Origin of the sequence: Streptomyces abikoensis, assembly GCF_014648775.1 — a bacterium.
GTDB classification, from domain to species: Bacteria; Actinomycetota; Actinomycetes; order Streptomycetales; family Streptomycetaceae; genus Streptomyces; species Streptomyces abikoensis.
This window is the reverse complement of sequence record NZ_BMRT01000007.1, coordinates 1-230686: the sequence shown is the minus strand read 5'-3', so window position 1 is coordinate 230686 and position 230686 is coordinate 1. Positions and strand designations below refer to the sequence as shown.

189 protein-coding genes, 4 tRNA genes, 1 pseudogene and 1 riboswitch (1 of these 195 cut by a window edge) are annotated in these 230686 nt (G+C 72.8%); of the genes and pseudogenes, 123 read left to right on the top strand and 71 right to left on the bottom strand.

Annotated features, from left to right (window positions below; all coding sequences use genetic code 11):
- A protein-coding gene (locus IE096_RS22675) for an EF-hand domain-containing protein (RefSeq protein WP_189454608.1) crosses the window boundary here: on the top strand, positions 1-75 show its final stretch. The gene continues 441 nt to the left of window position 1, outside the view; the window shows 75 of its 516 coding nt (coding positions 442-516); its start codon lies off the left edge, out of view; it ends in the stop codon at positions 73-75.
- A gap of 3 nt (positions 76-78) precedes the next feature.
- Here the strand turns inward: IE096_RS22675 and IE096_RS22670 are convergent, their stop codons facing one another.
- Positions 79-942, bottom strand: a complete 864-nt coding sequence (locus tag IE096_RS22670) for an AraC family transcriptional regulator (RefSeq protein WP_189454797.1) — start codon at positions 940-942, stop codon at positions 79-81.
- A 105-nt stretch (positions 943-1047) separates the two neighbouring features.
- Complete coding sequence (locus IE096_RS22665) at positions 1048-1833, bottom strand: dioxygenase family protein (RefSeq protein ID WP_229820521.1); 786 nt, start codon at positions 1831-1833, stop codon at positions 1048-1050.
- Between the two features lie 127 nt (positions 1834-1960).
- Between IE096_RS22665 and IE096_RS22660 the strand changes: the two genes are divergently transcribed.
- A complete protein-coding gene (locus IE096_RS22660) occupies positions 1961-2482 on the top strand; it encodes a MarR family winged helix-turn-helix transcriptional regulator (protein ID WP_189454606.1) in 522 nt (173 codons plus the stop codon).
- Between the two features lie 104 nt (positions 2483-2586).
- Here IE096_RS22660 and IE096_RS22655 read toward each other — a convergent pair whose 3' ends face one another.
- Both IE096_RS22655 and IE096_RS22650 read right to left on the bottom strand, forming a co-directional pair.
- Positions 2587-4092 (bottom strand): MFS transporter, encoded by a 1506-nt coding sequence (locus IE096_RS22655; RefSeq protein WP_189454604.1) that lies wholly within the window; start codon positions 4090-4092, stop codon positions 2587-2589.
- A gap of 75 nt (positions 4093-4167) precedes the next feature.
- Positions 4168-4878, bottom strand: a complete 711-nt coding sequence (locus IE096_RS22650; protein ID WP_189454602.1) for a TetR/AcrR family transcriptional regulator — start codon at positions 4876-4878, stop codon at positions 4168-4170.
- Positions 4879-5149: 271 nt separating this feature from the next.
- Here IE096_RS22650 and IE096_RS22645 point away from each other — a divergent pair, with 271 nt between their 5' ends.
- From IE096_RS22645 to recQ, 8 genes are all read left to right on the top strand, one after another.
- Positions 5150-6469 (top strand): M6 family metalloprotease domain-containing protein, encoded by a 1320-nt coding sequence (locus IE096_RS22645; RefSeq protein WP_189454600.1) that lies wholly within the window; start codon positions 5150-5152, stop codon positions 6467-6469.
- A 111-nt stretch (positions 6470-6580) separates the two neighbouring features.
- Positions 6581-6653 (top strand) — tRNA-Arg (locus IE096_RS22640).
- Positions 6654-6767: 114 nt separating this feature from the next.
- Positions 6768-7496: an SDR family oxidoreductase gene (locus tag IE096_RS22635; protein ID WP_189454598.1), complete on the top strand. Its 729-nt coding sequence runs from the start codon at positions 6768-6770 to the stop codon at positions 7494-7496.
- A gap of 155 nt (positions 7497-7651) precedes the next feature.
- Positions 7652-9334, top strand: coding sequence for a sigma-70 family RNA polymerase sigma factor (locus tag IE096_RS22630; protein ID WP_189454596.1), 1683 nt, complete (start codon positions 7652-7654; stop codon positions 9332-9334).
- A gap of 113 nt (positions 9335-9447) precedes the next feature.
- Positions 9448-11532, top strand: a complete 2085-nt coding sequence (locus IE096_RS22625) for an RICIN domain-containing protein (protein WP_229820519.1) — start codon at positions 9448-9450, stop codon at positions 11530-11532.
- Between the two features lie 111 nt (positions 11533-11643).
- Positions 11644-12228: a hypothetical protein gene (locus IE096_RS22620; RefSeq protein ID WP_189454594.1), complete on the top strand. Its 585-nt coding sequence runs from the start codon at positions 11644-11646 to the stop codon at positions 12226-12228.
- An 86-nt stretch (positions 12229-12314) separates the two neighbouring features.
- Entirely contained in the window at positions 12315-14390 is a 2076-nt protein-coding gene (locus IE096_RS22615) for a restriction endonuclease (RefSeq protein ID WP_189454592.1), read from the top strand.
- Between the two features lie 118 nt (positions 14391-14508).
- A complete protein-coding gene (gene recQ / locus IE096_RS22610) occupies positions 14509-16506 on the top strand; it encodes a DNA helicase RecQ (RefSeq protein ID WP_189454590.1) in 1998 nt (665 codons plus the stop codon).
- Between the two features lie 56 nt (positions 16507-16562).
- Here the strand turns inward: recQ and IE096_RS22605 are convergent, their stop codons facing one another.
- Complete coding sequence (locus IE096_RS22605) at positions 16563-17606, bottom strand: questin oxidase family protein (protein ID WP_189454588.1); 1044 nt, start codon at positions 17604-17606, stop codon at positions 16563-16565.
- 121 nt (positions 17607-17727) lie between these two features.
- Complete coding sequence (locus IE096_RS22600; RefSeq protein ID WP_189454586.1) at positions 17728-18162, bottom strand: hypothetical protein; 435 nt, start codon at positions 18160-18162, stop codon at positions 17728-17730.
- A gap of 450 nt (positions 18163-18612) precedes the next feature.
- On the opposite strand from IE096_RS22600, the gene IE096_RS22595 reads away from it, so the two are divergent.
- Positions 18613-19617, top strand: coding sequence for a sigma-70 family RNA polymerase sigma factor (locus IE096_RS22595; protein WP_189454584.1), 1005 nt, complete (start codon positions 18613-18615; stop codon positions 19615-19617).
- Positions 19618-19726: 109 nt separating this feature from the next.
- Here the strand turns inward: IE096_RS22595 and IE096_RS22590 are convergent, their stop codons facing one another.
- Positions 19727-20695: a helix-turn-helix transcriptional regulator gene (locus tag IE096_RS22590; protein WP_189454582.1), complete on the bottom strand. Its 969-nt coding sequence runs from the start codon at positions 20693-20695 to the stop codon at positions 19727-19729.
- Between the two features lie 117 nt (positions 20696-20812).
- Here IE096_RS22590 and IE096_RS22585 point away from each other — a divergent pair, with 117 nt between their 5' ends.
- The gene (locus tag IE096_RS22585) at positions 20813-22357 is read left to right on the top strand and encodes an MFS transporter (protein WP_268248339.1); all 1545 of its coding nucleotides are present in this window, start codon (positions 20813-20815) and stop codon (positions 22355-22357) included.
- A 43-nt stretch (positions 22358-22400) separates the two neighbouring features.
- Here IE096_RS22585 and IE096_RS22580 read toward each other — a convergent pair whose 3' ends face one another.
- Both IE096_RS22580 and IE096_RS22575 read right to left on the bottom strand, forming a co-directional pair.
- Entirely contained in the window at positions 22401-23528 is a 1128-nt protein-coding gene (locus IE096_RS22580; RefSeq protein WP_189454580.1) for a P1 family peptidase, read from the bottom strand.
- 38 nt (positions 23529-23566) lie between these two features.
- A complete protein-coding gene (locus IE096_RS22575) occupies positions 23567-24793 on the bottom strand; it encodes a low temperature requirement protein A (RefSeq protein ID WP_189454578.1) in 1227 nt (408 codons plus the stop codon).
- A gap of 167 nt (positions 24794-24960) precedes the next feature.
- Between IE096_RS22575 and IE096_RS22570 the strand changes: the two genes are divergently transcribed.
- The gene (locus IE096_RS22570; protein WP_189454576.1) at positions 24961-25152 is read left to right on the top strand and encodes a hypothetical protein; all 192 of its coding nucleotides are present in this window, start codon (positions 24961-24963) and stop codon (positions 25150-25152) included.
- Between the two features lie 85 nt (positions 25153-25237).
- Here IE096_RS22570 and mscL read toward each other — a convergent pair whose 3' ends face one another.
- The 5 genes from mscL to IE096_RS22545 form a co-directional block, all read right to left on the bottom strand.
- Positions 25238-25726 (bottom strand): large conductance mechanosensitive channel protein MscL, encoded by a 489-nt coding sequence (gene mscL, locus IE096_RS22565; RefSeq protein ID WP_268248338.1) that lies wholly within the window; start codon positions 25724-25726, stop codon positions 25238-25240.
- A gap of 408 nt (positions 25727-26134) precedes the next feature.
- Complete coding sequence (locus IE096_RS22560; RefSeq protein WP_189454572.1) at positions 26135-27040, bottom strand: S-methyl-5'-thioadenosine phosphorylase; 906 nt, start codon at positions 27038-27040, stop codon at positions 26135-26137.
- A gap of 105 nt (positions 27041-27145) precedes the next feature.
- Positions 27146-27448, bottom strand: a complete 303-nt coding sequence (locus IE096_RS22555) for an FmdB family zinc ribbon protein (RefSeq protein ID WP_189454570.1) — start codon at positions 27446-27448, stop codon at positions 27146-27148.
- A 66-nt stretch (positions 27449-27514) separates the two neighbouring features.
- Positions 27515-28795: an MFS transporter gene (locus IE096_RS22550; protein WP_189454568.1), complete on the bottom strand. Its 1281-nt coding sequence runs from the start codon at positions 28793-28795 to the stop codon at positions 27515-27517.
- A gap of 261 nt (positions 28796-29056) precedes the next feature.
- On the bottom strand, positions 29057-30568 hold the full coding sequence (locus IE096_RS22545; RefSeq protein WP_229820514.1) for a potassium/proton antiporter: 1512 nt from the start codon (positions 30566-30568) through the stop codon (positions 29057-29059).
- A 339-nt stretch (positions 30569-30907) separates the two neighbouring features.
- On the opposite strand from IE096_RS22545, the gene IE096_RS22540 reads away from it, so the two are divergent.
- Positions 30908-33856 (top strand): penicillin acylase family protein, encoded by a 2949-nt coding sequence (locus IE096_RS22540; protein ID WP_189454566.1) that lies wholly within the window; start codon positions 30908-30910, stop codon positions 33854-33856.
- Between the two features lie 9 nt (positions 33857-33865).
- Here IE096_RS22540 and IE096_RS22535 read toward each other — a convergent pair whose 3' ends face one another.
- Complete coding sequence (locus tag IE096_RS22535) at positions 33866-34468, bottom strand: 5-formyltetrahydrofolate cyclo-ligase (RefSeq protein ID WP_189454564.1); 603 nt, start codon at positions 34466-34468, stop codon at positions 33866-33868.
- 80 nt (positions 34469-34548) lie between these two features.
- Between IE096_RS22535 and galU the strand changes: the two genes are divergently transcribed.
- The 8 genes from galU (at position 34549) to IE096_RS22495 (ending at position 41891) form a co-directional block, all read left to right on the top strand.
- On the top strand, positions 34549-35451 hold the full coding sequence (gene galU / locus IE096_RS22530; RefSeq protein ID WP_189454562.1) for a UTP--glucose-1-phosphate uridylyltransferase GalU: 903 nt from the start codon (positions 34549-34551) through the stop codon (positions 35449-35451).
- Positions 35432-36778 carry a molybdotransferase-like divisome protein Glp gene (gene glp / locus IE096_RS22525; RefSeq protein WP_189454560.1) on the top strand — a complete coding sequence of 449 codons (1347 nt, stop codon included), beginning with the start codon at positions 35432-35434 and terminating at the stop codon, positions 36776-36778. The genes galU and glp overlap by 20 nt, the downstream gene beginning before the upstream one ends.
- Positions 36779-36832: 54 nt before the next feature.
- Positions 36833-37327, top strand: coding sequence for a cyclic pyranopterin monophosphate synthase MoaC (gene moaC, locus IE096_RS22520; protein WP_189454558.1), 495 nt, complete (start codon positions 36833-36835; stop codon positions 37325-37327).
- Positions 37324-37884: a MogA/MoaB family molybdenum cofactor biosynthesis protein gene (locus tag IE096_RS22515; protein WP_189454556.1), complete on the top strand. Its 561-nt coding sequence runs from the start codon at positions 37324-37326 to the stop codon at positions 37882-37884. The genes moaC and IE096_RS22515 overlap by 4 nt, the downstream gene beginning before the upstream one ends.
- Positions 37881-38531 (top strand): GNAT family N-acetyltransferase, encoded by a 651-nt coding sequence (locus tag IE096_RS22510; protein ID WP_189454553.1) that lies wholly within the window; start codon positions 37881-37883, stop codon positions 38529-38531. The genes IE096_RS22515 and IE096_RS22510 overlap by 4 nt, the downstream gene beginning before the upstream one ends.
- 146 nt (positions 38532-38677) lie before the next feature.
- Entirely contained in the window at positions 38678-39781 is a 1104-nt protein-coding gene (gene sepX, locus IE096_RS22505) for a divisome protein SepX/GlpR (protein WP_189454551.1), read from the top strand.
- A gap of 93 nt (positions 39782-39874) precedes the next feature.
- Positions 39875-39948, top strand: a tRNA-Ala gene (locus IE096_RS22500).
- A gap of 323 nt (positions 39949-40271) precedes the next feature.
- Positions 40272-41891: an FAD-binding oxidoreductase gene (locus IE096_RS22495; protein WP_189454549.1), complete on the top strand. Its 1620-nt coding sequence runs from the start codon at positions 40272-40274 to the stop codon at positions 41889-41891.
- A gap of 68 nt (positions 41892-41959) precedes the next feature.
- Here IE096_RS22495 and IE096_RS22490 read toward each other — a convergent pair whose 3' ends face one another.
- From IE096_RS22490 to IE096_RS22475, 4 genes are all read right to left on the bottom strand, one after another.
- On the bottom strand, positions 41960-42727 hold the full coding sequence (locus tag IE096_RS22490; RefSeq protein WP_189454547.1) for an SDR family oxidoreductase: 768 nt from the start codon (positions 42725-42727) through the stop codon (positions 41960-41962).
- Between the two features lie 63 nt (positions 42728-42790).
- Complete coding sequence (locus tag IE096_RS22485; RefSeq protein WP_229820510.1) at positions 42791-43624, bottom strand: alpha/beta fold hydrolase; 834 nt, start codon at positions 43622-43624, stop codon at positions 42791-42793.
- A gap of 62 nt (positions 43625-43686) precedes the next feature.
- Positions 43687-45039: an FAD-dependent oxidoreductase gene (locus IE096_RS22480; protein WP_189454543.1), complete on the bottom strand. Its 1353-nt coding sequence runs from the start codon at positions 45037-45039 to the stop codon at positions 43687-43689.
- A 94-nt stretch (positions 45040-45133) separates the two neighbouring features.
- Positions 45134-46738, bottom strand: coding sequence for an MFS transporter (locus IE096_RS22475; protein WP_189454541.1), 1605 nt, complete (start codon positions 46736-46738; stop codon positions 45134-45136).
- 235 nt (positions 46739-46973) lie between these two features.
- On the opposite strand from IE096_RS22475, the gene IE096_RS22470 reads away from it, so the two are divergent.
- Together IE096_RS22470 and IE096_RS22465 are read left to right on the top strand one after the other, a co-directional pair.
- Positions 46974-50252: an AfsR/SARP family transcriptional regulator gene (locus IE096_RS22470; protein ID WP_189454540.1), complete on the top strand. Its 3279-nt coding sequence runs from the start codon at positions 46974-46976 to the stop codon at positions 50250-50252.
- A gap of 276 nt (positions 50253-50528) precedes the next feature.
- A complete protein-coding gene (locus IE096_RS22465; RefSeq protein ID WP_229820508.1) occupies positions 50529-51992 on the top strand; it encodes a hypothetical protein in 1464 nt (487 codons plus the stop codon).
- Between the two features lie 149 nt (positions 51993-52141).
- On the opposite strand, the gene IE096_RS22460 is transcribed toward IE096_RS22465, so the two are convergent.
- Positions 52142-54319 (bottom strand): alpha-N-acetylglucosaminidase, encoded by a 2178-nt coding sequence (locus IE096_RS22460; protein WP_189454535.1) that lies wholly within the window; start codon positions 54317-54319, stop codon positions 52142-52144.
- A gap of 331 nt (positions 54320-54650) precedes the next feature.
- Here IE096_RS22460 and IE096_RS22455 point away from each other — a divergent pair, with 331 nt between their 5' ends.
- From IE096_RS22455 to IE096_RS22445, 3 genes are read left to right on the top strand one after another with little or no spacing between them, the layout of a single operon-like run.
- Complete coding sequence (locus tag IE096_RS22455; protein WP_189454533.1) at positions 54651-55133, top strand: hypothetical protein; 483 nt, start codon at positions 54651-54653, stop codon at positions 55131-55133.
- Positions 55134-55172: 39 nt separating this feature from the next.
- Positions 55173-56438 carry a HAMP domain-containing sensor histidine kinase gene (locus tag IE096_RS22450; protein ID WP_189454531.1) on the top strand — a complete coding sequence of 422 codons (1266 nt, stop codon included), beginning with the start codon at positions 55173-55175 and terminating at the stop codon, positions 56436-56438.
- Between the two features lie 37 nt (positions 56439-56475).
- Positions 56476-56976, top strand: coding sequence for a DUF1269 domain-containing protein (locus IE096_RS22445; RefSeq protein WP_189454530.1), 501 nt, complete (start codon positions 56476-56478; stop codon positions 56974-56976).
- Between the two features lie 167 nt (positions 56977-57143).
- Here the strand turns inward: IE096_RS22445 and IE096_RS22440 are convergent, their stop codons facing one another.
- The gene (locus tag IE096_RS22440; RefSeq protein ID WP_189454528.1) at positions 57144-57644 is read right to left on the bottom strand and encodes a GNAT family N-acetyltransferase; all 501 of its coding nucleotides are present in this window, start codon (positions 57642-57644) and stop codon (positions 57144-57146) included.
- 66 nt (positions 57645-57710) lie between these two features.
- On the opposite strand from IE096_RS22440, the gene IE096_RS22435 reads away from it, so the two are divergent.
- Positions 57711-58505 carry an exodeoxyribonuclease III gene (locus tag IE096_RS22435; protein WP_189454525.1) on the top strand — a complete coding sequence of 265 codons (795 nt, stop codon included), beginning with the start codon at positions 57711-57713 and terminating at the stop codon, positions 58503-58505.
- 144 nt (positions 58506-58649) lie between these two features.
- Positions 58650-59321 (top strand): hypothetical protein, encoded by a 672-nt coding sequence (locus tag IE096_RS22430; RefSeq protein ID WP_189454523.1) that lies wholly within the window; start codon positions 58650-58652, stop codon positions 59319-59321.
- A 562-nt stretch (positions 59322-59883) separates the two neighbouring features.
- On the opposite strand, the gene IE096_RS22425 is transcribed toward IE096_RS22430, so the two are convergent.
- Positions 59884-60594: a MerR family transcriptional regulator gene (locus tag IE096_RS22425; protein WP_189454521.1), complete on the bottom strand. Its 711-nt coding sequence runs from the start codon at positions 60592-60594 to the stop codon at positions 59884-59886.
- Between the two features lie 152 nt (positions 60595-60746).
- On the opposite strand from IE096_RS22425, the gene IE096_RS22420 reads away from it, so the two are divergent.
- The 3 genes from IE096_RS22420 (at position 60747) to IE096_RS22410 (ending at position 63451) form a co-directional block, all read left to right on the top strand.
- Positions 60747-62267 (top strand): flavin-containing monooxygenase, encoded by a 1521-nt coding sequence (locus IE096_RS22420; protein WP_189454520.1) that lies wholly within the window; start codon positions 60747-60749, stop codon positions 62265-62267.
- A complete protein-coding gene (locus IE096_RS22415; protein ID WP_189454518.1) occupies positions 62264-63184 on the top strand; it encodes an SDR family oxidoreductase in 921 nt (306 codons plus the stop codon). Before IE096_RS22420 ends, IE096_RS22415 begins: the two co-directional genes overlap by 4 nt.
- 78 nt (positions 63185-63262) lie before the next feature.
- Positions 63263-63451: a hypothetical protein gene (locus IE096_RS22410; protein ID WP_189454516.1), complete on the top strand. Its 189-nt coding sequence runs from the start codon at positions 63263-63265 to the stop codon at positions 63449-63451.
- A 57-nt stretch (positions 63452-63508) separates the two neighbouring features.
- Here the strand turns inward: IE096_RS22410 and IE096_RS22405 are convergent, their stop codons facing one another.
- The gene (locus tag IE096_RS22405; RefSeq protein ID WP_189454514.1) at positions 63509-66769 is read right to left on the bottom strand and encodes a S41 family peptidase; all 3261 of its coding nucleotides are present in this window, start codon (positions 66767-66769) and stop codon (positions 63509-63511) included.
- A 149-nt stretch (positions 66770-66918) separates the two neighbouring features.
- Between IE096_RS22405 and IE096_RS22400 the strand changes: the two genes are divergently transcribed.
- The 3 genes from IE096_RS22400 (at position 66919) to IE096_RS22390 (ending at position 71328) form a co-directional block, all read left to right on the top strand.
- Positions 66919-67518 carry a TetR/AcrR family transcriptional regulator gene (locus tag IE096_RS22400; protein WP_189454512.1) on the top strand — a complete coding sequence of 200 codons (600 nt, stop codon included), beginning with the start codon at positions 66919-66921 and terminating at the stop codon, positions 67516-67518.
- Positions 67519-67628: 110 nt separating this feature from the next.
- Positions 67629-69824, top strand: coding sequence for an MMPL family transporter (locus IE096_RS22395; protein ID WP_189454510.1), 2196 nt, complete (start codon positions 67629-67631; stop codon positions 69822-69824).
- A gap of 304 nt (positions 69825-70128) precedes the next feature.
- Positions 70129-71328, top strand: coding sequence for a MarP family serine protease (locus tag IE096_RS22390; protein ID WP_189454509.1), 1200 nt, complete (start codon positions 70129-70131; stop codon positions 71326-71328).
- Here IE096_RS22390 and IE096_RS22385 read toward each other — a convergent pair.
- Positions 71325-72476: an HNH endonuclease family protein gene (locus IE096_RS22385; protein ID WP_189454507.1), complete on the bottom strand. Its 1152-nt coding sequence runs from the start codon at positions 72474-72476 to the stop codon at positions 71325-71327. The two genes, IE096_RS22390 and IE096_RS22385, sit on opposite strands and share 4 nt — an antisense overlap.
- Positions 72477-72783: 307 nt before the next feature.
- Here IE096_RS22385 and IE096_RS22380 point away from each other — a divergent pair, with 307 nt between their 5' ends.
- The 5 genes from IE096_RS22380 to IE096_RS22360 all read left to right on the top strand — a co-directional run bounded on the left by IE096_RS22380 (position 72784) and on the right by IE096_RS22360 (position 77515).
- On the top strand, positions 72784-73827 hold the full coding sequence (locus tag IE096_RS22380; protein WP_189454505.1) for an energy-coupling factor ABC transporter permease: 1044 nt from the start codon (positions 72784-72786) through the stop codon (positions 73825-73827).
- 1 nt (position 73828) lies between these two features.
- Positions 73829-74593, top strand: a complete 765-nt coding sequence (gene cbiQ, locus IE096_RS22375) for a cobalt ECF transporter T component CbiQ (protein WP_189454503.1) — start codon at positions 73829-73831, stop codon at positions 74591-74593.
- Positions 74590-75366 (top strand): energy-coupling factor ABC transporter ATP-binding protein, encoded by a 777-nt coding sequence (locus IE096_RS22370; RefSeq protein WP_229820506.1) that lies wholly within the window; start codon positions 74590-74592, stop codon positions 75364-75366. The genes cbiQ and IE096_RS22370 overlap by 4 nt, the downstream gene beginning before the upstream one ends.
- Positions 75367-75462: 96 nt before the next feature.
- The gene (locus tag IE096_RS22365; RefSeq protein WP_189454499.1) at positions 75463-76638 is read left to right on the top strand and encodes a serine hydrolase domain-containing protein; all 1176 of its coding nucleotides are present in this window, start codon (positions 75463-75465) and stop codon (positions 76636-76638) included.
- Between the two features lie 10 nt (positions 76639-76648).
- Positions 76649-77515: an SDR family NAD(P)-dependent oxidoreductase gene (locus tag IE096_RS22360; RefSeq protein WP_189454498.1), complete on the top strand. Its 867-nt coding sequence runs from the start codon at positions 76649-76651 to the stop codon at positions 77513-77515.
- On the opposite strand, the gene IE096_RS22355 is transcribed toward IE096_RS22360, so the two are convergent.
- Both IE096_RS22355 and IE096_RS22350 read right to left on the bottom strand, forming a co-directional pair.
- On the bottom strand, positions 77453-77806 hold the full coding sequence (locus IE096_RS22355) for a GntR family transcriptional regulator (RefSeq protein ID WP_189454495.1): 354 nt from the start codon (positions 77804-77806) through the stop codon (positions 77453-77455). The two genes, IE096_RS22360 and IE096_RS22355, sit on opposite strands and share 63 nt — an antisense overlap.
- Before the next feature lies 1 nt (position 77807).
- Complete coding sequence (locus IE096_RS22350; protein WP_189454493.1) at positions 77808-78788, bottom strand: hypothetical protein; 981 nt, start codon at positions 78786-78788, stop codon at positions 77808-77810.
- A gap of 102 nt (positions 78789-78890) precedes the next feature.
- Here IE096_RS22350 and IE096_RS22345 point away from each other — a divergent pair, with 102 nt between their 5' ends.
- From IE096_RS22345 to IE096_RS22275, 15 genes are all read left to right on the top strand, one after another.
- Positions 78891-79706, top strand: a complete 816-nt coding sequence (locus tag IE096_RS22345; RefSeq protein WP_189454491.1) for a DUF6159 family protein — start codon at positions 78891-78893, stop codon at positions 79704-79706.
- 106 nt (positions 79707-79812) lie between these two features.
- Positions 79813-81582 carry a dolichyl-phosphate-mannose--protein mannosyltransferase gene (locus IE096_RS22340; RefSeq protein WP_189454489.1) on the top strand — a complete coding sequence of 590 codons (1770 nt, stop codon included), beginning with the start codon at positions 79813-79815 and terminating at the stop codon, positions 81580-81582.
- Positions 81583-81737: 155 nt separating this feature from the next.
- On the top strand, positions 81738-83384 hold the full coding sequence (locus IE096_RS22335; protein ID WP_189454487.1) for a penicillin-binding transpeptidase domain-containing protein: 1647 nt from the start codon (positions 81738-81740) through the stop codon (positions 83382-83384).
- Between the two features lie 144 nt (positions 83385-83528).
- Entirely contained in the window at positions 83529-84380 is an 852-nt protein-coding gene (locus IE096_RS22330; protein ID WP_189454485.1) for a DMT family transporter, read from the top strand.
- A gap of 92 nt (positions 84381-84472) precedes the next feature.
- Positions 84473-84925, top strand: a complete 453-nt coding sequence (locus IE096_RS22325) for a DUF6299 family protein (RefSeq protein WP_189454483.1) — start codon at positions 84473-84475, stop codon at positions 84923-84925.
- A gap of 34 nt (positions 84926-84959) precedes the next feature.
- Complete coding sequence (gene rsmI, locus IE096_RS22320) at positions 84960-85811, top strand: 16S rRNA (cytidine(1402)-2'-O)-methyltransferase (RefSeq protein WP_189454481.1); 852 nt, start codon at positions 84960-84962, stop codon at positions 85809-85811.
- Between the two features lie 186 nt (positions 85812-85997).
- A complete protein-coding gene (locus IE096_RS22315; RefSeq protein WP_189454479.1) occupies positions 85998-86444 on the top strand; it encodes a hypothetical protein in 447 nt (148 codons plus the stop codon).
- A gap of 49 nt (positions 86445-86493) precedes the next feature.
- Positions 86494-87402, top strand: coding sequence for a TatD family hydrolase (locus tag IE096_RS22310; RefSeq protein ID WP_189454477.1), 909 nt, complete (start codon positions 86494-86496; stop codon positions 87400-87402).
- Positions 87403-88047: 645 nt separating this feature from the next.
- Positions 88048-89388 carry a resuscitation-promoting factor gene (locus IE096_RS22305; RefSeq protein ID WP_373298199.1) on the top strand — a complete coding sequence of 447 codons (1341 nt, stop codon included), beginning with the start codon at positions 88048-88050 and terminating at the stop codon, positions 89386-89388.
- Positions 89385-90275: a 16S rRNA (adenine(1518)-N(6)/adenine(1519)-N(6))-dimethyltransferase RsmA gene (rsmA, locus tag IE096_RS22300; protein WP_189454474.1), complete on the top strand. Its 891-nt coding sequence runs from the start codon at positions 89385-89387 to the stop codon at positions 90273-90275. Before IE096_RS22305 ends, rsmA begins: the two co-directional genes overlap by 4 nt.
- The gene (locus IE096_RS22295; RefSeq protein WP_189454473.1) at positions 90272-91186 is read left to right on the top strand and encodes a 4-(cytidine 5'-diphospho)-2-C-methyl-D-erythritol kinase; all 915 of its coding nucleotides are present in this window, start codon (positions 90272-90274) and stop codon (positions 91184-91186) included. Before rsmA ends, IE096_RS22295 begins: the two co-directional genes overlap by 4 nt.
- 37 nt (positions 91187-91223) lie before the next feature.
- Positions 91224-92810, top strand: coding sequence for an FG-GAP-like repeat-containing protein (locus IE096_RS22290; RefSeq protein ID WP_189454472.1), 1587 nt, complete (start codon positions 91224-91226; stop codon positions 92808-92810).
- A gap of 86 nt (positions 92811-92896) precedes the next feature.
- A complete protein-coding gene (locus IE096_RS22285; protein ID WP_189454471.1) occupies positions 92897-94699 on the top strand; it encodes an ABC-F family ATP-binding cassette domain-containing protein in 1803 nt (600 codons plus the stop codon).
- A gap of 183 nt (positions 94700-94882) precedes the next feature.
- Entirely contained in the window at positions 94883-96862 is a 1980-nt protein-coding gene (locus IE096_RS31880) for an outer membrane protein assembly factor BamB family protein (protein WP_189454470.1), read from the top strand.
- Between the two features lie 237 nt (positions 96863-97099).
- Positions 97100-97849 carry a response regulator transcription factor gene (locus IE096_RS22275; RefSeq protein WP_189454469.1) on the top strand — a complete coding sequence of 250 codons (750 nt, stop codon included), beginning with the start codon at positions 97100-97102 and terminating at the stop codon, positions 97847-97849.
- Here the strand turns inward: IE096_RS22275 and IE096_RS22270 are convergent.
- Together IE096_RS22270 and IE096_RS22265 are read right to left on the bottom strand one after the other, a co-directional pair.
- Complete coding sequence (locus tag IE096_RS22270; RefSeq protein WP_308430372.1) at positions 97788-98027, bottom strand: hypothetical protein; 240 nt, start codon at positions 98025-98027, stop codon at positions 97788-97790. The two genes, IE096_RS22275 and IE096_RS22270, sit on opposite strands and share 62 nt — an antisense overlap.
- Positions 98028-98084: 57 nt before the next feature.
- Positions 98085-99740 (bottom strand): sodium:solute symporter family protein, encoded by a 1656-nt coding sequence (locus IE096_RS22265; protein WP_189454468.1) that lies wholly within the window; start codon positions 99738-99740, stop codon positions 98085-98087.
- Between the two features lie 96 nt (positions 99741-99836).
- On the opposite strand from IE096_RS22265, the gene galT reads away from it, so the two are divergent.
- From galT to IE096_RS22245, 4 genes are all read left to right on the top strand, one after another.
- Positions 99837-100883 (top strand): galactose-1-phosphate uridylyltransferase, encoded by a 1047-nt coding sequence (galT, locus tag IE096_RS22260; protein WP_189454467.1) that lies wholly within the window; start codon positions 99837-99839, stop codon positions 100881-100883.
- On the top strand, positions 100880-101866 hold the full coding sequence (gene galE / locus IE096_RS22255) for a UDP-glucose 4-epimerase GalE (protein WP_189454465.1): 987 nt from the start codon (positions 100880-100882) through the stop codon (positions 101864-101866). The genes galT and galE overlap by 4 nt, the downstream gene beginning before the upstream one ends.
- Positions 101863-103014, top strand: coding sequence for a galactokinase (gene galK, locus IE096_RS22250; RefSeq protein ID WP_189454463.1), 1152 nt, complete (start codon positions 101863-101865; stop codon positions 103012-103014). Before galE ends, galK begins: the two co-directional genes overlap by 4 nt.
- 447 nt (positions 103015-103461) lie before the next feature.
- Positions 103462-104250: a helix-turn-helix transcriptional regulator gene (locus IE096_RS22245; protein WP_229354716.1), complete on the top strand. Its 789-nt coding sequence runs from the start codon at positions 103462-103464 to the stop codon at positions 104248-104250.
- Here the strand turns inward: IE096_RS22245 and IE096_RS22240 are convergent.
- Positions 104209-104706 (bottom strand): MarR family winged helix-turn-helix transcriptional regulator, encoded by a 498-nt coding sequence (locus IE096_RS22240; protein WP_189454460.1) that lies wholly within the window; start codon positions 104704-104706, stop codon positions 104209-104211. The genes IE096_RS22245 and IE096_RS22240 overlap by 42 nt on opposite strands.
- 56 nt (positions 104707-104762) lie before the next feature.
- Here IE096_RS22240 and IE096_RS22235 point away from each other — a divergent pair, with 56 nt between their 5' ends.
- On the top strand, positions 104763-105587 hold the full coding sequence (locus tag IE096_RS22235) for a trans-aconitate 2-methyltransferase (protein WP_189454458.1): 825 nt from the start codon (positions 104763-104765) through the stop codon (positions 105585-105587).
- Between the two features lie 184 nt (positions 105588-105771).
- Here IE096_RS22235 and IE096_RS22230 read toward each other — a convergent pair whose 3' ends face one another.
- Both IE096_RS22230 and IE096_RS22225 read right to left on the bottom strand, forming a co-directional pair.
- A complete protein-coding gene (locus tag IE096_RS22230; protein WP_189454456.1) occupies positions 105772-106467 on the bottom strand; it encodes a TetR/AcrR family transcriptional regulator in 696 nt (231 codons plus the stop codon).
- Complete coding sequence (locus IE096_RS22225; RefSeq protein WP_189454454.1) at positions 106464-107465, bottom strand: acyl-CoA desaturase; 1002 nt, start codon at positions 107463-107465, stop codon at positions 106464-106466. The genes IE096_RS22230 and IE096_RS22225 overlap by 4 nt, the downstream gene beginning before the upstream one ends.
- A gap of 202 nt (positions 107466-107667) precedes the next feature.
- Here IE096_RS22225 and ppc point away from each other — a divergent pair, with 202 nt between their 5' ends.
- Entirely contained in the window at positions 107668-110394 is a 2727-nt protein-coding gene (gene ppc / locus IE096_RS22220; RefSeq protein ID WP_189454451.1) for a phosphoenolpyruvate carboxylase, read from the top strand.
- Positions 110395-110457: 63 nt separating this feature from the next.
- Here the strand turns inward: ppc and pth are convergent, their stop codons facing one another.
- The 6 genes and pseudogenes from pth to IE096_RS22190 all read right to left on the bottom strand — a co-directional run bounded on the left by pth (position 110458) and on the right by IE096_RS22190 (position 115053).
- Positions 110458-111048 carry an aminoacyl-tRNA hydrolase gene (pth, locus tag IE096_RS22215; protein WP_189454450.1) on the bottom strand — a complete coding sequence of 197 codons (591 nt, stop codon included), beginning with the start codon at positions 111046-111048 and terminating at the stop codon, positions 110458-110460.
- 107 nt (positions 111049-111155) lie between these two features.
- Positions 111156-111437 (bottom strand): annotated as a pseudogene (locus IE096_RS22210) (50S ribosomal protein L25); the annotation flags it as partial.
- Between the two features lie 219 nt (positions 111438-111656).
- The gene (locus tag IE096_RS22205; protein WP_099199608.1) at positions 111657-112634 is read right to left on the bottom strand and encodes a ribose-phosphate diphosphokinase; all 978 of its coding nucleotides are present in this window, start codon (positions 112632-112634) and stop codon (positions 111657-111659) included.
- Positions 112635-112707: 73 nt separating this feature from the next.
- Entirely contained in the window at positions 112708-114165 is a 1458-nt protein-coding gene (gene glmU / locus IE096_RS22200) for a bifunctional UDP-N-acetylglucosamine diphosphorylase/glucosamine-1-phosphate N-acetyltransferase GlmU (RefSeq protein WP_189454449.1), read from the bottom strand.
- Positions 114166-114275: 110 nt separating this feature from the next.
- Positions 114276-114346, bottom strand: a tRNA-Gln gene (locus IE096_RS22195).
- 11 nt (positions 114347-114357) lie between these two features.
- Positions 114358-115053 carry a hypothetical protein gene (locus IE096_RS22190; protein WP_189454447.1) on the bottom strand — a complete coding sequence of 232 codons (696 nt, stop codon included), beginning with the start codon at positions 115051-115053 and terminating at the stop codon, positions 114358-114360.
- A 167-nt stretch (positions 115054-115220) separates the two neighbouring features.
- Here IE096_RS22190 and IE096_RS22185 point away from each other — a divergent pair, with 167 nt between their 5' ends.
- The gene (locus IE096_RS22185; RefSeq protein ID WP_189454445.1) at positions 115221-116612 is read left to right on the top strand and encodes a sensor histidine kinase; all 1392 of its coding nucleotides are present in this window, start codon (positions 115221-115223) and stop codon (positions 116610-116612) included.
- Between the two features lie 58 nt (positions 116613-116670).
- Here the strand turns inward: IE096_RS22185 and IE096_RS22180 are convergent, their stop codons facing one another.
- Both IE096_RS22180 and IE096_RS22175 read right to left on the bottom strand, forming a co-directional pair.
- A complete protein-coding gene (locus IE096_RS22180; protein ID WP_189454443.1) occupies positions 116671-117177 on the bottom strand; it encodes an SUKH-3 domain-containing protein in 507 nt (168 codons plus the stop codon).
- Between the two features lie 9 nt (positions 117178-117186).
- Positions 117187-117717 carry a YwqJ-related putative deaminase gene (locus IE096_RS22175; protein ID WP_189454440.1) on the bottom strand — a complete coding sequence of 177 codons (531 nt, stop codon included), beginning with the start codon at positions 117715-117717 and terminating at the stop codon, positions 117187-117189.
- Between the two features lie 332 nt (positions 117718-118049).
- Between IE096_RS22175 and IE096_RS22170 the strand changes: the two genes are divergently transcribed.
- The 3 genes from IE096_RS22170 (at position 118050) to IE096_RS22160 (ending at position 122777) form a co-directional block, all read left to right on the top strand.
- Positions 118050-119042, top strand: a complete 993-nt coding sequence (locus tag IE096_RS22170; protein WP_189454437.1) for an SMI1/KNR4 family protein — start codon at positions 118050-118052, stop codon at positions 119040-119042.
- Entirely contained in the window at positions 119036-121702 is a 2667-nt protein-coding gene (locus IE096_RS22165; protein ID WP_189454436.1) for an SUKH-4 family immunity protein, read from the top strand. Before IE096_RS22170 ends, IE096_RS22165 begins: the two co-directional genes overlap by 7 nt.
- A gap of 184 nt (positions 121703-121886) precedes the next feature.
- Positions 121887-122777: a coiled-coil domain-containing protein gene (locus tag IE096_RS22160; RefSeq protein ID WP_308430371.1), complete on the top strand. Its 891-nt coding sequence runs from the start codon at positions 121887-121889 to the stop codon at positions 122775-122777.
- A gap of 61 nt (positions 122778-122838) precedes the next feature.
- On the opposite strand, the gene IE096_RS22155 is transcribed toward IE096_RS22160, so the two are convergent.
- Positions 122839-124653 carry a lytic transglycosylase domain-containing protein gene (locus tag IE096_RS22155; protein ID WP_229820504.1) on the bottom strand — a complete coding sequence of 605 codons (1815 nt, stop codon included), beginning with the start codon at positions 124651-124653 and terminating at the stop codon, positions 122839-122841.
- 460 nt (positions 124654-125113) lie between these two features.
- Between IE096_RS22155 and IE096_RS22150 the strand changes: the two genes are divergently transcribed.
- From IE096_RS22150 to mfd, 3 genes are all read left to right on the top strand, one after another.
- Positions 125114-125902, top strand: a complete 789-nt coding sequence (locus IE096_RS22150; RefSeq protein ID WP_189454432.1) for an ABC transporter ATP-binding protein — start codon at positions 125114-125116, stop codon at positions 125900-125902.
- A complete protein-coding gene (locus tag IE096_RS22145; RefSeq protein ID WP_189454430.1) occupies positions 125899-128469 on the top strand; it encodes an ABC transporter permease in 2571 nt (856 codons plus the stop codon). Before IE096_RS22150 ends, IE096_RS22145 begins: the two co-directional genes overlap by 4 nt.
- 467 nt (positions 128470-128936) lie before the next feature.
- Positions 128937-132467 carry a transcription-repair coupling factor gene (mfd, locus tag IE096_RS22140; RefSeq protein WP_189454428.1) on the top strand — a complete coding sequence of 1177 codons (3531 nt, stop codon included), beginning with the start codon at positions 128937-128939 and terminating at the stop codon, positions 132465-132467.
- A gap of 93 nt (positions 132468-132560) precedes the next feature.
- Here mfd and IE096_RS22135 read toward each other — a convergent pair whose 3' ends face one another.
- Entirely contained in the window at positions 132561-134015 is a 1455-nt protein-coding gene (locus IE096_RS22135; protein ID WP_189454426.1) for a DUF2079 domain-containing protein, read from the bottom strand.
- 324 nt (positions 134016-134339) lie between these two features.
- On the opposite strand from IE096_RS22135, the gene IE096_RS22130 reads away from it, so the two are divergent.
- From IE096_RS22130 to IE096_RS22080, 11 genes are all read left to right on the top strand, one after another.
- Positions 134340-134945 (top strand): SurA N-terminal domain-containing protein, encoded by a 606-nt coding sequence (locus IE096_RS22130; RefSeq protein WP_189454424.1) that lies wholly within the window; start codon positions 134340-134342, stop codon positions 134943-134945.
- Positions 134946-135043: 98 nt separating this feature from the next.
- Positions 135044-136084, top strand: a complete 1041-nt coding sequence (locus tag IE096_RS22125; RefSeq protein WP_189454422.1) for a nucleoside triphosphate pyrophosphohydrolase — start codon at positions 135044-135046, stop codon at positions 136082-136084.
- Between the two features lie 75 nt (positions 136085-136159).
- Positions 136160-136591: a DUF6479 family protein gene (locus IE096_RS22120; protein ID WP_229820502.1), complete on the top strand. Its 432-nt coding sequence runs from the start codon at positions 136160-136162 to the stop codon at positions 136589-136591.
- 101 nt (positions 136592-136692) lie between these two features.
- On the top strand, positions 136693-137964 hold the full coding sequence (locus IE096_RS22115; RefSeq protein WP_189454420.1) for a cytochrome P450 family protein: 1272 nt from the start codon (positions 136693-136695) through the stop codon (positions 137962-137964).
- Positions 137965-138133: 169 nt separating this feature from the next.
- Positions 138134-139153: a transglycosylase family protein gene (locus IE096_RS22110; protein WP_308430370.1), complete on the top strand. Its 1020-nt coding sequence runs from the start codon at positions 138134-138136 to the stop codon at positions 139151-139153.
- A gap of 259 nt (positions 139154-139412) precedes the next feature.
- A riboswitch (cyclic di-AMP (ydaO/yuaA leader) is annotated at positions 139413-139597 on the top strand.
- A gap of 4 nt (positions 139598-139601) precedes the next feature.
- Complete coding sequence (locus IE096_RS22105; RefSeq protein WP_189454416.1) at positions 139602-140351, top strand: transglycosylase family protein; 750 nt, start codon at positions 139602-139604, stop codon at positions 140349-140351.
- Between the two features lie 272 nt (positions 140352-140623).
- A complete protein-coding gene (eno, locus tag IE096_RS22100) occupies positions 140624-141904 on the top strand; it encodes a phosphopyruvate hydratase (protein WP_189454413.1) in 1281 nt (426 codons plus the stop codon).
- A gap of 143 nt (positions 141905-142047) precedes the next feature.
- Complete coding sequence (locus IE096_RS22095; RefSeq protein WP_189454411.1) at positions 142048-142518, top strand: FtsB family cell division protein; 471 nt, start codon at positions 142048-142050, stop codon at positions 142516-142518.
- A 46-nt stretch (positions 142519-142564) separates the two neighbouring features.
- Positions 142565-143101 (top strand): DUF501 domain-containing protein, encoded by a 537-nt coding sequence (locus IE096_RS22090; protein ID WP_189454409.1) that lies wholly within the window; start codon positions 142565-142567, stop codon positions 143099-143101.
- Positions 143098-144039: a Ppx/GppA phosphatase family protein gene (locus IE096_RS22085; RefSeq protein WP_189454407.1), complete on the top strand. Its 942-nt coding sequence runs from the start codon at positions 143098-143100 to the stop codon at positions 144037-144039. Before IE096_RS22090 ends, IE096_RS22085 begins: the two co-directional genes overlap by 4 nt.
- A 105-nt stretch (positions 144040-144144) precedes the next feature.
- Positions 144145-145296, top strand: a complete 1152-nt coding sequence (locus tag IE096_RS22080; RefSeq protein ID WP_189454404.1) for a serine hydrolase domain-containing protein — start codon at positions 144145-144147, stop codon at positions 145294-145296.
- Here the strand turns inward: IE096_RS22080 and IE096_RS22075 are convergent.
- On the bottom strand, positions 145232-146533 hold the full coding sequence (locus IE096_RS22075) for a protein-L-isoaspartate O-methyltransferase family protein (RefSeq protein ID WP_229820500.1): 1302 nt from the start codon (positions 146531-146533) through the stop codon (positions 145232-145234). The genes IE096_RS22080 and IE096_RS22075 overlap by 65 nt on opposite strands.
- Positions 146534-147085: 552 nt before the next feature.
- Entirely contained in the window at positions 147086-147481 is a 396-nt protein-coding gene (locus IE096_RS22070; protein WP_189454402.1) for a hypothetical protein, read from the bottom strand.
- A 191-nt stretch (positions 147482-147672) separates the two neighbouring features.
- On the opposite strand from IE096_RS22070, the gene IE096_RS22065 reads away from it, so the two are divergent.
- Complete coding sequence (locus IE096_RS22065) at positions 147673-148533, top strand: helix-turn-helix domain-containing protein (RefSeq protein WP_229820498.1); 861 nt, start codon at positions 147673-147675, stop codon at positions 148531-148533.
- Positions 148530-148748, top strand: coding sequence for a DUF397 domain-containing protein (locus IE096_RS22060; protein ID WP_189454400.1), 219 nt, complete (start codon positions 148530-148532; stop codon positions 148746-148748). The genes IE096_RS22065 and IE096_RS22060 overlap by 4 nt, the downstream gene beginning before the upstream one ends.
- Positions 148749-148843: 95 nt before the next feature.
- On the opposite strand, the gene IE096_RS22055 is transcribed toward IE096_RS22060, so the two are convergent.
- Positions 148844-149161, bottom strand: a complete 318-nt coding sequence (locus tag IE096_RS22055) for a MazG-like family protein (protein WP_189454398.1) — start codon at positions 149159-149161, stop codon at positions 148844-148846.
- 455 nt (positions 149162-149616) lie between these two features.
- On the opposite strand from IE096_RS22055, the gene IE096_RS22050 reads away from it, so the two are divergent.
- Together IE096_RS22050 and IE096_RS22045 are read left to right on the top strand one after the other, a co-directional pair.
- Positions 149617-150993: an NAD(P)/FAD-dependent oxidoreductase gene (locus IE096_RS22050; protein ID WP_189454396.1), complete on the top strand. Its 1377-nt coding sequence runs from the start codon at positions 149617-149619 to the stop codon at positions 150991-150993.
- Between the two features lie 181 nt (positions 150994-151174).
- Positions 151175-152488, top strand: coding sequence for an SAM-dependent methyltransferase (locus IE096_RS22045; RefSeq protein WP_189454394.1), 1314 nt, complete (start codon positions 151175-151177; stop codon positions 152486-152488).
- Positions 152489-152564: 76 nt separating this feature from the next.
- Here IE096_RS22045 and IE096_RS22040 read toward each other — a convergent pair whose 3' ends face one another.
- On the bottom strand, positions 152565-155084 hold the full coding sequence (locus IE096_RS22040) for an ABC transporter permease (RefSeq protein ID WP_189454392.1): 2520 nt from the start codon (positions 155082-155084) through the stop codon (positions 152565-152567).
- Between the two features lie 36 nt (positions 155085-155120).
- On the bottom strand, positions 155121-155897 hold the full coding sequence (locus tag IE096_RS22035) for an ABC transporter ATP-binding protein (RefSeq protein ID WP_373298198.1): 777 nt from the start codon (positions 155895-155897) through the stop codon (positions 155121-155123).
- A gap of 436 nt (positions 155898-156333) precedes the next feature.
- Between IE096_RS22035 and IE096_RS22030 the strand changes: the two genes are divergently transcribed.
- Positions 156334-156415 (top strand) — tRNA-Leu (locus tag IE096_RS22030).
- A 220-nt stretch (positions 156416-156635) separates the two neighbouring features.
- Positions 156636-157526, top strand: a complete 891-nt coding sequence (locus tag IE096_RS22025) for a Bax inhibitor-1/YccA family protein (RefSeq protein WP_189454388.1) — start codon at positions 156636-156638, stop codon at positions 157524-157526.
- An 88-nt stretch (positions 157527-157614) separates the two neighbouring features.
- Here the strand turns inward: IE096_RS22025 and IE096_RS22020 are convergent, their stop codons facing one another.
- Complete coding sequence (locus IE096_RS22020; protein ID WP_126918041.1) at positions 157615-157845, bottom strand: DUF4287 domain-containing protein; 231 nt, start codon at positions 157843-157845, stop codon at positions 157615-157617.
- A gap of 98 nt (positions 157846-157943) precedes the next feature.
- Between IE096_RS22020 and IE096_RS22015 the strand changes: the two genes are divergently transcribed.
- Complete coding sequence (locus IE096_RS22015; RefSeq protein ID WP_189454386.1) at positions 157944-158270, top strand: hypothetical protein; 327 nt, start codon at positions 157944-157946, stop codon at positions 158268-158270.
- 121 nt (positions 158271-158391) lie between these two features.
- On the opposite strand, the gene IE096_RS22010 is transcribed toward IE096_RS22015, so the two are convergent.
- From IE096_RS22010 to IE096_RS22000, 3 genes are all read right to left on the bottom strand, one after another.
- Positions 158392-159201, bottom strand: a complete 810-nt coding sequence (locus tag IE096_RS22010; protein WP_189454384.1) for a hypothetical protein — start codon at positions 159199-159201, stop codon at positions 158392-158394.
- A 342-nt stretch (positions 159202-159543) separates the two neighbouring features.
- On the bottom strand, positions 159544-160764 hold the full coding sequence (locus IE096_RS22005; RefSeq protein WP_189454382.1) for an acetyl-CoA C-acetyltransferase: 1221 nt from the start codon (positions 160762-160764) through the stop codon (positions 159544-159546).
- 39 nt (positions 160765-160803) lie between these two features.
- Positions 160804-161868 (bottom strand): SGNH/GDSL hydrolase family protein, encoded by a 1065-nt coding sequence (locus IE096_RS22000; protein ID WP_189454777.1) that lies wholly within the window; start codon positions 161866-161868, stop codon positions 160804-160806.
- Positions 161869-162082: 214 nt separating this feature from the next.
- Here IE096_RS22000 and IE096_RS21995 point away from each other — a divergent pair, with 214 nt between their 5' ends.
- Entirely contained in the window at positions 162083-163480 is a 1398-nt protein-coding gene (locus tag IE096_RS21995) for a cystathionine beta-synthase (RefSeq protein ID WP_189454380.1), read from the top strand.
- Positions 163481-163833: 353 nt separating this feature from the next.
- Here IE096_RS21995 and IE096_RS21990 read toward each other — a convergent pair whose 3' ends face one another.
- Positions 163834-164364 (bottom strand): hypothetical protein, encoded by a 531-nt coding sequence (locus IE096_RS21990; RefSeq protein WP_229820496.1) that lies wholly within the window; start codon positions 164362-164364, stop codon positions 163834-163836.
- Between the two features lie 108 nt (positions 164365-164472).
- On the opposite strand from IE096_RS21990, the gene IE096_RS21985 reads away from it, so the two are divergent.
- Positions 164473-165834, top strand: a complete 1362-nt coding sequence (locus tag IE096_RS21985) for an acyl-CoA synthetase (protein WP_229820494.1) — start codon at positions 164473-164475, stop codon at positions 165832-165834.
- Between the two features lie 77 nt (positions 165835-165911).
- Positions 165912-166763: a MurR/RpiR family transcriptional regulator gene (locus IE096_RS21980; protein WP_189454376.1), complete on the top strand. Its 852-nt coding sequence runs from the start codon at positions 165912-165914 to the stop codon at positions 166761-166763.
- A 166-nt stretch (positions 166764-166929) separates the two neighbouring features.
- Here the strand turns inward: IE096_RS21980 and IE096_RS21975 are convergent, their stop codons facing one another.
- Positions 166930-168258: an alpha/beta hydrolase family protein gene (locus IE096_RS21975; protein ID WP_189454375.1), complete on the bottom strand. Its 1329-nt coding sequence runs from the start codon at positions 168256-168258 to the stop codon at positions 166930-166932.
- A 232-nt stretch (positions 168259-168490) separates the two neighbouring features.
- Here IE096_RS21975 and IE096_RS21970 point away from each other — a divergent pair, with 232 nt between their 5' ends.
- On the top strand, positions 168491-169105 hold the full coding sequence (locus IE096_RS21970; protein WP_189454373.1) for a hypothetical protein: 615 nt from the start codon (positions 168491-168493) through the stop codon (positions 169103-169105).
- On the opposite strand, the gene IE096_RS21965 is transcribed toward IE096_RS21970, so the two are convergent.
- Positions 169089-170477, bottom strand: a complete 1389-nt coding sequence (locus IE096_RS21965; RefSeq protein ID WP_189454370.1) for a type III PLP-dependent enzyme domain-containing protein — start codon at positions 170475-170477, stop codon at positions 169089-169091. The genes IE096_RS21970 and IE096_RS21965 overlap by 17 nt on opposite strands.
- 180 nt (positions 170478-170657) lie before the next feature.
- Here IE096_RS21965 and hutU point away from each other — a divergent pair, with 180 nt between their 5' ends.
- The 5 genes from hutU to IE096_RS21940 all read left to right on the top strand — a co-directional run bounded on the left by hutU (position 170658) and on the right by IE096_RS21940 (position 176907).
- A complete protein-coding gene (hutU, locus tag IE096_RS21960) occupies positions 170658-172316 on the top strand; it encodes a urocanate hydratase (RefSeq protein WP_189454368.1) in 1659 nt (552 codons plus the stop codon).
- A gap of 179 nt (positions 172317-172495) precedes the next feature.
- Positions 172496-173683: an allantoate amidohydrolase gene (locus IE096_RS21955; protein ID WP_189454773.1), complete on the top strand. Its 1188-nt coding sequence runs from the start codon at positions 172496-172498 to the stop codon at positions 173681-173683.
- The gene (locus IE096_RS21950; RefSeq protein WP_189454366.1) at positions 173674-175008 is read left to right on the top strand and encodes a formimidoylglutamate deiminase; all 1335 of its coding nucleotides are present in this window, start codon (positions 173674-173676) and stop codon (positions 175006-175008) included. Before IE096_RS21955 ends, IE096_RS21950 begins: the two co-directional genes overlap by 10 nt.
- Before the next feature lie 20 nt (positions 175009-175028).
- A complete protein-coding gene (gene hutI, locus IE096_RS21945; RefSeq protein WP_189454364.1) occupies positions 175029-176195 on the top strand; it encodes an imidazolonepropionase in 1167 nt (388 codons plus the stop codon).
- A 94-nt stretch (positions 176196-176289) separates the two neighbouring features.
- Positions 176290-176907 carry a hypothetical protein gene (locus tag IE096_RS21940; protein ID WP_189454362.1) on the top strand — a complete coding sequence of 206 codons (618 nt, stop codon included), beginning with the start codon at positions 176290-176292 and terminating at the stop codon, positions 176905-176907.
- Between the two features lie 437 nt (positions 176908-177344).
- On the opposite strand, the gene IE096_RS21935 is transcribed toward IE096_RS21940, so the two are convergent.
- Both IE096_RS21935 and IE096_RS21930 read right to left on the bottom strand, forming a co-directional pair.
- Positions 177345-177710 (bottom strand): hypothetical protein, encoded by a 366-nt coding sequence (locus tag IE096_RS21935; protein ID WP_189454360.1) that lies wholly within the window; start codon positions 177708-177710, stop codon positions 177345-177347.
- 242 nt (positions 177711-177952) lie between these two features.
- Positions 177953-178909, bottom strand: a complete 957-nt coding sequence (locus tag IE096_RS21930; protein ID WP_189454357.1) for an RNA polymerase sigma factor SigF — start codon at positions 178907-178909, stop codon at positions 177953-177955.
- A gap of 246 nt (positions 178910-179155) precedes the next feature.
- Between IE096_RS21930 and IE096_RS21925 the strand changes: the two genes are divergently transcribed.
- From IE096_RS21925 to IE096_RS21915, 3 genes are all read left to right on the top strand, one after another.
- Complete coding sequence (locus tag IE096_RS21925) at positions 179156-179524, top strand: STAS domain-containing protein (RefSeq protein WP_189454355.1); 369 nt, start codon at positions 179156-179158, stop codon at positions 179522-179524.
- A gap of 137 nt (positions 179525-179661) precedes the next feature.
- Positions 179662-180156 (top strand): ATP-binding protein, encoded by a 495-nt coding sequence (locus tag IE096_RS21920; protein ID WP_189454353.1) that lies wholly within the window; start codon positions 179662-179664, stop codon positions 180154-180156.
- A gap of 122 nt (positions 180157-180278) precedes the next feature.
- A complete protein-coding gene (locus tag IE096_RS21915) occupies positions 180279-181190 on the top strand; it encodes a peptidase (protein WP_189454351.1) in 912 nt (303 codons plus the stop codon).
- Here the strand turns inward: IE096_RS21915 and IE096_RS21910 are convergent.
- A complete protein-coding gene (locus tag IE096_RS21910; protein WP_189454350.1) occupies positions 181162-181344 on the bottom strand; it encodes a hypothetical protein in 183 nt (60 codons plus the stop codon). The two genes, IE096_RS21915 and IE096_RS21910, sit on opposite strands and share 29 nt — an antisense overlap.
- Here IE096_RS21910 and IE096_RS21905 point away from each other — a divergent pair.
- Both IE096_RS21905 and IE096_RS21900 read left to right on the top strand, forming a co-directional pair.
- Positions 181337-182194, top strand: a complete 858-nt coding sequence (locus IE096_RS21905) for a COG1470 family protein (RefSeq protein WP_189454348.1) — start codon at positions 181337-181339, stop codon at positions 182192-182194. The two genes, IE096_RS21910 and IE096_RS21905, sit on opposite strands and share 8 nt — an antisense overlap.
- A complete protein-coding gene (locus IE096_RS21900; protein ID WP_189454346.1) occupies positions 182191-183195 on the top strand; it encodes a hypothetical protein in 1005 nt (334 codons plus the stop codon). Before IE096_RS21905 ends, IE096_RS21900 begins: the two co-directional genes overlap by 4 nt.
- 83 nt (positions 183196-183278) lie before the next feature.
- Here the strand turns inward: IE096_RS21900 and IE096_RS21895 are convergent, their stop codons facing one another.
- Complete coding sequence (locus IE096_RS21895) at positions 183279-184814, bottom strand: peptide MFS transporter (protein ID WP_189454344.1); 1536 nt, start codon at positions 184812-184814, stop codon at positions 183279-183281.
- A gap of 470 nt (positions 184815-185284) precedes the next feature.
- Here IE096_RS21895 and IE096_RS21890 point away from each other — a divergent pair, with 470 nt between their 5' ends.
- Together IE096_RS21890 and IE096_RS21885 are read left to right on the top strand one after the other, a co-directional pair.
- The gene (locus IE096_RS21890) at positions 185285-185965 is read left to right on the top strand and encodes a response regulator transcription factor (protein WP_126914456.1); all 681 of its coding nucleotides are present in this window, start codon (positions 185285-185287) and stop codon (positions 185963-185965) included.
- 10 nt (positions 185966-185975) lie between these two features.
- Entirely contained in the window at positions 185976-187220 is a 1245-nt protein-coding gene (locus IE096_RS21885; RefSeq protein ID WP_126914455.1) for a sensor histidine kinase, read from the top strand.
- 25 nt (positions 187221-187245) lie between these two features.
- On the opposite strand, the gene IE096_RS21880 is transcribed toward IE096_RS21885, so the two are convergent.
- Positions 187246-187764, bottom strand: a complete 519-nt coding sequence (locus IE096_RS21880; RefSeq protein WP_126914454.1) for a GtrA family protein — start codon at positions 187762-187764, stop codon at positions 187246-187248.
- A gap of 198 nt (positions 187765-187962) precedes the next feature.
- Here IE096_RS21880 and IE096_RS21875 point away from each other — a divergent pair, with 198 nt between their 5' ends.
- Genes IE096_RS21875 through IE096_RS21865 form a run of 3 tightly spaced genes read left to right on the top strand, consistent with a single transcriptional unit; the run spans position 187963 to position 190803 of the window.
- Positions 187963-189081, top strand: coding sequence for a 5-(carboxyamino)imidazole ribonucleotide synthase (locus tag IE096_RS21875; protein WP_229820534.1), 1119 nt, complete (start codon positions 187963-187965; stop codon positions 189079-189081).
- Positions 189078-189611 (top strand): 5-(carboxyamino)imidazole ribonucleotide mutase, encoded by a 534-nt coding sequence (purE, locus tag IE096_RS21870; RefSeq protein WP_189454340.1) that lies wholly within the window; start codon positions 189078-189080, stop codon positions 189609-189611. Before IE096_RS21875 ends, purE begins: the two co-directional genes overlap by 4 nt.
- Before the next feature lie 4 nt (positions 189612-189615).
- Entirely contained in the window at positions 189616-190803 is a 1188-nt protein-coding gene (locus tag IE096_RS21865; protein WP_189454338.1) for a dipeptidase, read from the top strand.
- 50 nt (positions 190804-190853) lie between these two features.
- Here IE096_RS21865 and IE096_RS21860 read toward each other — a convergent pair whose 3' ends face one another.
- Complete coding sequence (locus IE096_RS21860) at positions 190854-192194, bottom strand: UDP-glucose dehydrogenase family protein (protein ID WP_189454336.1); 1341 nt, start codon at positions 192192-192194, stop codon at positions 190854-190856.
- Positions 192195-192411: 217 nt separating this feature from the next.
- On the opposite strand from IE096_RS21860, the gene IE096_RS21855 reads away from it, so the two are divergent.
- Both IE096_RS21855 and IE096_RS21850 read left to right on the top strand, forming a co-directional pair.
- Entirely contained in the window at positions 192412-193569 is a 1158-nt protein-coding gene (locus IE096_RS21855) for an acyl-CoA dehydrogenase family protein (protein ID WP_189454333.1), read from the top strand.
- 139 nt (positions 193570-193708) lie between these two features.
- Positions 193709-194503, top strand: coding sequence for a VOC family protein (locus IE096_RS21850; RefSeq protein WP_189454331.1), 795 nt, complete (start codon positions 193709-193711; stop codon positions 194501-194503).
- A gap of 15 nt (positions 194504-194518) precedes the next feature.
- Here the strand turns inward: IE096_RS21850 and IE096_RS21845 are convergent, their stop codons facing one another.
- On the bottom strand, positions 194519-195820 hold the full coding sequence (locus IE096_RS21845) for an LCP family protein (protein WP_189454329.1): 1302 nt from the start codon (positions 195818-195820) through the stop codon (positions 194519-194521).
- 141 nt (positions 195821-195961) lie between these two features.
- Here IE096_RS21845 and IE096_RS21840 point away from each other — a divergent pair, with 141 nt between their 5' ends.
- Complete coding sequence (locus IE096_RS21840) at positions 195962-196510, top strand: acyl-CoA thioesterase (protein WP_189454327.1); 549 nt, start codon at positions 195962-195964, stop codon at positions 196508-196510.
- A gap of 14 nt (positions 196511-196524) precedes the next feature.
- Here IE096_RS21840 and IE096_RS21835 read toward each other — a convergent pair whose 3' ends face one another.
- Positions 196525-198021, bottom strand: a complete 1497-nt coding sequence (locus tag IE096_RS21835) for an LCP family protein (RefSeq protein WP_229820491.1) — start codon at positions 198019-198021, stop codon at positions 196525-196527.
- A 239-nt stretch (positions 198022-198260) separates the two neighbouring features.
- On the opposite strand from IE096_RS21835, the gene IE096_RS21830 reads away from it, so the two are divergent.
- Positions 198261-199265, top strand: coding sequence for a glycosyltransferase family 2 protein (locus IE096_RS21830; RefSeq protein ID WP_189454325.1), 1005 nt, complete (start codon positions 198261-198263; stop codon positions 199263-199265).
- A 37-nt stretch (positions 199266-199302) separates the two neighbouring features.
- Here IE096_RS21830 and IE096_RS21825 read toward each other — a convergent pair whose 3' ends face one another.
- From IE096_RS21825 to IE096_RS21810, 4 genes are all read right to left on the bottom strand, one after another.
- The gene (locus IE096_RS21825) at positions 199303-201042 is read right to left on the bottom strand and encodes an LCP family protein (RefSeq protein ID WP_189454322.1); all 1740 of its coding nucleotides are present in this window, start codon (positions 201040-201042) and stop codon (positions 199303-199305) included.
- 97 nt (positions 201043-201139) lie between these two features.
- Positions 201140-202903 carry an LCP family protein gene (locus tag IE096_RS21820; protein WP_189454320.1) on the bottom strand — a complete coding sequence of 588 codons (1764 nt, stop codon included), beginning with the start codon at positions 202901-202903 and terminating at the stop codon, positions 201140-201142.
- 290 nt (positions 202904-203193) lie between these two features.
- Entirely contained in the window at positions 203194-204615 is a 1422-nt protein-coding gene (locus IE096_RS21815) for an LCP family protein (protein ID WP_308430369.1), read from the bottom strand.
- 138 nt (positions 204616-204753) lie between these two features.
- Positions 204754-205506, bottom strand: a complete 753-nt coding sequence (locus tag IE096_RS21810; protein WP_189454318.1) for a TIGR03089 family protein — start codon at positions 205504-205506, stop codon at positions 204754-204756.
- A gap of 139 nt (positions 205507-205645) precedes the next feature.
- Here IE096_RS21810 and IE096_RS21805 point away from each other — a divergent pair, with 139 nt between their 5' ends.
- From IE096_RS21805 to IE096_RS21795, 3 genes are all read left to right on the top strand, one after another.
- Positions 205646-207187 carry a peptidoglycan recognition protein family protein gene (locus tag IE096_RS21805; RefSeq protein WP_229820489.1) on the top strand — a complete coding sequence of 514 codons (1542 nt, stop codon included), beginning with the start codon at positions 205646-205648 and terminating at the stop codon, positions 207185-207187.
- A gap of 83 nt (positions 207188-207270) precedes the next feature.
- A complete protein-coding gene (gene manB, locus IE096_RS21800; RefSeq protein ID WP_189454314.1) occupies positions 207271-208353 on the top strand; it encodes a mannose-1-phosphate guanylyltransferase in 1083 nt (360 codons plus the stop codon).
- A gap of 39 nt (positions 208354-208392) precedes the next feature.
- Positions 208393-209301: a DNA-3-methyladenine glycosylase family protein gene (locus IE096_RS21795; protein ID WP_189454312.1), complete on the top strand. Its 909-nt coding sequence runs from the start codon at positions 208393-208395 to the stop codon at positions 209299-209301.
- Between the two features lie 153 nt (positions 209302-209454).
- Here IE096_RS21795 and IE096_RS21790 read toward each other — a convergent pair whose 3' ends face one another.
- Genes IE096_RS21790 through IE096_RS21780 form a run of 3 tightly spaced genes read right to left on the bottom strand, consistent with a single transcriptional unit; the run spans position 209455 to position 212307 of the window.
- Positions 209455-210774, bottom strand: coding sequence for a coenzyme F420-0:L-glutamate ligase (locus IE096_RS21790; protein WP_189454310.1), 1320 nt, complete (start codon positions 210772-210774; stop codon positions 209455-209457).
- On the bottom strand, positions 210771-211742 hold the full coding sequence (cofD, locus tag IE096_RS21785) for a 2-phospho-L-lactate transferase (protein WP_189454308.1): 972 nt from the start codon (positions 211740-211742) through the stop codon (positions 210771-210773). Before cofD ends, IE096_RS21790 begins: the two co-directional genes overlap by 4 nt.
- 58 nt (positions 211743-211800) lie before the next feature.
- Complete coding sequence (locus IE096_RS21780) at positions 211801-212307, bottom strand: cysteine dioxygenase (protein ID WP_189454306.1); 507 nt, start codon at positions 212305-212307, stop codon at positions 211801-211803.
- A gap of 738 nt (positions 212308-213045) precedes the next feature.
- On the opposite strand from IE096_RS21780, the gene IE096_RS21775 reads away from it, so the two are divergent.
- The 3 genes from IE096_RS21775 (at position 213046) to IE096_RS21765 (ending at position 218849) form a co-directional block, all read left to right on the top strand.
- Complete coding sequence (locus IE096_RS21775) at positions 213046-213309, top strand: WhiB family transcriptional regulator (RefSeq protein WP_004952403.1); 264 nt, start codon at positions 213046-213048, stop codon at positions 213307-213309.
- Positions 213310-213591: 282 nt separating this feature from the next.
- On the top strand, positions 213592-217263 hold the full coding sequence (locus tag IE096_RS21770; protein WP_189454304.1) for a glycosyltransferase family 2 protein: 3672 nt from the start codon (positions 213592-213594) through the stop codon (positions 217261-217263).
- Positions 217260-218849, top strand: coding sequence for a DUF5719 family protein (locus IE096_RS21765; RefSeq protein WP_189454302.1), 1590 nt, complete (start codon positions 217260-217262; stop codon positions 218847-218849). Before IE096_RS21770 ends, IE096_RS21765 begins: the two co-directional genes overlap by 4 nt.
- Positions 218850-218863: 14 nt before the next feature.
- On the opposite strand, the gene IE096_RS21760 is transcribed toward IE096_RS21765, so the two are convergent.
- Complete coding sequence (locus tag IE096_RS21760) at positions 218864-219358, bottom strand: metallopeptidase family protein (RefSeq protein WP_189454300.1); 495 nt, start codon at positions 219356-219358, stop codon at positions 218864-218866.
- Between the two features lie 273 nt (positions 219359-219631).
- On the opposite strand from IE096_RS21760, the gene IE096_RS21755 reads away from it, so the two are divergent.
- The 6 genes from IE096_RS21755 (at position 219632) to IE096_RS21730 (ending at position 225478) form a co-directional block, all read left to right on the top strand.
- Positions 219632-220072: a DUF3499 domain-containing protein gene (locus IE096_RS21755; RefSeq protein ID WP_189454298.1), complete on the top strand. Its 441-nt coding sequence runs from the start codon at positions 219632-219634 to the stop codon at positions 220070-220072.
- 96 nt (positions 220073-220168) lie between these two features.
- Positions 220169-221527, top strand: coding sequence for a phosphomannomutase/phosphoglucomutase (locus IE096_RS21750; RefSeq protein WP_189454296.1), 1359 nt, complete (start codon positions 220169-220171; stop codon positions 221525-221527).
- Between the two features lie 125 nt (positions 221528-221652).
- Positions 221653-221838 carry a Trm112 family protein gene (locus IE096_RS21745; protein WP_126914423.1) on the top strand — a complete coding sequence of 62 codons (186 nt, stop codon included), beginning with the start codon at positions 221653-221655 and terminating at the stop codon, positions 221836-221838.
- 104 nt (positions 221839-221942) lie between these two features.
- Positions 221943-223115, top strand: a complete 1173-nt coding sequence (locus tag IE096_RS21740; protein WP_189454295.1) for an SIS domain-containing protein — start codon at positions 221943-221945, stop codon at positions 223113-223115.
- Positions 223116-223217: 102 nt separating this feature from the next.
- The gene (gene manA, locus IE096_RS21735; protein WP_189454293.1) at positions 223218-224429 is read left to right on the top strand and encodes a mannose-6-phosphate isomerase, class I; all 1212 of its coding nucleotides are present in this window, start codon (positions 223218-223220) and stop codon (positions 224427-224429) included.
- Between the two features lie 104 nt (positions 224430-224533).
- Positions 224534-225478, top strand: coding sequence for a cation diffusion facilitator family transporter (locus tag IE096_RS21730; RefSeq protein WP_189454291.1), 945 nt, complete (start codon positions 224534-224536; stop codon positions 225476-225478).
- 254 nt (positions 225479-225732) lie between these two features.
- On the opposite strand, the gene IE096_RS21725 is transcribed toward IE096_RS21730, so the two are convergent.
- Positions 225733-227829, bottom strand: a complete 2097-nt coding sequence (locus IE096_RS21725) for a fructose-specific PTS transporter subunit EIIC (RefSeq protein WP_373298187.1) — start codon at positions 227827-227829, stop codon at positions 225733-225735.
- Between the two features lie 373 nt (positions 227830-228202).
- Between IE096_RS21725 and ahcY the strand changes: the two genes are divergently transcribed.
- Both ahcY and IE096_RS21715 read left to right on the top strand, forming a co-directional pair.
- Positions 228203-229657, top strand: coding sequence for an adenosylhomocysteinase (ahcY, locus tag IE096_RS21720; protein ID WP_189454286.1), 1455 nt, complete (start codon positions 228203-228205; stop codon positions 229655-229657).
- A gap of 90 nt (positions 229658-229747) precedes the next feature.
- Complete coding sequence (locus IE096_RS21715; RefSeq protein ID WP_189454284.1) at positions 229748-230368, top strand: hypothetical protein; 621 nt, start codon at positions 229748-229750, stop codon at positions 230366-230368.
- Positions 230369-230471: 103 nt separating this feature from the next.
- Here the strand turns inward: IE096_RS21715 and IE096_RS31560 are convergent.
- The coding region (locus tag IE096_RS31560; RefSeq protein ID WP_229820486.1) for a hypothetical protein at positions 230472-230686 on the bottom strand (215 nt) is incomplete at its 5' end.

Below are 230686 nucleotides of genomic sequence, written 5' to 3'. Positions count from 1 at the left end.
CGTGACGCGTATCTGGCGTCGATCCGCGCCTTCGTCATCGGGGACGGTTCGCCGATGGGCGAGTCCCTGTACTAGGTACTAGGCCCGCCCCACCGGGATCCACAGCTCCGCGTCCGCGTGCGTCCCGTCCTCCGACGGGCGCACCCGGAGGATCTCCGGGCCGGGACGGCTCTCGTACGGGTTCGAGGGGAACCACTGCGTGAACACGTCGCGCCACAGGTGCTGGAGCGCCTGCGGGAACGGGCCGGAGTTCTCGAAGACGGCCCACGTGCCGGCCGGGACGGCGAGGACGTCCAGGTCGACGGGAACGTCCTCCGCGCCCGTCACCACGCCGTGGTAGTAGTCGAGTTCGCTGCCCTCCGCGCGGCTCGGGTCGTCCAGGACGCTCACCGCGACGATCCCCGACGGGTCCTGGTCGGAGAGCGTGGCGATGCGGCCCAGCTCGTCCTTCCCGATGCCCCGGACGAACTCGGCTATCGCCGGGTTGACCCCTTCGTACACGAGCGGGACGCGGGCCTTCTTTCCGGCCACGCGGAACTCGTCCTTCTCCACAATCCGGTATCGCATACTGCTGTTCCCTTCGACGACGAGGCGGAAGGACATCCGGGGCTGGGCGCTCAGCGCCGCGCCGGTTCGCCGGGCCTCGCCCGGACCCACGCCGTGGAGGGCGCGGAACGCGCGGGCGAAGGCTTCCCCCGAGCCGTAGCCGTAGCGCGTCGCGACGTCCAGCAGCGTCCGTTCGCCGGCGAGCACCTCGGCGCCCGCGACGGTCAGGCGCCTGCGGCGGATGTACTCCGACAGCGGGACGCCCGCCAGCGCGGAGAACAGTCGGCGGAGGTGGTACTCCGATGTCACCGCGATGCGCGCGAGGTCGGCCACGTCGATCGGCTGGTCGAGGTGCGACTCGATGTGCTCCAGCGCCTGGTTCAGCCGTTCCAGCACCATCCCGGACTCCTTCCCTTTCGATCACTCACGTTAGGAAGGGACCACCCTGCCGGACCCGACATCCTGTGCCCGGTCCGGTCGGGTCGATCGCGCCCCGTCGCCTCAGCCGAACTGCACCGATCGCTTCGCCAGCCCGCCCCAGAAGCCGTCGATGACATGGCGTTGGGCACCGAAGTCGTCGCCCGCCGCGCCCATCGCCACGAACAGCGGCGCGAAGTGCTCGGTGCGGGGGTGGGCGAGCCGGCCGGCCGGGGCCTGGTGCTCGAAGTCGAGGAGCGCGTCGACGTCCTCGGCCGCCAGGGCCTCGCGGCCCCACGCGTCGAACTCCGCCGACCAGCCGGGCGGGCCGGAGCCGGCGTGGCGGAGGGCGGCGAGGTTGTGGGTGAAGAAGCCGCTGCCGACGATCAGGACGCCCTCGTCGCGCAGCGGCGCGAGCCGTCGGCCGATCTCCAGCAGCCGCGTGGGGTTCAGGGTGGGCAGGGACATCTGGAGGACGGGGACGTCCGCGTCGGGGTACATCTCGACGAGCGGGACGTACGCGCCGTGGTCCAGCCCCCGGTCGGGCAGGTCCGCCACGGGCGTACCGGCGCCCCGCAGGGTGCGGCGGACCCGGTCCGCGAGGGCCGGGGCGCCCGGTGCCGCGTAGCGGACGCGGTAGTAGTGCTCGGGGAAGCCCCAGAAGTCGTAGACGAGCGGCACGGTCTCGGTGGCGGCCAGCGCGAGGGGGGCCTCCTCCCAGTGGGCGGAGACCATCAGGATCGCCGTGGGCCGGGGCAGGTCCCTGGCCCAGGCGGCGAGCTGGCCGGGCCATATGGGGTCGTCCGCGAGGGGCGGCGCGCCGTGGGAGAGGTAGAGGGCGGGCATGCGCCCGGGTGCCGGTGCCGACATGACAGCCTCCGATTTGCTTGAACTCTAAAACACCTACCATCCCCGACCTTACAACTTTATTATTTAAGCTTCAAGCAATGGCTGGTCGTCGTACCGGAGGGAACCCGCGAGTGAAACAGTGGATGTCATGACGAACCGACCCCCGGAGGGCCCGGACGACGCCGCCGTCGCCGAGCCCCGCTGGCTCACCTCCGCCGAGCAGGAGGCCTGGCGGGCCTACCAGCACGCCTCCACGCTGCTGGAGGACTACCTCGACCGGCAGCTGCAGCGCGACGCGGGCATGCCGCACGTCTACTACGGCCTGCTCGTCAAGCTCTCGGAGTCGCCCCGGCGCCGGATGCGGATGACCGAGCTGGCGCAGAGCGCGAAGATCACCCGGTCCCGGCTCTCGCACGCGATCGCCCGGCTGGAGAAGAGCGGCTGGGTGCGGCGCGAGGAGTGCCCGTCGGACAAGCGCGGGCAACTGGCCGTGCTGACCGACGCCGGCTTCGAGATGTTGCGGCGGTCCGCGCCGGGGCACGTGGAGGCGGTCCGGGGCGCGGTCTTCGACCGGCTGACGCCCGAGCAGGTGGCCAAGTTCGGCGAGGTGTGCGGGATCATCGCCGCCGGGCTCCAGCCGGAGGGCGCGGACCTGCCCTGGCTGCGGTGACCTGAAGCCGTTGTGCGTGCGGTGACCTGAAGCCCGTCGAAAAGCGCGAAGGGCCCCTGCCGACCGATTCGGCGGGGGCCCTTCGCGTACGTACCGCTACGGCCTCAGTGGGCCATCACCGGGATCGCGTCCTCGGCCGTCTCGCCGTCCGTGGAGGAGGCGGCGCGGCCGCCGCCCGGGTTGGCGTTGACGAAGACGAGGGCGACCAGCGCGGACAGCGACAGGATGCCGACCGCCCACCACACGGCGGTGGAGTAGCCGTGCACCATCGACTGGAAGGTGAGGATCTTCGGGTTCGCGGCACCGGCCATGTGGGACTTGAAGTAGTCCGTGGTGGCGCTGGCCGCGATGGTGTTGAGCAGCGCGGTGCCGATGGCGCCGCCGACCTGCTGCGAGGTGTTGACCATCGCCGAGGCGACACCCGCGTCACGCGGCTGCACGCCGTGGGTGGCCAGGCTCATGGCGGGCATGAAGGCCGTGCCCATGCCGAGGCCCATCATCATCAGGCCGGGCAGGATCACCGCCGCGTAGGAGGTGTCCAGGTCGATCTGGGTGAGCAGCACCATGCCGGCCGCCGCGAGCAGGAAGCCGGGGGCCATCAGCCAGCGCGCCGGGACGCGGGTCATCAGGCGGGTGCCGATCTGCGTGGAACCGGTGATCATCATGGCGATCATCGGCAGGAACGACAGACCGGTCTTGACCGGCGAGTAGCCGCGGACGACCTGCAGGTAGTACGTCAGGAAGAGGAACAGGCCGAACATCGCGATGGCGGCCAGGCCCAGGGAGATGTAGACACCGCCGCGGTTGCGGTCGGTGAGCACGCGCAGCGGCATCAGCGGGGCCTTCACCGAGCGCTCGACGAGCAGGAACGCGCCCAGCAGCACGGCGGCGGCGACGAACAGGCCGATGGTGACGCCGGCCGACCAGCCGTCGGACTCGGCGCGCGTGAAGCCGTAGACCAGGGAGACCAGGCCGAGGGTGGCCAGGATGACACCGGGGATGTCCAGCTTCGAGGGGTTGCGGCCCTCGGCGGGCTCGCGGATCACGGAGATCGCGCCGGCGGCGGCGACGACGGCGAAGGGGATGTTCACGAAGAACGTCCAGCGCCAGTTGAGGTATTCGGTGAAGAGACCGCCGAGGATCAGGCCGACACCACCACCGGCACCGGCGATGGCACCGAAGACGCCGAACGCCTTGGCGCGCTCCTTCGCCTCGGTGAAGAGCACGGCGAGCAGCGACAGGGCCGCCGGGGCGAGCAGCGCGCCGAAGACGCCCTGGAGGGCGCGGGCGCCCAGCAGCATGGCGGTGTTGACGGCGGCGCCGCCGAGCGCGGAAGCGGCCGCGAAGCCGATCAGGCCGACGACGAACGCCCGCTTGCGGCCCCACAGATCGGAGATCCGGCCGCCGAAGAGCAGCAGTCCACCGAAGGCGAGGGCGTAGGCGGTGATGACCCACTGCCGGTTGCCGTCCGAGATGCCCAGGTCGGACTGGGCGGAGGGCAGCGCGATGTTCACGATGGTCGCGTCGAGGACGACCATCAGCTGGGCCAGGGCGATGAATATCAGCGCTTTCCAGCGCCTCGGATCGGCTTCGGTGCGGAGATCTGACATGGGTGGGGCCTACCTAGCGGTGGTGGTGAGGTGTGCGGTGGTTCGTGGGCCTGTCCGGTGCGCGGGCCGCGCGGGCTACGGGCGGGGTGCGTTCCCGGTGGTGGGGCCGGTGGTCGGGCCTGTGGCCGGCCCGGTTGACGGGTCCGCTGCCGGGGAGAACCCCTTGCGCAGGTCCGCCAAGGTGGCGGGCGCGCCGGGGAGTTCCGACCGGGCCGGGTTCATCAGGCCGTCCAGGAACAGCTGGAGGTGGCGGTGGACGAACTGGCCGAAGTCGTGGCAGCCGGTGTCGGGCAGCGGTCTGGTGAGCTGGGTGATGGCCACCATCAGGTCGCCGATGCCGATGTCGGCGCGGAGCTGACCGGACGCGCGGGCGGCGGCCATCAGCGCCTCGATGAGGCTCTCCAGCCGGTCGCGGGCCTCGACGTGGTCGGGGTGGCTCTTGTCGACACCCTCGGCGAGCAGGGGGCACAGGGCCCCGATCCGCTCGTCCGCCGCGGCGTGGACGAAGCGCCTCAGCGCGTGGAAAGCATCGGGCTCCTCCGCTAGCGCCGCCTCCGCCCGGTCGGCGATACGGGCCATGACGGAGAGGGTGACGTGGTGAATCAGCTCGCGGCGGTCCGCGAAGTGCCGGTACAGCGTGGCATTGCCGACCCCGGCACGTCGAGCGATTTCATCGAGTGAGGAATCGGCCCCGTGCTCGACGAGGGCTTCGCGGGCTGCCGCGACGATCCGCTCGCGGTTGCGCAGGGCGTCGGCGCGCAGGCGGGGCTGCGGGGCTGTGGCCAAGGCCGCGCCCTCCTTCCGTGAGAAGTGCTATGCGGGGAGTCACTCCCCGTTTGACAGGAACGCTCACTTAAACGGGGAGACCTTCCCCGGATATTTCGGGGTGCCGTATGGCGTGAATCACACCCCCGGATGGCGGGATTCCGCTCCCCGTCTGCCGCAGTCCGGGACGCGCGGGCCCGCTCACCGGGCACAGGGTGAGTGATGAGTACGACGAGATGACGACGCCGAGATGAAGACGTGGGACGAAGGCGTGGGCTGAAGGCGAGGTGGCATGAGACCCCTGGTCATCCTGGTCGCGGCGGCCACGGTGGGCGCCCTCACCGCCCCCCTGCCCGCGCGGGCGGGCGACGCCGCCCGCCCGTCAGCCGTCACCCGCCCGTCCGTCACCCGCCCGTCCGTCGCCCGCCCGGCTGGCGGCCTCCGGGGCGGGGGCCGGCCGCCCGGCGGCCCGTGCGCGCTGCGCACCGTCTCCCCGCACGTCTCCGAGGGGGCCCGTACCCCGCGCGGGTACGCCCGCTCCAGCGGCGTCGTACGGGCCGTCACCTTCCTCATCGACTTCCCGGACGCCCCCGCGAGGATCACCCCGCGCAAGCGGTACGCCGAGTTCTTCCCGGCCGTCGCCGACTACTACCGCGTCAGCTCCTACGGCCGGCTCGACTACCGCTCCACGCCCTGGCCGCGCTGGATCCGCATGTCCCGCCCGTACCGCTCGTACGGCATCACGCGCGGCGCGACCTTCGACCCCAACCGGGACGACGGCTACTACGCGATCACCAAGGAGATCGTTGCCGCCGTCGGCGGCCGGGTCGACTTCCGGCGCTACGACCTGATCAACGTGCTGGCCGCGCCCAACGCCGGCCCGCCCGCCGTCCAGGACGTCCGCTCGGTGACCTTCGCGGGCGCCGCCACGGGGCTGACCTCCCGCAACGGCGCCCCCATCCGGAACGTGTCCTTCATCTGGAGCCGGCAGACCGGCGACAGCCCCTACCGCGTCCTCAACCACGAGAACGCTCACAGCTTCGGCCTCCCCGACCTCTACCGGGGCGACCAGAACCGGATGCCGCGCACCCCCGTGGGTCACTGGGACCCCATGGACGAGGACTGGGGGCCCTCGAACGACTTCCTCGCCTGGCACAAGTGGAAGCTGGGCTGGCTGGCCCCCTCGCAGGTCCACTGCGTGTCCCGGCCCGGCCGTCGGCTGCTGACCCTGAGCCCCACCTCGGTGCCGGGCGGCCCGAAGCTCGCCGTGATCCCCCTCTCCACGACCCGCGCGATCACCCTGGAGGCCCGCGCCCCGGGCCGCCTCGACCACGCCGTCTGCCGCCCCGGCGTCCTCGTCACGACCGTCGCCTCCGACGTGCCCTCGGGCGCCGCCCCCGTGCGCGCCTCCGACGCCACCCCGGGCAGCCGCGGCTGCCTGACCACCGACCCCAACGTGAGCCCGGCCCTGACCGACGCCCCCTACCGCGCCGGCCAGCGCTGCGCGGCGGCCGGCGTCACCGTCGACGTCCTCGGCCAGGACCGCGCCGGGAACTGGCGCGTCCTGGTCACCCGCCGCCCACCGGCGGAGGATGTGGACGACTACGCCTGATGGCCCACTGACCCGCCGCACGCCGATCCGCTAACCTGTCCGTCGAGCGTCCTCGCAGGCCGCGCGGCCCCCAGGGGTGTCCGCGGGCGCCGGCGGACGCGCTCACGCCCCGCCTCCGTAGCTCAGGGGATAGAGCACCGCTCTCCTAAAGCGGGTGTCGGCAGTTCGAATCTGCCCGGGGGCACTGTGCGATAACGCGCCCTCCTGGGGATTCCCCCCAGGGGGGTGCGCTTCTTCGTATGCCCACATGACGGGTGATATGCCATGTTTCGCACCCGTTCTCGATGAAGGGCATGGCATGAAGTTCGCAGTCATCGGCGGTACCGGGCTCATCGGATCGCAGGTCGTCGAGATCCTGAACTCCGCCGGGCACGAGGCCGTACCGCACTCGAAGGCCAGTGGAGTCGACGTCATCAGCGGCCGGGGACTGGGCGAGGCGGTGGCGGGAGCCGACGTCGTCGTCAACCTGACGAACTCCCCGACCTTCGACGAAGCCTCCCCGGCCTTCTTCCGGACCTCGATGGAGAACCTTCTGGCCGAGGCCCGGAAGGGCGGCGTCGGCCACTTCGTCATCCTCTCGATCGTCGGCACGGACCGGGTCCCGGAGCTGGACTACTACCGGGCCAAGGCGCTCCAGGAGGAGATCCTCGCGGCCGGGCCGATCCCCTACTCGATCGTCCGGGCGACGCAGTTCATGGAGTTCATGGACGCCGTCATGTCCTGGACGGCCGACGCCGGCACCGTCCGGCTGCCCGCCACGCCGGTCCAGCCGATCGCCGCCAAGGACGTGGCCGCCGCGGTCGCGGAAGTCGCCGCGGGCACCCCGCTGAACGGCATTCGCGACATCGCCGGGCCCGAGATCTTCACCCTGGACGAGCTGGGCCGGATCACCCTTGCCCGCAAGGGCGACGACCGCACCGTCGTCACCGATCCCACGGCCGGGATGTTCGCCGTCGTCAAGGGTGACGTCCTCACCGACAAGGACGCCCACCTCGCCCCCACCCGCTACACCGACTGGCTCTCCTGACCGCTTCACGCCTTCTCGCCGCGATCGGGCCGTGATCGGGCGGTGCCGAAGTGGTGGCCGAAAAGTTGGACCAGTTTTCGTTATGGCCCCGGTTACCCCAGGTCTCCCATGCATCGGAACGCCAGAAATGGCGGACGGAAACGAGGTGGCGAGGCGTGACTGTGAAGAGTGTGACCGGGGTGACCGGAGTGGTCGAGGCGGCGCGAGCCGGGGACGCGGGTGCGCAGGGCGAACTCGTGGCCGCCTGCCTGCCGCTGGTCTACAACATCGTCGGCAGGGCGCTGAAGGGCCACGCGGACGTCGACGACGTGGTCCAGGAGACGATGATCCGGATGGTGGGCGGTCTCTCCGGGCTGCGTGACGCCTCCCGCTTCCGGTCCTGGCTCGTCGCGATCGCCGTGAACCGGATCCGCGGCCACTGGCGCAGACAGCAGGACGCCCCCGTGGGCGGGCTCCAGGAGGCGTGCCACCTCTCCGATCCCGGCGCCGACTTCGTCGAGCTGACGATCCTCCGGCTCGGGCTGGAGGGACAGCGCCGGCAGGTCGCCGAGGCCACCCGCTGGCTCGACGACGACGAGCGGGCCGCGCTGTCCCTGTGGTGGCTGGAGGCGACGGGCGAGCTGACCCGGGCCGAGGTCGCCGCGGCGCTGGAGCTCACGCCGCAGCACACCGCCGTGCGCATCCAGCGCACCAAGCTCCAGCTGGAGACCGCCCGGGCCGTCGTCCGGGCCCTGGCCACCACCCCGCGCTGCCCGGAACTCGCGGGCATCGTCGGCATCTGGGACGGCACGCCGTCCCCGCTGTGGCGCAAGCGCATCGCCCGGCACACGCGCGGCTGCGCCGAGTGCGGCGGCCACTGGACCGCCCTCATACCCGCCGAGGGGCTGCTCGCGGGCCTCGGACTGGTCCCGGTGAGCGCCGCCCTGATGGATCGTCTCGCCGCGGGCGCGTTGGGTGCTCAGCCCGTCGCCTGCGCCACGGCCGGTGCCCCGGGCGCCTCGTCCGGTGGGGCGGGAGGGGTGGCGCCCGGTACGTCCTCGGGGGCGCCCGCCCCGGCCGTGCGCCGCCGTCCCGGCGTTCGCGCGGTCGTCACCGCCGTCGCCCTGGCCGTCACCGTCGCGATCGGCGTCCTGGGCGGGTACCGCTACCTCGCCCCCGCACCGGACGGCAGCGGAACGCGCGACGGAAACCAGGGCAGGGGTGCGGAGAACGTGGTGCTCCCGCTCACTTCCCTGCGCACCGAGCTCCCCTCGCCGCCCGCACCCTCCCCCTCCGCGTCCTCCCCGGCGGCCCGTACCGCCACGTCCGCGCCCGCGTCCGCCCACCGGCCCGTCGGGCGCGAGCCCGCCCGTACCCCCTCCGCGCCCACGTCCGACCGCTCCACCGGCCCCGTCCGTACCCCGGCGCCGGCGGTCACTCCCGTCACTTCGGGTGCCGATCAGCGGGACGAGACCGCGCGGGAGGTCGAGCGTCAGGTCAACAAGGAGCGGGCCAAGGCCGGTTGCGGGCCGCTGCGGGCCAGCGCCGAGCTGGTCGTCGTCGCCCGGCGCGGCGCGGGCGAACTGGCGCTGGGCGCCCGCCTCGACGCCTCCCGGGGGCAGGAGCAGGCGCGGGACGGCGAGCAGGGGCCGGAGAAGGCGGAGCCCGGGCACCGCTGGAGCCTCGCGGGCATGGCCTCGGCCGGACGGGCCGGCTTCGCCGGGGCCGTCACCGTGTGGTCGCGCGGCGCGACCCGCCACGACGTCGTCCGCGACTGCTCGCTGACCGAACTCGGCGTCGCGTTCACCTTCGCCGCCGGTTCGCCCCAGCACGGGACGCCCGTCGTCGCCGCCCGCTGACCGGCCACCACCGGCCCGCGGATCCTCCTGAACTTCCGCGCGCCCGCCGCGCGGTTCCGCCGGGGCCTTCCGCCCCGGCCTCGTCACACCCTCCACGACCGTTGGGATCACCCATGCGCTCCAAGCACGTACGCGACAGACGCAGTACCACCCACCGTCGGAAGAAGAACGGACGACGACCACTGATACTCACGGCGGCCGCGACCGTCGCGGCCGCCGCCGTCGCCGCCGGGGTCCTCACCCTCGGCACCGGGACCGGGACCGGAACCGGCCCCGCGCCCGACGTCGAGGCGGGCGCCCCGGCCGACGCCGCGATCGTCCCCGCCGCCGCGCCCCGGCACCAGGAACCGCCCACCCCCCTCACCGCCGCGCCCAAGTCCGACGCGTCGCGCGGCATGGTCTACGACGGCCTCGACCCCGCGCCCAAGGGCGACCCCTGCGCCGGCGTCTACCGCGTCTCCTCCGCGCGCCTGTGCACCCACGGCCCGGACGCGCCGCCCAAGGGCGTCGACATCGCCAAGGACACCCCGCCCGTGGCCCGCGCCACCGCCTCCGGGTCCACCGACCCGGCCGGCGACGGCGGCCGGGGCCCCTCGGCCGCCGAGGCGCTGCGCGGCGCCCAGCCCGTCCTCGACGCCCGCACCGGCGGCGTGGCCGCCCCGGCCGCCCCCGGCGGCGGCACGACCACGCCCCAGGCCCCGTCCGGCTCCCGCGTGGTGTGCGAGGGCGACGGCGCGAGCGGCAACCGCGTCCAGGTGCTGTACGTCCACGCGCCCGGCCGCGACCGCTTCGCCCAGTACGCCGCCTCGTTCAAGCAGTGGGCGTCGGAGACCGACCTCATCTACAACGCCAGCGCCCAGGAGACCGGCGGCGAACGGCACGTCCGCTACGTCACCGAGTCCGACTGCACCGCGTCCGTCCTGAACGTCGAGCTGCCCGCGGGCGCCCTCCAGGAGTTCGGCGCGACGAACGACGCGCTGGCCGCCAAGGGCTTCAACCGCCGCGACCGCAAGTACATGCTCTTCGCGGACACCCAGGTCTACTGCGGCATAGGCACCTTCAACGGTGACGAGCGCCCCGGCCAGGACAACATGAGCAACTTCGGCCCCTCCTACGGCCGTACCGACTCCGGCTGCTGGGGTGGCAGCACCCCCGCCCACGAGCTGGGCCACAACCTCGGCGCCGTCAACAACAGCGCCCCCCACACCAGCCGCGCCGGGCACTGCGTCGACGAGTGGGACATCATGTGCTACTCGGACGCGCCCAACTACCCGCAGATGCAGATCCTCTGCCCCGACCGCGGCGGCGACCAGCGCCTGGACTGCCACCACGACGACTACTTCCACACCAACCCCAGCCCGGGCAGCTATCTGGCCACCCACTGGAACATCGCCAACAACCGCTTCCTCATCGCGGGTGCCGGCAAGGGCCCCGGCACGAACCCCTCGCCCACTCCCACCCCCACCACCGGCCCCACGTCCGGACCGACGCGCCCGTCCACCGGCCCCGACGTCCAGGTGACCCAGATCGGCCCGGACTCCGCGCTCGTCGGCTGGAAGCCGGTCACCGGGGCGGCGGGCTACGAGCTGCTCCTCGACGGCAAGAAGCTGGCCGACGTCACGGGCACCGCCCTGCGGATCACCCGGCTCGCGCCCGACAGCGCCCACCGGGTCGCCGTCGCCGTGCGCGACGGGCAGGGCAAGGTCTCCGCGCCCGGCCGCGCCGCGTCCTTCCGCACCCTCGCGGCGACCACCGGCTCCACCCGGCCCGGCGGCAAGTACGTGCTGGTCAACGGCCTGACCGGCCAGGCCGCCGACCTGTGGGGCAGCTCCTCCGCCGACGGCACCGTCGCCATCGCCTACCAGCGCCACGGCTACGCCAACCAGCAGTGGACGTTCGAGAACGCGGGCGGCGGCGCGGTGCGCCTGAAGTCCGTCCAGTCCGGCAAGTGCCTCCAGCCGGGCACCGACGGGCGGGCGGTGGCCGGCCAGTACGTCGCGCAGCGGTCCTGCGACGACACGTCCGCCCAGAAGTGGCGGCTGACCGCCGCGGGCGACGGCTCGTACGTCCTCCAGCCGCAGGGCTCGCAGCTCGTCCTGGGCATCAGCAACCGCTGGTACTACGGCGGCCAGCTGCTGGAACTCCAGCAGCGCAACAGCCAGGGCTACCAGAACTGGACGCTGGCCAAGGCCTCCTGACGGCCTGAACCTCCTGACGGCCTGACCCTTCCGAGGGCCCGGCCCTCCTGAACCGGGCCGACGGCCACACCCCACGGGTGGCCGTCGGCCCTTCCCCCTACGGAGCGCACGATGACCTTCCGCCCCCGCACGGCCGCCGCCTGTCTCGGCGCCCTGCTCGCCCTGGGCACCGCCGGCCCGGCCGCCGCGCACGGCGACACGATCCGCCTCACCGTCCCCGGCCCGCCCTCGGACGGCCACATCCGGGCCCTCGCGACCTGGGAGAACGACGGCGACCCCGTGGACGAGCGGGTCGCCGGCACCCTTACGGCCCGGGACGCCGCCGGGCACGCCCAGGGGCCCTGGGTGCTCGTGCCCGTCCCCGGCGCCAAGGGCGCCTACACCACCCACGAGTCGCTGCCGCCCGGAGACTGGACCGTCACCCTCCACTGCGGCTTCCCCGACCTCGGCCACGGCGAGGCCACCGTCACCGTGCCGGCCGCCGCCCCGGCGCGCCCCGCCGCCGACACGGCGCCGCGCGCGACGGTGAGCGCGACGGCGCGCGCGGCGGCCGAGACCGCGCCGGAGGCGTCCGCGCGCTCCGGCGGCGACTCCCACCTCACCGCCATCGTTCTCACAGCGGTCATCAGCACGATCGCGCTGGTCGGTGGCTGGTTCGTGCTGCGATCCCGCCGTCCGGGGCGGCCCACGGGATGATCTTTCGCCAGGCGGTGATCAATTCACGCGCAAGCCGACTAAAGTCGACACGCAAGCGCAGTCCGCCGGGGGAGGGAACGTAACCGATGAGTCGCCGCTCCAGTGGGCTGATGAGCATATGGGCCGAGGCGCAGCGCCAGCAGCAGCGTCAGCAGGAGGCCCGGCAGCGGGCGTTGACGCAGCAGCAGCGCGAGCAGGAGCGGCAGCAGCGCGCGCACGAGCGGGACCTGGCGCGCCAGGACCGTGAACGGCGCCAGGCGTACCGGCAGGCGCGCGAGGCCGAGGCGCGGCGGCGCACGGAGGAGCTCGACGCGCGGATGGCGGCGCTCGAAAGCCTGCTGAGCGCCGGGTGCGGGGCGCCGGGCTTCCGGACGAGCGCGCTGGAGCGGCCCGAGCGGCTGGAGCCGTTCAACCCCGGCCACCTGGGGCAGCCGGTGCCCATGCCCGACCCGAACGCCTACCGCGGCTTCGGCAACCGCGCGCAGTACGAGCACGACTGGCACGCCGCCCAGGCCGCCGAGGCGCAGCGCCTGCAGCAGCTCGCGGCCTACCGGCAGCAGTACGACCAGTGGGCCGCGGCCACGCTCGCGGACATCCGCCGGCACAACGCCGGCATCGGCGAGACGATCACCGCGCTGCGCGAGGGCGACCCGGACGCCGTGGTGGAGTACTTCTCCGCCGCGCTCTACGCCTCCACCGCCTGGCCGGACGAGTTCCCGCACCAGATAGCCGCCGCCTACGACCCGGGCGCCCGGCAGCTCGTCCTCGACTGGGAGCTGCCCGGCTTCGGGATCGTCCCCGAGATCAAGTCGGTGCGGTACATGCCGACGGCGGACGAGGAGAAGGAGACGGCCCGGCCCGTCACCCAGCGCCGGAACGCCTACCGGGACGTGCTGGCGCAGTGCGTGCTGCTGGCGGTGCGCGAGCTGTTCGCGGCCGACGAGTTCGGGATCCTGGAGTCCGTCGCCCTCAACGGCTTCGTCGACGAGCACGACCCGGCCACCGGGCACCGCACGCAGATCGTCCTGGCCTCGCTGACGGTGAGCCGGTCGGTCTTCTCGGGCCTGCGCCTGGAGCAGGTCAGCGCGGTCGACTGCCTCGTCGACGGCCTCGGCGGGCAGCTGTCCGCCCGGCCCGACCAGCTCGCCGCCGTCCGCCCGGGACGGGTGCCGGGCGACGTCGGGCGCGGCGTGGTCTCCCACGGCGGCGGAGACGACCCGGACCTCTTCGAGATGGACCCCATCGAGTTCGAGGAGCTCGTCGCCGAGCTGTTCCGGGCGCGCGGCATGCGGGCGGTGATGACCACCCGCTCCAACGACGGCGGCGTGGACGTCGAGGCCCTGGACCCCGACCCGATCAGCGGCGGCCGGATCATCGTGCAGGTCAAGCGGTACCGGAAGACCGTCCCGCCGACCGCCGTGCGCGATCTGTACGGCACGGTGCAGGGCGCGGGCGCCAACAAGGGCGTCCTGGTGACGACCTCCGGTTTCGGCCCGGGCTCGTACGCCTTCGCCAACGGCAAGCCGCTCACGCTCGTCTCCGGCGAGGAGCTCGTGGACCTGCTGGCCCAGCACGGGCTGCGCGGCCGGCTCGGGGGCGGGTCGCCGCGCCCGGCGGCGGCCCGGGGGAGCGGCGGGGCGGCTTCCTCCGGCGAGGACCGACCCGAGGACCGGCCGGAGACCCACAACGTGCTGGGCATGTCCTGGTCGGGACGGGTCGCCCTCGACGTGTGCGCGCTGGTCTGCGACGGCGGGCGGGTGCTCAGCGACGATCACTTCGTCTTCTACAACAACCCCCGCACCCCCGACGGCTCCGTCCGGGCGCTGGAGCCCACCCTCGCCGACAAGGCCGCGCTGCGCGTCGCCTTCGAGGAGCTGCCGGCCGCCGCCGACCGGCTGGTGCTGGTCGCGGCCATAGACCCGGAGGTCAACCCGGAGGCGGACCTCTCGCAGTTCACCGATGCCCGCATCCGCCTCGCCGACGCGTCGGGGGCCGAGCTGGGGCAGCTGGAGGTCTCGGACGGCCGGCCCGGCGAGACCGCGCTGGTGCTGGGCTCGTTCCGGCGGCGCACGAACGGCGACTGGGACTTCGTGCTCGGGGGGAAGGGTTACCCGGGCGGGCTGGAGGCGCTGGTGCAGGAGTACGGGATAGAGGTCGCGTGATCGTCATGGCGGCCGTCCGATCGTCCGCCTGATCATCCGCTCGATCGCTCGATCACCCGTTCGGGTGGAGTTCCTTGATCCACCGGGTTCTGTCGGCGGGGCCTCGTAGACTTCTGCAATGGCCGACCCCACACAGACCACAGCAGAGCTCGGAAGCCTCGACGGCGAGGCCCTGAGCTGCCTGCGGCGCGTCTTCGGTTACGACGCGTTCCGCGGCGACCAGGAAGAGATCATCGATCATCTGGTCGGCGGCGGCGACGCGCTCGTGCTGATGCCCACGGGCGGCGGCAAGTCGCTCTGCTACCAGATCCCCGCGCTCGTCAGACCCGGGGTCGGCGTGGTGATCTCCCCCCTGATCGCCCTCATGCAGGACCAGGTCGACGCGCTGCGCGCGCTCGGGGTGCGGGCCGGCTTCCTCAACTCCACCCAGGGCCTGGACGAACGCCGCCTGGTGGAGGCCGAGTTCGCCGCGGGCGAGCTGGACCTGCTCTATCTGGCGCCCGAGCGGCTGCGCGTGGAGTCCACGCTGCGGCTGCTTGACCGGGGCAAGATCTCCCTCTTCGCCATCGACGAGGCGCACTGCGTCGCCCAGTGGGGCCACGACTTCCGCCCCGACTACCTGGCCCTGTCGCAGCTGCACGAGCGCTGGCCGGACGTGCCGCGCGTCGCCCTCACCGCGACGGCCACGGAGGCGACGCGCGCGGAGATCGCCACCCGGCTCAAGCTCCAGGACGCCCGGCACTTCGTCGCCAGCTTCGACCGGCCCAACATCCAGTACCGCATCGCGCCCAAGAACGACCCGAAGAAGCAGCTCCTGGAGCTGCTGCGCACCGAGCACCCGGGCGACGCGGGCGTCGTCTACTGCCTCTCCCGCAAGGGCGTCGAGGACACCGCCGCGTTCCTCGCGCAGCACGGCGTCGAGGCCCTGCCGTACCACGCGGGCCTCGACGCGCGGACGCGCGCGGCCAACCAGGCGCGCTTCCTGCGCGAGGACGGCATCGTCATGGTCGCCACGATCGCGTTCGGCATGGGCATCGACAAGCCGGACGTGCGCTTCGTCGCCCACCTCGACCTGCCGAAGTCCGTCGAGGGCTACTACCAGGAGACCGGCCGCGCCGGGCGCGACGGCCAGCCGTCCACGGCCTGGCTGGCCTACGGCCTCCAGGACGTCGTCCAGCAGCGCAAGCTGATAGACGGCTCCGAGGGCGACGAGGCGCACCGCCGCCGGCTGGCCGCCCACCTCGACGCGATGCTCGCCCTGTGCGAGACCGTCGAGTGCCGCCGCGTGCGGCTGCTCGACTACTTCGGCCAGCCGAGCACCGCGTGCGGCAACTGCGACACGTGCCTGACCCCGCCGGAGACCTGGGACGGCACGATCGCCGCCCAGAAGTTCCTCTCGGCGATCCTCCGGCTGGCCCGGGAGCGGCGGCAGAAGTTCGGCGCGGGCCACATCATCGACATCCTGCTCGGGAAGAAGAGCGCGAAGGTCATTCAGTTCGACCACGACACGCTGTCCGTCTTCGGCATCGGCACGGAGCTCTCCGTCGCCGAATGGCGGGGCGTGGTGCGGCAGTTGCTGGCGCAAGGGCTGCTCGCGGTCGAGGGCGACTACGGCACGCTCGTCCTGACCGAGGCCAGCGGTGACGTGCTGGGCTCGCGCCGCACGGTGTCGCTGCGGCGCGAACCGAAGCCGGTGCGTTCGTCGACGGGCGCCGCCAAGTCCGGCAAGCGCGCCGCTCCCGTCGACCTGCCGGCGGAGGCCGTGCCGCTCTTCGAGGCGCTGCGGGCGTGGCGCGCGGCGACGGCCCGGGAGCAGGGCGTTCCGGCGTATGTGATCTTCCACGACGCGACGTTGCGGGAGATCGCGACGGCGCGGCCCGGGTCGCTGGACGCGCTGTCCGGGGTGAGCGGCGTGGGCGAGAGCAAGCTGACGAAGTACGGGGAGGGGATTCTGGGGGTGCTGGGGGAGCACGGCGGGGTTCCGGAGGCGGCTGCGCCTGCCCCGGAGCCTGTGCCGGTTTCTGCTCCGGAGCCGGTGCGGGTGCCCGCGCAGGCGGTGGGCGAGGACGAGGTGCCCTGGCCGGACGAGGAGCCGCCGTACTGGGCTGAGGACTAGGGGGAGCCCCCGGGGGAGGGTGCCCAGGGGGCACCCTCCCCCGGAGTTCCGGTCGCTCAGCCGGCCCCCGGTTCGATCAGCTCGCACGCGCGGGCCGTCGCCGCCAGGGCGGCCGGGCCGCCCACGTCCCACGCCGTGTCGGCGAGTTTGATGACGTGCGCGTCCCCGTGCGCCGCCGCCAGCGCGAAGGACTCCTCCATCGTGGTGGGCCCCGGCGCCGCCGGGAACACCGGCCGCGCCGGTGCGTAAGCGGCCGTGATGACCGCGCTCGCCTCCCACGCCGCCGTCAGGCTGGGCACCCACAAGGAGCGGGGGAGCGCCGGCAGGACGCGGAGGACGGCGTTGGGCGCGGTCGCCGCGTGGACGAGCATGACCGCGTCGCCGTGGGCGTAGCGCGGGTAGCGGGCGACCGTGGCGCGGACGAGCTCCGTCAGCAAGTCGTGCGCGTCGTCCGGGCCGGTGGGCCGCCGCAGGCCGCTCGCGGCGGCGGGCCAGCCCTCGGCGGCGGGGAGCCGCGCGAGGCGGTCGAGGACGCCGCCCTCCTGGACGGCCAGCGACGGTACGGCGTCCAGCGCGCGGTGGGGGCCCGCGCCGCCGGAGGGGGTGATGGTGACGGGCAGCGGCTGGTGGCGGGCGGCCCAGTAGCCCAGGGCGTGGGCGAGTTCGGCCGTGCGGGGCGCGGTCTCGCCGTCCGTGAGGAGCGTGCGGACGGCGTGGCCGACGCGGATCACGGGGTGGGTGGCGCCGGCGATGATGCCGGGGAGCAGCCGCGGCCACCATACGGTGAGCACGTCCGTCCAGGGGAGTTCGGCCGTCTGCCGGGTGAAGTGGGCGATCCAGGAGCCGAGGTGGCGGGGGTCGCCGAGCGCCTCGCGCCAGTTGTCGTCGGTGATCGTCAGGGCGGCGGACGGCAGTTCGTCCGTCCGGTGCCGGTAGGCGTCCAGCCAGCGGTGCACCGTGCGGGCCTGGCCGTGGCGGGCCAAGGACTCCACGGCCATGGGGGCGTGGTTGGAGAGCCAGCCCTGGGACAACTCGGGGCCGGTGGAATGGACGCGTTGCAGGGCTTCGTCGAGTGTGCCGTCCTCAGTTATGGCGGTCATGGCCTCACCGTAGGAGCGGGGGCGGGCCCGGCGGAACGGTCGCCGGACCTACGCCCCATGGCTCCCCGGCGTAGGTCGCCGGTACTCCGTCCGTACTCCGTCCGCTCGATTCCCGCCTCGGTCAGCGCTCGTGCCAGTAGAAGACGTAGTACGAGGCGAGGCCCATGCACACGCCGAAGATCAGGCCGATCCAGGAGGCCTCCAGCACCGAGACCCGGGTGAGACTGCGCAGGAAACCCATGGAGACGCCGAAGAGCGCCCCGAACGCGGCGGCCCGCACCTCGGTGATCATCTTGCCGCGGTTGCGGATCACCAGATAGCCCAGGCCCGCCGAGACCACGGCCGCGACCAGCCCCAGCATCCAGCCCTGGAGCTCACCGAAGCCGTTGTCGTGGGCGAGGAAGACCGTGTAGAGGCCGAGGACGAAGCCGCCGATGACGGGCACCGCCCAGGTGGCGGTGGGGGCCGTGCGCTCGTGGCGGACGTGGCCGGTGCGGGGGACGGGGCCGGGCCCCTCGTGGGCGTGGTGCCGGCCGGGCAGGATCGAGTGCGTCATGGCGGGCTCCTCTCGCTCTGTCCACCAGGGCACACCCGCCCCATCGCCGGGGCAACTCGATCACCCCGTCGCGGGCCCGGCCGAAGCCGCCAGGAAACCGGCCTTCCGGGCCTTCCCGGGCAACCGGTGACCTATGACCGGCGTCCTTGGGGATGAGGAAGCGGGGTAGGAGCGGGGTGGCCGCGATGTGACGGCCGTCTCATGGACGTCGTGGCCGCGGGGGCGCACGAGGTCCGTGGGACGGGCCGCCCCACCGGGGCTGACCTGCGCTTCCCCGAGCCGCATCACCACGCGTGCCCGCCGTGCGGCCGGACAGGGTACTGCATGATCCATAAAAAGAAGCCGTCTCTGGGGAATTCTGTCCGGATTCCGGCCGTTCTTTACTTCGGACGGGGTGCCCCCGGGGCACCTGGCCCATCCCGCGACACGTCTCATCGCAAGGGAGTACGCATGGCAACCCGTGCCGTCGCCCGTCGTCAGACCACCGCACAGCGGACTGGCGAGGCAAGCAGTGTTCGCGCCACAGGCGGGGAGATCGCCGATCGCGACCTGGTCGGCATGTACCTCGACGAGATCGCGCGTACACCCCTGCTCGACGCCGCAGAGGAAGTCGAGCTGTCGCAGACCATCGAGGCGGGCGTCTACGCCCAGCAGATCCTGGACGGCCTGGAGGCCGGCGGGGACCGTGCGGGCGAGGCGTCGCGCGAGGAGCTGGCGGCGATAGCCGCCGCGGGCGCCCGCGCGAAGGACGTCTTCATCAAGTCCAACCTGCGCCTCGTCGTCGCCGTCGCCCGGCGCTACCCGCGCAGTGGCCTCCCCCTTCTCGACCTGATCCAGGAGGGCAACGCCGGCCTGGTGCGCGCGGTGGAGAAGTTCGACTACACCAAGGGATTCAAGTTCTCCACGTACGCGACGTGGTGGATCCGCCAGGCCATCACCCGGTCGATCGCCGACCAGTCCCGTACGATCCGGCTCCCCGTCCACCTCGTGGAGGAGCTGGGCCGCATCCGCCGGGTGCAGCGCGAGTTCAACCGCGAGCACGGGCGCGATCCGGAGCACGCGGAGATCGCCGAGGAGCTGGGCACCACGCCCGAGCGCGTCGGCGACGTGCTCGACTGGGCCCGTGACCCGGTGAGCCTGAACATGTCCGTGGATGACGAGGGCGAGACCCAGTTCGGCGATCTGCTGGAGGACACCTCCGCCGTCTCGCCGGAACAGTCGGTCATCGCGCTGCTGCGCAGCGAGGAGCTGGAGGATCTCATCGGCCGCCTCGACCAGCGCACCGCGTCGATCATCAAGGCGCGGTACGGCATCGAGGACGGGCGCGAGCGCACCCTGACGGAGGTCGGCAAGCAGCACGGGCTGACGCGCGAGCGCATCCGGCAGATCGAGAAGCACGCGCTGCTGGAGCTGAAGAAAATGGCACACGCCACAGGGTTCGACGCGGCGGCCTAAACGGGTCTAATCTGGTTATAAGCCAGCAGGCCGGGTCCCGGCGCATCTCCCCCCCCTTGCGCCGGGGCCCTTTTATGTTCGCCTACGCGTTCGCCGTGTGCGCGGGGGCTCAGGACCCGGCCGTCGCCGCCCTGCCGATGCGGGCGCCCAGCTCGCGCAGGTGGTCCACGAGCTCGCGCGGCTCGTGCGCCTCGAACTCGCAGTCCACGATCGCCAGCCGTAGCGCCACCCACTCCACGGAGTCCGACGCGGTGACGTCCAGCCGGCACGTCGTCGCGTCGACGGGCTCCGGCACCCCGAGCCAGTTCGGCAGCCGGGCGGCCACCGACTCGGCCGGGGCGCGGAACGTGACCACGAGCCGGTACGTCGGCTGGAGCCCCGCCATCGACCGCTTCAGGTACTCCGCCGCGTCCGGCACCGGCAGCTCGCGCGGGACGAAGCGGGCCCCCGTCGCGAAGGGCTCGCTCACCCGGTCCACCCGGAACGTCCGCCAGTCGTCGCGCTCCACGTCATGCGCCACCAGATACCAGCGGCGGCCCGTGCTGATCAGCCGGTGCGGCTCCACCAGGCGCTTCGTCTCCGTGCCGTCACCCTTGCGGTACGCGAAACGGAGCCGCTCGTGACCGGTGGCGGCGGAGGCGATCACGGTCAGCGTGCGGGGGTCCACGGTCGCGCCGTCGCCACCCGTGAGCGGCACGGTCGCGGCCTGCAGGGCCGAGACCCGGTGCCGCAGCCGGGCGGGCAGCACCTGCTCCAGCTTGGCCAGGGCCCGCACCGACGCCTCCTCGATGCCCTCCACGGCATGGCCCGCGCCCGCTCGCAGCCCCACCGCGATGGCGACCGCCTCCTCGTCGTCCAGGACCAGCGGCGGCAGGGCGGCTCCGGCCGCCAGCCGGTACCCACCCTCGGCCCCCATCGTTGCCTGTACGGGGTAGCCGAGGTCGCGGAGCCGCTCGATGTCCCGCCGGATGGTGCGGGAGCTGACGCCGAGCCGCTCGGCGAGCTCGCTGCCGGGCCATTCGCGAGGTGTCTGGAGGAGAGAGAGCAGATTCAGCAGCCGTGCCGGGGTGTCCGTCATCTCACCAGGGTGGCAGGCATCTAGGACATGACCTGACCTATACGCCCCCTAGCGTGGTGGGCGCACCGGGTGAGGGAAACGATCCGGCGCGCAGGAAAGAGGAAAGGCAAGACCCCTGTGACCAGCACCGCCACCACCGACCCGCCCGCCGCCGGGGCCTCCCCCGACGCCACCGCAGACCGCCGCCGCTGGCTGGCGCTCGCCGTGGTGATGACCGCCTCCTTCATGGACCTGGTGGACGTCACCATCGTCAACATCGCCATGCCGAGCATCCAGAAGGACATCGGCGCCTCCTTCAGCATCCTCCAGTGGATCACCGAGGGCTACGCCCTCGCCTTCGCCGCCGGACTGATCACCGGTGGCCGCCTCGGCGACATATACGGGCGCCGTCGTGTGTTCCTCCTCGGCATGGGCGGCTTCACCCTCGCCTCGATGCTCTGCGGCGTCGCGGGCGACCCGCACCTCCTCGTCGCCGCGCGCGTCCTCCAGGGCGCCACGGCCGCGCTGATGGTGCCGCAGGTGCTGGCGATCGTCCACGCCACCTTCCCCGCCCACGAGCGCGGCAAGGTCTTCGGCATGTTCGGCGCCGTCGTCGGCCTGGGCGCGGTCTCCGGCCCCATCCTCGGCGCGCTGCTCACCCAGTGGAACCTCTTCGGCCTGGAGTGGCGGCCGATCTTCCTGGTCAACCTGCCCGTGGGCATCGCCGGCCTGATCATGGGCCGCCGCTACATCTCCGAGTCCCGCGCGCCCCAGGCCCTCAAGCTGGACCTGGTGGGCGTCGCCCTCGCCACCGGCGGGCTGCTGATGCTGCTCTACCCGCTGACGCAGGGCCGCGAGCTGGGCTGGCCGCTGTGGGGCTTCCTCTGCATGGCCGGGAGCGTCGTCGTCTTCGTCCTCTTCGTCCTCTACGAGCGCCACAAGTCGCGGAAGGACGGCTCGCCGCTGGTCGAGCTGTCGCTGTTCAAGGTCAAGAGCTTCGCGGCGGGCATCGGCGTCGAGGTCGCCTTCGGCGTCGCCTGCGGTGTCTTCTTCCTGATCTGGACCCTCTACATGCAGATCGGGCTCGGCTGGAGCCCGCTGCGGGCGGGCCTGACCGGCATCCCCTTCTCCATCGCCGTGTCGGTGGCGGCGGGCCTCTCCGTGCAGAAGCTCGTCCCCCGCTTCGGGCGGAAGGTGCTGCAGGCCGGTGCGCTGTCGATGATGGCCGGCGTCCTGCTCTACATCTGGGAGGCCGAGCACTTCGGGACGGGCATCCACCCCTGGCAGATGGCCCTTCCGCTGACCGTCATGGGTCTCGGCATGGGCCTGATCGTCGCCCCGCTGACCGAGACCGTCATCGCCGGGGTGCCGCGTGAGCACTCGGGCTCGGCGTCCGGCCTGATAAACACCACGCAGCAGCTGGGCAACGCGGTGGGGCTGGGCCTGGTGTCGGTCGTCTTCTTCAACGCCCTCGACGAGGGCGAGGTGGCTCGCGGGCGCGCGGGTGAGGCGTTCGGGGCGGCGTTCCGGCACGGCATGTGGTGGGTCGCGGCGGTGCTGGGCGTGGTGCTTGCCCTGATGTTCGCGCTGCCGCGCAAGGCCGTGGCTCCTGCGGAGGGCGTCGGGGACGCCGCGGGGGTGGCGCTGCCGGCTCAGACCACCGAGGCGCCGGTCGCGGTGTAGGCGGGGGGCACCCACCCCACCGCCCGTGGCCCCCTCACGGCGGTCAGGCGTCCGTGGAGCCCGGGCCGTACAGGTCGCGGTAGGCGGGGAAGACGCCGCCCGGCCCGTCGACGCCCTCCGCCGCGAGGACGCCCTTGACCACGGCGCGGGTCAGAACGTCCGCACCGGCGGCGAGGATCTCGTTGAGCGCCCCCGCCGAGAAGTCCGCGCTGCCGGGCAGGTGCTCCTCCACCGGCAGCGGGCGGGCGCCCGTGGCCAGGGCGAAGACCGTGTCGCCGTCGGTCAGCAGATGGACCGGCCGGACCGCGCGGGCCAGGCCGTCGTGGGCGGTGCCCGCGAGCTTCTGGGCCTGGGCGCGGGTCAGGACGGCGTCGGTGGCGACGACGGCGATGGTGGTGTTGAGCGGGGGACGCACGGAACCCGCCCAGCGCCGGGCCGACTCCTCCCGCGCCGCCGCGAGGGCCTCCTGGGCCGCCCGGTGGCGCTCGGGGGAGGGGTAGGTGACGGGTCGGCCCTCGTACAGCCGCCCGTAGAGCACGCCCGTCGCCGGGTCGGCCACGGAACCCGCCGCGTTGACAGCGGCGATCGCGGCGACCGTCACCCCGGAGGGGAGGACCGCGCTGGCGGTGCCGATGCCGCCCTTGAGCCCGCCCGCCACCGCGCCCGTGCCCGCGCCGACCGTGCCCAGGGCGACGGGCGCCCCCGGTGCCGTACGGGCCGCCGCCTCGGCTGCCTCCCGGCCCAGCGCGGCGTCCGGACGGGCCCGCCAGTCGCCGCCCCGGCCGAGGTCGAACAGGGCGGCCGCCGGGACCACCGGGACGACCTGCGCCGGATCCGGCCCCACCCGGAAGCCCCGGCCCGCGTCCTCCAGATACGCCATGACACCGGACGCCGCGTCCAGGCCGAAGGCGCTGCCGCCGGTCAGGACGACGGCCTCGACGCGCTGGACGAGATTGCGGGGGTCCAGGGCGTCGGTCTCCCGGGTGCCCGGCCCGCCGCCGCGGACGTCCACGGCGGCGACGGCGCCACCGAGGCCGGGCGCGGTGAGGACGACCGTGGTGCCGGTGAGGGCGCCGTCACCCTTGCGATGGGCGTGACCCACGTGGAGGCCGTGGACATCGGTGAGGGCGTCCTGGGGGCCGGGCGTGGACGTGCGGCGAGCGTCAGTCATACGGCATCCGTATCACGGGCCGTCAGAATATGGAGGAGTCAGCTGTGTTGAGGTGACGGCTCGGGTTCCGGCGGGTTGCGCGTGAAGAGCGTCACCCCTGCGGCCACCGTCGCCACCCCGACCAGGCCCGCCAGCAGCACCGCCGCCCCGCCCGCGAACGTGCAGGCGAGAACGCCCAGCGCCGACACCGGCAGGACCAGCTGCTGAGCCGTGCCGCGCTTGTAGTGGCGGGAGTGGATGAGCCAGACGCAGAACATGAACAGGGCGGCGGGAACGGTGACACAGGCCGACGCCGCGAACGTGGAGATGTGCGCCTTGCCCACCGACTCCTCCACCGCCACCTCGATGCCCGCGCCGATGGCCGCAGCCGAGCCGAGGACCAGATAGTGGCCGTAGCCCCAGAGGAACGCCTGACGGTTGGACGCCAGGTGGAGGTGGATGGGCACGGCGAAGTAGATCCAGTAGGCCGCGAAGATCAGTAGCAGGCCGCCGCTCGCGATCGGCAGCAGTTCCCCCACCGCCTCGTGCTCGTCCAGCGCGGACTGGACGGCGACCGTGGCGGCCGACACGGTCTCGCCCAGCACGATGATCGTGAACAGGCCGTAGCGTTCGGCGATGTGGTGCGGGTGCCAGGCGGTCTGGTAGGACGCCTCGGCGACGGCCGGAACGGCCATCTCGACGATCGCCATCACCAGGAACACCCAGGGCTTGGCCCGGTCCGGCAGCAGGAGCAGGCCGAGCCAGCCGACCTGGCACAGGCAGACGCCGACGGCGTACTTCAGCGCCGTGCGCCGCTCGGCCCCGGTGGCGCCGTGTGCGGCCCGCAGCCACTGCGAGACGAGCGCGAGCCGCATCACGGCGTAGCCGAGCCAGACGGCCGTGTAGTTCGCCTCGTCGAAGGCGCGCGGGATGCCCGCCGCCAGGATCAGCACGCCCGCGATCTGGACGAGCGTGACGACGCGGTACACGACGTCGTCCGTGTCGTACGCGGAGGAGAACCAACTGAAGTTGACCCAGGCCCACCACACTGCGAAGAAAAGCATCAAATAACCCGGAATGCCGTGTCCGGGATGCCCTTCGGCGAGCGCGTGGACCAGCTGTCTGCCGGCCTGGGCGACCGCGACGACGAAGCACAGGTCGAAGAAGAGCTCGAGGGGCGTCGCGGCCCGGTGCTCCTCGTCCCGCCCGCGCGCGGTCATCCGGCGCAGGACGCCGGAGTGGCGGGCGGGAGGCGGCGGCTCCCCGTGCGGCTCCTCGTCGCTCATGGGGCGATTGTCACCGCCGTACGGGCCTGCCGCGCGCCGAACGTCATGTGCCGAGTGCCGAGCTGCCGAGTGCCGGGGTGCCGAGTGCCGAGCTGCCGGGTGCCGGGGTAGCCGGCGGTCTCGCCGGCTCGCGGCCTTCCGGCCGGGGGCGCCCGTACCCTGGACGCATGAGCACCGCCCCTGAGCCCGCGCCCCGCCGGGACCCCGCGTCCCCGGCCGCCGCGCTGATCTTCGACGACCCGCTGGACCGGCAGTCCTCCGACGACACCGACCGCGGCTGGGGCGACCGCCCGGCCACCGGCGGCAGCGCCGCCGACCTGGCCCGCTTCCTGGACGAGAAGCCGCCCCACCACTGCTGAGGCTGCCTGCCGGGCTGTTGTTCGGCAGCTGGTGGGGGGGAGGGGGCCCTCCCTCCCCCCCACCCTCCCCTCCCCCTTTGTGCTTCTAGCGTTGGGCCGGGACCGAGTCCGTGCCCGGGCCTCGGCGCTGTTCGATCAAGGTGTCGCGGATCTGGGCCAGCAGCTCGATCTCGGTGGGCTCGTCCGGCTTGGTCTCCGCCGGTGTTCTGGCGGCCTGGCGGTCCTGCCAGCGCTTCATGGGCAGCAGCATCAGGAAGTAGACCACCGCCGCCGTGATCAGGAACGTCAGCGTGGCGCTGAGTACCGAGCCCCACTGGATGTAGACGCCCTTGGTGACCTCGCCCGCGGCGTTACGGGTGCAGGGGCCCTTGATGCAGGACGCGTAGCGTTCGAGGTCCTTGGTGCCGAAGGCACCCACGACGGGGTTGATGACGCCCTTCACCACAGAGTTCACGATGTTGGTGAACGCCGCTCCGATGACGACGGCGACCGCGAGGTCGATCACGTTGCCCCGCATCAGGAAGGCCTTGAAACCCCCGAGGACTCCTGTTTTCTTATCGCTCCCGGAGCTCACCGAACAACCTCTCTCTGTACGTACCTATGCCGGAATGGCCGATTCCATAACATACGAGAGAGTCTGGCTGGTCTGTCCAATCCGCAAACCCGCGCCCGGGCGCGTCGGCGCCGCCCGCGCCGCCCCACGCGCACCGGCGCGAACATCGGCACCCGGCGCCCCGGAGGGGTCCAGGGCGCGGGGAACGAGCGGGAAACGGAGGCCAAGGAGCGGGGAGCGGGTGCTGCGGGCGCTGTGGACATGGAACACCACCTGACGGGCCGGGGGGAGGAGGAGAGGGAGCGTCTGCTGACGTTCCCTACGATCCCCGTTCCGCGCCGGTCCCGCTGAGGGCTGTGGACTACTCGCCGGTTGTGGACAACTTCGTCACCCTCGGGAGCCCCCGCCCCCGCCCGCGCCCCCGTCCCCTTACGGCAGCTCGATCCCCAGATCCCATCCGTCGTGCGCCCGCGTGCACAGGCAGTCCCGGTCCGCCGTCTTCGGCAGCGCGCCCACCGCGTCGAACAGCACCTCGCGCAGCCGGTCCACGTTCTCGCCGAAGACCCGCAGCACCTCCTCGTGGGAGACGCCCTCACCGGCCTCCGCGCCCGCGTCCAGGTCCGTGACCAGCGCCATCGACGTGTAGCAGAGCCCCAGCTCACGGGCGAGGACCGCCTCCGGGTGACCGGTCATGCCGACCACCGACCAGCCCTGCGCCGCGTGCCAGCGCGATTCGGCCCGGGTGGAGAAGCGCGGCCCCTCGATCACGACCATCGTCCCGCCGTCCACCGGCTCCCAGCCGCGCCCGCGCGCCGCCCCGAGGGCCACCGAGCGCCCGGCGGGGCAGTAGGGGTCGGCGAAGGTCATGTGGACCACGTTGGGCACCGAGCCGTCGGACAGCGGCTCCCCGTCGAAGAACGTCTGGGCGCGGGACTTCGTACGGTCCACGAGCTGGTCCGGCACGAGCAGGGTGCCCGGTCCGTAGTCCGGCCGCAGGCCGCCCGTCGCGCACGGGCCCAGGACCTGCCGGACGCCCACCGAGCGCAGGGCCCAGAGGTTGGCCCGGTAGTTGATGCGGTGCGGGGGAGTGCGGTGTTCGCGGCCGTGACGGGGCAGGAAGGCCACCTTCCGGCCCGCGAGCTCGCCCAGGAACAGCGAGTCGCTCGGCGCCCCGTAGGGCGTCTCCACCGTGATCTCGGTCACGTCGTCGAGGAAGGAGTAGAACCCCGAGCCCCCGATGACCCCTATCTCCGCCGTGTTCGGCGCCGCACTCGTCGCCGTGTTCGTCGTTCCCGCAGTGTTCGCGGTCGTCGCTGCGCTGCTGGTCTCGGCCATGCGCTCACCCTAACCGCCCCGTCCCCGCACGCCACGGAGCCCGCCGTCCCCGGGAGAGGGGGCGACGGGCTCCGTGGAGAAGCTGGGTACAGGCAGGCGCGCGCGTCAGGCGGCCGAGCTGCTGCTGGTCGTGGTCGACGAGCTCGCCGTCGTGGAGGACGACGAGGACGAAGAGGACGAGGAAGAGGAAGAAGACGTCGACTTCGACGCCGGGGTGCTGCTGGACGACGCGCCACGGCTGTCGTTCCGGTAGAAGCCCGAGCCCTTGAAGACGATGCCGACCGCCGAGAACACCTTCTTGAGGCGTCCGTCGCACTGGGGGCACACGGTCAGGGCGTCATCCGTGAACTTCTGCACCGCCTCGAGGCCCTCGCCGCACTCGGTGCACTGGTACTGGTAAGTCGGCACTTGTTCCTCCTGGCACTCTCACTCAATGAGTGCTAACGACGCTCAATAGTGCAGTATTCCGGCCCGTCAGTCCACCGAAACGGGCTCACGGTGACCGACCCCACGTGCCGCGACGACCGACTCGCCCTTCGGCGTCAGCGCCTTGCGCAGCCCCAGCAGGACCACCAGCGCCAGCGCCGTGCCGCCCAGCGGCACCAGGAAGCCGGTGCTCGCGCCGTGGGCGTCGATCAGCCGGCCGCCCACGGTGGCGCCGGCCGCCTGGCCCAGGCCGACCGCGCCGGTCAGCCAGGTGAAGGCCTCCGTCCGGGCGCTCGCCGGGACGAGCTTCTCGACCAGCGTGTAGCCGGTGATCAGCGAGGGCGCGATGCACAGGCCCACGAGCAGGCCCGCGGCGCCCAGCAGCGGCAGCGCGTGCGCGGCCCACAGCGGGGTGGTGGCCAGGACCAGCAGCGGGTAAGCGGTCAGCAGCCGGCGCTGGGCGCTGGACTTCCAGGCGATGGCGCCGCAGACGATGCCCGCGATCATGTTTCCGGCCGCGAACGTGCCGTACATCAGACCGTTGAGGCCGGGCTCGCCGAGCTCCTTGGTGAAGGCGGTCATCGAGACCTGCATGCCGCCGAAGACCGTGCCGATCCCGAGCATGGTGATCGCCAGCACCCGGACACCCGGTACGGAGAGCGCGGAGACGCTCTTGGTGCCGCCGTCGGCGGCCGCGCGGCCCGCCGGGACGGGCTGCGTACGCCGCTGGGAGGCGAAGACCAGGCCGCCGATCAGCGTCAGGGCCGCCTCGGCGATCAGGCCGGCCGCCGGGTGGACGCCGGTGCACAGCGCGGTGGCCAGCACCGGGCCGATCACGAACGTGAACTCGTCGGTGACCGACTCGAAGGCCGCGGCCGTCGGCATCAGCGGCGAGCCGTCCAGCTTGGCCGCCCAGCGGGCCCGGACCATCGGGCCGATCTGCGGGGTCGACGCGCCCGCCGGCACGGCCGCCGCGAGCAGCGCCCACAGGGGCGCGTGCGAGAGCGCGAGCGCCGTCAGCAGGGAGATCGCGGCGGCGTGGACGACGACGCCGGGAATGAGCACGGCGGCCTGTCCGAAGCGGTCCGCGAGCTTGCCGCTCAGCGGGGCGAACAGGGCCATGGCCACGCCCGCCGTCGCCGAGACGGTGCCCGCGGTGCCGTAGGAGCCGGTGGTGTCGTTGACCAGCAGCAGGATGCCGATCGTCAGCATCGCGAACGGCTGGCGCGCCAGGAACCCGGGGAGCAGGAACGACAGCGCGCCGCGCGTGCGCAGCAGGCTGCCGTACCCGGCGCGGGCCCCGTCGGTGTCATTGACCGTGGCTGCCACGGTCCGGCCTTTCCGCCGCCTGGTAGCACGCTCCGGACGAACGGGAAAAACGTCGCACGGAGCGCGCCGAGAGCTGTCCTCTCGCGCAGGACCGTGGTAGATACCGATCCGGCCGCCTCATGCGGCCACGGCCGCCGTGCGGTCGCGCCAGCTCTGCGTCAGGCAGAGTTGGTTCGATGTTTTCGGGTCTGCACGCGTGACGTGTGAGGCCCCTCAGGGACTCCCGGGGACTCCCGGTACGCACGCGAATAGTCGAATATCTTACTTAACCAACCTCTTCTTCACCAGACCCTTCTTTGCTCGCCGCTTTGCCCCCGCACTTTCCGGGGGTTCGGGGGCCGCGCCCAGCCAGCCGGCCAGCTTGCCGCCCTCGCCGACCGCGCGCAGTCGTCGCTCGGTCGCGTCGCGCACCGGGTCGGTGGCCACCACCAGCAGCTCGTCGCCGTGGCGCAGGACGGTCGCGGGGCCCGGCACGAAGCTCGCGCCGTCGCGGACGACCAGGGTGACGGCGGCCCCGGCGGGCAGCCGCAGCTCGCTCACCTCCACGCCATGCATCCGCGAACCGTCGGGGACGGAGACCGACAGCAGATGCCCGCGCAGCCGCTCCAGGGGCGCCGACTCGATGCCCAGGTCCCGGGCCTCGTCGCCGTCGCCCAGCTTCAGGTGCCGGGCCAGCCAGGGCAGGGTCGGGCCCTGTACCAGCGTGTAGACGATCACCAGCACGAAGACGATGTTGAAGATCCGGCGGCTGTCGGGGACCCCGGCGACCATGGGGATGGTCGCCAGCACGATGGGCACCGCGCCGCGCAGCCCCGCCCAGGACAGCAGCGCCTTCTCCTGCCAGGGCGTCCCGAAGGGCGCCGTGCTCAGGAACACGGACAGCGGGCGGGCCACCATCGTGAGCACCAGGCCCACCACCAGCGCGGGCACGATGTCGTCGCCCAGCTCGTGGGGGGTGACCAGCAGGCCCAGCAGGACGAACATGCCGATCTGGGCGATCCAGCCCAGCCCCTCGGCGAAGCCGCGGGTGGCCGGCGAGTGCGGCAGCTTGGCGTTGCCGAGGATCAGGGCGGCGAGATAGACGGCCAGGAAGCCCGAGCCGTGGGCGAGCGCGCCGGCCGCGTAGGCGGTGACGGCGATGGCCATGACGGCGATCGGGTAGAGGCCGGAGGCGGGTAGGGCCACGTGTCGCAGGCCGTAGGCGCCCGCCATGCCTATCAGCAGGCCGGCGGCGGCGCCGATGACCAGCTCCAGGGCGATCTTGCCCAGCAGCAGGTACCAGTGGTCGACCGGTCCGGCGGCCGAGAAGGCCACGACGAGGATGACGACGGGGGCGTCGTTGAAGCCGGACTCGGCCTCCAGGACACCCGTGAGCCGGCCGGGCAGCGGAACGTTCCGCAGGACGGAGAAGACGGCGGCCGCGTCCGTGGAGGACACCACGGCGCCGATGATCAGTGCCTGGCGCCATTCGACGCCGGCCAGGTAGTGGGCGGCGGCGGCCGTCACACCGACGCTCACCGCGACACCGAAGGTGGAGAGCACGGCCGCGGCGGGCAGCGCCGGCTTGATCTCGTGCCACTTCGTGCCGAGACCGCCCTCGGCGAGGATCACGACCAGCGCGGCGTAGCCGATGACCTGGGTGAGGCCGACGTCGTTGAAGGAGACGCCGATGCCGTCCTGGCCGATGGCGACGCCCATGCCGAGGTAGAGGAGCAGGCTGGGCAGCCCGCTGCGCGAGGAGATCCGGACCGCCGCCACCGCGACGAGCAGCACGAGCGAGCAGATCAGCAGGAGTTCGTTGAGGTGGTGGACAGTCAGGGGCCGGTCCCTTCACGAGGTGTTCCACGGGCGTCGTCATACGGCGTCGGGATGTTCACGATGCGAGCCGAAACGTTCCTCCTGTCCTGGGAGCCGCGAGGGCGGGGGCAATGGGGGATGCGTCCAGAGGAAGTTAATTTCCTCATCTAATATTTTACGGGTTCTTAACGCCTCTTCGGCACGGCCGCGCCTGGCCGGATGCCGTCGGCACGGCACCGCGTCCGGGTCTCCCGCGCCCTGCGCCTATGGTTGCTTCCAGCATTCCCAGGACCATCTGCCCCTCTAAGGACAGCGATGCCCGCCAACAAGAACGGCCCCGGCAAAAAGAAGAAGGGGCGACGCGCCCGCCTGCTCGTGATCACCACCGTGCTGCTGCTCGTGGCGGGCGTCGCCTTCGGCGCGTACTGGAGCGTCAGCACCGTTCGCGCCTCCTTCCCCGAGACCGACGGAACCCTTCAGCTCAAGGGCCTGTCCGGTCAGGTGAAGGTCGTCCGCGACGACCACGGCATTCCCCAGGTCTACGCCGATACGGCCGAGGACCTCTTCCGCGCCCAGGGCTTCGTCCAGGCGCAGGACCGCTTCTGGGAGATGGACGTCCGCCGTCATCTGACGGCCGGACGGCTCTCCGAGATGTTCGGATCCGGCCAGGTGGAGACCGACGCCTTCCTGCGCACCATGGGCTGGCGCAAGGTCGCGCAGCAGGAGTACGACACCAAGCTGTCGGCGACCACCAAGAAGTGGCTCCAGGCCTACTCCGACGGAGTCAACGCCTATCTGAAGGACCACAAGGGCAAGTCGCTGTCCGTCGAGTACGCCGCCCTCGAGTTCCGACACGACTACAAGCCCGAGCCCTGGACCCCGGTCGACTCCGTCGCCTGGCTCAAGGCGATGGCCTGGGACCTGCGCGGCAACATGAAGGACGAGATCGACCGCTCCCTGGCGTCCTCGAGGCTGACCCCCCAGCAGATCGACGAGCTGTACCCGGCGTACCCGTACGACCGGAACAAGCCGATCGTCGAGGGCGGCGCGGTCGACGGCACCAAGACCTTCGACCCCAAGGGCGCCGCCACCGGTGGCACCCAGGCCGCCGGCGCGCAGAACCCGGCGACCGCCGGGGGCGCGGGCGCGGCGAACGGCCTGCGCGGCAGTCTGGCCTCGCTGTCGAGCTCCCTGGAGAAGATCCCGGCCCTGCTCGGCCCCAGCGGCAACGGCATCGGCTCCAACTCGTGGGTGGTCTCCGGCCTGTACACGACGACCGGAAAGCCGCTGCTGGCCAACGACCCGCACCTCGCGCCGCAGATGCCCTCCCTCTGGTACCAGATGGGCCTCCACTGCAACACCACCGGCGAGCAGTGCCCGTTCGACGTGGCCGGCTACACCTTCGCGGGCATGCCCGGCGTGGTCATCGGCCACAACAAGGACATCGCCTGGGGCATGACCAACCTCGGCGCCGACGTCTCCGACCTCTACCTGGAGAAGGTCACCGCCGACAGCTACCTCTACGACGGCAAGCAGAAGCCCTTCGTCACCCGCAAGGAGACCATCAAGGTCGCGGGCGAGAAGAGCCGTGAGATCACCGTCCGCGAGACCAACAACGGACCGATCGTCTCCGACCGCAACGACGAGCTCGTCAAGGTCGGCGAGAAGGCGCCCGTGCAGGACCCGGCGCCGGACCGCGCCGAGGGCTACGCCGTCGCGCTGCGCTGGACCGCGCTGGACCCGGGCAAGACGATGGACGCCCTGTTCGCGCTGGACCAGGCGGGCGACTGGGCCGCCTTCCGCAAGGCCGCGGCCGACTTCGACGTCCCCTCGCAGAACCTGATCTACGCCGACACCAAGGGCAACATCGGCTACCAGGCCCCGGGCCGCATCCCGGTCCGCGGCAAGGCGGGCGTCGACGCGGCCAAGGGCGGCGAGACGGGCCAGACCGGCACCACCGGCCGGAACGGCACGGGCGGCGCCAACGGCACCCCCGCGCAGGGCGGCGCCACCGGTGAGCCGAAGACCGACGTCAACGGCGACGGCAAGGTCGACGCCAAGGACGGCGCCAAGCCCGGCGCGCAGCCCGCCACGCCCGACGGCCGGCTGCCCGCCCCCGGCTGGGACCCGGCCTACCAGTGGACCGACTACGTGCCGCAGTCCGCGCTGCCGTACGACTACAACCCCAAGCGCGGCTACATCGTCACCGCCAACCAGGCCGTCGCCGACAAGAGCTACCCGTACCTCCTGACGCAGGACTGGGGCTACGGCGCCCGCAGCCAGCGGATAAACGACATGATCCAGTCGAAGATCAAGGACGGCGGGAAGATCTCGACGGAGGACATGCAGAAGATGCAGATGGACAACAGCAGCGAGATCGGCAAGCTGCTGACGCCCTACCTGCTCAAGATCGACGTCAAGGGCGCCAACGAGCGCGAGACGAAGTACGTCCGCGAGGCGCAGAAGCTGCTGAAGGACTGGGACTACACCCAGGAGCCCGACTCGGCGGCCGCCGCCTACTTCAACGCGGTGTGGCGCAACACCCTCAAGCTCGCCTTCGGCAACAAGCTCCCCAAGGAGCTGCGGGTCAAGGGCCAGTGCCTGCGGGTGCGCCCGGCGAACGACTCCGGCCCGCAGGAGGACCTGGACGGCAACACCCGCCTCGTCCTCGAGTGCGGCGAGCGCGACCCCGACAACGCGCAGCCCGACGGTGGCGACCGCTGGTTCGAGGTCGTCCGCAACATCCTCGACAAGCCCGACAACGCCTGGTGGAAGACCAACGGCACGCGGGCGAACCCGGGTGCCGCCAACCGTGACCAGCTGCTGGCCAAGGCCATGATCGACGCCCGCTGGGAGCTGACGTCCAAGCTCGGCAAGGACGTCACCCAGTGGAGCTGGGGCCGGCTGCACCAGCTGAACCTGAAGAACCAGACCCTCGGCAAGGAGGGCCCCGGCATCGTCCGGTGGATGCTCAACCGGGGCCCCTGGAACCTCGCGGGCGGCGAGGCGGCGGTCAACGCCGCCGGCTGGAACGCGGCGGGCGGCTACGGGGTCGTCTGGGTACCGTCCATGCGGATGGTCGTCAACCTCGCCGACCTCGACAAGTCCCGCTGGATCAACCTCACCGGCGCCTCCGGCCACGCCTACAACGCCCACTACTACGACCAGACGGACAAGTGGGCCAAGGGCGAGCTCCTGCCGTGGGCTTTCGGCAAGGAAGCCGTCGAGAAGAGCAAGGACGCGGTGCTGACGCTCAAGCCGTAGCGCTCGGCGCTAGCCGAAGCGGCGGACCCCGGCAGGGGTGATCACCGCGTGCACGGGGTGGTCGTGCGGTTCCTCCGGGACCCGCGCGACCACCTCGTTGTCGTAGAGGAGCACGATCCGCGCGGGATCGGCCCCCGCGCGGTCCAGCCGGGCCAGCACCCGGTCGTACGAGCCGCCGCCCCGCCCCAGCCGCAGCCCGCGCCCGTCCACGGCGAGCCCGGGCAGCAGCACGGCGTCGGCGCCGGTGACGGCCTCGGGGCCGAGCCGCTCCCCGTCGGGCTCCAGCAGGCCCCGCCCCGCCCGGACGAGGTGCTCCGGGCCCCGGTAGAGCCCCCAGTCGAGATCGTTGTCCGGCAGCAGCACCGGCAGCAGCACCCGCGTCCCGCGGTCACGCAGCGTGTCCAGCAGCGCGCGGGTGCCCGGCTCCGTGCCGACGGACACGTACGCCGCCACCGTCCGCGCCCGCGCCAGCTCCGGCAGCTCCAGGGCGCGCCGGCCCAGCCCGGCCTCGTGCGCGCGGACGTCGTCCCTGGTCAGCCCGGCTCTCGCCGCCAGGAGGGCGCGCCGCAACGCCGCCTTGTCGGGCTGGGGGACCTCTGCTGACGCACACATGGTTTCGGCATTCTCCTGTCTGGGGTCATACTCGGCGGAGTCACATCTTCCGCTCAGTCCCAACGGTTAGTGTTCGGCCCATGACTCAATCGCGCCCTCGGATCAGCAAGGCTGTCATCCCTGCCGCCGGGCTCGGAACCCGTTTTCTCCCGGCCACCAAGGCCACCCCCAAGGAGATGCTGCCGGTCGTCGACAAGCCGGCGATCCAGTACGTGGTGGAGGAAGCGGTTCACGCGGGTTTGTCGGACGTCCTGATGATCACAGGCCGTAACAAGCGGCCCCTCGAGGACCACTTCGACCGCAATTACGAGCTCGAGGAGGCCCTGCGGCGCAAGGGCGACGCCTCCCGCCTCGCGAAGGTCCAGGAGTCCAGCGATCTCGCCACCATGCACTACGTGCGCCAGGGCGACCCCCGGGGCCTGGGCCACGCCGTGCTGTGCGCCGCCCCGCACGTGGGCGACGAGCCCTTCGCCGTACTGCTCGGCGACGACCTGATCGACGCGCGCGACCCGCTGCTCTCGCGCATGGTCGACATCCAGCGCCGGCACGGCGGCAGTGTGATCGCGCTGATGGAGGTCGACCCCGCGCAGATCGGGATGTACGGCTGCGCGGCCGTCAAGCCCACCGACGTCGAGGACGTCGTCGAGGTCACCGGCCTGATCGAGAAGCCCGCCCTCGCCGAGGCGCCCAGCAACTACGCGGTGATCGGCCGCTACGTCCTCGACCCCGCCGTCTTCGACGTGCTGCGCGAGACCGAGCCCGGCCGCGGCGGCGAGATCCAGCTCACCGACGCCCTCCAGGCCCTGGCCGCCGAGCCCGGCCTCGGCGGGCCCGTGCACGGCGTCGTCTTCAAGGGCCGCCGCTACGACACCGGCGACCGAGGTGACTATCTGCGTGCCATTGTCAGACTGGCATGCGAACGCGAGGATCTGGGACCGGACTTCCGGGCCTGGCTCCGGAGTTATGTCACCGAGGAGATGTAGCGACTTGAGCAGCGAGACGGACGGGTCGGCCGCCGGAGGGGACCGCATCTGGTCCGTGGACGAGCACCTCGACGACATCCTCGGGAAGATCCGCCCGTTGGAGCCCATCGAGCTGCAACTCCTGGACGCGCAGGGCTGTGTGCTGGTGGAGGACGTCGTCGTGCCCGCCGCCCTGCCCCCCTTCGACAACAGTTCCATGGACGGCTACGCCGTCCGGACCGCCGACGTGGCGGGCGCGAGCGAGGAGTTCCCCGCCGTGCTCACCGTCGTCGGCGACATCGCGGCGGGCAGCGCCGAGCTGCCCCCCGTGGGTCCCGGCGAGGCCGTGCGGATCATGACGGGCGCCCCGCTGCCGCCCGGCGCCGAGGCCGTCGTCCCCGTCGAGTGGACCGACGGCGAGAGCGGCGAGGGCCCGGCCACGACGATGGCCCCCGCCGGGCAGGACGCCCCCGAGGACGGCGACGGCTTCGGCGAGGTCCGCGTCCACCGCCCCGTCGCCGCCCGCGCCCACATCCGCGACCGCGGCAGCGACGTCGCCGCCGGGGAGATCGCCGCCCGGGCCGGTACCGTCCTCGGACCCGCCCAGCTCGGGCTGCTGGCGGCCATCGGCCGCGCCACCGTGACCGTCCGGCCCCGCCCCCGCGTCGTCGTGCTCTCCACCGGCAGCGAGCTCGTGCCGCCCGGCGAGCCCCTGGGCGAGGGCCGCATCCACGACTCCAACAGCTTCATGCTCACCGCCTGCGCCCGGGACGCCGGCGCCCTCGCCTACCGCGTCGGCGCCGTCGACGACGACCCCGTGGTCTTCCGCGCCACCCTGGAGGACCAGCTCGTGCGCGCCGACGCCGTCGTCACCAGCGGCGGCGTCAGCGTCGGCGCGTACGACGTGGTCAAGGAGGCCCTGACCGGGCTGACCGGCACGGAGGGGAAGGTCTCCTTCCGGCGGCTGGCCATGCAGCCCGGCAAGCCCCAGGGCTTCGGCCGCGTCGGCCCCGACCGCGTCCCCCTCTTCGCGCTGCCGGGCAACCCCGTCAGCTCGTACGTCTCCTTCGAGCTCTTCGTCCGGCCCGCGCTGCGCGCCCTGATGGGGCTCCCGCCCGCCGACCGCGAGACGGTACGGGCGGTGTGCGCGGACGGGGTGAAATCCTCCCCGGCGGGGAAGCGGCAGTTCCTGCGCGGCCGGTACGCGGACGGCGAGGTCACACCGGTCGGCGGGGCCGGCTCCCACCTGGTCAAGGCCCTCGCCGACGCCAACGCCCTGATCGTCGTCCCCGAGGACACCACGTCCGTGGACCCGGGCGCCGAGGTGGAGGTCGTCCTTCTCGACTGATCGGCGGCCTCGCCGGGTACGGTGGCTGCCCACAGGGACCGGACCGGGAGAACGATGAGCAGCGGCCAGGAGCACCTCACCCATCTCGACGCCACGGGCGCGGCCCGCATGGTCGACGTCTCGGCCAAGGAGGTCACGGCGCGCGCCGCCCGGGCCAGTGGCCGGGTGCTGGTCTCGCCGCGCGTCGTGGCACTGCTGCGCGGCGAGGGGCTGCCCAAGGGCGACGCCCTCGCCACCGCCAGGATCGCCGGGATCATGGGCGCCAAGCGGACGCCCGAGCTGATCCCCCTCTGCCACCCGCTCGCCCTCTCCGGGGTCACGGTCGACCTGACGGTCACCGACGAGGCCGTCGAGATCCTCGCCACCGTGCGGACCACGGACCGGACGGGGGTGGAGATGGAGGCGCTCACCGCCGTGACCACGGCCGCCCTGACGGTCGTCGACATGGTCAAGGCCGTCGACAAGGCCGCGGTGATCACCGACATCCGGGTGGAGGAGAAGACGGGCGGCAAGTCCGGCCCGTACGTCCGTCAGGAGGCCGGCGCGTGACGGCGCCCGCGAAGCAGCGGTACCGGGCCCTCGTGGTCACCGCCTCCAACCGGGCCTCGGCGGGCGTGTACGAGGACCGGGGCGGGCCCCTCCTCGTGGCCGGGCTGGAAGCCATGGGCTTCGCCGTCGACGGGCCCTCGGTCGTACCCGACGGCGAGCCCGTCGAGCGGGCCCTGCGCGCGGGCGTCGCCGCCGGGTACGACGCCGTCGTCACCACCGGCGGCACCGGGATCTCCCCCACCGACCGCACCCCCGAGGCCACCCGCCGCGTCCTGGACTACGAGGTCCCCGGCATCCCCGAGGCCATCCGGGCCGAGGGCCTGGCCAAGGTGCCCACGGCCGCGCTCTCCCGGGGCCTGGCCGGGGTGGCCGGACGGACGCTGATCGTCAACCTCCCCGGGTCGACGGGCGGCGTACGCGACGGGCTGGCCGTCCTGGAGCGGCTCCTCCGGCACGCGGTGGACCAGCTCCACGGCGGCGACCACCCCGGTGGTGACGGGACCGGCGGCGACCACCCCGGTGGTGACCACCCGAGAGACCCCGCGGCCGCCCTATGAACATCTGGCCGGTCGAGCTGGCGGACGGCGATGTCGCCCTGCGCCCCATAAAGCTGCGCGACCAGCGCGCCTGGCGCGAGGTCAACCGGCGCAACCGCGACTGGCTGCGCCCCTGGGAGGCCACCGTGCCCCCGCCGCCGCCCGGCGGGCCCGTCGCCCAGCGCCCCACCTACCGGCAGATGGTCCGCCATCTGAAGGCCGAGGCGCACGCCGGGCGGATGCTGCCGTTCGTGATCGAGTACCGGGGCCAGCTCGTCGGCCAGCTGACCGTGGCCGGGATCACCTGGGGCTCGATGTGCTCGGCCCACATCGGCTACTGGGTGGACGAGGCCGTCGCCGGCCGGGGCGTGATGCCCACGGCCGTGGCGCTGGTGGTCGACCACTGCTTCGGCGCGGTCGGGCTGCACCGCGTGGAGGTGTGCATCCGGCCGGAGAATCTGCCCAGCCGCCGGGTGGTGGAGAAACTGGGATTCCGCGAGGAGGGCCTGCGCCCCCGCTATCTCCACATCGACGGCGCCTGGCGCGACCACCTGGTCTACGCGCTGACCGCCGAGGAGGTCCCCGAGGGGCTGCTCACCCGCTGGCACCGCTCCCGGCCGAGGGGCGGGACGGGCGCGGGGACCGGACTCTCCCCGGAAATAAAATAAACGTTCGAATTGACCGGTCAATTGACGGTATTCGTAGGGTTCCGATCTCAACAATCACAAAAAAAGTTCGAGATATCAGCCGGATCGTGCGACACACCGCGCCAATTGGCGGAATCATCTGCGCACACCCCTCTACCGTGTGAAGGGTGAGCAGCAGCGGCCTGATCTACGCAGTCATCGTCGGGGCCTGGGCCGCCTACTTGGTGCCGATGTGGCTCCGTAGGCAGGACGAGCTCAATGAAGCCCGTCCGACGGAACGCTTCAGCACGGCCATCCGGTTGCTGTCCGGACGGGCGGGCATGGAGCGCCGTTACGCCAAGGACCTGGAGGGGCGTGCCCCCGCCGAGGCGGCGGCCCCCGGGGAAGCCGGGGAGCCGGAGCCCCGGGCGTCCGAACCGGACGCGGCGACCGAAATGGTCGACGTCCGGTCCTTCGGCGCGCCCGCGTCCGGGCGGCCGGACGCCGCGCAGGCGCCCCCGGCGGCGCCCGCGGCACCGTCGGCCCCTTCCTCGCCGTCCCCGTCGCCTTCGGCCGGGGCCGCCCCGGCCGGCGCGCTGACGGCGGCCGAGCGGGCCCGGCGCTCCAAGGTGCTGGCCCGCCGTCGCCGGACCACGGTGCTGCTCTTCCTCGCCTTCACCCTGGGCGCGGTCGTCGCGGGCGTCGGCGGTCTGGAGCTGCTGTGGGTGCCGGGCGTCCCGGCCGTGCTGCTGAGCGCGTACATCTGCTACCTGCGCGTCCACGAGCGCCGTCGCTTCGCCTTCACCATGGACCAGCGTCGCGCCGAACTGGCCGCCCAGCGCCTCCGCGAGGGCCGCGCGCGCTCCCACGCCGCGCCCCCCGAGGACGGCTCCGCCGACACTGACACCGTTGTCCACCACGCGGCGCCCCCGGCGGCGGGCGGCGCGGCCGCCGCGCGCAGCGCGGGCCGGCGCGCCCTGGTGGAGCAGACCGACCACGCCGAGTGGGTCGACCAGCAGCGCGACCGGGACCCGGGCGAGGGCTGGGAGCCCGTGCCCGTCCCGCTGCCCACGTACGTCTCCGCGCCGGTGGCCCCCCGGGCGACCGGCGCCGGCCCGGCGGACACCTGGAGCTCGGCGCGCTCCAGCACCGCCGAGCCGGCCGAGGACCGCCGGCCGCCCGCCGAGGACCGCCGCCCGGCCCGTCCCCGCCGCCCCCGGCGCGAGCGCGGGCACACCCCGCTGTTCGACCAGTACGCCGACGACGACCGCCCCCGCGCCGCCAACGAGTGACGCCGGCGGGCCGCCCCCTCGCTGACCAGCGGAGGCGAGGGGAGCGGATTTCCGAACAGCGCGGTGGGGGTGCTAGAGTTTCACTCGTTGCAAGGGCCTGTGGCGCAGTCCGGTAGCGCACCTCGTTCGCATCGAGGGGGTCAGGGGTTCAAATCCCCTCAGGTCCACAACAGAAGGTTCCCGAACCGGAATGGGGGCCGACGGGAAACCCCGTTCGATCGTCAGATCGGGCGGGGTTTTCTGCGTTGTCCGGCGGATGCCGTCGCATCCCCGTGGCGAGGACCTCGCGGGAGACGCGGGTCACATTCGTCGCCCCTCAATCCCCGAGCACATGCCCTGACTTCGGCGTCTTCGTGCATCCTGGTCAAAGTAACCGAAGGCGGACCTTCCGGTGACTCGGCATAGATCACCTGATGCCGGTGCATCCCCTACATTCCCTGCAGATCATGTGTTTTCCACTTTCTCAGGGAACTGATGGAGGTATACGGCCATGACAGGTGTGTCCCGTAGGCGATTCGTCCAGGGCGCGGCCGTGACGGGTGGGGCGGCGGCGGTGGGGCCCGTGTGGGGCCAGACGGTCGCCGAGGCCGTGCGCATACCCGGCGGCGGTGTCGCGGAGAGCGCGGCGCTGAGTGTGACGAAGGCGGATCCGCGCTATCCGAGCCTGGTCTCGGGGGTCAATCTGCGCTGGGTGGGGACCCCCGACGCCGTGCGGGTGGTGGGGTCCGCCGACCAGGTGGTCCAGGTGGTGCAGGAGGCGGTGGACAAGGGCCAGCCGGTCGCCGTGCGCAGCGGCGGGCACTGCTACGAGGACTTCGTGACCCGGCCCGAAGTACGCGTGGTCATCGACATGTCGGGCATGTCGGGGGTGACGTTCGACCGGGACCGGCGGGCGTTCGCCGTGGAGCCGGGGGCGACGCTGGGCACCGTGTACCGGGCGCTGTTCAAGGGGTGGGGCGTGACCCTGCCCGGTGGCACCTGCCCCACGGTGGGCGCGGGCGGGCACGTGGCGGGTGGCGGCTACGGTCCGCTGGGGCGGCTGCACGGGCTGATCGTCGACCATCTCTACGCGGTCGAGGTCGTCGTGGTGGACGCGGCCGGCAAGGCGAGGAAGGTGGTGGCCACCCGGGAGCCGGACGATCCCAACCGCGATCTGTGGTGGGCCCATACGGGGGCCGGTGGCGGCAACTTCGGTGTCATCACCTGCTACTGGTTCCGCTCGCCCGGCGCGACCGGCACCGAGCCCTCGGCCCTGCTGCCCAAGCCGCCCGCCGAGCTGCTGGTCTCCGAGGTCTCCTGGTCGTGGGAGGGGATGACGGAGGCGGCGTTCACCCGCCTGCTGAAGAACTTCAGCCAGTGGCACGAGAAGAACTCGGCGCCGGGCACCCCGTACGCGGCGCTGTTCAGCCATCTGACGCCGCAGCACCGCTCGGCCGGGTCGTTCGCGATGAACACCCAGATCGACGCCTCCGTCCCGGACGCGGACAAGCTGCTCGACGGCTTCCTGGCCGCGGTCAACGAGGGCACCGGGCTGACGTACCGGGTCGGCGACCGCAAGCGGGTGCCGTGGCTGTACGCCGTGACGCAGTGGGCCGGCTGGGTGGGCGGGACCACGGCCCGCTGGAAGGCCAAGTCGGCGTACCTGCGCAAGACGTTCCCCGACGCGCAGGTCAAGGCGTTCTACAAGCACCTGACGCGCACCGACTACGACAACCCGGGCGGCCTGGTCGTCCTGTCCAGCTACGGCGGCCGCATCAACCAGGTGGCCGCGGGCGACACCGCCGTCGCGCAGCGGGACTCGATCGTCAAGCTGCTCTACGTGAGCCTGTGGAACGAGGCGTCGGAGGACGCCAAGCACCTCGCCTGGATCCGCGAGTTCTACCGGGACGTTTACGCGGCGACGGGCGGTGTGCCGCGGCCGGGCGGGGTGGACGACGGCGCGTTCATCAACTACGTGGACGCCGACATGGCCGACCCGGCGATCAACGACTCGGGCGTGCCGTGGCACCAGCTGTACTTCAAGGACAACTACAGCCGGCTGCAGGCGGTCAAGGCCAAGTGGGACCCGAAGAATCTCTTCACCCACTCCATGGCGATCCGCAAGCCCTGACGCACGGCCCGTAGGGGCGCCCGTGAACACGGGCGCCCCTACGGGGGTGGGATCCGGCGAGGGACGGCTCACATGCCGATCCCGCAGCCGCCGGTGGCGTCGATGATCTGGCCGGTGATCCAGCCCGCCTCGGCGGAGGAGAGGAAGGCGACGATCCCGGAGACGTCGCCCGTCTGGCCGATGCGGTCGAAGACCGAGAAGCCGGCGATGACCTTCCGGGTCTCCGGGTCGGCCAGGTAGGGGGCGAGGTCGGTCTCGATGATGCCCGGGGTCACCGCGTTGACGGTGATGTTCCGGGAGCCGAGGGCCTGGGCCAGGGTGAGCGTGAGGGTGTTCAGGGCGCCCTTGGCCGCCGCGTAGGCCGTCATGGGCGGGTAGGCGACGCGGGTGACGCCGGAGGAGATGTTGACGATCCGGCCACCGTCCCGCAGCCGCTCCAGGCCGAGCTTGGTGATGAAGAACGGCGCCTTGGCGTTCACCGCGAAGACCCGGTCGTAGCCCTCCTCGTCGACGTCGGCGATGCCGCCCTCGACGAGGATCCCCGCGTTGTTGACCAGGATGTCCAGGCCCGGCCGGTCGGAGAACTCCCCGACGCGCTCGTCGAAGGCCGCCCACAGGGCCTCGGCGTCGCCGGGCTCGCCGAGGACCGCGCCGAGCGGGAACGCCCGGCCGCCGGCCTCCTCGATGGCGGCCACGGTCTCCTTGGCGGCGGCCTCGTTCGAGCCGTAGTGGACGGCGACGAGCGCTCCGTCCGCCGCCAGGCGTTCGGCGACGGCGCGCCCGATGCCCCGGCTGGCTCCGGTCACCAGTGCCGTCTTGCCGCTGAGCCCACTCATGTTTGTTTCTCTCTTCCGTCGTTCGTTCGGTACGGGGGGGGTGTGGTGCGTGCGGGGGCCGGGTCAGGCGACGTCGTGCTCCTGCACCAGGCGGACGATCTCGTCGGCGACCGTCTCCGGTACTTCCTCGGGCTGCCAGTGCGAGGCGTCCCGCAGTGTCACCAGCCGGTAGGGGCCGGTGACGTGGTCGGCGGTCCGCTCGGCGGCGAGGGTGCTGACGGACGGGTCGGCCTCGCTCCAGATGAACGTGGTGGGCACGGGGACGTCGCCCATGGGGGTGCTGTCGTCGAAGAGGGTGCCCACGCGGTACCAGTTGAGGGCCGCGTCGAGGGTGCCGGGCCGGGTGTGGAGGGCCATGTACCGGTCGATCTGCTCGTCGGTGAGCACCGTGTCGACCACGTGGTACCACTTGCGCAGTTCCACCGCGCCGTCCGCCAGCATCGCCTCCGCGCGGCCCGGCGCGGTGAGGAAGTCCACGTACTCCGAACTCTTCTTCTGCTCCGGGTCGTTGCGGAAGGCGTGCTGGTAGGCGTCGAGGTGGGGGAAGGCCACGGCGGTCAGGGTGCGGACGCGGCCGGGGTGGCGGGCGGCCAGGTGCCAGGCGACGATGGCGCCCCAGTCGTGGCCGACGACGTGGGCCGACTCCAGGCCCAGCGCGTCGAGGACGCCGAGGGCGTCCCCGGCGATCTTCGGCAGGGTGTAGTCGGCCACGTCGGCGGGGCGGGCGCCGGCCGAGTAGCCGCGCTGGTCGAAGGCGATGGTGCGCAGTCCGGCGGCGTTGAGCAGCGGTACGACGTCCAGCCAGGACTTCCGGCTCTGTGGGAAGCCGTGGAGGAGCAGGACCGGCCGGCCGTCCTCGGGGCCGCTCACATCGGCGTCGAATACCAGGTCGTTCACGGTGATCCGCATGGTTCTGCCTGTCTGGTGGGAAGGACGGTGTGACAAGGGGGAGGACGCGGCTAGCTGCCGGCTTGCCCGTCGTGGCGGTCGAGCGCCGCCATGAGGGCGGGTGCCAGCAGGGCGTCCGGCCCGTCGACGAGGCCGATGACGCGGGTGAGCGCCTCGGAGACCTCCTCGTCGTGGACGGCGGCGGCCTGGACGCGGGCCAGGTGGGCGTGGCCCGCAAGGACCTCCGGGGTGCGCTCGCCCTCCACGCCGGGGAAGGCGAGGTCCCCGCCGATGGACATGGCCCAGGGGCCGTCGATGGCGTCGGCGGCCAGGCGCTTGAAGTAGCCGAGGGGGTCGGGCAGCCCGCCGGATTCCGCCAGGTGGTCGCGCAGCGCCAGGGCCGACAGGGCCGAGACGGTCATGCCCTGGGCGTAGGAGGGGTTGAAGCTGCACACGGCGTCGCCCATGACCAGCAGGCCCTCGGGGAAGCGCGGCAGACGCTCGTAGTGGCGGCGGAGGTTGGCCGGGAAGCGGTAGGCGACCAGCTCGTCGAGCGGCTCGGCGGCCAGGAGCGCGGCGTGGACGCCGGGCACGTCCAGGGACTCGACGAAGGCGAGGAAGCCCTCGGGGTCGGTGGGCGGCTGGTCGCCGAGGATGCCGTAGGCGGTGACGACGCTGCGGTCGCCGTCGACCTTGCTGACGATCAGTCCGCGCGGCAGCGAGGGCGACGCGACGGAGTTGACGGCCATGTCGTCCCCGTAGAAGTCGGGGCCGATCCGGTAGTGGCGGGTGGTGTAGCCGAGGCCGATGCGGTGCTTGGCCTCCTCGACGCGGGGGTAGCCCAGCTCCTCCAGCCAGGCCGGGGTGCGCGAGCCGCGGCCGGTGGTGTCGACGATCAGGTCGGCCTCCAGCAGCTCCTCCGTGCTGCCGGGCGCCTGCCGGAGCACCCACACGCCGGTGACGCGGCCGCGATCGGGCGACGCCTGCAGGCGCAGGATGTCGCACTCCTCCAGGAAGGTGACGGCGGGCAGGGCCCGTACCCGCTCGCGGACGTGCCGCTCCAGGAACGGCCTGCGGGAGGTGAGGGCGACGAGCCCGGACCGGTTGGGCCGCAGCCGCTCGCCGTTCATGTACCAGCGCACGTCGTGGCCGACATCGCCCCGGGCCGCGCCGTCCTCGGCCAGCTCGTCGGTCAGCCCCGGGAAGAGGCCCTCCAGGATCTGCTGGCCGCGGGAGAGCAGCCCGTGGACGTGGCGGCCCTGGGGCACCCCGCGCCGGGGCTCCTTCACACCGGTCAGCCGGTCGCGGTCGACGACCAGCACCTCTCCGTACGACTCGGACAGGACACGGGCGGCGAAGAGGCCCGCGATGCTCCCGCCGAGCACGACGGCCCGTCCTTGGGTGGTTCCCGGTTGTGCGTTCATGGCGTGCACCTCTCTCGGTTCGACGCAGGGCCCGGTGGCCGGAACGCGTCCGGCCGGGCTCGGTACGTGGGGGGAGCGCTAGTGCGGGGCGGCCTCAGTGCGTGGGGGCGGCCGCGGTCGGCGAGCCGGCGTCGGCCGGCGCGCTCTCCGCCTCGGGTTCGGCGGCGGAGATCGGGGGGATGTGACGCAGCAGGGCGAAGACGATGACGGCGGTCAGCAGGGCGAAGCCGCCGCTGACCAGGGCAGCGGTGTGGAAGCCGTGGGTGAAGGCGGAGTGGGCCGCCTTCAGCAGGCCGCTCGCCAGGGTGTCCGGCAGGCCCTCGGCAGCCGCCGCGGCACCGCCGATGGTGTCGCGGGCGGCGTCGGCCGCCGCGTCGGGCACGCCCGCCGGGGCCCGGTCCGCCACGTCGCCGCGGTAGACGGCCACCGCGATGCTGCCGGTGACGGCGATGCCCATGGCGAGGCCGATCTCATAGGCGGTCTGACCGGTCGCGGCGGCCGAGCCGGCCTTCTCGGGCGGGGCCGAGCCGACTGCGAGCGCCGTGCCCAGCACGCTGATCGGCGCGACGCCGAACATGACGACGGACAGCGACACCGACGCGAGGACGACCCCGGAGTCGTCGCCGGCGACCTGGGCGGTCATCCAGCAGCCGACGGCGGCGATCAGCGTGCCCACGATCAGCACGTAGGCGGGCCGCACCCGGCGGGCCAGGACGGGGGTCAGCTGGGAGCCGAGGACCAGCCCGGCGGCGCCGGGCAGCAGCCACAGGCCCGCCTCCAGCGGCGACCTGCCCGCGATGAACTGCAGGTACTGGGGGACGAGCACCTCGACGCCGTTCAGGGCCGTCATGCCCAGCAGCAGCGTCAGCAGGGCGCCGGTGAAGGCCCGGCCGGAGAACAGCCGCAGGTCCAGCAGGGGGGTCTCCAGGCCGCGCTGCCGGCGGACGAACAGCACGGTGAAGACCACGCCGATCAGCAGGGACACCCCGACCTGGGCGCCCAGGCCGTACTCGGCGAACTTCTTGACCGCGTAGACGAGCGGCAGGATGCCCAGCAGGAACAGCACCACGCTGGCCAGGTCCAGCCGGCCCGGCTCGGGGGCGCGGTACTCGGGCAGCAGCACCGGTGCCGTCACCAGCGCCAGCAGCATGACCGGCACGCCGATGAGGAAGACCGAGCCCCACCACCAGGCGGCCAGCAGCACGCCGCCGATCACCGGGCCGATGGCCAGGCCCACGGACAGGGCGGTGACCCACATGGCGATGGCCGTGGCCCGCTGACGCGGGTCGGCGAACATGTGGTTGATCAGCGACAGGGTGGAGGGCAGCACCGCGGCGCCGGCGACGCCCAGCACCGCGCGGGCCACGATCATCATCGCGGGAGTGGTGGCGTAGGCGGCGACCAGGGAGGCGACGACGAAGCCGACCGCGCCGATCATCAGCAGTCTGCGGCGACCGATCCGGTCCCCCAGGTTGCCCATGATCACCATGGTTCCGGCCGTGAGGAACCCGTAGATGTCGGTGATCCACAGCAGTTCGCTGCTGGACGGCTGGATGTCGGCGGTCAGATAGGGCGTCGCCAGCCACAGCACGCCCAGGTCCACGGTCATCAGCGCGGTGGGCAGCAGAAGGATGGCCAGGCCGAACCACTGCCGTGGTCCGGCCCGCAGGGTGGATGCGGATGCGGCGTTCGAGGACATGGGGCCACCGTGCGGCCCGGTCCTTCGGGCCGGCTTCCGGTCCGCTTCCGGTCCCGCCGGAGGCGCTGGAAGGGACTTCGGGGCGGGCGCGACGCGGAGCACCGCAGTCCGCTCGGCGGCCGCTCGAGACGGGATCGAGAGCCGGTCGCTGGAGGGACGGAGTCTGCCCGAGAGTGAGGTGACCCGCAGTCAAATCCCTTTAAAACCCGCAGGTGACCTCACCTATCGTGAAGGAATGCGTTTTGGAGTGCTGGGGTCGCTGGAAGTGTGGACCGCCGACGGCCGGCCGGTCCGGGTCCCCGAGCTGAAGGTGCGCGCGCTGCTGGCCGACCTGATCAGCCACGAGGGCCGGGCGGTGTCCGCCGACCGCCTGATCGAGGACCTGTGGGGCGACGCCCTGCCCCGCAACCCCACCGGAGCGCTGCAGGCGAAGGTCTCGCAGCTGCGCAGGGCGCTGGAGGACGCCGAGCCGGGCGCGCGCGCCCTGATCGCCTCCCGGCCCCCGGGGTACGCGCTGGACACCGAGGCGGTGGACGCCCGCCGGTTCACCGAGCTCACCGAGCGCGCCCGCGCCGCCACCGGGCCGCGCGAACGGGCCGCCCTGCTGGGCGAGGCCCTGACCCTGTGGCGGGGCGACGCCTACGCGGACTTCGCCGACGAGGAGTTCGCCCGGGCCGCCGTCGCCCGCCTGGAGGAGGAACGCCTGCTGGCCCTGGAGGAGCAGGCCCGGGCCCGGCTCGCCCTGGGCGAACACCACGCGCTGGCCGGCGAACTGGCCGACCTGGTCGCCGCCCACCCGCTGCGCGAGGGCCTGCGCGCCGTCCAGTTACGGGCCCTCTACCAGTCGGGACGGCAGAGCGAGGCCCTGGCCGGCTACGGCGAGCTGCGCACCCGGCTGGCGGAGGACCTCGGACTCGACCCCTCCCCGGAACTGGCCGCCCTCCACCGGGCCATCCTCGCCCAGGACCCGGCCCTCGACCCGGCGGCCGCCCCCGCCGCCCGCCCCCGCACCAACCTGCCCGCCCCCATCACCGAGCTGATCGGCCGCGAGGGGGCCACCGAGGAGATACGGTCCCGGCTGGCCGCCTCCCGGCTGGTGACCCTCACCGGCTCCGGCGGGGTCGGCAAGACCCGGCTCGCCCTGGAGACCGCCGACCGGCTCGCCCCCGCCTACCCCGACGGGGTCTGGCTCGTCGAACTCGCCGCCCTGGAGGCCCACCACGGCCGCCCGGCCGCCGCCGACCCCCTCACCGCCGACGCCCTCACCGACGCCGTCCTGACCGTGCTGGGCATCCGGGAGGACGGCGCCCCCGGCATCCTCACCGGGGGCAACGCCGTCACCCCCCTCGACCGGCTGACCGACGCGCTGCGCACCAAGCAGCTCCTGCTCGTCCTGGACAACTGCGAGCACGTCGTCGAACAGGCCGCCCACCTCGTCGAGACGCTGCTGCGCGGCGCCCCGGGCCTCCACGTCCTGGCCACCAGCCAGGAGCCCCTCGCCCTGGCCGGGGAGGCCGTGTGGGCGGTCCCGCCGCTCCCGCTGCCCCACCCCGGCGCCGGCACCGCTCCCGAACGGCTGGAACGGTGCGGCGCGGTACGGCTGTTCGTGACGCGGACCGCCGCGGCCGTCCCGGGCTTCGTCCTCGACGAGGACAACGCCGCGGCCGTCGCGGCGATCTGCCGCCGGCTCGACGGCATCCCGCTCGCCCTCGAACTCGCCGCCATCCGCGTCCGCAGCCTCGGCGTCCACACCCTCCTCACCCGCCTCGACGACCGCTTCCGGCTGCTGACCGCGGGCCACCGCGGCGCCCCGCCCCGCCAGCAGACCCTCCGCGCCATGATCGACTGGAGTTGGGAGCTGCTCACGGGACCGGAGCGGGCCGTGCTGCGCCGCCTCGGCGCGCACGCCGAGGGGTGCGGCCTCGAAGCCGCCGAGGCGGTGTGCGCGGGCGGGTGCGTGACCTCCGAGGAGGTCCTGGAGGTCCTGGCCCGCCTGGTCGACCGGTCCCTGGTCATCGTGGTGGCCGGGCCGGACGGCCCCCGCTACCGGCTGCTGGAGTCGGTGGCCGCCTACTGCGTGGAGCGGCTGCACGAGGCCGGCGAGTACGACGCCGTCCGCCGCCGCCACCAGCGCCACTACACCGAGCTGGCCGAGCGCGCCGAGCCCCGGCTGCGCGGCGACGGCCAGCAGCGCTGGCTGGAGCGCCTCGACGCGGAGACCGCCAATCTGCGCACCGCCCTGGAGACGGGCGGCGACGGCGAGCTCGCCCTCCGCCTGGCCAACGCCCTGACCTGGTACTGGATCCTGCGCGGCCGGCACGCCGAGGCCCGGCGCTCCCTGGAGCGGGCGCTCACGGCCGTCGCCGGGCGGGAGCCCTCGCCCGCCTCCGTGCGGGCCCGTGCCTGGCACACGGGCCTCACCGTCCTCGACGGCGGGGGCACCGGCCGGGACGCGCGGGTGCGCGAGGCCCTCGCCGGCTACGACGGGCTGGCGGACCCCCGGGGCCGGGCCGAGGCCGAGTGGTTCCTGGGCCACGCGCTGTGCGGCATCGGGGACCTGGCCGCCAGCGAGGAGCTCGTCAACCGCGCCCTGCGCGGCTTCCGCGCCCTGGGCGACCGCTGGGGCATGGCGGCGGCGCTCAGCGACCGGGCCGTGCTGCGGCTGCTGCGCGGCGACCTCGCGGGCGTCGAGCGCGACGGGGAGCGCAGCGCGACGCTGTTCCGGGAGCTCGGCGACCGCTGGGGCCAGCTGAGGGCCGTCCCCGCCCTCACCACCCGGGCCGAGGTCTTCGGCGATTACGAGCGGGCCACCCGGCTGCTGTGCGACGGGCTGCGGATGGCCGAGCGGCTGGGCATGTGGACGGAGGCGGCGGACCTGCTGTCGGGGCTCGGCAGGATCGCGTTGCTGACCGGCGACCACGACCGGGCGCGGGACTTCCACGAGCGGTCCGGGCGGCTCGCCGCCGAGCAGGGCTTCCGGATCGGCGAGGTCAACGCGGAGGTGGGGCTCGGCCTGGGGGCGCGCCGGGAGGGGGAGCTCGACATCGCCGAGGCGCACATGCGCAACGTCCTGCAGTGGCACCGCAGGGTGGGCCTGGAGGGTGCGAACGCCCTGATCCTGGCCGAGCTCGGCTTCGTCGCCGAGCAGCGGGGCGAGGCGCGCGAGGCGCTCGCGCTGCAGCTGGAGGGCTTCGAGGTGGCCCGTGCGACGGGCGATCCCCGCGCGGTGGCCCTCGCGCTGGAGGGGCTCGCCGGGGCGCGGGCCCTGGCGGGCCGGCACGACGAGGCCGCCCGGCTGTTGGGCGCGGCCGCCGAGGCCCGGGCGCAGGTGGGGGCGCCGCTGCCGCCCGCCGAGCGCGGTGACGTCGACCGGATCTCGGCGGCGGTGCGCGAGGCGCTGGGGGAGGAGGGATTCCTGACGGAGTGCGCGCTGGGGGCCGGGCTGTGGCCGGACGGGTACATCGCCCTGGTCAAAGGGTGGATGGGCGGGTCAAGTTGGTCCGTCGATGATTGAACGGACGACTTATTAAACCTTGTTGAGAAAAGTGTGACCCAGATCATGTTTCCAGCGGTAGGGAAACGGTTCTTCTGGGTGTGTGGCGCATGGCACGATCTTGCGGATCGCTACTTGCCGGTAATCCCGGCGCGGGTGGCGATCGCAGCCCTTCCTGATGCCGTGTGATGCGGCCCGGCCGCGTATCCCGCCGGGTCGCCCCCACCTCACGCTCCCGAGGACTTGAATTTGCGTAAGTCTGTTAGATACGCCGCCGTTTTAACTTCTCTGACCGCTGTGTCCCTATTTTCCACGGGTTGTTCGGCGGGTAGCTCCTCCTCGGCGGCCAAGGGCTCGGACGCCGAGCCGGTCGCCGCGACGTCGAACGCCCTCGCGCCGCAGCTCGCGGTCGCCGCCGCCCCCGCCGGGGCGGGCGCGCCGAGCGCGGTGGCCCACCCCGGTGGCGGGTCGGACGGCGCCCCGGCGCCCAAGGCGGCCAAGTCGGCGCTGAAGGTCGCCTCGTTCGACCAGCGCAGCGGCCGGGCCGTGATCGCGGGACCCACGGGCAGTGGCGCGGCGAAGAAGCCGAAGGGCATCGCGCCGCAGCCCTCGAAGTCCGGGCAGCCGCCGCAGTCGGCCCCGGGTGCCCAGGGCGCCCAGCCGGGCGGGGCCGAGGCGAACAGCGTGGCCGTCGGCGACGTCATCGCCAGCGCCCCCGCGCCGGGCGCGCCCTCCGGCCTGCTGGCCAAGGTGACCAAGGTGCTGGGCACGACCGACAAGGGCACCGAGGTCAACACGGCCCCGGCCACCCTCGACGCGCTGCTCGGCGACTCCGAGGCCAAGGGCTCGGTGCCCGTCGACCCGTCGTCCGTGAAGGTCGTACCGCTCCTGCCGGGCGTGAAGGCGTCCTGGACGAAGCCGGACGGCATCCACGTGGGCCCGCAGGGCGCCAAGGTGCCGCTGGGCAACCTGCGGCTGGACGTCGGCGCGTCCATCCCCACGCCTCCGGGCTCCCCGGTCAAGGCCGAGGCGTCCGCCGCGGGCTACGTCCAGCTCGCCCCCGAGGTCGACTTCTCCTACAACGGCAAGGGCGTCGGCTCCACCGGCGGCCCGGGCACCGCGTCGCTGGCCCTGTCCGGCGACTGGTCCTCCGCGTGGGAGCTCAAGGGCCAGGCGGTGGCCACCACCGCCGACAAGCCCGTCAAGCTGCCCTTCGCGAAGCTCCACGCCGACCCGGTGATCCAGGTCGGCCCGGTGCCGGTCGTCGTCAACCTCGACCTCACCTGCTACCTCCAGGTCGACGCCGAAGGAAAGATCTCCGTCGACGTCAAGCAGGAGCTGAAGGGCGACTTCAAGGTCGGCGGCTCCTACTCCTGGGGCAAGGGCTGGACGCCCATCAGCAGCTCGCAGATGAACGCCACGCCGGTCACGGCCACGGCCAGCGCGGCGGGCAAGGTCAAGGCCACGCTCGGCACCGAGGCGTCCGTCGGCCTCTACGGCGCGGTCGGCGTCAGCGCCAACCTCGCGCCCTACCTGCGGGCCGAGGCGGAGGGCACTGCCACCGCCTCGTCCAACGGGTCGGCCTCCGCCAGCGGCAAGTGGGCCGCGTACGGCGGCGTTGATCTGACGGGTGCGCTGCAGGCGCAGCTGAAGATCTTCGGTACGCCGCTGTTCGAGCGGCGGATTCCGGTCGACATCCTGCACCGGGAGTGGAAGCTCGCGGGCGGGGAGGGGACCGTCAGCACGCCGAAGAAGCGGTAGCGCGCGGAGCGCGTTTTCCGGTTCCGGGGACCCCTGTCGGCTTGCTGCCGGTGGGGGTTCCCTTGTGTTTGGGGCCCCGGTCCCGCCCTTTCGCCGTTTCCTGGGGCTCCGCCCCAGACCCCGCGCCTCAAACGCCGGCGGGGCTGGAATCACAGCCGTGACGCCACCGTCCTCGCGATGCGGACGATGTCGCCCGTCGGGCGGGTGCGGGTCTCCGTCGGGTTGTGGGTCCAGCGGTCCTCCAGGGCGAACCAGTCCACGGGGTTCGGGGCGCGGTCCTCGTCGAGGGCCGTTTCCAGTTCCGTGAAGTACGTCTGCCAGCGCAGCCGGTAGAGGCCGCCGACCAGGCCGGCCCACTCGCGGTTGGCGTAGTCGTGGAGCTTGCCGGTGTCCGCCGCGTGGCGGGGGCCCCAGACGGTGAGCAGGGTGAGGGCGTCGGCCTGGAGGCGGTCGCGCTCGGCGTCGGAGGAGCCCCAGGCGCGGGCGGCGGACAGCCAGCGGCCCAGCAGGTGGCGGTCGTCCGTGGCGACGATCCGCTCCAGCAGGTCCATCCAGTCCAGCCACTGCCGGGTGAGGTCGCCGAAGCGGTCGCGGTCGCCCTCGTCGTAGGCGGCCTTGACGCGCGGCAGCAGCAGCCTGCCGCGGTTGGCGACGCACTGGCGGGCGACGTCCACGAGGTCGGCCCGGTACGCGGAGCTCGCGCGCAGGGGCGGGGCCACGGACAGCAGGGCCGGCAGGGCCGCCTCGAACTCGGCGGCGTCGTAGCGCAGCTGCCGCGGCGACCAGCTCGCGGCGTGGTCGATCGCCAGGTCGGGGCGGGCGCCGAAGAGACCGTCGGCCTGCTCGCTCCAGCTGTCGGCGCGGGTGGTGCCGTAGGCGGTGCGGCGCAGGGCGTCCCAGGCGCGGGCGGCGCCCGCGTCGGCGGCTCCGTAGCGGGTGACGGCCCACTGCCCGAACCACGTCCGGAGATCGACCGGCCCGGAGGTCCAGGCCAGGTCGGAGAAGAGGGCGACGGCGGCCGGGTCGTTGTCGGCGGCCTCCGGCATCACGGCGATGCCGCGCAGGGCGCTGCCCGGCTTGGTGCGCCACCGCTCGTAGAGCGAGACCCACTCGGGGGCGTTGGCGCCCAGCGCCGTGTGGCCGCCGAAGTTCCAGATGGTGCCGAAGGCGTAGGGCGTGCCGCCCCAGTCCCGCTCCCGGTCGGTGATCTTCGGGAAGCGGTCGGGGATGCCGTCGAGGACGAGCATCCTGGAGCGGTCGACGGCGTCGACGATCTCCCGCCGGGGATTGTGCTGCCAGCCGAGGATGGCCCAGACGGCGTCCGGGTGGGCCGTGCGCAGGGCCTTCTCCACCGCCTTGGCGGCCGCGCCGACGGGGACGTCGCCGGGGGAGCCGCCCTCGTGCAGCAGGTCCATCTTGTACATGGTCGTCGCCCCGTACATCTCCTGCTGCACCCGGTAGAAGGTGCGGGCGACGGCGGCGAAGTGGGGGGTGCGGGGGTCGAGCCAGTCGGGGCGGTCGAAGCCGCACCAGCCGCCCTGCGGAATGGTCCGGGCGCCCTTGTTGCGCTCCGCGTAGCCGGGCGGGACGGTGCCGAAGTAGCCGGGCAGCACCGGGGTCATGCCCAGCTCGCGCAGCCGGCGCACGATCTTCCGCGCCAGGGCGGCGCGGCGGTCGAGGAGCTCCGGGGAGACGGGCCCGCCGAAGGAGGCCATGTTCTGCATCAGCCACCACGGCTGGTGGGCGGGGCCGGGAACCCACGCGCGGACTTCCGCGTCGCTGTAACCGTGTTCGATGAACGTTCGGTGGTACACGGCGTCGGCGCCGGCGTAGACGAGGACCTCGTTGAAGCCGTGCAGGGCCAGGACGTCGAGCTCGCGCTCCCAGTAGTCCCAGTCGTGGTACGGGCCGGTGTAGCCGTCGTTGGTGTCGTTGAACACGAACCGGTGGGCGACGTTGGCCGTGGCGGCGACCGGTTCGCCGACGGCGGGGAGCCGGGCCGGGAGGAGGGCGGTCTGCTCGCCGCGCCAGGAGACGTGGGCGTTCGCGACGCGCCGGAGGTAGTGGTGGAAACCGGTCAGCTGGACGGCCGGCGTGGTGCCCTCGACGGTGATCCGGCCCGCCGTGCCGGATACCCGGAAGACGTCGTGGCCGTTCCGGCGGGGCACGGTGCGGAAGGTGACCTGGTCGTGGTGGCGCGGCAGCAGCCGGGCCAGCGCGGAGGCGGCGGCCCCGGCCGGGGCCGCCCCGGCGGAGGGCACCCCCACCGTGCCGAGTGCGGCGGTCCCGGCGAGCGCGCCGAGGATCGTACGACGGGCGATGGGCATGAGTGACCTCCACCGTGGCGCCGCGGCCTGCCGGCCGGCGACCGGCTACGGGCCGGCTCCCGGCCGTCGGCTGACGACTGGCTGGACTGGACCACTTGAGCGCGGAGATCCTATGAGTCCCCGTCGGGAATCGGTCAAGGGCACGGGCGTCGAACCAGCCACACCGGTTACATTTGGCACGAATGGCCCCGCGGGCCTCGGGCGACCTGCTAACGGCGGGGGCGCCCGGGGGTGTGGTGGCCGTCCGGTCCGTCCTGCGCGTCCCGCTCGTCCAGTCCGGTCCTGTCCCGACGGCGTGAGGAAGTCAGTGCGACCTGTGCGACGACGACCTGTGCGACGACGACCTGTGTGCCCCCTTCGTACGACGCCCGGCGCCACCGCTCTCGCCGCCGGGCTGCTGGGCGTCCTGCTCTGCGCCTGCTCCGAACCCGGCGGGCTTCGGGACGCGGGCCCCGCCCGGCCCTCCACCAGCCCCCTAACCGGCCCGGTCTACGTGGTCGAGGGCCCCGGTAAACCCTCGCTGCGCCGTCCGGCGTCCTTCGAGGCCGGGGAGTCCGTACGGCTCACCGGGCTGCGGTGGCAGTCCTGGGGCGGCCCGGCCGCCGAGGCGACCGGGGAGGCGTCGGGGGGCTGGTGCCTGCCGGCCTGCCGGGCCAGGAGCTACCCGGCGAAGGTCACCTTCACCGGCCTGGTGCGGAAGGATCGTTCCGCCTACTACGGGCGGGCCGTGGTCGTCGTCGACGGGCTCCCGCCCGGGCAGCACAACGAGCTGCGCGACCTGCGGCTCTTCGTCCCCCAGCAGGCGCCGCGCTGAGCGCGCGGAGCCTGCCCCCAGCCGAGGAGACTTCAGTCGATGGGTCTGCGTACGAAGATCGGTGTGGCCATCACGGCCACGGCCGCGGTCGTCTCCGTCCTCATCGGCCTCGTCGTGCACCACCGCACCGCCCGGGGCCAGCTGGAGACCGCGCGCGAGTCCCTCGACCAGCGGGTCGTGTCCGCCGCCGAGGACCACGCGGCGGGCTTCGACCGCCCCCGGGTGATCCTCAACCCCCACCGGCTGCCCGAGCCGCTGCGGCGCGCCGTCGACCGGGGCCGCCGCGCCACCTACCTGGACCGCTCCGGGCCCGAGCCGACGCTGTGGGCCGCGACGCGCGTGGGCGACGACGTCGTCGTCCTCAAACACCCCTACACCCGGCAGATCCGCAATCTGGAGGAGCTCGACGAGGTCCTGTGGCTGGCGGGCGGCATCGGCACCGCCCTCGCCGGGGTCGTCGGGGTGGCCCTGGCGACGGTCGCGGGGCGCCGGCTCAACGCCTCCGCGCGGACGGCCGAGCGGATCGCCGACGGCGACCTCACCGCCCGGCTGCGGCCCCGGGGCGGCAAGGACGAGCTCGCCCGGCTGATCCACGCCGTCAACACCATGGCCGACGCGCTCGCCGCCCGCCTCCAGGCCGAGCGCGAGGTCACCGCCAACATCGCCCACGAACTGCGCACGCCCGTCGCGGGCCTGGTCGCCGCGGCGGAGCTGCTGCCGCCGGGCCGGCCCGCCGAGCTCGTCCGGGAACGCTCGCACCGGGTGCGCACCCTGATGGAGGACGTCCTGGAGGTCGCCCGCCTCGACGCGGACGCCGAGCACGCCGAGACGGACGTACGGGCGCTGGGCGAGCTCACCCGGCGGGCGGTGCGGGCGGCGGCCTCGGGGGAGAAGGTCGAGGTGCGGGTGGTCCGCGACCGGCTGGTCGAGACCGACGCGCGCCGCGTCGAGCGGATCCTGGCGAACCTCGTCACGAACGCCTTCCGGCACGGCTCGGGGCAGGTCGTCGCCGAGGTCGACGACGGCGTCATACGCATATGCGACCGGGGCCCCGGCTTTCCCGAGCAGCTCCTCTCCCACGGCCCGCAGCGCTTCCGCACGGGCTCGCGGGCCGGCCTCGGCCTGGGGCTGACGATCGCGGTCGGCCAGGCGCGGGTGCTCGGCGCCCGGCTCTCCTTCACCAACCCGCCGGGCGGGGGAGCGGAGGCGGTGCTCGACCTGAGCGACGCGATACGGGACGTGGACGCGGAGGTGGACGCGGCCGCGTCCACCTCCGCGTCCGCTCCGCCGGACGACGGCGACTGACGTGCGGGGTGCGGCGGCAGGCTGAAGAGTGGATGCCGTGAACGACAACGTCCTCTTCCTGAACGTCACCGGCCCCGCCAAGGGGCACAAGGCGCTGGACGCCCTGCGCCGCGTCCACTCCGACGGGGAGATCACCCTGCGCGAGGGCGCCGTGATCGCCCGGGACGCGGAGGGCGCCCTCGACTTCCCCGACGCCGTCGACAACACCGGCACGGCCACCGCCTTCGCCATGGGCGGGCTGCTCGGCGGACTGCTGGGCATCCTCGGCGGCCCGCTCGGCGTCCTGGTCGGCTTCGGCGCGGGCGGCCTGATCGGCGGCGTCCACGACGCCCGCGAGGCCACGGCGTCGAACGCGGCCCTGGAGATGCTGGCGGCGGAGGTGCCGCCGGGCAGCACGGTCCTGATGGCCGAGGTCCGCGAGGACGACCCGGGCCCGGTCGACCGGGCCCTCACCCCCTTCGGCGAGGTCCGCCGCTACCCGGCGGAACGCGTCCGCGCGGAAGTGGAAGCGGCGATCTCCACCGGGCACGGCGGCTGACCCCGGCCTTGCCCCCCCGGCGGCCTGGGCTCCGCCCCTGGGCCTCGTGCCCGCTCGCGTGTGAGCCCCGGCGGGGTCGGGACCAGGCGTCGCCCCGGCGGGCAGCCGGGCCCTGGCCGACTGCCGGGCCGGGCCCGCGCGGTCGCGCCCCGCGTCCCCCCGAAGCCCTAGCGGCAGCGCAACGGTTTGGTGAAGCAGCGGCTGCTGTCGTACTCGCGGTAGTAGCCGAACTTCCGCCCCGCCGGTACCGGCTCGTAGCCGCTGGAGACGTAGAGGGACATGGCCTCCGGCTGCTTGTCGCCCGTTTCCAGGACCATGCGGGCGCGGCCCGCCTCGCGGGCGTCGGTCTCCAGGAGGGCGAGGATGCGCCGGGCCAGGCCCAGACCCCGGGCCCGGGGTATGACGAACATCCGCTTCAGCTCGGCGTCCCCGTCCGCGTACCCCACGCCGCCCTCGGAGTCGCGCTCCATCGCGCGCCAGCCGCCCGTGGCGACCGGCTCGCCGTCCGTGTCGTACGCGATGAGATACAGGCCACGCGGCGGGGCGAAGTGCGCCGGGTCCAGCGGGGTGTCGTCCCCGCCCCCGTACCGCTCGACGTACTCCAATTGCACCTGGTCATTGAGCTTTACGGCGTCCGGGTGGTCGTAGGCGACCGGCACGATCTCCATGCGGCGATGGTACGTGCGCGCCGCCGCCCGGCGGCACCGGGTTTCGGGAGTCGGTATCGTGCCCGGATGCTCACCGTTACCACCGCAAATGTGAACGGACTGCGCGCCGCCGCCAAGAAGGGCTTCGTCGAGTGGCTCGCGCAGACCGAAGCCGACGTCGTGTGCCTCCAGGAGGTCCGCGCCGAGCCCCACCAGCTCCCGGACGAGGTCCGCGACCCCGAGGGCTGGCACGTCGTCCACGCCCCGGCCGCGGCCAAGGGCCGCGCGGGCGTCTCCCTCTACTCGCGGCGCGAGCCGGACGCGACGCGCGTCGGCTTCGGCTCGGCGGAGTTCGACGGCAGCGGCCGGTACGTGGAGATCGATCTTCCCGGTGTGACCGTGGCCAGCCTCTACCTGCCCTCGGGCGAGGTGGGCACGGAGCGGCAGGACGAGAAGGAACGCTTCATGGCGGAGTTCCTGCCCTACCTCGTGGGCCTCAAGGCCCGCGCGGCGGCGGACGGCCGCGAGGTGCTGGTCTGCGGCGACTGGAACATCGCCCACACCGAGGCCGACCTCAAGAACTGGAAGGCCAACCGCAAGAGCGCCGGCTTCCTCCCGGAGGAGCGCGAGTGGCTCGGCAAGGTCTTCGAGGAGTACGTGGACGTCGTCCGCGCCCTCCACCCCGGCGTGGAGGGCCCGTACTCGTGGTGGTCGTACCGCGGCCGCGCCTTCGACAACGACTCCGGCTGGCGCATCGACTACCAGGTCGCGACGCCGGGCCTGGCCGGGCGGGCGGTGAAGGCGGTCGTCGAGCGGGCCGCGAGCCACGATCTGCGCTGGTCGGACCACGCGCCGGTGACGGCCGTCTACGAGGCGCGGTAGTCCTCCGGGCGGACGGGCGGATCACCCCGTGGCGGAGGGGGCGCGGGCGGGTTCCGCCCGGGGACGGATGGGCCGCGGCGGGCGCTGCTGAACGATGAGTGCGGCAGCAACCGCAGCTTCACCGTCCTCCTCGGGAGAAACGCCATGGCACTCGCACCGTCCGTCCGCCTTTCCGCTCGCTCGCGCAAAGTCGCCGCGCTGGGCGTCGCGTTGGCCGCCACGGTCACCCTCGGCGGCGCCGCCGCCGGGAACGCGGTGGCGGCGCCCGACGCCGCGCCGCCGCGCGCGAGCGTGACCGGGTCGGCGACCTTCGGGCTTCCGTACTGGCCGGACAAGGACGTCCGCTCCTTCACCTTCGACGCCCACGCCAAGCCCTACAGCCGGCCGCTGGCCGGGCTGCCCAGCGGCCTGCCGACGGACGCGGAGGGGACGGTCAAGGTCTCGCACTACGTCGCCGCGCTGGGGAAGACGATGACGGCCGAGGGCAGGGTCGACTGCCTCGTCACCGGGCCGGGCGTCGCGTCCCTCACGGCGGTGATGACCAAGGTCAGCCCGGACGGCCCGCAGGACTGGCTGGGCAAGCGCCTCGGCTTCAGCGTCCTGGACGGCGGCAAGGAGAAGGCCGGGCAGAAGTCCAAGGACCGGGTGGGCTTCTCCTGGGCGGTGGTGAACGTCCTGCGCGACGGCGACAAGGGCGCGAAGGAGCCGGTCGCCTCGGACGTCGGCACCTGCATGGCCCCGGCGCCGTACGCCCCGGTCACCAAGGGCGGCTACACCGTCCGGCACGCGGAGCTCCCGCTGGTCCCGAAGGGGTAGTCCGGGCTGGAGTGCCGTGCGCGCGGGGGCTGGGGCTGGTATACAGGAGGCGAAGCACGGTGTCCGTTCGGGGCCTAATGGGCTTAGGCCTCGCCGGTCAGAGTGCTGGCTCCTGTTCCTCTCACAGGGAATAGGGACGCCCGCCACGGAACTGGCGCCGTGACGGGCGAGCCGAAAGAGTGGTCGTTCGAGGCCTAATGGGGTTAGGCCTCGCCGGTCACCCCTTGCCGATCATGAGCAAGATCAGCGTTGTGACGGTGACAAGCAGTTCCACCCACGGTGTAACTGCTTTCACCCACCGCTTCCCCTGCCCCCAGTCGATCGACGGCTTCGGCTTCCTATGACGGGACATACCCGGCGCCTTTCCTTCGAGAGGGAGGCTCGCCGACGGCGAGGCCCCATGAAGGAACCCCGGACACGGCACGGTATCGCCCGCGTCCGAGGCCCCTGGCTGGGGCCTCGAACGCAGCGAGCCGACCCTGGGAAAGGCCCGCGTTGAGCCGGTATGACTCGGCCCGTCACAACAGGGACTTTAGTGCCGCCATCCCCAACTGTTCGCCGATTAGCAGGGTTTGGGTGGGGCGCACGCGGGCGCATCCCCGGAGCCCGGAGCGCCGTGCGCGCCCGGCTCGCGCAACCGCCGGTCCATCGCCAGTGAGAACTCCGCGTCCACCACCGTCCGCGCCAGCGGGCGCAGGCGCGTCAACTCGGCCTCGTCCGCGACACCGTGCTCCCGCGCCAGGCGGGTGAACATCCCCGCCAGCGCGTCCGCGTGGGCGCGGACCTCGCGGGCCGTCGTGAGGACGGTGGAGAGGGGGATGCCCGCGCGGACGAGGGCCGTGGCGGCGTCCAGGAGGCGGCTGCTGATGTGGACGATCTCCTCGCCGTCCACGGCGAGATAGCCGATGTCGAGGGCGGCGGCCAGGTTCTTGGGGGTGGCCTCGCCCGCGAAGTGGTCGGCGAGCTCCTCCGGGGTCAGCCGGACCGTGGTCTCCTCCGACCAGGGGGTGCCCAGGAGTTCGCCCACGTCGCGGCCGCCCTCGAAGGCGGCGATCAGCTCGGCGATGCCGCCGAGCGTGTGCCCCCGGTCCAGCAGCGCGGCCACCGTGCGCAGCCGGGCCAGGTGGTGTTCGCCGTACCAGGCGATGCGGCCCTCGCGGCGCGGCGCCGGCAGGAGGCCGCGTTCGCGGTAGAAGCGCAGGGTGCGCACCGTGATGCCGGCCTCCGCGGCCAGCTCCGCCGTCCGGTACTCGCGCTTCCCGTCGTTCGCCACGCGGGAAGCGTACGCGCGACCGCCGGTAACTTCCTTGCCCCCGGCCCCTATCGCCGTGCCCCGTCCCTGCCCTACGCTCCGACCGTGCCAGTGAGCGCTGGCACGGTCGGGCGGCGGGTGCTTCTGTGGAACCGGGACCGGGAGGCGACGGCATGGTCGAGCACGAAGAGGTCGGACAGCGCGGACGGCACGTGCGCGTGGCGGTGATCGGGTCGGGGTTCGGCGGGCTGGGCGCGGCCGTGCGGCTGCGCCGCGAGGGCGTCACGGACTTCGTCGTCCTGGAGCGCGCCGACTCCGTCGGCGGCACCTGGCGGGACAACACCTATCCCGGTTGCGCCTGCGACGTCCCCTCGCACCTCTACTCCTTCTCCTTCGCCCCCAACCCCGACTGGCCGCGCAGCTTCTCGGGCCAGCCGCACATAAGGGCCTATCTGGAGCGGATGACGGACACCTTCGGGCTCCGCCCGCACCTGCGCTTCGGCTCCGAGGTGCTGGCGATGCGCTGGGACGCCGAGCGGCTGCTCTGGGAGATCCGCACCACCAAGGACGACTGGACCGCCGACGTCGTCGTCTCCGCCACCGGCCCGCTCTCCGACCCCCGCATCCCGGACGTCCCCGGGCTGGCGGACTTCCCCGGGCCCGTCTTCCACTCCGCCCGCTGGGACCACGACGCCGAGCTGCGCGGCAAGCGCGTGGCCGTGATCGGCACCGGGGCCTCGGCCGCGCAGATCGTGCCCGCGATCCAGCCCGAGGTCGCCCGGCTCACCCTCTTCCAGCGCACCCCGCCCTGGGTGCTGCCGCGCTTCGACCGCCGGATCACCGCCGCCGAGCGCTGGCTGCACGCGAAGGTCCCGGCCACGGGCCTGCTGCGGCGCGGTTCGCTGTGGGGCGTACGGGAGATGCAGGTCGGCCTGTTCACCAAGTGGCCCGACCGGCTCGGGCTGATGGAGCGCGTCACCGCCGCCCATCTGCGCAGGGCCGTCAAGGACCCCGCCCTGCGCGCCAAGCTGCTGCCCGACTACCGCATCGGCTGCAAACGCATCCTGCTGTCCGACGACTACTACCCCGCGCTCGCCCGCCCCAACGTCGACGTCGTCGCCTCCGGCCTCGCCGAGGTGCGCGGCGCGACGCTCGTGGCCGCCGACGGCACGGAGACGGAGGCCGACGTCGTCGTCTTCGGCACCGGCTTCCACACCACCGACATGCCGATAGCCGACCGCGTCACCGGCGCCAACGGCACGACGCTCGCGGAGGAGTGGGCGAAGGACGGCATGGCGGCCCTGCGCGGCGCCAGCGCCGCCGGGTTCCCCAACTTCCTCTTCGTCATAGGCCCCAACACCGGCCTGGGCAACAACTCGATGATCCTCATCATCGAGGCCCAGCTGAACTACCTGGCCGACTTCCTGCGCCAGCTCGACACCATCGGCGGCCGGGCCGCCCTGGACGCCCGCCCCTCCGCCGTCCGCGCCTGGAACCGCGGCGTCCAGCGCCGCATGGAGCGCACGGTCTGGAACACCGGCTGCGACAGCTGGTACCTCGACGCGCAGGGCCGCAACACCACGGTCTGGCCGGGCACCACGGCGGAGTTCCGCAAGGTCACCCGGCGGGTGGACCTCGCCGAGTACCAGCTGCTGAGAGCGCCCAGGACCGCGGTCGTGGGAGCCGCGCGATGAGGCCCCGGACGAGCCTCGACGGACAGGTCGCCGTCGTCACCGGCGCCGCGCGCGGCGTGGGGGAGTCGCTGGCACGGAAGCTGTCCGCGCGGGGCGCGAGCGTGGCGCTGGTGGGGCTGGAGCCCGACGAGCTGCGCCGGGTCGCCCGGACGCTGCGCGGCGACGCCGCCCACTGGCACGCCGACGTCACCGACCACGAGGCGATGGCGGGCGTGGCCGCGGAGGTCAAGGCGCGCTTCGGCAAGGTGGACGTCGTCGTCGCCAACGCCGGTGTCGCCGCCGGCGGCCCGCTGGCCGGCTCCGACCCGGCCGACTGGCGGCGGGTGATCGAGGTCAACCTCATCGGCAGCGCCGTCACCGGCCGCGCCTTCCTGCCCGTCCTCACCGAGAGCCGCGGCTATCTGCTGCAGATAGCCTCCCTCGCCGCGATCACCCCGGCGCCCATGATGACCGCGTACTGCGCGTCCAAGGCGGGCGTCGAGGCGTACGCGCACGGCCTGCGCGCCGAGGTCGCCCACAAGGGCGTGCGCGTCGGCGTGGCCTATCTGAGCTGGACCGACACCGACATGGTGCGCGGGGCCGACGAGTTCGAGGTGATGCGGGAGCTGCGGCAGCGGCTGCCGTGGCCGGCCAATCGCACGTACCCGCTGGGCCCGGCGGTCGACCGGCTGGTGACGGGCATAGAGCGGCGCTCCGCGCACGTCTACGGGCAGAGCTGGCTGCGCGCGCTGCAGCCGCTGCGCGGCGCGCTCCCGACGCTGGTCGCCCTGGGCGGCCCGCGCGAGATGCGGCGCGCCGAACCCCGCTTGGCCGGGGCACGGTTCGGGCTGGTCGGCGCGGGCGGGGAGGCGGACACCAAGGCGCGCACGGAGGCGCGTACGGAGGCCGACGCGGAGGCGGGCACGCAGCGTCACTGATCGACATGCGGGGGGCGCGGGGCCGTGTGAGGCTGGTCGCGGCCCACTTCCCCGATCACCCCTTAGGAGTGAGTACGCATGGGCATCAAGGACGAGATGCAGGGCAAGGCCCAGCAGGCCAAGCAGAAGGCCCAGCAGGCCAAGGAGAAGGCCCAGCAGCGCGGCCAGCAGACGCAGGACAAGGTCAAGGGCCAGCAGCAACAGCAGCAGCGCCAGCAGCAGCAGGGCCGGCAGGAGTCCCTGGACGACATCCAGGACGACATCTGACGACACCGTAGTGAAGGGCGCGCCCAGCAGCAGGGCGCGCCCTTCACTCGTGCGTGCTCACCCGCGCGGCGGGAGCTTCGGGCGGCGCAGGTCGGGGACGTCGGAGTAGTCGGGCGGGTTCGTCGCACCGTGCTGTTCCAGCAGGTCCAGCGCCACCCGTACCGCGTCGTCCAGTTGCTTGTGGCGGCCCTCCGCCCAGTCGAGCGGGGTCCGGTCGACCTCGATGTCGGGCTCGACGCCGTGGTTCTCCACCCCCCAGCCGTAGGCGTCGAACCAGGCGGCGTTCATCGGGACGGTGATGGACGTGCCCTCGCCGAGCCGGTGGCGGCCGGTCATGCCGACGACGCCGCCCCAGGTGCGCAGGCCGACGACCGGGCCGATGCCCTGGAGCTTGAACGCGGCGGTGATCATGTCGCCGTCGGAGGAGGTCATCTCGTCGGCGATGGCCACGACCGGTCCGCGCGGCGCGTTGGAGGCGTACGAGACGGGCTGGGCGTCGCGGGTGAGGTCCCAGCCGATGATGGTGCGGGTGAGCTTCTCCACCACCAGCTCGCTGATGTTGCCGCCCGCGTTGCCGCGCACGTCCACGATCAGGGCGGGCCGTGACATCTCCATCCGCACGTCGCGGTTGAACTGGGCCCAGCCGGAGCCGCCCATGTCGGGGATGTGGAGGTAGCCGCACTTGCCGTCGCTGAGCTCGTGGACGACCGCGCGGCGCTTGGTCACCCAGTCCTGGTAGCGCAGCGGCCGTTCGTCGATGAGGGGGACGATCGCGACGCGGCGCGGGTGGCCGTCCGGTTCGGGCGGGCGGAAGGTGAGCTCGACGGTCGTGCCGCCCGCCGCCGCGAGCAGCGGGTACGGGCCGGTGACCGGGTCGACGGGGCGGCCGTCGACGTGGGTGAGCGCCCAGCCCTCGCGGATGCCCGAACCGGCCAGCGGGGAGCGGGCCTTGGAGTCGGAGGAGTCGCCGGGCAGGACGCGGCGCACGGTCCAGGAGCCGTCCTTCTGGTGGGTGAGGTTGGTGCCGAGCAGGCCGATGGCGCGCTGGTAGTGGGGCGGCCCCTCGTTGCGGCGGGCGGGGGTGACATAGGCGTGGGAGGTGCCCAGCTCGCCGAGGACCTCGCGGAGCAGGTCGGCGAACTCGTCGGGGGAGGCGACGCGTTCGAGCAGCGGCCGGTACTGCTCCAGCACGGCGTCCCAGTCGATGCCGCACATGCCCGGTTCCCAGAAGTAGGCGCGGACGATCCGGCCCGCCTCGGCGTAGGCCTGCCGCCACTCGGCGGCGGGGTCGGCCTCGTGGAGGATGCGCCGCATGTCGATGTAGACGGTCGAGTCGGGGTCGGGGGTGTCGGTGGCGGGGACGACGCGCAGGTCGCCGTCGTCGTTGACGACGAGCCGGGTGCCGTCGCCGCTGACCGCGTACCAGTCGAGGGACGAGGTGAGTTCGGTGCGCTTGGCCTTGACCAGGTCGAAGTGTTCCAGCGTGGGCTTGCCGGAGACGTCGGTGGGGCTGGCGAAGGTCTCGCCGAGGGCGCCGGAGATGGGCCAGCGCAGCCACACCAGGCCGCCGCCGGCGACGGGGTGGAGCGAGGAGTACTTCGAGGCGGCCACCGGGAACGGCGTCACCCGGCTCTCCAGCCCCTCCACCTCCACGACCAGCGCGCCCTCGTGGTCCCCGGTGTCGTCCAGGTCGAGCCCGCCACCCGCCGGCCGGCCCTCCGTGGACAGCGCGAACGGCGAGGGCGTGGCCGAGGACAGCGGGACGAGGTAGGGGCGGCAGCCCAGGGGGAAGGAGAGGTCGCCGGTGTGGACGTCGTACACCGGGTCGAAGCCGCGCCAGGAGAGGAAGGCCAGATAGCGGCCGTCGCGGGTGAAGACGGGCTGCTCGTCCTCGAAGCGGCCGTTGGTGACGTCGACGATCAGCCGGTCGGCCAGCCGGGAGATCTTGATCTGCCGCAGGGAGCGCCCGACTCCCGGGTGGGACCAGGTCAGCCAGCCGGAGTCGGGGGAGAAGGCCAGGTCGCGCACGGGCCCGTTGGCCGACTTGATCAGCTCCGTGACCTCGCCCGTCCCCTCGGCCGAGGCGTCCACGAGCAGCAGCCGCCCGTCGTGCGCGGCGACGGCCAGTCGCTCGCCGTCGGGCGAGGACAGCAGCTCCTGCACCCGGCCCAGCCGCCCGCCGGCCAGCCGGCGCGGCTCGGAGGGGCCGGAGGCGCGCGGCAGTTGGGCGATCTCGATGGCGTCCTCGCCCTCGGCGTCCGTCACATAGGCGATCCGGCCGGTGGAGCCGAGCATCTCGGGCAGCCGCGTGCGTACGCCCGGGGTGTCGGCGATGGCGCGGGCCGGGCCGTCGCGGTGGGTGAGCCAGTACAGGCTGCCGCGCACCCCGACGGCACTGGCCCGGCCGGTGGTGTCCACGGCCAGCGAGCCGACGTTCTGGGCCGCGTGCACCTGGTACGGGCGCCGCCCGGCGCGCGGCCCGCCCAGGCGCAGGTCCAGCCGGCGCGGGACGGCGCCCGGGGAGAAGTCCTCCACCAGCCACACCTCGCCCGCGCACTGGTAGACGACGCGGGAGCCGTCGGTGGCGGCGTGCCGGGCGTAGAAGTCGGCGTGGTCGGTGTGTCTGCGCAGATCCGAACCGTCGGGCCGGCAGGAGTAGAGGTTTCCGATGCCTTCGTGGTCGGAGAGGAAGGCGATCCGGCCGTCGACGAACATCACCGAGTCCAGGTGGCCGCCCAGGTCCGGCACCAGCCGGGTGCCGTGGAGCCACAGCCGGCCCGTCGCCCCGCCCCGGTAGCGCTTCCAGGACGCCGGCTCGTGCGGCGGCTTGCCGGCCAGCAGCAGGGTGCGGTGCTCGCCGTCGACCTCGCCCATCGCGATGTCGGACACCGGACCCCAGGGCAGCCGCAGCCCGGGGCCGCCGGCGGTGGGCAGCCGGTAGGCCCAGGAGAAGTACGAGAACGGCTGGCCGTGCGAGGAGACGGCGAGGATGTCGTGGCCGCCGTTGCGGTCCGAGGGCGCCCAGCCGCAGACCCGGGTGTCGGTGCTGCCCCAGTAGCTCAGCCGGCGGGCGGGCCCGCCCTCGATGTCCACGAGGTGGATCTCCGGATCCAGACTGCGCCAGTTGGTGAAGGCGATGTGGCGCCCGTCGGGGGAGAAGCGGGGGTGTCCGGCCCGGGTGCGGTCCACGGTCAGCCGCCAGGCCCGCCCGGCGGCGGCCCCGGGCGGCCCGAGCGGGGCCAGCCAGAGGTCGTCCTCCGCCACGAAGCAGAGAAGGTCGCCGTGGACGTGCGGGAAGCGGATGTAGGCATCGCTCACCCGTCAATCGTTTCGGCCCGGGGATCCCCCGGCAACTCGGTTCGTGACGGAGAACACCATCGAAACGATGTCGTTTCGATGGCGCCCGGGCTTACGCTCGTACGGTACGAAACCGTTTCGTACGACGACGGGGGGAAGGAAGATGCGGTATGGCCACGGAACCACCCAAGCCGGCGGTCCGCCGCACGCGGCTGACCCCCGAACGCGAGGCCGAGCTCTACGAGGCGGTGCTCGCGATCCTGCGCGAGGTCGGCTACGACGCCCTGACCATGGACGCCGTCGCCGCCCGGACGCACTCCAGCAAGGCGACCCTCTACCGCCAGTGGCGGGGCAAGCCGGAGCTGGTCGCCAAGGCCCTGCGGCACAACAAGCCTGGCAGCCTGGAGGGCATCGACACCGGCACGGTGCGCGGCGACCTCCACGCCATGGTGTGCCAGGCCGACACCGAGCAGATGGAGAAGGACACCGCCCTGCTCCGCGGGCTCGGGCACGCCGTGCACACCAACCCGGAACTCCACCGGGCGCTGCGCGAGGTGCTGATCGAGCCCGAGATGGGGTGGCTGGACGAGATGCTCCGGCGCGCGGTCCGGCGCGGTGAGCTGGCGGCGGACAACCCCGCCATCCCGTTCGTCGCGCACATGATGATCGGCGGCTTCCTGGCCCGTCCGCTCATCGAGGACCAGGCGCCCGACGCCGAGTTCCTCACCCGCTACGTCGACGCCGTGATCATCCCCGCTCTCGGCGTATGACCACCCCCCACGTACACCCACACTGAGGCCCCACCTGACGTACCGCTCCCGTCGGGCTGGTTCCCACTTCCAGTTCCCTGCACCACCGATCCGACGGGAGCACCACACTCGTGGCCACGTTCCTCTACAGACTCGGAAGGCTGTCCTTCCGACGGCGCTGGTACTTCGCCCTCATATGGGTGCTGCTGCTGGTACTGGCCGGGGCGGGCGCCGCCACGGCGTCCAAGTCCACCAACAACGACTTCTCCATACCGGGCACGGAGGCCCAGCAGGCCTTCGACCTCCTGGAGAAACGATTCCCCGGTAATACCGAGCAGAACGCCTCCGCCCGCGTCGTCTTCAAGGCCCCGGCGGGCCAGAAGCTCACCGACCCCAAGAACAAGGCGGCCGTCGAGAAGGTCGTCGCCGAGATCAAGCGCGGCCCCCAGGTGGCCATGGCGGTCGACCCGTTCCAGGGCCAGGCCGTCAACAAGGACCAGGCCATCGGGTACGCCTCCGCCGCGTACAAGGTCAAGTCCACGGACCTCACCGAGGACACCCGCACCGAGCTCAAGGACGCCGCCCAGCACGGCCGCGACGCCGGGCTGACCGTCGAGGTCGGCGGCAGCGTCCTCCAGCAGATGCCCGAGGGCGGCTCGGAGATCATCGGCATCGCCGTGTCGGCGGTCGTCCTCGTGATCACCTTCGGCTCGCTGGTCGCGGCCGGGCTCCCGCTGCTCACCGCCATCATCGGCGTGGGCATCGGCGTCTCCTCGATCGCCGCCCTGGCGCCCGTGCTGGACCTCTCCGCCAACACCTCGACGCTCGCCATGATGATCGGCCTCGCGGTCGGCATCGACTACGCCCTCTTCATCGTCTCCCGCTACCGCGCGGAGCTCGCCGAGGGCCGGGAGCGCGAGGAGGCGGCGGGCCGCGCCGTCGGCACCGCCGGTTCCGCGGTGGTCTTCGCGGGCCTCACCGTCGTCATCGCGCTGGCCGGCCTCGCGGTCGTCAACATCCCGATGCTGACGAAGATGGGCATGGCGGCGGCCGGCACGGTCACCATCGCCGTCCTCATCGCCCTGTCGCTCATCCCCGCGCTGCTGGGCTTCGCGGGCAAGCAGGTGCTGCCCCGCAAGATCCGCAAGGGCGGCCCCGCCGCGGCCGCCGGCGACAAGCCCAACATGGGCACCCGCTGGGCCCGCGTCGTGCTGCGCCGCCCGCTGCTGGTGCTCGCGGCCGGTGTGATCGGCCTCGGCGCGATCGCCGTGCCCGCCGCCTCCCTGGAGCTCGGCCTGCCCGACGACGGCGCCGCCTCCAAGAGCACCACCCAGCGCAAGGCCTACGACCTGCTGAGCGAGGGCTTCGGCCCCGGCTTCAACGGCCCGCTGCTGAACGTCGTGGACCTGAAGGACGCCAAGGACCCCAAGGCCGCGGCGCAGAAGGCGCACGACACCCTGGCGAAGCTCGACGACGTCGCCATGGTGACCCCCGCGCAGTTCAACAAGGCCGGTGACACGGCCACCCTGCTGGTCATCCCCAAGTCCAAGCCCACCAGCAAGCAGACCGAGGACCTGGTCCACGCGATCCGCGGCGAGCGCGACGCGCTGGCCTCGGACACCGGCGCGAAGGTCCTCGTCACCGGCGGTACGGCGATGAACATCGACGTCTCGCAGAAGCTCAACGACGCGCTGCTGCCCTACCTGGGGCTCGTCGTCGGTCTGGCCTTCCTGCTGCTGATGGTCGTCTTCCGGTCCGTCCTGGTGCCGCTGAAGGCCGCGCTGGGCTTCCTGCTGTCGGTGGTCGCCGCGCTCGGCGCCGTCGTCGCGGTCTTCCAGTGGGGCTGGCTCGGCTCGCTCTTCGGGGTCGAGGAGACCGGCCCGATCATGAGCATGATGCCGATCTTCATGGTGGGTGTCGTCTTCGGTCTGGCCATGGACTACGAGGTCTTCCTCGTGACCCGGATGCGCGAGGCCTTCGTCCACGGCGAGCGCCCGGGCGAGGCCATCGTGACCGGCTTCCGCCACGGCGCGCGGGTCGTCACGGCGGCGGCCATCATCATGATCAGCGTCTTCGCGGGCTTCATCGGCTCGTCCGAGCAGATGATCAAGATGATCGGCTTCGGCCTGGCGATCGCGGTGTTCTTCGACGCGTTCGTGGTCCGGATGGCGATCGTGCCGGCGGTCCTCGCCCTGCTGGGCAAGACGGCCTGGTGGCTGCCGGGGTGGCTGGCGAAGGTGCTGCCGAACGTGGACGTGGAGGGTGAGGCCCTCCAGAAGACGCTCGCGCCTTCCGCCGACGAGGAGCGTGAGCCGGTCCGCGTCTGACGCGGCATTCCCGGTGCCTCGCGGCCCGGTGGTACCGTCCCGCTTCGGCGGGGTCCGGCACCGCCGGGCCGCTTGTTTTCGGGCCGGGCGCCGTCGCGGCGGAGAAAGGGACCCCGGTCCCGCCCTTCCACCGTTTCCCGGGGCTTCGCCCCCGGACCCCCCTGGGCGGCCCCCGGTGGGGGGCTGCGTGGGGTACGCCATGAATTCGGGCGGAATGGGAACCGCCACCCGCTGTGCCTGCGTTTTCCTAAGTCCACGCAGGTGGGCGCGGTCGGGGGACGCGTGTGAAGGAAAGGGCTTCGCGTTGAACCTGATCGATGTGCTGCTGTTGCTGCTCGTCCTCTGCTACGCCGTGTCCGGCTACCGCAGGGGCCTGGTGGCGAGCGTCGTGCTGTTCGCCGGGTTCCTCGGCGGCGCGGTGCTGGGCGTGTGGGCGCTGCCCTACGCCCTGGAGCCCTTCGAGCCCGGTACGTCCCTGGCGGCCGTCGCCGCCGTCCTGGTCGTGCTGATCCCGGCCGTGATCGGCCACGCCGTCGCCGGCCGGTTCGCCTGGCGGCTGCGGTCCCGGCTGACGTGGGCGCCGGTGCGCGGCCTCGACGGCATAGCCGGCGCGGCCGCCGCCTCACTGGCCGTGCTGCTGGTCGGCTGGGTGGCCGCGAGCGTGCTCGTCTCGGCGAACTCCGCCTCCCTCACCCGGGAGATCAAGGAGTCGAAGCTGCTGGGCGCGGTGCACCGGGCGATGCCCGAGCAGGCGCCCACCTGGTTCAGCCGGACGACGGACGCGCTGGCCGGGGCCGGGTTTCCCCAGGTGTTCAACCCCTTCGAGAGCGAGCCCGCCACCAGCGTCCCCAAGCCCACCGGGGACATGGTGACCGCGGACGCGAGCCGGGCCGCCCGGCGCAGCGTCGTCAAGGTCGAGGGCGTGGCGAACGTCGGCGGCGACGGGCGGCGCGGCCAGGAGGGCAGCGGTTTCGTCTTCTCCCACGAGCACGTGATGACCAACGCCCACGTGGTCGCCGGCGTCAGCGACCCGACCGTGAAGGTCGGCGGCGTCGGGCGGGCGTACAACGCGAAGGTCGTCCTCTTCGACCCGGACACGGACGTCGCCGTCCTGGACGTCCCCGGCCTGGACGCGCCCGTGCTGCCCTTCGACAAGACCGCCAAGCGCGGCGACGCGGCCGTCGTCGCGGGCTTCCCCGAGAACGGCGGGCTCGACCTGCGCGCGGCGATCGTCGCCAACGAGGTCCGGGCCAAGGGCCAGGACATCTACGGCGACGGCATCACCACGCGCGAGGTCTTCTCCGTCCGCTCCACGATCCGCCCCGGCAACTCGGGCGGACCGCTGCTGACCCCCACCGGGAAGGTGTACGGGGTGGTCTTCGCCCGCTCCACGACGGACGCGGAGACGGGCTATGTGCTGACCGCCGACCAGGTCGCCGACGCCGCCCGGCGGGCGGCGCAGGCGACCGCGCCGGTCAGCACCGGCAGCCGGGCGGCTCTTTAGCGGTCCGCTCTTTCCTCGCGGTCCTCGCGGTCCTGGCGGGCGGGCTGGTCGTGGCGGTCGGGCCGGTCGTCGCGGTCGTGACGGGCGGGCTGGTCCTGGCGGTCCTGACCGTTCTGACGATCGGGCCGGTCCTGGCGGTCCTGGCCGTTCTGGCGGTCGGGCCGGTCCGGCCGGGCCTTCGCCACGCAGCCCTCCACCACCTGCCGCAGTTTCTCCTTCTCCGACTTGGTGACGCTCAGCCCGTAGTAGTCCTTCACCCCGATCCACGCCTGGACGTAGGGGCACTCGGCGGCGCCCGGCGGCAGCCACTTCTCCGGCCCCTTGTCGCCCTTGCGGCGGTTGCTCCATGTGGACACCACGACCAGCTCGGGCGAGGCGGTGATGTCGTTGGCGAACTCCAGCCGCTTCTCCGGCGACCAGTTGCTCGCGCCGGATCCCCACGCGTTGCGCAGCGGCACGATGTGGTCGACGTCGACGTGGAGGGGGTCGGCCATGTTCCGGTTGTCGTACTCGCTGTGCCACTGGCCGCCGGTGACCCGGCAGGCGCCGTCGAGCACGACCGGGACCAGCGACTGCTGCTTGAGGGCGACGTCACGGGTGGTGCACCGGTGGACGCCGTGGAGGGCCCAGCACGCCTGGCCGCCGAACTTCGTCCGGGCGTAGCCCTTGTCCTCGTACGGGCGGACGTCGAGGTTGTCCAGCAGGTGCGCGGCCTCGTCGGCGTCCGGGATGTTCTTGGGCCACTTCACCGGGACCGCGGCCCCTTCCGCGGCCGTCCTGGCCGCTGCCCTCGCCGCCGCCCTGGTCTTCGCCCTGGTCTTCGCGGCCGGCTTCGCTCCCGACTTCCCCGCCGCGCGGGTGTCGCCGCCGCCCGCCGGGGGCGTCTTCGGCGGCGGGGGCTTGGGCGGCTCGGTCCTGGGGGGATCGCTGTAGACGTCGCCCTCCCACGACGCCGGGCCCTCGCAGTCGGTCTCGTCGTAGTCCGCGGGCACGTGGCCCGTCGCGGGCCGCGCGTGGCCCGGCCCGGGCGTCGGCGCGCCGCGGGCGGTGGCGCCCGGGACCGCCGCCAGGAGCAGGGCGCCGACGGCGACGGTGGACGCGAGCAACGGCCTCCGGAAACCGCGCACGGATATCTCCTGCGATCGCATGGGACCTCCTTCGGTGGCGCCGCGGAGCCGACATGGCCGCGGAGCTGACATGGCCGTCATGACGAGTGAACAGATGAACGGGACATATGCCGTGCAGGTGGGCGAATCACTCGACTGGCCCCGGAAATGAGCCGTCCGTTCCGTCGGTGGGGCGCGGGCCCCGGCGAGGGGCGCGCAGTCGCGCCGCACACGCTCTTGCCACTGATTCGCAGGACGCCCCTATCATCGAGCGGTTCACGGCCGGACCGACGGCCGGACATCACGGCCGCCCCGGGTGGCCGGAGAGACGGAGAGACGGAGAACCGTCATGCACGTACCCGACGGGTTCATCAACGCCCCGGTGTCCCTGGCGACCGGGGCCGTCGCCGCGTCCGCCGTCGCGGTCTGCCTGCGCGGCGCGCGGCGCGAGCTGGACGAGCGCGCCGCGCCGCTCGCGGGGCTGGTGGCGGCGTTCATCTTCGCCGTGCAGATGCTGAACTTCCCCGTCGCGGCGGGCACCAGCGGCCATCTGCTGGGCGGAGCGCTCGCGGCGATACTCGTCGGCCCCTACACAGGGGTCCTCTGTATATCCGTGGTGCTGTTGATGCAGGGCGTGCTGTTCGCCGACGGCGGGCTCACGGCTCTGGGCGTCAACATCACCGACATGGCGGTGGTCACGACGGTCGTCGCCTACGCCCTCTTCCGGCTGCTGGCGAAGGCACTGCCCCGGCGCCGGTCCTCCGTGACGGCCGCCGCCTTCGTGGCCGCGCTGGTGTCCGTCCCGGCGGCGGCCGGCGCGTTCACCCTGATCTACGCGCTGGGCGGCACCACCGACGTGCCCATCGGCAAGGTCGCCACGGCGATGGTCGGCGTGCACGTCCTCATCGGCGTCGGCGAGGCCGTCATCACGGCGCTGACCGTGGGCGCGGTCGTGGCCGTCCGCCCCGACCTGGTCTACGGGGCGCGGGGGCTGGCCAAGCCGCTGGAGATCCGCAGGGCGGACGGGACGGTCGTCCCCGTCGAGGTGTCGAAGGCCGCCCCCCGCCCGGTCCGCAAGATCGCCGGCGTGGGTCTCGTGCTGGCCCTGGCGCTCGCCGGGTTCGTCAGCTACTACGCCTCCACCAGCCCGGACGGACTGGAGAAGGTCGCCCACGACAAGGGCATCGACACCAGGACCGAGCAGCACGCGGCCAAGGACTCCCCGCTCGCGGACTACCAGGTCAAGGACGTCGGCGACGCCCGGCTCTCCGGCGGGCTGGCCGGTGTGATCGGCGTCGGGGCCACCCTCGCGGTCGGCACGGGCGTCTTCGTGGTCGTCCGCCGCCGCCGGAACCGGGCGGAATCCGCTGCTCCCGTCTCCGAGACCGTCTGACATGGGTGCCGGACACGCCCACAAGCTCTACCGGCACGCCCGCTCGCCGGTCCACGAGCTGCCGCCGCACTGCAAGCTCGCCGCCGTCTTCTGCTTCGTCCTCGTCGTCGTCGCCACACCGCGCGAGGCGGTGTGGGCCTTCGGGCTGTACGCGCTGCTGCTCGCGGCCGTCGCGGGCGCGGCCCGGGTGCCGTACGGCTTCCTGCTGCGGCGGCTGCTGATCGAGGTGCCGTTCGTCGCGTTCGCGCTGCTGATGCCGTTCGTCGTCCCCGGCGAGAAGGTCGGCGTGCTGGGGCTGTCGCTCAGCGAGCCGGGGCTGTGGGGCGCCTGGAACATCCTCGCCAAGGGCACCCTGGGCGTCGCCGCCTCCGTGCTCCTCGCCGCGACGACCGAGCTGCGGGCGCTGCTGCTGGGGCTGGAGCGGCTGCGGATGCCGCCGCTGCTCGTCCAGATCGCGTCCTTCATGATCCGCTACGGCGATGTGGTCACGGACGAGATGCGGCGCATGCGCATCGCCCGGGAGTCGCGCGGCTTCACCGCGCGCGGGGTGCGCCACTGGGGGGTGCTGGCCAAGTCCGCGGGGGCGCTGTTCATCCGCTCGTACGAGCGCGGTGAGCGCGTCCACCTGGCGATGGTCAGCCGGGGGTACACGGGCGTGATGCCCGTGATCGACGACGTGACCGCGACCCGTGCGCAGTGGACGCACGCGGCCGCGCTGCCGCTGGCCGCGCTGGCGGTCTGCCTGACGGGATGGACCCTGACATGACCCTTTCCCTCGAGACCCCTTCCCTCGAGGTCTCCGGACTGGCCTTCGCCTACCCCGACGGCCACCAGGCCCTCTTCGGCGTCGACCTGACCGTCCGGCGCGGGGAGCGGGTGGCCCTCCTCGGCCCCAACGGCGCCGGGAAGACCACCCTCGTCCTCCACCTCAACGGCATCCTCGGCGGCGGCGACGGCAGCGGCGTGGGCTCGGTGCGGGTGGCCGGGCTGCCGGTGACGAAGCCGAACCTGGCCGAGGTGCGGCGCCGGGTCGGCATCGTCTTCCAGGACCCGGACGACCAGCTGTTCATGCCGACCGTCCGCGAGGACGTCGCCTTCGGCCCGGCCGCCGCCGGGCTGCGCGGGGCGGCGCTGGAGGAACGCGTCCACGCCGCCCTGGAGCGGGTCGGCATGGCGGACTTCGCCGACCGGCCCCCGCACCACCTGTCCTTCGGGCAGCGGCGCCGGGTGGCGGTGGCCACGGTCCTGGCCATGGAGCCGGAGATCCTCGTCCTCGACGAGCCCTCCTCCAACCTCGACCCGGCCTCCCGGCGCGAGCTCGCCGACATCCTGCGCTCGCTGGACGTGACCGTGCTCATGGTCACCCACGATCTGCCGTACGCGCTGGAGCTGTGCGAGCGCTCGGTGATCCTCAGCGGCGGCGTCATCGCCGCCGACGGGCCCACCGGGGAGCTGCTGTGCGACGAGGACACCATGCGGGCCCACCGCCTGGAGCTGCCGTTCGGCTTCGACCCGCGCTCGGTGGTCATGGGGAGGTGACCCATGGGAGGGTGACCCCCGTCCACGACCACTTCCGGGCACGTTGCACCATGGTGGATGGATTTGTAGTGATCGGCACAGTGGGAGCGGAAGACAGTGGTGGACGTCCAGGGCGCGGTGGCGGACGGCTTCGAGCCGGTCCGGGACGCCTTCGCGGAGAACTTCGCCCGGCGCGGTGAGCGCGGCGCGGCCGTGACGGTCTACCGGGACGGCCGGAAGGTCGCCGACCTGTGGGCCGGCACGCGCGACGCCGACGGCGGCGAGGAGCCCTGGCGGCACGGCACCGCCCAGATCGTCCGCTCCGCCACCAAGGGCGTCGCCGCCGCCGTCCTCCTCCTGCTGCACCAGCGCGGCCAGGTGGACCTGGACGCGCCCGTGGGCACGTACTGGCCCGAGTTCAAGGCGGCCGGCAAGGAACGGGTCCTCGTCCGCCACCTGCTCGCGCACCGCGCGGGGCTGCCCGTGCTGGACACCCCGCTCACGCCCGCCGAGGCCATCGACGGTGTCAGCGGCCCGCGCGCCCTCGCCGCGCAGGCCCCCGCCTGGGAGCCCGGCACGGACCACGGCTACCACGCCCAGACCTACAGCTGGCTGCTCGGCGAGCTGGTGCCGCGCGTGACCGGGCGGTCCCTGGGGGCGTGGGTGGCCGAGGAGATATCCGGGCCGCTGGGCCTGGATCTGTGGATCGGCCTGCCGGACGCGGAGCGGCACCGCGTCGGCCGGATCGCCGACATCGAGGCGCCCGCCGCGCCCGCCGCCGCCGGGCTGCGCGTCCGCCCCAAGGCGACCGTCGCCGACGCCTACCGCGACCCGGACTCGCTGACCCGCCGCGCCTTCGGCGCGATCACCCCCGCCGCCGACGAGAACGACCCGGCCTACCGCGCCGCCGAGCTGCCCGCCTCCGGCGGCATCGCCACGGCCGACGCGCTGGCCCGCTTCTACGCCTCGCTGATCGGCCCGGTCGACGGTGGCCGCCGGCTCTTCGCCCCGGCGACGCTGACCCTGGCGCGCACCGAGGAGTCGGCGGGCCCGGACCGCGTCCTCGTCGTCAACACCCGCTTCGGCCTGGGCTACATGCTCCACGGCCCGGCGTCCCCGCTGCTGGCCCCCGGCTCCTTCGGCCACCCCGGCCGCGGCGGCTCCCTGGCCTTCGCCGACCCCGAGTCGGGCGTCGCCTTCGGGTACGTCACCAACGGCATGCAGAAGAACGTCACGGCGGACCCGCGCGCCCAGGCGCTGGTCCGGGCGGTTGCGCGGTCGCTGGCGGGGTAAAGCTGGCCGCATGACCGGAAGGTTCGAGGGCTACGCGGTACTGATCACGGGCGCGGGCCGGGGCATCGGCGAGGCCACGGCGCGCCGCTTCGCCTCGGAGGGCGCGCGCGTGCTCGTCACCGACCTGGACGGCGAGCGCGCGGCGCGGGCCGCGGCGGGCCTGCGCGGTGACGGGCTCACCGCCGACGCGCTCGCCTGCGACATCGGCGACAGGACGGCCGTCGAGGCAGCGGTGGCCTTCGCCGCCGACCGCTACGGGCGCCTGGACGTGCTGGTCAACAACGCCTACTCCTTCCACCCGGACCCGCCGCTGGTCGAGGACTTCGAGGACGAGGCGTGGGCCCGCGACCTCGACATCACCCTCACCGGGGCCTTCCGGTGCGTGCGGGCGGCGATGCCGCTGCTGTCGGCGGCGGGCGGGCGCGCCTCCGTCATCAGCGTCGGTTCGGTCAACGGCGAGCAGGACTTCGGCAACCACGCCTACAGCGCCGCCAAGGCGGGCCTGGCCGGCCTGACCCGGACGCTGGCCGGCCACTGCGCGGCCCGGGGCGTCCGGGTCAACCTCGTGGCGCCGGGTACGATCCGCACGCCCGGCTGGGCGGGCCGGGAGGCGTCGCTGGACCGGGCGGCCGCGCACTACCCGCTGGGGCGGGTCGGGCGGCCGGAGGACATCGCGGCGGCGGTGGCCTTCCTGGCCTCGCCGGACGCGTCGTGGATCACGGGGGTGACGCTGCCGGTGGACGGCGGCATCCTGATCGGGAACGTGGGGCTGAGGCGGGCGCTGAGACGCGACTCGGCCGAGGACTCAGCGGACTCAGCCGAGGGACGTCCTGACCAGGTTCAGGATGTCGTCGTCGGAGAGCCCGAGCGCCCGTGACTCGGCGACGAGCTCCCGCGCCCGCGCGGTGAGCCGGGCCCGCCCGGGGGCCGGGCCGCCCGTCACCACGGCCCCGCGCCCCCGGCGCAGTTCGATGAGTCCTTCGTCGCGGAGCTGCTGGTAGCCGCGCAGCACGGTGTGCATGTTGACGCCGAGGGACGCGGCGACCTCCCGCGCGGACGGCAGCCGCTCGCCGGGGCGCACGGAGCCGTCGGCGATGGCGCCGCGCAGCCCGCCGGCGATCTGCTCGCCGAGGGGGACGGGGGAGGAGGGATCGACGCGGAACAACATGTCAGGCCCGTCCTCCGATGGAACGCTCCCTGTCGGCCAGGGTATTGAGCAGGGCGGCGGCGGTGGCCGCGTCGTCGACGGTGACGACGAACTCGCTGCCGTTGGTGAGGCGGGCGCTGATCGCGTCGCCGGAGCGCAGCACGATACCGCTGATGCCGGGATGGGCCCGGTAGCCCCAGCCGCCGAGGTCGCGCAGGGCGTCGACGGAGCGGTGCGTGGCCTCCTCGATCCGCTCCAGCGGGACGTTCAGGCGCGGCCAGGGCAGCGCGGCGGGCGTGACGGTGATGCCGCGCCGGTCGGCGCTGACGCGCACCCGGCACAGGAGGACCAGCGGCACGCCGAAGGCGGCGCAGATCAACGCGGCGGGCCAGCCCGCGACGAACCCGATGAGCGCCGCGCCGGCCAGCGTGATCGCCCCGACGCCGACCTGTGCGCGCGAGCCGACGACCCGGGTCCAGCCGGCGCTCTCGCTCTCGGCGAGGGGCAGCCGCGCGGCATCGGCGGGCACGGGTCCGGTGGCGGGGGCAGGGGTCTCGCCCCGGCCGGCGGCCAGCCAGCCGAGCACGCCGTACACGAGCGCGGCGGCGAAGCCGGCGGCCGCCAGCCGGCCGGGGAGCGTGACCGAGGCGGCGTCACCGTCCGCGCCGACCTCGGCGTTGGCGCGGACGATGGCGACGACGATCCACCCGAGGGCCACGGCCATGCCGCCCCCGGCCGCGGCGACCCCGCGCTGCTGCCCGGGCGCCGACCGCGTCAGCCACGTCAGGAAGGCGAACACCGCGCCGATGGCGAGGAACACGCCGAGGGAAACACCGAGGAACGCCCCCGGATCGTCGAACCCGTCGGCTTTGTCGCCGGGGCCGATGTGCGTGGCCATGGGATCCGGCAGCCGGTCGCGGAGCGAGCGGTAGGAGACGGTGACGGCGGCGCAGGCGAGGGGATAGGGGAGGACGGCGACGAGGACGCGGCGTGCGGTGGACATGGCACCTCTAGTTGTTTGCATAGTAATAGAACAAGCTCAGCTTGTAATCCCTGCTGCCCGTCGTGGAAGGATGCGGCTCTTGTTTGGCTGAAAAGAGGTGGCATGAAACGCGGAATCGTCAGAACGGCCTTCGGGGTGCTGAAGCGCAGGCCCGCGCTGCTGTGCTTCCCGGCGATGAACGTCGCCGCCCTGGCGGCGGTCGTGACGGCCGCCTGGCTGCTGCCCCTGAGCGGCGTCCGCGACCGGGCGCTGAACGACGAGGCGCCGACGACACCTCAGACGGCCGTGGTGCTCGCCCTGCTGGCCCTGCTGTCCTGCGTGGGCACCTACTTCACCGCCGCACTGCTCCACTCCGTGCACGCCCTGCTGGAGGACCGCCGTCCCACGATCCGCGCCTCCCTGGGCGCGATGCTGCGCCGCATGCCGGTACTCGCCTGCTGGAGCGTGCTCGGCAACTCGATCGGGGTGCTGCTGCGGATCGCCGAGTCGACGGTCGGGGTCTCCTGGCTCTTCGACATGGCCGGGCTGTCCTGGTCGCTCCTGACCTACTTCGCGCTCCCCGTCCTCGTCGCCGAGGGCACCGGCCTGCTCACGACCCTGCGCCGCTCCCTGGCCCTCGGCCGCCGGGAACTGGGCGCCCAGCTCGCCGGATTCACCCGGGTGCTCCTGACCACGGTTCTCGTGGCCTTCGTGGGCGTGGCGGCGCTGATCCTCGCGGTCGAGACGGACGACGTCGCGGTCATGCTCGCGGTGGCGGGCGGAGTGATCGTCCTGTGGCTCCTGGTGGGCATCGCCTCGTCCACCCTGTCGGGCATCTACCGCATGACCCTCTACCACCGCGCGTCCACGACCCCCCTCCCGCCCACCCTGCCCCGCCACTCCACCCTCCCGGCCGCCCAGGTGGGCTTCCGCCCGTGAGGGGCGGGCGGAACCAGCGCGAACCTCGACCCGTAAGCCGACCCGGTGTGGGGTTCCGCTGCCGCGCCCTCCGCGTCCTCACAGGTCCGTTCCCTACGATGGCGCGGTGACCAGTGACACCGCGACGCATCCCGGGCAGGGCCGGACGACGGACGAGCAGCCGCTTCCTTGGCAGCGCAGACTCCGCCGGTTCGGGTATCGGGGGGGTGTGGCGCGGCCGGATGTGCGGGAGCGGCTCGTGCCCGCGTTTCCCGAGCCCGGGACGCGGGTGTGGGAGGCGATGGGGGCCGGGCCGGGGGCGGCGCGGGTGCTCGCGCGGTCCATGGGGTGGGCCGGGCCGCTGGTCGTGGCGCTGTTCGCGGGGCTGCTCCGGTTCTGGAATCTGGGCTCCCCGAACGCCGTCATATTCGACGAGACGTACTACGCCAAGGACGCCTGGGCGCTGCTGAAGCGGGGCTACGAGGTCGACTGGAACAGCGTCAAGGACGTCAACGACCAGATCGTCGCCGGGCACGTCGCCGTTCCCGACGCCGCCGGGTACGTCGTCCACCCGCCGGTCGGCAAGTGGGTCATCGCGCTCGGCGAGTGGATGTTCGGGCTGAACCCCTTCGGCTGGCGGTTCATGGTCGCCGTGCTCGGCACCCTGTCGGTGCTGATGCTGTGCCGGATCGGGCGACGGCTGTTCCGGTCGACGTTCCTGGGGTGCCTCGCCGGGGCACTGCTCGCCGTCGACGGGCTGCACTTCGTCATGAGCCGCACGGCGCTGCTCGACACCGTGCTGATGTTCTTCGTGCTGGCCGCCTTCGGCTGTGTGCTCGTCGACCGCGACAAGGCGCGGGCCCGGCTCGCCGCCGTCCTCCCGGAGCGGGAGGACGGCACCCCCCTGCCCGACGCCGAGGTCGGCGACCGGCTGCGGCTGGGGTGGCGGCCCTGGCGGCTGGCCGCCGGGGTGTTCCTCGGGCTGGCCTTCGCCACCAAATGGAACGGCGGCATCTACCTCGCCGCGTTCGGCCTGATGATCGTGCTGTGGGACGTCGGCTCCCGCCGCCTCGCCGGCGCCCGGCGGCCCTGGCTGTCCACGCTGCGGCGCGACGTGCCCTGGGCGTTCGTCTCGACCGTGCCGGTCGCGGTCGGCGTGTACGTCGCCTCCTGGACGGGCTGGTTCACCCACAGCGGCACGTACAGCAGGACCGCCGGCTGGCAGCACAGCGGCTACGCCCGGCACTGGGCCGAGACCGAGGGCGGCCAGAGCCCGGACGGCTTCCTCGCCGGCGTCCTCAACCCGCTGCGCAGCCTGTGGCACTACGAGCGGCAGGTGTGGGACTTCAACACCACCCTCTCCTCGCCGCACACCTACCAGTCCAACCCCTGGAGCTGGCTGGTCCAGTCCCGCCCGGTCTCGTACTTCTACGAGTCCCCCAGGCCCGGTAACAGCGGCTGCCCCATCGACACGACCGACAAGTGCGCCCGCGAGGTCCTCGCGCTGGGCACCCCGCTGCTGTGGTGGGCGGGCTGCTTCGCGGTCGTCTATCTGCTCTACCGGTGGGCGCTGCGCCGCGACTGGCGGGCGGGCGCGGTGCTGTGCGGCGTCATGGCCGGATATCTCCCCTGGTTCATGTGGCAGGAGCGAACGATCTTCGTCTTCTACGCGGTCGTCTTCGTGCCCTTCCTCTGCCTCGCGGTGGCCATGATGGTCGGGGCGATCCTCGGCCCGCCCGGAGCCCCCGAACGGCGCCGCGCGCTGGGCGCCGTCGGGGCGGGCGTGCTCGTCCTGCTCATCGTCTGGAACTTCGTCTACTTCTTCCCGATCTACACCGGCCAGGCCATCCCCATGGACGCCTGGCGCAACCGGATGTGGTTCGACACCTGGATCTGACCGGGAGCCGGTCCCCTTCCCGCGAGCGCCGTTTGACGGGCCGTCTGGTTCAAGCGGCTGTTTCCGGTCGTTTCGCACCGTGCGTCACCCCCATCCCGTAGAGTGCCGTCCGAGGTTTTAATCAGGTGATTAAAACCAGGAGGGGGCAGGGGAACATGCGCACTGGCGCGAAGATCGCGATAGGTGTCGCCACCGTGACGGTGGTGGGCGCGGCCGGGCTGGGGGCCTACAACCTCGTCGACGCCGTCACGGGAGACGGCGCGGGCGGCCTGCGGGCCGAAGCCGCGCCGGCGCGGACCGGGCCGCCGACATCCGGCGAGACCGAGAAGACCGCGCGCGACTTCCTCGCCGCGTGGGCGGCCGGGAACACCGCCAAGGCCGCCGGCCTCACCGACGACGCCCAGGCGGCGGCCACCGCCCTGACCGCCTACCGCGACTCCGCACACGTCGAGAAGGTGTCGTTCAAGCAGGGGACGGCCGTCGGCACGAAGGTGCCCTTCTCCGTCAGCGCCGAGGTCGTCCACGGCAAGCAGCGCACCACCTGGACCTACGACTCCTCGCTCGACGTCGTCCGCGCCACCGCCGACGGCGGCCGGGCCAAGGTCGGCTGGCGGCCCGCCGTCGTCCACCCCGAGCTCACCGCCGGCCGGACGCTGCGCACCGGCGCCACCGAGGAGCCGAAGGTCGTCGCCGTCGACCGCGGCGGCGCCGAGCTCGACCCCAAGGACCACCCGTCGCTGGCGTCCGTCCTGCCCGACCTCCGCAAGAAGTACGGCGAGAAGGCGGGCGGCGAGCCCGCCGTCGCCGTCCGGCTCGAAGGGCCCGCGGGCACGGCGTCCAAGAACCTCCACGTCGTCTCCGAGGGCAAGCCCGGCAAGCTGCGCACCACCATCGACGCGGGCGTCCAGCGCGCCGCCGAGGCCGCGGTGAACAGGTACAACGACGCCTCCGTCGTGGCCGTGAAGGCGAGCACCGGCGAGATCCTCGCCGTCGCCAACTCCAAGAAGGGCGGCTTCAACGCCGCCCTGGGCGGTACGACGGCACCCGGCTCCACGATGAAGATCGTGACGTCCGCGCTGCTGCTGGAACAGGGCAAGGCCGCACCCTCCAAGTCCCTGCCGTGTCCGAAGAACGCCACCTACGGCATGACCTTCCACAACGTCGAGAACAGCGAGAACCCCCGGGCCACCTTCGCCCAGGACTTCGCCGCCTCCTGCAACACCGCCTTCATCTCCTTCGCCGGACAGCTCTCCGACAGCGCCCTCGCCGACGAGGCCCGCGACGTCTTCGGGATCGGCCTGGACTGGAAGACCGGCGTCCCGACGTTCGACGGCCGGGTGCCCACCGACGGCGGCGCGGGCCGGGCCGCGGCCCTCATCGGCCAGGGCCGGGTGCAGATGAGCCCCCTCAACATGGCGTCCATAGCGGCGACCGTCCGCGAGGGATCGTTCCACCAGCCGTACTTCGTCGACCCGTCCCTGGACGGCCGGCAACTCGCCCGCGCCGCCCGCCCGCTGGCCCCCGGCGCCGCCCGCGACCTGCGCTCGATGATGCGGCTCACCGCCGTCTCCGGCACGGGTGCCAAGGCGATGGCCGGCCTCGGCGGCGAGATCGGCGCCAAGACGGGCTCGGCGGAGGTCGACGGGCAGACCGCGCCCAACGGCTGGTTCGCCGCGTACCGCAACGACGTGGCGGCGGCCGCCGTCGTCCCGCAGGGCGGCCACGGCGGCGACTCGGCCGGCCCGGTCGTCGCGGCCGTGCTGCGCGCCGAGGCCAGGCCCGGACCCGAGGTCACGGGCTGACGCGACGGCCCGACGTGCCAGGGCGGACGTCACACGGTTCGGGTGACGGAAACGACATCGCCCGCCCCCGGTGGCGCCGCTAGCGTCGGGCGTCATGAGCATTCCGTCCCGCATACCCGACCGCCGGGCCGGGGGTGGTGGCACGTGACGCCGCTCGTCGCCGTCGCCGTCCTCATCGCCGCCGTCACCCACGCCAGTTGGAACGCGATCGCCCACGGCATCAGGGACCAGCTCCTCGCCTTCACCCTCGTGGGCGGCGGCGGGGCGCTGTGCGGGGCGGCGCTGCTGCCGTTCGTACCGACGCCCGCCGCCGGGGCCTGGCCGTACCTGCTCGCCTCGGCCGTCCTCCACACCGTCTACCAGGCCCTGCTCATGCGGTCGTTCGCCCTCGGCGACTTCGGCCAGATGTACCCGATCGCCCGGGGTACCGCCCCGCTGGCGGTCACCGGCCTCGCGGCGCTCTTCGCCCACGAGGTCGCGGGCGGCCGTCAGCTCGCCGGCGTCGCCGTCGCCTCGGCCGGGCTGACCGGCCTCGCCCTGTGGGGCATCCGGGGCTCGGGCGCCCGGCCCCGGTGGGCGGCGATCGGGGCGGCCGTCGCCACCGGGCTCGCCATCGCCTCGTACACGGTCGTCGACGGCCTGGGCGTACGGGCCGCGGGCTCCTCGCTCGGATACATCTCCTGGCTGATGGTCCTGGAGGGGCTGGTGATCCCCGCCTGGGCGGTGGCCGCCCGGCGCGGCGCCCTGCTCGCCCAGATCCGCCCCTTCGCCGTACGCGGGCTGCTCGGCGGACTGCTGTCCGTCTTCGCCTACGGGCTGGTGCTCTGGGCGCAGACCCGGGCGCCCCTCGCCCCGGTCGCGGCGCTGCGCGAGTCGTCGATCATCGTGGGCGCGGCGATCGGCGCGGTCGTGATGAAGGAGCGGTTCGGGGCGCCGAGGATCGCCGCGGCGGGGCTGATGGTCGTCGGCATCGGGCTGATGCTGCACGCGGGCTGACGGCTCGTACGAACCCGTACGGCTCGTCGTGACGCGCCGCCGCGCGGGTGAGGTGCGGACGCCGGAGCGGATGGTTCCGGTATCCCTGGCCCATGCGCATCCGCATCGTCCACCACAGCATCGCGGCGGGAATCCTCGCCGGCCTGGCCGCGGCCGCCCCCGTGGCCGCCGCGCCCGCCCCCCGGTCCACGGGCGCCATGACCATCGACCCCACCGCCACCCTCGCCCCCGACGGCACCCTCACCATGACGGGCACCTACCGCTGCAAGGTCGTCGAGCACACCGGCACCGTCTACGTCGCCAGCAACGTCCTGCAGCACGCCCACACCGAGGGCATCGGCGGCAGCAAGGCCGTCTGCGACGGCGCCCGGCACCGGTGGCGCAACTCCGCCCGGCCGAACGGGGCGTCGCTCCGGCCGGGCCCGGCACGGGCGGACGGCACGCTGCTGCAGATCAGCCGCGACCGGGGCGGGATTCCGCTGCCGCGCTTCCTGACGGTGCTCCCGGAGCGGGAGATCAAGATCGTGCGGGCCGTCCGGGGCTGAGGCCCGGGCCCCGGCGAGCTGCGAGGATGGGAGCGTGACTGGAACTCTCGTACTCGCAGGAACCCCCATCGGCGACGTCGCCGACGCGCCCCCGCGGCTGGCCGCCGAGCTCGGCGCCGCCGAGGTGATCGCCGCCGAGGACACCCGCCGGCTGCGCCGGCTGACCCAGGCGCTGGGGGTGCGGACCACCGGCCGGGTGGTCTCCTACAACGAGGTCAACGAGTCCGCCCGGACCCCCGATCTGGTCGAGGCCCTCGTGGGCGGGGCCCGGGTGCTGCTGGTCACCGACGCGGGGATGCCGTCCGTCTCCGACCCCGGCTACCGGCTCGTCGCGGCCGCCGTGGAGAAGGGCGTCAAGGTCACGGCCGTGCCGGGCCCCTCCGCGGTGCTCACCGCGCTGGCGGTCTCGGGCCTGCCCGTGGACCGCTTCTGCTTCGAGGGCTTCCCGCCCCGCAAGGCGGGCGAGCGGCTGAGCCGGCTGCGCGAGGTGGCCGGCGAGCGCCGCACGCTCGTCTACTTCGAGGCCCCGCACCGCCTCGACGACACGCTCGCCGCGATGGCCGAGGTCTTCGGCGCGGACCGCCGCGCCGCCGTGTGCCGGGAGCTGACGAAGACCTACGAGGAGGTCCGGCGCGGCCCCCTGGCCGAGCTGGCGGCCTGGGCGGCCGAGGGCGTCCGGGGCGAGATCACGATCGTCGTCGAAGGGGCCCCCGACAGGCCCGAGGAAGTGGACGCCGCCGAGCTCGTCCGGCGCGTACGCGCCCGGGAGGAGGCGGGCGAACGCCGCAAGGAGGCGATCGCGGCCGTGGCGGCGGAGACAGGCCTACCCAAGCGGGACGTGTTCGATGCGGTCGTAGCAGCAAAAAATGCCGCACAGCGGGATTGACAGTAAGGTAAAGGGCTAACCTGAAAAGCAAAGCCCTGGCATGGCAGCCAACGCTTTCGGGCATGGAGCCGCCAAGTTTGTCCCAATTCGTGGGTCAGGCTGCTGCGCCGTCGCCGGTATGGGCGTTCCCTGGTGGTGGGACGTCCGGTCCCGGAGAGACTTGTCCAGCGGACAAGAGGAGCTGCCATGAGCGAGACCGCAGGAGCTTCGAACGGAGCCCAGCGCGCGACCCGCACGGCGACGGAACAGACCGCCGCCGCGTTCGAGCCGGCCCACGAGTCGTACTCCTTCGTATGCATGCGATGCGGGAGCGGCTGGGAGCAGTCGTACGAGATAAGGCACCACGTGGACGCGAAGGGCCTGCCCTTCGTCACCTACTACGCGGACGACCGGCGCGTGCCGTCGCCGCTCACCCGGCCGACCTGCGTCAACTGCGGAGCGCACACGGTGCGCATCATGCGGTCCGGGCAGGTGTCCGTGGTCGCCGACGCCCTGCACCTCCACGAGCGCACGTCCGTCCCGGCGACCCTCCAGGCGGCCGCCGGACCGCTGCACGACGGCGGCACCCACGAGCCCCGCGAGGGGCACCACTGGCACCTCTCCGACCTGCTGCGGCCCTTCCACCGGAAGTGACCCCGGCCGCGCGCGGTTCCTGGAGTCACGCGATCTCTAGAATCACGCCATGGCATCGAACAACGGCCCGGTCAGCGGCGAGCGGAAGAACGACACCAAGGACGTCCCCCCGCCGCTCCCGGCACCGTTGGCCGTGCCCGTCGCCGACTCCCACACCCACCTCGACATGCAAGGGGGCACGGTCGAAGACGCGCTGGCCAAGGCGGCTTCCGTCGGGGTCACCACGGTGATCCAGGTGGGCTGCGACCTGGCCGGGTCGCGCTGGGCCGCGGAGACCGCCGCCGCCCACGAGGCCGTCTGGGCCACGGTGGCCCTCCACCCCAACGAGGCGCCCCGCATCGTCCTCGGCGACCCCGACGGCTGGTCCCGCCAGGGCACCCGCGAACCCGGCGGCATGCCCGCCCTGGACGCCGCGCTGGAGGAGATCGACCGGCTCGCCGCCCTGCCCCAGGTACGCGGCGTGGGGGAGACGGGCCTGGACTACTTCCGTACCGGACCCGAGGGCATGGCCGCCCAGGAGTACTCCTTCCGTCGCCACATCGACATCGCCAAGCGGCAGGGCAAGGCGCTGGTCATCCACGACCGCGAGGCCCACGAGGACGTGCTGCGCGTCCTCGCCGAGGAGGGCGCTCCCGAGCGGGTGGTCTTCCACTGCTACTCCGGCGACGCCGCCATGGCGAAGGTCTGCGCCGAGGCGGGCTACTACATGTCCTTCGCGGGCAACGTCACCTTCAAGAACGCCCAGCACCTGCGCGACGCCCTGGCCGTCGCGCCCCTCGACCTGATCCTCGTCGAGACCGACGCGCCCTTCCTGACCCCGGCCCCGTATCGCGGACGGCCCAACGCGCCCTACCTCATTCCGGTCACATTGCGCGCGATGGCCGAAGTGAAGGACATCGCCGAGGACGCCCTGGCCACGGCCGTAGCGGCCAATACCGCACGCGTCTTCGGATACTGACACCGATATTCGCGACACCGTGTGACGATACGACTTTGGTGGGTGATGGTGGCTCCGCTACAGTCCCGGGCCTAGCCGGACCTGTGGAGTGTCGTGAGTCATGCACCGGGCAGCCCCCACGCTGCACCCCGCGCCGCGACGGGTACCCCGTCGTACGACCCGTACGCGCCCCGCGAGCCGTACGGGCCGCCGCCCGAGCCGCTCGCGGCCCTCGAACCGTTCGAGGCGTACGAGCCGTACCGGCCGTACGGGCCGCAGGACACCCCCGGCCCGCCGGGCCCGCCCGAGCGCTTCGGGACGGCGTACGGGGGCCACGGCGCCGGTGCCCACGGCCACGGTGCCCACGAGGGCCACACCCCGTACGAGCCGTACGACGTGTACGAGCCCTTCGGGCAGGCACAGCTGCCCCGGCAGGCGATCGCCACTCCGGGGAGCTACGCGGGGGCCGGAGGCCCGGGGCCCTACAGCGGCTCCCAGGGCGCCGGAGTCTTTGAGGCCCCCGGCGTCCCCGGGCCTCACGGTGGCTCCGGGCCCCACGGGGCACCCGGGGATCACGGTGGCTCCGGGCCCCACGGCACCCCCGGGCCCCACGGCGCCCATGACGCCCACGGGGTCTATGGCCCCCCCGCCCCCGCCGGGGTCGCCGTGGCCGACAGCCTTCCCGTGACGGGCCCGCCCGTGATCGGCCTCGGGGCCGACGCCGACCCCGGGCCGGACCACGGCGCCGGCCCCGGCGGCGCCGTCGTGCCCGCTCCCGGGGGCCGGGCCGCCTCGCGGCGGGCGGCGGCGGCCGCGGCCGGCGGTCGCAAGCGCTCGGGGCGGAGCGCCGCCCCCCGGCCCGGGGCCGGGGCGGGCGAGCGGTCCGGGAGCCGTTCGGCGCCCCGCGAGCGGGGCGCCGAGCCGCTGCGACGGCTGCTGCCGCAGGCGCTCGTCGTGGCGTTCCTGGCCGGCGGCACGTCGGCCTTCATCGCCGGGGACAAGGCCGTCCAGCTCAGCGTCGACGGCAGGCCCCGCACCCTCCACACCTTCGCCGGCGACGTCGAGGAGCTCCTGGCCGACGAGGGCATGGCCGTCGGCGAGCACGACATCGTCGCCCCCGGCCGCCACCACGACCTGGCCTCCGGCGACCGCGTCATCGTCCGCTACGGACGGCCCGTCTCCCTCACCCTCGACGGGGAGCGCCGCCAGGTGTGGACCACCGCCCGCACCGTCGACGGCGCCCTGCGCCAGCTCGGCGTCCGGGCCGAGGGCGCCTATCTGTCCGCGTCCCGCTCCGCGCCCATCGGGCGCAAGGGCCTGGACCTGGACGTCCGCACCGAGCGCACCGTCACCTTCATGGCCGACGGCCGCGAACGCACCGTCCGCACCAACGCCGCGACCGTCCGCGAGGCCATCGAACAGGCCGGCATCGGCCTGCGCGGCGAGGACACCACCTCCGTCGACCCCGAGAGCTTCCCCCGCGAGGGCCAGACGATCTCCGTCATGCGGATCTCCGCCGACGAGGAGGTCAAGGAGGAGCCCATCGACTTCGCCACCGAGCGCCGCGAGGACCCCTCGCTCTACAAGGGCACCGAGGTCGTCGCCCAGCGCGGCGAGAAGGGCGTCGAGCGCGTCACGTACTCCCTGCGGACCGTCAACGGCGTCAAGCAGAAGCCCAAGAAGATCCGCTCCGAGGTCGTCCGCCAGCCCCGCACCGAGATCGTCAAGGTCGGCACCAAGGCCCGGCCCACCACCGTGCAGGGCGCGGAGGGGCTCAACTGGAGCGGGCTCGCGCAGTGCGAGGCGGGCGGGCGGCCCGACGCCGTCGACCCGTCCGGCACCTACGGCGGCCTGTACCAGTTCGACACCCACACCTGGCAGTCCCTCGGCGGCGCCGGCCGCCCCCAGGACGCCCCGGCCGAGGAGCAGACCATGCGGGCCAAGAAGCTGTACGTCAGCCGGGGGGCGAGTCCCTGGCCCGTGTGCGGCCGTAAACTTCACGGGTGAGCTCCAGCCCCAGCACAGACGAGTCCGGCGAGTCCGGCGCCCTGCTCGGCCCGGCCGACATCCGCGAACTGGCCGCCGCCCTCGGGGTGCGCCCCACCAAGCAGCGCGGCCAGAACTTCGTGATCGACGCCAATACGGTCCGGCGCATCGTGCGGACCGCCGAGGTGCGGCCCGACGACGTCGTCGTCGAGGTCGGGCCCGGCCTCGGGTCGCTGACCCTCGCCCTGCTGGAGGCGGCCGACCGCGTCACGGCGGTCGAGATCGACGACGTGCTGGCCGCCGCGCTGCCGGGGACGATCGCCGAGCGGCTGCCCGAGCGCGCCGACCGCTTCGCGCTCGTCCACAGCGACGCCATGCACGTGCAGGAGCTGCCCGGCCCGGCGCCCACCGCCCTCGTGGCCAACCTGCCCTACAACGTCGCCGTGCCCGTGCTGCTGCACATGCTGGACCGGTTCCCCAGCATCGAGCGCACCCTCGTCATGGTCCAGGCCGAGGTCGCCGACCGTCTCGCCGCCAAGCCCGGCAACAAGGTCTACGGCGTCCCCTCGGTCAAGGCCAACTGGTACGCCGAGGTCAAGCGGGCCGGCGCCATCGGCCGCAACGTCTTCTGGCCCGCGCCGAACGTCGACTCCGGCCTCGTCTCGCTGGTCCGCCGCGACAAGCCCATCGACACGACGGCCACCAAGGCCGAGGTCTTCGCCGTCGTCGACGCCGCCTTCGCCCAGCGCCGCAAGACGCTGCGCGCCGCGCTGGCCGGCTGGGCCGGCTCGGCCGCCGCGGCCGAGGCCGCGCTGGTCGCCGCCGGGATCTCCCCGCAGGCCCGCGGCGAGGCGCTGACCGTCCACGAGTTCGCCGCCATCGCCGAGAAGAAGGGCGCCGCGCAGTGACCACCGCGTCCGTGACGGTCCGCGTCCCCGCGAAGGTCAACGTCCAGCTCGCCGTCGGCCCGCTGCGCCCCGACGGCTTCCACGACCTGGCCAACGTCTTCCTGGCCGTCGGCCTGTACGACGAGGTCACCGTCCGCCCCGCCGACGAGCTGCGCGTCACCTGCTCCGGCCCGGACGCCGACAAGGTCCCCCTGGACCGCACCAACCTGGCCGCCCGCGCGGCCCTCGCCCTCGCGGCCCGCCACGGGCGCGAGGCGAACGTCCACATCCATATCGACAAGGACATCCCCGTCGCGGGCGGCATGGCCGGCGGCAGCGCGGACGGCGCGGGCGCCCTCCTCGCCTGCGACGCCCTGTGGGGCACCGGCGCCTCCCGCGAGGAGCTCCTGGAGATCTGCGCGGAGCTCGGCAGCGACGTGCCCTTCAGCCTCGTCGGCGGCGTGGCCCTCGGCCGCGGCCGGGGCGAGCTGCTGACCCCGCTGGAGGCGGGCGGCACCTTCTCCTGGGTGTTCGCCGTCGCCGACGGCGGCCTGTCCACCCCGGCCGTCTACGCCGAGTGCGACCGGCTGCGCGGCACCACGCCCGTCCCCGACCCGGAGCCGTCGGCCGCCCTGCGGGACGCCCTGCGCACCGGCGACGCGACGGCGCTGGCGGCCGCCGTGAGCAACGACCTCCAGCCGGCCGCCGTCTCCCTGCGCCCGTCGCTCGCCGCGACGCTGGCGGCGGGCGAGGAGGCCGGCGCCCTGGCCGCCATGGTCTCCGGCTCCGGCCCGACGACGGCGTTCCTGACCGCCGGTGAGGCGGAGGCCGAGAAGGTGGCCGACGCGCTGCGCTCCTCCGGCACCTGCCGGGCGGTCCGCGTCACCTCCGGCCCGGTGCCGGGAGCGACGGTGGTGGCGCGCGGGGCGTAGCGGGACGTCGGCGGCGGACCTGATACATGTCGGCGATGTGAAGATCAGATCCCATCCCCGCCGCGGCCGCGCGGCGAGACTCGCCGCGCCCCTGCTGGGCGCGGCACTGATACCCGCCCTGCTCGCCGCCGCCCCCGCTACGGCCGCGCCCGCCGCCCAGGACTGGAAGGTGCCCCGGCTCTCGGTCATGCCGCTGGGCGACTCCATCACCTGGGGCGTCGGCAGCTCCCAGGGCGACGGCTACCGCGTCGCCCTGCGCGACCGGCTGGCCCCCCACGCCGGCGACCTGCGGTTCGTGGGCTCCGTACAGCGGAACGGCCAGAACAACGAGGGCCACCCCGGCTGGCAGATCGACGACCTCTCCGAGAACGTCGAGCAGTGGCTCGCCGCCGCCCACCCCAATGTCGTCCTGCTGAACATCGGTACCAACGACATCGACCGGGACACGGACGCGCAGCGCGCGCCCGCCCGCCTCGGCCACCTGGTCGACCAGATCACCACCGCCGCCCCCGGCGTCACCGTCCTCGTCTCCTCCCTGGTCCCGCACAAGGACCACGGCGCCCAGCAGCGTGTCGACGCGTACAACGCCGCCCTCCCCGGCCTGGTCGCCGAGCGCCGGGCGAAGGGCGCGAGCGTCGGCTACGTGTCCATGGGCGCCGTCACCGCTCCCGACGACCTGAACGACCGGCTGCACCCCGGCGACGGCGGCTTCGCGAAGATGGCCGACGCCTTCTACCAGGGCGTCGCCAAGGCCGCCGCCGACGGCTGGATCCGTGAGTCCGTCGACGTGCTGCCCGCCCCGCCCCGGCCCGTGCCGCGCGGCGACCACCGCGTCGACATCGACGGCGACGGCAAGGCCGACTACGTGGTCGTCGAACGCGACGGTACGGTCCGCGCCTGGCGCAACAGGGGCGGCGGCCGCGACGAATGGGACGACCTCGGACGGATCGCCACCGGCGTCCCCGGAGCCTCCGGCCGTGACGTCCGGTTCGCGGACATCGACGGCGACGGCAAGGCCGACTACCTCGTCGTCGGCGCCGACGGCTCCGTCCGGGCCTGGCGGAACGCCGGCGGCGGCCGCGACGACTGGTCGCCCTACGGGCTGATCGCCACCGGCGTTCCCGGCGCCACCGGCGACCAGGTCCGCTTCGCCGACATCGACGGTGACGGCAAGGCCGACTACGTACTCGTCGGCGCCGACGGCTCCCTGCGCGCCTGGCGGAACGACGGCGGCCGCGACGCGTGGACCTCCCTCGGCGTGATCGCCGACGGCACCGGCGTGCCCGGCCCCGACGTCCGCCTCGCCGACCTCGACGGCGACCGCAAGGCCGACTACATCGCCCTCCAGGCCGACGGCTCCGTCCGCGCCTGGCACAACAACGACGGCCGCGGCGGCTGGACCGCCCTCGGCACGATCGCCACCGGCGTTCCCGGCGCCCGCTCCGACCAGGTCCGCTTCTCCGACGTCGACGGGGACGGCAAGGCCGACTACGTCGTCGTCGACGACGACAACGGCCTCCGAGCCTGGCGCAACGCCGGCGGCGACGGCCACGGCGGCTGGCCCGCCTACGGACGGATCGCCGGGGGCTTCGGCAACGGCAGCAGCGGACGTATCCGCATCTGACCCCGGGGCCCCGGGCCTGGGTCCGGGGCCCCGCTCCCGGCGTGGGATCCTGGGAGGAGTCCCACGAATCAAGGAGCGGCAGCGGCATGGCAGCCAACCTGGTCAATCTGGAAGCCGTCGACAAGGTGTACGGCACGCGTGCGCTGCTCGACGGCATCTCCCTCGGGGTGAACGAGGGCGACCGGATCGGCGTCGTCGGCCGCAACGGTGACGGCAAGACCACGCTCATCCGCATCCTCGCCAAGCTGGAGGACGCCGACAAGGGTCGCGTCACCCACGCCGGTCACGTGCGCATGGGCGTCCTCACCCAGCACGACTCCCTCGACCCGGCCGCGACCGTGCGGCACGAGGTCCTCGGGGACATGGCCGACCACGAGTGGGCCGGCGACGCCAAGATCCGCGACGTGCTCACCGGCCTGTTCGGCGGCCTCGACCTGCCGGCCTTCCCGCAGGGCCTCGACACCGTCATCGGCCCGCTCTCCGGCGGCGAGCGCCGCCGCATCGCGCTGGCCAAGCTGCTCATCTCCGAGCAGGACCTCATCGTCCTGGACGAGCCCACCAACCACCTCGACGTCGAGGGCATCTCCTGGCTGGCCGGCCACCTCCAGGCCCGCCGCTCGGCCCTGGTGTGCGTCACCCACGACCGCTGGTTCCTCGACCAGGTCTGCACCCGCATGTGGGACGTCCAGCGCGGCACCGTCCACGAGTACGAGGGCGGCTACAGCGACTACGTCTTCGCCCGCGCCGAGCGGGAGCGGATCGCCGCCACCGAGGAGGCCAAGCGGCAGAACCTGATGCGCAAGGAGCTCGCCTGGCTGCGCCGCGGCGCCCCCGCCCGCACCAGCAAGCCCCGCTTCCGCATCGAGGCCGCCAACGAGCTCATCGCGGACGTGCCGCCGCCGCGCGACACCTCCGAGCTGATGAAGTTCGCCAGCTCCCGGCTGGGCAGGACCGTCTTCGACCTGGAGGACGTCACCGTCCAGGCCGGCCCCAAGTCGCTCATCGAGCACCTCACCTGGCAGCTGGGCCCCGGCGACCGCGTCGGCCTCGTCGGCGTCAACGGCGCCGGCAAGACCTCGCTGCTGCGCACCCTCGCCGAGGCCGCCCGCACCCAGGGCGAGAAGCAGCCTGCGGCCGGCAAGGTCGTCGTCGGCAAGACCGTGAAGCTCGCCTACCTCTCCCAGGAGGTCGCCGAACTCGACCCGACGAAGCGCGTCCTGGAGGCCGTCCAGCAGATCCGCGACCGCGTCGACCTCGGCAAGGGCCGGGAGATGACCGCCGGACAGCTCTGCGAGAAGTTCGGCTTCACCAAGGAGAAGCAGTGGACGCCCGTCGGCGACCTCTCCGGCGGTGAGCGCCGCCGCCTGCAGATCCTGCGGCTGCTGATGGACGAGCCCAACGTCCTCTTCCTCGACGAGCCCACCAACGACCTCGACATCGAGACCCTCACCCAGCTCGAGGACCTCCTCGACGGCTGGCCCGGCTCGATGGTCGTCATCAGCCACGACCGGTACTTCGTCGAGCGCACCACGGACCGCGTCTACGCGCTGCTCGGCGACCGGGCGCTGCGGATGCTGCCGCGCGGCCTCGACGAGTACCTGGAGCGCCGTCAGCGCGTCATCGAGGCCGCCGCGCCGGCCGCCCCGGCCGCGCCCGCCGCCGTCAAGGCCAAGCCCGCCGCCGACGCCCGCGCGGCGAAGAAGGAACTCCAGAAGATCGAGCGCCGCCTGGACCGCATCAGCGAGCAGGAGGCCAAGCTCCACGCGAGGATCGCCGAGCAGGCGACGGACTTCGAGGCCGTGGCCAAGCTCGACGCCGAGCTGCGGGAACTGGCCGACGAGCGCGACGAGCTGGAGATGCGCTGGCTCGAACTCGCCGAGGACGCCTGAGACCGTAAGGCGCCGTCAGGCGCAACAGTCTCGTCACGGGCCGGTCTCAGGTGGTGGATACATCCGAGATCGGCCCTTGGGGTGTCCGCGCCGGGTGGTACAAAGAACACCCGCTCGCCTGCCGCACACTGGCGGGATTCATGCGGTGCAGGAAGCCCCGGTCGCGCGTAAAGAGGAAAGCTGATGTCACAGCCGCCGCAGCCCCCCCAGCCACCGCAGGGACCGCCGGGCGGCGGCTTCGGCGCACCCCAGGACCCCCGGGGCGGCTTCGGCGCCCCGCAGCCGCCGCAGGGCCCGCCCCCGGGCGCCGCCCCGCAGGCCCCGCCGCCCACCATGGTCAGCCCGCCCGTGCCCCCGCCCGCCGGCGCGCCCCAGCAGCCCCCGCAGCCGCCGCAGGCGGGTGCGGCCCCGCAGACCCCGCCCCAGGCCCCGCCGCCCACCATGCTGAGCACGCCCGCGGTCCCGCCGCCGGGCGCCCCGCAGAACCCCCCGCCGGGTGCCCCCGCGGTCCCGCCCGCCCCGGGCGCGGCCCCGCAGGCCCCGCCGTCCGCCGCCCCCGGCGGCTACGGCTACCCGGCCGCCCCCGCCGCTCCCGGCTACGGCTACCCCGGCCCGGCCGGCGCCCCCGGCGGTTACGGCTACCCCGGCGCCCCCGGTGCGCCCGGCGTTCCCGGCCAGCCGCAGCCGCAGTACGGCGGGTACGGGCCCACCGCCCAGTTCCCCGCCGGCGCGCCCACCGGAGCCCCGGGCGGCAACGGCCCCAAGAAGCGGATGGCGCTCATCGCCGGCGCGGTCGCCGCGGTACTGGTCGTCGCCGGCGGCGGCATCTGGTTCGCCACCAAGGGCGGCGGCGGTGACGACGGCAAGAAGACCGAGGCCAACTCCGGCGCCGGCACCCAGGGCGGCCAGGCCCAGGGCGGCGGCGGCAAGGCCCCCAAGACCGTCGACGGCAAGCTGCTCTTCACCGTCGACCAGCCCAAGGCCGACGACCTCATCAGCGTCAAGGGCATGTGGGCGACGGACAAGGTCTTCGCCAAGGCCGACATCTACAAGATCGTCGGCTATGGCCTCTCCGGCGGCAAGCAGTGGGAGGTCCCGCTCGACGGCGAGGTCTGCTGGCCGTCCCAGCAGACCACGGCCGACGGCAAGACCGCGCTGGTCGTCAAGGACAGCAAGGCCAACAACGCCCAGTGCACCCAGGTCGTCGCCCTCGACCTGAACAACGGGAAGAAGCTCTGGCAGAAGTCCGCCAAGAGCGGCGACCAGGACCTCCGCTTCGGCGAGGTCACCATCGGCGGCGGCACCGTCGCCGCGGGCGGCACGGCGGGCGGCGCCGCCTGGTCGCTGGACGGCGGCAAGGAGCTGTGGAAGCCCAAGCCGGGCGACGACTGCCGGGACGACGGCTACGGCGGCGGCTCCAAGCTCGTCGCGGTCCGCCGCTGCGGCGACTACGCGCGCCCCCAGATGCAGGTGCAGACGCTCGACCCGGCGTCGGGCGCGCCCAAGTCCGTCTACAAGGCCCCCGCCGGCCTCCAGTGGGTGCACATCGCGTCCACCGACCCGCTGGTCATCGCGGTCGACGCCGGAGGGGACAAGGGCAGCGGCGCCTCCGACTTCCTGGCGATCGACGACAGCGCCACCGACGGCAAGCTGCGCTCCAAGATCTCCACGGGCAACGGCGGATTCACGCCGAAGTGCCCCTCGACGAACGTCGAGGGCTGCACCAAGCTCGCCGTCACCAAGGACACCCTCTTCCTGCCCTCCGAGGAGCACTCCAGCGGCAACGCCCAGCAGGTCGGCCGCGTCAACGAGATCGTCGGGTTCGACCTGGCCACCGGCCAGTCCCGGGGCAAGGCCGAGGGCCTTCCGGGGTCCACGCTGACCCCGCTGGGCGTCGACAAGGACGGCTACCCCATCGGCTACCAGGACCCGACCTACAAGGCCGGCGGCCAGGTGGTCCGGATCGATCCGAAGTCGTTCAAGACCGATGTCCTGCTGAAGAATCCGGCCGCGTCGGCGCAGAGCGAGCGCATGCTCTCGCCGACCATCCAGCCGACCCTCTGGTCCCAGGGCCGCCTCTACTTGGGCGGCAGTTTCGCCAACAAGCCCAGCTCCGTGAGTTTCGGGAAGCAGTATCTGGTGATGATTTTCGGCGGTAGTTGATACTGATCGCTTGACGAGCACTCCAGCCGTATCCCTGCCCACCGCGTGTGCATGCCTGAACGATCCGTTTCAGTCGCGAAGTACACGTGATTGGCAGGGATTTCGGCATTCCGGGGGACTTCTCACCGGTAAGGGGCGCGGAACGTCGAACAAGCGTGTAGCTTCCCGGGCAAGAGGGTGCCGGGGAGACGTGCGCGAGCGGCAGTGGGCGGCAGCGGGCGACAGGGGGGAAGCTCAATGGGCGTGCGGCTCATGGTCGTCGACGACCATCGTCTGCTGGCCGAGGCCCTCGCCTCGGCACTGAAGTTGCGCGGGCACCGCGTACTGGCCGCGGCCGCGCCCAGCGCCGGCGCGGCCGACCTGGTGATCAGCCGCGCCCCCGAGGTGTGCCTGCTGGGCACGGCGTCCCCGGCCGAGCCGGGCGCCTTCGACCCGGTCGTCCGGATCAAACGGGAGCGCCCCCAGGTCGCCGTCGTCGTGCTCGGCCCCGTGCCGAGCCCCCTGGGCATCGCGGCCGCCTTCGCCGCCGGCGCCTCCGGCTACGTCCGCCACAACGAACGCATCGAAGGCGTCGAACGGGCCATGATGAAGGCCCGCGCCGGCGAGGCCGCCGTGGAGCCCCAGCTGCTCCAGGGCGCCTTCACCGAGCTCCTCAACCCCGCCACCCAGCCCGACGACGAGGGCGCCCGGCTGCTCCAGCTGCTCACCCCGCGCGAGGTCGAGGTCCTGGTGCGGGTCGCCGAGGGCGAGGACACCCGGCTGATCGCCGCGGGCATGGGGATAGCGCCCAGCACGGCCCGCACCCACGTCCAGCGCGTCCTGATGAAGCTCGGGGTGGGCTCGCGGCTGGAGGCGGCCGCCCTGGCCGCCCGTACGGGCCTGCTGGACCGCGCCACGGGCGGCGCCGCGAGCGCCCCCGCGCCGGTCAGCCCTCCCCGTCCCCCGGGCCCTCCCCGGGGGGTGCCGGGTCAGCAGGGCGGCGGCTGAGCCAGAGGAAGAGCCCGCCGAACGCGAGCATGCCGAGACCGGCCCAGAGGTTGACGTTCACCCCCTGGGCCTTGCGCAGGTCCGCGTCGGAGGCGGCCAGACCGGCGGCGGTGAGCAGCAGCCCGTAGCCGGTGAACAGGCCGCCGATGACCCGCCGTATGTCGAAGGCGCTCTTCACAGCGTTCTCCTCGATCGAGAGGGTTCTGCACAGAGGGGTTCTACAGACAGAGGAGTCCTACAGCGAGAAGGGGACGTAGCAGAGGGCGGCCAGGAGCACGGCGCCCCAGCCGAGCGGCGCGGGCCTCCGGTACCAGGCGGTCCCGCCCTCGACGGGCGCGGCGGCCGTCCCGTACACCAGCCCCGTCAGCGCCCCGGCGGGCCTCGGCTCGGTGACGAGCGAGACCACGAGCATCACGACGGCCGCGACGGCGAACGCCACGATGGACGAGACGAAGTTGGCGCCCTGGTCCGTGGGGATGCCGATGACGCCCCGCCGGTACAGCCAGAAGTAGTTGACCATCGCGGCCGCCGTGCCCGACAGCAGCCCCCAGAAGCCCGCCGCGGTCGTGGCCCGCCTCCAGAACATCCCGATGACGAAGACCGCGAAGAGCGGCACGTTGAAGAACGAGAACAGCGTCTGCAGATAATTCATGATGTTGGAGAAGGACGAGGCGATGAACGCCGTGCCCATCCCCGCGAACACGCCGAGCGCCGTCACCACGCGGCCGGTCGCCAGGTAGTACGCGTCGGGGCGGCCCGGCCGTACGTACGCCCGCCAGATGTCGCTGGTGAAAACGGTGTTGAAGGACGACACGTTGGCGGCCATGCCCGCCATGAACGCCGCGAGCAGGCCCGTCACCGCGACGCCCAGCATGCCGTTGGGCAGCAGGTCGCGCATCAGCACGGGGATGGCGTCGTTGTAGCTCAGCCCGCCGCCGGCCCGGCCCAGGGACGGCTCCAGCACCAGGGCGATCAGCCCCGGCACGACCACCACCAGCGGGACCAGCAGCTTGGGGAAGGCGGCGATCAGCGGCGTCCGCCGCGCCGCGCCCAGGTCCTTCGCGGACAGCGCCCGCTGCACCTCGGCGAAGTTCGTCGTCCAGTACCCGAAGCTCATCACGAAGCCCAGCCCCAGCACGATGGTCAGCCAGTTGGCGCCCAGCGGATTGGCGTGGCCGATGCCCGTACCGCCCCAGGCGCTCAGGAAGTCCTCGCCCCGCTCGGCGGAGAGCGCGTCCCACAGCCCGCCCGGCCCGCCGACGCGCGCGAGGCCCACGGCCGTCAGCGGCACCAGCGCCGCCAGGATGACGAAGAACTGCAGGACCTCGTTGTAGATCGCGGAGGACAGCCCGCCGAGCGTGATGTACGCCAGGACGAAGAGCCCCGCGACGACGATCGCCACGCCCTGCGGCCAGCCCAGCAGCGCCCGCAGCACGAGCGCCAGCGCGTAGAGGTTGACGCCCGCGATCAGCACCGACGACACCGCGAAGATCACCGAGGAGAGCAGGTGCGAGGCGGGCCCGAAGCGCCGCAACAGGAACTCGGGCACCGAGCCGACCCTCGACCCGTAGTAGAACGGCATCATCACCAGACCCAGGAAGACCATGGCCGGTATCGCCCCGATCCAGTACCAGTGCACGGTGTACACGCCGTACTGCGCGCCGTTGGCGGCCATGCCCAGGATCTCGGTGGCACCGAGGTTGGCGGCGACGAACGCGAGCCCGGTGATCCAGGCGGGCAGGGACCGGCCGGAGAGGAAGAAGTCCAGGCTGGTGCGGACCGAACGGCGCGCCGCGACGCCGATGCCCAGGACCACGGCGAAGTAGCTCGCGAGGATGACGTAGTCGAGCCAGTTGACGGGGAGCCGCAGACTCTCGGCCGAATAGCGCATGCTTCACCTCTCGGTCGCCGGGGCGCTGTTGACCGTGCTGTCGGGTCATGATTCCTTGTGTGCGGTTATGTGTGAAGGTGTGTGAGGAGACGTCGGATGAAGAAAACGGCGACCCGGCTCGCCGACGGCCGCGAACTGCTCTACTTCGACTCCCGCGACGACGCCGTGCGCGACACCACCGACCGCCGCCCCCTCCAACCCCCGGACGCGGCAAGCGAGATCCGCCGCGACCCGCTCGTCGGCGACGGCGTCGCCATCGCCGCCCAGCGCCAGGACCGCCCCCTCCACCCCGCCGCCGACTCCTGCCCGCTGTGCCCCTCGCGCGACGGCCGCCCCACCGAAATCCCCGCCCCCGCCTACGAGGTGGCCGTCTTCGAGAACCGCTTCCCCGCCCTCTCCGGCGACAGCGGCCGCTGCGAGGTCGTCTGCTTCACCGACGACCACGACGCCTCCTTCGCCGCCCTCGACGAGGACCGCGCCGCGCTCGTCCTCGCCGCCTGGACCGACCGCACCGCCGAACTCGCCCTGCTCCCCGCCGTCGAACAGGTCTACTGCTTCGAGAACCGCGGCCACGAGATCGGCGTCACCCTCGGCCACCCCCACGGCCAGATCTACGGCTACCCCTTCGTCACCCCGCGCACCGGGCGGATGCTCGACTCCGCCGCCGCCCACCGCGAGCGCACGGGCGGCCGGAACCTCTTCGACGACGTCGTGGCCGACGAGCTCGCCGACGGCCGCCGGATCGTCCTCGACGGCGACCACTGGCTGGCCTTCGTGCCGTACGCCGCCCGCTGGCCGTACGAGATCCGGCTCCACCCCCGCCGCCGGGTGCCCGACCTGCCGTCCCTCGACGACGCGGCCCGCGCGGAGTTCCCCCGGGTCTACCTGGAGCTCCTGCGGCGCTTCGACCGGATCTTCGGCCCCGCGCAGCCGCCGACGCCCTATGTCTCCGGCTGGCACCAGGCGCCCTTCCGGCACCCCCACAGGAGTGAATTCGCGCTCCACCTCGAGCTCTTCACCAGCCGCCGGGCCCCCGGAAAGCTGAAGTTCGTCGCGGGTTCGGAGGCAGGCATGAACGTGTTCATCAACGACGTGCGGCCGGAGGCCGCGGCCGACCGACTACGCGAGGTGGCGAGCGCATGAGCCCCGAAGGCGATGGAACGTACCTGGTCACGGGCGGTGCCGGCTATGTCGGCAGCGTCGTGGCCGCGCATCTGCTGGCCGCCGGCCACCGGGTGACCGTCCTCGACGACCTCTCCACCGGTCACCGCGACGCCGTGCCCGAAGGGGCCCGCTTCATCGAGGGCCGGGTGCAGGAGACGGCCCCCGAGCTCGTCGCCGGCCATGACGCCGTCCTCCACTTCGCCGCGTTCTCACAGGTGGGGGAGTCGGTGACCCACCCCGACCGGTACTGGCGCAACAACGTCGGCGGCACGCTCGCACTGCTCACCGCCATGCGGGACGCGGACGTGCGCACCCTCGTCTTCTCCTCCACCGCCGCCACCTACGGCGAACCCGCCGCCGTCCCGGTCACCGAGGACGCCCCCACCGCCCCCACCAGCCCCTACGGCGCCACCAAACTCGCCGTCGACCACATGATCGCCGGCGAGTGCGCGGCCCACGGCCTGGCCGCCGTCTCCCTGCGCTACTTCAACGTGGCGGGCGCCTACGGGCGGCACGGCGAGCGGCACGCGCCCGAGTCCCACCTCATCCCGCTCGTCCTCCAGGTCGCCCTGGGGGAGCGCGAGGCGGTCTCCGTCCACGGCGAGGACTACCCGACCCCCGACGGCACGTGCGTCCGCGACTACATCCACGTCGCCGACCTCGCCGACGCCCACCTCCTGGCCCTCGGCGCCGCCCGCCCCGGCGAGCACCTGATCTGCAACCTCGGCAACGGGCGCGGCTTCTCCGTCCGCGAGGTCGTCGAGACCGTCCGCAAGGTCACCGGGCACCCCGTCCCGGAGACCGCCGGCCCCCGCCGGCCGGGCGACCCCGCGGTGCTCGTCGCCTCCGCCGAACGGGCGCACCGGCTGCTCGGCTGGCGGCCGCGCCGCCCCGACCTGGCCGCGATCGTCGAGGACGCCTGGGACTTCGCACGGCACGGCGCGGCCCGGAACCGCCCGTGACCGCCGCCGCTGCCGCCGCCTTCCGGGCCGTGTACGGCACCGGCTGCGAGGGCGTCTGGGCGGCGCCCGGCCGGGTGAACCTCATCGGCGAGTACACGGACGTCAACGACGGCTTCGTGATGCCGCTCGCCCTGCCCCTGCGCACCCGGGTGGCGGCCCGCGCCCGCGCCGACGGACGGCTGCGGCTGCACTCGGCGGACATGCCGGGCGGCGTCGTGACCGTGACACCGGACGAGCTGCGGCCGGGGACGGTGCGGGGCTGGGCCGCGTACCCGGCGGGCGTCCTGTGGGCGCTGCGCGAGGCGGGGCACGCGGTGGCGGGCGCGGACCTGCACGTGGAGAGCGAGGTGCCGGTGGGGGCGGGCCTCTCGTCCTCCGCCGCCCTGGAGATCGCCACCGCGCTCGCCCTCGACGGGCTGTACGGGCTCGGGCTCGCCCGCCCGGAGCTGGCCCGGCTGGCGCGCCGGGCCGAGAACGCCTTCGCCGGCGTCCCCTGCGGGATCATGGACCAGACCGCCTCGGCATGCTGCGAGGCCGGCCACGCGCTCCATCTGGACACCCGCGACCTCACCCACCGGCACCTCCCCTTCGACCTGGCGGCGCACGGCCTGCGCCTGTTGGTCGTCGACACGCGTGTCAAACACGACCTGGGGGAGGGCGAATACGCACGGCGGCGCGCGGGGTGCGAGGCGGCGGCGCGCGCACTGGGGGTGCGCGCCCTGCGTGACGTCCCGTACGGGGAACTCGACGCGGCGGTGCGGGAGGTGCGGGCCGTGCCCGGGGCGGGCGCGCTGGTGCGGCACGTCGTCTCCGAGAACGAGCGCGTACGGGCCGTGGCCGCGCTGCTCGACGCGGGCGACCCCCGCGCCGCAGGCCCCCTCCTGACGGCCGGGCACGCCTCCCTGCGGGACGACTTCGCCGTCTCCTGCCCCGAGTTGGACCTGGTGGTCGCCGCGGCGACCGGGGCGGGCGCGCTGGGCGCGCGGATGACGGGCGGCGGCTTCGGCGGCTCGGCCCTCGTCCTCACGGACGAGCCGGCGGCCGAAGCGGTCGAACGCGCCGTGACGACCGCCTTCGCGACCGCCGGGCACGCCGCGCCGCGCGTCTTCCCGACGACGGCGGACGAGGGCGCCCGTCGCGAGCTCTAGGTCCCGGGGGCGGGCGGGGGAAGCCCCGGTTGCGGGAAGGGGCGGGTCAGGGGAGAGGCAACCGCGAGCCCACGGGGACGTCGCGCTCGACGGATGTTCCCCGCAACGCCCGCATGACGGACGAACGTTCGGTATTGGTCGCGCGGAGTCGCGCGAGGACCACATCACGTCGTTCCGAGTCGTTCACCGCCTCAATACTGAACATAAAGCTCACGATAAACACCCGGGTCAAGCAGTTTTGCCAATCGGCTTCCGTCGCCCGACCCCGGCCGTACGCTGATGCACAGTGCCGGTGGGGGCCGGCGCTGATCAGGGGGCGAGACAGGCAGGTACGACGCCCGGGGCGGGGTGGTTGTCAGGGCACGGCGGCGGCCGTGCGCGCGTGGCGGCCCCGGGTTCGGGCGCCGTACCCGCACTGCCTCCGCCTACCGGGACATGGGGGTGGTTGTGGCACGTATTCGGGTATTGGTGGTCGACGACCACCGCATCTTCGCCGAGTCGCTCGCCGCCGCCCTCGCGGCGGAGCAGGACGTGGACGTCTCGGCGGCCGGCAGCGGGCCGGCGGCGCTGCGCGCGCTGGAGCGCGCGGCGGGCGAAGGGCGGCGGTTCGACGTGCTGCTGATCGATGCCGACCTCGGCACGGTGGGCCCGGACGTCGCGCACGTACCCGCGCAGTCGCGGGGCCCCGGCCAGGACGGCTCGGGGCCGGGCGAGGGCGCGGTGGACGGCATCTCGCTGGTGGCGAGGGTCCGCTCGGGCCATCCGGGGGTGCGGACGGTCGTCCTGGCCGAGCGCGACGACCCGCGGCGCGCGGCCGCGGCGCTCCAGGCGGGGGCCGGCGGCTGGGTGGCCAAGGACTGCTCGCTCTCACGCCTGCTGTCGGTGATACGAGGCGTGCTGCGGGACGAGACGCATCTGCCGCCCGCTCTGCTGACGGGCGTACTGCGCGAGCTGACGGCCGCGCGCAAGCACCGCACCGAGAGCGAGCGGCTGGTGGAGTCGCTGACCCCGCGCGAACGCGAGGTGCTGCGCTGCATGGTGGCCGGGCTGGGCCGCAAGGCCGTCGCCGAGCGGCTCTACCTCTCCCCGCACACCGTCCGCACCCATATGCAGAACGTGCTCGGCAAGCTCGGGGTGCACTCCACCCTGGCCGCCGTCGCGCTGGCCCGGCGGGCCGGGGTGGGCCCGGTGGACCTAGCCGGGGACGTTGTCGAACGGGGCGGTCAACTGGCGTAGCAGCCCCGCCAGTTCCGCGCGCTGAGCGGTGGACAGCTCGCCGAGGATCGCGCGCTCCTGGGCGAGCAGCCCGGCGAGCGCCTGATCCGCGCGGTCCCGCCCCTCGGCGGTGAGCCGGACGAGCACCCCGCGCCGGTCGTTGGGGTCCGGCTCCCGCTGGACCAGGCCCTTCTTCGCGAGCCGGTCGATGCGGTTGGTCATGGTGCCCGAGGTGACCAGGGTCTGGGTCAGCAGCTGCCCGGGGGAGAGCTGATACGGGTCCCCGGCGCGGCGCAGGGCGGTCAGGACGTCGAACTCCCAGGGCTCGAGCTCGTGCTCGGCGAAGGCGATCCTGCGCGCCCGGTCCAGGTGCCGGGCGAGTCTGGAGACGCGACTGAGCACTTCGAGTGGTTCCACGTCGAGATCGGGGCGCTCTCGACGCCACGCCGCGACCAGCCGATCGACCTCGTCCTCCATGGGATCATTGTAGTAGGTCTGTCGACATGAAGTCTCTTGATGTCAAGATAGGTCGCATGGTGCGCCACACCCCCGACTGGGACCCCGGCCAGTACCTCCGCCACGCCGGGCACCGGACCCGGCCCTTCCGCGAACTGCTCGCCCGAGTGCCCGACCCGCCGGGCCACCCCGCCCGCATCGCCGACCTCGGCTGCGGCGCCGGCAACGTCACGGCCCTGCTCGCCGACCGCTGGCCGGACGCGCACATCACCGGCTACGACAACTCCGCCCCCATGCTCGCCGAAGCCGCCGCCCACGCCGGCCCGACACCCGGCGGCGGCCGCCTCGACTTCGCCCCCGCCGACCTGACGGACTGGACGCCGCCGCACGGCCACTACGACCTGATCGTCTCCAACGCCGCGCTCCAGTGGGTGCCGGAACACGTACGGGCCTTCCCGGCCTGGCTGGCCGGCCTCGCACCCGGCGGCACGTTCGCCTTCCAGGTGCCGGGGAACAGCGACGCCCCCAGCCACGCGCTGCTGCGCGAGCTGTGCGCGTCCCCGCGCTGGCGCGACCGCCTGGGCGCGGCGGGCCGCCGCACCCTCGACGTACACCCGCCCGCCGCGTACCTGGAGGAGCTGACGGCGCTCGGCTGCGAGGTGGACGCGTGGGAGACGACGTACCTCCACGTCCTCCAGGGCGAGGACCCCGTCCTCGACTGGATCCGCGGCACGGGGCTTCGGCCGGTCCTGACCGGCCTCGCCGATGATCCGGCCGCGACGGAGGCGTTCCTCGCGGAGTACGGGGCGCTCCTGCGGGACGCCTACCCGGCGGGCCCGGCGGGAACAGTGTTCCCCTTCCGGCGGATCTTCGTGGTGGCGCGGCCGGGGGCGCAGGCCTGAGCCCCGGTCCCGCCCCCTTCCCGTTTCCTGGGGGCAAGCCCCCAGACCCCCACCCGGGGAACGGTGAAAGGGCGGGACAGGGGCACCCCACCCCGCCGCGACGGCGCGCAACCCCCACCGGGGAGCCCGGCGGTGCCGAACCACCCCCGCCGTCCCCCCCCGGGGGCCACCCGGCCCGGGCGGGTCAGGACTTGCGGTGGCCGACCAGGCGCGGCTTCGGCTCCAGCCCGTCCAACCCGTGCCAGGCCAGGTTCACGAGGTGCGCCGCCACCTCCGCCTTCCGCGGCTTGCGGACGTCCAGCCACCACTGGCCCGTGAGGGCCACCATGCCCACCAGCGCCTGCGCGTACAGCGGCGCCAGCTTCGGATCGAAGCCGCGCGCCTTGAACTCCAGGCCCAGGATGTCCTCGACCTGCGTGGCGATATCGCTGATCAGCGAGGCGAACGTACCCGTCGACTGCGCCACCGGCGAATCCCGCACCAGGATCCGGAAGCCGTCCGTGGACTTCTCGATGTAGTCCAGGAGGGCGAACGCCGCCTGCTCCAGCAGCTCCCTCGGATGGCCCGCCGTCAGCGCGCCCGTGACCATGTCGAGGAGCCGCCGCATCTCACGGTCCACGACCACCGCGTACAGCCCCTCCTTGCCGCCGAAGTGCTCGTAGACCACCGGCTTGGAGACCCCGGCCTTCGCCGCGATCTCCTCCACCGACGTCCCCTCGAAGCCCCGCTCGGCGAAGAGCGTGCGACCGATGTCCAGCAGCTGCTCACGGCGCTCCGCGCCGGTCATCCGCACACGGCGGGGCCGGCCGCGCCGGCTCCCGGAGGCAGCGGGCAGGTCCTTGTCACTGGTGTTGCTGTCGATCGCCACGCCGTCAATCATGCCGCGTGCGCGGCATCCTCCTTATCCCGTTTCTCCCCGCCCGCCCGCCGGGACTCGATCCGGGCGGCGTTCGGCCAGCGCACGTCGTACGCCCAGCCCGCCCGCTCGAACCAGCGGATGATACGGGCGCTGGAGTCCAGCTGCCCCCTCAGCACACCGTGCCGCGCCGACGTCGGATCGGCGTGGTGGAGGTTGTGCCAGGACTCACCGCACGACAGCACGGCCAGCCACCACACGTTCCCCGAACGGTCCCGCGACTTGAACGGACGCTTGCCGACCGCGTGGCAGATCGAATTGATCGACCACGTCACATGGTGCAGCAGCGCCACCCGCACCAGCGAACCCCAGAAGAACGCCGTCGCCGCGCCGGACCACGACCAGGTCACCAGCCCGCCCACCAGCGGGGGCACCAGCAGCGAGACCATCGTCCACAGCACGAACTGCCGCGAGACCGCACGAACGGCGGGGTCCTTGATCAGATCCGGCGCGTACTTCTGCTGCGGCGTCTGCTCCTGGTCGAACATCCAGCCCACATGCGCCCACCACAGCCCCTTCAGCAGGGCCGGGACGGACTCGCCGTAACGCCAGGGCGAATGCGGGTCACCCTCCGCGTCGGAGAACTTGTGGTGCTTGCGGTGGTCCGCGACCCAGCGGACCACCGGGCCCTCGACCGCCAGCGAGCCCATGACCGCCAGCGCGATCCGCAGCGGCCGCTTGGCCTTGAACGCACCATGGGTGAAGTACCGGTGGTAGCCGATCGTGATGCCGTGGCAGCCGATGTAGTACATGGCCACGAGCAGGCCCAGGTCCAGCCAGCTCACCCCCCAGCCCCAGGCCAGCGGGACGGCGGCGAGCAGGGCGACGAACGGAACGACGATGAACAGCAGCAGGGTGATCTGCTCGATCGACCGGCGTTGCTCCCCGCCCAGCGTGGCGGAGGGGAGCGGGGTCTCCTGGGCCTTCGGCGCGTCTTCGAGCACGTCGGGGCTTGCAGTCATGGGTTCCCTCATGGGGGTCGGATCTTGGTCACGGTTCCTACGGTTCCGTAACCTACGGCTTCGTAAGTATGGCAGGGCCGGGCGCGTGAGCAAGAGGGCCACGGGCGACCGCGCGTCGGGCGGCGACCTATGCTGTTGCCGTCGGACAGCGCGGTCCGCCACCCCTCCAGAAGTGCCGGAAACTCTGCAAGGAGCAGCACCTGTGAGCAGTGCCGACCAGACCAATGCCGCCCTGCGCGCCGACATCCGCCGTCTCGGTGATCTCCTCGGCGAGACCCTGGTCCGCCAGGAGGGTGAAGAGCTCCTCGACCTCGTCGAACGCGTCCGGGCACTGACCCGCACGGACGGCGAAGCCGCCGCCGCACTCCTGGCCCGCACCGACCCGGAGACCGCCGCCAAGCTCGTCCGCGCCTTCTCCACCTACTTCCACCTGGCCAACGTCACCGAGCAGGTCCACCGCGGCCGCGAACTGCGCGCCCGGCGCGACGCCGAGGGCTCGATCCTCGCCCGCACCGCCGACCAGCTCAAGGAAGCCGACCCCGAGCACCTCCGCCAGACCGTCGAGAACCTCGGCGTGCGCCCCGTCTTCACCGCCCACCCCACCGAAGCCGCCCGCCGCAGCGTCCTCAACAAGCTCCGCCGCATCGCCGAACTCCTCGACACCCCCGCCGCCACCGGCACCGGCGACAAGCGCCGCACCGACCTCCGCCTCGCCGAGAACATCGACCTGCTCTGGCAGACCGACGAACTGCGCGTCGCCCGCCCCGAGCCCACCGACGAGGCCCGCAACGCCATCTACTACCTCGACGAACTCCACGCCGACGCCGTCGGCGACGTCCTCGAGGACCTCGCCGCCGAACTCGACCGCGTCGGCGTCGGCCTCCCCGCCGGCACCCGCCCGCTGACCTTCGGCACCTGGATCGGCGGCGACCGCGACGGCAACCCCAACGTCACCCCCCAGGTCACCTGGGACGTGCTGATACTGCAGCACGAACACGGCATCACCGACGCCCTCGAACTCGTCGACGACCTCCGCGGCGCCCTCTCCAACTCCATCCGCAACAGCGGCGCCACCGAGGAACTCCTCACCTCCCTCCAGCGCGACCTCGAAGCACTCCCCGAGATCAGCCCCCGCTACAAGCGGCTGAACGCCGAGGAGCCCTACCGCCTCAAGGCCACCTGCGTCCGCCAGAAGCTCGTCAACACCCGAGAGCGCCTCGCCAAGGGCACCCCCCACCAGGAAGGCCGCGACTACCTCGGCGCCGCCGACCTCCTCACCGACCTCCAGCTCATCCAGGACTCCCTCCGCGTCCACCGCGGCGGCCTCATCGCCGACGGCCGCCTGGAACGAGCCATCCGCACCCTCGCGGCATTCGGCCTCCACCTCGCCACCATGGACGTCCGCGAACACGCCGACGCCCACCACCACGCCCTCGGCCAGCTCTTCGACCGCCTCGGCGAGGAATCCTGGCGCTACGCCGACATGCCCCGCGACTACCGCCGCAAGCTCCTCGCCAAGGAACTCCGCTCACGCCGCCCCCTGGCCCCCAGCCCGGCACCCCTGGACGCGGCGGGCGCCAAGACCCTCGGCGTCTTCGGCACCATCCGCGAAGCCCTGGAGAAGTTCGGCCCCGAGGTCGTCGAGTCCTACATCATCTCCATGTGCCAGGGCGCCGACGACGTCTTCGCCGCCGCCGTCCTCGCCCGCGAAGCCGGCCTCGTCGACCTCCACGCCGGCTGGGCGAAGATCGGCATCGTGCCGCTGCTGGAGACCACCGACGAGCTCAAGGAAGCCGACCGCCTCCTCGACGAAATGCTCGCCGACCCCTCCTACCGACGCCTGGTCTCGCTGCGCGGCGACGTCCAGGAAGTCATGCTCGGCTACTCCGACTCCTCCAAGTTCGGCGGCATCACCACCAGCCAGTGGGAGATCCACCGCGCCCAGCGCCGCCTGCGCGACGTCGCCCACCGCTACGGCGTCCGCCTCCGCCTCTTCCACGGCCGCGGCGGCACCGTCGGCCGCGGCGGCGGCCCCACCCACGACGCGATCCTCGCCCAGCCCTGGGGCACCCTCGAAGGCGAGATCAAGGTCACCGAACAGGGCGAGGTCATCTCCGACAAGTACCTGATCCCAGCACTCGCCCGCGAGAACCTGGAACTGACCGTCGCCGCCACCCTCCAGGCCTCCGCCCTCCACACCGCCCCCCGCCAGTCCGACGAAGCCCTCGCCCGCTGGGACGCGGCCATGGACACCGTCTCCGACGCCGCCCACGCCGCCTACCGGCGCCTGGTCGAGGACAAGGACCTGCCGGCGTACTTCTTCGCCTCCACGCCGGTGGACCAGCTCGCGGAGCTCCACCTCGGCTCACGGCCCTCCCGCCGCCCCGACTCCGGCGCCGGACTCGACGGCCTCCGCGCCATCCCCTGGGTCTTCGGCTGGACCCAGTCCCGCCAGATCGTCCCCGGCTGGTTCGGCGTCGGCTCCGGCCTCAAGGCCGCCCGCGAAGCCGGCCTGGACACCGTCCTGGACGAAATGCACACCCACTGGCACTTCTTCCAGAACTTCCTGTCCAACGTCGAGATGACCCTCGCCAAGACCGACCTGCGCATCGCCCAGCACTACGTCGACACCCTCGTCCCCGACGAGCTCAAGCACGTCTTCGACACCATCCGGGCGGAGCACGAGCTGACCGTGCGGGAAGTCCTGCGCATCACGGGCGAGGACGAGCTGCTGGCGGCGAGCCCGGTGCTGCGGCAGACCTTCCACATCCGCGACGCCTACCTCGACCCGATCTCCTACCTCCAGGTGACGCTGCTGGACCGCCAGCGACGCGCCGCCGAACAGGGCCAGGACGCGGACCCGCTCCTGGCACGAGCCCTGCTCCTGACCGTCAACGGCGTCGCCGCGGGCCTCCGCAACACCGGCTGACCCCCTACGGAAACGCCGGACGGGCCGGGATCGTCGCGATCCCGGCCCGTCCGGCGCACCCGGTCACGAGTTGTACGTGCTCTGCGCCCGCTCCAGACCGTCCACGATCAGCGTCTCCACCGCGTCCGCCGCACGGTCGACCTCGAAGGCCAGCTCCTTGCGCTCCGTGGACGAGAAGTCCTTCAGCACGAAATCCGCCACCTGCATCCGCCCCGGCGGCCGGCCGATCCCGAACCGCACCCGGCAGTAGTCCGGACCCATCGCCTTGGTGATGGACTTCAGACCGTTGTGGCCGTTGTCACCCCCACCGAGCTTCAGCCGCAGCTGCCCGAAATCGATGTCCAGCTCGTCATGCACCGCGACGATCCGCTCCACCGGCACCTTGTAGAAGTCGCGCAGCGCCGTCGTCGGACCACCCGACAGATTCATGAACGACATCGGCTTGGCGACCACCACCCGGCGGCTCCCCGGCCCCGGCGGACCGACCCGGCCCTCGACGACCTGCGCCCGCGCCTTGTGCGCCTTGAACTTGCCGCCCATCCGCTCCGCCAGCAGATCCGCGACCATGAACCCCACGTTGTGGCGGTTGCCCGCGTACTCCGGGCCGGGATTGCCGAGGCCCACGATCAGCCAGGGGCTGGAGTCGTCCGTCATGCGCATACCTCCTTCATACGCCAACCGCCGCCCAGCTCCGGCGAGGGAACGGGACGGCGGTCGGAAAGAAAACCCGCGAGGGGCGTGACTCAGGCCGGGATTCAGGCCTTGACGACCAGCAGGTCGACGTGCTCCAGGAAGCCCTTCAGCGGGTCGCGCTGAACCTGCTTGGGAACGACGACCTCGTTGCGGCCCTCGATGTCCAGGGAGAGGACGACGCCCGGGTTCTTCAGGGCCATCATCAGGTCGTGGCCCGGCAGGGACACGTGAACCGGCTCGGCACCGTGGCCGTAGACGACGGCGGGAACCTGGTCGGCGCGACGGATACGGCGGGCGGCGCCCTTGCCGAAGTCGGTGCGGACGGTGGCGGCGAGCTTGATCTCAGCCATGGTGCACTCCTCGAGTAACAGCTGTTGTGGACGGTCACCCGGCCCACGACAGGCCTGCTACGAAGAGCGCGTCGATAACGGACCGCCGCACACTGCGAACAGCAGTGCGGCCTCCCTCGCCGAGCAACTCCAGGAGTCTACCCGGCGGGGGAGGCCGCTCAGAAATCGATCACCGCGTCACCGACGCGACTGCATGATCGTTACAGCACTCGGCCCGACTCAGCCCAGCTCGTCGAAGAGGCTCGTCACCGAACCGTCCTCGAAGACCTCGCGCACGGCACGGGCGATCGTCGGCGCGATCGACAGCACCGTGATCTTGTCGAGCTCCAGCTCGTTCGGCGTGGGCAGCGTGTTCGTGAACACGAACTCGCTCACCTTCGAGTTCTTCAGACGATCCGCCGCCGGACCCGACAGCACACCGTGCGTCGCCGTCACGATCACATCCGCGGCACCGTGCGCGAACAGCGCGTCGGCGGCGGCGCAGATCGTGCCACCCGTGTCGATCATGTCGTCGACGAGCACACAGACACGGCCCTTGACGTCACCCACGACCTCGTGAACCGTCACCTGGTTCGCGACGTCCTTGTCACGACGCTTGTGGACGATCGCCAGCGGCGCGCCCAGACGGTCGCACCAGCGGTCGGCGACCCGCACGCGACCGGCGTCCGGGGAGACGACCGTCAGCTTGTCGCGGTCCACCTTGGCGCCCACGTAGTCCGCCAGGATCGGCAGCGCGAACAGGTGGTCCACCGGACCGTCGAAGAAGCCCTGGATCTGGTCGGTGTGGAGGTCCACCGTCAGCAGGCGGTCCGCACCGGCCGTCTTCATCAGGTCCGCGATCAGACGGGCCGAGATCGGCTCACGACCACGGTGCTTCTTGTCCTGACGGGCATAGCCGTAGAACGGCAGGATCACCGTGATGGAACGGGCCGACGCGCGCTTCAGCGCGTCGATCATGATCAGCTGCTCCATGACCCACTTGTTGATGGGAGCCGTGTGGCTCTGCATCAGGAAGCAGTCGGCGCCACGCGCCGACTCCTGGAAGCGGACATAGATCTCGCCATTGGCGAAGTCGAAGGCCTTGGTCGGGACCAGGCCGACGCCCAGCTGGTGCGCGACCTCCTCGGCAAGCTCGGGGTGGGCGCGGCCGGAGAAGAGCATCAGCTTCTTCTCGCCGGTCGTCTTGATCCCGGTCACAGCACAGTCTCCTTGGATGTCGCTTTGTGTGCGCTTATCACGGTACGCCCCGCGAGGCGTGCCGGTGTCACGGTCACTGCTCGTCGCCGGTGTCCGACAGGGCCACGGAAGCGGCCTGCGCGGCCGCGCTCCCGGGACGCTTGCGGGCCACCCAGCCCTCGATATTCCGCTGCTGGCCACGGGCGACGGCCAGCGAGCCCGGGGGCACATCCTTGGTGATGACCGAGCCGGCGGCGGTGTACGCGCCGTCCCCGATCGTGACCGGAGCCACAAACATGTTGTCCGATCCGGTACGGCAGTGCGAGCCGATCGTGGTGTGGTGCTTCGCCACGCCGTCGTAGTTCACAAAGACGCTCGCCGCGCCGATGTTGGTGTACTCGCCGATCGTCGCGTCGCCCACGTACGACAGGTGCGGGACCTTCGTCCCCTCGCCGATCTCGGCGTTCTTCATCTCGACGTAGGCGCCGGCCTTGGACTTCCGGCCCAGCTTCGTCCCCGGCCGCAGGTAGGCGTACGGGCCCACGAGCGCGCCCTCGCCGATGACGGCCGAGTCCGCCACGGTGTTGTCCACCCGGGCGCCCGCGCCCACCGTGGTGTCCGTCAGCCGCGTGTTCGGGCCGACCTCGGCACCGGAGGCCACATGCGTGGCACCCAGCAGCTGGGTGCCCGGCTGCACCAGCGAGTCCGGCTCGAACGTCACCGTCACGTCGACCCAGGTCGTCGCCGGGTCCACGACCGTCACACCGCTCATCATCGCGTCGTGCAGCAGCCGCTCGTTGAGCAGCTTGCGGGCCTCCGCGAGCTGGACGCGGTTGTTGATGCCCAGGATCTCCCGGTGATCACCCGCGACGGCGGCACCGACCCGGTGCCCGGCCTCGCGCAGGATCCCCAGGACGTCGGTCAGGTACTCCTCGCCCTGGCTGTTGTCCGTCCGCACCTTGCCGAGCGCGTCCGTCAGCAGCTGGGCGTCGAACGCGAACACCCCGGAGTTGATCTCACGGATGGCGCGCTGCGCGTCGGTGGCGTCCTTGTGCTCGACGATCGCGGTCACGGCGCCGGTCGCCTCGTCCCGCACGATGCGGCCGTAGCCGGTCGAGTCCGGCACCTCGGCGCTGAGCACGGTCACGGCGTTGCCGTCGGCGGCGTGGGTGTCCGCCAGGCGCTTCAGGGTCTCGCCGGTCAGCAGCGGGGTGTCGCCGCAGACGACGACCACGGTGCCGTCGAGGGCGATACCGCTGTTCGACAGCTCCTCCAGGCCCATGCGCACGGCGTGGCCGGTGCCGTTCTGCTCGTGCTGGACGGCGGTACGGACCTCGGGGTCGATCTCGGCCAGGTGCGCGGAGACCTGCTCACGGGCGTGGCCGACGATGACGACGAGGTGCTCGGGGTCGAGCTCACGGGAGGCGGCGACGACGTGCCCGACGAGGGAGCGGCCGCAGATCGCGTGGAGGACCTTGGGGGTCGCGGACTTCATGCGGGTGCCCTCACCCGCTGCGAGGACGACGACGGCTGCCGGGCGGTTGGCGCTCACGGGTGTGCCCTTCGGCTTCGAGGGGGGTGGACATCCGCAGGATACCGGGGCGTATGAAGGTCGAAACGCGCGCGGGTCCTGACCTGGGAGGTCAGGACCCGAACTTAGGGCTCCCGGGGAAGGAATCGAACCCTCATTCAACGGACCAAAACCGTTTGTCCTGCCTTTAGACGACCCGGGATGGTTCGCGCGTTATGTCCGATTCACTTGATCGGCCGCGTGCGCAGAGAACACTATGCCGTACCACCAGCCTTCGATGCGACGGTACAAGTCGGCACTTCCGGTCACGCGGACGACCAGGCAGCCCCGGTAGCCCTCGCCGACGTTCTTGCGGATGGTTTTCGGGTTGTGCTTCTTCAGCGTCGTTTTGCCGAAGATTCCGACGCCGATACCCACGACGTCTTCCCAGAACGCTTCCGCCCCTGTGACGTCAGCGGATTCGTGGATCATCACGTGGAACCGCAGTCGGTCCTGTTCGACTCCCAGTAGCCGTAGCCATGCCAGGTAGAGCCTGATCATCTCTGGGTCGCTGTTGATGAATGCGACGCGTTCACTCAGTCGATGGGGCTTGCTCTTGGCGCCCTCGGACCAGTAGAGCCCGACTCCGACCAGGAAGAGCTCGCGGTCCGTCATCCGGCCGATCTCGTGCGCAGCCTCCAGCTTCGTCTCGATCCGCTTGATCGCCTGAGCTCGTCTGTGCGGGGCCCAGCGGGCCTCCTGCATCTCGTGCATCTGCTTCGCCGTCTTCTGCGGCTTGGGAAGATCCCGCACCCACAGCGACACCGAGCTCTTAGCCACACCCAGCTCGGCGACGATCTCGTCGTACGTCTTCCCGGCCAGCCGTAGCTCGCGGGCGCGGGCCTGCATGTCCGTCTTCGGTGGAACCATGACGCCAGCCTCCGCGCCCGGCCCCACCGGAAGCATCGAATCCGCGATCGATTCAACAGTTCGGGCGAAACGTGCAGCTTTCGCCCCCGTTCGGATCCGCTCCGTGCACCCACGTCGCTCCCGCACGCACGGGAAAACCGATGGCGCCCGCCCGTAGTCTGGGTGGTATGACCGCAACGGGGGCAATCGTGGAAGAGGGCGCGCGGGGCGCGCCCTCCGGGCCGTGGTGGTGGGCTCGGCGGCGGAGCATGGTGCTCGATGTGGCGCTGGCTCTGGTGTCGGCTCTGGAGTGTCTGCTGGAGGGCGTCTCCTTCGCGCACGAGGTGGGGATGCCCGCCGTGCTCGGGGGGCTCATAGGCGTGCCCGTGGGGGCCGCTCTGGTGGTGCGGCGGCGCTGGCCGGTCGCCGTGGTGCTGCTCTCCATAGCGACGACTCCGGCGGAGCTGGGTTTCCTGCTCGGCATCGTCGGTCTGTACTCGCTGGCGGCCTCCGAGGTGCCGCGGCGGATCATCGTGGTGCTGTCGGCGGCGTCGTTGCTGGGGACGCTGGTCGTGGCGGTGGCCCGGTTCCATCAGGACATGGCTCAGGACGGTTACCACCCCGGCTGGTGGTCGATGCTCGCGATCTCCGTGCTGCTGGCGCTGGGGCTGACCGCGCCTCCGGTGCTGCTGGGGTTGTACGTGGGGGCGAGACGCCGGCTGGTGGAGAGTCTGCGGGAGCGGGCGGACGGTCTGGAGCGGGAGCTGTCGCTGCTGGCCGAGCGGGCGGAGGAGCGGGCCGTGTGGGCCCGTAACGAGGAGCGGACGCGGATCGCCCGGGAGATGCACGACGTGGTGGCGCACCGGGTCTCGTTGATGGTGGTGCACGCTGCCGCGTTGCAGGCCGTGGCCCTGAAGGATCCGGAGAAGGCCTCGCGGAACGCGGGGCTGGTGGGTGACATGGGGCGGCAGGCGCTGACGGAGCTGCGGGAGATGCTGGGCGTGCTGCGGACGTCGCAGGACGGTGCGCCGGCTGCCGAGCGGCCGGGGGCGGCGGAGTCGCAGCGGCTGGCGGAGGTGGCGGTGGCCGCGTCGGCGCGGGTGCGGGCGGCGTCGGGTGCGGCGGCGTCGTCGGGCGGCCCGGGTGGCCCGGGCGCCCCCGCAGTGGCCGTGGTGGACGGTGGGCCGACGCTGGAGGGGCTGGAGGACCTGGTGGGTCAGTCCCGGGAGGCGGGGATGGCCGTGGAGCTGTCGGTGGTGGGCGCGGAGCGTTCGTACGCGCCCGGTGTGGAGCGGACCGCTTACCGGGTGGTGCAGGAGGCGCTGACGAACGTCCACAAGCACGCTCCGGGTGCGAAGGCGGTCGTGCGGCTGGCGCACCGGGACGCGGAGGTGGCGCTGCAGGTGGAGAACGGGCCGTCGGACGGTGCGGGTACGGACGCGGGGCTGCCGAGTGGTGGCAATGGCCTGGTGGGCATGCGGGAGCGGGTGACGGCGCTGGGCGGGGTGTTCGTGTCGGGGCCGACGGACGCGGGGGGATTCCGGGTGTCGGCGGTCATTCCGGACACGGCGGCGGCGTAGGGGGTTCCGGGGGGGCGGGGGCTTGCCCCGCCCGGGCCGGTGGGTCCCGTTACAGCGGTTACAGCGGTCCGGCCGCCGACAGTCGTGAGGGTCTGACGCCCGTCACGAGTGTTCCGATCGCGTGGTCGATGTCGGAACCGAGGTACCAGTCCCCGGTGTGGTCGAGGCTGTAGACGCGGCCGTGGGCGTCGATGGCGAGGAGGGCCTGGCCGTCGAGTTCCTGGCCGAGGGGGCAGACCTCGGTGCCGAGTGCGCGGCCGAGGTCGGCGACGGTGCGGGCGAGGTGGAGGCCGTGGAGGGGGTCGATGTGGAAGGGGGTGGGGGCGATGTGGCGGCCCGGTCCGGAGCCGGTGATGTGCAGTCCGCCGAATTCCGCCCAGGCCTCGACGGCGGCGGGGAAGACGGTGTGCCGGTGTCCGGCGGGGGAGACGTGGGCGCGCAGTGCGTCGGCCCAGTTCTCGGCGGCCTTGATGTCCCAGCGGCCCGGTTGCCAGCCCGATTCGCGGAGGGCGGCGTCGACGGCGACGGGGAAGCGGTCGGTGGCGGTGCGGTCGAATGCGCGCATGGCGGGGGGTCAGCTCCTGCCGTTGGTGGGGGCGGCGGGGTCGACGGCCCGTACGCCGAAGTGGGCCAGGAGTTCGGTGCAGGAGCGGCAGGGCGGGGCGTAGCAGCCGTGGCGGGGGTCGCCGTCCTCGCGGATGTGGCGGGCGGTCACCTTGGCCTGTTTGAGGGCGCGGCGTGCTTCGCCGTGGGTGAGGGGTTTGCGGGCGGCGCGTTTGCTGCGGCCGGCTTCGTGGGCGGTGAGGTAGCGGGTGAGGAGGACGGCTTCGGGGCAGCGGCCGGTGAAGCGTTCGCGGCGTTCGTGGGTGAGGGTGTCGAGGAAGTCCTGGACGAGGGGGTGGAGTCTGGGCGGTTGGTCGGATTTGGCCGCGGTGCAGGTGAGTGTTTCGCCGCGGACGGACAGGGCGGCGGCCACGGCGGGCAGGAAGCCGTCGCGGCGGTGGAGCAGGGCGGGCGGGCGCTCTGCGTCCTCGGTGGAGCTCCAGGTGAGCCGGGGGTCGCCCGGGGCGCTCGCGTCGGTGTGCCGTTCCTGAGTCGTGTGCATGGCGGTTCTTCCCTCCCGTGCAATCCCCCTGTTGCGGGGATCAGCCTGCCAAACGGGGCGGCGGGTGTGGAAGGCAGGTCGGGGTTGTACGGGTCTGGTGTGTCGAATGGTCACCGTGAGGTCACGAGTCGTCGCGTCCCGGTCGTCGGTGCGCGGGGTTCGTACGCATTCGCATACGGGTGCGGATCGGCGGGCGGGGTGGTTCTTGCGGCAGCGCATAGGCTGTCGGGCACGAGTGTTCCCGGCGTTCGCCGCATGGCCGGGGTGTTCAGCAGTCCCGCGGGGCTCTTCGGGGTCCGGTGGGGGAGACAGTTCAGCAGGGGGCTTCCGCCATGACGACAGGTCGGCTCGGGCAGCAGGCCGCGCCACCGAACGCGGCCTATGCCGGGCAGGTCGTGCACTTCCCGGATCCGGTGCGTCGCAGCCGTCACCCCAAGGGGGTGCGCGTCGACGACGACGGTTTCCCGGACTTCTCGCCGTACGCGCGGGCGGCCGCGGAGATCGCCGAGCCGCCGGAGGGTTTCGGCGTCGACGAGCTGCGGCTGACCGACTATGTGTCGGCCAACGCCGCGCAGCACGCCGAGGGCCATGAGCTGTGGGCGAGTCTGTCGCCGGTGGTGACGCCGCACGGCTGGACGTGGCACCACGTCGCGGGGACGCGCCGGCTGGAGCTGGTTCCCGTGGAGGTCAAGGCGTTGCTGCGGCACCACGGTGGGCTGGCGACGGCCGCCGTCGACCAGGAGAAGCGGGGGACGCGTCCGCTGCAGGAGACGCGTCCGGTGCATTTCGCGCTGCCGCAGCGGGATCTGGCGGTGACGGAGGAGCAGGTCCAGGGTGTCGAGGAGGATCTCGGCTACCGGCTGCCCGGTGCGTACCGTGCGTTCCTGAAGGCGGCGGGTGGCTGCGCGCCGGTGGGCGCGGCGCTCGACGCGGAGCTGGGGCTGTTGCTGGACCAGCCGTTCTTCACGGTTCGTGACGAGGCGGCGGTCAACGACCTCGTGTACGTCAACAAGTGTCTGCGCGACCACTTCACCAAGGACTATCTGGGCGTCGCCTTCGTGCAGGGCGGTGTGCTGGCGGTGAAGGTCCGGGGCGAGGCGACCGGTTCGGTGTGGTTCTGCCCGTACGACGACGCGCGCGACCGTGACGGCTGGACGGTGCGGGACAGGGTGGAGCGGTTGCTGCTGCCCTGTGGTGAGGACTTCGACGTGTTCCTGTCGCGGCTGGCGGGTGGTCCGCCGGAGCTGGAGACGGTGGCGAACCTGATGGTGGACGGTGGCTTCGCGCACGCCGTCCCGGTGGAGGGACGATCGGCGCAATGGTGACGTTCGCGCAGGCGCAGGAGCGCGCGGAGCGCTGGGTCAACGGTGATGTGCCGGCTTATCTCCAGCGGGAGGTGCAGGTCCGGGAGTTCGATCTGGGCTTCGTCTGCTGGGCCGAGGACCGTGAGGACGGTCCTCGGGGCGACGGCGGCCGGGTGCGGCTGGTCATCGCGCGGGACAGCGGTGAGACGACGTTGTGGCCCGCGCTGCCGGTGGGCGAGGTGATCCGGCGGTACGAGGAGGAGTACGGGACGGTGGAGGAGCCGCCCGCGGCGGGGCCGGGTGACGCCGCGCCGCGGCGGCTCGACCTGGAGGCGACGTCGTTCCTGCTGAGTCCGCCGCAGTGGCTTCAGGACGCGGCGGACGCGATGGGGATTCCGGACCGGAGGTCGGGGTCGGGGTCAGGGTCGGAGTCGGGATCGTCGTCGCAGGTGTCGGCGCCGGTGCCGGTGCCGGCGCCTTCGCGGGCGGAGGCCGAGCCGGAGCGCGAGCCGGAGCCGGAGTCTGTGCCTGAGCCTGAGCCCGCGCCTGAACCTGTGTCCGCGCCTGCGCCCGCGCCCGGGGCCGGGCTGGTCAAGGCGCCGGCTTCGGCGGAGGCCGAGCCGTGGGCGGGGGCGGACGTCCGTCCGGACGACGATGACGACGACCTGTCCGTCGGCCTGCCCGCGACGGTGCTGGCTCCGGCCCTCTCGGGCTCGGACCTCGACGACGCCCCGCCGCCGAGCACGCGCCCGGAGGCCAAGACCGAGCTCCTGCCGCAGGGCAGCGCCCTGCCGCGCACGGCGATCGCCCCGGCGATCGACGGCCTGGACGCGCCGGGTGCGCCGGGTCAGCCCGGCGTGCCGCCGGTTCCGGGCGCGCAGGCACCTGGTGTTCCGGGTGCGCCCGCCGTGCCGGGTGTCCCGCCCGTCCCGGCGCCGGGTGCGCCGGGTCAGGCCCCGGGCGCGCAGGCGTCCGGCGCCCCCGGTCAGCCCGGCGTGCCGCCGGTTCCGGGCATGCCCGGTCAGCCTGCCGTGCCGCCGGTTCCGGGTGCCCCGGCTCAGCCGGGGATGCCGTTGGCTTCCGCTGCCGGTCAGTCCGGTGCCCCGCAGGCCCCGGGTCTTCCGGGCCAGCCTGGCCAGCAGGGTGTCCCGCCCGTCCCCGCGCCGGGTGCCCCGGGTGCGCCGGTTCCGGGCGTCCCGGGGCAGCCCGGTGTGCCGCCGGTCCCTGGCGCTCCGGCGGCTGCTCCCGCCGCTGCTCCCCAGGCCCCCGGCACGCCGGCCCCTGCCGCCCCCGCCTCCGGTCCCGCCGGTGCCCCGCAGGGCCCCGGCGCGCCTGGCGCGCCCCCGGCCCCCGGCCGGGACGCCCACGCCGCCGCCACGATGCTGGCGAGCCCCGGCGGGCCCGTGCCCCCCGCGCCGCCCGGCGCTCCCGCGCCGCCCGGGGCCCCGCAGGGTCCCGGTGGGGTCGCCCACGCGGCGACGATGCTGGCGAGCCCGGGCACGCCCGGGATGCCGGGTGCCCTCGGCGCCCCTGTCGCGCCGCCGCAGCCGCCCGGTGGCGGTGTGCACGCGGCGGCGACGATGCTCGCCGGCCCCGGCACCCCCGGCCTCCCCGGCACGCCGCCCCAGGCGCCCGGCGCGCCCCAGGCGCCCGCCCCCGCCTACGGCTACCCGCAGGCCGCCGCCCCCACCGGGCTGCCCACGGTCGGGCCCGGCTACATGGCCGTGCTCCGCTACCGTGCGCAGGACGGGTCCGAGCAGCAGATCATCCGGCGCAGCGCGCCGGGCACGCCGCACCCGGAGTGGCAGATCCTGCACGAGCTGCGGGCGATGAACGTGCCCCCGCAGCAGGTGCTGGAGCTGCACACGGAGCTGGAGTCCTGTGATCTGCCGGGCGGGTACTGCGCGCGGATGGTCCGGGAGACGTGGCCGCAGGTGCGGATCAGTCACACCGCGCCGTACGGGCGTGACCACGCCACTCGTCAGCAGGGCATGCGTCATCTGGTGGCGCACCAGGGTGAGCTGCACCAGGTGGCGGACGGTCCGGCGCGGCCCGCGCCGAATCCGGTGCCGGCGCCGCATCCGGGCCGGGTCCAGCCGGCGCCGCCGGTGGGGCCGGACGTGATCGGGCGGGAGCTGGCGGAGGCGTTCGGTCCGCAGGGTGTGTTCCGGTTCGACCAGCGGGCCGTGTCGCGGCAGGGCGTGCCGGAGGTCGTGGCGCAGACGCTGGTCTGGGCGGGGCTGCCGGTGGACTTCGGGCCGTTCTTCTGGGCGCAGGCGCAGCCGGGCCGGCCCGTGCCGACGCTGGCGGAGCTCGCCGCCGAGCGCGGGGTGCGGGCGGCGGCGGACGCGGGTTCGTACCTGGTGATGGGCGGGGACTACGGCCGTCAGCTGTGTGTGCAGTACGGTACGGCGCACATCGTGGCGGTGCCCCTTGAGGCGGGGCCGGACGGGCAGCCCGCACTGCCGCAGTTCGTCAACACGAGCCTTCCCCAGTTCGTTCGCTCTTTGGCGCTGCTCGGGAAGATGTGGCGGTGGCGTTACGGGTTGACGCCGGAGCAGGCCGGGCGCTGGACCGTGGACTTTCAGGAGCAGCTGGCCGTGTTGGACCCGGCCGCTCTTGCCACGCCGGAGAACTGGTGGGCCGTGCTGCTGGAGCAGATGTGGGACGGTCTCTTCTAGCGGCCGGTCCAGCGGTCGGTGAGGCGTGCCCGGACGGCGTGGTGCGCCCGGCCCGGTTCGGGGCCGGGCGCCGGGCGTCGCGGAGTGTCGCGTGATGGGCGCTCCGGTTGTCCGGGAATGATGGACGCCGACCTGTCGCATACCGGATTTCCGGATATAAGGGGCTACAAGGATGAGTTCACCGGTGTCTCCTGACGGTTTCGCTGTCGTACGAGGCCGTGGTTACCGGCCCGAGCAGGTCGACCGCGCGGTGGCGGAGTGCGCTCGCCAGCGGGATTCCGCCTGGGAGCGGGCGGCTCGGCTGACGGTCCTGGCGCGGGAGATGGAGGACGAGGTGCGGCGCCTCGCCCAGGTCGTCGCGAAGCTTCCGCCGCAGACGTACGAGACGCTCGGTCCGCGTGCGCAGGGTCTGGTGACGACGGCCGAGCTGGAGGCGGCGGGGCTGCGGGAGCGTTCCGAGGCGGAGGCGCTGGGTCTGCAGGAGGCGGCGGAGTCCCACGCGCGTTCGGTGCGGGATTCGGCGCACGAGTACGCGGTGGCGGTGCGCGCGGAGGCGGAGGAGTGGGCGCGGCAGGCGCAGCTCGCCGCGCAGACGGTGGCGGACGATCTGCGGTCCACGGTGCGTCAGGAGACGACGCAGCGGCGTGAGGAGTCGCTGGCGGCGCTGAAGGAGATGCGGCAGCGCTGCGCTCACATCCTGGCGGAGCAGGAGAAGGAGCACGCCGAGCGGTGGGACGCGGCGGGGCGGGAGATCGCCGAGCGGGAGGCGGCGATGGACGCCCGGGTGGCGGCGCTGGAGGAGTACGCGCGGACGGCGCTGGGTGACGCGCGGCGCCGGTACGCGGACACGGAGGAGGCCGCGCGGCACGGCCAGGAGGACGCGGAGGCGCAGGCGGCGGCGGTGATCGCGCAGGCGCGGGTGCGTGAGGAGCGCATCGCGCGGGACACCGAGCGGGTGCTGCGGGAGCACGAGGAGCGGCGTGAGGAGCTCAAGTCGCACATGGCGCACGTCCGGCACAGTCTGGCGGCCCTGACGGGCAAGCCGGTGGCCGAGGACGTGGGGGCGAACGAGTAGCGAACGGCGAACGGCCCCGCCTCCCGTTGACCGGGGGGCGGGGCCGTCGTGTGTGTTCGCGCTACGGCTTCTTGGCGGGGGTCGCCGAGGGCGTGGCCGGGGCCGGCGTCTGTGTCGCGGTCGCGGGGGCCGTGACGGTCAGTTCCAGGTCGAGGATGGCGCCGTCGGTCGTGGTCAGGTGCAGGACGTACGTTCCGGCGTGTTCGTCCGTGAACAGCTTCGGCAGGGTGACGTAGCCGTTCTCGTCCGTCTTGACGAGGGTGACCCGGCGCTGCGGTGTGTCGCCGCCGTCCAGGAAGTACGGGCCGGTGGTGGCGGGGGTCTTCTTGTCGCTCTGCAGGATGGTGGCGGTGACCATCGCGCCGGCGGCGGCCTTGCCCTTGTCCTTGTCGACGGCCTTGAGCGTCACCTGCTCCTTGAAGGAGCTCTTCGGAGCGGCCGTCAGGTCGTCCTTGCCGTCGCGCTCCAGGGAGGTGGCGCGCGGGGCGGGTGCGGCCTTGACGGTGCCGGCGAAGTCGGTGGTGATCTTCGCGCCGCCCTTGCCGTCGACGGTGGCGCGCACGGTGAAGTCGCCGGCGATCCTGCCCGCGGTGAGCTTCGGGGCGATGGCCTTGCCGTCCTTGTCGACGGTGACGGTGGCGGTGCGGCTCTTGTCCTCGAAGCGGGCTTCGGTCCTCAGTCCGACGATCTCGAACGTGACGCGGGTGCCCGCCGGGGCGGCCTTTCCGTCGGCGGTCAGGGCGCGGACGGTGGGCTGGTCGGTGAAGGTCTCGCCCGCGGTGGCGGTCAGCTGCTCGTCGCCGACGCGGTCGAGGCGGGAGACGGCGGGCGGCTTGGGCGGGGTGGGCTTGTCGCCGCCGCCATTGGGCTTGTCCGGGTTGTCGGGCTTGCTCGGGGTGTCGGGCTTGGGCTTGGGCTTGTCCGGGGTCGAGGGCGTCGACGGCGTGCCGGGCCGGCTGGGCTTGGTGCCGTTCGTGCCGCCGTTGCCGCCACTGCCGCCGTTGTTGCCGGTCGAGGGCAGCGGTGTGGGCTTCGGGCCGCTCCACGGCGGGGTCGGCCTGGGGGACGTCCCGGTGCCGGTGCCGGTGTCGGGCGTGGTGCCGACCTGGCCGCTCTGGTACGTCCGCATCCAGGCGAGCACGGCGTTCACGTACTCGCGGGAGTTGTTGTAGCTGAGGATGGCCCGGTCGAGGTCGGCGGGGTCGCGCAGGTCCTTGTTCCCGGCGCAGAGGTAGCGGGCGGTGCCCGCGGCCGCGTCGAAGATGTTGTTGGGGTCGGCCTTGCCGTCGCCGTTGCCGTCGACGCCGTAGCTCTCCCAGGTGGAGGGGATGAACTGGGTCGGCCCCACGGCGCGGTCGTACTGGGCGTCGCCGTCCCAGCGGCCGCCGTCGGTGTCCTTGATCTCCGCGAACTGGCCGCCCATCAGCCGGGGCCCCAGGATCTGGTTGTCCGTCGTGCCGTCCGAGCGCAGCCCGTAGGTGGCGGCGTGCTCGGACTCCACCTTTCCGATGCCGGCGACGAGCTGCCAGGGGATGTGGCAGCTCGGGTAGCGCTCGGCGGCGAGCTTCTCGGCGTTCTTGTAGGCGGCGAGGGCGGTCACGGGGATGCCCGTGCTGCCGTCGGGGGTGTCGCCGCGGCCGGCGGGGGAGCCGGGCTTGCCGGAGGCGCCGGGGCGCGGGACGAGGTCGGGGAGGGTGAGGTTGGGGACGCCGTGCGGCTTCCGCTGCGGATTGTCGGGCCCGGGGGACGGGTCGCCGCCGAACGCGCCGCTGGCGGGGCTGGCGCCCACCGCGGCGGTCGTGAGGCTGGCGACGAGCAGAGCAGTGCACAGTCCCTGGCGGGAGACGCTCGCAGCGCGGGTACGAAGTATCTTCACGGAGGCTGCTTCCTCGGGAGACCGGCGGCCGTGTGAAGGGGGTCGCCCGTCTCCCCCCTCGGCCATAGACCCGAACACTAATTCCCAGTGGCCGCAGTTGTCTTGTCCGGGGACTGGCTTCACAGATTCTTCGCCCGCCCTTCCTCCGCAAGTGACCTTCCGGAGTGGACAGTTCCGCCTCGGAACGTAGCGGATCTCCGGCTTCCGTCAGGGTCGGCCCCGCCAACCCCTAGGGGGTCCGCCGTACGTTCTCCTCCCTCCGGTTCGTACCGCAGGAGGAGGAGCGGGGCCCGGCCAGTGCCTAGATTTCTAGGGGCGGCCACAGTGCCGGGGTGGGGTTGTCCCCACCACCGAGAGACGGATTGGCACCATCGCCGCGGCCCGCGTCGGCCAGCACCCTTGAACCCGTTACAACGCCCCGCGCCGGGGCCCCCGCATGAGCTCATAGGAGAACCGCACCGTGACAACCGCTGTATCCATTCCCAAGGCCGGGGGCACCGGAGGTCGAGCGGCCGTCGCGGCGAGGGCCCGGCAGGTCGTCAAGGCGTACGGGTCCGGGGAGACCCGGGTCGTCGCCCTCGACCACGTGGACGTGGACATCGACCGTGGCCGGTTCACGGCCATCATGGGCCCGTCGGGCTCCGGCAAGTCCACGCTGATGCACTGCCTGGCCGGCCTCGACACGGTGACGTCGGGACAGATATTCATCGACGACTCCGAGATCACGGGGCTCAAGGACAAGCACCTGACGCGGCTGCGCCGGGACCGGATCGGCTTCATCTTCCAGGCGTTCAATCTCCTGCCGACGCTCAACGCCCTGGAGAACATCACGCTCCCCATGGACATCGCCGGCCGCAAGCCCGACCAGCAGTGGCTGGAGAGGGTCGTCGACACCGTCGGTCTGTCCGGGCGGCTCAAGCACCGCCCGAACCAGCTCTCCGGCGGTCAGCAGCAGCGCGTCGCCGTGGCCCGTGCCCTCGCCGCCCGGCCGGAGATCATCTTCGGTGACGAGCCCACCGGCAACCTCGACTCCCGCTCCGGCGCCGAGGTCCTCGGCTTCCTCCGCCGCTCGGTGGACGAACTGGGGCAGACCATCGTCATGGTGACCCACGACGCCGTCGCCGCCTCCTACGCGGACCGCGTCCTCTACTTGGCCGACGGCCGCATCGTCGACGAGATGCACAGCCCGACCGCCGAAGCCGTCTTCGAGCGCATGAAGCGTTTCGACGCCCGTGGGCGGGTGTCGTGACCGTCCTCAAGACCTCCCTGCGCAACGTTCTCGCGCACAAGGGACGCATGGCGCTCTCCGCCGTCGCCGTCCTGCTGTCGGTGGCGTTCGTGTGCGGCACGCTCGTCTTCACCGACACCATGAACGCCACGTTCGACAAGCTCTTCGCCTCCACCGCCTCCGACGTCAGCGTCTCCCCCAAGAAGGACGACGACGCGCAGGAGACCGGCCGGCCGGAGACCGTCCCCGCGTCCCTGGCGTCCCGCCTCACCGAGGTGACCGGTGTCGCCAAGGTCGAGCCGCAGGCCACCAGCCGGCAGATCACCGCGGCCGACGCGAAGAACAAGAGCATCAGCCCCGAGTCCGGCGCCCCCACCGTCGGCACCAACTGGGACGAGAGCCAGAAGAAGTCCGTCGACATCACCAGCGGCCACGAGCCGCACGGCCCCGGCGAGACCGTCCTGGACGCCGACACGGCCGCCAAGCACGGCCTGAAGCCGGGCGACAGGATCCGCGTGATGGCGGCGCCGGGCGACTTCTCCGTGACGATCGTCGGCATCGCCACGTACAAGACGACCAACCCGGGCGCGGCCGTCCTCTACTTCGACACCCCCACCGCCCAGGCCCGGCTGCTCGGCGGCGACAGCGCCTTCAGCGGCTACGGGCTGACCGCCGCCCCCGGCGTCAGCGACGAGCAGCTCAAGCGGAACGTCACCGCCGCCCTCGGCAAGGACGCCGCGGGCTACGCGATCCGGACCGCCGCCGAGAGCAAGGCGGAGAACAAGAAGGACATCGGCTCCGTCCTCGACGTCATGAAGTACGCGCTGCTGGGCTTCGCCGGCATCGCCGTCCTCGTGGGCGTCTTCCTCATCGTCAACACCTTCTCCATGCTCGTCGCCCAGCGCACCCGCGAGATCGGCCTGATGCGGGCCATCGGCGCCGGCCGCTCGCAGGTCCTGCGGTCCGTGCTGGTGGAAGCGGTCCTCCTCGGCGTCGTCGGCTCGGTCCTCGGCATCGGCGGCGGCATCGCCCTGGCCGTGGGGCTGATGGAGCTCATGGGCTCCACGGGCATGAACCTCGACACCTCCGAACTCACCGTCAAGGCCACCACGCCCGTCGTGGGCCTGGCCCTCGGCGTCGTCGTCACCGTGCTGGCCGCGTTCCTGCCCGCCCGGCGGGCCGGGAAGATCTCCCCGATCGCCGCCCTGCGCGACGCGGGCACCCCCGCCGACGGCAAGGCCGGCACGGTCCGGGCCGTCGTGGGACTCGTCGTCTCGGCCGCCGGCGGCGCCGCGCTGCTGGCCGCCGCGAACGCGGACACCCCCTCGGCCGGCTCGGGCCTGCTGGGGCTGGGCGTCCTCCTCACCCTCGTCGGCCTCGTGGTCGTCGGGCCGCTGCTGGCCGGCTTCGTGGTCCGCGTGCTGAGCGCCGTCGTCCTGCGGGTCTTCGGGCCCGTCGGCCGGCTCGCCGAACGCAACGCCCTGCGCAACCCGCGCCGCACCGGCGCCACCGCCTCCGCCCTGATGATCGGGCTCGCGCTGGTCGCCGCCCTGTCGGTGGTCGGCTCCTCCATGGTCGCCTCGGCCACGGACCAGCTCGACAAGTCCGTCGGCGCGGACTTCATCGTCCAGAGCGACAACGGGCCGCTGACCCCGGCCCAGAGCAAGGCCGTCCGCCGGGCCTCCGGGATCGCCCACTTCACGACCATCACCACGGTCAAGGCCAAGCTCGCCCTCCCCGACGGCACGTCCGTCACCGAAGGTCTGAACGCCTCCGAGCCCACCTACGGCGACGACCTCCGCACGGAGACCGTCCAGGGCACCTTCGCGGACGCCTGGGGCAAGGACGCCATGACCGTCCCCGAGGGCTTCGCCAAGGACCACGGGATCAAGCTCGGCGACCGGCTGACCGTCACCATGACCGGCGCCCGCGAGGCCCGCCTCCAGGTCAAGGCCATCACCTCCGACGACACCAGCATCAACAAGGGCGGCATGTTCATCGGCCTCGACACCGCCCGGCAGTACCTGCCGGCGGACAGGATGCCGCTGGACATGCTGATCCTCGCCAAGGCCACCGACGGCCACGCGAAGGACGCGGCCGCCTCCCTCAAGGCCGCCGTCGCCGACTACCCGCAGATCAAGGTCCGCGACCAGGCCGACTACAAGAAGCTCATCCAGGACCAGGTCGGCCAGCTCCTCAACATGATCTACGGCCTGCTGGCCCTCGCGATCATCGTCGCCGTCCTGGGCGTCGTGAACACCCTCGCCCTGTCGGTCGTCGAACGCACCCGCGAGATCGGCCTGCTGCGCGCCATCGGCTTCTCCCGCCGCCAGCTGCGCCGCATGATCCGCCTGGAGTCGGTGGTCATCGCCCTCTTCGGTGCCCTCCTCGGCCTGGGCCTGGGCATGGCCTGGGGCACCACCTCCCAGCGACTCCTGGCCACGCAGGGCCTGGGCGTGCTGGACATCCCCTGGCCGACGATCACCACGGTCTTCCTCGGCTCGGCGGTCGTGGGCCTGCTCTCCGCGCTCATCCCGGCGTTCCGGGCGGGGCGGATGAACGTCCTGCGGGCGATCGCGACGGATTAGCCAGGCTGCCACCCGCAGGGGAACGACGGCCCGGACGCGCCACGGGGGTGCGAGTCCGGGCCGTTCGCCGTTCGCCGTCGCGGCGGGGTGGGGTGCCCCGGTCCCGCCCCTTCCCGTTTCCTGGGGGCAAGCCCCCAGCCCCCAGCCCCCCGAACCGGGGCGGGCTCGGGGGCACCCCGCCCCCGGAAACCCGCCACCCTCCCTGGGGTCGGGGGCGCAGCCCCCGGAAACGGTGAAAGGGCGGGACCGGGGCATCCCCCCGCCGCGACGGCGAGCAGCCCCCCGCCGGGGGGCCCGGCGGTGCCGGAACCGCCCCCGCCGGGGGGCCCGGCGGTGCCGGAACCGCCCCCGCCCGGGACGCCCGGCGCCTGTCGGTGCCCCGTCGTAGGCTGGAAGCCCCCGGCACAGGCCCGCACAGCCCGCGTCGGGCTAGTCGCGTTGTCCACCCCCGGGACGGGATGCACTTCATGAGCCTGCACGGTCTGCTCGACGCCGTCGTCAACGATCCGGCGCTCGCCGAGGCGGTGAAGGCCGCGGGCGACGGCAACCGGCCGCACGTCGACCTGGTCGGCCCGCCCGCCGCGCGTCCCTTCACGATCGCCGCGCTCGCCCGGAACGCGGGACGACCCGTGCTCGCCGTGACCGCCACCGGCCGGGAGGCCGAGGACCTCGCGGCGGCGCTGCGCTCGCTCCTCCCGGCGGACGCCGTCGTCGAGTACCCCGCGTGGGAGACGCTGCCGCACGAGCGGCTGTCCCCCCGCTCGGACACCGTCGGCCGCCGCCTCGCCGTGCTGCGCCGCCTCGCGCACCCGAGCGGGGACGACCCGGCCGCCGGGCCCGTCAGCGTCGTCGTCGCGCCCATCCGCTCCGTGCTGCAGCCGCAGGTCAAGGGGCTGGGCGATCTGGAGCCCGTCAGCCTGCGCAGCGGCCAGGGCGCCGACCTCGAAGAGGTCGTGGACGCCCTCGCCGCCGCCGCGTACGCCCGCGTCGAACTGGTCGAGAAGCGCGGCGAGTTCGCCGTGCGCGGCGGCATCCTCGACGTGTTCCCGCCGACCGAGGAACACCCCCTGCGCGTCGAGTTCTGGGGCGACGACGTCGAGGAGATCCGCTACTTCAAGGTGGCCGACCAGCGCTCCCTGGAGGTCTCCGAGCACGGCCTGTGGGCCCCGCCCTGCCGTGAGCTGCTGCTGACCGACGACGTCCGCGAGCGGGCCGCCGCCCTCGCCGAGGAACACCCCGAGCTCGGCGAGCTCCTCGGGAAGATCGCCGAGGGGATCGCGGTCGAGGGCATGGAGTCCCTCGCGCCCGTCCTCGTCGACGACATGGAACTCCTCCTGGACGTGCTGCCGGCCGGCGCGATGGCCGTGGTCTGCGACCCCGAGCGGGTCCGCACCAGGGCCGCCGACCTGGTGGCCACCTCCCAGGAGTTCCTCCAGGCGTCGTGGGCCGCCACCGCCGGCGGCGGCGAGGCCCCCATCGACGTGAACGCCGCGTCCCTGTGGAGCATCGCCGACGTCCGCGACCGGGCCCGGGAGCTCGGCATGATGTGGTGGTCGGTCAGCCCCTTCGCCGCCGGCGAGGACCTGGACGGCGACACCCTCACGCTCGGCATGCACGCCCCCGAGACCTACCGCGGCGACACCGCCCGCGCCCTGGCCGACACCAAGGGCTGGGTCGCCGACGGCTGGCGGACGGTCTTCCTCACCGAGGGCCACGGCCCCGCCTCCCGCACCGCAGAGGTGCTGGCGGGCGAGGGCATCCCCGCCCGCCTCGACGCGGACCTGCCGGAGCTGACGCCCTCCGTCGTCCACGTCTCCTGCGCGAGCCTCGACAGCGGCTTCGTCGACCCCGCCCTGAAGGTCGCGGTGCTCACCGAGGCCGACCTCACCGGCCAGAAGTCCGCCAGCAAGGACCTGGGCCGGATGCCGGTCCGCCGCCGCAAGACCATCGACCCGCTGACCCTCCAGGCCGGCGACTACATCGTCCACGAGCAGCACGGCGTCGGCCGCTACCTGGAGATGGTCCAGCGCACCGTCCAGGGCGCCACCCGCGAGTACCTGCTCGTCGAGTACGCCCCCGCCAAGCGCGGCCAGCCCGGCGACCGCCTCTACATCCCCACCGACCAGCTGGAGCAGGTCACCAAGTACGTGGGCGGCGAGGCCCCCACCCTCCACCGGCTGGGCGGCGCCGACTGGACGAAGACCAAGGCGCGCGCCAAGAAGGCCGTCAAGGAGATCGCCGCCGACCTCATCAAGCTCTACTCGGCCCGGATGGCCGCCCCCGGCCACTCCTTCGCGCCGGACACCCCCTGGCAGCGCGAGCTGGAGGACGCCTTCCCCTACGCGGAGACGCCCGACCAGCTCACCACCATCGCCGAGGTCAAGGAGGACATGGAGAAGTCCGTCCCCATGGACCGCCTGGTCTGCGGCGACGTCGGCTACGGCAAGACCGAGATCGCGGTCCGCGCGGCCTTCAAGGCCGTGCAGGACGGCAAACAGGTGGCCGTGCTCGTGCCCACCACCCTCCTCGTCCAGCAGCACTTCGGGACGTTCTCCGAGCGCTACTCCCAGTTCCCGGTGTCCGTGAAGGCGCTGTCCCGCTTCCAGACGGACACCGAGGCCAAGGCCGTGCTGGAGGGCCTGCGCGAGGGCTCGGTCGACGTCGTCATCGGCACCCACCGCCTGTTCTCGTCCGAGACGAAGTTCAAGGACCTGGGCCTGGTCATCGTCGACGAGGAGCAGCGCTTCGGCGTCGAGCACAAGGAGCAGCTGAAGAAGCTGCGCGCCAACGTCGACGTGCTGACGATGTCCGCCACGCCCATCCCGCGCACCCTGGAGATGGCGGTCACAGGCATCCGCGAGATGTCCACGATCACCACCCCGCCGGAGGAGCGCCACCCGGTGCTGACGTTCGTGGGGCCGTACGACCAGAAGCAGATCGGCGCCGCGATCCGGCGCGAGCTGCTCCGCGAGGGCCAGGTCTTCTACATCCACAACCGGGTGGAGTCCATCGACCGGGCCGCCGCGCGGCTGCGCGAGATCGTGCCGGAGGCGCGGATCGCCACGGCGCACGGCCAGATGGGCGAGAGCCAGCTGGAGCAGGTCGTCGTCGACTTCTGGGAGAAGAAGTTCGACGTGCTGGTCTCGACGACGATCGTCGAGTCGGGCATCGACATCTCCAACGCCAACACCCTCATCGTCGAGCGCGGCGACAACTTCGGCCTGTCGCAGCTGCACCAGCTGCGCGGCCGGGTGGGCCGCAGCCGCGAGCGCGGCTACGCCTACTTCCTCTACCCGCCGGAGAAGCCGCTCACCGAGACGGCGCACGAGCGGCTGGCCACCATCGCCCAGCACACGGAGATGGGCGCGGGCATGTACGTCGCCATGAAGGACCTGGAGATCCGCGGCGCGGGCAATCTCCTGGGCGGCGAGCAGTCCGGCCACATCGCGGGCGTCGGCTTCGACCTGTACATCCGGATGGTCGGCGAGGCCGTGGCCGACTACCGGGCGTCGGTCGAGGGCGGCGGGGAGGAGGCGGAGGCGCCGCTCGAGGTGAAGATCGAGCTGCCGGTCGACGCGCACGTCCCGCACGACTACGCGCCGGGCGAGCGGCTGCGCCTCCAGGCGTACCGGGCCATCGCCTCGGCCAACTCCGAGGAGGACATCAAGGCGGTCCGCGAGGAGCTCACCGACCGCTACGGCAAGCTGCCGGAGCCCGTGGAGAACCTGCTGCTGGTCGCCGGGCTGCGGATGCTCGCCCGTGCCTGCGGGGTCTCCGACATCACCCTCCAGGGCTCCAACGTGCGCTTCGGCCCGGTGGAGCTGCGCGAGTCGCAGGAGCTGAGGCTCAAGCGGCTCCACCCGCGCACGGTGATGAAGCCGGCCACCCAGCAGATCCTGGTGCCGCGCCCGGCGACCCGCCCCATCGGCGGCAAGCCGCTCGTCGGCCGCGAGCTCCTCGCGTGGACGGGCGAGTTCCTCACGACGATCCTGGGCTGAGGCCCCAAAAGGGGCGCCCCAAAGGGGGCGCCCCGTAAGGGGCGCGGGGAACTGCGCGCCCAGCCACGACGCACCCGCAGGTGACGTACCGGTCTACCCGACGTGCCGCAGAACGGCGAAGCCGCTCTCCGTGCCGAGCACGGCGAACGCGGCCCCCGGATGCCGGGTCCGCGCGTCCTGGACCAAGTCGTTCGCGGTCCTGCCGTCGCCGACGCGCAGCGCGATGTAGTCGGGGACGATGCCCTGGGTGCCGCCTATCCAGAAGACCCGGCAGCGGTGGACGAGCCGGCTTATGGGGGTGATGTCGGCCTCGACGGTGGCGTTGTCGGGGATCCGGTCGAAGAGGCGTTCCGTGGCCTTGACGCTCTCGGGTATCCGGTAGGTGTCCGGCATGGTCAGGGAGTACAGCGGCAGGGACGCGGTGAGCGCGAGGGCGGCGGCGAGGACGGCCGCGGGCAGCTGGTGGGCGTAGCGGCGCAGCCACGGCCGGCCGGTGGCGCGCGCCTTGGCGAGCGCGTCGGTGAGGGCGATGAAGACGATGGGCATCAGGACGGCGCTGTAGTGCCAGTCGGTGCCCCAGAAGTGGTCGTCGTGGGAGACGAACCGCCAGCCGAGGGTGGGCAGGGCGACGAGCAGCACCGGTGAGCGCAGGGCCAGCAGCCCGGTGGTGGGCAGCAGGGTCCACGCCAGGGTGCGCACGGCGGTGTCGAAGGGGATGGTGGGGGCGGGCCCGGCGTCGCCGCTGAGCTTGTTCCAGTAGTCGTAGGAACCGCTGCTGTTGAAGCCGGGGATGATCACGCCGAGGGCGAGGGCGGTGGCCGCGAGCCCGAAGGTGACCAGTCCGGTGGCCAGGGCCGTGGCCCGGGGGTCGCGGCCCGTGCCGCGCAGCCGGACGATGATCACCGCGCCGATGGTCGCGATCGTGACGCCGAGGTCCTCCTTGACCAGGACCAGGGGCGCGGCCCAGAGCACCGCGGCCGTCCACCGCCGGCGGACCAGCGCCTCCAGGGAGAAGGCCAGCAGCGGCATGGCGAAGGCGATCTCGTGGAAGTCGAAGTCGACGGCGCGCTGGACTCCCCAGGACAGGCCGTAGGCGATGCCGATGGCGAGGCCCCGGCCGCGGCCGAGGAGGTGGGCGGCGAGCCGGGTGACGGGCACGGCCGACAGCGCGAACAGCGCGGCCTGGACCACGAGCAGGGTGATGGGCGTGGGGAAGACGCGGTAGAGCGGGGCGATCAGCGCGGTGACGGGGCTGAAGTGGTCGCCGAGGATGTTGGTGCCGGGGCCCTTGAGGTCGGCTATCGGCGCCCGGAAGTGGGCGTAGGCGCGTATCGCCTGCTCGAAGATGCCCAGGTCCCAGGACATGGTGAGCATCCGCAGATGACGGCTGACCGACAGGATGGTGTAGAGGACGAACAGGACGGCGCCCAGCCAGTAGGGGTCCAGTCCCGGTGCGCGCAGCCGGGCGGACAGGGGGCGGCGGCCGGCTGGTGCGGCCTCGGCCGGGCTGTGGCCTGCTGCCGACACGTCGGCGGTGGCCGAGTCCATGGGCGGTCCTCTCTCTTCCTGCTCGTCAACGGGGCCTTCGGGCCCCTTGGCCGGCTTCAGCCGGGTTTCTTGCGGTCCGTGCGCTCCGCTGGTCTTGAAGTATGCGTCCTCGGCGGCGGGCGTCACGATGCCGTCGCGCGCCGGGATCGTTCGCGCATCCCGGCGGACCGCGAATCGTTGGCCGAATCAGTGGCTCGGGCCACGCGGACTGCCTACCATCGATCAACGCCAGGCCGATGGACCGCACGTCGCGGGGTCCGCCCCGCCCCTGCTCAACGCCCCTGCCCACGTATGCCGCACGATCTTTCGTCGCCGGGAGGCTTCATGATCCGCCGCAGGACAGCGCTCTCCGTCTCCGCCGCCGGGCTGCTCGCCGCCGCGCCCCTGCTCACCGGCTGCGGATCCACTCCGCACCCCGGTGCCGCCGCCGTGGTGGGCAAGGACCGGATCACGGTCGCCCAGCTCCAGAGCCAGGTGGAGGACGTGCGGGAGGCGCAACGGTCCGCGCCGCAGGGGCGGCAGCTGCTGGCGAGCAGCGCCCGGCTCAGCCAGGACACCCTGGTGCGGCTGATCCAGTACCGGGTCATCGAGGCCGCCGGCCGGGACAACGGCGTCGACGTCACCCGGCGGGAGCTCCAGGAGCGCCGGGAGGAGGTCGAGAAGCTGCTCGGTGGCGCGGCGGCGGTCGACAGCCGGTTCCTCGCGGCGGGGATCGCCCCCGACCAGGTCGACCAGGAGCTGTCGGCCGGGCTCGTCCGGGCCAAGCTGGAGAAGAAGCTCGGCCAGGCCCGCACCGTCGACACGCTGATGAAGACGTCCGAGGCCCTGCGCGTCGACGTCAATCCGCGCTACGGCACGTGGGACGCCAAGCGCGGCACGGCCCGGCCCGTCCAGGAGCCCTGGCTGCGCGCAGCTGAACAGCCGGCCTGAGGCCCCGTAAGGGGCGCGGGGAACTGCGCGACCAGCCACGACGCACCCGCAGCTGACTGACGTACCGGGCTTCCAGCGGAGCGCCTAGGCTCGGCCGTGTGACTGACCGCCGTGCGAATGATCCCGCGAACGCCCCCGCCGACGCCCCCGCCGACGCCCCCGGGGGCGACCCCCTCGGCCGTATCGTCCTGCTGACCACCAGCCATCGGGTCGCCCCCGGTCTGCTGTCCTGGCCGGCGTGGCAGACGCTGCGCGCCGCCGACCGGGTGCTGTGCGCCGACGCCGGCCACCCCCAGCTGCCGTATCTGGGGGAGGCCGGCGTCGTGGTCGAGCACGCGGCGCCGACGGCGCGGGAGCTCGTCGACTACTGCGCGGCGGGCGGGCGCACCGTCGTGGTGCTCACCTCCGCCGAGGGCGAGTCGGCCCTCACCGACGGCCTGGCCCGGCTGGCCGGCTCCGGCCGGGAGTCGATGCCGGCGCTGGAGCTGCTCCCCGGCTCGTACGACCTGCCCGGCGCCCGGCTGCTCGACCTGGTGCAGGTGATGGACCGGATCCGGGTGTCCTGCCCGTGGACGGGGATCCGCACCCACGAGGACCTGGCGAAGTACGGGCTGGAGGAGATGTACGAGCTCCTGGAGGCCATCGAGACCGGTGACAGGGAGGCGCTCCGGGAGGAGCTGGGCGACGTCCTGCTCCAGGTCGTCTTCCACGCCCGGATCGCCCAGGACGACCCGGACGAGCCGTTCTCCGTCGACGACGTCGCCGCCGGGATCGTCGACAAGCTCATCCACCGCCACCCGCACGTCTTCGGGGAGGAGTCCGCCGAGACGCCGGAGGAGGTCAAGGCGCACTGGATGCGGACGAAGGCCGACGAGAAGCGCCGGGAGTCGGTCACCGAGGGCGTGCCGCTGGGCCAGCCGGCCCTGGCGCTGGCCGCGAAGCTGGCCTCCCGGGCCCGCCACGAGGGGCTGGCGGTGGCCCTGCCGGAGGGGGAGGGCGTCGGCTACGAGCTGCTGGCCCTGGCGGTACGGGCGGAGGCGGCGGGCGTCGAGCCGGAGACCGCCCTGCGGGCCGCCGCGCGGACGTACCGTGACGCGATCCGGGCCGCCGAGGAGGCCCGGGGCGGGGCCCCGGAGTAGCGCGGACGGGGCGCTCGCTCACCCGTTCGGCTCAGTGGCGGTCTTGAGGGGGCGGCCGACGGGTACCCGAGTCCCATGCGTACCGTTCCCATGGACTTCGCCGCTCCCCCTCAGCTCGGCGGGATCGCCCCCTTCATCGTGGGGCTCTTCGTCGTCGCCATCCTGATCGGCGCCATCGTCGTCGGCCGGAGGGTCCGCGACCGGGAGCCCCCGCCGCCGAGCCAGCCGCAGCGCCGCCAGGGCGCCTGGCAGACCCGGGAGGAGTACGAACGGGGGCCCACCTCGCCGAACCACGGCCCCGGGCACGCCCACGACGAGGAGGCGGTCGGGTACATCACGGAGCACCACGAGCCGGACGAGCTGCACCCGGAGGCCGACGGGGAGCGTGTCCTTCCGCATGAGATGAAGAACCCGCCCGCCCACCCCGAGGAGCTCTCCGAGGAGCGGAAGAAATGGGACCCCGGCAGCAGCGGCGCCTTCGGCAGCGGCGGCAGTGGCCACCACTAGACGGCGCCGGGCTGGACGGCGCCCGGCTGGACGGTGCCCGGCTGGACGGTGCCCGGCGGCCAGGTGGCGCCCGGGTGGCGCCGGGTAGGTAGCGTCGGGGCGTGCACGAGAATCACACGCCCCCCGCCCCACCGCTCTTCACCTGGGAGTTCGCCTCCGACCCCTACCCGGCGTACGCCTGGCTGCGCGAGCACGCCCCCGTGCACCGCACGGAGCTGCCCAGCGGCGTCGAGGCATGGCTGGTCACCCGCTACGCCGACGCCCGGCAGGCGCTCGCCGACCAGCGGCTGTCGAAGAACCCCGTGCACCACTCCGAGACCGCCCACGGCAAGGGCAAGGTCGGCATCCCCGGCGAGCGCAGCGCCAATCTGATGACGCACCTGCTCAACATCGACCCGCCGGACCACACCCGGCTGCGCCGGCTGGTGTCCAAGGCGTTCACCCCGCGCCGGGTCGCCGAGTTCGCCCCCCGCGTCCAGGAGCTCACCGACCAGCTCATCGACGCCATTCTCGACAAACCCGGCGCCGAGAAGGGGAAGGCCGACCTCATCCACGAGTTCGCCTTTCCCCTCCCCATCTACGCCATCTGCGACATGCTCGGCGTCCCGCGAGAGGACCAGGACGACTTCCGGGACTGGGCGGGCATGATGATCCGCCACGGCGGCGGGCCGCGCGGCGGAGTGGCCCGCTCGGTGAAGAAGATGCGGACGTACCTCGCGGAGCTCATCCACCGCAAGCGCGAGGACCTCGGCGAGGACCTCATCTCCGGTCTGATCCGGGCGAGCGACCACGGCGAGCACCTCACCGAGAACGAGGCCGCGGCCATGGCCTTCATCCTCTTGTTCGCCGGTTTTGAAACAACTGTGAACCTGATCGGTAACGGAACCTACGCGCTGCTGCGCCACCCGGAGCAGCGCGCCCGGCTCCAGCGGGCCCTCGCCGAGGGCGACGAGAGCCTCCTCGCCACGGGCGTCGAGGAGCTGCTGCGCTACGACGGCCCGGTGGAGCTCGCCACCTGGCGGTTCGCCACCCAGGACCTGGTCCTGGGCGGGCAGCGCATCGCCGAGGGCGATCCCGTGCTGGTCGTCCTGGCCGCCGCCGACCGGGATCCGGAGCGTTTCGCCGACCCCGACACCCTGGATCTGTCCCGGCGCGACAACCAGCACCTGGGCTACGGGCACGGCATCCACTACTGTCTCGGCGCGCCCCTCGCCCGCCTCGAAGGACAGGCCGCGATCGCCACGCTGCTGCGCCGGCTGCCCGATCTGTCCCTCGCCGCCGAACCCGAGGACCTGCGCTGGCGCGGCGGTCTGATCATGCGTGGATTGCGTACTTTGCCCGTGGAGTTCACGCCCAAAAGCCGCGCGGTGTGACGCCCGGTCAAAACGGTGGTTATCGGCGCGTGACCTCCGCTACACCGGCTTGTGACTCGCGGAAGCCCTCGCTATGGTCTGCGACCAATCGAAAGCCGCCTACGCGAGAGGCCCGCCCATGCTCTCAGGATCCGGTAGACATCGCCGTCCCCGTCAGGTACCCGCCATCGTGGTCGCGGCGGGGGTGACGGCCTCCAGCGCGGCCCTGCCGCTGCTGGCGACCGGCTCCGCCGTCGCCGCGGACGCGGGCACCTGGGACAAGGTCGCCCAGTGCGAGAGCGGAGGGATGTGGAGCGCCAACACCGGCAACGGCTTCCTCGGCGGTCTCCAGCTCACCCAGCAGATGTGGGAGCAGAACGGCGGCGTCGCGTACGCGCCGCGCCCCGACCTGGCCAGCCGGTCCCAGCAGATAGCCGTGGCCGAGCGGATCCTCAAGGCGGAGGGCGCCGACACCTGGCGGACCTGCGCGGTGAGTTCGGGCCTGGCCGGCGAGGCGGCCCAGGGCGACGACAAGGCGCCCGAGGTGGACCCGGGCGACGGGTCGTCCTCCGCCGCGCCGGAGCCGAGCCGCCCCCGTACGCCCGGGCGCGGCAACCAGCCCGCTCCCGAGCGCACGTCGCCCGCGCCGTCCGACGCCGCCTCCGGGTCGCCCAAGCCCGCGCCCTCCTCGTCCGGTTCGCCCACGACGGGCTCCTCCGGCACCCCCTCCGCTTCCACGAGCCCGTCCCCGGACACGGCCGGCGGCAAGCACCGCAAGGACCCGTCGGGACAGCCGACGACGGGTACGAGCCCCGGCGCGTCGGCCGATCCGACCGCCATCCCCACCGCCCCGGTCGGCACTCCTTCGAACACCCCGGCGAACACGCCCTCGGACACCCCTGGAACAGGAACCTCGCCTTCCGGTTCACCCCTTCCCGGCGACACCGGGGCGACTCCCGGAACGGGCCGCCACCGTGCCGACCCGTCACCTTCCGGCGATGCTCAGCGGCCCTCCCGGGGCGGCGAGAGCCGGGCGGAGCTGCCGTCCGCCAACGACTACACGGTGCGGCCCGGTGACAACCTGTCAGAGATCGCCGAGCAACACTCGGTCACCGGAGGCTGGCAGACGCTGTATCAGAAGAACGAGAAACTGGTCGGTTCTGATCCGGACCTTATCCGCCCTGGTCAGAGGCTTGACATCCGTAAGTAGCGCTCCGGTTCGAGGCGAATGTCCGTTCCAGTCGAAAGTGAGACATGGGTCTCGTTGACGGAGTGTCGGATGCCTCAAATCCGTTTTGCTCGAATGGCCTCTCACCTGCGGAAACGTCAGGTTTCTGGGGGCAACTCAGGCCATCGGTGGCTGAAAAGTGGGGTTTGAACCCGTCGGCCGCCTGTGATTACCGTCGTCACCGCTCGCCACCGCGAGCACCACGGCCGCACGCCGAATCCTGCCGGCGGCCGGGGGAGTCGTCGCGCAAGCGCCGTAGGCAGGAGCGGGGGAACCAAGGTAGGTCGCCGGAACGGTCCCAAGGCCACATGGCCGAAGGAGCGGAACGGCTAGGGGTGAAGCCCGGAGCGCGAAAGCGCGGCCGGGCCGGGCGAACTCACAGCCCGAACCCGACAGCTCACCTCGTAGGCGTCGGTGAGGAAACCGACTCATGTCCAAGGGCAAGCACCGTCGTCCGTCCAAGGCCGTCCGCATCGTCACGCTCGCCGGTGTCACCGGCGCGGCTGTCGCAGCCCCTCTGATGGTCGCGACCTCCGCCAACGCCGCCTCCGTCTCCACGTGGGACAAGGTCGCCGAATGCGAGTCCAGCGGTAACTGGCACATCAACACCGGCAACGGCTACTACGGTGGCCTGCAGTTCTCGCAGTCCTCCTGGAAGGCCGCCGGCGGCGGGCAGTACGCCCCGCGCGCCGACCTGGCCACCAAGTCCCAGCAGATCGCCACCGCCGAGCGCCTGCTCGCCATGCAGGGCCCCGGTGCCTGGGGCTGCGCCGGCTACGGCGGCCTGACCAGCGGTGGCGCCAAGGCCAACGTCGACACGGACGACTCCGACGGCGGCTACGTCGCGAAGAAGTCCACGAAGTCCGCCTCCGGCGCCTACGGCAAGGCCCAGTCCCACGCCGACCGCAGCAAGCGCCAGGCCGCGCCGCAGCAGCACAGCAGCAAGGCGGTCCAGCAGTCGGACGACTCCGACGACGAGGCCCCGGCGCCGAAGCAGGCCGCCCCGCGGACCATCCAGAAGGGCGACGGCGAGTACCAGGTGAAGGCGGGCGACACCCTCGCGACCATCGCCGTGTCCCAGAAGGTCCAGGGCGGCTGGCAGAAGCTGCACGAGCTCAACAAGAAGATCGTGCCCGACGCGGACGTGATCTTCCCGGGCCAGCAGCTCCACCTGCGCTGAGCGAAGGCCGGCCGGGGCCGGTGACGACCCCGGCCGGCCGAGCGACCGCCCCGCTCCGATGCGACTTCCCCCCGAGCCGCATCGGAGCGGGGCTCCGCTCGTTCTGCCGGCGGATTTCCCGTCCTCGTTGAGCGAACACACCGACGATTCGTCCGGGGATCTCGGCGTTTGTGCCAATTTTCGGCCCGGGCGACAGGGCAAGGGCGGGCGCACGCTCCGGGGCCCGTTAGGCTCGTGGTGCAGAACTCCAGACACACACGAAGGAGACCCTCGTGCCGTCCATCGACGTCGTCGTAGCTCGCGAGATCCTCGACTCGCGAGGCAACCCCACGGTCGAGGTCGAGGTCGGCCTCGACGACGGCTCCACGGGCCGTGCCGCCGTACCGTCCGGCGCCTCCACCGGCGCCTTCGAGGCCATCGAGCTTCGTGACGGCGACCCCAAGCGCTACCTCGGCAAGGGCGTCGAGAAGGCCGTCCTCGCCGTCATCGAGCAGATCGGCCCGGAGCTCGTCGGCTACGACGCCACCGAGCAGCGCCTGATCGACCAGGCCATGTTCGACCTGGACGCCACCGAGAACAAGGGCTCCCTGGGCGCCAACGCCATCCTCGGCGTCTCCCTGGCCGTCGCGCACGCCGCCTCCGAGGCGTCCGACCTGCCGCTCTTCCGCTACCTCGGCGGCCCGAACGCGCACCTGCTGCCCGTTCCGATGATGAACATCCTGAACGGCGGCTCGCACGCCGACTCCAACGTGGACATCCAGGAGTTCATGATCGCGCCGATCGGCGCGGAGTCCTTCTCCGAGGCCCTGCGCTGGGGCACCGAGGTCTACCACACCCTCAAGAAGGTCCTGAAGGGCCGCGGCCTGTCCACCGGCCTCGGCGACGAGGGCGGCTTCGCCCCGAACCTGGGCTCCAACCGCGAGGCCCTCGACCTCATCCTCGAGGCCATCAAGGAGGCCGGCTACACCCCCGGCCAGGACATCGCGCTCGCGCTCGACGTGGCCGCCTCCGAGTTCTACAAGGACGGCGTCTACAAGTTCGAGGGCAAGGACCGCACCGCGGCCGAGATGACCGAGTACTACGCCGAGCTCGTCGAGGCGTACCCGCTCGTCTCCATCGAGGACCCGCTGTTCGAGGACGACTGGGCCGGCTGGAAGACCATCACCGACCAGCTCGGCACCAAGGTCCAGCTCGTCGGTGACGACCTGTTCGTCACCAACCCCGAGCGCCTCGCCCGCGGCATCGAGGAGGGCAGCGCCAACGCCCTCCTGGTCAAGGTCAACCAGATCGGCTCGCTGACCGAGACCCTCGACGCCGTCGAGCTGGCCCAGCGCAACGGCTTCAAGTGCATGATGTCCCACCGCTCCGGCGAGACCGAGGACGTCACCATCGCCGACCTGGCCGTCGCCACCAACTGCGGCCAGATCAAGACCGGCGCCCCGGCCCGCTCCGAGCGCGTCGCCAAGTACAACCAGCTCCTGCGCATCGAGGAGATCCTCGACGACGCCGCGGTCTACGCCGGCCGCAGCGCCTTCCCGCGCTTCAAGGGCTGAGCCCGAAAGGCACAGCGAGGGCTGAGCCTCAAGAGCTGAGCCTCAAGGGCTGACCTTCTCGCCAGTCTCCGTACGTCCCCGGCCGCGGTCCCGTACCGTGTCCGGGGACGTACGTTCGTAACGGACTCTCCAGGGGAGGCGACGTGGGCGCGGACCGGTTCTCCACCGCGACCAGGCTCAAGGCGCTGGGCACGGCGCTGGTCCAGGGGCCGACCGCGGCCCGGGTCTACCGCGCCCGCCCGCAGCGCCGCTCCCGGCTCACCGGTCGCGCGGCGCTCCTCGCGCTCGTCGTCTGCTCGCTCGTCGTCGCCCTCGCCTACCCCATGCGCCAGTGGGTCACCCAGCGCTCGGACATCGCCGACCAGCGGCACCGGACGGAGCAGGCGCGCGAGGAGGTCAAGCGGCTGCACGAGGAGAAGGCCCGGCTGGAGGACCCGGCGTACGTGGAGCAGCTGGCGCGCGAGCACCTCCACTTCGTACGCCCCGGCGAGACCGGGTACACCGTGGTGGACGGCACCGCCGACGGTGGGCGCCACAAGGACCAGGGCGCCGCCGACCGCCCCTGGTACAGCAACCTCTTCGACGACGTGGACACCTCCGACGCCCACCGCTGAACCACACATCCCATACGCACTAGACCGATCGAGCACGAGCGAGCACATGGACACGCCTCCTCCGAAGACCGAGCCCACCGAGCCGACGGACGCGGACATCGCCGCGTTCAAGGAGCAGCTGGGCCGCCCGCCGCGCGGACTGCGCTCCATCGCGCACCGCTGCCCCTGCGGCAATCCCGACGTGGTCGAGACGGCGCCGCGCCTGGAGGACGGCACGCCGTTCCCGACCCTCTACTACCTGACCTGCCCCCGGGCCGCGTCCGCGATCGGCACCCTCGAGGGTTCGGGCCTGATGAAGGAGATGCAGGACCGGCTGGCGACGGACCCGGAGCTGGCCGCCGCCTACCGGGCCGCTCACGAGGACTACATCGCGCGCCGCGACGCCATCGAGGTCCTGCAGGGCTTCCCCAGCGCCGGCGGCATGCCGGACCGGGTGAAGTGCCTCCACGTGCTCGTCGGCCACTCGCTGGCGGCCGGCCCGGGCGTGAACCCGTTCGGCGACGAGGCCATCGCGCTGCTGCCGGAGTGGTGGAGCAAGGGCCCGTGCGTGAACCCGTGCGCCGGTGAGGAGGGCTGCGCGTGACCCGCGTCGCCGCCGTCGACTGCGGCACGAACTCCATCCGGCTGCTGGTGGCCGACTGCGACCCGGCCACGGGCGAACTCGTGGAGCTCGACCGCCGGATGACGATCGTCCGCCTCGGCCAGGGCGTGGACCGCACGGGCCGCTTCGCGCCGGAGGCGCTGGAGCGCACGTTCGCCGCCTGCCGGGAGTACGCGGAGGTCGTCAAGGACTTCGGGGCGGAGCGGGTGCGCTTCGTGGCGACGTCCGCCTCCCGGGACGTCTCCAACCGCGAGGAGTTCGTGCGCGGCGTCAAGGACATCCTGGGCGTGGAGCCCGAGGTGATCAGCGGTGACCAGGAGGCCGAGTTCTCCTTCACCGGCGCCACCAAGGAGCTCGTGGGCCGCGCGGACCTGGCGAAGCCGTTCCTCGTCGTGGACATCGGCGGCGGCTCGACCGAGTTCGTCGTCGGCGAGGAGCACGTCCGGGCCGCGCGCAGCGTGGACGTGGGCTGCGTGCGGATGACGGAGCGTCACCTCGTGACGGACGGCGTGGTCTCCGACCCGCCGGCCGCCGACCGGATCGCCGCCATACGGGCCGACGTCGAGGCCGCCCTCGACCTCGCCGGGCAGAGCGTCCCGCTCACCGAGGCCCGCACGCTCGTGGGCCTGGCCGGCTCCGTCACCACGGTCGCGGGCATCGCCCTCGACCTGGCCGAGTACGACTCCACCGCCATCCACCACGCGCGCATCCCCCTGGCCCGCGTCCAGGAGATCACCGCCCGCCTCCTCACCTCCACCCACGAGGAGCGCACCGCGATCCCGGTCCTCCACCCCGGCCGCGTCGACGTGATCGCCGCGGGCGCGCTGATCCTCCAGTGCGTGATGGAGCGCGTGGGCGCCGAGGAGGTCGTCGTGAGCGAGCACGACATCCTCGACGGCATCGCGTGGAGCGTGGCGTAGGCCCTAGGGGACGGAAGCCCGACGATCATCCCTGATCATGATCGAAAGGGAGGGGGCGGCGGCATAGGTTGACGGTGCGTCACCCCTTACCGAGAGGTCTCGACCATGCGCCGCCGTACCGTCGCCGTCTCCGCCCTGCTCGCCGCAGCGGCCCTCGCCCCCGCGGCCGTCCCGGCCGTCGCCGCCACGCCCGCCGCCCGGGGCGCCGACCGCGCCGGTCTCCAGCGCGCGCTGGACGGCGTCGTGGCCGAGGGCGTGCCCGGAGCGATCGCCGAGGTACGGGACGAGGGCGGGGTCTGGCGCGGGAGCAGCGGTGTCGCCGATCTGGCGGCCGGGCGGCGGGCGCAGGCCGGGGACCGGTTCCGGGCGGGCAGCGTGACCAAGAGCTTCGTCGCCACGGTCGTACTCCAGCTCGTGGCCGAGGGCGAGGTCGGTCTGGACGACCCGATCGGGCGCCACCTGCCCGGCCTCGTGCCCGACGGCTCGAACGGCGCGCCCGTCACCGTGCGGCAGCTGCTCGATCACACCAGCGGTCTGCCCAACTACACCGACGTCCTCCTGCGGAAGCCGGACCCGATACGGGCCGCCCAGCACTCCCACCACACCCCGCGCGAGCTGGTGGACATGGCGGTGAAGGAGCCCCGCGCCTTCAACCCCGGCGAGCCCGGCAAGTGGGCGTACTCCAACACCAACTACGTCGTCCTCGCCATGCTGATCGAGAAGTCGACGGGCCACACCCTGCCCCAGGAGATCGACCGGCGCATCGTGCGCCCGCTCCACCTCACCGGGACCTCCGTCCCCTCGTCGTCGCACGTGCCCGGCCGCCATCTGAACGGATACGAGCGGCTCCCCGGCGAGACGGCCACGACCGACTTCACCGACTTCAGCCCCACGGCTTTCTGGGGCCCCGGCAACATCGTCTCCACCACCGCCGACCTCAACCGCTTCTACCGTGCCCTGTCCGGCGGCAAGCTGCTCCCGTCCCGCCTGTGGCGCGAGATGAACACCCTCCACGACACGGACCGCGGCGAGAGCCGGAAGTACGGCCTGGGCATGGAGAGCAACTCGGGCTACTGCCCCGGGGAGAAGCCGGTGTGGGGCCACACCGGCAGCGTCCCCGGCTACAACACCTTCAGCTTCACGACGGCCGACGGCCGTCGCCAGATCACGCTCGCCCTCAACATGGACACCTTCAAGGGCCCGAAGGCCGACGCCGCGGCGCTGAAGGTGCTGTCCACGGCCCTGTGCCGGAAGTAGGACGCCTGGCGGCCGGGGGAGCGCCCGCCGACCTGCGCGAGGCGCTTCCCACCGGCCAGGAGCCGCCCGGCGTGTCGAGCCACGCCTCTTGCCCGTCCGGTGTCACGGTGAGCCCGAAGCGGTCGTGCGTGGGTCTGCCCTGCTTCCGCCACCACCGGAAGGCGGCTTCCACGTCGTCCCACAGCCGGCGCGGGCCCGACTGCCAGACGCGGGTCTCTTCCCCTTCCCGGAACATCACGCAGGCCCAGGAGCGGTCGCCCAGCCCGTAGAACCACACGGGACGCGCGCCGTCACGGGCGTCGGCCACGGCCTGGACGCAGTGCGGCACCCGGAGCCCGAGGGCGAACGGGAGGGCGGTGTACCGGCCGGTGAGGAACTCGGACTCGGTAACCGCTGTGGCGGAGGTGTCCGCGCTGCCGAACGTGCCCGCCGGAACGTATTCCGCGTGCGGTCGGCGGGGCGAACGCTGGGCCCGGATCTTCATGAACTCCACGGGGCGGGTGAAGTGGCCGAGCGCGATTCCGCCGTTTGCCCTCAGGCGGACCACGGCGTCCGCGTTGCTGTAGTGCGTGCCCCATGGGGCGACGATGATCCCGCCCTTGCGGATCTGAGACAGCCACGCCCCCGGGGACTCCCGGAGTCCCACGGTGGCGAGGATGCGGTCGTACGGCCCGTGGCCCGCGTAGCCCTCGAAGCCATCGCCGACGACCACGTCCGGGTACAGCCCGGCCGCGTGCAGGCACTCGCGGGCCCGCATGGACACCGTGCGGTCGATCTCGATCGTGGTGACGCGTCCGCGTCCGCGTCCGCGTGAGCCCACGCAGCGGTGGTACAGGGCCCCGGCGGTCTCACCCGTCCCGGTGGCCACGTCCAGCACGTTCATGCCCTCGTCCACGCCCAGGTCCTGGAACAGTCCGTAGTTCACGGACGGCGCGGACGACGAGCTTGTCGACACGCGCCCCGGCGCGGTGCCGGAGTGCTCGCCGTCGTCCCACTGGGTCACGATGGGCTGGTCGCTGTCCACGGCCGCGTACCAGCCGTGGGGGTCGGCGGTCCGGTCGACGGCGACGCTCGTACCGGTCTCCATGTCCCACGGCCAGATCAGATCGGGCAGGAAGGCGGCCCGGTCCACGGCGGCGAAAGTCGGCGCCCAGTCCGACGACATCGCTTTCATCTCGAAGAGGACGCGCCCCAGCTCCTTTCGGCTGGGGCGCTCCGACTGCGGGCTGAACGTCACTTGCGGTGGGTCCCGTCTCCCTCGGGTCTACTGCCGTCGGGGGACGGGGGCTCGGCCGGCGGCGTCCACGGCTGCCCGCGGTGCCCGTCCCCCTCGCCTTCGTCCTTGCCGCGCCCGCCGTCAACGGCGGTTACGAACTGAATATTCACTTTGTACCCTTTCGATCGTTCGGATGGGCACGTGCGCCTGCTCGGCCGCTGATCGCACTCACTGCTGTGAGGTGGCGACCGGACAGGGGTCCAGGGGTGGAGTGCGGGTGTGTGGTCCCGGATCGTAGGGGCGCGGCCGGGGCCGGGGTGGCGGATCGCCGCTATTGCCCGGCCTGCTGCTGGCAGGCCGGGCACACCACGGGCGCGTAGTGGCGACGGACGGCGGCCGGAAGGTCCGGGTCCGGCATGGCAGGCGGGGAGAAGAACGGCCCGACCGCCTCGGCCCATGTGAGGCGTCCCGCCGGTGGCGCGGGCGGTGGCAGCGGCGCCTCGGGAATCTCCGAAGGCGGTGGTGTCGGCCGCGCGATATGCCAGATCTGGCGAAGGAGGCGCCGAAGCCGGCTCATGGGTGCATCACCCGGAGGTGGCGACACATGGCCACGGTGAGCAGGTGGGCGGCGTCGGAGTGGCCGGCTTCCAGCGCTTTCCTGCGCTCGTCCTTGAGTCTGGCGATGTATTTGCACCGCAGTGGGGCGACGACTTCGAGGGAGTCGCCCTTCGCCTCCCATTCACGCCCGCCATCGAGTCGGCGCAGTTGATAGCGCGGCCCGACCTTGTCCATGACCTTGCCGATGCGCCCCGTGTCGGCGTCGTGCACCACCCTGCCGACCAAGTGGTGTCCGATGTGGCCAGGATCGTCGGGCTTGCGGTTCTCGGGAGCCTGCGGGAGTGCCTGCGAATGCCTGATCGCCATGCAAAATCCCCTCTGGGCAGCACTGATCACGCCGATAGTCGTCACGGGGTGATCGTGCGGCGACGTTTCGTGCACAACAGAGCGCTCCCAACTCCGGCTCGCTGCAAGCCGTCTCACTCAGAAATGAGAATTTGCATATGTGTGTGTGAGTGACGAAGGTCAAATGATCAACGCAGGTGACATGGCCGACGAACAGGCGGCAGACTGGCCGACAGAACGCGATGATGGAGGGCAAGTTGAGCGCACCGACCGTGCGTCGCCGCAGGCTGGGGACGAAGCTGCGAGCACTCCGCGATGGTCTGGGGCTGACGCTCGAAGACGTCGCCGCGAGGGCCGACGGCAGGATCACCGTCGCGAAACTGAGTCGCCTCGAGACAGCGCGCACGCCGGCGAAACCTGTCGACGTCAAGATGTTGCTCGCTCTCTACGGAGTTGACGACGATGAGCTTTGCGTGGCGCTGCTCGCCCTCGCCAACGAAGGCTCTGCCCGCGGCTGGTGGCACTCGTACCGGGGCGTGCTGTCCCCGGTGTACGAAGACTTGATCTCCTTGGAGGCCGAGGCGGCCTCGGTGCGGTCGTGGCAGATGGGCGCGATTCCGGGCCTGCTCCAGACCGCCGAGTACGCCCGCGAGATCATCAGCAGTACTGCCACGTCGGCGGCCGTCGAGGACAAGGTCGACGCGCTCGTCGAGGTGCGCCTCGCTCGTCAGTCGATCCTCACCTCACGCGAGCGCCCGCTCGACCTGCGCGTCGTCATCGGCGAGAGCGCGCTCCACACGAAGTGCTGCGAAGACGACGTGATGCGCGACCAGCTCACGCGTCTCCTCACGGTGAGCCGTCGCCCGAACATCACCATCCAGGTACTGCCTGCCGGTGTCCCACCGCATGTGGGGCAGATGGGGTCGTTTTCCCTGCTGGGGTTCGCCGATCACAGCGACCTTGACGTCGTGCACATCGAGAGTCTGACGTCCGGCCTTTACGTCGAGGACGGCCAAGAGGTAGCGGTGTATCAGAGCGCCTTCGAACGGCTGAGCGCTGCGGCGCTTGCACCGGAGGCATCCGCCGAGCGCATCGCAGAGATAAGGAAGACGGCATGACCCACGTTGACGACGCCTCGATACTTCCCGCGCGGTGGTGGAAGGCGAGAGCGTCCGGGGCGGTGTCCGACTGTGTGGAGATCGGCATCGTGGGCGGGGGAGAGGAAGTGATCGCGGTGCGGGACAGCAAGCGCCCCACAGGGCCCGCGCTCCTGTTCGGCCACCGGCAGATCCGCGGCTTCGTCGAGGCGGTTCGCGTCGGCAGGCTCGGGTAGGTCCGGGGAGCGCCCGGAGCGGGCCCTCAGCCTCTTCCGGCCCGACGGGGCCGGAAGAGGCTGAGGGGGGCGGCCGGTGGCGCCGGTGGCCTTCGTTAGCGGTCGAGGGAGCGTTCGGCGACGTGCGCGAGGCGTTTCGCGAACACCTTCGCGGCGTCCGGGGTGATCGTCCGGAGCGCGACCATGCTCGTGAGGATCACGTCGCACAGTTCCGACTGCACGTCGTCCCATGTGTGGCTGTCGCCCTTGCGCGGGTTCGAGCCGGTGACGCCGTGGATCGCCTCGGCGACCTCGCCGGCTTCCTCGCTGATCTTCAGCACGCGCAGCAGCCGGACCATGTCCGGTGGCATGGCGGCGCTCTCGGCGTCGAGCCATTCGACGAGCCGCTCGACGGTGTCCCAGGTCTCTCGCACGGTGCCGCTCCCTCCCGGTTCCTCGGGTGCTGTCATGCCCGTTGGGGCATGGCCGGTGCTGACGCTACCGGCCCTTAACGGACGTACCGGGCGCCCCCTGGACAGCCCCTCGGGAAATGTTCGTGAAATCCTTCACATGAAAAAGCGGCCGCGGAGCCTCGGAAGGGGGCCTTCGGCCCCTCTTTCGGGCCCTCCGGGGGGTTGGCAGTGGGAAACCAGCCGGTTTCGGCCGTGTTAAAGAGAGCCTTATGTAGGGGCCGGCCGGGCAGTGGTTCAGTCGTCCCGAGCGCCCCAAGGCCAGTTCAGCGGGGGTGCTCAACGCCCGCCGGACTGTTGCGGTTCCCTTGCGCGGGTATGGCGTCCATCACGGGGGCGGCGGAGTGTAGCAGACCCCCTTTCGTGCCTTGTGAAGGGGCTCACGAGCACCCCGTGGGAGAGTGCTGGATACTCGAATCATGAGCACCACGGAGCGTCCACGGATCCTCGTAGTAGGCGGTGGGTACGTCGGCCTGTACGCGGCGCGCCGCATCCTCAAGAAGATGCGGTATGGCGAGGCGACCGTCACGGTCGTCGACCCGCGCTCGTACATGACGTACCAGCCCTTCCTTCCCGAAGCAGCCGCCGGCAGCATTTCCCCTCGCCACGTCGTGGTGCCGCTGCGACGTGTGCTCCCCAAGGCGGAGGTCCTCACGGGCCGCGTCACCACCATCGACCAGGACCGCAAGGTAGCCACGATCGCCCCCCTCGTGGGCGAGGCGTACGAGCTGCCCTTCGACTACCTGGTCATCGCGATGGGCGCCGTCTCGCGCACCTTCCCGATCCCCGGCCTCGCCGAGAACGGCATCGGCATGAAGGGCATCGAGGAGTCCATCGGCCTGCGCAACCACGTCCTCGAGCAGCTCGACAAGGCCGACTCGACGAAGGACGAGGAGATCCGCCGCAAGGCGCTGACCTTCGTCTTCATCGGTGGTGGCTTCGCCGGCGCCGAGACGATCGGCGAGGTCGAGGACATGGCGCGCGACGCCGCCAAGTACTACCCCAACGTGAAGCGCGAGGACATGCGCTTCATCCTCGTCGACGCCGCCGACAAGATCCTCCCCGAGGTCGGTCCCAAGCTCGGCGAGTACGGCAAGAAGCACCTGGAGAGCCGCGGCGTCGAGATCTACCTCTCGACCTCCATGGACTCCTGTGTCGACGGCCACGTCGTGCTGAAGAACGGCCTCGAGGTCGACTCCAACACGATCGTGTGGACCGCGGGCGTCAAGCCCAACCCGGCCCTGGCCCGCTTCGGCCTGCCGCTGGGCCCGCGCGGCCACGTCGACACCTCCGAGACCCTCCAGGTCCAGGGCACCGACTACATCTGGGCCGCCGGCGACAACGCCCAGGTCCCGGACGTCGTCGGCCGCAAGGCCGGCAACGAGAACGCCTGGTGCCCGCCCAACGCCCAGCACGCGCTGCGCCAGGCCAAGGTCCTCGGCGACAATGTCCTGTCCGGCATGCGCGGCTTCCCGCAGAAGACGTACTCGCACGCCAACAAGGGCGCGGTGGCCGGCCTCGGCCTCCACAAGGGCGTCGCGATGATCGTCATGGGCAAGACCAAGATCAAGCTCAAGGGCCGTCTCGCCTGGTACATGCACCGTGGCTACCACGGCATGGCCATGCCGACCTGGAACCGTAAGATCCGCATCTTCGCGGACTGGACCCTGGGCATGTTCCTCAAGCGCGAGGTCGTCTCCCTGCGTGCCATGGAGAACCCGCGCGAGGAGTTCTACGAGGCCGCCAAGCCGGCCCCGCAGGCTCCCGCCAAGACCGAGAAGGCCAAGGCCTCCTGACCCCCGGTCAATAACTGAACAGCAGTCGAAGGGCGTCCGCCAATCCGTGGGGTGGACGCCCTTCGGCGTACCCGGAAGAGGGCGAATCCCTCGCACGGGGAAGGACTAGAGCACGACCTGCCGGTGTTTCAGGTGTCAGGCAAAAACGATCTGCTGACCCTTCATCATGGAGGTGTGCGACATGGCCGAGGCCGCTCGACGGCTCACCGCGCTCGCGGAGCGCGCCCTGGGCGCCCCGCTCCCGGTCCGGGTACGGGCCTGGGACCGCAGCGAGTCGGGCCCGCCCGGCACCCCCGTACTGATCGTCCGGCGCCGGCGCGCCCTGCGCCGGCTGCTGTGGCAGCCCGGTGAGCTCGGCCTGGCCCGCGCCTGGGTCGCCGGGGACCTCGACGTCGAGGGCGATCTCTACGAGGCCCTCGGGCTGCTCGCCGGGTTCTTCTGGGAGCGCGGCGAGGACGCGACCCGCCCCACCGGCCCCACGGCCCTCCTCAAGGCCCTGCGCGACCCGGAGATCCGCGCCGTGGGCCGCGAGCTGCTGAAGCTCACCGGGCCCTGGACACCGCCCGCCCCGCCCGCCGAGGAGGCCCGCAGGGCCGGCGGCCCCCTCCACACCCTGCGTCGCGACAAGCAGGCCATCAGCCACCACTACGACGTCGGCAACACCTTCTACGAGCACGTCCTGGGCCCCTCCATGGTGTACTCGTGCGCGTACTGGGAGAGCCCCACCTCGACCCTCGAAGAGGCCCAGCGGGCCAAGCTCGACCTTGTTTGCCGCAAGCTGGGGCTCAAACCCGGAACGCGGCTGCTCGACGTCGGCTGCGGCTGGGGCTCGATGGCCCTCCACGCCGCCCGCGAGTACGGCGCGGACGTCGTCGCCGTCACCCTCTCCGAGGAGCAGGCCGCCTACGCCCGCAAGCGGGCCGCCGAGGCCGGCCTGGCGGACCGGATAGAGGTCCGCGTCCAGGACTACCGCGAGGTCTCCGACGGCCCCTTCGACGCCGTCTCCTCCATCGGCATGGCCGAACACGTCGGCTCCGCGCGCTACGCCGAGTACGCCGCCGGCCTGTACGCCCTGCTGCGGCCCGGCGGCCGGCTGCTCAACCACCAGATCGCCCGCCGCCCGCTGAAGGACGAGGACGGCTACCGCGTCGACGAGTTCATCGACCGCTACGTCTTCCCCGACGGCGAGCTCGCGCCCGTCGGCCGGACCGTGGCCCAGCTGGAGGAGGCCGGCTTCGAGGTCCGGGACGTCGAGGCGCTGCGCGAGCACTACGCGCTCACCCTGCGGAGCTGGGTGGCCAACCTGGAGGCGCACTGGGACGAGGCCGTGCGGCTGACCTCCCCGGGCCGCGCCCGCGTCTGGCGGCTCTACATGGCCGCCTCCGCGCTGTCCTTCGAGCGCAACCGCATCGGCGTCAACCAGGTGCTGGCGATCCGCACCCCCGAGTCCGGGGAGCCGGGGCTGCCGCTGCGCACCCGCGACTGGCGGTCCTAGAAAACGCGGTCCTGGAGAACGGGTCGGGCCCCGCGGCATCAGCCGCGGGGCCCGACCCCTTCGCGTTCCGGTGGGGCTACTCGGCCTTGATGGCCGCCAGCATGTTGAGCTTGGCCGCCCGGCGGGCGGGCCACAGCGCGGCCAGCACGCCGACCACCGCGGCCAGCAGCAGGAACAGGCCCATCCGCTCCCAGGGGAGCACCAGCTCGTAGGTGCTCACGGCCTTCTTGATGAGGTCGCCCGCGGCCCAGCCGAAGAAGACGCCCAGGCCGATGCCCATCACACCGCCGAAGAGCGAGATGATCAGGGATTCCAGGCGCACCATCCGCTTGATGCCCTTGCGGTCCAGGCCGATGGCGCGGAGCATGCCGATCTCCTGCTGACGCTCGAAGACGGACATCGCCAGGGTGTTGATGACGCCGAGGACGGCGACCACCACGGCCATGGCCAGCAGCCCGTAGAGCATGTTCAGCAGCAGGCCGATGGCCTTGGAGATGCCGTCGGAGATGTCCTGCTTGGTCTGGATCTGGATGGCGGGGTTGTCGCCGAGGGCCTTGGCGAGGGAGTCCTTGACCTTCTCGTCGGCGCCGCCCTTGACCTTGACCATCACCTGGCGGTCGTCGACCTGGCTCTGGTGCGGGGCCAGGGTCGGGGCGTCGATCCAGACGCCGCGCATCAGGTCGTTGCCCTTGTAGACGCCGCCGACCGTCAGCTTGCCCTTCTTGCCGTCCTCGAAGGTGACGTCGAGGGAGGAGCCGAGCTTCCAGTGGTTGCCACGGGCCGTGGCGTCGTCCACGAGGACCTTGTCACCGGAGAGGGCGGCGAACGAGCCCGACGTGAAGTCCAGGTTCGTCAGCTTGTCCATGTCCTTGCCGTTGACGCCCGTGAGGCTCTGGTGCTCGCCGTTGATCCGGGCCGGGGAGGAGCGCAGCGGGCTGGAGGCGACGACGTCCGGGTGGCCGGCGAGCTTCTTCTCCACATCGGTGGACAGCGGGGTCATGCTGGCCATGGAGACGACGTAGTCGGCCTTGAGGGAGCCCGTGGCCATCTTGTCGATGGCCTGCTGCATGCTGCCGGCGATGACGGTCAGACCGGTGATCAGGGTCAGGCCGATCATCAGCGCGGAGGCGGTGGCGGCGGTGCGGCGCGGGTTGCGGACCGCGTTCTGCCGGGCGAGCTTGCCAGTCATCCCGAAGGGGCGCAGCAGCGGGGCCGCGGCGGCGATCACCGGGCGGGACAGCAGCGGCGTCAGCACGAAGACGCCGATGAGGACCAGGCCCGCGCCCAGGCCCATCATGGTCGAGCTGGTGGCGGTCAGGACGATCGCGGCACCGATGGCGGTGATGACGCCGCCGATGGAGTTGCGGACGACCAGGGACTTGGTGGTGGCCACGGCGTGGACGCTGTTCATCGCGGCGACCGGCGGGATCTTCGCGGCGCGGCGGCCGGGCAGCCAGGCGGCGAGCATGGTGACGACGATGCCGGCGACCATCGAGACCAGGACCGTGCTGGGGGAGATGACCAGCGGGCCGTCCGGGATGGTGGCGCCCGTGCGGCCGATCAGCGTCCGCAGGCCCGCGCCGATGCCGATGCCCGCGACCAGACCGGTCACACCGGCGACCGTGCCCACGACGAACGCCTCGATGAGCACCGAGCGGGTGACCTGGCGGCGGCTCGCGCCGACGGCGCGCAGCAGGGCCAGCTCCTTGGTGCGCTGGGCGACCAGCATGGTGAAGGTGTTGGCGATGATGAAGATGCCGACGAAGAGGGCGATGCCCGCGAAGACCAGCAGGCTGGTCCGCATGCCGTCCATGGACTGGGAGATCACCTTGCTCTGCTCGTCCGCGAGCTGCTTGCCGGTGGTGGCCTCGGCGTCCTTGGGGAGGACCTTCTCGACGGCGGCCTTGAGGGCGGTCTGCGAGGTGCCCGCGGCGGCCTTCAGGTGGATCTCGTCGAAGGCGCCGGGCTTGCCGTAGAGCTTCTGCGCGGTGGCGGTGTCGAACAGGGCGAGGCTGCCGCCGGCGGAGACGTTGCCGTCGTCGGTGGTGAAGACGCCGCTGAGCTTCTGCTGGAGCACGGGGCCGTCGACGGAGATGCGGACGGTGTCGCCGACCTTGTAGCCGGCCCGGTCGGCGGTCTTGGCGTCGAGCGCGATCTCACCGGGGCCCTGGGGCGCGCGGCCGGACTTCAGCGGGTAGCGGGGGTCCTTGCCGCCCCGGTCCGCGTAGTAGTTGGCGCCGGACGAGGAGAAGCCCTCGCCTATCAGCTTGCCCTTCTTGTCGGCGATCGCCGCGAAGCCGCTGACGGTGCCGGTGGCGGAGGCGGCGCCGGGGACCTTGGCGGCCTGGTCGAGCAGGCTCTGCGAGAGCCTGGGCGTGGCGCCCGGGGCGTTCTCGTCGCCGCTGCCCCGGTGGGGCTGGACGGCGACGTCGACGTTCGTGAAGCCCTTCTCGGAGCTCTTCTGGAAGGCGTCGGAGATGGTCGAGGTGAAGACCAGGGTGCCGGAGACGAAGGCCACGCCGAGCATGACGGCGAGGACGGTCATCAGCAGCCGGGCCTTGTGCGCGAGCACATTGCGCAAGGCGGTGCGGAACATGGGGAAGTCAGTCCTGAGGTTCGAGTCCGGCGGGGATCAGCTCGTGCGGCCCTTGGCGTCGAAGCGCTTCATGCGGTCGAGCACGGCGTCGGCGGTGGGCTCGCGCATGTCGTCGACGATCCGGCCGTCGGCGAGGAAGACGACGCGGTCCGCGTAGGAGGCGGCGACGGGGTCGTGGGTGACCATGACGACCGTCTGGCCGAGCTCGCGCACGGAGTTGCGCAGGAAGCCGAGGACCTCGGCGCCGGAGCGGGAGTCCAGGTTTCCGGTGGGCTCGTCGGCGAACATGATCTCGGGCCGGCCCGCCAGGGCGCGGGCCACGGCGACGCGCTGCTGCTGGCCGCCGGAGAGCTGGTTCGGGCGGTGCTTGAGGCGCCCGGACAGACCGACGGTGTCGACGACCATGTTCAGCCACTGCTGGTCGGGCTTGCGGCCGGCGATGTCCATGGGGAGTGTGATGTTCTCCAGGGCCGTCAGCGTCGGCAGCAGGTTGAAGGCCTGGAAGATGAAGCCGATCTTGTCGCGGCGCAGCCGCGTGAGCTTCTTGTCGTTCAGCCCGGTCAGCTCGACGTCGCCGATGCGGGCCGAGCCGCCGGAGACGGTGTCGAGTCCGGCCATGCAGTGCATGAGCGTGGACTTGCCGGAGCCGGAGGGGCCCATGATCGCGGTGAACTCGGCCTGCCGGAAGTCCACGGAGACGGCGTCCAGGGCGACCACCTGGGTCTCGCCCTGGCCGTAGACCTTGGTCAGGTCCGTGGCGCGGGCGGCCACAGCGGTGCTGCTGCGGACGGCGGTCGGGGCGCCGAAGGGCATGGTGGTCACGGTGGGGCCTCTCCTGTCGGGACGGCGGGCTCCGGGACTCGTCGTCCTCGGATTCAGGGCACGTACACCATGGTCCGACGCGCTTCGGCCGCCGGGATCAGCCGTAGCTCCCGTTCCCGGGACAGTCTCCGGAGGTATGCCGGGAGGGCCCTGTCATCCCTGGGTAGGAGACAGACCCTTACCGAGGGCGACGAGATTGCGACAATTCCGGTTCACCGTGAGGGCGGGGTGGTGAACGGCGGAGATCGGCCCCTGGCATGTGCCAATGGCGTCATCCCAGTACTGACGGGGGCTCAGTTGCCCATAAAATAAGACAACCTCGGGTCGATGTTCCGCTGTTTGGGGGGCGTGCCCCGGCTAGGCTCGTGCTGCTCTCCTTGATGGGGAGGCTCGCGCGCCTCACCGCCGGGCTGCCCGAGAGCCCCCCGCCCGGATGGTGGAATGCAGACACGGCGAGCTTAAACCTCGCTGGCCCTCGGGCCGTGCCGGTTCAAGTCCGGCTCCGGGCACCTCATCACTTCGCGTTCGCTCGGCGAGCCCCGTATTGGTGTGGCCATCGCGTTAAGAGTGCCGCAATTCGAGGCTCTCCCGGAACCGGCCGCCGCCGGTCCGCGTTGTCCGGTACGGGGTCCGGCGAAGAAAAGATCGTCCCGTAGCAGGAGGGCCTTTTCTTTGCTCCCCTATTACCCTTGACGCCAAGGCCGCGCAGGGTGGCCACGGAGGAGTGAGATGAGGAGCAGCAACCCGGTCTTCTCGCGACGGGGGTTCAGCCGCGACAACAGCGGTTACGCGGGCTTCGGCGCGGGAGCGCAGGCCGGGGCCGCGTCCCAGGGGAACCCGTACGCGAGCGACCAGTACGCCGGGAACCCGTACGCCCAGCCCAGCAACCCCTACGCGGCGAACCCGTACGCGCAGGGCGGGCCGGATCTCCAGCAGGGCTACCCGCAGGCCCCGGCGCGGGCCGCCGGCCGGATGACGATCGACGACGTCGTCACGAAGACCGGCATCACGCTGGGCACGGTGATCGTCGCCGCCGGTGCCGCCTGGGCGCTCTCGCTGCCCGTCGGCGTGGGCTTCGGCGCCGCGATCGTCGCCATGGTGCTGGGCCTGATCCAGTCGTTCAAGGCCAAGCCCTCCCCGGCGCTGATCCTGGCCTACGCGGCCTTCGAGGGCCTGTTCCTCGGCGTGATCAGCAAGTACTACAACGCGATCGCCTATGGCGCCCCGATGCAGGCCGTGCTGGGCACGATGGCCGTCTTCGCGGGTGTCCTGATCGCCTACCGCACCCGGATCATCCGGGTCGACCGCCGTTTCACGCGCTTCGTGATCGGCGCCTCGATCGGTTTCCTCCTGCTGATGGTCGCGAACTCCCTGTTCGCGGTCTTCGGTGGCGGTGACGGTCTGGGCTTCCGCAGCGGTGGTCTCGGTATCGCGGTCGGTGTCGTGGGTGTGCTGCTGGGCGCCGCCTACCTGGCGCTCGACTTCAAGCAGATCGAGGACGGCGTGGCCTATGGCGCTCCCCGCGAGGAGTCCTGGCTGGCGGCCTTCGGTCTGACGCTGTCGCTCGTCTGGATCTACACGGAGATCCTCCGGATCATCGCGATCCTGAACAACGACTAAAACCATCGCGTGGATATATCCGCGCCGTGTGACAGGGCCCGGGAAGGCATCGCCTTCCCGGGCCTGTTCCGTTCGCGGGGCGCGTGGCTCAGCCCAGCTTTCGCGCCGCTCGTCGGAGGTCGTACTCGTGGACGATGGCCTTCGCGTGGCCGTAAGCGAGATTGTGCTCGCCGCGCAGCCAGCTGACCTTCTCCTCGAAACGGAACAGGGAGGGGCCTTCTTCGACCGTGCGCAGCCAGTCCGCGACTTCGCGGCCGGTGCACTGGGGGATTCGGGAGAGCAGGTTCCGGTGGGTCTTGTCGGAGAAGACGTGGGACATCGGCGCCTCCGGACGCGTCGAATGATGGTCCTTCATGTCACCGTGCCCGAGTGTTCAAGCGTTGGCAACAGTCGGTGGGCGGCGCATAGTCTCGTGGCGTGGATGATGTGACACCTCTTCTGGCCGCCGTGGACACCTTCGCCGACCGGCTGCGGACCCTGCCGCAGTCCCGGCTCAGCCGGGGAGCGGCGGCGGAAGCGCTGGCCCTGGCCAGGGAGCTCGCCGCGTGGACCCAGCGGATCGAGGAGCCGGACGCCCCGGCGGTACGGGAGATGCCGGACGCGGGGATGTTCGCCGTGGCCGACCAAGTGGCGGTGGCCGGCCACGATTTGGCCGAAGCGCTGCTCGCCTCCGGCGGGGTCACGGAAGGCGTGGCCCGGGCCGTGGGGCTGGTCGAGGAGGCCGCGGGGCGCTGCGGGCTGTGACCTTACGCGGTGGGGTGGTGCCCCGAAGGGGCGCGGGGCCGCGACACCATGCGGCTCCGCCGCGCGGGCGCGACCAGCCACGACGCACCCGCAGACGGCTGACCGGACGTCCAGCGGGCCGCTAGAGCGAGGCGATGACGCGGTCGGCCAGGACGTAGACCGTGCCCGACTCGCACTCGAAGGTCAGGGCGTAGGCGCCGGAGACCCCGGAGCCGCCCAGCAGCACGGGCGCGTCACCGGCCCGCAGGGCCTCGGCGAGGCGCTCGGCGGTCTCGCGGTGCCCGGGGGTCATGCAGACCGTGGTGCCGTCGGCGAAGACGTAGACGTCGAGGGTGCCCAGCGGGCCGGGACGGACGTCCGTGAGCGGCACGCCGTCGTCGGCGAGCTCGGTGAGGCGCTCGACCGTGCGCTCGTGGTCGGTGACGGACGGGGCCGCGGGGGTGAAGTCGGGGTGCGAGGGGTGGCGGCGGCGGGCCGCCGCCAGCTCCGGGGAGTCCGCGGCCTCCGACTCGAGGTCGGCCAGCGGGTCCAGGCCGGTGAAGTCCAGGCCGGCGAGATCGGCCTGGCGGGGCAGGAACAGGGCGTCGTCGAGGCCGGGCAGGACGACCGGGAGCGAGGGCGTGTCGGTGGCCCCGGCCAGGTCGCGGGCCTCCTGGGCGGCCCAGAACGCCCGGGCCTCGGCCAGCTCGCGCTCCCGCTCCTCCGCGAGCGCGTCGGCGACGGCCGCGCGTATCTCGGCGAGCTCCGCGACGGGCGCGGTACGGGCGGCGGGCACGGCGCCGCGCTCCGCGGCGCCGGCCGTGGCGGCGGCGAGTTCCTCGCGCAGGGCGGTGATCTGCCGGCGCAGACCACGAGAGCTGTGCAGGGCGGCGGCGCCCGCGGCCGTGGCGGCGGCAGCGCCCATCAGCAGGGCAAGGGACATGGCGCTCACTGACGTACTCCCGGTTGCTTGGATCCCCCGAATTCCTACCTCAGCTTCGCGCATGCCTCCGGAGGCCCACAGTGCAAAACGTCAGTAAACGGACGGGACCAAGGGCCCGGACGTTGTTCCTTCAACCACCCTGACCTGGGGAAACGAATCTCCCCCGGGACGTTGGTCACATCCTGGGGGAGATTGGGTCACGTTTCGGCAAGGTGGCCGATAGATGCTCCCGGCAGTTGCCGCCCGGTGTTTTAGCTCAGCCGCTCGTGCTTTTGGTCGCGCTGAGCTTCGCCTCCGCTGCGGGCAGGTGCCGCCCTCGTACCTCGGGCGACCCCTACCCTCCGCTGCGGCTCAGCTCAGCCGCTCGATCACCATGGCCATGCCCTGGCCGCCGCCCACGCACATCGTCTCCAGGCCGAACTGCTTGTCGTGGAACTGGAGCGAGTTGATGAGCGTGCCCGTGATGCGGGCGCCCGTCATGCCGAAGGGGTGGCCGACGGCGATGGCACCGCCGTTGACGTTCAGCTTGTCGATGTCGATGCCCAGGTCGCGGTAGGAGGGGATGACCTGCGCGGCGAAGGCCTCGTTGATCTCGACCAGGTCGATGTCGCCGATGGTCAGCCCCGCCCGTCGCAGCGCCTGCTCGCTGGCCTCCACCGGGCCGTAGCCCATGATCTCGGGGGAGAGCGCGGAGACGCCTGTCGAGACGATCCGGGCCAGCGGGGTGAGGCCCAGCTCGCGCGCCTTGGTGTCGGACATGATCACCAGGGCGGCGGCGCCGTCGTTGAGCGGGCAGCAGTTGCCCGCCGTGACCAGGCCGTCGGGGCGGAAGACGGGCTTGAGGCCCGCCACGCCCTCCAGGGTGACGCCCGCGCGCGGGCCGTCGTCCTTGGAGACGACCGTGCCGTCGGGCAGCGTCACGGGGGTGATCTCGCGCTCCCAGAAGCCCTTCTTGATGGCTTCCTCGGCGAGGTTCTGCGAGCGGACGCCGAACTCGTCCATGTCCTCGCGGGTGACGCCCTTGAGGCGGGCCAGGTTCTCGGCGGTCTGGCCCATCGCGATGTAGGCGTCCGGGACCAGGCCGTCCTCGCGCGGGTCGTGCCAGCCCTCGCCGCCCCGCTCGGCGCGGGCGGCCGTGCGGGCCTCGGCGTCGGCGAAGAGCGGGTTGTGGGTGCCGGGCATGCCGTCGGAGGAGCCGTTGACGGACCGGGAGACCATCTCGACGCCCGCCGAGATGAAGACGTCGCCCTCGCCGGCCTTGATGGCGTGCAGCGCCATCCGGGAGGTCTGCAGGGACGAGGCGCAGTAGCGGGTGATCGTGGTGGCGGGCAGGTGGTCCATGCCCATCTGCACGGCCACGATGCGACCGAGGTTGTGGCCCTGCTCGCCGCCGGGCAGACCGCAGCCGAGCATCAGGTCGTCGATCTCGCGCGGGTCGAGCCCGGGGATCTTGGCGAGCGCGGCCTGGATGATCGTGGCGGTGAGGTCGTCGGGCCGCAGCTCCTTCAGGGAGCCCTTGAAGGCGCGACCGATCGGGGAGCGGGCGGTTGAGACGATCACGGCTTCGGGCATCACGGCTCCAGTTGCGCGGGAACGAAGACTCCCCGGAAGTTACCCGCAAGTACGGCCCGGGTCACGGTCTCCGGGCTGTGACGCCGGACTCTTTCCAGTATGGGCGGGCCGTTCCCCGTCCGGAGCGGCCTCCGGGGCCGTCGGCAGCCGCCGCCGCTTGCGGTGCTTGAGCAGCGCCCAGCGGCCCCGGGCCGTGACCTCCGTGCCGCCCTCCGCGGCCGCCTCGGCGGCCGCCCTGGCCAGCGGCAGGATGCCCTCGCGGCGCGCCGCGTCCGGCCGTTCCTCGTCCTCGGGCCACAGGCCCAGCGTCGCGCAGAGCGTGGGCAGCACGGCCATGGCGGCGGTGGCGTAACCCTCGGCCGAGGGGTGGTAGTTGTCGGGCCCGAACAGCTCCCGGGGATTGGCCTCGAACTCCGGCCCCAGCAGATCGCCCAGCGAGACCGTCCGGCCGCCCGCCGACAGCACCCCGATCGTCTGCGCCGCCGCGAGCTGCCGGCTCAGCCGCCGGGCCAGCCAGCGCAGCGGCTGGTAGACGGGCTCGATCGTGCCCAGGTCGGGGCAGGTGCCGACGACCACCTCGCAGCCGGCCTCCCGCAGTCTGCGCACGGCCTCCGTGAGCAGCCGGACGGAGCGGGTGGCGGGCACCCGGTGGGTGACGTCGTTCGCCCCGATCATGATCACGCAGACGTCGGGGACCCGCTCCGGATCGCAGAGGATCTGGGTGACCTGCCGCTCCAGGTCGTAGGTCTGCGCCCCGGACAGCGCCACGTTGCGCAGCTCCACGGGCCGCTCGGCGACCGCCGCGAGCCCCGAGGCCAGCAGGGCGCCCGGGGTCTGCCGGGGCCGGTGCACCCCCTGGCCCGCCGCCGTGGAATCGCCCAGCACGCCCAGCAGCAGCGGCTCCCGCCCCAGCCCGTGGACGAACGCGGAGCCGTAGCGGCCGTCCGCGTGCGGCGGGGTGCCGCCGGCCCCGCCGACGACCCGCCGGGCCAGCGCCACCTCCGTGATCAGCACCCCGAGCATCGCCCCGCCGAGCAGGCCGACCCCGCCGCCTCCGTACGCCGCAGCGGCCGCGATCCGTCGCGCGGCCCTCGCCCTCAGCATGGACACCGGACAGCCTCCTCAGCGCTTACGAAAGCCGGTTTACAAACGCTTCACAAAAGCTTCATGAACCCGGCGCGCCCTTGCCAGTGCGCGCTATGAGCAGGTTGCCCCGCGCGCTCGCCTCCGCAACGCGCCGTTGGAGCGGTGGCAGGCGCTCTAGGCTGGCGGTATGGGCACGCGACGACCGCTAGTGCCCCCGACCGCGGAGATCACCGTGCAGTATCACGACTCGATGATTGAGCTCGTTGGCAACACCCCGCTCGTGAAGCTCAACCATGTGACCGAAGGCATCAAGGCGACCGTCCTCGCCAAGGTGGAGTACTTCAACCCCGGTGGATCGGTGAAGGACCGCATCGCCGTGCGGATGATCGAGGCCGCCGAGAAGTCCGGTGAGCTCAAGCCGGGCGGCACGATCGTGGAGCCCACCTCGGGCAACACGGGCGTGGGTCTCGCGATCGTGGCGCAGCAGAAGGGCTACAAGTGCATCTTCGTCTGCCCTGACAAGGTTTCCCAGGACAAGATCAACGTACTGCGGGCTTACGGGGCCGAGGTCGTCGTCTGCCCGACCGCCGTCGACCCCGAGCACCCGGACTCGTACTACAACGTCTCCGACCGCCTCGTGCGCGAGACGCCCAACGCCTGGAAGCCCGACCAGTACAGCAACCCCAACAACCCGCTCTCGCACTACCACTCCACCGGTCCGGAGCTCTGGGAGCAGACCGAGGGGAAGATCACCCACTTCGTCGCGGGCGTGGGCACGGGCGGCACGATCAGCGGCACCGGCCGGTACCTCAAGGAGATCAGCGGCGGCAAGGTCCAGGTCATCGGCTCCGACCCCGAGGGCTCGGTGTACAGCGGCGGTTCGGGCCGCCCGTACCTGATCGAGGGCGTCGGCGAGGACTTCTGGCCCTCCGCCTACGACGGCACGGTGACGGACCGGATCGTCGCGGTCTCCGACAAGGACGCCTTCCAGATGACGCGCCGCCTCGCCAAGGAGGAGGGCCTGCTGGTCGGCGGCTCCTGCGGCATGGCGGTCGTCAGCGCCCTGGAGATCGCGAAGGACCTCGGCGAGGACGACGTCGTGGTGGTGCTCCTGCCGGACAGCGGCCGCGGCTACCTGAGCAAGATCTTCAACGATGAGTGGATGGCCGACTACGGCTTCCTGGAGGAGCCCGGCGACGCCGCCCGCGTCGGCGACGTGCTGCGCCGCAAGGACGGCGGCATCCCCTCGCTCGTCCACATGCACCCCGAGGAGACGGTCGGTCAGGCCATCGAGGTGCTCCGCGAGTACGGCGTCTCGCAGATGCCGATCGTCAAGCCCGGCGCCGGCCACCCCGACGTCATGGCCGCCGAGGTCATCGGCTCGGTCGTCGAACGCGACCTGCTGGACGCGCTGTTCGCCCAGCGGGCCTCGCTCTCCGACCCGCTGGAGAAGCACATGAGCGCGCCGCTGCCGCAGGTCGGCTCCGGCGAGGCGGTCGGCGACCTGATGAACGTCCTCGGCACGGCGGACGCGGCCATCGTGCTCGTCGAGGGCAAGCCCAAGGGCGTCGTCAGCCGCCAGGACCTGCTCGCGTTCCTCGCCGAGGGCGGCAACGGCGGTACGAAGTAGTCACACCGCGGCCAACTACCGGCAACTACCGGCCCGTAAAAGGTGCGTATGCGTCACGTGCGCGCAGCATGGACTTAACACGGGCCCGGCATAGTGAGGGGTGACGAGGCGGCAGGAACTCCGGAGCGGCTCCCGGACTCCAGAGCCGTCCGGACGCGGCACGGATCCCGGCACCCGGGATCCGGCCCGCGCCCTCCGCGGGGACCGCCGTCGTCCCGACCCCGGCCACAACCGGGGTGCGGCGGCCCCCGCGCTCGTCGGGGCCCCGTAAGGGGCGCGGGGCAGTGTTCGATATGCGGCTACCGCCGCGTGGGCGCGACAAGCCCCCACCGGCCCGCGGGCAACCGGACCGCTTACGCGCCCCAGCCGTCGGAAGCCCGCTCCCGGTCTTCGGCTGACCGCCGCCGCGGCACCCGCGCCGCCTGGGCGACGTTCACCCCCACGATCCCCGCCCACGTCACGAGCAACCCCGCCAGATGCGCGTTGTACGCGGCGATCGCCGACAGCGGGATCGCCAGCACCAGCGACACCGCCGCGAACCCGAACCGCTCCCCGAAGCTCCCGGGCGCCGGCCCGTCACCCGGGAACCGCCCGGCCGCGCCCCCGGCCGCACCCCGCGCCGCACTCATCTGCCGCTCGGCGAGATGCCGCCGCACCTGGCGGTCCGCCGTGGCGTCCATCCGCCGGTCGATGCGCTCGCCGACCTTCTCCAGGAAGGAGTCGATGAGCTCCGCCTCGTACTCGGGCCCGAGCTCCTTGAGCGTGTGCGCGGTCGCGTCCAGTTCGCGGCGCAGCTCGGGGTCCTTCTGCAAGCCGGTCGGGCCGGGGACGGGGTCCTGGGCGCGACCGGGGTCCTTGGGGGCATCGGTGTCACGGGCCATCATGGCCACGACGGTACGGTCGGCGAGGACCCCGCGTCAGTGGGGCCAGCACCCGTATCCGCAGAGGGGATGCCCCCCGGTCCGCCGGGGCCCCGTGGAAGGAGCGATTCCGTGCCCGAACCCCTGCTGTCGTCCCTCGTCGCGCCGGACGCCGCCGACCGTCCGGACGCCCTCACCATCGCGGGACGGTCCCTGTCGCGGGAGGAACTCCTGGGCGCGGCAGGGGCGGTGGCGGCCCGGATCGCCGGGGCCCCGTCCGTGGCCGTACGGGCCGTGGCGGAGCCCGAGACCGTGGTGGCCGTCGTCGGCGGGCTGCTCGCCGGGGTGCCCGTCGTACCGCTGCCGCCGGACGCCGGGCCCGCCGAGCGCGGCCACATCCTGCGCGACTCCGGCGCCGAACTGGTCCTCGGCGAGGACGTCCCCGTGGACATACGGGAACGCGGCACCTGGTCCGCGCCCGAGCCGGACCCGGAGTCGACCGCCCTCGTGCTCTACACCTCCGGCACCACCGGCGCGCCCAAGGGCGCGCTCATCCCGCGCGGCGCGGTCGCGGCGGGCCTGGACGGGCTCGCCGAGGCCTGGAAGTGGACGGCCGAGGACACCCTCGTCCACGGCCTGCCGCTCTTCCACGTCCACGGCCTCGTCCTGGGCGTGCTGGGCGCCCTGCGCACCGGCTGCCGGCTGGTCCACACCGGCCGCCCCACGCCGGAGGCGTACGCGGCGGCGGGCGGCAGCCTCTACTTCGGCGTGCCGACGGTCTGGTCACGGGTGGCGCGCGACCACGCCGCCGCCCGGGCGCTCGCCGGGGCCCGGCTGCTGGTGTCGGGCAGCGCCGCCCTGCCCGCGCCCGTCTTCCGCGACCTGGAGGCGCTCACCGGGCAACGCCCCGTCGAGCGCTACGGCATGACGGAGACCCTGATCACCGTCGCCACCCGCGCGGACGGCGAGCGCCGCCCGGGCGCGGTGGGCCTGCCGCTGCCGGGCGTACGCACCCGGGTCGTGGGGACGGGGGAGGAGGGCGGCATCGGGGAGCTGGAGGTCTCCGGCCCGACGCTCTTCGCCGGCTACCTGGGCCGCCCGGAGGCGACGGCGGCCGCGTACACGGCCGACGGCTGGTTCCGCACGGGCGACATCGCCGCGATCGAGCCGGACGGCACCCACCGCATCGTGGGCCGGGCCTCCACCGACCTGATCAAGTCCGGCGGCTACCGCGTCGGCGCCGGCGAGGTCGAGAACGCCCTCCTGGACCACCCGGCCGTCCGCGAGGCGGCGGTCGTCGGGGTGCCCCACGACGACCTGGGGCAGGAGATCGTCGCCTATGTGGTGGCCGACGGGATCGCCGAGCGCGAGCTGATCGACTTCGTGGCGGGCCACCTCTCCGTCCACAAGCGACCGCGCCGGATCCGCTTCATGGACGCGCTGCCGCGCAACGCCATGGGCAAGCCGCAGAAGAAGCTGCTGCCTCCGCTGTGAGGCGCGGTCCGGGAGCCGTACCCTGCATAATTCCATGCAGGGTACGGACCGGATGAATGACTGACCGAGGAGGGCTCATGAGCGAGACCGGGGGCGAGCCGGAAGCCACCGCGCGGCTGCAGAAGCTCTTCGAAGGGCACCGGCTGACGCCCACGCAGCGCCGCATCGCCCACTGCATGGTGCGCCGCTCGGCGGACGCGCCGTTCCTCTCCAGCGTCGAACTGGCCGAGCTCGCCGGGGTCAGCCAGCCGTCGGTGACCCGTTTCGCGGTCGCCCTCGGCTTCGACGGCTACCCCGCGCTCCGCCGCCACCTGCGCGACGTCGTCCCCGCCGCCGAGGCGCCCGCCGAGGACTCGTACAACGAGTACCAGCAGGCCGTACAGGCCGAGATCGACAACCTCCGCCACCTCGCCTCGCTGCTCGCCGACCCCGCCCCCGTCGCCCGGGCCGGCCGCCTGCTGGCCGCGTCGCGCCCGCTGCCCGTCCTCGGCCTGCGGGCCGCGACCGCCCAGGCGGCGGGCTTCGCCTACTTCGCGCGCAAGGTCCACCCCGACGTACGGCTCCTCGACGAGGGCGGCACGCTGCTCGTCGACCGCATCGACGCGGCCGTCCGCGCCGGGGCGAGCGCCCTGCTGTGCTTCGCGCTGCCGCGCCACCCGCGCGAGGTGGTGGACGCGCTGGAGTACGCGCGGGGGGCGGGTCTGACGGTCGTCACCGTCGCGGACTCCACGTTCGCCCCCGTCGCACGCCACAGCGACGTCCTGCTGCCGGCCGCCGTCGGCACGGGCCTCGCCTTCGACACGGCCTGCGCGCCGATGCTGCTGGGCCGGGTGCTCCTGGAGGCGATGTGCGACGCGCTGCCGGACGCGCAGGCGCGCCTGGAGGAGTTCGACGCGAAGGCGGCGGCGCGGGGCTTGTTCGTGGAGTGAGGACGCCCCAGTCCCGCCCTTTCACCGTTTCCCAGGGGGCTGCCGCCCCCTGGCGCCCCCGCCGGACGGGCTGATTCCAGCCCGTCCGGCGTTTGAGGACCGGGGGTTCGGGGGCGGAGCCCCTGAAAGAAACGGGAAGGGGCGGGACCGGGGACTCTCCACCGCTTCAGCGCGCGACCCGCACCTCCGGGAACCGCCCTGACGGCCCGTCGAGCAAGTGGTCGTCCCGCCCCCGCAGGAAGCGGTCGAGGAACGACGCCACGTACGCCCTCGTCACGGCGACGGCCCGTTCCCCCCGCACCGTCCCCACATCCCCCCGCACCGTCCCCCACGAAACCGCCCGTTGCCGCGCGAGCTGCGGCAGCAACGCCGCCGCGTCCGTGTACGCCCCGTGCTCCGACCCCGTGAGCGTCACATCACCCCGCCAGCCGCCGCGACCGCGCGAATGCTGCCACAGCGCCTTCCACGACGGCTGGCGCCCGTACTCGCCGGAATCCGCCGCGTCCGTCCCCATCAGCAGGAACGGCCGGTCGACCCCCTCCCGTGACACCGAGCTCATCCCTCCCGGCCCGGGGAACTCCATCGTCCCGTCCATGTTGACGGCCGCGCGGATGCGCCGGTCGTCGTGCATGGCCTGGAGGGCCGTGAAGCCGCCCGCCGAGTGGCCCACCATCCCCACGTGCCGCAGATCCATGGCGGCGGCCAGACCGTGCGGCAGGGACAGCCGGTGTTTGCGGTCACCGAGCCGGTCCAGGATGAAACGGGTGTCGTCGACGCGCGCCTTCATCGCCTTGCGCAGCACCCGACCCGGGTCCGTGCCGCGCTTCGCGGCGAGGCCGGGGAGCACGGAGCGCGCGAGGCGGCCGCCGGGGAGGGCGACCTCGGAGGAGTCGTAGGTGTGGTCGACCGTGACGACCACGTAGCCGCGCGAGGCCAGGTCCTCGACGAGCGACGTGTTCCAGGTCCGGGGATCGCCCAGGCCCGCCGAGTACAGCACGACCGGCCGGACGCCCGCCCCGCGCGCGACGGGAGCGTCCACGCGCGCGTGCGTCGTGGTGGCCGCCCAGTCCACGGCCCCGGCCGGCACGCGGTAGCCGAGGTGGCCGGAGCCGCCCGGCGAGCCGAAGTGGGCGGCGGCGCGCCGCTCCATGTGGGGCGCGGTGCGCGCGGCGGTCCGCCAGCCCGCGTGGGCCGCCGGGTACCAGAAGCCGACCATGACCTCGCGGTGGCCGTGCCCCGGGTGCCAGGGGTCCTCGCGGGAGGTGTCGACCAGGTGGCGGGTGGTGGTGCCGACGGGGAACGGGCCGGTCGGCTCGGGCAGCCGGACGTGGGCACGGGAGCCGGCCGGGGCCGGAGCCTCGGCTGTAGGGGTGCCGTCGGCCGCCGCGCGGGCGTGCGGGGCGAAGACCCCGAGCAGACCGGTCAAAGCCAGCGCCCCCGCCGCCACCAGCGCCCGTCGCCGCAGTGCCTGCTGGGCCCGCTCGTTCACCGGCATGTCCCGTCTCCTCCCACCGCTTCGTCCGCCGCTTCGTCCGCCGCTCCATCGGTAGGACGACCATAAGGACCGACGATGCGTCGACACGACATACGTGGGGGTCAACTCGCCTGTGATACCCGGGTATGACTCCAGTGGGCTACGGGCGCGCGCGGTTCTCAGCTCGCACTCAGAATCGTCGGCTAGCGTGCGGCCCGCAGTGACGACGACAAGACCGACGAGGAGGTCCGACGTGGGGCGCGGAGCGTATGCGCTGGCTCGTGTGGCCGTGATCGTGAGGGCGCCGGCGCGCTGGTTGTGGTGGCTCGGGCTGCTGAGCGCGGGCGCCGGTGCCGTGCTGCCGGAGCTGGTGCCGGTGCTCACCGGACGCCGGCTCGGGCTGGCGGCGGGCGGCGTCCTGTTCGTCGCCGCCGGGGCCCTGGCCTTCCTGGCGCGGCGCGGCCGGTACACGGAGCTGGCGGGCGGCGCGGAGCGCGCGGGCCGGGCCGTGTTCCTCCAGGACCGGGCCGTGACGGCGCGGAACTGGCGGCGGGCCCGGAGCTGGTGGCTGGCCGGCGCGTTCGTCGCCGCCACGGCCTGCTCGCTGGCGGTGCCGGTGGCGGCCGGGCTGGCGATGGCGGGCGCGGGCGCCGGGCTGTGGGCGAAGGCCCTGTGGCTGGGCGGCCTGGAGCGCCGGAGCGAGTCGCTGCTGTGGGTGCGTACGGAGCGGGCGCAGGGCAGCCCCGTCGCGGCGCCCGTACGCGGCTGGTTCACCACCGGCCTCGCCGCCGGGGACGCGCTGCCCGGCGGGGCCCGGCGGCGGGGCCGTCCGGTCCCGGGCGGGGCGGTGGTCAGCGCAGCGCGGTGAGACCCACCGCGTGGGCGCCGCCGCTCTCGGCGACGAGCTCGTCGAGGGACTGCGGCGGCCGTACGGGCACGAAGCGCACGTCGACGGAGGGGGTCCCGGTGGCCCCTTCCATCCGTTGGTGCTCCGCATAGCCGTAAACCCCCGGCCGGGGGAGCGTGTTGTACGCGAAGTGGTTCGAGAAGTAGTACGCGCCGGTGTCGAGGAGCGCGACATGGTCGCCCGCCTCCAGCCGGGGCAGCGACCGCCCGGTCGCGATCAGGTCCCCGGCGAAGCAGCAGGGCCCGGCCACGTCCTGGCTCTCGGGCGCCCCGTCCTTCGGCCGCCCCCACGCGTCGTACACCGCCACGCGCAGCGGCCACGCCTCCGGCGCGAACACCGTGCGCACGGCCACCTGCGCGCCCGCGTGCGTCACCGCGATCCGGCGGCCGCCTGCCGACTTGGCGTACTCCACCCGGGCCAGCACCATCCCGCTCTTGGCCAGCAGCGACCGCCCGAACTCGGTCACCAGGCCGTAGCGCCCGTCGAACAGGCCGGGGACGGCCTCGGCGAGCAGCCGCGCGTACGCGGCGTGGGTGGGGGTGACGTCGTCGGAGGCGAAGTTGACGGGCAGGCCGCCGCCGATGTCCAGGGACCGGACGCGCCGGGCGCCGACGTGCTCGTTGACCTCCTCGGCCAGCTCGTACACCGCCCGGACGCCGGCGGCCATCAGCTCCAGGGGGCAGCCCTGCGAGCCGACGTGCGCGTGGATCCGGGTGAGCCACGGCCGCTCGGCGTAGGCGCGGACCAGCCACTCGCGCGCCCCCTCGTCGCGCAGCGGGACCCCGAACTTCGACGTCGGCGTCGCGGTGCTGAGGGCGCTGATGCTGCCGCCGCCGACCTGGGGATTCACGCGCAGACCGAGGGGCGGGACGGACGCGAGCGGACCATCGTCCAGAAGTCCGTCCAGCCGGACCAGCTCCTCCCGGCTGTCGGCGTTGACGGCGACGCCGAGCGCCAGTGCCTCGCGCAGCTCGGCGGGGGTCTTGGCGGGGGAGTCCAGCACGGTCCGCGCGGGCGGCACGCCCGCCGCGCGGGCCAGCGCGAGCTCCCCGGGGCTCGCCACCTCGGCGCCCAGCCCCTCCTCGGCGAGCAGCCGCAGCACGGGCACCAGGGGCGCGGCCTTGACCGCGAAGGCGTGCAGCACGTCCGTACCGGGGGCGCTGACCTGCGCGAACGCTCGGTGGAGCGCGGCGGCGGCCGCTCTGATCCCCGGGACGTCCAGCAGACCCACGACGGGCCGGTCCGCCGTGACGATCCCTTGCCGGACGGCCGCCCGCACGGCCGCGTCCCGCCGCCGCGCGGCGCCATCGTTCCCGCTGTCCACGTGACCCATACGTCCACTCCACCACCGCGCGGGAGCGACGGCCACGGTGCGCGTGCCGCCTAGGCCGACCGGCGGCCTGTCGACCAGGCGGCCTGTCGACCAGAAAGTGTTGACTAGAGGTATTCAGGCACTCAAACTGTGCAGTGTTCTATTCAGAACATGATGGAGAGAGCCAGGGAGGCAGCGCCCATGTCAGGACCGCGACCCGTGCGAGCACCGCGAGGCACCGAGCTGAGCACCCGGGGCTGGCAGCAGGAAGCCGCGCTGCGGATGCTCCAGAACAACCTCGACCCCGAGGTCGCCGAGCACCCCGACAAGCTCGTCGTCTACGGCGGCACGGGCAAGGCGGCCCGCGACTGGCGCTCCTTCGACGCGATGGTCCGCACCCTGCAGACGCTCAAGCAGGACGAGACCATGCTCGTCCAGTCCGGCCGCCCCGTCGGCGTGATGCAGACGCACGAGTGGGCGCCGCGCGTCCTCATCGCCAACTCCAACCTCGTCGGCGACTGGGCCAACTGGGAGGAGTTCCGCCGCCTGGAGGCCCTCGGCCTGACCATGTACGGGCAGATGACCGCCGGTTCGTGGATCTACATCGGCACCCAGGGCATCCTCCAGGGCACGTACGAGACGTTCGCCGCCGTCGCCGCGAAGAAGTTCAACAGCACGCTCGCCGGGACGATCACCCTGACCGCCGGCCTCGGCGGCATGGGCGGCGCCCAGCCGCTCGCCGTCACCATGAACGACGGCGTCGCGATCTGTATCGATTGCGACCCGCGCGCCATCGAGCGCCGCATCGAGCACCGCTACCTGGACGTCAAGGCCGACTCCCTCGACCACGCCCTCCAGCTGGCCGTCGAGGCGCGCGACGCCCGCCGCCCGCTGTCCATCGGCGTCCTCGGCAACGCCGCCGAGCTCGTCCCGCAGCTGCTCGCGATGAACGCGCCCATCGACATCGTCACGGACCAGACGAGCGCCCACGACCCGCTCGCCTACCTGCCCGTCGGCGTCTCCTTCGACGAGATGGCCACCTACGCGGCCGAGAAGCCCGCCGACTTCACGACCCGGGCGCGCGAGTCGATGGCGCGTCACGTGGAGGCGATGGTCGGCTTCCAGGACGCGGGCGCCGAGGTCTTCGACTACGGCAACTCCATCCGCGGCGAGGCCCAGCTCGCGGGCTACACCCGCGCCTTCGACTTCCCCGGCTTCGTCCCCGCCTACATCCGCCCGCTCTTCTGCGAGGGCAAGGGCCCCTTCCGCTGGGCGGCGCTGTCGGGCGACCCCAAGGACATCGCGGCCACCGACCGCGCGATCCTCGACCTCTTCCCCGAGAACGAGTCCCTGGCCCGCTGGATCAAGATGGCCGGCGAGCGCGTCCACTTCCAGGGCCTCCCGGCCCGCATCTGCTGGCTCGGCTACGGCGAGCGCGACCGCGCGGGCGAGCGCTTCAACGACATGGTCGCGAGCGGCGAGCTGTCCGCGCCGATCGTCATCGGCCGCGACCACCTCGACTGCGGCTCCGTCGCCTCGCCCTACCGCGAGACGGAGGCCATGCTCGACGGCTCCGACGCGATCGCGGACTGGCCGCTGCTCAACGCCATGGTGAACGTCGCCTCGGGCGCCTCGTGGGTCTCCCTCCACCACGGCGGCGGCGTCGGCATGGGCCGCTCCATCCACGCGGGCCAGGTCACGGTCGCCGACGGCACGCCCCTGGCGGGCGAGAAGATCCGCCGCGTCCTGACCAACGACCCGGGCATGGGCGTCATCCGCCACGTCGACGCGGGCTACGAGGCGGCTGACGCCGTCGCCGAGACGCGTGGGGTCCGCATCCCGATGCGAGAAGAGTCGTGACCGCCGCTGCGGGCAATCGTCCCGCAGGGCGGGACGGGTGGGCGCAGCCCGACCACGGACCCGCACCCGAAGCGGGTACGCCCGGTGCGGGGAACGCGCCGTCGCCGGGTGCGGGCGGGGTCGTGCCCACCCGTTCCGCCCCGGCGGAACGACTGCCCACGACCCCGTCGTTCCACGAGATGTGGCGCGACCTCGCGCCCATCGGCCGGAACCCGGAAAGCGGCGGCTACCGCCGCTACGCCTGGACCGGCGCCGACGCCGACTGCAGATCGTGGTTCCGCGCCCAAGCGGAATCGCGCGGGCTGACCTACGAGACCGACCGCAACGGCAACCAGTGGGCCTGGCTCGGCGACCCCACCGCCGGCGACGCCGTCGTCACCGGCTCCCACCTGGACTCCGTCCCCGACGGCGGCGCCTTCGACGGCCCCCTCGGCGTCGTGTCGTCCTTCGCCGCGCTCGACGAGCTCCGCGCCCGCGGCGCGAAGCCCGGCCGCCCCCTCGCCATCGTCAACTTCGGCGACGAGGAGGGCGCCCGCTTCGGCCTCGCCTGCGTCGGCTCGCGCCTGACCGCCGGGCAGCTCACCCGCGACAAGGCCCACGCCCTCCGGGACGGCGACGGCGTCTCCCTGGCCCAGGCCATGGAGCGCGCCGGATACGACCCCGAGGCCATCGGCCCCGACCCCGAACGCCTCGCCCGCGTCGGCGCCTTCGTCGAGCTCCACGTCGAGCAGGGACGGGCCCTCGCCGACACCCCGCACCCCGTGGGCGTCGCCTCCGCCATCTGGCCGCACGGCCGCTGGCGGTTCGACTTCCACGGCGAGGCCAACCACGCCGGCACCACCCGCCTCGACGACCGCCGCGACCCGATGCTGACGTACGCCAACACCGTGCTCGCCGCCCGGAAGAAGGCGCGTCTCGCCGGCGCCCTGGCGACCTTCGGGAAGGTCGCCGTCGAACCGAACGGCGTGAACGCCATCGCCTCCCTCGTCCGCGGCTGGCTGGACTCCCGCGCCGCCGACGAGGAGACGCTGGCCGCCGTCGTCGCCGAGATCGAGCAGGCGGCCGTCGAGCGCGGCGGCCGCGACGGCGTGGACGTCCGGGTGACCCGGGAATCCTTCACCCCGGTCGTCGAGTTCGCCCACGACCTGCGTGACGAACTCGCCAAGCTCCTGGGCGGCGCGCCCGTACTGCCCACGGGCGCCGGGCACGACGCCGGTATTTTGTCCGGCGTCATCCCCACGGCCATGCTGTTCGTACGGAACCCCACCGGCGTCTCCCACTCGCCCGCCGAGACGGCGACCGAGGACGACTGCGTGGCCGGAGTGACCGCACTCGCCGACGTACTGGAGGGCCTGGCGTGCAGGTGACCTACTGGGCCGAGCACGCGTGGCTCGGCACCCACGTCGAGCCCGGCGTGGCCATCGAGGTGACGGACGGCCGGATCACGGCCGTCCGCACGGACGTCCCGGCCCCGCCCCCGGGCGCGACGACCCTGCGCGGCCTGACCCTCCCCGGGCTGGCCAACGCCCACTCCCACGCCTTCCACCGCGCCCTGCGCGGCCGCACCCAGGTGGGCAGCGGCACCTTCTGGACGTGGCGCGACGTGATGTACGGCGTCGCCGACCGGCTCACCCCGGACTCGTACTTCGCCCTCGCCCGCGCCACGTACGCGGAGATGGCCCTCGCCGGCATCACCTGCGTCGGCGAGTTCCACTACCTCCACCACGGCCCCGGCGGCACCCCCTACGCCGACCCCAACGCCATGGGCGAAGCCCTGATCGCGGCCGCCGCCGAAGCCGGCATCCGCATCACCCTCCTCGACACCGCCTATCTGTCTTCGGGCTTCGGGGAGCCCCCCAACCACCACCAGACGCGCTTCTCCGACGGCACGGCCGACGCCTGGGCGGAGCGCGCCGCCGCCCTCAAGCCCGCCGGTCACGCCCGGATCGGCGCGGCCGTCCACTCGGTGCGCGCCGTGCCCGCCGACCAGCTGACGACCGTCGCCGACTGGGCGAAGGAGCGCGAGGCCCCCCTCCACGTCCACCTGTCCGAGCAGACCGCCGAGAACGACGCCTGCCTCGCCGCGCACGGCCGCACCCCCACCCGGCTGCTCGCCGACCACGGCGTGCTCGGCCCGCGCACCTCCGCCGTGCACGCCACGCACCTCACCGACGAGGACATCGCCCTCCTCGGTGGCGCGGCGTCCACGATCTGCATGTGCCCGACGACCGAGCGGGACCTCGCCGACGGCATCGGCCCGGCCGTCGCCCTCCAGCGGGCCGGCAGCCCGCTGTCCCTGGGCAGCGACAGCCACGCCGTCATCGACCTCCTCGAAGAGGCCCGCGCCATGGAGCTCGACGAACGGCTGCGCAGCCGCACGCGAGGCCACTGGACCGCCGCCGCGCTGCTGCGCGCCGCCACCGAGGACGGGCACGCCTCGCTGGGCTGGGTCGACGCGGGCCGCATCGAGCCGGGCGCCCTCGCCGACCTCACGACCGTCGCGCTGGACTCCGTCCGTACCGCGGGGCCGGCTCCGCGCCACGGGGCCGAGACGGCCGTATTCGCCGCGACGGGGGCGGACATCCGCCATACGGTCGTGGGCGGCCGGCACGTCGTACGCGACGGGGTCCACCAGCTCGTACCGGACGTGCCGCGGGCACTGGCCGACTCCATCGCCGCCCTGAGCGGCTGACGCCGAGGACCGGAGCAAGCATGAGCACGGCAATCATCAACATCAGCAGTCTGGTCACCAACGACCCCTCCCTCGGCGAAGGCCCCCTCGGTCTGGTCCAGGACGCGGCAGTCGTCATCGACGGCGACCGCGTCGCGTGGATCGGTGAGTCCAGCAAAGCACCCGCCACTGACAACGCGGTCGACGCCGGTGGCCGGGCCGTGATTCCCGGCTTCGTGGACTCCCACTCCCACCTGGTGTTCGCGGGCGACCGCACCGCCGAGTTCAACGCGCGGATGTCCGGGCGGAGCTACAGCGCGGGCGGCATCCGCACGACGGTGGCGGCCACCCGAGCGGCGACGGACGAGGAGCTGGAGGCCAACCTCACCCGCTACCTCTCCGAAGCCCTCCGCCAGGGCACGACCACCTTCGAGACGAAGTCCGGCTACGGCCTCACCACCCACGACGAGGCCCGGGCCCTGCGGATCGCCGCCGCCCACACCGACGAGGTCACGTACCTCGGCGCGCACATCGTGGCGCCGGAGTTCGCCGACGACCCCGACGGCTACGTCTCCCTCGTCACCGGCGAGATGCTCGACGCGTGCGCCCCGCACGCCCGCTGGGTCGACGTGTTCTGCGAGAAGGGCGCCTTCGACGGCGACCAGGCCCGCGCGATCCTCGAAGCCGGCAAGCGCCACGGCCTGGTGCCGCGCGTCCACGCCAACCAGCTCGGGCACGGCCCCGGCGTCCAGCTGGCCGTCGAGGTCGGCGCCGCCTCCGCCGACCACTGCACCCACCTGACGGACGCGGACGTGGACGCCCTCGCGCAGGGCACCACCGTGGCCACCCTCCTTCCCGGCGCCGAGTTCTCCACCCGCGCGCAGTGGCCGGACGCGCGCCGTCTCCTCGACGTGGGCGTCACGGTCGCCCTGTCCACGGACTGCAACCCCGGCTCGTCCTTCACCAGTTCCATGCCGTTCTGCGTGGCCCTGGCCGTGCGCGACATGGGCATGACCCCCGACGAGGCCGTCTGGTCCGCCACGGCGGGCGGCGCGGCGGCCCTGCGCCGCACGGACATCGGCCGCCTCACCCCGGGCGCCCGCGCCGACCTGGCCCTCCTGGACGCCCCCTCGCACGTCCACCTCGCCTACCGGCCCGGCGTACCGCTCGTCTCGGCGGTCTGGCGGCGCGGGGTGCGCGAGCTCTGAGGGCGGGGGTCAGGGAGGGCTCAGGGGCAGGTCAGGGCGAGGCCAGGGTCTCCCCGGAAGCGAGGGGAGGGCCCCGGCCGGAAGTATCGACGTCATGACGAACACGACATGGCGACAGGCGGCCTTCGCGACGGGCCCGCTGTGCATGACGGCCTATGGCCTCATCCGGCTGACGGACCCCGGCCACGGCCCGGGGCCGGCCTGGTCCCTGGGCCACCTGGCGCTGCTGTCGGGCGTCCTGCTGTTCGCACCGGTGATGCTGGGCCTGCGCCGGACGGCGGTGGCGACGGGCCGAGGCCGGGGGAGCCGGACGTTCGCGGGCGCCGGCGCGACCCTGGGCCTGCTGGGCGTGGCGGCCGTGACGGCACAGGCGTCCATCGACCTGCTCGTCGGATACGCGTCGGTGGACCGCGAGACGATGAACGAGCTCTTCGACCGCATACGCGACCTGCCCGGCGTGACACCGGCCGTCTACACGATCGGCCCGCTGCTCTTCTACGTCGGACTGCTCCTGCTCGTGGGCCAGTTGGCGGCCCTGCGCGCGATCGCCTTCTGGCGGCCGCTCGCGATCGTGGCGGGCGTGGCGGTCTCGGCGATCAGCCTGGACCTGATACCCGTGGGCGGCCTCCTCTTCCTCCTCGCCCTGGCCCCGCTGGGCCGGAACACCGCCACTCGGCCGGTCCTCTCCGCGAGGGCGGGGTCCACCGCGTAGGGGCGGCCTCGACGGCCTCGACGGCTCAGGCGACCGCGTGGCTCGCCGCCTCACGGCAGTCCCGGCAACGGCCCGGATCGGCGGCACGGAACGCGCGTTCGCAGCCGCCGCAGGTCCGGAACGGCAAGGGCACCGTGGGGCGTCCCTGGCCCGGTGGTGGTGCCTCGGGCGGCTGCCGTACGGGCAGGGCGGGTGGCAGCCAGTTCCTCAACCGGTAGCCGAACAGGCCGGCGGCGGGCTGGTCGACGGGCGGTAAGGGGGTCGGCTCCTCGCGCGGAGCGGGCTGTCGAGCCGGACCGGTTCGCGGCCCACCGCGAACCGGTGGCCCCGTGGACCACGAGGCGGACTACGGTCCGGTGCCCAGCCCCGAGGCGATCGCGTGACCTCGGGCCACCGATCGCTGACCGGAGCGCTTCACGGTCCCCGGACCGCCCCCGTCAGGACGCCCGGCGGAGCAGCCAGGCGTTCGGGGTGAAGGACGGGTTGCCGAAGGCGACGCAGCCGCCGCTGTAGTAGGTCTGGACCTTGATCCAGCCGGTCGGCGGCTGGGCCGTGGCGCAGGCGTTGACCTGGGTGCCGACGGGGAGGCCGTCGAGCTGCTTGATCATCTTGATGTTCGAGCCGCCCATCGCGCGGCACGAGGCGCTGGTGCCCCAGTTGACGTCGACCCAGCCGTCCGGCGTCATCGTGTCGGCGCAGACCGTGAGGGTCTCGCCCGGCGAGGCCTGGGCGGGGCTCGCCGCGACGGAGGCGAGGAGCGTCGCGCCGAGAAGGGCCAGACCCGCGGTGCGGAGTCGTCTCATGGGGTGTCTCCCAAGCATGAAGAGTGCACTGATGAGGGATCAGTGTTGGCCAGCGCATTCAATGGCCTGGGTGAAGCGCTTGAGGAGAATGTTTTCGGCCATGAGAGGTCGTGAAAGTCCTTCTCAAGGTTTCCTCAAGGCAGGGCTTTGGGAAAGCCGCGAAAACCGCTGTGCCGCAGGGGATCGGTCGTCCCGTGCGGCACAGCGGTCGTGAGGGTCGCGCCCTGCGTCACTCCTTGGCGTCACTCCTCGGCCAGCAGCCCCCGCCGCAGCCGTACCAGCGTGCGTGACAGCAGCCGGGAGACGTGCATCTGGGAGATGCCCAGCTCCTCGCCGATCTCCGACTGCGTCATGTTCGACACGAACCGCAGGGAGAGGATGTGGCGGTCGCGGTACGGCAGTTCGGCGATGAGGGGCTTGAGCGACGCGATGTACTCGATGCCCTCCAGGCTGTGGTCCTCGTAGCCGATGCGGTCCGAGAGCGAGCCCTCCGGCTCGTCCTCGTCGGCCTGGGCGTCCAGTGAGCTCGCGGTGTACGCGTTGCTCGCGGCCATGCCCTCGACGACCTCGTCCTCCGTCAGGCCCAGCCGCTCGGCCAGTTCGGCGACGGTCGGGGCGCGGTCCAGCTGCTGGGCGAGCTCGTCGCCGGCCTTGGCCAGGTCGAGGCGGAGCTCCTGGAGCCGCCGGGGGACCCGGACGGACCAGCTGGTGTCGCGGAAGAAGCGCTTGATCTCACCGATGATCGTCGGCATCGCGAAGGTGGGGAACTCCACACCCCGCGTCAGCTCGAACCGGTCGATCGCCTTGATCAGACCGATGGTGCCGACCTGGATGATGTCCTCCATCGGTTCGCTGCGGGTGCGGAACCGGGAGGCGGCGAACTTCACCAGGGCGAGGTTCAGCTCGACCAGGGTGTTGCGGACGTACGCGTAGTCGTGGGTGCCCTCTTCGAGCGACGCGAGGCGGGCGAAGAGCGTCTTGGACAGGGCCCGCGCGTCCACCGCGTCCACCTCGTCGTACGGGGGGATCTCCGGTAGCCCGGCGAGGCCGTGGCCTTCGTCGTGGCCGGGGCCGTCGGGGGCGCCGTGGGCGTCGTGCTCGGGCGTGATTGCCGACGAGGCGGTCGCGAGGTCCTCGTGCGCGGTGCACGAAGTGGCGGGACGCTGTTCGTCGAGCCGGGGTGACATGGTCTCCTCCATCATTCTCGGCATATGGCTGCCGATGCCGTGACCCTTTTGCTGCGGTTTGCGGCGCCTCCAAAGCCGTCCGTGGAATGTGTGTCCCTACTAGCCCTACCGGTCTTCACCACCTCCTGGCAAGTGTGGTTTGTCCAATTCTGTCAGTATTTGGCGGAAGTTCGGCTTCCGGACGTCCGTATGGAAGGCGTAGGGTTCCCGCAGCGGAACGTGAGCACGCCACGAGCGCATGAAGGGGAGCGGGAGCGCATGGATCGCGGGATGGTCGGCAATCCGAGCAGGGGCCGACTGCAAGTGGAGGTCCGGCGTGTGGGCGGGAGCTCGATCGTCTCGCCCGCGGGTGAGCTCGATCACTACACGGCGGAATTGCTGCGCGAAACCCTGGAGGGCTGTGTGCGCGAGGGCGACGCCCGCGTCGTCGTCGACTGCTCGCGGCTCGACTTCTGTGACTCCACCGGTCTGAACGTGCTTCTCGGCGTCCGGCTCAAGGCCGAGGCCGCCGGCGGCGCCGTCCACCTCGCCGCGATGACGCCCGTCGTCGCCCGGGTGTTCGAGATCACGGGAGCCGGGGCCGTCTTCACCGTGCACGACACGCTCGATTCGGCACTCGCGGACTGAGCCGGATCCTCCGTTGCCCGCGTCACAGGCGCCGTGTGGAATCCGTGGGTGTTCTCACGATTTCGTCGGGCAGGAGACAGCTGAATCCATTGAAGATGTTCATGTTCGTATCGGTGAATCGGTGAGGTGAAGCGCTGATGAGCACCACCCGGGCGTGCCCACCGCCGGACGGTCCCGGCCCGGAGGCGGGGGACGCCGCCTCGGCCGGCTCACCGGCCCCGGCGGAAGCGGCCCGTAGCCTGCGCCTCGTCGGGGTGGGGGGCGCCGTGCCGCTCTCCCGCGACTTCACCCGCCAGGCGCTCTACGACTGGGGCTGGCTCCCCGCCCGTTCCGCCGACCACCGGGCGGCCGCCGAGGACGTCCTGCTGGTCGTCTCCGAGCTGGTCACCAACGCCTGCCTCCACGCCGACGGTCCCGAGGAGCTCTGCGTCAGCCGCTCCGGCAAGACCCTCCGACTGGAGGTCAGCGACCTCGGCGCCGGCACCCCCGCCCCCCGGACCCCGCACCGCGCGGGCCGTCCCGGCGGCCATGGCATGTTCATCGTCCAGCGGCTCTGCCTCGACTGGGGGGTCGTCCGGCGCTCCGGGGGCGTCGGCAAGACGGTCTGGGCGGAACTGGCCGGACCGTCGTAGGAGAGCCCTTACGGGCTGTTCCTTGTCTTCCCTCTCCACGGCCCCGGGCGTACCTTCGGCGTCCGATCTGATGTGCCGTCAGCAATTCTCGGCTGCGGCACCGGACGAGAGGGGAACCCCAGGTGTACCGCACACCACGCCACCCCCTGCGCCGCGCCGGCGCGCTCGCCGTCTCGGCGGCCCTGGCCGGCGGCGCGTTCCTGCTGGTCGCGCCGGACGCGCGGGCCGAGGTCGTCGACGTCGACTACCAGTGCAAGACCCCGATCGGGGACCGGAGCGCGGTCTCGCCCATCGACATCAAGGCCACGCCGAGCGGCGACGCCTACAAGCTCACCATGACCTTCCAGAAGGGCGTCTCCTCCAGCCCCATCGAGCTCGGCAAGGGCGCGATGAAGCCAAGTGCCGTGATCAAGGTGGGCGGCGCGGACAGCGGCTCGGTCGAGGTCTCCGGGCCCGCCAACGACCAGCCGATACCCCCCAACACCCCCATCAAGATCAGCGACTTGTCGGGGACGTACACGCCGAAGAAGGGCGGCCAGGTCACCTTCACGGCCTCCACCCTCACCATCTCCGCCCTGGGCACCACGACCACCTGCACCCCCACCAACAACCCCAAGCCCTCGCTCACCCTTGAGGTCAAGTCCCCGGGCGGGACGGGAGGGACCACGACGGGCGGGTCGACGACGGGCGGTTCGACCGGCGGCTCCACGACGAGCGGTTCGACGGGAGGGTCCACGAGTGGGTCCACCGGCGGTTCGACGGCCGGGTCGACCGGTGGGTCGAGCAGCGGCTCCACGGCCGGTGACACCGGCGGGTCCACCGGCTCGACGACCGGCGGCTCGACCACCGGCGGCACGAGCGGCGGTACGACCGGTGGTACCACCGGCAGTACGGGCACCACCGGCGGCGGACGGCTCCCGCAGACCGGGCCCTCCGATTCCGCCATCGCCCTCGCCACCCTCGGCGGCACCGTGCTCCTCACCGGCGTCGCGGGCACCCTCTGGCTCACCCGGAGGCGCCGCAGCGCCGGCTGAACGCCCTCACCCCCACGCCCAGGGAGCCGCCGATGCCGCCGATGCCACTGATGCCGTCGATGCCCCGGAGGCCGTCGCCACCGACCGTCCCGAAGACCTCCCGCGCCCGGGCCGCCGCGCTGCTCTGCGCCGCCTCGGTGCTCGCCGTGCCCACGCCCACCGCCCCGGCTCCGGACCCGGCCCCCCGGGGCCCGGCAGGCAGCCCGCCGTCCTGGACGGCGGCGCCCGCCCCCGGCGGCGGGAAGGTGCCGACGGCGGAGGACCGGTCGTCCTTCTACCTCGAAGGCGCCCCCGGCTCGGTCCTGGAGGACAAGCTGACGGTCGTCAACCGCGGCGACCGGCGCCTGACGGTCGAGCTGAGCGGCAGCACCCCCTGGATCTCCCTCGCCGCCCGGCGCGTGACCGTGCCGCCCCGCACCCGCGCGGACGTCCCCCTCACCGTGACCGTCCCGGCCGGCACGGCACCGGGCGACCGCTCCGCCGCGGTGACCGTCTCGGGGGACGGCCGACAGGTCCCGGTGCCCATGGCCGTACGGGTCGCGGGGACGGCCCTCGCCGCGCTCTCGGTGGAGCACGTCCGGGTCAGCGGCACGGGCCGGGACGCGGTGATCCACTACGCCCTCGTCAACCGGGGCAACACCATCCTCGCCCCCCGGCTGGCCATCCGCGCGGAGGGCCTCTTCGGGCAGGTCCTGCGCCGCGAGGCAGCGGGAGCCCCCACCACCCTGGCTCCCGGCGAGAGCGTACGGCTGGCGGAACGGTGGCCGGAGGCCCCGCGCCTGGACCGGGTGAGGGTACGGGTCACCGCCACCACGCCGGACGGCACCGGGGCCGCCGGGTACGGCTCGTACACGCCCCTGCCCTGGCTCCGCCCGGCCTTCGCCGGAGCGGCGGGGCTCGTGGCGGCGACGGGGGTCGTACGGGGCGTACGACGGCGCCGGACGGCCCGCTCACGCGCCGCCGCCCCGGAAGGCTCACAGACCGCCCACCCGGAGGGTTCATGAGCCGCCCGCAGAGAGGACCCCGGAGCGCCTGGAAGCGCGCCGCAGCGCTCCTCGCCCTGCTCGCGCTCCTCGCAGCCTTTCCCGCGCCCCCGGCCCCGGCCCCGGCCCTCGCCGCCCTCGCCGACGGCACCCCCCAGGCCGCCGTGGACCGCTCCGAGGCCCCTCCGGGCGGCCAGGTCACCGTGACCGGCCGGGGCTGGCCGGCCGGCGCGCTGCTCACCCTGCTCGTCTGCGGGCAGAACATGGCCGGCGGCACCAACGACTGCGCCAACGCCGAGGGCCGCGCCGTCACCACCGGCGCCGACGGCGCCTTCCGCAAGGACGTGCCCGTCCCCGCGCCGCCCAAGCCCTGCCCCTGTGTCGTCCATGTGGCGACCGTCACCGGCGACTCCGCCACGGCGGACGTCCCGCTGGTCGTCACCGGGCACCCCGTCGCGCCCCTGCCGGAGCGGAGCGGCGGGGAGCGGCTCGGGGTGCTCGACGCTCGGCTGGAGGGCGCCGACGGGCTGCTGACGTGGTTCGGGGCCCCGCCCACCCGCCGGCTCGTCGTCACCGTCGCCAACCTCGGCTCGACCCCCGCCCGGAACCCCACCTTCCGGCTGGGCACCTCGCGCGGGGTGCTCGCCCCGGTCTGGGAGGACCGCCCCTGGCACGGCACGGTGGCCCCCGGGCGGAAGGAGCGGGTGACGCTGGACGTGGAGCTGGCGGCGGGCGCGTACGGGGACTACCTCGTCTCGCTCGAGTACGGCGGCAAGGTGCTCGTCGAGCAGCCGTGGGACGTGAGCCGGCCCTGGGGGGTGACGCTGTTCTGGATCCTGCTGGGCGTGGTCGTCCCGCTGGCGGTCTTCCGCGCGGGCATGGCGGTCGTGGACCGCGTCCGGCCGAGGGCGCCCCGTACGCCCGCGAAGACCCCCACGCCCGCCCCCGGCGATGCGGCCCCGCTCCCGTGGTTCACCCCCGGCACCGACCCCAGGGGCACCAGGAGCCCGCCCCCCGGCTGACCGGCTGACCGGGAACCGGGTACGCGAAAGCCCCCGGCACGTTCCCGTGCCGGGGGCTCCCCGTGTGCGTCAGCGAACCGACATCAGTGGACGTCACCCATCAGGGCGATGATCCGCTTGCGGTACATCCACACCGCGACACCCGCCAGGGTGCAGAGCGCGGCCTGGAACACGATCGTGCCGGTGCCGTTCATGTCCACACCCGCGATGGAGAGCAGACCCGTGGTGCAGTCACCGGCGGTGACGGCGAGGAACCACACGCCCAGCATCTGGCTCGCGTACTTCTTCGGCGCCATCTTCGTGGTGAGCGACAGACCGACCGGGGAGAGGCACAGCTCACCCATGGTCTGGATCATGTAGATCATCAGCAGCCAGGCCGGGCTGACCTTGGAGCCGTCGCCCGCCATGCCCATCGGGACGGCGAAGACGAAGAACGAGGCGCCGATGAGCACCATCGCCATGGCGAACTTCACCGTGGTGCTGGGCTCGCTGTTGCGGCGGGCCAGGAACACCCACAGCCAGGCGAAGACCGGAGCCAGCGCCATGACCCACAGCGGGTTGACCGACTGGAACCAGGTCGACGGGAAGCCGATGCCGAAGACGTTGTCGGCGGTCTTCTTCTCGGCGAAGGTCGACATCGTCGAACCGGCCTGGTCGAAGATCATCCAGAAGGCGGCGGCGGCGACGAAGAACCAGATGTAGCCGCTGACCTTGGTCTGCTCGGTGTCCGACAGGTCCTTGTCGCGCTTGATGCGCAGCAGGACGGTGATCGGGATGATCAGGCCCAGCAGGGTGATCGGGATCAGGGCCCAGTTGAGGGTGAAGAGACCGGCGCCACCCACGATGCCGTAGAAGACGGCCGCGACGCCCAGCCAGATCAGGGCCTTGGTGAGGGTCGCCTTGCGCTCCTCGGCCGACAGCGGCGTCGGGACGACGCTGCTCTTCGGGTCGAGGTGACGGGTGCCCCACAGGAAGATCAGCAGGCCGAGCGCCATACCGGCGGCGGCGATGCCGAAGCCCAGGTGCCAGTTGACTTCCTGGCCGATGGTGCCGATCACCAGCGGCGCGAAGAAGGCGCCGAGGTTGATGCCGATGTAGAACAGCGTGAAGCCGCCGTCCCGGCGCGGGTCCGTGGGGCCGTCGTAGAGGTGGCCCACCATCGTGGAGATGTTGGACTTCAGCAGGCCGGAGCCGATCGCCACCAGCGCGAGGCCGGCGAAGAAGGTCGGCTTGCCGGGCACGGCCAGGAGCAGGTGGCCCGCCATGATGGTGCTGGCCGCGATGGTGACCGTCTTGCGGGGGCCCCAGACGCGGTCGCCGAACCAGCCACCGGGCATGGCGAGCAGGTACACCATGGCCACGTAGATGGAGTAGATCGCCACCGAGCTGGCCTCGGGCATCGCCAGACCGCCGCCCTGGCTGCCGGGCTTGGCATCGGGGCCGCCGGAGATCAGGTAGACGACGAGCAGGGCCCGCATGCCGTAGTAGGAGAATCGCTCCCACATCTCGGTCAAGAAGAGCGGGGCCAGGCCGAAGGGGTGGCCGAAGAAGGTCATGCCGCCGGAGGCCGGAGAGGTCTTCTCCCGCTCGGCCGCGTCCTTCGTCAGGCTGGACGCCATGGTCATTCCTAGGGTGCTCGGGACGCGCGGTGGTCCGGAGGTGCGCGCCCGGGTGGGGGTTGGCCGGCACCGGCTACTGACGCCGTCCGCCCCACTCCCCTGGGGTGCGGCTCCTCGGTGGGAGGAGCCGCAGGAAGGCCGTATGCCGGGATCCACGCCCTCCGCGCACCTTCGCGCGGCGGACCCGGCCGACAGGTCAAACACTGTGGAACAAGGCTGGGGCACCAGCCCTGCGCACAACAGAGACCTTCGGCTCGTCGGATGTCCCGAAAGTCCCACGTGGTGCTACAGATGTCGGGTCACCTTACGTCACACCCCGCCCAGGTACGGAAGGTGTTGAGACATGGATCACAGCCGATTCCGGAACCGATCGCTTCCATTCGAAGGTGGTAGCACTTTCGGTGAAGTGTTGCCGTAGGTAGCACTCGGACCGCCTCTGACGTGCGCCCGCGCGGACTACCATCACCCTCATGACCCGAGTACTGCTCGCCGAGGATGACGCCTCCATCTCGGAGCCGCTCGCGCGCGCCCTGCGCCGCGAAGGGTACGAGGTGGAGGTGCGCGAAGACGGTCCCACCGCCCTGGACGCCGGCCTGCAAGGAGGGGTGGACCTCCTCGTCCTCGACCTCGGGCTGCCCGGCATGGACGGCCTCGAGGTCTGCCGCAGACTGCGCAACGAAGGGCACGGATTCCCCGTGCTGGTGCTCACCGCCCGCGCCGACGAGGTGGACACCGTGGTCGGCCTGGACGCCGGCGCCGACGACTACGTCACCAAGCCCTTCCGGCTCGCCGAGCTCCTCGCGCGCGTCCGGGCGCTGCTGCGCCGCGGCACCGTCGAGGCCCACCAGCAGCCGCCGGCCACCCACGGCGTGCGGATCGACGTCGAGTCGCACCGCGCCTGGATGGGCGACGAGGAACTCCAGCTCACCGCGAAGGAGTTCGACCTGCTGCGGGTCCTGGTGCGGGACGCCGGCCGGGTCGTCACCCGCGACCAGCTGATGCGCGAGGTCTGGGACACCACCTGGTGGTCGTCCACCAAGACCCTGGACATGCACATCTCCTGGCTGCGCAAGAAGCTCGGCGACGACGCCGCCAACCCGCGCTACATCGCCACCGTGCGCGGCGTGGGTTTCCGCTTCGAGAAGAGCTGACCCGGGAACCGTGCGCCGCCGACTGATCAACTCCACGCTCGCCGTCGTGCTCGTCGTGATCGCGGTCTTCGGGATCTCGCTGGTCATCGTCGAGACCCGGACGATCGAGAACAGCGCGCAGGAGAGCGTGCAGTCCGAGGTCGTCCGGCTGGTGAGCATCGTCGACAGCCGGCTCGCCGGGCACGAGCGCGTGGAGTCGGGGGTGCTGAGCGATCAGATCACCCCCGACCGGTACGCGCGGGTCGACATCCCCGGGCGGCCGACGATCGAGATCGGCACCCGGCCCGAGGGCGGCGTCATCACCGCGACGCAGAAGGGCGAGCAGGGCGAGACGGTACGGGTCGAGGAGTCCCGCGCCACCGTCAGCCGGGAGATCGGCCGCACCCTGCTGGTGATCCTCGCGGTGGCCCTCCTCGCCGTGATCGCCGCCGTGTTCCTGGCCGTCCGTCAGGCCAACCGGCTCACCGCCCCGCTCACCGACCTCGCCGAGACCGCCGAGCGGCTGGGCTCCGGCGACCCCCGCCCCCGGCACCGCCGCTACGGCGTCCCCGAGCTCGACCGGGTCGCCGACGTCCTCGACGCGAGCGCCGAGCGGATCGCGCGGATGCTCACGGCGGAACGGCGGCTGGCCGCCGACGCCTCGCACCAGCTCCGCACCCCGCTGACCGCGCTGTCGATGCGGCTGGAGGAGATCACGCTCACCGACGACCCGGAGACGGTCAAGGAGGAGGCGATGATCGCCCTCACCCAGGTGGAGCGGCTCACCGACGTCGTCCAGCGGCTGCTGACGAACTCCCGCGACCCGCAGACCGGGTCCGCGGTCACCTTCGACCTCGACGAGGTCATCAAGCAGCAGATCGAGGAGTGGCGCCCGGCCGCCCGTGCCACGGGCCGGGCCGTGGTCCGCTCGGGCAAGCAGGGGCTGCGCGCGGTGGGCACGCCGGGCGCGGTCTCCCAGGTGCTGGCGACGCTGATCGAGAACTCCCTGATGCACGGGGACGGGACCGTCGCCCTGCGCACCCGGGTCACCGGCAACCAGGCGGTGGTGGAGGTCTCCGACGAGGGGCCGGGCGTCCCGGTCGACCTGGGCTCCCGGGTGTTCGAACGGACGGTGAGCGGCCGCAACTCCACGGGCCTGGGCCTGGCCGTCGCCCGCGATCTCGCGGAGGCGGACGGCGGCCGGCTGGAGCTCCTCCAGCAGCAGCCGCCGGTGTTCGCGCTCTTCTTGAGCCGCGAAGCGGATCAAGCGGACTAGCGGCGGGTCACTTCCCGGCCGTGTTCTACTTCCCCGCCCTGACCCGCTCCTGCGCGGGCACCCCCGCCTCGGTCAGGAACGATTCGGCGGCCTGGACGGCGTCGCGGGCGGGCATCGCGCGGAACACCCACGTGCGGTACGACCAGAAGCGGAAGACCGTGCCGATGCCGAGGCCGACGACGTTCTTGGCGATGTTGTCGGCGAGCGGGCTCGTCCAGCCCATGCCGTAGTGGGAGAGGGCGAGTATCCCGTTCTCGATCACCAGGCCCACGCCGCTGAAGAGCAGGAACAGGGTGAGCTCACGGCTGCGCCGGTTCTTGTCCGTGTCGCGGTAGGTCCAGTAGCGGTTGCCGACGTAGTTCGCGGCGATGGCCACGGCCGTGGCGATGACGCCCGAGCGCACCACGGCCAGACCCAGGCCGTGGACGCAGATGTTGAAGACGATGAAGTTGACCACGAACCCGATGGCGCCCACGGCACCGAATTTCGCGATTTCGCGGGCCAGCCGCTCCAGCCGGGAACGCACTGTGCGCCGTTGAGTCATGTCCTTCATGCTAACGAGCCCGCCGCGGCGCCCGTCCGGAGAGCCGATGAACGAACGGCGAACGCCCGGAATTGCCGCTTTGGTGACACCTCGTCGCCGCCGGAAGGAAAGGCTCCCGACTTGGATGATCCTCCAGGGGAGGTCAGGGTGGTTCGTACGTACGGATACTCTGGGGGAGTGACGTTCCCGGTAGTCGGCATGGTCGGTGGCGGTCAGCTCGCCCGTATGACCCACGAGGCGGGCATCCCCCTCGGCATCAGGTTCAAGCTGCTCAGCGATACTCCCCAGGACTCGGCGGCCCAGGTGGTGAGCGATGTCGTCATCGGCGACTACCGCGACCTGGACACCCTTCGTGCGTTCGCACAAGGCTGCGATGTGATCACCTTCGATCACGAGCACGTGCCCACCGAGCACCTCCGGGCCCTGGAAGCGGACGGCATCCCCGTCCGCCCGGGGCCCGACGCGTTGGTGCACGCCCAGGACAAGGGCGTGATGCGCGCGAAGCTCGACGCGATCGGAGTGCCCTGCCCACGGCACCGCATCGTGGCGGATCCCGCCGACGTCGAGCGCTTCGCCGCCGAGGGCGACGGCTTCCCCGTCGTCCTCAAGACCGTGCGCGGCGGCTACGACGGCAAGGGCGTGTGGGTCGTCCGCGACGCCAAGGGGGCGGAGGAGCCCTTCCGGGCCGGCGTGCCCGTGCTCGCCGAGGAGAAGGTCGACTTCGTCCGCGAGCTCGCCGCCAACGTGGTCCGCTCCCCGCACGGCCAGGCCGTCTCGTACCCCGTCGTGGAGTCGATCCAGGTCGACGGCGTCTGCGACACCGTGATCGCCCCCGCGCCCGGCCTCTCCGACGAGCTCTCCGCGCACGCCCAGGAGCTCGCCCTGCGCATCGCCAAGGAGCTGGGCGTCGTCGGCCACCTCGCCGTGGAGCTCTTCGAGACCCGCGACGGCCGCGTGCTCGTCAACGAGCTCGCCATGCGCCCCCACAACTCCGGCCACTGGACCCAGGACGGCGCGATCACCTCGCAGTTCGCCAACCACGTCCGGGCCGTGCTCGACCTGCCGCTGGGCGACCCCCGCCCACGCGCCAAGTGGACCGTGATGGCCAATGTTCTCGGCGGCGACTATCCGGACATGTATTACGCGTACCTGCACTGCATGGCGCGCGACCCGGCACTGAAGATCCATATGTACGGCAAGGACGTGAAGCCCGGCCGCAAGGTCGGACACGTCAACACCTACGGCGACGACCTGGCGGACGTGCGCGAGCGCGCCGCGCACGCCGCCGGATACCTGCGAGGAACGATCACGGAATGAGTTCTCCCGGCTCCCCCCTCATCGGCATCGTCATGGGCTCGGACTCCGACTGGCCCGTCATGGAAGCCGCCGCCAAGGCCCTGGACGAGTTCGAGATCCCCTACGAGGTCGACGTCGTCTCCGCGCACCGGATGCCGCGCGAGATGGTCGAGTACGGGGAGCTGGCCGCCGGCCGCGGCCTCAAGGCGATCATCGCGGGCGCGGGCGGCGCGGCCCACCTGCCCGGGATGCTCGCCTCGGTCACCCCGCTGCCGGTGATCGGCGTGCCCGTGCCGCTGAAGTACCTCGACGGCATGGACTCGCTCCTGTCCATCGTCCAGATGCCCGCCGGCGTCCCCGTCGCCACCGTCTCCGTCGCGGGCGCCCGCAACGCCGGCCTGCTGGCCGTCCGGATGCTCGCCGCCCACGACGAGAAGCTGCTGGAGCGGATGCGCCGCTTCCAGGACTCGCTCAACGACGAGGCCACCGAGAAGGGCAAGCGCCTGCGTGCCAAGGTGGAAGGCGCCTCCGGCTTCGGATTCGGGAAGTGACCACGTGGACGAACTGATCCGCGCCCGCGAGCTGCTCGCCGCGCACCCCGTCGTCGACGGGCACAACGACCTTCCCTGGGCCCTGCGCCAGCAGGTCCGCTACGACCTCGACCGGCGCGACATCGCCACCGACCAGAGCGCCGCCGGGCTCCACACCGACCTGCCCCGGATGCGCGCGGGCGGCGTCGGCGCGCAGTTCTGGTCGGTGTACGTGCGCACCGACATGGCCGGCGACGAGGCGGTCAGCGCCACGCTGGAGCAGATCGACGTCGTACGGCAGCTCGTCGACCGCTACCCCGGCGAGCTGCGGCTCGCCCTGACCGCCGACGACATGGAGGCGGCTCGCGCCGAGGGGCGCATCGCCTCGCTGATGGGCGCCGAGGGCGGGCACAGCATCAACTGCTCGCTGGCCACGCTGCGCGCCCTCCACCGTCTGGGCGTCCGCTATATGACGCTCACCCACAACGACAACATCCCGTGGGCGGACTCGGCGACCGACGAGCCGGCGGCGGGCGGGCTGACGCGCTTCGGCGAGGAGGTCGTCCGCGAGATGAACCGCCTCGGCATGCTCGTCGACCTCTCGCACGTCGCGCCCGGCACGATGCGGGACGCGCTGCGGGTCAGCGAGGCGCCGGTGATCTTCTCGCACTCGTCGGCGCGCGCGGTGTGCGACCACCCGCGGAACGTGCCGGACGACGTGCTCGGCGCGCTCGCCGCGAACGGGGGCGTGGCCATGGCCACGTTCGTCCCCAAGTTCATCCTGCCGGAGGCCGTGGCCTGGACGCAGGCGGCCGACGAGAACATGCGCGCCCACGGCTTCCACCACCTCGACACCACCGCCGAGGCCATGGCCGTCCACCGCGCCTTCGAGGCGGAGCGCCCGCGCCCGGTGGCCACGGCCGCGACGGTCGCCGACCACCTCGACCACATGCGCGAGGTCGCGGGCGTCGACCACATCGGCATCGGCGGCGACTTCGACGGCACGGCCTTCACCCCGGCCGACCTGGCCGACGTCTCCGGCTACCCGAACCTGATCGCGGAACTCCTGCGCCGCGGCTGGTCGGAGACGGATCTGGCGAAGCTGACGTGGCAGAACGCGACGCGGGCCCTGCGGGACGCGGAGGCGGTCGCGCGCGACCTCTCCGCGAAGCGGGGGCCGTCGATCGCGACGATCGACCAGTTGGACGGTTAGCCGTCCTCAAACGCCGGACGGGCTGACAAAGTCAGCCCGTCCGGCGTTCGTCACGCCTTCGGCCGCCCCAGCGCCCGGAACGTCCAGCCCGCCGCACGCCAAGCGGCAGCGTCCAGCGCGTTGCGGCCGTCGATCACGTGCCGGTCCGCGACCACCGCGCCGACCACCGCCGGGTCGAGCTGCCGGTACTCGCCCCACTCCGTGAGGTGGAGCACCACGTGGGCTCCCCGGCAGGCCTCCAGGGCGGTGTCCGCGTAGGCGAGCGTCGGGAAGAGGCGGCGGGCGTTCGCGATGCCCTTGGGATCGTGGACCGTCACCTGGCCGCCCTGCAGGTGGATCTGGCCGGCGACGTTGAGCGCGGGGGAGTCCCGGACGTCGTCCGAGTCCGGCTTGAACGTGGCGCCCAGCACCGCGACGCGGCGGCCCAGGAAGCCGCCGCCCACGGCCTCCCGCGCGAGCTCGACCATGTGGGTGCGGCGGCGCATGTTGATGGAGTCGACCTCGCGGAGGAAGGTCAGGGCCTCGTCGGCGCCCAGCTCGCCCGCGCGGGCCATGAAGGCGCGGATGTCCTTCGGCAGACAGCCGCCGCCGAAACCGACGCCCGCGCGCAGGAACTTCTTGCCGATGCGGTCGTCGTGCCCGATGGCCTCCGCGAGCTTCACCACGTCGCCGTCGGCGGCCTCGCAGACCTCGGCCATGGCGTTGATGAAGGAGATCTTCGTGGCGAGGAAGGAGTTGGCGGCGGTCTTGACCAGCTCGGCGGTCGGGTAGTCGGCGACCACGAAGGGCGAGCCCTCGCCGACCGGCGTCGCGTAGACCTCGCGGAGCAGCTTCTCGCCGCGCTCGCCCGCGACGCCGACGACGATGCGGTCGGGGTGGAGGGTGTCCTGGACGGCGAAGCCCTCGCGCAGGAACTCCGGGTTCCAGGCGAGCTCCACGTCCTTGCCCGCCGGGGCCAGCTCCGTGAGCACCTTCGCGAGCCGGGCCGCGCTGCCGACCGGCACGGTCGACTTGCCGACGACCAGCGCCGGGCGGCGCAGGTGCGGGGCGAGCGAGGCGAAGGCGCTGTCGACGTAGGACATGTCGCAGGCGTACTCGCCGTGCTTCTGCGGGGTGTTCACGCAGACGAAGTGGACGTCGCCGAACTCGCCGACCTCCTCCCAGGAGGTCGTGAAGCGCAGCCGTCCGGTCGAGCCCTCGATGCCGGCGACGTGCTTGCGCAGCAGCTCCTCCAGCCCCGGCTCGTACATCGGGACCTCGCCGCGCGCGAGCGTCTCGATCTTCTCGGGGACCACGTCGAGCCCCAGCACCTCGAAGCCCAGCTCGGCCATGGCCGCGGCGTGGGTGGCGCCGAGGTAGCCGGTGCCGATCACGGTGATCCTGAGGGCCATGCGGTGCTCCATTGCTGTGCGGTGCTGAACGCCCGGCCCGCGTGCGGGCCCGACGGCCGGATTGCGTTGCCCGAGCATAGTCGGGGGCTGCCCGGGAAGGATCCCGGGGCGATCGCGGGAGATCGCGGGTTGTCGGCAAGCTCACGTGGTATCGGCCCGAAGTGCGCCCCTAGAATCGGGGTTACTAATCAGTAGCTAACTCTCTGGGGAGTACGCCTTGGCGGGAAACAAGGACTTCGACCTGTACCGGCCGGCCGAGGAGCACGAGGAGCTCCGCAAGGTCGTGCGCTCGCTCGCCGAGGCGAAGATCGCGCCGTTCGCCGCCGAGGTGGACGAGGAGGGCCGCTTCCCGCAGGAGGCGCTCGACGCCCTCGTCGCCGCCGACCTCCACGCCGTGCACGTGCCGGAGGAGTTCGGCGGCGCGGGCGCGGACGCCCTCGCCACCGTGATCGTGATCGAGGAGGTCGCCCGCGTCTGCGCGTCGTCCTCGCTCATCCCCGCGGTCAACAAGCTGGGTTCCCTCCCGGTGGCCCTCTCCGGCTCGGAGGACCTGAAGAAGCGGTACCTGAGCCCGCTCGCCAAGGGCGAGGCGATGTTCTCGTACTGCCTGAGCGAGCCCGACGCCGGCTCGGACGCGGCCGGCATGAAGACCCGCGCCGTGCGCGACGGCGATTACTGGGTGCTCAACGGCGTCAAGCGCTGGATCACCAACGCCGGCGTCTCCGAGTACTACACGGTCATGGCCGTCACCGACCCCGAGAAGCGCTCGAAGGGCATCAGCGCCTTCGTCGTGGAGAAGGGCGACGAGGGCGTCTCCTTCGGCGCCCCGGAGAAGAAGCTCGGCATCAAGGGCTCCCCGACCCGCGAGGTCTACCTGGACAACGTCCGCATCCCCGCCGACCGCATGATCGGCGCCGAGGGCACCGGCTTCGCCACGGCGATGAAGACCCTCGACCACACCCGCGTCACCATCGCCGCCCAGGCGCTGGGCATCGCCCAGGGCGCCCTCGACTACGCCAAGGGCTACGTCCGCGAGCGCAAGCAGTTCGGCAAGCCGATCGCCGACTTCCAGGGCGTCCAGTTCATGCTGGCCGACATGGCCATGAAGCTGGAGGCCGCCCGTCAGCTGACCTACGCGGCCGCCGCCAAGTCCGAGCGCGTCGACGTCGACCTCACCTTCTTCGGCGCCGCCGCCAAGTGCTACGCCTCCGACGCCGCCATGGAGATCACCACGGACGCCGTCCAGCTCCTCGGCGGCTACGGCTACACCCGTGACTACCCGGTCGAGCGCATGATGCGCGACGCCAAGATCACGCAGATCTACGAGGGCACCAACCAGGTGCAGCGGATCGTCATGGCCCGCAACCTCCCGTAACGCGCCGCGCGTCGGCAGCGCGCGAACGGCCCCCGGCGACGGTCCGCCGGGGCCGTTCGTCGTTGTTCCGGTGGCGGAGCGTCGTGCGCCGGGTGAAGGTGGTCGCGGGGGTGTCCGTACTGCCAGGGAGGCGCGCGTCATGCCCGAGGTAACCAAGCCGTACGTGCCCGGGACGCCCTGCTGGGCCGATCTCGTGGTCCCCGACCAGCGGGAGGCCCTCGACTTCTACCGCGACCTCTTCGGCTGGCAGGGGGAGCCCGGGCCGCCGGAGACGGGCGGGTACGCGGTCTGCACGCTGCGCGGCAAGCCGGTGGTGGGGATCATGACGTCGATGGCGCAGGAGGGCGGCTCCAAGCCGCCGCCCGCGTGGACGACGTACCTGGCCGTCACGGACGCCGATGCCACCATGGGAAAGATCAAGGACGCCGGTGGCACCCCGCTGATGGGTCCGATGGACGTGCTGACGCTCGGGCGGATGGCCGTCGTCGCCGACGCCACGGGCGCGGTCTTCGGGATCTGGCAGGCCAAGGACTTCCACGGCTCCGGGGTCGTCAACGAGCCGGGCGCGGTGGTGTGGAACGAGCTCAACACCGCCGACACCGACGCGGCCGGTGCCTTCTACGCCGATGCCCTGGGCCTCGCGGCCGAGCCCTTCGAGGAGCCGCCCGGCTACTTCTCCCTCAAGGCGAAGGGCCGGGTGATCGGCGGGATGCAGGGCCTGGAGAACTCCCCGCCCGGATCGCCCTCCCACTGGCTGACGTACTTCTCCGTCGACGACACCGACAGCACGGTCGACGCGCTGACCAAGGCCGGCGGCAATGTGCTCGCGCCGCCGTTCGACATGGTGGCCGGCCGGATGGCCGTCCTCCAGGACCCGCAGGGCGCGGTCTTCGCCGTCATCAACGCGACCGGGCCGTCGCCCGACGACGCCTGACAGCCGCCGTCGTCGTCACTTCGGGGCGACGGCCGTGACCTTCTCGTCCTTCTTCAGCTGGTCGAAGAGCTGCTTGGCCTTGACCTTGTCCCACGCCACGGCCTCGCCGTCGCTGCGCGTGGGCAGGTTCGGGTTGCCGATGGGGACGGTCAGCTGCTGCCCGTCGCCGCCCGTGACGCCCTTCATCGCCCAGAACATCGACGCCAGGTCCCACAGCCCCATGTCCTTGTCGACGACGAGGGTGTCCAGGCCGGAGCCGATCACGGGGTAGAGCCGGAAGGGGTTGAGGACCGTCGAGGGCGAGGCGGCCTGCTTCGCGAGCGTGTTGAGGAACTTCTGCTGGTTGCGCATCCGGCCCAGGTCCTGGTCGGCCTCCTGGTGCCGCTGGCGGACGAAGGCCAGCGACTGCGCGCCGTTCAGCGTCTGGCAGCCCGCCTTGAAGTCCGCGCCCGAGTCCCGGTCCTTGATCGGCTTGTCCAGGCACATGTCCACGCCGCCCAGCGCGTCCACGAGATTGCGGAAGCCGCCGAAGCCGATCTCCGCGTAGTGGTCGATGCGCAGCCCGGTGTTGTACTCGATCGTCCGGACCAGCAGCTCGGCGCCGCCGTCGGAGTACGCCCGGTTGAGCTTGTGGGTCGACTGGGCGTACTGCTTGCCGGACGTCGCGCCGGTGAAGGCGGGGATCGTGACGTAGGAGTCGCGCGGCAGGCTCAGCATCGTGGTGCCGTTGTCGCCCGTGTGGAGGATCATCATCGAGTCGGTGCGCTTGCCGTCCGCCGACCCGGTGTGGAGGTCCTTCTTGTCCGCCTCGGACAGGCCCTCACGGCTGTCGGAGCCGACGATCAGGTAGTTCGTGCCCGATCCCGCCGCCGGGCGGTCGGCGACCTTGTTGAGATCCACCTCGCGGCGCATCTTGCTGTCGGCCCAGAAATACGTGCTCACGGAGACGACCAGGGCCGTGGCGACCAGCGCGATCGCCCCGATCTTGATCCGCTTGCGCCAGTCCGGGGCGCCGGCCCGCGCGCCCCGTCCGCCCGCGCCGCCGGGGTTCCCCCGGCCGGCGCCGCCGCGGCCGCCGCCGCTGCCGTGCCCGTAGACCTGTCCGGTGTTGTAGCCGTCGGAAGGGCCGCGGCCGTCGGAGGGGCCCGGGGCGTCGTAGTCCTGCGGCGGGCGGTACTGCTGGGGCGGGACCTGCCGGGGCGGCGCGGGACGCCGGACGTGCGGCATCGCGCGGGCGCCCTCGGGCTCGGTACCAGTGCTGCCGCGCCCGTACCGCTCCTCGGGCGCGTCGTTCCGCCGATCGGGCCAGTCATTCATGCAACCGAGTGTGCCCGCCCGGCGGGCCGGTCCACAGGGCGCGTGGGAAACCGGAGCGTTCCTGTTGCAGAGCTGATGCACACTTCTCCGGACACCCGGGCGCCCGGCCGGGTGTCCGGCGGTCCCCGCATACTGGGGGACATGACCAATCAGGACCGCGGCACGGATCCGGAGATACCCGGCAAGCCGACATCGGCTTCCCGCACGACGCTCTCCCACATCATGACCGGCAACGACACCAATCTGCTGGGCACCGTCCACGGCGGTGTGATCATGAAGCTGGTGGACGACGTGGCCGGCGCGGTCGCCGGGCGGCACTCCGGCGGGCCCGCGGTCACCGCCTCCATGGACGAGATGGCCTTCCTGGAGCCGGTCCGCGTCGGCGATCTGGTTCATGTGAAAGCGCAGGTGAACTGGACCGGCCGGTCCTCCATGGAGGTCGGCGTGCGGGTGCTGGCCGAGCGGTGGAACGAGTCCACGCCGGCCGTCCAGGTCGGCAGCGCCTATCTCGTCTTCGCGGCCGTCGACGCCGACGGCAAGCCGCGGCAGGTGCCGCCGGTGGTCCCCGAGACCGAGCGGGACCGGCGGCGCTACCAGGAGGCGCAGATCCGGCGGACGCACCGGCTCGCCCGGCGCCGCGCGATCATGGAGCTGCGGCAGAACCGGGCCGCCGAGGGCATCGAGGACTGAAGCAGAGGCCGGGTTCAGGTCTGCTCCGGGCAGACCGCCTGGTCGCCGGTGACCACCGGGATCCGGTCCGGCCGGTCGGGCTCCTTGGCCCGGACGGGCCGGACGTCGGTGAAGTCCTCGCCGAGGACCACCTTCATCAGCGGCCCCTGGCCGGGCGCCGGCCGGAGCTCGGCGCCGGGCAGGGCGGTGGCGAGCGAGCGGGCCGAGCGGTCCCAGCGCGGGTCGTAGGTGATCGTCGTGTGCTTGATCGCGGGCGGTGGCGCGTCGGCCGGCAGGCCGGTGGTGAGGAAGCCGGTGGCCCGCAGCGCCTGGTCGGCGCCCCGGGCCAGCCCCGGGCGGCCGCTGCCGTTGAGGACCTGGACGCGGATCCGCTCGGGGGCGACGTCGACGGCCGCGGCGGGGGGCTGATTGCCCTCTGCGGGCGGCTTGGCGTCCTGGGTGTGGTGCGGGGAGCCGGGGGCGGCGCCCACGGGCCGGTCCTCGCGCAGGGACTGGAAGAGCTTGCCGGCGGCCGCGTCGTCCCAGCGCACGGTCGAGCCGACGTTCGGCACGGGGTAGTCCGCCACGGCGATCGGCACGGACATGAACTCGGTGGAGGCGGGGGTCAGGTTCCGCATCGCCCTGCCGAGGTCCACGAGCTCGTCGGTGCCGAAGCCCCGGTCCGCGCGGACCGAGCCGACCACGGACGAGGCGACCTCCTGGAACTTCACCGGGTTCAGCAGCACCCCGCCGTCGGCCGCCTTGTGCATCAGTGAGGCGAGGAACCGCTGCTGCCGCTGCATCCGGCCCAGGTCGGCGGCTCCGTCCAGATGGCGGGAGCGCACGTACTGGAGGGCCTGGCCGCCGTCGAGGTTGCTGGTGCCGGCGGGCAGGTCGAGCCCGGAGTAGGCGTCCTTGAGCGGCCGTACCGTGCACACCCGCACCCCGCCCACCGCGTCGACGGTCCGCATGAAGCTGGTGAAGTCGACCTCCATGTAGTGATCGACGTGCAGCCCGGTCAGCCGCTCCACGGAGCGCACGGTCAGCCCGGGGCCGCCCTCGGCGTAGGCGGCGTTCAGCTTCTGCGGATGGGCCGGGCGCACCCGGCCGAACTCGTCCGCCCGCTCGGGGATCTCGGTGTAGGTGTCGCGCGGCAGGCCCACCACGGTGGCGCGCTCGCGGTCGGCGGAGAGGTGCACCAGCAGGATCGTGTCGGTGCAGTGACAGGCGGTGCCGCCCAGACGGTAGCGCCTGCGCTCGTCCTCGGTGATCCGGTCGCGGCCGTCGGTGCCGACGAGCAGGACGTTCATGCCCCGGCCGCCGTCGGGCCGGTTGGACAGGCCCTCGAAGGCGTCGACGCGGCCGATCCCGCCGGAGAGCCCGGAGACCACCGCGTGCCCGATGCCGCTCGTGCCCAGCACCGCCACCGCGGCGACCGTGGCCAGCCGCATCCCCCAGCGCGGGGGGCGCGGTGGGGTGCGGTGGCGGGCGTTGGCCGGGCGGGGTGCGGGGGAGCGGGCCGGTGCGGTCACTGCGGGACCTCCGCGGGGATCGGGCGGCGAGCCGGGGACGGGCAGGGACGGGTGTGACGCTTCCCTCGCCATGCGGACACAACGTAGGCCCATACGATGATCTGTCTGCGGCCCCACGCCGTCCGCGCCCACTCCGCCACCCGGGCGGGGCGGAACCCGGTCCCCCATTGGCGGTAACGTGGCCGACGTTTCCGTCGTCCGCCGGGTGGTGATCCCGACCCCCGTACCCCCGAGGAACCATGCCCGATCAGCAGCTGCCAGCCGTTTCCGTGATCATGCCGGTGCTCAATGAAGAGCGGCATCTGCGCACCTCCGTGCGGCACATCCTGGAGCAGGAGTATGCCGGTGAGCTGGAGGTGGTCATCGCCCTCGGCCCGTCCACGGACCGTACGGACGAGATCGCCGCGGAGCTCGTCGCGGAGGACTCCCGGGTCCACACGGTGCCGAATCCCACGGGACGCACCCCCGCCGCGCTCAACGCCGCGATCAAGGCATCACGTCACCCGATCGTGGTACGCGTCGACGGGCACGGCATGCTCTCGCCGGACTACATCGCCACCGCCGTGCGGCTCCTGGACGAGACCGGCGCACAGAACGTCGGCGGCATCATGCACGCCGAGGGCGAGAACGACTGGGAGAGGGCCGTGGCCGCCGCCATGACCTCGCGGATCGGCGTGGGCAACGCGGCCTTCCACACCGGTGGCCAGGCCGGCCCCGCCGAGACCGTCTACCTGGGCGTCTTCCGCCGTGAGGTGCTGGAGCGGCAGGGCGGCTACAACGAGGAGTTCATCCGCGCCCAGGACTGGGAGCTGAACTTCCGGATCCGTGAGGCGGGCGGGCTGATCTGGTTCTCCCCGGAGCTCAAGGTCTCCTACCGCCCCCGCCCGAACGTGCGGGCGCTGGCCAAGCAGTACAAGAACTACGGCCGCTGGCGCCACGTCGTGGCCCGCTACCACCAGGGCTCGATCAACCTGCGCTATCTGGCGGCCCCGGCCGCCGTGTGCGCCATCGCGGCGGGCGTCGTCGTGGGCGCGACCGTCAGCCCCTGGGGCCTGGTCGTCCCGGCCGGCTACCTCGCGGCGATCACGGCCGGCTCCGTCCCGGCGGGCAAGGGCCTGCCGGTCGGCGCGCGGCTGAGGATCCCGGTGGCGCTGGCGACGATGCACATGTCGTGGGGCTACGGCTTCCTCACCAGCCCGCGCTCCCTGGCGAAGAAGGTCATCGCCAGCCGCCGCACCGCCTGACGGGCCGGGGGCTTGGCCCCCGGACCCCGCCCCGCGCTCAGAACCGGTTCGCCGTGTTCACCTTCATGCACGCCGAGGCGTCCGCGCCGTTGAGCGGGTCCGAGCTCTCGGGGGCCTTGTTCTCGCCCGTCGGCTTTCCCGACGGGGTGGCCGAGGGCGAGCCCGACGGGTCCGGCGTGCCGGGGTCGCCCCCGACCGCCCCCGCCGCCGCTTCCGCCGGGTACGCCGTGCCCGTCCGCCAGTCCCCGCCCACGACCAGCGTGATCTGCCGGACCTCGGGGGAGTGCCGCACCGCCGTGTCCGGCAGCCCGAGCGCCTTGGCCACGGCGAGGGCGTCGGCGCGCTGCCCGGCCCTCGGATAGGTGATCGTGGTGTCCGCCTGCGCCCGGGGCGTGGAGTCGGCGGTCGCCTTGGCGAAGCCCTGCTTGACGAGGAACGCGGCGATGTCCGAGCCCCGCCCGGTGGCCGGCGGCTCCACCGCCGTGCCGGTGCCGTTGAACACGGTGATCGCGATGTCGTTCTTGCGGGCGGGCGGCGCGGTGGGCGCCGGGCTCTTGTCGTCCTTCTTCTTGTCCTTGCCGTCCAGGGCGATGTCGTTGCGCACGAGCGCGAAGAGCTTGTCGGCGTCGCCCGGCTTGGGTATCACGTGGGCGTCCGGGTTCTGCGGATCGGTGGTCCACGGCATCGTGGTCATGGTGATCCGGCCGGACGGCACCCGCTTGATGTCGTCGGCGAGGTCGTAGAGCTCCTTGACGGAGCCGAGGTCCTTGTCGACGGTGAGGGCCTTGGTGGCGGCCTCGGCCAGGTCGGTCAGCTGGCCCGGGTCGCTGAGCTTGGTGCCGGACTTCAGCTGCCGGACCATCGCGTTCATGTACATGTGCTGCGCGTGGGTGCGGCCGATGTCGCTGCCGTCCTCGAAGCCGTGCCGGGTGCGCAGCCACTGGAGGGCCTGCTTGCCCTTGATGGTGTGGGTGCCCTTGGTCAGCCGCAGGCCGGACTTGTCGTCGCGCACGTTGGCGTCCACGCACACGGGGACGCCGCCGACGGCGTCGGCCATGTTCACCACACCGGAGAAGTCGATCATCATGAAGTGGTCGACGGGGATGCCCGTGAGCTCCTCCCAGGTGGCGACCGTGCAGCCCGGGCCGCCGTTGCCCAGGCTGGTGTTGATGATCTGGCGGTCGGTCGACTTGTAGACCTTGCCGCTGTCGGGGTCGGTGCACTTGGGGATCGTCACCCGGGTGTCGCGGGGGACGCTGATCACCGACATGTTGCTGCGGTCCGCCGAGACGTGGACGAGCATCTGGACGTCGGCGAGCGGCGGGCGGTCGGCGTCGTCACGGGCGCCGCCGAGCTCCTGGTTCTCCTTGCTGCCCCGGCTGTCGGAGCCCAGCAGGAGGATGTTCAGCGGGCGCTGGCCGGCCGCGTTGGCGGCGCTGCGGTCGAGCTGCTTGTCGCCGAGGTTGAGCTTGTTCTTGCGGATGTTGTCGTTGAGGTGCTGGTAGTAGAAGTACCCCGCCCCGGAGACGCCGAGGACGGTGACCGCGACGCCGAGCGCGGTCCAGCGGGCTATTCGGCCGATGCGGCGCCGGCGGGCGCCGCCTTTCGCGTCGCCCGCTTCCGTACCGGCGTCCGTCCCGGTGCCCTTCGCGGCGCCCCCGGAGCCCTTGGCGCCGGCGGTCTTCGGCGTGCTCTGCTCCGGGACGCCCTTCTGCTCCGGCGCGCTCTCCCGGGCGTCGCGGGACTTCTCTCCCCGCACGCCGCTGCTCTGCCGCATCGGGCCCTCCCCTGGATGGTGTCCGGCCCGATGGGCAGGCGTGTCGTACCTAATGAGTATTACTGCGTTATGAGATGCGAAAGCCCATAGTCAGGGTTCACTTGGCGCAGATGTTCTCATCGTCGGCTTCGACTTTCTGAATCCCCTCCGGCGCCTTCTTCGGCGCGGACACCGGGACGCCCGCGCCCTTGAAGTCCGCGCCGAGGGTGAGCGTCATCTCGGCGGTGGGGGGCGCGTCGGCCGTCGCCTGCTTCAGGGCGTCGACGGGGAGGCCCATGTCCTCGGCGAGGCGGCGCGCCTGGTCGGCCTGGTTGGGGGCGAACTCCAGCAGGGTCTTGTCCTTCTTGCCCCCCGCGGCGTTGCCGCCGTTGCTGGAGTGCGCCACGCCCTTGCTGTTCTGCATCCAGGCGACGGTCTCCTGGGCGGCGCCGACCCGCCCACTGCCGTTGAGGATCTTCACCCGGACCTTCGCGGGCTCCGCCTTCGGGCCCTGGAGCAGCGCCGCCTGCTTGGCGTCGGCCTGCTCCTGCGCCTTCTTCTCCTTCTCCTTCTCCTCGGTGAGGGAGACGTCCTGGCGGACCATGGCGAACAGCGGCTCGGCCTTGGGCTTGTCCAGGATGACCGTCTTGTGGGTCTTGCCGTCGGCGGGGTTGTCGAGGACGGGGACGGTCGCGAAGGTCACGTTCTTCAGATTGACCTTCCTGAGCTCCTTGGCCAGGCTCGTCAGCTTGCTGATGGAGCCTATGCCGGTGTCGACGGTGAGCGAGTTGGTCGCGGCGTCGCTGAGGTCGTAGAGCTTCTTGGGGTTGGTCAGGGTGTCGCCGGACTTCATCTTCCGGAGCATCGAGCTCAGGAACTGCTGCTGGAGCTCGATCCGGCTGAGGTCGCCGCCGAAGCCCACCGAGTGCCGGGTCCGGACGAAGGCCAGGGCCTGCTCGCCCTCGACGGTGTGCCTGCCCTTGGTCATCTTGAGGTGCGAGTCGCGGTCGTTGATGTCCTTGGCCACGCACACCTCGACGCCGCCGACCGCCGAGGAGAGCTCCTTGACGGCGTTGAAGTCGGCCATCATGAAGTGGCTGACCTTCAGGCCCGTCAGCTGCTCGACGGTCCGCCAGGTGCAGCCCGGGTCGCGGTCCTCCTGGCCCAGGCTCTCGTTGAAGCGCACGCCCTTGGAGCCGGGGATGGTCTTCGTGGAGCCGTTCTTCTGCTTGGTGGGGCAGTCCGGGATGTCCGTGATCATGTCGCGCGGGATGGACAGCGCGGTGGCGTTCGTCCGGTCCTCGGAGACGTGGAAGAGCACGGTGGTGTCGGCGTGGCCGACGCTGCCGTCGTCGCCGTAGCCGGTGTTGCCCTTGCCGGAGCGTTTGTCCGTGCCGATGACCAGGATGTTCAGCGGGCCCTTGTCGAACACGCTGTTGTTGATGCCGACGTCGATCTTGTCGATGTTGTCGTTGAGGTGCTGGTAGATCAGATAGCCGCCGACCGTGCAGACCACCAGCACCAGGCCGATCGTGCCGCCGGTCCACATCAGGACCTTCTTCTTCCGGGCGGCCTTCTTCTTCGGCTTGGGGCGCCGCCGCCCGGCGGCCGTCGCCTTGGCCCCGGCGCCCCGGCGGCCGCCGGCCGCCGTGCCGCGCTGGCCCGGCACGGTACGGCCGCCGCCGGGCTTCGGCCGGGCGGGGGCCTGTCTGGGCGAGGTGCGGGGGGCGGGGCCGGAGGCCGCGGCGGAAGCTTCACGGGGAGCCGTCGCGGGCTCCCCGGCTTGATCGAGACGCAGCTCGTAGCTGCCCGTCTCGGGGTCGAACACCCATTGGTCGGCGGGGTCGATACCGCCCGCCCGCCCACGGCCTTGCGCGTCCACGGTCGCTTGAATCCTCCGTCGGTGCCACGCGGCGCCTACCCCCCTGAGGCGCTCGGAGCGTCGTCTGTGCAGTGCGCGGTCAACCCGGCGGTGCGCACCGGGTCGCTCACACTATCCGCCCAGTTCAGCGTCAAGCGACGCCCGTGACAAATTGCACTCCCCTACAACTGGGCAATCTGCCCAATCCCTTCGCGGAGAGGGCTGTGGAGAGTGCTGCCGAGAGAACACGGAGACGAAAAACCGGTCGGGTCGTTTGACGGTTTTATCGCGTTTGTGGCGCTGAGTGGCGCTCAGCCGCACATCCCGCGTGCCGCCGTGGTGCCCTGATAGGTCGGCGGGACGGTGGAGGGCGGCGAGGGCGCCGTGGTCGCGGGGGGTGCCTGGGATGCCGGGGCCGCCGGGGGCGCGGCCGGCGCCGAGGACGGGACGGGCGCGGTCCGTGGCGCGACGGGCGCCTGCGAAGGCGGCGCCGGCGGTGCGGCGGGCGGCGCGGCGGTGGCGGGGGGCACGGGCGGCGCCTCGCCGCTCTCCGTCCCGTAGCCGTCGCTCCCCTCCGGCCCCGGATCCCGCCCGGACCTGCCCCGGCCGTGCCGGTCGTCCCGCGGTTTGTCGTCGGCCGGGCGCACCTGCGCGTTCACCGACACCGGTTGGTCCAGCCGCAACTGACGGAACAACTGGTCCGCGTCGGGCTGGACGAGTTCGTCGCGCGCGTTGTTGAACGCGTACGGCCGCCGGGGGACCGTCAGGAACTGCACCCGTTCGGTCGGGATGTCCCGTACGGTGCGCACCAGGTCGTAGAGCTTCTTGAGCGAGTCCAGCCCGGAGTCCGTGGTCACCGACTTGGTGGCCGCGTCGAGCACCGGGTAGAGCCGGGTGGGGTTGAGCAGCACCCCCTCGCTGTGCATGTCGTGCACCAGGGCGCCGAGGAACTTCTGCTGGCGTCCCATCCGTTCGGTGTCGCTGCCGTCGCCCAGGCTGTAGCGGGCCCGTACGTAGCCGAGGGCCTGCTCGCCGTTGAGCGTCTGGTTCCCGGCGGGCAGGTGGAGCTTGGCCTCGCGGTCGTCCATGGGCTTGTCCAGGCAGAGCTCCACGCCGTCCATGGCGTCCACGAGGTTCTTGAAACCTTGGAAGTCCAGGACGATGTGATGGTCGATCCGGATCTGTGTGATGTTCTCGACCGTGCGGATCGTGCAGGCGGTGCCCGCGAGCTCGTACGCCCAGTTGAACTGCGCGAAGCGCTCGTTGGTGTACGTGCCGTCGCGCTTGCGGCAGCTGGGGATCGTCGCCATCAGGTCGCGGGGGAGGCTGACGGCGGTCGCGCTCTTCCTGTTGGCGGCGAGGTGCAGCAGGATCGTGGTGTCCGAGCGCTGGCTGCCGCTGTCCTCGCCGTACTTGCCGTTGCCGGAGCCGCTGCGGGTGTCGGACCCGATGATGAGGATGTTCTGGGCGCCGCGCACCAGCGCGCTGGGGCGCTGCTTCTCCCAGCGGCGCAGCTCCTCGGCGGTCTCGTCGTCGGTGGTGATGTTGCTGTTGAGCTGCTCGTAGAGCACCCAGCCCAGCCCCGCGACGACGAGCACCAGCGCCGCGGCCACCGCCGCCAGCCGCCGCAGCCAGCGCCGCCGGCGGCCCGGCGGGCGGGGCGTCACCGGGCGGCCGTACGGCTCCCCGGTGAAGGGGCCGTCCGGCGGGCCGGACATGCCTGGGCGGTTCACGGCTGCGCTGCGTCCCTCCGCCGCTCGGGTCGGTGGCGTACGCGCCCGGCGGGGCCCGGCGTCCGGGCGCGGCCCGGGGCGCCGGTGCCCGTGGGCACGTACCCCGATCATCGCCCGGACGCGACGCTCCGGCAGCGTCTACAGGGCCGTCACGGTGACGCGCTCGCTGGTGAGCCGCTGGTCCAGCGCGTCGGCGGACAGCTGATCGGCGTTGCGGCACAGCACGACGGAGCCGCCCGCCGCGAGCGGCGCGAGCAGGCCCGCCGAGAGGCCCTCCCAGGTGTCGTACGCCAGCCCGGACAGCAGGCGCGAGCCGGGGCCGAGGCCGAGCCGGGCGGCGTCGGCGGCCGCCCGTTCGACGACCTGCGCGCCCGTCAGCTCCACCCCCGCCACGGCGAGCGCCGGGGCGCCGGGGTCCACGGGGGCGTAGGGGGCGAAGCGGTCGCCCTGGCTCGGCACCTCGACGGCGTAGTCGGCGAAGCCCGCCGGGGCCTCGGGGAAGCGGCCTCCCAGCGGGCGCAGGGCGAGCGCGACGCGCTCCCCGGAGCAGGCGCGCGCCGCCTCCAGCGTGTCCGGGCCGCTGACGACCAGGTCGGCGGCGGCCGGATCGCCGCCCACCTCGGCGACCACACCGGCCGAGGAGCAGGCGAGCAGCCAGACGGCCGTCTGCCAGTGGGCGGGCAGCAGGAGCGCGAGCCGGTCGCCGGGCTCGGCGGCGAGTTCGCCCTGGAGCAGATTGGCGGTCTTCGCCACCCAATTGGCGAAGGTGGCCACGGACAGTTCCACGCGCTCGCCGGTGGCGTCGTCGTAGAAGGTCACGAGCGGGCGGGCCGGGTCCGCGGCGAGCGCGGAACGCAGCAGGTCGGCGGGGGTGCGATCGGTGGCGTTCATCGGCGCCAGCGTACGCGCCGCACCGGGTGACGGTCAGTCGGACGGAGGCGTCCCCGGGGCCGTCGGGACGCCCGGGGAGCCGACTCGCCGTCAGCGGATCAATGGACAGATTAGTATGCATATGTCCAGGATTTCTGGCATGCGTGGAAATCTCGTCCCCCCGGCCGCCAGCCTCTGCGCCGCCGCCCTGACCCTGTCCTTCCTCGCCGCCCCCGCCGCCGCCACGCCCTCCGTGGCGATCCCGCCGCACCCCGCCCTCCCCCGGGCGGCCGCGCCGCCCAGGGTGCCGGGCGCCACGCACTCGCTGCGGCTCGTCCCGCTCGGCCCCGGCCACCGGGCCGCCCCGGCGCACGGCCGGGTACGCGGGCCCCAGGGGCTGCCCGCCCGGGAGGTCCCGCCGTTCTCGCTGGTCGGCATCGTCTGGGACGACGCCACCACCGAGCTGCGCGGCCGGGCCCAGGTGCGCACCCGCCCCCTCGGCGGCCGGAGCTGGTCCGAGTGGCGGGACGTCCAGACGCACGACGACGACCGCCCCGACCTCGACTCGCCCGAGTCCCGCGCCGGCACCCTGCGCGGCTCCACCGCCCCGCTGTGGGTGGGCGCCTCCGACGCCGTCCAGGTCCGGGTCAACCCCGAGCCCGCGGCCGGGGGTCGGCTCGCCGAGGGCACCGCCCTGCCCTCCGGGATGCGCGTCGAGCTCGTCGACCCCGGCCACGACCCCGCGCCCGCCCGCCCCCGCGCCGCCCGGGGCCTGAGCGCCCCGCCCCCCGCGCCGGGCCCTTCCGACGAGGAGGCCGCCAGCTCGGCCGCCAACTTCCCGCTGGCCCCGCTGGGCGCCACCGAGATCCCCGCCGTCGGCAGGCCCGAGTCGGCCAAGGACGTCGAGGCCACCCACGTCGACGGCACGAACGTGGCCGAGGGCCACCCGATCTCCGACGGCCACGGCGCCGCCGACCCGGAGGCGGAACCCACGGACAGGCCCCAGCAGGGCGCCCCCGACAGCGGCGCCGACAACGGCGACGGGTCAGCCGACGTCGACGACTCCGACGCCGACTCCGACCTCGACGCCGGCCGCTACGTCGGCCCCCGCCCCCGCATCGTCACCCGGGCCGGCTGGGGCGCCGACGAGTCGATCCGGGAGAAGGGCTTCGTCTACAACAAGACGGTCCACGCCGCCTTCGTCCACCACACCGCCTCCGGCAACGGCTACGGCTGCGGGCAGTCCCCCTCCGTCATCCGGGGTATCTACCGCTATCACGTGGTGAGCAGCGGCTGGCGGGACATCGGCTACAACTTCCTCGTCGACAAGTGCGGCACGGTCTACGAGGGCCGGGCAGGCGGTGTGGCGAAACCCGTCAGAGGCGCCCATACTCTCGGTTTCAATACCAACAGCATGGGCATCGCCGTGCTCGGGACCTTCGGGAGGAGCGATCCGTCCAGCGCCGCGCTGACCGCCGTGGCGACCCTCTCCGCGTGGAAGCTCGGCCTCTACGGCGTCAACCCCGCCGGCACCGCGACCCTGGTCTCGGGCGGCGGCAACCTCTTCAAGAAGGGCAGCTCCGTAAGGCTCAGGGCCATCTCCGGACACCGCGACGGCTACGCCACCGAATGCCCCGGCGACCAGCTCTACAACCGGCTCGGCACGGCCCGCTCCACGGCCTCCCGCCTCCAGGGACGCTGACCGGGCGCGGCCGGAACCACACGTTCTGCGTACACTGGCCGCCGATCACGGCCCGGCCCCGGCAGGAAAGCAGAGACGACAAGGTGACAGAAGCGATCCTCCTGGTCGGTGGCAAGGGCACCCGGCTGCGCCCGCTGACGGTGCACACGCCCAAGCCCATGGTCCCCGCGGCGGGCGTCCCGTTCCTCACCCACCAGCTGGCCCGGGCGCGGGCGGCGGGAGTCGAGCACATCGTGCTCGCCACCTCCTACCTGGCCGAGGTCTTCGAGCCGTACTTCGGCGACGGCTCCGCGCTGGGTCTCCACCTGGAGTACGTCACCGAGGTCGAGCCCCTGGGCACGGGCGGCGCCATCCGCAACGTCGCCCACCGGCTGCACTCGGCGCCGGACGAGCCGGTGCTGATCTTCAACGGGGACATCCTCACCGGCCTCGACATCGAGGCCCTGGTGGACACCCACCGCACGACCGGCGCGGACGTCTCCCTCCACCTCACGCGCGTCGCGGACCCCCGGGCCTTCGGCCTGGTCCCCACGGACGAGACCGGCCGCGTCCAGGCGTTCCTGGAGAAGCCGCAGACGCCCGAGGAGATCGTCACCGACCAGATCAACGCGGGCGCGTACGTCTTCAACCGCTCGGTCATCGACGAGATCCCCACGGGCCGCCCGGTCTCCGTGGAGCGCGAGACCTTCCCCGGGCTGCTGGCCGCCGGCGCCCACCTCCAGGGCATGGTCGACTCCACGTACTGGCTCGACCTCGGCACTCCGCAGGCCTTCGTGCGCGGCTCGGCCGACCTGGTCATGGGCCGCGCCCCGTCCCCGGCGGTCCCCGGCCGCTGCGGCGACCGCCTCGTCCTCGACGGCGCCGAGGTGGCCCCGGACGCCAAGCTCACCGGCGGCACGGTCATCGGCGCGGACGCGCGCGTGGCGCCCGGCGCGCGGGTGGACGGCAGTGCCGTCCTGGACGGCGCGGTGATCGAGGCGGGCGCCGTCGTCCGCGACTCCCTCGTCGGCGCCGGAGCGCGCATCGGGGCGCGTACGGTCCTGGACGGCGCCGTCATCGGCGACCGCGCCGAGATCGGCCCCGACAACGAGCTGCGCGCCGGGGCCCGGATCTGGTGCGGGGCGCGGATCCCCCAGGGGGCGATCCGCTTCTCGTCGGACCAGTAGCCGGACCGGTAGGCCGGCTCCGCGACGTACCCTGGCCGAATGGCCACCCGCACGTGGGCCCCGCCCACTGGCGGCCCGTACGACCTGCAGCGCACCCTGGGCGTCCTCGCGCGCGGCCCGGGCGACCCGGCCTATCGCGTGGACGCGGCCGGGGCGGTCTGGCGGGCGAGCCGCACCCCGGAAGGGCCCGGCACGCTCCGGCTGACCCATGACGGCCCGGTCCGCGCCGAGGCGTGGGGCCCGGGAGCCGACTGGCTCCTGGACCGCCTCCCCACCCTCCTCGGCGCGACGGACGACCCGGCGGGGTTCACGCCCCGCCACCGGCTGGTCCACGAAGCCCACCGCCGGCACCCCGGCCTCCGGCTCGCCCGCACCGGGCTGATCCTGGAGTCGCTGATCCCCTCGATCCTCGAGCAGAAGGTGACCAGCGACGAGGCGTACCGGGCGTGGCGGCTGCTGCTGACCCGCCACGGCGAACCGGCGCCCGGCCCGGCCCCCGCCGGCATGCGCGTGATGCCCGACCCGGCGGGCTGGGCCCGCGTCCCGTCCTGGGAGTGGCACCGGGCCCACGTGGACGCCAAGCGCTCGGCGACGATCGTCCGCGCGGCACGGGTGGCGGCCCGCCTGGAGGAGGCGGCTGCCATGGACGACGCCCGCGCGGCGGCCCGCCTCCAGGCCGTCCCCGGCATCGGCCCCTGGACGGCGGCGGAGACGCTCCAGCGCGCCAACGGCTCGCCGGACGCGGTCACGACGGGCGACCTTCACCTGCCGGGGGTCGTGGGCTACGCGCTCACCGGGTTCCGGGGGGCGGACGACGCGGCGATGCTCGACCTGCTGGCCCCCTACGCGGGCCACCGCCACCGGGCGTGCCGCCTCATCCTGCTGAGCGGCGTCACCCCGGAACGGCGGGGCCCGCGCTTTACCGTGCCGGACTTTTCCCGCATCTGACGGTGGTTGTGGGCAGGCGTTCCGCAGGGCGGAACGGGTGGGCACAACCGGAACGGCGGCCCGCACCCCCGGTGGGCACCCCCGGTTCGGGTGCGGCCCGGTGGGCGGGTTTGCGCCCACCCGTCCCGCCCAGCGGGACGATTGCCCGCAAACCTAGCGGACCGTCACGAACGGGTCCGCGTCGCGTGCGGGGCGCGCGGGCGGGGACGCGGCGGGGCGCCCGATCGCGACCGCGCCCATCGGGTCCCAGCCCTCCGGGAGGGCGAGAACATCCCGCACCACCTCGCGGCAGAACATCGTCGACGACACCCACGCCGACCCCAGCCGCTCACTCGCCAGCGTGACCAGGAAGTTCTGCACGGCCGCCCCGGCCGCGACCACGAACATCTCCCGCTCGGCGGCCGAGCGCCGGGCGTCCGGGTAGTCGTGGGCGCCGTCCGTCACCAGGCACGGCACCGCCAGGTACGGCGCCTTCCGCAGCAGGTCGCCCCGCCGTACGCGGCGGGCGATCCGGTCCTCGGAGAGGCCGTCGGCGCGCAGGTCCGCGATCCACGCGTCCCGCATGGCGTCCAGCAGCCGCGTCCGCGACTCCTCGGACTCCAGCAGCACGAACCGCCAGGGCGTCGTGTGGTGCGGCGCCGGCGCGGTGACGGCGGCGGCGACGGCCCGCCGGACCGCGCCCGGGTCCACGGGATCGTCGGTGAACTCCCGGACGGTCCGCCGCAGCGACACCGCCTCCTTCACGGCCTCCGAGGTCCCCAGCCGGAACATGTCGTCGACGGCGGGCCGTACCAGCCACTGAGCATCCTGCTCACCGTCCTCGGTGACCACATGCGGCAGCCCCCGCACCACGGCCACCGGCAGGCCCCCGGCCTTGCCCTTGACCAGGTCGCCGGCGGCGGCGAGCTCGTCGACCGTCGCCACCACCGTCGCGACCAGCGGGTTGCCGTACGCGTCCACGCCGCCGCGCAGGTCGTCGGCGACCCGCACGCCCGCCGCGCCGATCGCGAAGTCCGTGACGCCCTTGCGCCAGGGCCGCCCGGCTGTGTCGGTGACGACGACGCCGACGTCCACGCCGAGCGCCTCGCGCAGGCCCTCGCGGATCCGCCGGGCCGAGGCGTCCGGGTCCTCGGGCAGCAGCAGAATCGTCCCGGCGCGGGTGTTGGACGCGTCCACGCCGGCGGCGGCCATCACGAGCCCCAGCCGGTTCTCCACCACGCGCAGCGTGCCGCGCCGGGCCACGAGCCGCACGGTCTCGGCGTCGATCGCGGCCTCGCGGTCCTCGGCGGCGAGGATCCGGCCCTCGGCCTTGCTGACGATCTTCGAGGTGACGACGAGGACGTCGCCGTCGGCGAGCCCGGGCAGCCCCTCGCCCAGGGCGGCGCCCGCGATGAGCTTCGCCAGATCGTCCCCGGGGCGGACCTCGGGGATGCCGGGCAGGGCCCAGACGCGGTACTCGGGGGCCGCGCTCACGCCCGTACCTCCTCGGCCAGGGCCAGTGCCGCGCGGGCCATGGCGGCGGTCGCCTCGACGTCGGTCATCATCAGCGGCACGGCCCGGCAGCGGATCCCGGCCTCCTCGACCTCGGCCACGGCGGCCGCGTCGACGGAGTCGACCAGCCAGCCGTCGAGCAGCCCGGAGCCGTAGTGGCGGGCCACGGCGGCGGCGGTGGACTCGACGCCGACGGCGGCGAGCACCTTGTCGGCCATGCCGCGCACGGGCGCGCCGCCGACGATGGGGGAGAGGCCGATCACCGGCGCGGCGGCGTCGGCGACGGCCTCCCGGACGCCGGGGACGCCCAGGATCGTGCCGACGCTCACCACGGGGTTGGACGGCGGGAAGAGGACGACGTCCGCCGCCGCGATCGCCTCCAGCACCCCGGGCGCCGGCTTGGCCTGCTCCGCCCCCACCGGGATGATCGCGTGGGCGTCCACCGAGGCCCGCATCCGCACCCAGTACTCCTGGAAGTGGACGGCCTTGCGGGCGCCGTCGCCGCTCTCGGAGTCGTCGATCAGGACGTGGGTCTCGATCCGGTCGTCACTCATCGGCAGCAGGCGGACGCCCGGCTTCCACCGGGCGCACAGCGCCTCGGTGACGGCGCTCAGCGGGTATCCGGCGGCGAGCATCTGGGTGCGGACGATGTGCGTGGCGAAGTCGCGGTCGCCCAGGCCGAACCACTCCGGTCCCACTCCGTAGGCGGCGAGCTCCTCCTTCACGGCGAAGGACTCGCCGGCCCGGCCCCAGCCCTGCTCCTCGTGGATGCCGCCGCCGAGCGTGTACATCACGGTGTCGAGGTCGGGACAGACCTTGAGCCCGAACAGGTGGATGTCATCGCCGGTGTTGCCGATGACGGTGATGTCCGCGTCGGGGACTGCTGACATGAGGCCACGAAGGAAGCGGGCGCCCCCGATCCCGCCGGCCAGAACCACAATGCGCTGCATGGCCGCAGTCTTTCAGGAGCGCGCCGCCATATTGAAGGGCGGGCCCGGGCACCCCCTCCTAGCTCGTCACGACGGCGGACGGCCGTACGGCGGAGGCGCACAGCGGCGGCCGGTGCATCGGCATCTCGGTGAGGCCCGGGTAGTAGACGTGGAGGCTCACGGCGGGTTCGAGGGAGTCGTTGACGACCTCGTGGGCGTACCCGGGCGCGAAGACGCGCTGGGCGCCCGCTCGCAGCGCGTGGCGGGTGCCGTGCGCCGAGAGCTCCGCCAGTTCGCCCTGGAGGACGGTGAGCACTCCGGACGACGGGCCGTGGTCGTGGAGCCCGCTGCCCTGGCCGGGCACCCAGCTCAGCAGCCAGACCTCGTAGCCGGGGCCGGTGCGCAGCCGGTGGTACCAGCGGGTGGCGGCGTCGTAGCGCACCAGCGGGGCCCAGGAGGCGGTGTCGGCGGCGATGGCGCGGGCCAGGCCGGCGAATTCGGCGACGGTCGTGGGGTGGGCGGCGGGCGGCGGCATCAGGTGGGGGAGGGCGAGCGGGTCGCCGGCGATCTGGACGTCGCTGTTCATGGGGGTGTGGTTCCTCGGCGCGGGTGCCGGTACGGCGGCGCGGAGCGCGCGTACGCACGGCAGGAGCGATCAGAGACAGGAAGCGGGAAAGGGTGATCCCAAGCGGTGCTGAGGACAGCAGTGGGGATCGGATGGAGCGGAGATCAGCTGGAGCTGGAGGAGCCGGAGACCGGCTTCGGTCGCGTCAACAGCTGGAACAGCGACAGCGCGCCTGCACAGCACAGCGGGACCCGTAGGCACGGGTCAGGCTGAGGTTCCCCGGGGCGGAGGCCAGGGGGAGGGAGGTCGCTGGCATGTCACCAAGGAGACCGGCTCCGGAGCTCCCCTGTCAACCGGGTGTCCGTTTTGGGGGGATCTTTCACCCGTGCGGTTACTGATTGGAGTGAAGGGTTTGCGTGCCGGTGTGTATGGACACCGGTCGGGCGACCGGGGTCGTCAATATCGGGTGCAACGGGTTCACCGCAGGTCGCGTCCTTCTCTTAGAGGCGGGAAGGCCCCTGTCCCGGACCGGGTCGGAAGTGGCTTTTGTGGCGAGTGGTGGATGTGTCCACCCTTGAGGCGGTTTGGCAACTTTCCGCGCGCCCTTGGTTCCGCAGAGTGAATAAGGGGCTCAATAGCAGATCCCGGCTTGACTGCCCCGGATCGGCGCACTTGTAATTTCACTCGTGTCGTTCTGCCGCACCTGACCACCTGACACGCGGCAGCACACGGGGACGCATTGACAGACGAGGGGCGCACATGACCGAGCTGTTCCAGCAACTGCTGGTCGAGGAGGCGGACGAGGAGCTCGGCTGGCAGGAGCGCGCGTTGTGCGCTCAGACCGACCCCGAGTCCTTCTTTCCCGAAAAGGGCGGATCCACACGCGAGGCGAAGAAGGTCTGTCTTGCCTGTGAAGTCCGTTCCGAGTGCCTTGAATACGCGCTGGCCAATGACGAACGCTTTGGCATCTGGGGCGGTTTGTCCGAGCGCGAGCGCCGCCGCCTCAAGAAGGCCGCGGTCTGACAGACCGGCGTCATGACCTGACGGGATGTCTCGTTCAAGGCCGGCCGTGCCACGGCCGGGCGAGGGGACCGCGGAGCCGTCCGCTCCACCCACTCCCGCACCATGCTCCATACCGCACGGTCCGCCTCTCGCGCCCCGCACGCGAGAGGCGGACCGTCGCGTTCACAGCCACTAGGGTGGGGGCCCGTCCGAGACGTACCGACGCCCTGGTGGGCCCGCGCCCACGAGAGCCGCGCTCACACGTCCATCGCAGTCTCCACTGAACCGGGGCCCGCACCTGCCATGTTCGACCCCACCATCCCCGCGTTGCTCGACCCGGCCCTCCCGCCCGCGTTTCCCCACCACGTCGTCACCGCCGTCCTCGTCGCCCACGACGGCGCCCGCTGGCTGCCCGACGCCCTCGCCGGGCTGCTCGGCCAGGAACGGCCCGTCCAGCACGTCGTCGCCGCCGACACCGGCAGCGCCGACGACTCCCGACGGCTCCTCGCGGACGCCCTCGGCGCCGACCACGTCCTCCACCTGGCCCGGCGCGCCGGCTTCGGCACCGCCGTCGAGGAGGCCGTCCGCACGGCCCCGGTCCTGACCGCCGACGACCTCCCCTACCTCCGACGCTCCAGCGGCTGGGACCCCGCCGGCCGCACCTGGACCGAGGACGCCCCCGGCGCCGACCGCGCCGAGCGCCGGCCCGTCCAGTGGCTGTGGCTGCTCCACGACGACTGCGCGCCCGAGCCCGCCGCCCTCCACGAACTGCTGCGCGTCGCCGAGGCCGAACCGGACGCGGCCGTCATCGGCCCCAAACTCCGCAGCTGGTACGACCGCCGCCAGCTCCTCGAGACCGGCGTCTCCATCGCCCGCAGCGGCCGCCGCTGGACCGGCCTCGAACGCCGCGAACAGGACCAGGGACAGCACGACCAGATCCGGTCCGTGCTCTCCGTCTCCACCGCCGGCATGCTCGTCCGCCGCGACGTCTGGCAGGAACTCGGCGGCTTCGACCCCCGCCTGCCCCTCATGCGCGACGACGTCGACCTGTGCTGGCGCGCCCACGCCGCCGGCCACCGCGTCCTCGTCGCCCCCGACGCCGTCCTGCGCCACGCCGAGGCCGCCTCCCGCGAACGCCGCCCCGTCGACTGCGCCGGCCGCAAACCGGCCAACCCCCACCGCGTCGACAAGGCCGGCGCCGTCTACACCCTCCTCGCCAACACCCGTGGCGCGCTCCTGCCGTACGTCATGCTCCGGCTCGTCATCGGCACCCTGCTGCGCGTCCTCGGCTACATCGTCGGCAAGGCGCCCGGACAGGCCCTCGACGAACTCGCCGGATTCGCCGGCGTCCTCCTGCGCCCCGGGCGCGTCCGCGCGGCGCGCAAACGACGCGGCGAGCCCCGCGTCGCCCCCGCGGAACTCCGGCCGCTCTTCCCGCCCCCCGGCGCGACCGTCCGCGCCACCCTCGAACAGCTCGCGAGCGACATCGGCGCCCGCACCGAGGACGCGGCCCCCTCCGCCGGACGCCACGGCGGCGCCGTCGAGTCCGGCCCCGGCGGCGACGACGCCGACTACCTGGAGATCGAGCAGTTCGCCCGGCTCAGACGCCTCGCCCGCAAGCCCGCGCCCGTCCTCTTCACCCTCCTGCTCCTCGTCTCCGCCCTCGCCTGCCGCGACCTCTTCGGCGGCGGCTCCCTCTCCGGCGGCGCCCTCCTGCCCGTCCCCGCGCACCTGAGCGACCTGTGGTCCGCCTACACCGACGGCTGGCACCCGGTCGGCGTGGGCAGCACCGAGAACGCGCCCCCCTACCTCGCCGTCCTCGCGACCCTGGCGACGCTCCTCCTCGGCTCCACCGGCACCACCCTCACCCTCCTGCTCGTCTGCTCGGTCCCGCTGGCCGGGCTCACCGCCTACTTCGCCGCCCGCCCCCTCATCGCCTCCCGCCCGCTGCGCGCCTGGGCGGCCGTCGCCTACGCCTTCCTGCCCGCCACCACCGGCGCCCTCGCCACCGGCCGGCTGGGCACCGCCGTACTCGCGGTCCTGCTGCCGCTCCTGGCCCGCGCGGCCGTCGCCGCCACCGGGCTCCGCGCGCCGGGCACGGCCCCCGCGTGGCGCGCCTGCTGGGCGTACGCCCTCCTGCTCACCGTCACCACCGCCTTCACGCCCGTGGTGTGGCCGGTGGCGGTAGTCCTGGGCATCGTGGCGCTCGCGGTGAACTGCGTCCGGGGCGGTGCCGCCCGGGCCGCCGTCCACGGCCCCCGGTTCCTCGCCGCGGCCGCCACCCCCCTGCTCGCGCTCGCCCCCTGGTCGCTGGGGCTCCTCACTCACCCCGGCCGCTTCCTCGCCGAGGCCGGGCTGGCCTACGGCCACGGCACGGCCGGCCCGCTGCGCCTGCTCACCGCCGACCCCGGCGGGCCCGGCACCCCGGGCGCCCTGCTGTTCGCCGGGGTCGTCCTGGCGGCGCTCGCCGCCCTCCTCCGCGCCGACCGCCGCCCGGCGATCCTGACCGCCTGGACCGTCGCGCTCGCCGGAATGCTCTGCGCCGCCCTGGTCAACCGCTCCGTCTGGGCCGGGCCGGGCACCCTCCTCTACGGGCTCGCCCTGATCGCGGCGGCCGCCGTGGGCGCCGAGGGCGCCAAGGAGCGCGTGGCGGCGCACGGCTTCGGCTGGCGCCAGCCGGTCGCCGCCCTCGTCGCGCTGGCCGCCGGGGCCGCCCCCGCCGCGGCCGCCGCCGTCTGGGCCGTGCACGGTGCCGCCGGGCCGCTGGAGCGGCGCGACCCGGTGCAGGTGCCCGCGTTCGTGGCCGAGGAGGCGGGCACCCGGGACCAGGCCCGCACCCTCGTCCTCGGCGGGGACACAGGCCGGGTGACGTACACGCTGGTCCGCGGCGCGGGCGCCCGGCTGGGCGACGCCGAGCCCCTGGCGGCCGCCGGCCGGCAGCGCGAGCTGGACGCCATGGTGGCCGCGCTCGTCGCCGGCTCCGGCGCCGACCAGGCGGGCCGCCTCGGCGACTACGCCGTCGGCTACGTCCTCGTCCGCGACAGCGCCCCCCGCGACATGGCCCGCGTCCTCGACGCGACCCCCGGGCTCACCCGCCTCGGCAAGGAGGACCACAGCTCCCTCTGGCGCGTCGACAACCAGGTCGCCCGCGTCACCATCGTCACCGGACCGCGACAGCCCGACGGCACCCGCGCCACCGCCCCCGTGCCCGTCGCCGCCGGTCCCGTGACGGCCAGCGCCACCGTCCCGGCCGGGTCGGGCGACCGGGTCCTGCGGCTGGCCGACAAGGCCGCGCCGGGCTGGCGGGCCACGCTCGACGGACGGTCGCTCAAGGCCGTCACCGTCGACGGCTGGGCCCAGGGCTTCACCCTGCCGGCCCGGGGCGGGAAGCTGACCGTCACCTACGAGACCCCCGTCGCGCGGACCGCCTGGCTCTGGGCCCAGGGGCTCCTCGCTGCCGTCCTGGTCGTGCTCGCCCTGCCGGGCCGCCGCCGCGAGGTCGACGACGACCTGCCCGAGGACGCCGCCGCGGCGCCCGCGCCCGTACCGGCACAGGCCGGCCCGGGGGAGGGGCGCCGCGCCCGCAGGCTGCGCGCGGCGACGGCCACGACGGACGGGGCCACCCCGCCCGAGGCCCCCGAGCCCGCCCCGGCGCCCGAGCCCGTTTCATACGATCCCTACAACCCGTACGAGCAGCAGCCGGCCGTGGCCGACGCCGACCCGTACGCCGCCGATCCGTACGCCGCCGTCCCGCACCAGCAGCAGTACGCCGAGTGGGACCAGGCCCAGGACCAGGGCGCCTACGGACAGCAGCAGCCGTACCAGGAGAGCGGCCACGCCCCCGGCTACGGAACGGGCTACGCGGACCCCTACGCGGGTGGCGCGCACGACCCGTACGGTTACGGGCACCGGCCCTACGACACGACGTACGGCGGGGGCGAGGGGCCCCACCGCGACGGGAGCCAGCAGCAGTGAACCGCACCACCCTGTCCCTGTTCGCCACGACGGCCGTGCTCGCCGTCGTCACGGGTGTCGCCGCGCTCAACCCGCCGTCGGGCGACCACGCGGGCGCGCCGCCGCGCGCGGGCCGGATGCCCGTCCAGCGCTCGACGCTGCTCTGCCCGGCGCCCACCTCGTCGGACGTGGCGAGCACGACGTACACCGCTTTCACGCCACCCGGGAAGGGCGGCGCGGCGGCCGGGTCCACGGCGGACCTGCTGCCCGTGGCCGGCCCGGCACGCACGGACGGCAAGAAGGACGCGTCCAAGACGGACGCGTCCAAGACGGACGCGTCCAAGACGGACGCTTCGAAGGACTCCGCGAAGGACGACAAGAAGAAGGACGGGAAAAAGGCCGAAACCGATCCGGGTAAACCCGTCTTGTCGCTGAAGGAGCCCGGCAAGCCCGTCACGGCCACCACGGAACGCTCCGACGCCCCCGCCCTCGTCGGCTCCGCCGCCGGGCCCCTGGCCCCCGGCTGGACCGCCCAGCAGACGACCACCGTCGCGGCGGGCGGCGGGCGCGGGCTGCACGGCCTGACCTGCGCGCCGCCCGACACGTCCTTCTGGTTCCCGGGCGCCAGTACCGCCAAGGGGCGTCAGGACTACGTCCATGTGTCCAACCCCGACAACTCGGCGGCCGTCGTCGACCTGGAGCTGTACGGGCCCGACGGCCGGATCAAGGCCCCCTCCGGCGAGGGCGTCACCGTCCCGCCCCGCTCCACCGTCCCCGTGCTGCTGTCGTCGCTCACGGACGCGCCCACCGAGAACCTCACCCTCCACGTGGCCGCCCGGTCCGGCCGGGTGGGCGCGGCGGTGCAGGCGTCCGACGACAAGACCGGCGGCGACTGGCTGGCCCCGTCCGCCGACGCGGCGGCGGGCGCCGTGCTGCCGGGCATCCCGGCCGACGCCACCTCCGTCCGCCTCGTCGCCTTCGCGCCGGGCGCGGACGACGCCGACGTCTCGGTGCGGCTCGCGGGCCCGAGCGGCTCCATCAGCCCGGCCGGGCACGAGTCGCTGCACGTCAAGAGCGGCATGACCACGGTCGTCGACCTGGGGGACCTCACCAGGGGCGAGGCGGGCTCCCTGCTGCTGACCGGCGCGCGCGGCAGCGGCGCGGTCGTCGCCGCGCTCCGCGTGACGCGTGGCAAGGACGACAAGCAGGAGACCGCCTTCATCCCCGCCACCCCGGCGATCGAGGGCCGCGGCACCGTCGCCGACAACCGCCCCAAGGCGAGCACGCTGTCCCTCGTGGCCCCCGGGAAGGAGGCCCAGGTGAAGGTGACCGCGTCGGCGGGCGGCGAGGGCGGCACCCCCGTCAGCAAGACCTACACGGTCAAGGCCGGGACCACCCTCACCGTCGAACCGCCCCAGCCCGCCGACGGCAAGGGCGTGTTCGCCGTGACCGTGGAGAAGGTCTCGGGCGGCCCCGTCCACGCCTCACGGATGCTGGCGCTGCCCAAGGACGGCGTCCCGATGTTCACGATCCAGCCGATTCCGGACGACCGGTCCAGCGTGGCCGTCCCCAAGGCCGAGCAGGACCTGTCGATGCTGAACGGCTGATCCGCCGGCCCGCGCTAGTCCTGCCCGTAGCGCGGGTCGACCGACTCGGGCGCGAGCCCGAGCAGCTCCGCCACCTGTTCCACCACGACCTCGTGGACGAGCAGCGCCCGCTCGTCACGCGATTTGGCGCGGATCTCCACCGGACGGCGGTAGACGACGATCCGGTCCGGGTCCTCGCCCCGCGCGGCGACGTACCGCCCGAGCGGCACGGTCTCGCCGTCCAGCAGCGCCTCCAGCGGATCGTCGCCGGGTCCGCTGCCGGGCTCGGCCGGCACCTCGCGGACCTGGAACTCGACGGCCGCCAGCTGCGGCCAGCGCCGCTCCAGCCGCTCCGCCGAGTCCTGGACCAGGTCGACGAACGCGTCGGCCCTGGTGACCGACAGCGGCACCTGCGGGGGCGCGATGGGGCCGCGCATGCCGCGTCCGTGGCGGTCGCGGCGGCGTGGCCTGGGCCCGGCGGGACCGGGGGCGTCCCCGGCGGCGGCCGGGTGAGGTACGGGGCTTTCCATCACACCCGAGGGTATCCGCCGACCGGCCGTACGCGCGGGGTAGCCGCCCATCTCCCGGCATGTCGCCCGATGAGCGTTCCGGCCATGTCTGCGATCAATTGCAGCCACCCGCCGGATCGGCGTTCCCATGCCGAATGACACTATGTGTACCCGCTGGTGACAGTTTTCTTTGTCACCGGACGCCTGTTCCCCCGGTCCCGACGGGGTCGACCAGGCCGTTCGACAACGCTGTCCACGGTGCGAACCGGGACGACACGGAGGAGTGAGCCGGGGGTGAGTCGTCGCGGCCCGCTCAAGAGTGCGGTACCGTCCAACCTCGTGAGCCCTGTACGTCGCTGTTCGCGCACCGCGTGCGGCCGCCCGGCCGTCGCGACGCTGACGTACGTCTACGCCGATTCGACCGCCGTCCTCGGCCCGCTCGCCACCTACGCCGAGCCCCACTGCTACGACCTGTGCGCCGAGCACTCCGAGCGGCTGACCGCGCCGCGCGGCTGGGACGTCGTCCGTCTCGCCGTCGACAGCGGCCCGGCCCGCCCCAGCGGTGACGACCTCGAAGCACTCGCCAACGCCGTGCGCGAGGCCGCGCGCCCCCAGGAGCGCACGGCGGGTCCGGGCGCCGCACCGAGCGCGGTCGCGCCGACGGGCCGGGGCGCCGATCCGATGGAGGTCGCCCGCCGAGGCCACCTCAGGGTCCTGCGCTCGCCGGACTCCTGACGGCCCGTACGGGCCCCCGGCCCCCGCGCTGGTCCGGCCGGACGGTGACGGCAGGTAGGTTTGTGGTCCCGTACCGGAGTCCAGGAGGGGTTGGCTGTGGCTGATCTGTCGCAGATCGTGAAGGCGTACGACGTGCGCGGCGTGGTCCCCGACCAGTGGGACGAGTCCATGGCCGAACTCTTCGGCGCCGCCTTCGCCCAGGTGACCGGCGCGAGCGCCATCGTCGTCGGCCACGACATGCGGCCCTCCTCCCCGGGCCTGTCCCGGGCCTTCGCCCGCGGCGCCGCCGCGCTCGGCGTGGACGTCACCGAGATCGGCCTCTGCTCGACCGACGAGCTCTACTTCGCCAGCGGGCAACTGGACCTGCCCGGCGCGATGTTCACCGCCAGCCACAACCCCGCCCAGTACAACGGCATCAAGCTGTGCCGCGCGGGCGCCGCCCCCGTCGGGCAGGACACCGGCCTCGCCGAGATCCGCGCCCTCGTCGAGGGCTGGCTGGAGACCGGCGCCCCCGAGCCCGCCGCCACCGCCGGCACGATCACCTCGCGCGACGTCCTCGCCGACTACGCGGCGCACCTGCGCTCGCTGGTCGACCTCACGGACATCCGCCCGCTGAAGGTCGCCGTCGACGCGGGCAACGGCATGGGCGGCCACACCGTCCCGACCGTCCTCGCCGGGCTGCCCGTCGACCTCGTCCCGATGTACTTCGAGCTGGACGGCACCTTCCCCAACCACGAGGCCAACCCGCTCGACCCCAAGAACCTCGTCGACCTCCAGGCGAAGGTCCGCGAGACGGGCGCCGACATCGGCCTCGCCTTCGACGGCGACGCCGACCGCTGCTTCGTCGTCGACGAGCGCGGCGAGCCCGTCTCCCCCTCCGCGATCACCGCCCTGGTCGCCGCCCGCGAGCTGGCCAAGCACCCCGGCGGCACGATCATCCACAACCTGATCACCTCCTGGTCCGTGCCCGAGGTCGTCGCCGAGAACGGCGGCAAGGCCGTCCGCACCCGCGTGGGCCACTCCTTCATCAAGCAGGAGATGGCCCGCTCCGGCGCGATCTTCGGCGGCGAGCACTCCGCGCACTACTACTTCCGCGACTTCTGGAACGCCGACACCGGCATGCTGGCCGCGCTCCACGTCCTGGCGGCCCTCGGCGGCCAGGACGGCCCGCTGTCCGGCCTCGTCCGGCAGTACGACCGCTACGCCGCCTCCGGCGAGATCAACAGCACCGTCGCCGACCAGGCCGGCCGCGCCGCCGCCGTCCGGGCCGCCTACGAGGGCGCCGACGGCGTCACACTGGACGAGCTCGACGGCCTCACCGTCGCCACCGCCGACTGGTGGTTCAACCTCCGCGCCTCCAACACCGAGCCCCTCCTCCGCCTGAACGTGGAAGCCCGGGACCCGGAGACGGTGACCCGGATCCGGGACGAGGTCCTGGCGATCGTCCGGGCGTAGCGCTCCGTGCCCGAAGGGGGCCCGGGGCGAAGCCCCGGTTTCGGGAAGGGGCGGGTCAGGGGAAAAACCACCGCCCACGCGACTACGCTGACACCACAGCGCAACAACCCCCGAAGGGAAAACCCATGCCGCTCGAAGCCGGTCTCCTGGAGATCCTCGCCTGCCCGGAGTGCCACGCCTCCCTCCGCGAGGAGACCCCCTCCGAGGACACCCACGAGCTGGTGTGCGAGGGCCAGGGCTGCGGCCTGGCCTACCCCGTCCGCGACGGCATCCCCGTCCTCCTCGTGGACGAGGCCCGCCGCCCCGCGTGACGGCCGCGCAGGCGCCCGACGGGCGCAGGCGTCCGAACGCGGGCGGCGACCCCACAACCCCGTACCCCACGGCGAAACCCACGGCACACGGAGGCTGAACAACGGTGTTCGACGAGTCCCTCCTCGATGACCCCGACGGCCTCTCCCGAGCCGACCTCCACGGCCTGCTCCGGGGCGCCGCGGAATCCGGCGCCCGGGTCCGTACGGCCATGCGCGACGCCGCCGAGGCCGGTGTCGACGCGCTCCGGCCGGACGGCCGCCCGCGCGCCGTCCTGGTCGCCGGCCCGGGGCCCGCGGGCGGCTCCACCGCCGACCTGCTCGCCGCGCTCGCCGGGGACAGCTGCCCCGTCACGCTGATCCGCCCGGCGGGCGTCGCCCCCGCCCCGGGCGCCCTGCGCTGGACCCTTCCCGGCTGGACGGGCCCGCTCGACCTGCTGATCGTCGCCAGCCCGGACGGCACGGAACCGGGCCTCGCGCTCCTGCTGGAGCAGGCCTACCGGCGCGGCTGCACCGTCGTGACCGTCTCCCCGACCGGCTCCCCGCTCGCCGACGCCACCGCCCAGGTGCGCGGCCTCGCGATCCCGCTGACCGCCACGCCCTACGAGGCGACGATGGCCGGCGACACCCCCCGGGACAGCGACTCCCTGGCCGTCCTGCCCACCGGCCCCGGCACGCTCTGGTCGCTGCTCACCCCGCTCCTCGTGCTGGCCGACCGCATCGGCCTGGCCGAGGCGCCCCACGCGGCCCTGGAGGCGCTCGCCGACCGGCTCGACCACATCGCCGAGCGCTGCGGCCCCGCCATCGCCACGTACGGCAACCCCGCCAAGACGCTGGCGGCCGAGCTGGCCGACACCCTGCCGCTGATCTGGACCGAGGGCGAGCTCGCCGCCGCGGCCGGCCGCCGCTTCGCGACCGTCCTCGCCGCGCTCGCCGGGCGCCCCGCGCTCGCCGCCGAGCTGCCCGAGGCGCTCACCGCGCACGGCACGCTGCTCGCCGGGGACTTCGCCGCGGGCGCCGACCCCGAGGACTTCTTCCGCGACCGGGTCGACGAGCCCGAGGCGCTGCACGCCCGGGTGGTCCTCCTCCGCGAGCGCGGACCGGACGTCACCTCGCCGGCCGGGGCGGCGCGCGAGCTCGCCCTGCACCGCGACACGCCCGTCAGCGAGCTGGAGGCCACCGAGGACAGCGGCCCGCTGGAGACCGCGGCCGACCTCCTCTCCATCACGGACTTCGCCGCCGTCTACCTCGCGCTCGCGGCCAAACCGGCGACGCCGTAGAACCGGTAGAACCGCAAGGCAGAACCCGTAGAACCGCAAGTCAGCAAGTCCGCACGAGAGTCCGCAAGCCCGGTCCCGTCCGACAAGTCAGGAACCGTCCCCATGGACCGCCTTCTCAACACCGTGCGCCCCTACGCCTGGGGCTCCACCACCGCGATCCCCGACCTCCTGGGCATCGAGCCCACCGGAGAGCCCCAGGCCGAACTGTGGATGGGCGCCCACCCCGGCGCCCCCTCCCGCGTCGACCGCGGCACCGGCCCCGTCGCCCTGAACGAGGTGATCGCCGCCGACCCCCGCCGCGAGCTCGGCGACGACACCGTGGCCCGCTTCGGCCCCGGCCTGCCCTTCCTGTTCAAGATCCTCGCCGCCGCCGACCCGCTCTCCCTCCAGGTCCACCCCGACCTCGACCAGGCCAAGGCCGGCCACGCCGACGAGGAGGCGCGCGGCGTCCCCGCGGACGCCCCGCACCGCAACTACAAGGACGCCAACCACAAGCCCGAGCTCATCTGCGCCCTCACCCCCTTCGAGGGGCTCTGCGGATTCCGCGCCCCCGAGGCCACCGCCGAGCTGCTCGCGGCCCTGGACGTCGACGGCCTCAAGCCGTACGTGGATCTGCTGCGCGCCCACCCGGAGAGCGCGGCCCTGCGCGAGGTCCTCACCGCCGTGCTCAGCGCCGAGCGCACCGCCGTCGCAGGGACCGTGACCGAGGCGGCGGCAGCCGCCGGGCGCCTCGCCGCGGAGGACGGCCCCCACCGCGCGGCGTACGCCGCCTACGCCACCCTCGCCCGGCACTACCCGGGCGACCCCGGGGTCCTCGCCGCGATGCTCCTCAACCACGTCCTCCTCCAGCCCGGCGAGGCCCTCTACCTCGGCGCCGGCGTCCCGCACGCCTACCTCTCCGGCCTGGGCGTCGAGATCATGGCCAACTCCGACAACGTGCTCCGCTGCGGCCTCACCCCCAAGCACGTCGACGTCCCCGAGCTGCTGCGCGTGGTCCGCTTCGAGGCCATGCCGCCGGGCGTCCTGCGCCCCGAGGCCGACGTCGACGGCGTGGAGGAGTACGAGACGCCGGTGGAGGAGTTCCGCCTCTCCCGGTACGCGCTCGCCCCCGGCTCGGCGCCCCACCGCCTCGACGCCCGCACCCCCCAGATCCTGCTGTGCGCGACGGGCCGGGCCCTGCTGCGCGGCGAGGACGGGACGGAGCTGACCCTCGGGGGCGGCGAGTCCGCCTTCGTACGGGCGGGGGAGCGGGTCGAGCTCGGCGGCGAGGGCACCGTCTTCCGCGCCACGGTGGGTGCCACGAGCGTCGCCTGACGCCCGCTCGGCCGCGCGACTGCGACAATGACCGGCCGTAACCCGTAAAGGCCGTACCCACAAACGCAAAGCAGCCGCAGGGGCGGAAGGGAAAACCCGCGCATATGAGTGCATCCGGCGGTACCAAGGCCATCGTCGCCGCGCTGGGCGCCAACCTGGCCATCGCGGCGGCCAAGTTCGTGGCGTTCGCCTTCAGCGGCTCGTCGTCGATGCTCGCGGAGGGCGTCCACTCGGTCGCCGACTCCGGCAACCAGGCGCTGCTGCTCCTCGGCGGCAAGAAGGCCCAGAAACAGGCCAGCGAGGAGCACCCCTTCGGGTACGGCCGGGAGCGCTACATCTACGGCTTCCTCGTCTCGGTCGTGCTCTTCAGCATCGGCGGCGTCTTCGCGCTCTACGAGGGCTACGAGAAGATCAAGGAGCCGCACCCGCTGGAGCACTGGTACTGGCCCGTCGGCGTGCTCGTCTTCGCCGTCGTCGCCGAGGCGTTCTCCTTCCGCACCGCCATCAAGGAGTCCAACGCCCTGCGCGGCGAGCAGTCCTGGAGCTCCTTCATCCGCACGGCCAAGGCACCCGAACTGCCCGTGGTCCTGCTGGAGGACTTCGGCGCGCTCGTCGGTCTCGTCCTCGCCCTCGGCGGCGTGGGCCTGACGATCGCCACCGGCGACAGCGTGTGGGACGGCATCGGAACGCTGTGCATCGGCACCCTGCTCGTCGTGATCGCTCTGGTGCTGGCGGCCGAGACGAAGTCGCTGCTGCTGGGCGAGGCCGCGGGCCCGGAGCAGGTGGCACGGATCCGCGCGGCGGCGGTCGACGGCGAGTCCGTCACCCGCGTCATCCACATGCGCACCCTCCACCTGGGCCCGGAGGAACTGCTGGTGGCCGCGAAGATCGCGGTACGGGGCGAGGACACGGCGGCCCAGATCGCCCGCGCGATCGACGCGGCGGAATCCCGCATCCGCGAGGCGGTCCCGATCGCCCGAGTGATCTACCTGGAACCGGACATCTACCAGCCCGCCCCACCCCACTACCCCAGCCCGCCGGGGGCCTGAGCCCCGGGGACCCACCCAGCCCACCGAGCCCGTCGGGCGTTTGGGGCCTGGGCACCCCACCCACCCAGCCCGTCGGGCGTGTGAGGCCCGGGCGCCCCCGCCCACCCACCCAGCCCGTCCGGCGTTTGAGGACCGGGGGTTCGGGGGCGGAGCCCCTGAAAGAAACGGGAAGGGGCGGGATCGGGGACCCTCAAAGCCCCCGGCGGCACCCACCCGCACCCGGCCCGGCCCGGCCCCGCCCTGGGCCCGGCCGCTTACCGAACCTCGGCCAACACCCCAAGCACCGCCCCCTCCCCCTCCGCCTCAAGCAACCGCTCCCGGAACCCCGGATCCAGCAGCTTCCGCGCCAGCAGCGCGAGAATCCGCAGGTGCTCGTCCTCGGCCAGCGCCTCCGGCACGGCGATCATGAAGATCAGCCGGGCCTTCGAGCCGTCCAGCGCCCCCCAGTCGATCCCCTCGGCGGACCGGGCGAAGCCGACGACGGGAGCCGTCACCGCGTCCGTCTTCGCGTGCGGAACGGCGATCTCCTCGCCCAGCCCGGTGGTGCCCAGCTCCTCCCGGGCGAGCACGGCCGTGACGAGCGCGTCGACGTCCCGCACCTGCCCAGCGCCGGCCAGCACCTCGGCCAGCTCCCGGATCGCCGCGTCCTTCCGGACGGCCGCGAGGTCGAGCCGCACGGTCCGCGCGGTGAGGTAGCCGGACAGCACCTCAGGCGCGGCGACACCGGCACCGACCGCGACCGGCGCCGCACCGACGCCCGCACCGGCCGCACCGATGCCCACACCGGCCGCACCGATGCCCACACCGGCCGCATCGGCCACACGCCGTGCCCGAACGGCAGGCTCCGCCAGAGCGCCGGCACCGTCACCCCGCCCCCACGCCATCAACGTCACCGTCGTAAGCGCCGTAACCACCATCCCCACCCCGATCGCGACGAAGAACATCGCCACCCCGCTCACCGCCCCCAGCACGGCCACGATGGGCCCGCCGTGCGGCACGCTGTCCCCCACCGACGCGAGCCCCGCGATGGCGCCCGCCACCGCGCCGCCCATCATGTTCGCGGGAATCACCCGCGCGGGCCGGGCCGCGGCGAAGGGAATCGCTCCCTCGGTGATGCCGAAGAAGCCCATGAAGAGGGCGGCCAGCCCCGTCTCCCGCTCCTGCTCGCTGAACATCCCGCGCCGCAACAGCGTCGCCAGCCCCTGCCCGAGCGGCGGCACGGGGATGGCGGCGGCGCACATGCCCATGATCTCCGGGTTCTTGGAGACGAGACCGGCGCCGAAGAGGAAGGCCGTCTTGTTGACCGGTCCGCCCATGTCGAAGGCGATCATGAGCCCCAGGAGCACGCCGAGCAGCGCCGCGCTCGTCCCCGTCAGACCGTCCAGCCAGCCGGTGAGGTGCTCGAAGACCCAGGCGATGGGCCTGCCGAGGACGTAGATGAAGAACAGGCCGAGGACCGACGTCGCCACCACCGGGATCACGATGATCGGCATGATCGGCCGGACGAACCTCGGGACCCGGATCCTCTTGATCCACAGAACCAGGTAGCCCGCCAGGAAGCCCGTCACGATCGCCCCGATGAAGCCCGCGCCGGACTTGGAGTCGTACAGCGCGCCCGTGTTGGCGATCCAGCCGCCGATCATGCCCGGCACCAGCGCGGGCCGGTCGCCGATGGCGTAGGCGATATAACCGGACAGAATCGGCACCATCAGCGTGAAACCGATGACACCGATGTCGTTGACGTGCTTCCAGAACGTGCCGTCCGGGATCACCAGCCCGCCGTCCGGCCGGGGATGCCCGCCCAGCGCCAGCGACACCGCGATCAGCAGCCCGCCGACCACGACGAACGGGATCATGTACGAGACGCCGTTCATCAGCGCCTTGTAAACGGTCCCGCGCCCGGCCCCCCACCCGGGCCCGAGGACGCCCAGCGCCCCCTGACTCCCCACGCCGCCCCCGCCGCCCGCGCCCCTTCCAGGGCCCCCGCCCCCCTCGTGGACCGGGGCCGCCATCACCCGCTCGATCAGCCGCTCCGGATGGTGGATGCCCTCGGCGACCCCGACGACCAGCAGCCGCTTGCCCACGAACCGGCTGGGGTCGACGTCCTTGTCGGCCGCGATGATGACCCCGTCCGCCCGCTTGACATCGTTGTCGGTCAGCACGTTCTCGTCGCCGATGGAGCCCTGCGTCTCCACCTTGATGTCGTGCCCCAGCGCTTCCGCCGCCTGCGTCAGCTTCTCCGCCGCCATGTACGTGTGCGCGATTCCGGTCGGACAGGCGGTCACGGCAAGCAGTTTGAGCCGCCGCCCGTGCCCTGTCGCGGGGGCGGACGGATCCGCTGATGGCGTCACGTGGATCTCCTCACGAACTCCCTCACAAACTCATCGTGCCCGCATCCTGCAACAACTGACGGCCCGACGGACAGGTCGTCCGGGGCGAGTCCGGAACCCGGCGCTCGGGGCTGGGGCTCGGCGGGGGCCCCGGTGTAGATTCGTGCCAAGAGCCAGACGTCGCTGCTGATGGCAGGTCGGGCGGCCCGCGCGACGGGCCGGCCGAGGGAGAGAGGGCCTCCGACGGACTGGGCTGCGGCCGGGGGAGCAGTGTGCGACCGATCGCGCCGTGGACCGCGCTGAGCCGCGTCCGCGCGACGACCGGACGACGCTGTGTCCGTCCGCATGCACAGCCGTACCCACTCCCGCTCGCCCCTGTAGGAGGAGCAGCCGTATGACTACCACCACCGGTCAGGACTTCAAGGTCGCGGACCTGTCGCTGGCGGCTTTCGGCCGTAAGGAGATCACCCTCGCCGAGCACGAGATGCCCGGCCTGATGGCGATCCGCAAGGAGTACGCGGAGGCGCAGCCGCTGGCGGGCGCCCGCATCACCGGCTCCCTGCACATGACCGTGCAGACCGCGGTCCTCATCGAGACCCTGGTGGCGCTGGGCGCACAGGTCCGCTGGGCGTCCTGCAACATCTTCTCCACCCAGGACCACGCGGCCGCCGCCATCGCCGTCGGCCCCGAGGGCACCCCGGAGAACCCCCAGGGCATCCCCGTCTTCGCCTGGAAGGGCGAGACGCTCGAGGAGTACTGGTGGTGCACGGAGCAGGCGCTGACCTGGCCGGGCACCCCCACCGGCGGCCCCAACATGATCCTGGACGACGGCGGTGACGCCACCCTCCTCGTCCACAAGGGCGTGGAGTTCGAGAAGGCGGGCGCGGCCCCCGACCCGGCCACGGCCGACAGCGAGGAGTACGCCCAGATCCTCACCCTCCTCAACCGCACCCTCGCGGAGAACCCGCGGAAGTGGACCCAGCTGGCGTCCGAGATCCGCGGCGTCACCGAGGAGACCACGACGGGCGTTCACCGCCTCTACGAGATGCAGCAGGCCGGCACGCTGCTCTTCCCCGCGATCAACGTGAACGACGCGGTGACCAAGTCGAAGTTCGACAACAAGTACGGCTGCCGCCACTCCCTCGTCGACGGCATCAACCGCGCCACCGACGTCCTCATCGGCGGCAAGGTCGCGGTCGTCTGCGGCTACGGCGACGTGGGCAAGGGCTGCGCCGAGTCCCTCCGCGGCCAGGGCGCCCGGGTCGTCATCACCGAGATCGACCCGATCTGCGCCCTCCAGGCCGCCATGGACGGCTTCCAGGTCACCACCCTGGACGAGGTCGTCGAGACCGCCGACATCTTCATCACCACGACGGGCAACAAGGACATCATCATGGCCTCGGACATGGCCAAGATGAAGCACCAGGCCATCGTCGGCAACATCGGCCACTTCGACAACGAGATCGACATGGCCGGCCTCGCCAAGGTCCCCGGCATCGTCAAGGACGAGGTCAAGCCCCAGGTCCACACCTGGACCTTCCCCGACGGCAAGGTCATCATCGTGCTGTCCGAGGGCCGCCTCCTCAACCTCGGCAACGCGACCGGCCACCCCTCCTTCGTGATGTCGAACTCCTTCGCGGACCAGACCCTGGCCCAGATCGAGCTCTTCACCAAGCCCGAGTCCTACCCGACCGACGTCTACGTCCTGCCCAAGCACCTGGACGAGAAGGTCGCCCGGCTCCACCTCGCCGCCCTCGGCGTCAAGCTCACGACGCTGCGCCCCGAGCAGGCGGCGTACATCGGAGTGAAGGTGGAGGGCCCGTACAAGCCCGACCACTACCGCTACTGATCCGACCGGCCGCCGCGACCCCGGCAGCTGGTAGAACAGGCCCCCGCCCCCTCGGCGGGGGCCTGTCCCATTCGCGTCAAGGACCTCACCATGCCCCGCGGCCGTTACTCCCTCCACGACCCCCACGACCATTCCCCCCTCGGTGAAGAACGTTTCCACTGCGCCCCCGGCCCCTCGGGCTGGCGCTACGTCTCCCAGCTCACCGCCCCGTCCGGCACCCCCACCGGCTCGGTCGACCTCGCCATCGACGACCTCGGCCGCCCCATCCGCCTCCAGCTCCAGAGCTCCGACTGGCAGGTGCGCGGCGCCGCCCTCGACGGAGTCACCTGGGTCCGCACCGACCCCACCGGCGAGCACGCGACGGAGGGCAATGTCCGCGCCCATGCCTTCAGCGGCGCGTCCCCTGCCTTCTACGTGGCCATCTCCCGCCTGCTCCGCCTTTCCCCCGGCGGAGAAAAAAAGCGCGTCCGCCTCGTGGCCTTCACACCCCCCGTGCTCGCCCCCCTCACGCTCGACCAGTCCTGGGCCCTGGTCGACAGGACAGCACACGCCACTGACAACGGCCCGCTCGAAGTGGACGAGTACCAGGTCAGCCACCTGGACACGGGGGAGCAGCACTCCGTCCACCTCGCCGGGGACGTGGTCCTCTCGGCACCCGGCATCGAGCTGGAGGAGCTGGACGGCCCGCCGTCGTCATGGGCAGGGCCCTGAGCCTGGTAGTGTTCTCTTCGCCCCACGAGGACCGTTGACACGGGAGGAGTGGGGAGGTAGATTCGAACGGTTGCGACGAACTGGACTGGATCCAGCGCAACGGCTAGTATCTACCGAGCTTCGGTGAGTGGATCGGAAAGATCGGATTCACACGAAGCGCCTCCGAATCCTTATCGGGAACCGAAAAGCCGATGTAAATCGGCCGGAAAGATTCTGATAAACTCGGGAAGCCCGCTCCAACAGGGCGCCGGAAAAGAAATCCGACCGGAAACGGAACGGAAAACGGATCTGGTAAGGTTGGAAACACCGAAGGGAAGC

Coding starts and splice junctions, on each gene's coding strand:
- IE096_RS22450 (WP_189454531.1), top strand. CDS start 55,173: ATGGGTCTGCGTACGAAGATCGGTGTGGCCATCACGGCCACGGCCGCG.
- IE096_RS22105 (WP_189454416.1), top strand. CDS start 139,602: ATGTCCAAGGGCAAGCACCGTCGTCCGTCCAAGGCCGTCCGCATCGTC.
- hutI (WP_189454364.1), top strand. CDS start 175,029: ATGAGCACGGCAATCATCAACATCAGCAGTCTGGTCACCAACGACCCC.
- IE096_RS21925 (WP_189454355.1), top strand. CDS start 179,156: ATGGATCGCGGGATGGTCGGCAATCCGAGCAGGGGCCGACTGCAAGTG.
- galT (WP_189454467.1), top strand. CDS start 99,837: ATGAAGAAAACGGCGACCCGGCTCGCCGACGGCCGCGAACTGCTCTAC.
- IE096_RS22240 (WP_189454460.1), bottom strand. CDS start 104,706: ATGGAGGACGAGGTCGATCGGCTGGTCGCGGCGTGGCGTCGAGAGCGC.
- IE096_RS22385 (WP_189454507.1), bottom strand. CDS start 72,476: ATGCGATCGCAGGAGATATCCGTGCGCGGTTTCCGGAGGCCGTTGCTC.
- IE096_RS21730 (WP_189454291.1), top strand. CDS start 224,534: ATGAGTGCATCCGGCGGTACCAAGGCCATCGTCGCCGCGCTGGGCGCC.
- IE096_RS21745 (WP_126914423.1), top strand. CDS start 221,653: ATGCCGCTCGAAGCCGGTCTCCTGGAGATCCTCGCCTGCCCGGAGTGC.
- IE096_RS21805 (WP_229820489.1), top strand. CDS start 205,646: ATGCGTGGAAATCTCGTCCCCCCGGCCGCCAGCCTCTGCGCCGCCGCC.
- manA (WP_189454293.1), top strand. CDS start 223,218: ATGGACCGCCTTCTCAACACCGTGCGCCCCTACGCCTGGGGCTCCACC.
- IE096_RS21775 (WP_004952403.1), top strand. CDS start 213,046: ATGACCGAGCTGTTCCAGCAACTGCTGGTCGAGGAGGCGGACGAGGAG.
- IE096_RS22370 (WP_229820506.1), top strand. CDS start 74,590: ATGACCCTTTCCCTCGAGACCCCTTCCCTCGAGGTCTCCGGACTGGCC.
- IE096_RS22665 (WP_229820521.1), bottom strand. CDS start 1,833: ATGTCGGCACCGGCACCCGGGCGCATGCCCGCCCTCTACCTCTCCCAC.
- IE096_RS21840 (WP_189454327.1), top strand. CDS start 195,962: ATGACCAATCAGGACCGCGGCACGGATCCGGAGATACCCGGCAAGCCG.
- IE096_RS22605 (WP_189454588.1), bottom strand. CDS start 17,606: ATGACCGCCATAACTGAGGACGGCACACTCGACGAAGCCCTGCAACGC.
- IE096_RS22410 (WP_189454516.1), top strand. CDS start 63,263: ATGGGCATCAAGGACGAGATGCAGGGCAAGGCCCAGCAGGCCAAGCAG.
- IE096_RS22400 (WP_189454512.1), top strand. CDS start 66,919: ATGGCCACGGAACCACCCAAGCCGGCGGTCCGCCGCACGCGGCTGACC.
- IE096_RS22175 (WP_189454440.1), bottom strand. CDS start 117,717: ATGCACACGACTCAGGAACGGCACACCGACGCGAGCGCCCCGGGCGAC.
- IE096_RS22025 (WP_189454388.1), top strand. CDS start 156,636: ATGAGGAGCAGCAACCCGGTCTTCTCGCGACGGGGGTTCAGCCGCGAC.
- IE096_RS21965 (WP_189454370.1), bottom strand. CDS start 170,477: ATGGGTCACGTGGACAGCGGGAACGATGGCGCCGCGCGGCGGCGGGAC.
- IE096_RS22170 (WP_189454437.1), top strand. CDS start 118,050: ATGACGACAGGTCGGCTCGGGCAGCAGGCCGCGCCACCGAACGCGGCC.
- IE096_RS21810 (WP_189454318.1), bottom strand. CDS start 205,506: ATGAACGCCACCGATCGCACCCCCGCCGACCTGCTGCGTTCCGCGCTC.
- IE096_RS22060 (WP_189454400.1), top strand. CDS start 148,530: ATGACCCACGTTGACGACGCCTCGATACTTCCCGCGCGGTGGTGGAAG.
- IE096_RS22310 (WP_189454477.1), top strand. CDS start 86,494: ATGGCATCGAACAACGGCCCGGTCAGCGGCGAGCGGAAGAACGACACC.
- IE096_RS21860 (WP_189454336.1), bottom strand. CDS start 192,194: ATGGCCCTCAGGATCACCGTGATCGGCACCGGCTACCTCGGCGCCACC.
- IE096_RS21940 (WP_189454362.1), top strand. CDS start 176,290: ATGACGAACACGACATGGCGACAGGCGGCCTTCGCGACGGGCCCGCTG.
- IE096_RS22135 (WP_189454426.1), bottom strand. CDS start 134,015: ATGGACTCGGCCACCGCCGACGTGTCGGCAGCAGGCCACAGCCCGGCC.
- IE096_RS22535 (WP_189454564.1), bottom strand. CDS start 34,468: ATGTGTGCGTCAGCAGAGGTCCCCCAGCCCGACAAGGCGGCGTTGCGG.
- IE096_RS22540 (WP_189454566.1), top strand. CDS start 30,908: ATGCCCGCCAACAAGAACGGCCCCGGCAAAAAGAAGAAGGGGCGACGC.
- IE096_RS21715 (WP_189454284.1), top strand. CDS start 229,748: ATGCCCCGCGGCCGTTACTCCCTCCACGACCCCCACGACCATTCCCCC.
- IE096_RS22490 (WP_189454547.1), bottom strand. CDS start 42,727: ATGAGTGGGCTCAGCGGCAAGACGGCACTGGTGACCGGAGCCAGCCGG.
- IE096_RS21975 (WP_189454375.1), bottom strand. CDS start 168,258: ATGCCGGTGAACGAGCGGGCCCAGCAGGCACTGCGGCGACGGGCGCTG.
- IE096_RS22325 (WP_189454483.1), top strand. CDS start 84,473: ATGCGCATCCGCATCGTCCACCACAGCATCGCGGCGGGAATCCTCGCC.
- IE096_RS21890 (WP_126914456.1), top strand. CDS start 185,285: ATGACCCGAGTACTGCTCGCCGAGGATGACGCCTCCATCTCGGAGCCG.
- IE096_RS22510 (WP_189454553.1), top strand. CDS start 37,881: ATGAACATCTGGCCGGTCGAGCTGGCGGACGGCGATGTCGCCCTGCGC.
- IE096_RS22475 (WP_189454541.1), bottom strand. CDS start 46,738: ATGTCCTCGAACGCCGCATCCGCATCCACCCTGCGGGCCGGACCACGG.
- IE096_RS22235 (WP_189454458.1), top strand. CDS start 104,763: ATGGTGCGCCACACCCCCGACTGGGACCCCGGCCAGTACCTCCGCCAC.
- galU (WP_189454562.1), top strand. CDS start 34,549: ATGACTCAATCGCGCCCTCGGATCAGCAAGGCTGTCATCCCTGCCGCC.
- IE096_RS22225 (WP_189454454.1), bottom strand. CDS start 107,465: ATGACTGCAAGCCCCGACGTGCTCGAAGACGCGCCGAAGGCCCAGGAG.
- cbiQ (WP_189454503.1), top strand. CDS start 73,829: ATGGGTGCCGGACACGCCCACAAGCTCTACCGGCACGCCCGCTCGCCG.
- IE096_RS22120 (WP_229820502.1), top strand. CDS start 136,160: ATGCGTACCGTTCCCATGGACTTCGCCGCTCCCCCTCAGCTCGGCGGG.
- IE096_RS22470 (WP_189454540.1), top strand. CDS start 46,974: ATGCGTTTTGGAGTGCTGGGGTCGCTGGAAGTGTGGACCGCCGACGGC.
- IE096_RS21825 (WP_189454322.1), bottom strand. CDS start 201,042: ATGCGGCAGAGCAGCGGCGTGCGGGGAGAGAAGTCCCGCGACGCCCGG.
- IE096_RS22615 (WP_189454592.1), top strand. CDS start 12,315: ATGAGTCGCCGCTCCAGTGGGCTGATGAGCATATGGGCCGAGGCGCAG.
- IE096_RS21795 (WP_189454312.1), top strand. CDS start 208,393: ATGGCCACCCGCACGTGGGCCCCGCCCACTGGCGGCCCGTACGACCTG.
- IE096_RS21875 (WP_229820534.1), top strand. CDS start 187,963: ATGGTCGGTGGCGGTCAGCTCGCCCGTATGACCCACGAGGCGGGCATC.
- moaC (WP_189454558.1), top strand. CDS start 36,833: ATGAGCAGCGGCCAGGAGCACCTCACCCATCTCGACGCCACGGGCGCG.
- IE096_RS21990 (WP_229820496.1), bottom strand. CDS start 164,364: ATGATGGCCCGTGACACCGATGCCCCCAAGGACCCCGGTCGCGCCCAG.
- galE (WP_189454465.1), top strand. CDS start 100,880: ATGAGCCCCGAAGGCGATGGAACGTACCTGGTCACGGGCGGTGCCGGC.
- IE096_RS22285 (WP_189454471.1), top strand. CDS start 92,897: ATGGCAGCCAACCTGGTCAATCTGGAAGCCGTCGACAAGGTGTACGGC.
- IE096_RS22660 (WP_189454606.1), top strand. CDS start 1,961: ATGACGAACCGACCCCCGGAGGGCCCGGACGACGCCGCCGTCGCCGAG.
- IE096_RS22380 (WP_189454505.1), top strand. CDS start 72,784: ATGCACGTACCCGACGGGTTCATCAACGCCCCGGTGTCCCTGGCGACC.
- IE096_RS21955 (WP_189454773.1), top strand. CDS start 172,496: ATGTGGCGCGACCTCGCGCCCATCGGCCGGAACCCGGAAAGCGGCGGC.
- IE096_RS22575 (WP_189454578.1), bottom strand. CDS start 24,793: ATGAGCGACGAGGAGCCGCACGGGGAGCCGCCGCCTCCCGCCCGCCAC.
- IE096_RS22645 (WP_189454600.1), top strand. CDS start 5,150: ATGAGACCCCTGGTCATCCTGGTCGCGGCGGCCACGGTGGGCGCCCTC.
- IE096_RS22050 (WP_189454396.1), top strand. CDS start 149,617: ATGAGCACCACGGAGCGTCCACGGATCCTCGTAGTAGGCGGTGGGTAC.
- IE096_RS21845 (WP_189454329.1), bottom strand. CDS start 195,820: ATGAATGACTGGCCCGATCGGCGGAACGACGCGCCCGAGGAGCGGTAC.
- IE096_RS22415 (WP_189454518.1), top strand. CDS start 62,264: ATGAGGCCCCGGACGAGCCTCGACGGACAGGTCGCCGTCGTCACCGGC.
- IE096_RS22045 (WP_189454394.1), top strand. CDS start 151,175: ATGGCCGAGGCCGCTCGACGGCTCACCGCGCTCGCGGAGCGCGCCCTG.
- hutU (WP_189454368.1), top strand. CDS start 170,658: ATGTCAGGACCGCGACCCGTGCGAGCACCGCGAGGCACCGAGCTGAGC.
- IE096_RS22000 (WP_189454777.1), bottom strand. CDS start 161,868: ATGCTGAGGGCGAGGGCCGCGCGACGGATCGCGGCCGCTGCGGCGTAC.
- mfd (WP_189454428.1), top strand. CDS start 128,937: ATGAGCCTGCACGGTCTGCTCGACGCCGTCGTCAACGATCCGGCGCTC.
- IE096_RS22035 (WP_373298198.1), bottom strand. CDS start 155,897: ATGCCCTTCGGCGCCCCGACCGCCGTCCGCAGCAGCACCGCTGTGGCC.
- IE096_RS22265 (WP_189454468.1), bottom strand. CDS start 99,740: ATGCGCTATTCGGCCGAGAGTCTGCGGCTCCCCGTCAACTGGCTCGAC.
- IE096_RS22080 (WP_189454404.1), top strand. CDS start 144,145: ATGCGCCGCCGTACCGTCGCCGTCTCCGCCCTGCTCGCCGCAGCGGCC.
- IE096_RS22435 (WP_189454525.1), top strand. CDS start 57,711: ATGCTCACCGTTACCACCGCAAATGTGAACGGACTGCGCGCCGCCGCC.
- IE096_RS21900 (WP_189454346.1), top strand. CDS start 182,191: ATGAGCCGCCCGCAGAGAGGACCCCGGAGCGCCTGGAAGCGCGCCGCA.
- IE096_RS22275 (WP_189454469.1), top strand. CDS start 97,100: ATGGGCGTGCGGCTCATGGTCGTCGACGACCATCGTCTGCTGGCCGAG.
- IE096_RS22180 (WP_189454443.1), bottom strand. CDS start 117,177: ATGCGCGCATTCGACCGCACCGCCACCGACCGCTTCCCCGTCGCCGTC.
- IE096_RS22560 (WP_189454572.1), bottom strand. CDS start 27,040: ATGGCCGAGACCAGCAGCGCAGCGACGACCGCGAACACTGCGGGAACG.
- IE096_RS22655 (WP_189454604.1), bottom strand. CDS start 4,092: ATGTCAGATCTCCGCACCGAAGCCGATCCGAGGCGCTGGAAAGCGCTG.
- IE096_RS22315 (WP_189454479.1), top strand. CDS start 85,998: ATGAGCGAGACCGCAGGAGCTTCGAACGGAGCCCAGCGCGCGACCCGC.
- IE096_RS21930 (WP_189454357.1), bottom strand. CDS start 178,909: ATGGAGGAGACCATGTCACCCCGGCTCGACGAACAGCGTCCCGCCACT.
- IE096_RS22430 (WP_189454523.1), top strand. CDS start 58,650: ATGGCACTCGCACCGTCCGTCCGCCTTTCCGCTCGCTCGCGCAAAGTC.
- IE096_RS22460 (WP_189454535.1), bottom strand. CDS start 54,319: ATGCCCATCGCCCGTCGTACGATCCTCGGCGCGCTCGCCGGGACCGCC.
- glp (WP_189454560.1), top strand. CDS start 35,432: ATGTCACCGAGGAGATGTAGCGACTTGAGCAGCGAGACGGACGGGTCG.
- IE096_RS22020 (WP_126918041.1), bottom strand. CDS start 157,845: ATGTCCCACGTCTTCTCCGACAAGACCCACCGGAACCTGCTCTCCCGA.
- IE096_RS22600 (WP_189454586.1), bottom strand. CDS start 18,162: ATGACGCACTCGATCCTGCCCGGCCGGCACCACGCCCACGAGGGGCCC.
- IE096_RS22420 (WP_189454520.1), top strand. CDS start 60,747: ATGGTCGAGCACGAAGAGGTCGGACAGCGCGGACGGCACGTGCGCGTG.
- IE096_RS21895 (WP_189454344.1), bottom strand. CDS start 184,814: ATGGCGTCCAGCCTGACGAAGGACGCGGCCGAGCGGGAGAAGACCTCT.
- pth (WP_189454450.1), bottom strand. CDS start 111,048: ATGACGGACGACTCCAGCCCCTGGCTGATCGTGGGCCTCGGCAATCCC.
- IE096_RS21760 (WP_189454300.1), bottom strand. CDS start 219,358: ATGGAAAGCCCCGTACCTCACCCGGCCGCCGCCGGGGACGCCCCCGGT.
- IE096_RS31880 (WP_189454470.1), top strand. CDS start 94,883: ATGTCACAGCCGCCGCAGCCCCCCCAGCCACCGCAGGGACCGCCGGGC.
- IE096_RS22635 (WP_189454598.1), top strand. CDS start 6,768: ATGAAGTTCGCAGTCATCGGCGGTACCGGGCTCATCGGATCGCAGGTC.
- purE (WP_189454340.1), top strand. CDS start 189,078: ATGAGTTCTCCCGGCTCCCCCCTCATCGGCATCGTCATGGGCTCGGAC.
- IE096_RS21850 (WP_189454331.1), top strand. CDS start 193,709: ATGCCCGAGGTAACCAAGCCGTACGTGCCCGGGACGCCCTGCTGGGCC.
- IE096_RS22335 (WP_189454487.1), top strand. CDS start 81,738: ATGCGCACTGGCGCGAAGATCGCGATAGGTGTCGCCACCGTGACGGTG.
- IE096_RS22005 (WP_189454382.1), bottom strand. CDS start 160,764: ATGCCCGAAGCCGTGATCGTCTCAACCGCCCGCTCCCCGATCGGTCGC.
- IE096_RS22360 (WP_189454498.1), top strand. CDS start 76,649: ATGACCGGAAGGTTCGAGGGCTACGCGGTACTGATCACGGGCGCGGGC.
- IE096_RS21880 (WP_126914454.1), bottom strand. CDS start 187,764: ATGACTCAACGGCGCACAGTGCGTTCCCGGCTGGAGCGGCTGGCCCGC.
- IE096_RS21935 (WP_189454360.1), bottom strand. CDS start 177,710: ATGAGACGACTCCGCACCGCGGGTCTGGCCCTTCTCGGCGCGACGCTC.
- IE096_RS21920 (WP_189454353.1), top strand. CDS start 179,662: ATGAGCACCACCCGGGCGTGCCCACCGCCGGACGGTCCCGGCCCGGAG.
- IE096_RS21980 (WP_189454376.1), top strand. CDS start 165,912: ATGAGCGAGACCGGGGGCGAGCCGGAAGCCACCGCGCGGCTGCAGAAG.
- IE096_RS22230 (WP_189454456.1), bottom strand. CDS start 106,467: ATGATTGACGGCGTGGCGATCGACAGCAACACCAGTGACAAGGACCTG.
- IE096_RS22190 (WP_189454447.1), bottom strand. CDS start 115,053: ATGGTTCCACCGAAGACGGACATGCAGGCCCGCGCCCGCGAGCTACGG.
- IE096_RS22130 (WP_189454424.1), top strand. CDS start 134,340: ATGATCCGCCGCAGGACAGCGCTCTCCGTCTCCGCCGCCGGGCTGCTC.
- IE096_RS22620 (WP_189454594.1), top strand. CDS start 11,644: ATGACCTTCCGCCCCCGCACGGCCGCCGCCTGTCTCGGCGCCCTGCTC.
- IE096_RS22355 (WP_189454495.1), bottom strand. CDS start 77,806: ATGTTGTTCCGCGTCGATCCCTCCTCCCCCGTCCCCCTCGGCGAGCAG.
- IE096_RS22625 (WP_229820519.1), top strand. CDS start 9,448: ATGCGCTCCAAGCACGTACGCGACAGACGCAGTACCACCCACCGTCGG.
- IE096_RS22090 (WP_189454409.1), top strand. CDS start 142,565: ATGGACACGCCTCCTCCGAAGACCGAGCCCACCGAGCCGACGGACGCG.
- IE096_RS21780 (WP_189454306.1), bottom strand. CDS start 212,307: ATGAACAGCGACGTCCAGATCGCCGGCGACCCGCTCGCCCTCCCCCAC.
- IE096_RS22165 (WP_189454436.1), top strand. CDS start 119,036: ATGGTGACGTTCGCGCAGGCGCAGGAGCGCGCGGAGCGCTGGGTCAAC.
- IE096_RS21830 (WP_189454325.1), top strand. CDS start 198,261: ATGCCCGATCAGCAGCTGCCAGCCGTTTCCGTGATCATGCCGGTGCTC.
- IE096_RS22440 (WP_189454528.1), bottom strand. CDS start 57,644: ATGGAGATCGTGCCGGTCGCCTACGACCACCCGGACGCCGTAAAGCTC.
- IE096_RS22185 (WP_189454445.1), top strand. CDS start 115,221: ATGACCGCAACGGGGGCAATCGTGGAAGAGGGCGCGCGGGGCGCGCCC.
- IE096_RS22570 (WP_189454576.1), top strand. CDS start 24,961: ATGAGCACCGCCCCTGAGCCCGCGCCCCGCCGGGACCCCGCGTCCCCG.
- IE096_RS22040 (WP_189454392.1), bottom strand. CDS start 155,084: ATGTTCCGCACCGCCTTGCGCAATGTGCTCGCGCACAAGGCCCGGCTG.
- IE096_RS21770 (WP_189454304.1), top strand. CDS start 213,592: ATGTTCGACCCCACCATCCCCGCGTTGCTCGACCCGGCCCTCCCGCCC.
- ahcY (WP_189454286.1), top strand. CDS start 228,203: ATGACTACCACCACCGGTCAGGACTTCAAGGTCGCGGACCTGTCGCTG.
- IE096_RS22345 (WP_189454491.1), top strand. CDS start 78,891: ATGAAACGCGGAATCGTCAGAACGGCCTTCGGGGTGCTGAAGCGCAGG.
- IE096_RS22480 (WP_189454543.1), bottom strand. CDS start 45,039: ATGAACGCACAACCGGGAACCACCCAAGGACGGGCCGTCGTGCTCGGC.
- IE096_RS22495 (WP_189454549.1), top strand. CDS start 40,272: ATGACAGGTGTGTCCCGTAGGCGATTCGTCCAGGGCGCGGCCGTGACG.
- IE096_RS22590 (WP_189454582.1), bottom strand. CDS start 20,695: ATGACGGACACCCCGGCACGGCTGCTGAATCTGCTCTCTCTCCTCCAG.
- cofD (WP_189454308.1), bottom strand. CDS start 211,742: ATGCAGCGCATTGTGGTTCTGGCCGGCGGGATCGGGGGCGCCCGCTTC.
- recQ (WP_189454590.1), top strand. CDS start 14,509: ATGGCCGACCCCACACAGACCACAGCAGAGCTCGGAAGCCTCGACGGC.
- IE096_RS22595 (WP_189454584.1), top strand. CDS start 18,613: ATGGCAACCCGTGCCGTCGCCCGTCGTCAGACCACCGCACAGCGGACT.
- IE096_RS22350 (WP_189454493.1), bottom strand. CDS start 78,788: ATGTCCACCGCACGCCGCGTCCTCGTCGCCGTCCTCCCCTATCCCCTC.
- IE096_RS22580 (WP_189454580.1), bottom strand. CDS start 23,528: ATGACTGACGCTCGCCGCACGTCCACGCCCGGCCCCCAGGACGCCCTC.